This window comes from Flavivirga aquatica (assembly GCF_001747085.1).
GTDB classification, from domain to species: Bacteria; Bacteroidota; Bacteroidia; order Flavobacteriales; family Flavobacteriaceae; genus Algibacter_C; species Algibacter_C aquatica.
This window is the reverse complement of the sequence record NZ_MDJD01000006.1, coordinates 1-166,626: the sequence shown is the minus strand read 5'-3', so window position 1 is coordinate 166,626 and position 166,626 is coordinate 1. Positions and strand designations below refer to the sequence as shown.

The following is a 166,626-nucleotide window of genomic DNA, read 5'->3' as shown; positions in this document are numbered from 1 at the left end:
TAAAAAGTACTTTACTAGAATTAACAGAAAAAGGAATAGTGTTTACTTCTAAATCTTTATCAACCACAAAGAAATAATTCCCATCAGGTAATACAGCTAAGTCAAACCCTTTTTTGTAAGTTCCAGTAGTCTTTATTAATTCTTTATATAAAATGATACCATTACTATCTTTAATAGATAACAGGTTTCCCTTCTTAACATTATTAATTGTTAACGCTGTCTTTTTAACGTCCTCTTTTACTGTAATTAAAGAAACTTCAGTAGCATTACTTAATATAGTAGCAAACACTGTTGCAATTACTAAGCTCTTTTTGATTATTTTGATTACGTTTTTCATAATGTTATATTTAATACTGTTTAACACTACAAATGTATAACGGAAATTCAGTTATCAAAACATTGGTATTGATGTATTTGTATGCTATTTTACCTGTCTTTTTTGAGTTAAATCAATATAGAATATTAGGGTGGTAATTAAGCATATTATCTAATAGGAATTGTAAATTTTATAAGAGGAGGAGTATTTAGAATTTAATGAAAATATGTAATAATGATGATTAGAATTTATAGGTACTATGTTTTATAAAAGTATTTAACAGAAAGGATTATTTTCAGAAAGAGTATTTTGTAGTAAAGAAAGTAATTGTGAATGAGTAAAAATGATAGGAAATGAAAATAGAGGAATAAAAAAAGTGAACCACTACAGTCCACTTTTTCCAACTAAACTAAACTAAATAAGACATTAATACTTAATTATTAATGAATTTCTTATACTCATTGTGAATCTGAGTTTAATACTATTTTATATTCTAAATCTTTTGGATTGTTTTAACTTTTTTTGAAACCAAAATTCAAAAGGAGAGGATAAAAAAGTAGGCCACCACAACCTACTTTTTCCAACTAAACTAAACTAAACTAAATAAGACATTAAAACTAATTATTAATGAATTCCGTGTACTCGTTATTATCCGAGTTTAATACTATTTTGTAGTTTCCTTTTTCTAATTTGTAAGCTTTTTGAATTACTTGAATATCTTTAACTTTTTCAGAGTGTAGTAATTCAAAATCACCATTAAATTTTTTGTAAATAGTAATATTTAATGGTTTAAGATTTGGGGCAAACTTTGTTATATAAATAATACCATTTTCTTGTTTAAGATAAGGTTTGTGTATCGTTGTTTCTTTCTCTTTGTTAAAAAGTACTTTACTAGAATTAACAGAAAAAGGAATAGTGTTTATTTCTAAATCTTTATTAATTACAAAGGAATAGCTTCCATCAGGCAATACAGCTAAGTCAAACCCTTTTTTGTAAGTTCCAGTAGTCTTTATTAATTCTTTATATAAAATGATACCATTACTATCTTTAATAGATAACAGGTTTCCCTTCTTAACATTATTAATTGTTAACGCTGTCTTTTTAACATCCTCTTTTATTGTAATTAAAGAAACGTCAGTAGCATTACCCAATATAGAAGCAAACATTGTTGCTATTATTAGGCTTTTTTTTATTGTTTTGATTACGTTTTTCATAAATGTTAGGTTTAAACTGTTTAACTGTTTAATACTGCAAATATATAATGGAAAAACCTTACAAAAATCATCTATCTTGGCTTGTTTATGTGCTATTTTAACTGTTAAATGAATGTTAACCCTGTGTTAAGTTAAAATAGAGCATAATTATGGTAATTAAATATATGATAGAAAAAGAATAAGTAGTAATTTTGCTGTAAATTAACCTGCTATGATTATTAAAAAACCTACGTTAAAGAAATTAAGCCCAAGTTTTGGGAGTTCTATCTTAGTAAAACAACATATAGATAAGGTGGATAAAAAAAATGCTTTCTGGCATTTTCATCCAGAATTAGAGCTTATATATATAAATAAGGGACAGGGTAAAACCCATATAGGAAATCATTTGTCTTATTTTAATAACAGTCAACTTATATTAATAGGAGCTAATTTACCTCATAATGGTTTTACAGATAGGCTCACTGCTAATGGAACAGAAACAACCGTACAGTTTAAGTCTAATTTCTTAGGAAATGATTTTATTGACATCCCGGAAATGACAAACATTGTGGCGATGTTTGATAGGGCAAAAAAGGGTATTCGTTTTAAAATGGAGGCTAAAAGTGTAGTTGGTCCCAGAATAGATAAATTATTAGAGTATGATGGTTTAGAGCGTGTATTGAAGTTTTTAGAAATACTTAACTATTTAGCATTAACAGATAATTACGAATTGTTAAATGCTGATGGTTTTGCTTTTGAGGCAGAAGCACAAGATAGTTCTAAAATAGATGTTATATTTAAGTATGTGAATAAAAATTTTAAAAATCACATTACTTTAGATGAAATAGCAGATAAGGTGAGTATGACGGTTCCTGCGTTTTGTAGATATTTTAAAAAAGCTACGGGAAAAACATTTACTCAATTAGTAAATGAATATAGGGTTGTTCATGCTACGAAATTACTTAATGAAAGCCAAATGAGTATTTCTGATATTTGTTTTGAGTGCGGATTTAACAACTTTTCCCATTTTAATAAACAGTTTAATGACATTACGGGTAAAAGTGCATCTAATTATAGAAAAGAAATCAAGCATATTATTCAATAATACTAAATACCTTTTAAAGTGATTAATCAATCACTTTAAAAGGTATTTAGTGTAACTTAAGATTTTCCTTCCCATTCATTATAAAATTGATTTAAAAATTCTAGCATATATTGATGTCTAGTTTCGGCAAGACGTTTGCCTGTTTTTGTATTCATTCGGTCTTTTAATAAGAGTAGCTTTTCGTAAAAATGATTAATAGTTGGAGCTGTAGAAGCTTTATACTCGGCTTTACTCATATTTAAGTCAGGTTTGATCTCAGGATTATATAATTGTCTATTTTTAAACCCTCCATAGTTGAAACATCGAGCAATACCAATAGCTCCTATAGCGTCTAAGCGATCTGCATCCTGGACGACATCTAATTCTGCCGATTTAAATTTTTGAGCTTCGTTACCGCCCTTAAAAGAAATATTTTCAATTATATTTATAACATGTTCAATAACTACAGAGTCTATATTTAAATTAAATAAAAATTCGCGAGCTATTTTTGGACCAATACTTTCGTCTCCATTATGAAATTTACTATCAGCAATATCATGTAATAGTGCTCCTAGGGTTGCAATTAATTCGTTAACAGGTTCTGTTTTTGAAATTAATTGAGTATTAGTATATACGCGTTCTATATGAAACCAATCGTGCCCACCTTCCGCATTGGCAAGGTTTTTTTTTACGAAATCTATAGTTTTATTGATTGTTTCCTCTTTGCTTATCATTATATAAAAGTAAAAATTCCTTTCGATATCGAAGGGAATTTTTTAAGTTTTGATTAGGTTATATCTCTTCTAAAATAGATTTGCCTTTGGTTTTATTACCAGAAGTCCATTGCCATTTTTCATGAAGCTGAATTTTACCCTCTTTATTTAATTTGGGCTTGGAAATACAAGTTCCTGTCATTAAATTACCGTTTTTATTTACTTGATGATAAACCATGTTAATAGTTCCATCATCATGTACTATTCCTAAAAGATAACCTTCAATAATATTATCTCCTTTATAACTTGATGTCAAAATGTTACCTTTTTGTTTGTATAAAAAAATGGTATTGGGAGTTATTTCGCTATTTTCTGAATTTAAAATAGGTTTGAAATTCTTATTATCGTAATTCATTACAGTTATTTGATAATTGCAGGCTCAACCCATTTAAATTGAAATGAGTTTTCAGGGATTTTAATACGCTCAGATAAACGATACATTCTGGCAGGAAGCTTCATGAGATAATCTCTAGCTTTTTCTGCTTCATCAGTTAGGTTTGTAATTTTATCAATTTCCCAACGTTTAATTAGTTTGTCTAATATATCTACATAATCATTAGATGTGTATACTCCAATACGTTGAGCAGTATTAGAAAATTCTTCAAAAGCAGTGCCTATTTGATTTCCAGATTCTCTTAAAAAATGAGCGGGCATAGCGATTTTTCGTTTCATCATATCGTGAAAAGCCATCATCATTTGGCTAGGATCCACTTTAAAAATACGTTCTACAAATTCAGAATAAGCATGGTGGTGTCTCATTTCATCTCCAGAAATAATTTGACACATTTTAGCCAATTGTTTATTGCCTTTTTTCTTAGCTATTTTTGCAACTCTATTATGAGAAACATAAGTGGCTAACTCTTGAAAACTTGTATAAACAAAGTTCTTGTAAGGATCTCTGTCTGTTCCAATGTCAAACCCGTCAGCAATAAGATACTGTGTGGTTTTTTCAATTTCACGCATGTTTACACGTCCAGATAGGTATAAGTATTTATTTAGTACATCACCATGTCTGTTTTCTTCACCAGTCCAATGACGAACCCATTTACCCCAACTATTTTCTTTGTCAACTTGATCTACACCTTCAACGTCCATTAGCCAAGACTCATAAGTTGGTAAGGCTTCTTCAGTAATCATATCTCCAACAAGAACTACCCAAAAATCATAAGGTAATTCTTTTGAAAGTTCTCTTATTTCGCGTACTTCTTCAAAAAAAGTGTCACTTTCAGAATTAGGTAAAAAATCTGTAGGTTGCCATATTTTTTCTATTGGAATAAGATATTTTTCTATAAGGGAATCAATATCTTTTTCCAAAAACTGCATTACTTCTAATCTAACATTTTTTAGGGACATCTATAAATTTTTTAATTGTGTATATGTGCTTTTATAGTAGTTTCAACGCTACTTATAAGTTCTAGTTTATTTGCAAAGGTACTAACTTTTAGAGGCTTGTGCACAGTAAAAATGATGTGAGTTCCTAAACCCATAGGAAATTTTCCATAACGTAACGTTTTCCATGAGTTATTTATAGTAACAGGAACAACTAATGCAGATGGCGCTTTTTTAAATAATATTTCTAATCCTTTGGTTTGGAATGGTTTAGGTGTTCCGTTTTTACTTCGTGTTCCTTCAGGGAAAATAACGGCTGCGCGTTTATTGGTTTCAATGTATTCTCCAAATTTCATTAAGACAGGCAAGGATTGTCTTGGGTTTTTTCTGTCAATTAAGGCAGAACCACCATGTTTTAAGTTGTAAGAAACACTTGGTATACCTTTTCCTAATTCTATTTTACTAATAAATTTTGGATGATATTTACGTAAAAATACAGACAGAGGGGAGATGTCATTCATGCTTTGGTGATTGCAAACTATAATAAGTGGTTGGTTGATTGGAATATCATGCGGGTTATTAAAGGTAAACCTAGTGCCTAAAATATGAAGGCATCTTATCAAGCAGATATTCATTAAATCGACACTTTTTTTATGTGCCTGATAACCAAAAAGGTTAAAAAAAATCCATTGTATAGGATGAAATATAATTAGTGTTAAAAAGAAACACAGGATATATATGATAGTTAATGGGTATGACAATAATTTTAGCATGCAGCAAAAATAAGTAAAAACTTAGTTTTGATAAACGGCAAGACAGATGTTATTTTAATATTTCACACTAGAAGGTTGTTTAGTTACGGAGGAATCTAAAATGATGTCCCATTTTTTATTGAAAGCCTTTCTTTTTCATCTTTTAAATTTTGCTAATGGCTGAAGTTTTGTTTAAATGGTTGCGTTTTAATGCATAAAAAAACCACGATTTATCGTGGTTTAAATTTTTATTTAGAGCGAAGCGAGAGATCTTATTTGATTAAATAAGATTATTGTAGTTCTTTCTTTGCTTTACAATGATGGGTTTTAACAATGTGCGTTATAAGCATCCTTAAGGTTTTCTGCAATTAACTCTGCAGGTCTACCTTCAATATGATGACGCTCTAACATGTGTACCAATTCACCGTTTTTAAATAATGCCATGCAAGGAGAACTTGGAGGAAATGGAATCATATGACCACGAGCCGCATCAACAGCTTCCTTATCTACACCTGCAAAAACAGTCGCAATATTTGTTGGACGTTTTTCATTTTCTAAACTCATTCTTGCACCTGGACGTGCATTGGCTGCCGCACAACCACAAACCGAATTTACTACCACTAAAGTAGTGCCTTCTTTAGCTAAAGCCGCATCAACAGCTTCGGCAGTTTGTAGTTCTTCAAAACCAACATTTGTTAAATCTTCACGCATTGGTTTTACTAATTCTGCTGGATACATATCTTAAATTTTTGTTTTATAATTAATTACTGTACAAAGTTAATCAAAAATCGTGCAAAAATAGTTATAGCATTCTCTTATAACGTCTATGGTGTCATAAGGTCAGTCTATTTTTTAAATCTTATTTTGGTGTTTTAACCTTAGAAAAAGAGTTGTTTATTATAATGTTAATACAAGAAGTAAATTTCTTCTTCGTACAACTGTAACAAAAAGATTTAAAATTCAACTAACAATAGTATATTTGAAGACGTTTTAAAGAATAAATTATCATGAGTATTTCAAAATGGATAGGTGGTGCTTTGGGTTGGTCGTTTGGCGGTCCAATAGGTGCTATAATAGGTATTGCAGTAGGTAGTTTTGTAGATAAAATGACTAATGGTAAAGGAAGCTCATTTTTAGAAGAAGGTGAGCGACAACAAAGAACATCAGGCAGAAGACAAACAAAGCAACAACCTAAGACAGAATCGGGAGATTTTGAAGTGAGTCTACTTATTTTATCATCTATTGTTATAAAAGCGGATGGTAGACAAGATCAACGTGAATTAGATTTTGTACGTGAGCAGTTTGCTAGCATGTATGGTAAAGAACGTGCAAATCATGCTTTTAAGTTATTTAAAAATATAAATAATCAAAAGAATATATCAACAAGGCAAGTGTGTTTGCAAATAAAACAGATGATGGATCACCCGTCACGTTTGCAATTGATGCATTTTTTGTTTGGTATTGCTAAAGCAGATGGAACAGTAACAGAAGATGAGGTAAAAAAAATCTATACAATAGCAGGGTATTTAGGAATAAGTTCACGTGATTATGAAAGTATTAAAGCCATGTTTTATAGTAGTGTTGATAATGCTTATAAAGTTTTAGAGATTGATAAAACAGCTTCTATAGATGAGATTAAAAGGGCTTATCGTAAAATGGCAAAAAAATACCATCCAGACCGTGTAATCCATTTAGGAAAAGAACACCAAAAAGGAGCCGAAGAAAAATTTAGGCAAGTGCAAGGTGCTTATGAGCAGTTGCAGAATGAGCGTAGGTTTTAAAATTTATGGTTTAGTAAGTGTATTTCTCATTTAAAGTATATATACTAGAAAAAGGTACTTTGCAAAAGATAAATGTAATATTTGAGGCGTCATTTTTACGTATATTTTTTCATTAATTCCTACATTTATACTTCATAAACTTCCGAAACCAAAATCTATGATGCTTAAATGTGCAATATCAAGAAAATTTAATGACTAGTTTGAGATATTGTTGTAGGAATAACCGATCCTTATAGACGGGCTCCTGTTGTCTTTCCAGTTATAGATGCTTCTGTTGTAAATTCTTGTTTTTGTTTACGGAGACATGTTTTTTTGAGAATTGTACTAAAAGAAAAATATTACTTTATTTAATCATTAAACATAATATATAAAACAATGAAATTAACAACTTTAGTATTATTATTTAGTATAATTTTTCAAAGTTATTCGCAAATCTCAGTTGGACCTAAGCACAAAGGAAAACCTGGAAAGTTTAAAAAGGGAGTTCTTGATAAATTTAAAAACACAGAAACAATTTTTGTATTGTCTGATGTTTATGAAAGAGATGTCTATGAGGAAATTCTTGAAAAGACATGGTCAGTTACTCCTTATAAAATAGTTGAATTTGAAGATTTTAATATAAAAAAATATTTAAGTAATAAATATTCGATAGCTAATCTATCGGGTTTTAAAAGGATTAAACAGATGAAGTATGGAGGAACTAGTACATCTTTATTTACGTATTTTGATTTTAAAATATATGATAGCGAATCTATTCATGAAGAGCTAAAAAAACTTGCTTCTAAAAAGGTTTCTTCTAAAAAGAGAATTAAAAAAGAACGTGAAATAATTATGGGTAATTCATCTAATATTGCTAGGTTTTATGTTTTTCCTAAAGACAACTTTATTCATAAGTCTTTAAGTGCGGATAAGGAGGAGCTAGTTAATTCGTTATATACAGAAGATGTGCTTTTTAATTATAAACCAGGGTTGTTAAAAAATTATTTTCAAAAAATAAATAACTTAATCGAGAATGAGGAAGTTTATTGGATGTATGAAGATGATTATCAGCCAGAATTGAAAAAGTTAGCTTCTAATAAACTTTATATTCCTTCTTATATGAAAATAAAATATAATGGTTGGGCTGCTCAAGACGGTGAAGAAGAGGATGAAAATATTAATGATATATTTAAAAAATACGAACATGAATATGAAGTTGTTTCTGACAAGGATTTGAGTGATAGGATTATGTCAGGAGAGGAATTTTATTATGTAAGATATGTGAGAATGAATGTTGAGAGGTTTTTACAGATAGTAAATTCTAAAACGGGGGAGGTTATATATAGGGGGTATATAACAGGTTTGTCATATAATATTAAACCTAAGCATATAGCGGAAATAAATAGTAAAATAAAAAAAGCGATAAAGAAAAAATAGTTTGCACAAAAAAATATTTATTACTTAGAAAGTATTTTACGTTACTTGAGATGTTAATTAATTCATTAAATAGATGAGAAATATCTTTTTAACCTAAAACAAGTCTATAAAAAAACAGGATTAAATTCTTTAGAATTTAATCCTGTTTTTTTATAGACTTGAGTAAAATTTAAATGTTCCTATTTTTTAATAATTTTTTTAACTAACTCTTTAGAGGTGTCCTTTAAAGAAGTTTTTAAAATATATATTCCATTAGCCAAATGAGATATGTTAATCTTATTTATTTGTTTTTCATTAAGGATTAATTTTCCCGATAAATCTAGGATTTTCACATTAAATTTGGAGTCATTTTCTCCTTTAATGTTAACAAAATCGGTTGTTGGATTTGGGGATATAGTTATGTCTAAACCTAAATTAATATCACTAACAGATAAAGTGCCTTGAGAGTTTTTCGAAAAGCTAACATCTACCCATTTATTGTCTCCTGTACCTCCAGTAGCTATTACTTTTATATATGTTTTTGTTGGATTCCAAAAAACTTCTTCGTTTTTTGTCATGGCAGCATCCCAAAAATCTATTACAGGACGCCAGTTTTGTCCTAAACCACTTGGCAGTTTTGTTATTGAGTTAGGTTTAGTGTCGAGTAGTTTAGAAACACCACTCCCAGAAAAAGGGATGTTATGTAAAACCAATCCTAAAGTTTGTAAATTAGTATTTTTAATGTTATCAGGCTCGTAGCTTAACCATAAATTTCCGCCAAGTTGAATAGCGTAATTGTGTGCTGTATTGTATGTTTCGATAGAACTTTTGTGTATTCTATAAGTTTTGGGAGTAGATGGAGTGGAAGGTATTAAAACGACATTATTTTTATCTATCCAACCAGCAAAGTATTTCATATAACTGTTTATATGAGCATCTAAACCTGTTGCGGCACCTTGGCTCCCCATAAAAAAATAAGGATCTACGCCACCTGTATTGTTGCCAGGAAACATGTTGTTTCCGCCTTCAATACCTTCAGCGTGACCCATACCAAATGCATGCATAGTTTCATGAATATTTCCAGGAGCATAATAAGTTAAACTATTGTTTGCCCATACGCTACCGTTTAATCCATTACCTCCACCCCAGGCACCTGCACCTTTAAAATCTGTAGAGGACTTATGTATGTACATAACAACATTATATGAATTTACATCGTAGCCATTACTTCTTGCTATATCTGCAAGTTTTTCTCCCATAGCTCTATATCCACTATTATTAGGATCTACAGTGAAATTATAAACAGGAGTGATATCAAAATTAGCTATCCATGCCTTGTTAAATGATATTTTTTTAACATAATTATTTAATTCAGTATTTAAGTTTTGTAGTTCGTTATCAGTATCTTTCCATGTATCTGTAGCAGGGTCGACACCTCTAATGACAAGTACGGTTCGCTCGCCAAGAATTAAATGTCTTTGTTGTTTTAAAAGTGTTTGTGAGGAGGCTACAAAGCAAAAGAGCATAGCCATGTATAAAACAAAATTCTTAATCATAGTAATAGTTTGGGTGAATAAAATGTTCTATATATTTAAATATAATACTATATACGTGTGTTATTTACGTATGGATTTTCTTATTCTTGGAGTCTTTTATTGTATAGATTATTAACCCTTATCTGTCTTTACAATTTTATTGATTTAGCAATCCAATTTTTTGTAAATTGCTTTTAAATTGTAAAGAATAAATCATGAAAAATATTTTTGATCTAAAAGAAACTAATACTATTATTGATCGAATAAATAAGCTGGACTCTTCTACTAAACAATTATGGGGAAAGATGTCTGTAGACCAAATGTTGGCGCATTGTAATGTTCCTTATGAAATGGTTTTCGAAGATGTTCACCCTAAACCAGGTGGGTTCGTAAAGTTCATGTTAAAGTTATTTGTAAAACCTACTGTTGTAAATGAAAAGCCATATAAAAAGAACGGTAGAACAGCACCTGCATTTTTAATTACTGATACCAAAAATTTTGAAATAGAAAAAGAACGACTAGTAAATTACTTAAAGAAGACACAAGATTTAGGTGAGAATTATTTTGAAGGTAGGGAATCACATTCTTTTGGAAAGCTTGCTAAAAATGAATGGAATAATATGTTTTATAAACATCTAGATCATCATTTAGGTCAGTTTGGAGTTTAGTTTATAATTTTTTTTATTGTGTTTAAACTCTTGCTGTTTTGCAAGGCATGTTATTTTCCTATTCTTAGTTCTGTTTACGAACCATAGCTATGGTTTACATATGCTATACAATTGAAAATTAGTTTTCTTATATCGAAAGTTGGTTAGTACATAATAAATCTTCAATTCTACTTCGAGGATTTTTCTTTCCTAATACATTATAAGTTGCTTCCCTTTTTCTATTTAAATACTCATGTTTTTAATAAAAATATGTTGTTTACAAAAACGTCTTTTTTGAGGAGTTTTTATCTAAACAAATACTGCTTTTTAAACACAAAAAATCCAAGGCGTGTTTTCTTACGTATATATACAATTTATCATTAAATTATTATAAGGTAGTCATTAAATGAAGTAAATGTGCTTTCATTAATTTTAAAATGTATGAAAGAAATGTGCTAACACAATTACTTAAAACAATAAAAAAAGAAATATGAAAAATTAAACCCCAAAAAGAATTATGAAAACTAAACTTACATTTTTTGTATTAATGTTTATTAGCATGACCATTAATGCTCAACAGATTGAAAATTACCCACTAGGCCAAACTCCAGCCATAGGAGAGAAAAAAATGACATGGATTTTAGCTGAATTTGAAGGAGAAAAAATGCCTGATAATATTATGGATAGGCTAAGAGGAACCACTAAAACATTCAATGAGTATATCTCTATGGTATCTAGAGATTTATTAAAAGTAACCTCTACATACAGTCCCGTTTATAAAATTAATGGTGCAGATGCAACAAATGCATCGTCTATTGCAGAAAAGCATGAAATCATGATGAAATATGCAAAGGATAATGGTTTTGATGTAGATGGTAGCTATATTATTTACGTTATTGCTTCAGAAGACCTTCGTGGATATGGAGGAACAGGAAGTGGAAATGGATCTACAGGAGCTTCTACCTTAGGTGCGGCAAATATATGGATTCCAGGATCGGTACATGAAATGTTACATATGTTTTCTGTAGGACACGCAGAAGCTATTGATGGAGGAGATAAAGTTTTTCCAGGAGATAATGTTGGAGGATTAGATCCCTACTTTTTTCTTGGTAGTGAAGGCCCAGATGGGAAAGATTGCCCTTATGGAACAGATCAATGTGAGATATATTTCACGCTATCATTACCTCACAAAGGTAGAGTAGGTTGGATAAAAGAAGGCGAAGTTGAAGTTTCTCAAAATATAGGAGAAGCCAAAACATTTAGAATTTATAATCATGATATAGCCGATAGAAGCGGTACTCAAAAATTAGGTGTTTATTTAACAGATTATTTTGGAGAAGGTTTGTTTTCAATTAGCTATGTTAAAAATGCATTAGGAAGAAGAACAAATAATGGCGGTATTTTAGTTCATTATGTTCCTTATGTAAGTCCTGCCGTTTCTCGTTTGTTAGATTTAACACCAAATTCTATAACATCGAATACAGAGCAACCAGGGAATGTTACTTTCGACCATCTTTATGATTTTGGAGATTCTGCATTAGGTGAAGGGAAAAGCGGAACTGTTAACGATTTGTTTACCATAGAAGTTTTAAAAGAAACTAAAGTTGGAGATAAAAATTATTATGTAGATTTTAAGATTACTCCTATAGCTTGCCCTACAAATTATAGTTTTGCTTTAGAAGAATTTGAATATAATAATATAACAGGTACACAATGTGATCCTGAACTTGTTGAGTCTTGGAATATAACAAATGATAGAAAAGACCAAGTCGCTTTAAATAATAATTCGCTTTCTTATAGCGGATTAAGCGCAAAAGGAAAGAGTCTTCAAATTAAACCTAAAAATAATTCGTCATTTAGTTTTAGTAGACGATTAAAGGAAGGTTATACATCCGGTAGTACTATGTGGTTAAGCTATTTATTAAAACCAAATAAATTAGGAAATGGTCACTTTTTTATATCTCCAAGCGACAACCTTGAAGCTGCTATAGGTAAAAAATGGGGTAGAAGTTTTGCAATAAATAACTCATCAAAAAACACAAAAGAAGCTTTAGAAGGAGATACTTTTCTTCTTGTTGCTAAATACGAGCTTAAAAAAAATGAGAATGATAATATTTTCTTATGGGTTAATCCAGATATAACAGTTACTCCTAATATTAATAATACAGTTGCAGAACGTATAGGAGAAGTGGATTTTAATAATGGTATAAATGTTATATCTGTAAATTATAGTGGTTATGGAAGTGGAGATTATACAGTAGATAGAATAAGTGTAAGCGATACATTCAAAGGTTTATTTACTGCAAAATCTTTAAGAATAGATGATATAACAGAGCCTGAAGAGGCAAATGCTATTAAAATATATCCGTCTCCTGCAGATAATGAGATTTATGTTAGTACAGGTACAGATCGTTCAATAAAAAATATAGAAATCTATAATATAACAGGGAATAGAATAAAAACTGTTACAAGTAGAGAGAATCTCACTCAAATCGATATAAATGATTTGGCTACAGGAGTGTATTTTGTAAAAGTTAAGCAAAAAGACAGATTAATAAAGGTATTTAAAATTATAAAATCCTAAAAAAATAGTGTAATAGAGCTACGTATTTAAATATAGGTAGCTCTATTATTTATACACCAGTATAACACGTGATGTTGTTACATTTCTATTTTAGAGTATTTGGTATTCTAGAATAGAATTAAAAAAAGCAAGATCCAAAATTAATTAATCCCCTCAAATATCAAACTTTACTATTATGAAAAAATATATATAACCCTTCTCTTATTATTTCAATTACAAGTAGGTATATCGCAGTCTTCGGTTGCTAATATTATACCTTGGCCAAAAAATGTTACCGCAAACGCAGGGACATTAAAACTTACTATAAATAGTGAAATAACTTATACAGATCCAGCTTTATTAAGTTTGGCTAATATTATAAAAACAGATATTAAAAACCATACTGGTTTAAATTTAACAGTAACACCAATTAAATTTCAAATATTAGAGTATTTTTCATATATTTATTTATGAGTAAAAAAGTAGATTTTGAATTAAAAGAAAGTATTTTAGAGTTACAAATACTTCGTAAAAAGACAAAAAGCAGTCGTATTGAAAAGCGTCTATTATTTTTAATCTTAAAAGACGAAGCTAAATATAGTACTAGAGAACAGTTAGCAGACTATTTAAATATAAATGAAGCTACGCTTCGTATTTGGTCGAAAATCTATATAGAATCAGGTTTAGCATCATTATTAACCATTTCTTCAGGTGGTCCTAATAACACGAAAGTAAGCTCAAATGTTCATAAAGGACTTGAGGAAAAACTTAATGATTCATCGAATCCCTTATTGGGTTATAATGACGCTGTTAGCTGGGTTAAAAAAACATTTGATATAGATATAAAATACAATACGCTTCGAACCTATATGAAACGCCATTTTGGTACAAAACTAAAAGTACCCAGAAAATCACATTACAAGAAAGAGGAGCAAGCCATTGATGTTTTTAAAAAACTTTCCAATTCAACTAAATCAAATTAGAATTAGTCTTAATAAAGATAAATATACCTCAGTAAATCTATATTATCAAGATGAATCTAGATTTGGATTAATAACTCATATAGGAAGATGCCTTACAGCTAAAGGAGTTAAGCCTATAGTCAAATATCAACATGCTTTTAAAAACACCTATTTGTATGGCAGTTTTTCTCCTATCAATGGAGATTCCTTTGTTTATGAAATAGAAGGAAGAACTAGTGAGATTTTCCATAAATATCTTGTAGCTTTTTCTATGTATAAGCCAGAGGAATTCAAAATTATAATTATTGACAATGCTGGGTTTCATTCCATGAAAAACTTCGAAATACCAGAAAATATAAAGCTGATCAGAATACCTCCTTATAGTCCTGAACTAAATGCTTCTGAAAAAATATGGGCATATATTAAACAATTTTACAAAAACAAGGTTTTTCATGATTTACAAAAACTAAAACTTTGGCTGCATACATTTATCAAAGACGAATTAAATCAAGCTATTATTAAAAGTATTACCAATAATAATTTCTTTAATAATACATTTATTCAATGTTTTGAAATTTAATTGGTATAATATAAATGTTGTGTTGATTTACATTTTTATATGATGCCAATTCTTAATTTAAAATTTTTCTATTGCAGATAATTTTAAATTAGGAATTGGTATTGTTATTTATTGAAAATAATAGAAGTTTGTTCACTATCTACTATCAATTGAATTTTTCTGCCAAAAATTAAAGCTTGATTGTTTTTTTCATGTCCAGCTGGCATATTAAAAGCAATAGGGAAATCGTAATCAGACAAAGCATCTAAAATAAGTTGTTCAATAGACGTTCCCCAAAGCGTTGTATTCTTTTTTAGTTTGGTCATATCACCAATAATAACACCTTTACAATTATTAAAATAGCCAGCACGTTTTAAACTTTGTAGCATGCGGTCTATGTGGTATTTGTATTCGCCAATCTCTTCAATAAAAAGTATTTTTTCAGACGTGTTAATACTAGTTTTAGAGCCTAGCATAGTGTGTAACATAGTAAGATTTCCACCAACCAACTGTCCAGAAGCAGTTCCTTTTTTATTATAACTAGAAGCTTTTAGTTTATAAGACAAAGGTTTTCCAAAAACAGCAGTTTTAAAAGTTGAAATAGACGCTTCTATTTCAGATAAATTTTTAGGAATACTTACACACATTATAGCATGTAAACTTTCAACGCCTTGATTATGGACTTGGTTATGAAGTGCAGTAATATCAGAATATCCAATTAACCATTTAGGGTTTTGTTTAAATTTAGAATAATCTAATTTATCTAAAATTCTAACAGCACCATAGCCGCCACGAGCACACCAAATAGCACTAATCTTAGGGTCATCTAAAGCTTTTTGAAAATCTTCGCAACGCTCATCGTCTGTTCCAGCAAAGTGGTTAGACTTCTTAAAAACATGTTTCCCAACAATACTATGCAAGCCCCAGCTTTTTAATAGTGCTTTAGCTTGTTGAACTTCTCCTGCTCTATTTTTTAAAATCCCAGAAGGCGCAACAATAGCAACAGTATCTCCAGCTTTTAAATACGGTGGTTGTTTTAAAGTCATGTTTTGTTTTTGAGCTAACGTTATTTTCATTCCGAAGAAAACAAAAGCGCAGAGTAAGCTTATTTTTAATAGATTTTGTGACATAATGTAAATGTACATTTTTTTTCTAAATCGCTGCTTAATTGATTACTTTTGTGGCTTCAAAATGGAGGTATTTCAAGAGAAATATAAGAATTTATTGCGTTTAAGTACTCGTTGGAGTATGTAAACACAATTTACCATTTTTGAAATAGACCTTATAATTTAATTTTAGATTTGATGAACACACCAAAAAGATATACAGTTACTACAGCTTTACCATATACAAACGGTCCTATTCACATTGGGCATCTAGCAGGCGTTTATGTGCCAGCCGATATTTATGTGCGTTATTTAAGGCTAACAGGAAACGATGTAGCTTTTATAGGAGGTAGTGACGAGCATGGTGTGCCCATTACAATTAAAGCAAAAAATGAAGGAGTATCTCCGCAAGATATTGTAGATAAATACCATGCTATAATTAAAAAGTCTTTTGAAGATTTTGGAATTACATATGATAATTATTCACGTACATCGGCTAAAATTCATCATGAAACAGCATCAGAGTTTTTTAAAACACTAGATGCAAAAGGAGAATTTGTAGAAGAAATCACAGAGCAATTGTATGATGAGCAAGCAAATCAATTTTTAGCAGACCGTTTTGTAATTGGAACGTGCCCTAAATGTGGTAATGAAGAAAGTTATGGAGACCAATGCGAAAATTGTGGAACAAGCCATAATGCAACAGATTTAATAAATCCTAAATCTGCAATTACAGGAAACGTACCAACTTTAAAGCAAACAAAACACTGGTTTTTGCCATTAGATAAGCACGAAGCATTTTTAAAAGAATGGATTTTAGAAGGACACAAAAAGGATTGGAAATCGAATGTTTACGGACAATGTAAATCTTGGATAGATGATGGTTTACGTCCACGTGCAGTAACCCGAGATTTAGATTGGGGAATTCCAGTGCCAGCAGAAGGAGGAGAAGGAAAAGTATTGTACGTTTGGTTTGATGCTCCAATAGGATATATTTCATCTACTAAAGAATGGGCAGAGAGAGAAGGAAAAGATTGGGAGCCATATTGGAAAGATAAAGACACTAAGTTAGTGCACTTTATAGGTAAGGATAATATTGTATTTCACTGTATTATTTTTCCAGCGATGTTAAAAGCAGAAGGGTCTTATGTTTTACCAGAAAACGTGCCGGCAAACGAGTTTTTGAATTTAGAAGGAAATAAGTTATCTACATCTAAAAATTGGGCAGTTTGGTTGCCAGAATATTTAGAAGAATTTCCAGATCAACAAGATGTCTTGCGTTATGTATTAACAGCTAATGCACCAGAAACAAAAGATAACGATTTTACATGGAAAGATTTTCAAGCCAGAAATAATAACGAATTAGTTGCCATTTTTGGAAACTTTATTAATCGTGTAGTTGTACTAACCTCTAAATATTATGATGGTGTTATTCCAGAGCCTTCTGAGTTTTTAGAAGTAGATGAAGAAACTCTTGTAGCTGTAAAAGCTTACCCAGATGTTATAGCGAGTTCTATAGAGCGTTACCGTTTTAGAGAAGCAGGTCAAGAATTAATGAATCTAGCAAGATTAGGAAATAAATATTTAGCAGATGCTGAGCCATGGAAAGTTATTAAAGTGGACGAAGATCGCACAAAAACTATTATGTATGTTGCGCTTCAAATAGCATCGGCACTAGCAACTTTAAGTGAACCGTTTTTGCCGTTTACATCTACAAAATTGAAAAATATTTTAAATATAACGTCTGGTGGAGTAGGAACGTCATGGAACGAAGTGAGTACTAAAGACGTTTTACTACCAGCAAATCATAAAATAGAAAAAGCAGAATTGTTATTCTCTAAAATTGAAGATGAAACTATTCAGAAACAATTAGATAAATTAGAAGCTAATAAAAAGGCGAATGAGATAGCAAATGCTAAAGTAGAGCCACAAAAAGAAACAATTACTTTCGAAGACTTTACTAAGCTAGATATTCGTGTTGGTACTATTTTGGAAGCAGAAAAAATGCCAAAAGCAAAAAAACTATTAGTTTTAAAAGTAGATACAGGAATAGATGTGCGTACCATTGTTTCTGGTATTGCTGAAAGTTTTACAGCCGAAGAAGTTATAGGTAAACGGGTTACTGTTTTAGTAAATTTAACACCAAGAGCTTTACGTGGTGTAGAAAGTCAAGGTATGATTTTAATGACTGAAACACCGGATGGTAAACTCGTGTTTGTAAATCCAGATGATGCTAGTGTTGGAAACGGATTGCAGATAAGTTAAAGCACTCAATAAATATCAGAAAATCTTATAAATAGGGATGATTAAAAAAATAGTATTCCTAGTAGCCTTTGTTTCTATTGTTAGCTACTCTCAGGGAAAATTAATAGCATTTAAAAATGATTTAGATAAATCTAAATTTACTTTAAAAGAGGTTATTCCAGCTGTAAATCAAAAAAACGATGATATGTCTTTGTTTTTTATGAATTCCAAACAAGTTTTTGGGTATTTATTAAATGATAAGTTTGAAGTAATAAAAAAGCTAAGTTTAGAAGACAAAAGAAGAAAGTATAATACAATAATAGGTTATAGTATAAAAGATATTTAAATTACACGCTATATTTAACAAATAAGGTTAAAAATAAGTTTGCAGCCATAAACTTTTCTTTTGAAAGTGAAAATGCTACTTTGAATGAGTTTAAAATAGGGGATCCTTTTGATAAATTTATTCAAACAGCTACTATAAATAATACGTTTTATCTAATATCTATTAGAAGTCAAACTTCTGTTTTAAGTTTTTATGCTTTAAATGATATCAATTTAAAAGCTCCTGTAAAAGTTAATTTAGAAAAAGAATCTTTTATTAATAGAAGTAATAGAAAAACAACATTACATAATCTTTTTACGTTAGGAAGTACAGGAGCTGTTGAAAGGATTGATGTTAAAAAAATTGATGAAAGCACGCCAAATTCAATAGATATAACATCAGAAGAGACGAAACTCTATATGAAAAATAATAAATTTATTTTTACATTTGATAATAATAGAGGTGTTGTTCAAATTTTAACAGTTAATCCTTATGACTATAGCTATACTTTTAAAACTATTGATAAGCCTTTTAAGGCCGAGAAAAAGTTAGCAAAAAAGAGTAATTCCTTTATTTTAAACTCTAAGTTATTTGTTATTACTTCTACTAAAAAGGATATGGAAGTTAATATTCAAGATTATAGTTCTGGAAAATTATTAAAGAAAATCAAATTAAATGTAAACGATAAGATTACTTTTAAAAACACACCAATTATTCAAGAAGGGTGCGTTTATAACGATTATAGAGAATTAGAAAGCACAAAAAAATTCTTAAGAAAATTGACTATGGGAGATATAGGTATTAGTGCCTATAAGCAAAATAATGAGTATTTGGTGACAATAGGAAGTGAAAAAGAAGTATCAAGAGGTAATGGAGGTATGATGATGATGCCTATGGGTGGTTTTGGTGGGGTTCCAATAGCTGCTTTAGGGTCGGCAAATGTATTTTTTAACCCTACTTTTTTTGCATACAATTCTTATTCTAAAACAAAATCGGTTCATATAAAATCACTATTTGATTTAGATTTTAATCACATTGATAAAGAAATAGAAAATAATTTTTTTGATAAAATAAAAAATCATGCAATGCCAGGTAACCTTTTAGCAGCTAAGACTATTTTTAAATATAAAGATTATTTTATTCTCGGTAATTATATTTCAAAATCTAAAACATACATCTTGAAGAAATTTGATGATTAATGTCTGAAATTCGCTCATATTTCATTACTTTTTTTACATGTAGCGATATTATGTCTTTCAAAAAGTGCTTAATCTGAACAAACTTCAACTCATTTTCGATTAAAAACAAAAAGTTAAGATGAGTTCATTACTAAAAATTAATCAAAGAGTATTGTGTAAAAAAAACATTTTTATAAAGTTATAATCTAATATTTGATTAGTTTTGAAGTAAAACACTTAATTATTAAAATATGAAAAAACTTATATTAGTAGTATTTGTATTAGCTCTAATATCATGTGGATCTTCTAAAACAGTTAGAGCTTCAAAAAAAGTTATTAAAGGAAGTTGGGAGTTAAGCGCTATTAGTTACAGTAAAAGTGGAACTTATGATGTTACATTATTGAATGATACGTCTAAAGTCTGTTTTGAAGGTAGTAATTGGCAATTTATTCCTAATAACAATACGGGAGTTTATACAATAAATAGTGCAGGTTGTTCTTCTGGTGAGCGTCATTTTATATTTACTATTGATGAGGTCGATGCTAATACTGGGCTTTATGATTTTCTTTTAAAGCCTACTAACAAAAAAGGGAAATCTGAAACAAATAAAGGATTTAGATTGAAACTAACTGAATTATCTGACACCGAAATGGAGTGGCAACAAACTTTAAAAGTAGACGGAGCACCATTTACAATAAGTATGAATTTTAGAAAAAATTAAATTACCCATAATTAATTTAAAAAAAAATTAAAGACATGAATAGGTTTATAAAAAACATTGGGATTGCATTTTTAACTCTATTATTAACTATGAGTTTAATAAATTGTAAAGCAGTACAAAATGCCAATAACAAACAAAAAGGTGGTGTAATTGGAGCTACAGGAGGTGCTATTTTAGGTGCTATAATTGGTAATAATGTAGGTAAAGGAGGTAATGGCGAGTTAGGTGCTGTTATTGGTGGTGTTATTGGTGGCGGAGCTGGTGTGTTAATTGGAAGCAAAATGGACAAACAAGCCCAAAAAATAGAAGAGGAAATTCCAGGAGCTGAAGTTAAACGTGTTGATAATGGTATAGTAGTCACTTTTGATGAAAACAGTGGCGTTTATTTTGCAACTAATAAATTTAATATAAACGCAGCATCAAAAGCAACGTTGAATAAATTAATAGCTGTATTTAAAGAATATCCAGACACTAATATTTTAGTTGTTGGTCATACAGATAGTGCTGGAGATGAATCATATAATATGACCCTGTCAAAAAACAGAGCCTATGCAGTAACTAACTATTTTTCAAATAATGGTTTAAGTAGTGGTCGATTTACAACAAATTGGTTTGGAGAAAAACAGCCTATGTATAATAATGCTACAGCAGAAGGTAGAGCAAAAAATAGACGTGTAAATATCGCTATTGTACCTAATGAAAAAATGATTAATGATTCTAAAAAAGAAGCGAATAATTAATTATAGTATTTGTTTTCAATTTTAGTAAACTCGTTTTCTTAATAAATTATTGGAAAACGAGTTTTTTTAATTAATAATGAGAAACCTACCTTAAGTAATATAATATGTAATGTTGTTATGAAATAAGAGACTAAGTGAAAATGTTAAAAATATTTACAGAATTTTCTACAGAAGCTATTCTAAAGGTAGGTGATGAGTCACTTTTAGAGTCTTATAAAGAATCTAAACAAGCAGGATTGTTTACATTTATAAGAACTACCGCTAGTAAAGCAGAAATTATAGTAGATAGTATTCCTTGCACTATTGAGCCTAATAGTATTTTAGCATTAACAACTATTCAATATATTCAATATATTAAAGGTCAAAATTTAGTCGTATATCAATTTAATAGAGAGTTTTATTGCATTAAAGACCATGACCAAGAAGTAAGTTGTGTAGGCTTGTTATTTTTTGGGAATGTACAAACACCAATTATTAAGCTTTGCGAAAAAGAGCAACGAAAATTTAAAATACTTCACGAAGTTTTTATAGACGAGCTAGAAACAAAAGATAATATACAAGCAGAAATGTTGCGTATGCTTACAGCTCGTTTTATTATTATAGCCACACGTTTGTTAAAGGCAAAAGAAGGGTTTGTCGATACAGCAAAGAATTCTAAAATTGATTTATTACGTGAGTTTAATTTATTAGTAGAATCTTATTTTAAAATAGAGCATAGTGTTTCTTTTTATGCCGATAAGTTATTTAAATCTCCAAAAACACTATCTAATAACTTTGCCAAATTAAATACAAGTCCTTTACAAATAATTCATGAACGAATTATTCTTGAAGCAAAACGACTATTAATATATAGTGATAAATCTGCTAAAGAAATTGCTTATGAAATTGGTTTTGAAGATGCTTCTCATTTAAGTAGATTATTTAAAAAACATACTGGATTATCTCCCTCAGACTTTAAAAGAAGCTTAAAGCAGCTTTAAAGGGAAGAATTGACAAGTTTTAAGGAATTCTTGTCATTTTATTTTATTCTCTTTTACTTCATCTTTGTACTGTATAATTTAAACAACAAAGACATGAATTTAAAACACATATCTATTTTCAATTTAATTGAAATATTTACATTTAAAAGAAGAAAAACCCTAAATACGATTACGCCTAAAACTTACTGTGAGCAAAAGCATATTCATGATTTCTATTGTGATGCAGAGCGACCATATTTAAGTAGTTATAAGACGAATTAATTAGTGTTTGGGAAAAATTGACAAGTGTTAGGGAAGAACATACATGGTAAATGCTTTAAGACCGACGCATCTTTGTACCAACAAAAAATACCAACAGAAATTTAATATAAAAATATTTAAAACGTATAATTATGAGCACATTTAATGTTCCAACAAGAGAAGAAGTAAATGAAAATAATCAAGCAATTTTCGATAGCTTAAATAAGGCTTTAGGTTTTGTTCCAAACCTATATGCAACTTATGCATATAGTGACACTGCATTAGAAAATTACTTAAACTTTGCTAATGCAAAAACATCATTATCGGCTAAAGAAAAAGAAGTAGTAAACTTAGCAGTAAGCGAGGTTAATAAATGTATATATTGTTTATCTGCGCATACAGCTATTGGAAAAATGAATGGTTTTACAGATGACCAAATATTAGAATTAAGAGCAGGACATGCATCTTTTGATAATAAGTTAGATGCACTTGCGCGTTTAGCCAAAAACATTACAGAAAATAGAGGGAGAACCGATGCAAGTATTCTTGAAAACTTCTTTGAGGCTGGTTATACCAAAGGAAGTTTAATAGATACCATATCATTAGTAGGAGATAAGACTATTTCTAACTATGTACACCAAACAACCCAAGTACCTGTAGATTTTCCTGTAGCACAACCCTTGGAAGGAGCAACAATATAAATATCATAAATTTAATCTATAAAGTTTAATAAGCTTATAGAGTAATCAATAATAATTAATAAAGAGTTCCACTTACGTGGACATAATAAACTATTTAAAATCATGAAAAAAGTAATTTTAATTTTAGTAATCGCATTAGTATTCGTATTAAATTCTAACGCACAAGGTGTAGTAAAAACTATCTCGCTAGAGCAAACAAAAGGTGAATTCACTCAAAAAGGGTTAACTGTAAGCGAAGGGTCTTACGTATTCGAAATAGCAAATAATCATGTTGGAACAGATGTTGGTTTTGTTTTAGTACCAAAAGGAAAAGATGCTACTAAACCAGAAAACCATATAAAAACAGCTTATGTAACAACTGTTGTTAAGGATGGTAAAGTAGAAAAATCTAATGCAACAACTTTAAAAAAAGGAGAGTATGTATATTTCTGTCCTTTAAACAAAACACCACAGTATGCACTTATTGTTAAGTAATTTTGAGGTTTGATTAATAACAGTGATTAAGGTCCTTCTTCTCAGAAGGACTTTTTTTGTTTTATTAAGATAGTGAATAGGTAGCTATATCTAGTTTAGACTATGGAATTTATTGGTAATGTATTTCAAATGCGTTAAGAATTGTGTAATTTTACATAAAAGAGAGAAATTATGTTATCAAAAACAATAGAAGAAACTTTAAATAATCAGATAAAAATAGAAGCAGAATCATCTCAGATTTATTTAGCTATGGCTGTTTGGGCAGAGGTAAAAGGGTTAGAAGGTGTGTCTAACTTTATGTATGCACAGTCCGATGAAGAGCGCGAGCATATGTTAAAACTTATAAAGTTTGTAAATGAAAGAGGTGGTCATGCAAAAATATCTCAGTTAGCAGCCCCAAATATTACTTTTAATTCTTTTAAAGAAATGTTTGAAAAATTATTGGAGCATGAAGTTTTTGTGTCGGAAAGCATCAATGAATTAGTGCATATAAGTTTAGAAGAAAGAGACTATGCAACACATAATTTTTTACAATGGTATGTTTCTGAACAAATAGAAGAAGAAGCTGTAGCTCGTACTATTTTAGACAAAATTAATCTTATAGGTGATGATAAAGGTGGCCTTTATCTTTTTGATAGAGATATTGAAAATCTGACAGTTACTTCTGCTTCTGCTGAAGGTTTAGAGTAAATTTTAGAAATTAATCTTATTTAGATTTAATAAAAATAACTATATTTGCCGCATTATCTAAAATTTAGATTTTATTTTGGGCAAAAAGAAGCAAAAAAAAGCAATAAAGAAAATGAAAGTATCAGGGTTTGAGATCCCTGAAAAAGTAAAAATGAGTTGCTGTAAAAAATATAAGAAAAGTGAAAACAAGCGTTGTAAAAAATGTCCTTGTTTTGATTTACTTAAAAAAGTTGCATAACTTTACAAGATAAACGATAATAAATAGAGACCTGTCTGATTTTTTGAAACCAGACAGGTCTTTTTGAATTAAAGATTATGATAAAATTTATAACAGCCCAGACTCAATTACCAGAGCAATCTGTAAAGAATACAATTGAACTCCTTAATGAAGATTGTACCATTCCTTTTATCTCGAGATATAGAAAAGAACGAACAGGAAATTTAGATGAGGTTCAAATTGGAGATATATTAAAGTTTAAAGAGCATTATGAAGCTTTAGAAAAACGTAAAGCAGCAATATTGAAAGCCTTAGAGGAACAAGGTGTTTTAACTTCAGAATTAAAGCAAAAAGTAGAGTCTTCTCAAGATTTAACTGCGCTTGAAGATTTGTATTTACCTTATAAGAAAAAACGAAAAACAAAAGCAGAAGCAGCAAGACAATTAGGATTAGAGCCTTTGGCGAAAATTATAATGAGTCAGAATGCTAATGATGTAGAGTCTGTAGCATTTAAATATGTGAAAGGAGATGTGAATTCGGTTGAAGGTGCTTTGGAAGGAGCAAGGTATATTATTGCAGAGTGGATTAATGAGCGTACAGATGTTAGAAATAACATTCGTTATCAATTAGAGCGTTTTGCTATGATTTCTACCAAAGTGGTGAAAACAAAAGCAGAGGATGAGAATGCTCAAAAGTTTAGAGATTATTTTGATTGGGAGGAAAGCTTAGGTAGAATCCCGTCGCATCGTTTATTAGCCATCTTAAGAGCCGAAAAAGAAGGCTTTATTCGTGTTAAGATAGCTATTGATGATGATCGGGCTTTGGATAAAATTGAAAATAGAATTATTCGCTCAAATAATGAATGTGCAGATCAAATTGAAATAGCTATTAAAGATGCATATAAACGTTTGTTATTACCATCTTTAAGTAATGAAGCATTGCAAATAGCAAAAGATAAAGCCGATGAATCTGCTATAACTGTTTTTGCGAAAAACTTAAAGCAATTATTGTTAGGCTCTCCATTAGGTGAAAAACGCATATTAGCCATCGATCCTGGTTTTAGAACAGGTTGCAAAGTGGTTTGTTTAGATGCCCAAGGACAATTAAAGTATAATGAAACCATATATCCGCATCCACCAAAGAGTGATAGTGTAGGAGCGATGAAAAAGATCAGCTCTCTTGCAGATGCCTATAAAATTGAAGCTATAGCTATTGGTAACGGAACAGCTTCGCGTGAAACAGAAGCACTTATTAGAAAAATACATTTTAAAAATGATATTCAAGTTTTTGTGGTAAGTGAAGCTGGCGCTAGTATTTATTCGGCTTCAAAAATAGCACGAGAAGAATTTCCAGATTATGATGTTACTGTTCGAGGATCGGTATCTATAGGTAGACGTTTACAAGATCCGTTAGCAGAATTAGTTAAAATTGATGCAAAATCTATTGGAGTGGGGCAGTATCAACATGATGTAGATCAAATCAGGCTTCAAAAATCATTAGACACTGTAGTTGAAAATTGCGTGAATTCGGTAGGTGTAAACATTAATACAGCGAGTAAAAGTTTACTTAGTTATGTGTCAGGAATAGGGCCAAAACTTGCAGAAAATATTTTTAATTATAGAAATGAACACGGCGTATTCACTTCAAGAATAGCGATTAAAAAAGTGCCTAGATTAGGTGGGAAAGCTTTTGAACAAGGTGCTGCATTTTTAAGAATTAAAGATGCTAAAAATCCATTGGATGATTCTGCAGTACATCCAGAAAGTTATACTATAGTCTCAAAAATGGCTAAAGATTTGGGTAAATCTGTTCAAGATGTAATAGGTAATGCATCATTACTTCAAAAATTAGATTTACAAAACTATTGTACAGAAACTGTAGGTTTACCAACGCTTCAAGATATTGTTAAAGAACTTGAAAAGCCAGGTTTAGATATTCGCGAACAAGCCAAAGTATTTACTTTTAATCAGAATATAAAAACAATTAACGATTTACGTGAAGGACAATTGCTTCCAGGTATTGTTAATAATATCACCAATTTTGGATGCTTTGTAGATATTGGTATTAAAGAAAGTGGGTTAATTCACGTGTCAAATCTGTCAGATAGTTTTGTGAAAGATGTGAATGCTCATGTGAGTTTACATCAACAAATTATAGTAAAAGTGCTTGAGGTTGATGTTCCGCGGAAGCGTATTCAGCTTAAGCTACATAAATAGAAATGTAAATGTACTAGAATTTTAAATGCGCATTTGACAAAAAGAAGAGAGTTTTTTAATACTCTTGTTTTTATTAATAAATAGTGATGGTATGTATCATCACTATTTATTAATAAAAACAGATTATAGATATTATATTTTTTTATAGACGAATTCTATTGTTTGATTATTGGAATTACTATCAATGTATTCATATATTAGATTGATTGTCGTATCATTTTCTATTAAAATTTTAACCTGAGGTATATTTTTAAGAGCAATTGTTTTTTCGTCTTTCACAATATATTTTTGCTCACTTTTTTTGATGAATTGACAGTCTGCATTGGTATCGAAAGCAACTTTAACGTTACCTTTGGTAACTGAGGCAGAAAATGGCTTAGAAAAAGGGTAACTGATATTTATATTATAGTTTATTAAATCACTTCTGTTAAAAGTGCTTTTATGTTGTATAAATTCAAAAATATTATTAGTTTTAAATTCGATAGTATTCTTTTGTAGACATTCATTATTGTCAGTATCTATTTTCCATTTCCCTAATAATTTTGCAATAATTGCTGTGCCATCATATGTGTTTTCTTCCTCTTCTATGGTCTCATCGTCATCTATTTCTAAATCGTCAGTTTCTTCTTGGTCATCATCGTCTAAATCGTTACTGTCACTTCGTATAAAAATATCAACTTGTGTTTGTTCTTCAGAATTATTGATATTGATTTTTGAAGTTATTTCAAGGGTTTCGTTTACTAATTTAATTTCTGAAGTAGAATTAAAAAAAGTAATACTATTTAAATCGATGATATTATAGGTACCTGACTCTGTGTTTGTTTGAGAGCATATATTGGAACTTTCTGAACCTTTCTTTTTAAAAGTAATATTATAGGTGTTATTTTCAGTAAAAGTTGCAATAGATCTTTTTAAACATTCAAATTCTGAAGCGGAAACACTCTGGCTATTAATAGTGCTGCTTACTAATTTCCAATCTCCAACTAGTTTCTTTTTGGTTGCAATTACGTTTTGGGAAAGTTCTTCATTATTCTCTGCATTAGAGTCGTCATTTGACGTACAAGAGGTTAGCGTTAAATGAAATAAAATGAGAACAATAAATAGGTTACTTAATTTATTAATTGGGTTTTTCATAAATTTTAATGTTATAAATTTGTCAAGTCTGTATATCAATAGCTATGCCTAAAAAAATTTAAAAGCATATGTTATATCTATAACAGATAACTCTCTTTAATACCTACCACCAATTAAGTTAAAATTTTAAAATTCTTTTTTATATTCTTTGAGATTGGTATTTCTAGTTTTTTTCATAAAAAAAAGCGTCCAATTTCTTGGACACTTTTAATTATGAGTTTATAAAAAAACTATCTATTCATATTTTTAATTTCATTAGAAAATGTATCTAGATCAACACCATTATTAACTAAAATTAAGGCTTTATCGACAACATATCCTGAGTTATCAGGGTTAAAACCAAGGCCAACAGCTATTTTTTGTAATAAACTAACTTGATCTTGATCTTTAATATTATCTACATATACCATACGAGATAAATCATACAGGCGCTCTAAACGGCTGTCATAAGATGTTGGTGGGTTAATGGGGTGTGATTTGTAATCTTTTAAAATGATTTCATAATCTCCCTCACTAATATCTAAATTACGGGCTAATCTATCTAAAAACGCTTTTTCTTCGTTAGTAATAATACCATCATTCATGGCAACGCGAACTATGGAAGCAAAATGATCTTCATTACGCTTTTTAAAACCACTATCAAATAAATCTGAAAACGACATATATTCTTCTTTTTTTAAGTGATGCAAAACTACATATTTTTTTCATTTTTTTTGATATAAAAATAAAATGAAAATATAGTACGATAAGTCTTTATTCTCCTACTAATTATTGTGTTAAAAACGATCTACAGTAAGATAATTAAAACTAGAGGGTTTTGTTTGTTTAAAAGCTATAGTTTTTATTGTAATTTATGAGAGGTTAATTCTTAATAAATATATACCAATCCCATTCTTTAGGATTTCCAACTCCAACACTTGGCGTATATAGAAAAAGTTTAACGGTTGCATTTGGGTTTGATTTTAGATAGTCTCGAACCTTTGCTAGTTTTTGAACAGAGGCCCAAATAGGATTATAATCGTAGGTTTCGTTATGTGGGTTAAAAATATTTTCAAAACCAGATTTAGGGGTTAAAAAATCTTCTGTTTTCACCTCTTCAAAAGTATTAGAATCTAATAAAGTTGCAGGAAAATTCCTTTTGCCTGAACCAAGCCAGATAATAGATCCATCAAATAAAGTTTCGTTTAATTCTTTATAGGTGAGCTTAATATTTCCAAAGTCTCCAGGAGTTGTATATTCGTTTTTAATAGTAAAACTCGAAGTTGTATTTTTAAAAGTTAATTCTGTTCCGTTTTCAAAAGTATTTGTAAGGTAGTCTACTTTAAGTAATAGTACTTTATTTAAATTTTGATCAACAGGATTGTTGTCATCATCTTGATGACAAGAGAATAAAATGCTTAATGAGATGAAAAATAAAATCCCTTTTTTCATAATGTTTGATTTTTATACTTTATAGATGAAGTTTTATGAATTTGGTTGCGTAAAGTTATTTGTAAAAGGAGGTTTATGTTTTATTAAATGAAAAACTAAAGAAATATTTATGAATTCGTGGTAAAATATTACTAAACATTATATTTGCTATCGTAAAAATAAAATAACGTGAGCAAATCTATCCTCTCGCACACCTACGCACAGACTTTGCAAATGCAAAATCTGCAAACTGTTATTGCCAAAAATCAAAGTAAAACACATATAAAAGGGCTTGTTGGTTCAGCATTTTCTTTTGTTATATCGAGTGTTTTTAAGCAAGCAGAAAAGCCTTTTTTGTTAGTTTTTAATGATAAAGAAGAAGCAGCACATTACTTAAACGATTTAGAGCAATTATGTAGCGATAAAGATGTGTTGTTTTATCCTGGGAGTTACCGTAGGCCTTATCAAATAGAAGAAACAGATAATGCTAATGTATTATTGCGTGCAGAGGTTTTAAACCGTATAAATTCGCAGAAAAAACCAGCTATAATTGTTACTTATCCCGATGCGCTTTTTGAGCAAGTGGTTACTAGAAAAGAACTAGAACGACATACCTTAAAAATTGCTTTAAAAGATAATTTATCAATAGATTTTGTAAATGAAGTGTTGTTCGAATACCAGTTTAAACGCGTTGATTTTGTAACAGAACCAGGTGAGTTTTCGGTACGAGGAGGAATTGTTGATGTATTTTCGTTTTCTAATGATGAGCCTTATAGAATTGAGTTTTTTGGAGATGAGGTCGATAGTATTAGAACCTTTGATGTAGAAACACAATTATCTGTAGAACAAATTAAAAAAATTAACATTATACCCAATGTTGCGAATAAATTACTGGAAGAAAGTAGGCAGAGTTTTCTGAAATATATTGCCCAAAAAACGGTGATTTGTTTTAAGAACGCCGATCTGTTCTTCTCTAGAATAGACGATTTTTATAGCAAAGCAGAAGAAGCTTTTAAAACGCTTTCAACAGATATAAAACATGCTGAGCCTCATGAGTTGTTTAGTAACTCGACATTGCTAAAAAAACAATTATTAGATTTTTCAATTATTGAGTTTGGTTCAACCTCAGTTTTCAATAGTAACGCTATTGCGAGTGGAGCGGTACCATCTGTTTCAATAGATGAGGTTACTTCGTTGCAAACTCTTTATAATGAAGATGCAATAGCGTTTAACACAACACCGCAACCTGCATTTAATAAACAGTTTAATCTGTTAATTGAAGATTTAAATGTTAATCATAATAAAGGATACACTAACTATATTGCCTGTGTGAGTGAGCAACAAGCAAAACGCTTTCATGATATTTTTGATGATGTAGAAGAAGATGTTAGTTATAAAACTATAGTATTATCTTTATATCAAGGATTTATAGATCATGATAATAAAATAACTTGTTATACAGATCATCAAATATTTGAACGTTATCATAAATTTCATCTTAAAAATGGTTACGCTAAAAAACAGGCGATAACACTACAAGAGCTTACTAATTTAGATATTGGAGATTATGTTACGCATATAGATCATGGTATAGGTCGTTTTGGAGGGCTTCAAAAAATTGATGTAGAAGGCAAAAAACAAGAAGCTATTAAATTGATTTATGGTGAACGCGATGTTTTATATTTAAGTATACACTCGCTTCATAAAATTACTAAGTTTAATGGTAAAGATGGAAAAGTACCTAAAATATATAAATTAGGTAGTACTGCTTGGAAAACCTTAAAACAAAAAACGAAAGCACGTGTAAAGCATGTTGCTTTTAACTTAATAAAGCTTTACGCCAAACGTAAAACAGAAAAAGGCTATCAATACAATCCAGATAGTTATATGCAACATGAGTTGGAAGCTTCTTTTATTTACGAAGATACTCCAGATCAAAGTACAGCAACTGCAGATATTAAAGCAGATATGGAAAGCGAACGCCCTATGGATAGATTGATTTGTGGAGATGTTGGTTTTGGAAAAACAGAAGTAGCTATTCGGGCTGCATTTAAGGCGGTAGATAATGGTAAACAAGTTGCGGTTTTAGTACCAACCACTATTTTAGCATATCAACATTCAAGAACTTTTGCACAACGTTTAAAAGACTTCCCTGTTACCGTAGATTATGTAAACCGTTTTAGAACAGCAAAAGAAAAACGAGAAACCCTTGAAAATTTAGAGCAAGGAAAAGTAGACATTATTATAGGTACACATCAATTGGTAAATAAAAGCGTGAAGTTTAAAGATTTAGGTTTGCTTATTGTTGATGAAGAACAAAAATTTGGAGTTGCTGTAAAGGAAAAATTAAAAAGCATAAAGGACAATGTAGATGTATTAACATTAACAGCTACACCTATACCTAGAACACTTCAATTTAGTTTAATGGCAGCACGAGATTTGTCGGTTATTACAACGCCACCACCAAATCGTTATCCTATAGAAAGTCATGTTATTCGTTTTAATGAAGAAACTATTCGAGATGCAGTGAGTTATGAAATTCAGCGTGGTGGACAGATATTCTTTATTCATAACCGTATAGAAAATATAAAAGAAGTTGCAGGTATGATTCAGCGTTTGGTTCCAGACGCTAAAATAGGCATAGGTCATGGGCAGATGGATGGTAAAAAGCTAGAAAAGCTTATGTTATCGTTTATGGATGGTGCATTTGATGTTTTGGTAAGTACAACTATTATTGAAAGTGGCTTAGATGTATCAAATGCAAATACTATTTTTATAAATAATGCAAATAATTTCGGATTAAGTGATTTGCATCAAATGCGTGGTAGAGTAGGACGAAGTAATAAAAAAGCATTTTGTTATTTTATTACACCAGAATATTCCGCAATGACAGACGATGCTAGAAAAAGAATGACCGCCTTAGAGCAATTTACAGAATTAGGTAGTGGTTTTAATATCGCTATGAAAGATTTAGAAATTAGAGGAGCCGGAGATTTACTTGGAGGTGAGCAAAGTGGCTTTATAAGTGAAATTGGCTTTGATACCTATCAAAAAATATTAAATGAAGCTATTGAAGAGCTTAAGAGTAATGAGTTTAAAGATTTGTATCAAGAATCTGATGAAGATAAAGTCTATGTAAAAGATGTTACGATTGATACCGATTTCGAGTTGCTTTTTCCAGATAGTTATGTGAATAATATTGCAGAACGTTTAAGTCTCTATACGCAACTCAATAATTTAACGGATGAATTTGGTTTAGATGGGTTTAAAGCAGAATTAATTGATCGTTTTGGAGAAATGCCAAAAGAAGTGACCGATTTATTAAATAGTGTCAAAATAAAGTGGTTATCCACCAAAATAGGTTTTGAGAAAATTATTATGAAGCAAGGGAAGCTTATAGGGTATTTTATCAATGATCAACAAAGTAGTTTTTATCAAAGTCCTAATTTTACAAAGGTTTTACAGTTTGTTCAAACCCATCCAAATGAATGTAAGATGAAAGAAAAACAAACCAGAAACGGATTGCGTTTAATGCTTACTTTTGATAATATAAAATCGGTGAAACAAGCATTGCATGCGTTGGAACCTATTATGGCTTAATTATTGTTTTTATAGAATAAATGAATTACAATTTTTAAAGACATACAGTTAAAATACATATGTTATTAGATATATTTCGATTATAAAATATTAATTAAAAACAAGGATTGCAAACAAATGAAATACCTACTTTTTTTAATAGTGCTATTACCTAGTGTTGTTTTTTCACAACATACCATAAAAGGTGTGTTTTCACCTGCTAAAGATTATAATGTTGCTTTGTTGTATAAGGTAACACCAACATTATCGGAGTATATTGCTAACGCTAAAGTAAAAGAAGATGGAAGTTTTGAATTTCAGTTAGACTCTACAGCAAGTAAAGGTATATACAGAATCGTTTATGCTGCTCCTCAAGAAGATTATAACTTTGATGTTATATATAATACGAAAGAAGATATTGAGTTAACTTTTAATTCCGAAACAGGAGTGAAATTTAAAAAATCTGTTGAGAATAAACTGTTAGCATCATATACAAGTAGTATGTCTATGGTAACACAAAGTATTAGTAATTATTTTAAGCAAAATAGTAGTGATACTACTGCATTAAATACAATTTTTAAAACTCAAAGAGATACGCAATTGAAGTTTGAAAAGGCAGCAAAAGAAACTATAGCACTTAAATTTATTAAAGCTAATAAGCCATACACTCCAAAGGCCTTTATAGGTGTAGAAGACTATGTAGATAACTTAAAAACTCATTATTTTGACTATGTCGATTTTAAAAATTCGGCACTTCAAAGTTCTAGTTTTTTGCAAGAAAAAATGTTAAATTATGTTTTTGGCATATCAGCTAATTCTAAAGATGAAATAGCTAACTATAAGAAGAATATTGATGTGTTTTATAATGCAGCAAAAAATGCTCCTAATAAAGTTAAACGAATTTTGTTGGTAGATTTATGGGAGCAAATGTCCGATTTAAATATAGAACCTGTTGCAAATTATATTTCGGAAACATATTTAATGGATTTGGCGGTTACTTTGAACGATCAAAGTCTTTTACGTGCATTAATAAAGTATAAAGATTTATCAATAGGTAGTGTTGCGCCAGACTTTTTTATAGAATTAAAAGAAGGAAATAAAAAGTTAAGAGAATTAAAAGAAGCTGAAAACTACATTATTGTATTTTGGAGTAGTACTTGTTCGCATTGTTTAGGTGAAATTCCCCATTTGCAAGATTTTATAAAATCTCAAAAAAAAGGAACGATAAAAGTAATAGCAGTAGGTTTAGAGGATGAACCATATAAATGGAAGGATTTAACGTATAGTTATCCAGAATTTATTCATGTATACGGAAAAGGTAAATGGGAGAATGAAATTGGGAATAGTTATAATGTAACTGCAACACCAACATACTTTATTTTAAATAAGAATAAAGAAATTGCTGCTAAACCTGAAGATTTTGAAGCTGTAAAAGCTTTTTTTAAGACTAAAGATTAGTATTGAGAGTCATAATAAGGCATTCAGTAAAAAAAATATCCAGTAGAAATGTTGATGTAATTTAATATAGTTTATTAAAATTATAAAAGTATTCTTGAAACGCTCAATATTAAAGTTTTTACCTTATTCCACTATAGTAATAATATCAGGCGTACTTTAATATCTAAATTTTAGTCAAGTTTATTTATTTTAATAACGAAAGCCTATATAGGTGTTCTAAAATAAGAAACCCACTAACTTTAAATTGTTAGCGGGTATATTGGTAATAAAAGCTATTTTTTATAAGCCTGGTGTAGATACAAAATCAATTTGTCCAACGGGAGGGTTGTTACAAACAATAGGAGTATTGTGTAATATATCTATTCTGTTTGATCCAAATCCGTTTAAAGAGCCGTTAACAGTAATAACATAATTACCATCACTTGAAGAGCCGTCCGTATTATCAAATACTAATCCCATTGATGGACCATAGAATTCAAAACCATTTTGCATTCCTGTATCATTAGGTCTTTTAATTTTATTTGTTATTTGATTACAAGGGAAATACTTCAAGAATGCTTGTTTTAGTTTAGCGTTATTAGCTCTGTAATTTGCTACTACATTTGTAAAGGTTGCATTTTGAAAGGATCCATTTTTTAAAATACCAATTTGGTTTTCAATATAGCTGTCAAACGATCCATTTACAGATGCATCAGATAATCTAATAGCCCATTGTTGTCCATTAGCTCTTTTGTACTGATTACCTACAAATTTAGGGGTTCCAGAAGGTACACCCGATATTTTATTTGCAATAAAGTTTCTAAATTGTTGTCCTCCAGCAGTTGTTAAGGCAAATGTTTTGTTTGTGTCAAAGACTTCAATAAATCCATGTTCTACTCTTACAGCAAATGCACAACCATTAGCTGTTATGTTTCTTGCGTTAACTTTGCCGTTTTTCGTAAAATGCGGAGAAAGCATTATCGGGCAAATACCAGCTATGCCAGTAATTTTGTCGGCATAAATATTAAACATACCAAAAGACTTACCTCCATTTTTAACAGCATTTTTCATAGATTTATCATCTGTTTCTAGTCTAAGTGTAACGCCACCAGTACATTTTAAATTTTTAAATAAAACCCTATTTGCAGAGTAGCCTTGAATTAACCCATAACCTGTGTGGGCACCAGTTTGGTTAATTTTATCTATTATTCCATCTCGAGGATAAGGCGTATTATCGCTATTTGAAGGAATATAATTTAATAAGATAGAAGCTAAAGAAGATCTTCTGTCTTTAATGTTAAAGTTGGAAATTTTAAAATTAGTAACACGCCCCATTTTTACAACAGCCATATTTTTATTTAGGTTAGCTGTAGAAGATAGGTCTACTGTAAATTTTCCGCCAATGCCAACAATGCTTACATCTTTAATTCTAGCTCCATTTCCAGAAGTTCCTATACTAAATATACGTCTTACGCTATTATTAATTGGTTTAATTACAGTGCCTTTTTCAATTTCTAGTTGGATTTTAGATTTTAATTTTATTTCTCCCCAGCTATAATTTTTCTTTGGAATTTTAATAATTGCACCATTTTTTCTATTAGCGTCTATTAGTGATTGTAAGTTTGCGCTTGTAGTTCCTGTAAAGTTTCTAATAACCAAGCCACTGGGTTTGGTAAAATAAGAACCAGCATTGTAGTTAGTGGGGGTTTTTGAAGTTAGAGAATTAGTTTCGTTTGTTTCTAGTTCTGTGTTTTCTAGTTCTACGTCTGTAGAACAATTAAACATTGAAGCCATAGCAAGTAATGACACAATGTGTCTTAGTTTTAATTTCATTTCGAAATGGGTTATAGTTTAGTGTTTAGTTTTTTAGTTTGATTGAAAATATTAATTATAGTGTTACATCTTAAATTGATGTATTGAGAGATTAATATTTTTAATAACTTAACACAAACATAATGTATAAATAATTGAAATACAACTTATTATTATAATTATTTATTTTTTTTGTTAAAATATTACTGTTTATGTACTTTAAGAGGTGTTGTTTATGAAATAGTATAATTTTATGTTATATGAAGGTAATTATACTATGGAGTTTTTTTAGATTCTTAATAAATCTCAGCAATATTACATATAAGGAAGAAGGATATTTAAAAAGCAATAGGTTTAAATATCTATATAAAGATGTTATTCGTATTTAATTAAATACAATTGTTTTAAAAATGATAAAAAGCATCAATTAAATGCTCTATGTTGAAGTTTTTATCTTCTTTAATTATGGCTATAATGTCAAAACGAACTTCAACATCTAATTCATTAATAGTTATATATTTATCTATTGCTTTAACTAAACGTTGAATTTGCTTAGGTTTTACAAAATCTTGTGGATTTCCAAAGTCTGTAGTGGATCTAGTTTTTACTTCTACAATGACAAGTATATCATTTATTTGAGCAATAATATCAACTTCGGCTTTGTCAAAACGATAATTACGTTCTTTAATTTCATAGCCATTTTTTAATAGAAAATCTACAGCTAGTTGTTCACCTTTTTTACCGAGTTCGTTGTGTTTTGCCATTAATTGTAAACTTATTTAAAAGTCAGTGTCTAAAATATAAAAAAGCTTTTTATTCTATCAATTGTTCTTTTTTCAATATATTATTTGTTCTATTTTACCCCCTAAACAAAAAGAAGTCTTCTTTCATATGCTCAATTTGAGCATCTTCATTAGTAATAATATAATCGATAGCTTGAGAAGTAAAGTCGTCACCCTTTGCAGTAAGTGATACAATACTTTTTTCAATGGATATCATGTTATTTTTAAGAGCTAATTCTAAAACGGTTTTACTACGTACTTTTTGCCAATTAATATGCTCGTTGAGGTGATTTACATGACGTTCTTCTTCTTCATTGTGGTTTTTTAAATGTAGTAAAAATGTTAACAAAGAGACTTCGGTGCGTTGTTGTTTTTCTCTATATAAAACGGCTATAACACCCTTGCTTGGTGCAAATAGATAAACAGTTAAAAATAGTAGGCCTAGCATGGTGGTTATTGAGCCTGCAATGGATGCGTCTAATCCATGTGCCAGCCAATAACCAGAAATAGCGCTAAATACACCAAAGCTAATAGCGTAAATAAGCATGCGTTTTAAATTATTGGTAAGTAAGTATGCTGTTGCAGCAGGAGCAATCATTAAAGCAACTACTAAAATAGCACCTACGGCATCAAAAGCACCAACGGTTGTTATTGATGAAACCGTCATTAATCCGTAATGGATAATAGCTGGTGAAAATCCTAAAGATGCAGCTAAGCCGGTATCAAAAGTGCTTACTTTTAGTTCTTTAAAAAAAGAAAGTAGTAAACCAATGGTTATAGTTAAGATGCTGCCAATAATCCAAAGGGATTTTGGTCCAACATCTGTATCTGCAATAATAAATCTGTCAAAAGGAGCAAAGGCTAATTCACCAAGTAAAACAGCATCGACATCTAAATGCACATCATTGGCGTTTTTAGCAATAAGTATAACACCTATGCTAAAAAGTATAGGGAATACGAGTCCAATGGCTGTATCTTCTTTCACTAATCCTGTTTTTTGAATGTATTCTACTAAAACAACAGTAATAATTCCTGTTAATGCTGCTAAAAAAATAAGTAATGGCGAGTTTAGATCTTGTGTTATAAAGAAACCAATAACAATGCCTGGCAAGATGGAATGACTAATGGCATCACTAATCATAGCCATTTTTCTAAGTACTAAAAAAGTTCCAGGAATGGCGCAAGCAATAGCAACAATGCTAGCGATAAGTTGTATTTCTATTTGAGCACTACTCATGGCTTTTAGTTTGTTGATTGTATAAATTAGAAGCGGTTTTAAAACCTTCGTTTGTTAAACTCCAATTGCTGCCTTTAATGGTTACATAATTTTTATCTGCTAATTTTTGAAGAGTACCTTTTGTGAAACCTTGAAAATTGTTTAATATTTTTATAGCATGCGGGTGTGAGATATCATCATGTGTTTCGGCAATATTATACATAAATGCTAAGGTTTTATGAAGTTGCAAATCTCTACGATTCTTTATAAATCGAATTTGTTTAAATAATAAGCCTCGGCTTGGCGAAAAAATAAATGAAAATATGACAAATATACCTGCAACTATAACAATTACTGGTCCTGTAGATAGGTTGTTTTGACTGGCGCTAATAGCGGTTCCAAAAACACCAGAAAATGCTCCAAATAGTGCTGCTAAAAATACCATCATGCCTAAACTGTTAGTCCATTGTCTTGCAGCAGCTGCGGGTGCTAGTAACATGGCACTCATAAGTACCACGCCTACGGTTTGGAGTCCTAAAACAATGGCGAGTACAATAAATGTTGTGATGAGTATGTCTATAAATTTGGTGTTAAAGCCTAGTGTTTTTGTGTAATCTGCATCAAATAATAAGATTTTAAATTCTTTCCAGAATAATAGTAATACAAATAAACAAACACTGGTAACGATTGCCATTAGCCACACATCGCTTTCTAATAAAGTGGCGGCCTGACCAAATAAATATTTGTCTAATCCTGCTTGGTTGGCATTGGGTTGTTTTTGTATGAATGTGAGCAGTAACATGCCGAATCCAAAAAATAAAGATAATATAAGACCTAATGCGGTATCCGATTTTAGGTGTGTTTTTTTGATAATGCCTCGTATCCAGAAGGTACCTATAAGACCGCTAACTAAAGCGCCTAGTAAAAGAGTATTGCTGTCTTTGGCTCCAGTAATTAAAAAGGCTATAGCTATACCGGGTAATGCAGCATGCGAAATGGCATCGCCTAAAAGACTTTGTTTACGTAGTACAGCAAAACTACCTAACATACCTGTTACTGCTCCTAATATGGCTGTACCTAGAGTTATGGTTCTTAAAGTGTAGTCTGTAAAAACGAGTTTTATGTATTCTATGAAATCGATAGTTTATTCTTTTTTCCTGTTATTATAAGTGATGATTTTGTGAAATAAGAATCTTTCTTCCAAAATTTAAGTAGAAAATCGATATCTTCTAAATAGCTCTTGTATGGTTCTCTTTCAAAAAATGATAATTGATCTTTATATGTATTTATAAAATAATAGACGAATTCTGTAGAATATTCGGGTGAAATTAATAAATGCATAATATCACCTTCACTTTCTTCAGTATAAAAAGGATTGTTTTTATCTGGAAATGCATTAATAATATCAAAGTAAATCTCTATTCCATTTTTTGGATTAAAAAAAACAATAGCTTCTTGTTCTTCTGAATTAAAATCTTTAAAAGTATTCTCTGTGCCAAAATAGCCGTCGTCTTTTGTATTTTGTTTAGCTTCTTTTTGTTTTTTGATTGATAATTTAAGCGAGTCGTTATAATAATCCATAAAATTTGAAGTGAATTTTTCTACTTCGTTGGATTTTATAAAGGCTATTGGAGTATTGTTATTATATTTTAAAAAGGCTTTTTCTTGTACATTAAGAATCTCCTGAATTTCTAACGGATTATTTAAAGAGTTAACTTTGGATCTTGCATCTGCAGAATTTTTTTGATCTAAAATAACATCAGCATCGAAATCGGACACGGTAAAATTACCTGAGAACCACCATTCGTTTTTCCATTTAACTAATCCTATATAAACAATCTCATCTTTTTTTAACTCTTCGTAATGGTCGAATGATTTTTTTGTCATTTCAAAACGCATTCCAGAGGCTATATATTCTAGGTTAACAAAATTCTCATTTTGACTTTTGTATAAGAATAACCCGAAAATTTTATCAGTAATATTTGTTATATTTTTATAAAGAGGGTGTGAACTACCAAGTAATTGAGCTGTCCAGTCTTTAGCTTTTAGAGCTAACAATGAGCTTCTTTTGTTAAAGGTATAGTCTTCAGTGTATTCGCGAATATAACTCATTAACAAACCAGGAGAGGCTTCATTTTCTTGACGATGTTCTTCTAAAAGGTCTAGAATTTCATAATCTAATTGTTGTTTAATATCTGTAAAGAATAAATAGGACTCAAAGAAAACAAGTTGGATAAATTTTCTAGATTTATAAAAATCGTCATCATTGTTTTTAAACGTAAATAAAGTTTTTAAATTTTTATTTTCTGGAGCGTATTCATATTCTTCCTCTAGAATTTGCATAGCAAATCTTGCAATAATTAGAATAAAATCGTTAAGTGGATTTATAAATTTATCTTGTTGGATGGTGTTTAAAAAGTACCATGTTAAAAAAGCAACATCTTCAAAGTTGATTTCGTCATCTACATATCTGTCATCAATATTGTAAAAAGGTAGTTTTTTATTGTATAGGTTTTTGTATGCTAATTTATAGGTACTCCATATATTAGTTTGGGATATAATGTCCTCAAAATAACAGGTTATAAAACAGGATAGTAATAGAATGTCGTCCTTCTCAATGAATTGAGAAAGCGTTAAATTTAATGAAGGATTTAAATTTGCGTTTATTTTGTTAGCTACTTTGAGGTAATAAAAATCTGTGTTACTACTGTAGTCTTTGGGTTTAAGAGCTAGCCAATGTTTTATGTAAATTTTATTTTTCATTCCTGTATACTCACTTTATAATTAATTCCGTAGGTTTTTGTTAAGTTATCATCATTAAAAATATCTTTAACAGGACCTGTGGCAATTTTTTTAACGTTTAAAAAGGTAACCCAATCGAAATATTCAGGGACAGTTTGTAAATCGTGATGGACTACAATGACTGTTTTTCGTGCTTTACGTAATTCTTTTAAAATATTAATAATGGCTATTTCGGTTGTGGCATCTACGCCTTGAAAAGGTTCGTCCATAAAATAAATAGATGCGTTTTGTACTAAGGCTCTGGCTAAAAATATGCGTTGTTGTTGTCCGCCAGAAAGCTGACTTATTTGTCTGCTTTTAAAGGGGAGCATGCCTACTTTTTCTAAGGCTTCTAGTGCTGCTTTTTTTTCTTTTTGCCCGGGGCGTTTTATCCAGCCTAAACTGCCGTAGGTTCCCATCATAACAACATCGAGGGCTGTGGTTGGGAAATCCCAATCTACACTACCTTTTTGAGGAACATAGGCAACTAACGAGCGTTGTTTTTTATAGGGTTTATTGTAAATAGTAACGCTGCCTGCTATGGGTTTTAGTATGCCTAATATTGATTTTATTAGTGTTGATTTTCCTGCTCCATTAGGTCCTACAATAGCCATGAGAACGCCTTCGGGGATTTCTAAGTCGATATCCCAAAGTACGGGTTTGTAGTTATAGGCTACGGTTAAATCGTCTATTTTTACTGCGATGTTTTTTTTCATATTTTTATTTTCTTGCAGTGAATGGTATGCTGTGCTTTAACGTTTTGCTCTTGCCTTTACGGATAATCTAGCCCTGATAGAAGCGGCATCCTTTTTTGAGGTACGAGAAAAAGATATAGCGGATAGCAGGACATAGCTTCGAAAAATATTATTTTAATGCATTTACTATGGTATTTACATTGTATTTAAACATGCCTATATAGGTGCCTTCCGCGGTGCCTAAGTTTCCTAGTGCATCTGAGTATAATGTACCTCCTATTGATACTTCATGATTTTTAGATTTTACTGCTGCTTGTAGGGCTTCGATAGTGCGTTTTGGTACCGAACTTTCTACAAATATAGCTTTTACATTTTTTTCTATAATAAATGCTGCCAGTTTTTGAACGTCTTGTACACCTGCTTCTGTGGCGGTAGAGAGTCCTTGTAAACCTACAACTTCGAAACCAAAAGATTTTCCAAAATAATTAAAGGCATCGTGCGCTGTTACTAAAATACGTTTTTCTTGTGGAAGTGTATTTATAGTTGCGGTTAATGTTGTTTTTAATGCTTCCAGTTGCTTTATATATTTTGAGCCGTTTGTTTGAAAAGTGGTTTTTTGTTCTGGAATGGCTTCAGATAGTTTGGTAACTACAAATTGTGTGGCTTGTATCCAGTAGTCTGCATTAAACCAAATGTGTGGATCGTAGTTTGATGCAAAATAATCTGATCCTATAAGTGTGTTTTTGTCTAGAGCGTCTGAGATGGCGATGGTTTTTTTGTTTTTCATTTTCTCAAAAATGTCAACTAATTTGCCTTCTAAGTGCAAACCGTTATAAAAAATAACATCGGCGTTGGCTAATTTGGATACATCGCCTTCGCTAGCTTTGTATAGGTGTGGATCTACACCGCTGCCCATTAATCCTTGTAAATTAATATGGTCTCCTCCTATATTTTTAACCAAATCGGTTATCATAGAGGTTGTAGTTATTATATTTAGCTTGCTGTTGGTCTTTTTTTTCTCTTTACAACTAAAAATTGTTGAGATTAAGAGGGCTACTAAAATTATGTTTTTCATGTTCTTAAATTTATTTTAAGCCTTGAAAGGCAAACTTAACTTATTTAAAATCAATTTTCAATAGGCAAGCCTTTATAGCTTCTTTTTAACGGCGTTTAGTACTTTTAAAAATTCTTTGGGTTTTAATAGGTAAGGGTGTTGAAATATAATTTCCTTATTGGTGTTTAATATTACTGTTGTGGGATAAGAAACTTTAGAATTGTATGTGCCTAATGCTTCTGTTAATTCATGTACTCCCGTTTTTTTTCCTGTGCTTTTATATTTGAATGTATGATTTTGAAATGTTACAGGTTCTTTTTGTTCGCCATTAAAAGAAACAAAATAGAATTCGTTATTTAATGTTTCAATAATTTTGTCTTGTTTAAAAGTAGTGTTTTTCATGACATTACAATACTTACACCAATTAGCATGTAAAAAAACAACTATGGGTTTTTCTTTTTTTAAAGAGGATAACTCTTCGAAAGAATAGGTTTTTAGTTGCGCTAAAACGCATTGAGAGCTAAATAGTAATATGTATAGTAAGTGTTTCATTTTTCTTGTTAAAATAAATTATAACGTACCCCAAAGAAACTACGAATACCTTGTAATGAGGTGAAAACGTATGTAGTGTCGAAGCTTAAGTCTTGTTGAGGATTTTGTATGTTTTTTTCGAAAGGATCGTCTCCGCGAGAAATCACAAAAGGATTATTTTTTGCGGGTGTCCAATCTAATAAGTTTTTAACACCTCCATAAAGTTCTACATTTTTAATGCCTTTATAGGTTAATTGAATATTCATAACAGACCAAAACGGTGAATTTTTATCTCTTGGATCTTCAATAAAAATACCTGCTTCATTTGTGAATTCTTGTGTGGCTAAACGCATTGGGCCATATAAATTGCCTGTAAAATCTATAAGTAAATTTGCGGGTTGTATGTTATAGCTTAAACCCCAATTGGCATTAAATCCTTCTGTTAATGCTTGCCGGGTTTTATTTCCGTTTTCGATATTAGCAACTTCTTGTAGCGATGCGCCTAATAATGCTTTTAAACCAAATCCAAAATTAACATCGGTTTGTAAACTAACACCTTGTGAAATAGAATGTCCATTGGAGTTGGCATATATTACTTGGTCTACATTAGTGTCGTAATCTGGATTTATTCGGTTTGAAAAATGCGTGTACCAAGCAGAAGCTTCTATGTTAAAGAAGGTTCCAGAATTTAAATAACGCTTCATTAAATAATTTAAATTGAAGTTAATGGATTGCTCGGGGTCTAAATCTTCTTTAATAATAACTTCTCTAGACCCTGTTAATGCGGCATGATCTTCTGTAAATAAATTAACAACTCTAAAGCCTGTTCCTATATTTAAACGAATGGCATCGTTTTTAGTTGGTGCAAATTTATAGGCTAATCTTGGTGTTATAATGCTTCCGTGACGCTTATCGTAATCGTAACGTAACCCTGTTAGTAATTCGTGTTTAGGAAGGAATTTCCATTGGTTTTGTACAAAAATGCTTGGTATAAAAATTTCGTCTGGATTATTTTTATCATCGTTTTTTGTGGCAGGTGTATTATCGTCGTAATAATTGTATCGTCCTGTTGCTCCTATTAATAGATCATGTTTACCTAAAACACGATTCCAGGTTGTTTGTCCAAATACAATATGTTGCTGTGCGTTGTATGATGTGTTTCCGTAAAAAGAGTTTTGATCGTGTGTGGTTGCCGAAAATGTAAAGTCAATATCTTCGGTAGTTGGTAATTCATATATTCCAAATAGTTCACCACGAGATGTGTAAATACTTTCTCCATAAATGTCTGTGCCTCCTCGAAAACTTTTATCCCAATTGGTTTCTCCTCCCCATCTGTCTTCATAAAAAAAACGACCTGCTAAAGAAAATGCTTTTCCGCTTTTCCGTTCAAAACTCCATTTATTAAATATTGAAACACGGTCTTGTAATGTTAAATCTGTGTAGCCATCATTATTGTTATCAATACGTTGGTTGTAGTTAAAGTAGTTTACGCCTAGTAATGCGTATGCTTTTCCTGTTTTAAATTTGCCTCCAAAATCTAAATTATATTCTCCCCATGATGTAGAAAAAACATCTGCACTAAATAGAGGAGCGTTACTAGGTTTTTTTGTAATTACATTTACTAAGCCAGCTACAGCTTCGCTTCCATATAAGGATGATGCTGGGCCTTTTACAATTTCAATGCGTTCTACTAAACTATTAGGGATTCCTGATAATCCATAAACTGTAGAAAGGCCACTTACAATTGGCATACCGTCTATTAATACTAGAGTATATGGGCCTTCTAGTCCGTTAATATGAATATCTCCTGTGTTGCAAAGTCCACAATTTAATTGTGGTCTTACACCATTTACATTTTGTAATGCTTCAAAAATACTAGGCGTTGGGTTTTTTTTGAAAAAAGTAGGCGTGTATATTTCTACTGGTACAGGGCTGTCGATACGAGACACGGGTTTTAGAGTTCCGGTTACAACTATTTCGTCTAATAATTCAGATTCAGGTAGGTTGAAATTCAAAATAACATCTGCATTAGAGATGGTGATTGTTTTTCTTTGAGGTTGATATCCTGTAAAAGAAGCAATAACTGTGTATTTACCTGATTTGATATTTGATATTTTAAATGTTCCATCGTCATTTGATACAGCTCCTTTTTGTGCGCCTTTTAGGTAGATGTTAACATATGGTAGTGGTAAACCATTAGAAGTTGTTTTGCCTGTTATGTTTTGTGAATATGTTGAAGAACTCAATAATACTAAAAATAATATTAGATATTTCATTAAAAATATTTTTTGCAAATATAAATATATTTTTAGATTAATCTAAAAATCATTTTAAAATTATAATTATTATATCTTTGCTTAACGTAAAATTTAATTATGATTACCCTTACTGAAGAGAATTATATAAAAGCCATTTATCATTTAGGAAAGCAAGGCTCTAATAATGTTAGTACCAATGCTATTGCTAAGGAGATGGAGACTAAAGCATCGTCTGTTACCGATATGGTAAAGAAATTATCTGAGAAAGGTTATGCAGATTATAAGAAGTATCAAGGTGTTAATTTAACAGGTAAGGGAAGGCAAGTTGCTATTGGTATTGTTAGAAAACATAGACTTTGGGAGGTTTTTTTGGTGGAAAAATTAAGCTTTTCTTGGGATGAAGTTCATGAAGTAGCCGAGCAATTAGAGCACATAAAATCGGAAAAATTGATTAGACAATTAGATGCTTTTTTGAATTTTCCAACGCATGATCCGCATGGAGATCCTATTCCTGATGAAATGGGTGAAATTAAAAAAGTAGAGAAAATTCTTTTATCTGAAGTTGCTATAGGTGAACAGTGTATTTGTGTGGGTGTTAATGATTCTTCTTCAGAGTTTTTAAAGTATTTAGATAATAATAATATTGCTTTAGGGACCGCATTTGTAATCCTCCATAAAGAACCTTTTGATAATTCGGTATCTATAAAAATTGAAAGTAAGGAGTTTATAATTTCTAATATGATTGCAAATAACTTATTTGTGAAACTTTCTTAAATGGTATATTGAAACTGATTTTTGCTATCTACATAAGCTTTTAAAGCGAAAAGTAAAATAATTTCTATACCTATAGCAAAAACAATATATATATTGTTTAGACCAAGACCGAATTTAAGAATTAGGTTATTTATAATAAATAAGAAAAAAATGAATAGACCTCCTTTTAAGTCTGATAAAAAAGAAATAGGTCTATCTTATCTTTATAATCAAAATAAAACGCTATCAAGATTATGATGGTAGACATGTTATCTTAATGACATCCGCAGCCATCTTTACCACAAGCCTTTTTTGTTTTTGGTTTTTTCCAAAAGAATTTTTTTAATAAAAAAAACAATGAAAAAGCTAAAGCTATAAATACTAATATGTTTTGTACAATTATGTTCATAAAGCTCTTAGTCGATAATCATTTTGTTTCCTAGCGTTGTTAGTTTAAAAATTGAAAAGCTATTAAAGCAACAATATAAGCAAATATGGTCATAATAACCAATTGTAGTGTTGGCCATTTCCAGCTATTAGTTTCTCTTTTTACAATGGCTAGTGTACTCATGCATTGCATAGCAAAAGCATAAAATAATAAGAGTGAAATTCCTGAAGCGAATGTAAATAGTGCGCCTCCTGTTATAGGGTTTTTTTCTGCAGCCATCTTATTGGTTATGGTGTCTACATCTTCGCTACCAACACTGTAAATAGTAGCTAAGGTGCCTACAAATACTTCGCGAGCAGCAAAAGAACTTATAATAGCAATACCAATTTTCCAATCGTATCCAAGAGGTCTTATAGCGGGTTCGATAGCACGACCAGTAATGCCAATAAATGAATGTTCTAGTTTATGCGATGCTATTTTTTGCTGTATATTTTCTTCATTTAAATTTTGAGAAGCATATTCTGTTTTTACAATGTTTTCTGCATTATTAAATTGTTCACCTGGGCCATAAGATGCTAAAAACCATAATATAATAGATATGGCTAAAATAATTTTACCAGCTCCAAAAATAAATGACTTCGTTTTTTCAATAACTGTTAATGCTACATTTTTAAATAGAGGCAATTTGTAGTTAGGCATTTCGACAACAAAATAAGTTTTGCTTTTTATCTTCATAACCTTATCTAAAATATATGCAGAAACAACAGCGGTTCCAAAACCTATAAGATATAATAACATTAGTGTAAGCGCTTGGTAACTTAGTCCTAAAAGCCGACCTTCAGGAATTACAAGTTTAATTATTATTAAATAAACAGGAAGTCTTGCCGAACATGTTGTAAATGGAGTTACTAAAATAGTAATTAAGCGTTCTTTCCAGTTTTCAATATTTCGTGTTGCCATAATAGCAGGAATAGCGCATGCCGTTCCAGAAATTAAAGGGACTACACTTTTTCCACTCAATCCAAAGCGACGCATAATTCTATCCATTAAAAATACAACGCGACTCATATAACCACTTTCTTCAAGTACAGCTATAAATAAGAATAAGAAGGCTATTTGCGGAATAAAAATAACAATACCGCCAAGCCCTGGTATAATACCCTCAGCAAGTAAATTGGTAAAGGCACCACTAGGTAATATGTTTTTTGTCCATTCGCTTAATGATGCAAAAACAGTATCAATAAAGTCCATGGGTATTCCAGACCAATCGTAAATAGCTTGAAATATGGTTAGTAATATGGCAAAGAAAATGAGGTAACCCCAAACTTTATGTGTTAGAATTCTATCTAGTTTACTACGTAAGTCTTTAGCTTGAGAGGTATCTATGGTTTGTCCAACTTTAAGAACATTGTTTATAAACTGATAGCGTTTTATAGTTTCTTTTTGCTGTAAGCGTTTTAAATCGGTTTTACTTTTGGTTTTAAAATTGGTAACAGCTTCAATTTCTTTTCTACTGGTTTTTCCAAAGTTAACATCCTGTGTTATAACAAGCCAAAGTTTATATAAAAGTTGGTTAGGGAAGGCTTTACGTAAATTATCAAAATAAGTTTTGTCAATTTGGGAAGCATTTAAGCAGGGTGTTATTGAAATATCTTTATAATTGGTAATTAGGTTTTTTAATTTGTCAATACCAATATTTTTACGAGTGCTTATTAGGGCTATTTTTGTTTGAAGGTGTTCTTCTAAATAGTCTATGTCTAATGAAATACCTTTGCGATCCATTCTATCTGCCATATTGATGACAAGCAGCGTAGGGATTTCTAAATCTTTAATTTGAGTAAAAAGTAAAAGGTTTCGTTTTAGGTTTTCAACATCGCTAACAACAACTGCTATATCTGGAAAATCTTTATCTTTTTTATTTAAAAGCAGTTCTATAACTACATTTTCATCTAGGGACGATGCATTTAAGCTATAAGTGCCAGGTAAATCAATAATATGGGCTTTAACGCCTCGAGGTAGTTTGCATATACCCTCTTTTTTTTCAACCGTAATACCTGGATAGTTGCCTACTTTTTGGTTTAATCCAGTTAAAGCATTAAAAACAGAGGTTTTTCCAGTGTTTGGATTTCCTATTAAGGCAACATTTATCTGCTTACTCATGTGTTGTTTTTTCAATTAAAATATGAGAAGCTGTGTCTTTTCTAATAGCTAAGTGAGTTCCGTTTATATTTAAATACATTGGGTCTTGAAAAGGAGCAAGTTGAACTAGCTCGACAGAATTACCTGGTAAACATCCCATTTCTAAGAGTTTTAGAGGAATGTGAATAGATGAAACATCAGTTATAGTAGCCTTTTCGCCACGTTTGAGATGAGCTAATGTGTTTTGCAAACTTATTTAGATTGATTTTAAAGAAGCAAAAGTAAGCTAAAATTTTTAGGTGGAAAAAATTGTTGCTAGAAAACTATTTTTTGTATTCTTCTTTTAAAATTTCAATATCGTCAAGTAGTTTATCTATATCGTCAGGATTTGTGCCATCGTAAAATCCTCTAATTTGACGTTTTTTATCAATAAGCATGAAGTTTTCAGTGTGTACCATATCAAAAGGGTGGCCGTCTCCATCATCTTTAACAGCTAAATAGCTTTTTCTAGCCAGTTTATAGATTTGTTTTTTGTCGCCAGTGACTAAATTCCATTTACCATCAATAACACCTTTTCTTTTAGCATAGCGTTTTAGTTGCGCAACCGTATCTATTTCTGGAGTTACTGAGTGTGATAGTAGCATAACTTCATCATCATTAATAATTTCTTTTTGAATTTCAACCATATGATTTGTCATGATTGGGCAAATGGTTCTACAAGTCGTAAAAAAGAAATCGGCAACGTATATTTTATTCTTATAATCCTTTTGTGTGATTGTTTTTCCGTTTTGATTTGTAAATGAAAAATCAGCTATTTTATGATATTTTTTTTGATGTTGAATGGTGCTATCTACAAGTTCTGTACTTACCATAGCAGGTTGGTAGATACTTAGCGGTTTATATGTATTTAATGTATTATATATTATTGAGATAATAATGATTGAAATAATTCCAAAAACTAGTGCAAAAAGTTTATAATCTTTAAAAAACGATAACATATTAATCCAGTTAGAATAAATTGAATGCAAAAATACAATGAAACATCCACTACTAAAAATTTATAATTATAATGTGAATGTTGTATGTGCGTTTATATAAAGTCGAATGCAATGGAAGTCCAATGCTGCTTAAATTAGTGTTAAATCAAGTAGCATTTTGTGATTGTTTTTTTAAAGTTGGTTTAAAAGCTTACTTTTGTGCGGTTATAAAAAAAAATGTAAATGTCAGTATTTTTAATAAAAGGAGCTCAATTACTATTGAGCCTTTCAATATTAGTTGTCTTACACGAGTTAGGACACTTTATTCCAGCTAAATTATTTAAAACTAGGGTTGAAAAATTTTACTTGTTTTTTGATGTAAAGTTTTCTTTATTCAAAAAGAAAATAGGAGATACGGTTTATGGTATTGGTTGGCTACCATTAGGTGGTTATGTTAAGATATCTGGTATGATCGATGAAAGTATGGATACCGAGCAAATGGCTCAAGAAGCACAACCATGGGAGTTTCGTTCTAAACCAGCATGGCAACGTTTAATTATTATGCTTGGAGGCGTTACGGTTAATTTTATTTTAGCGTTTGTAATATACATCTTTATTGTTTTTACTTGGGGAACCAGTTATTCTCTAAAAGATGATATAAAATATGGTTTTGGTGTAACAAAAACTATGGAAGATATCGGTTTTAAACAAGGTGATAAAATTATTAGTGTAGATGGCGTACCGTATGATCAAATTGCTAGCGTTAATGCTAATTTAATGTTTAGAACGATCCATTCTATTAAGGTTGAACGTGAAGGTGGAGAGACATTAGATATAGCTATACCAGAAGATATAGGAACTAAATTATTTGAAAATGGAGATACCTCAGCATTTCAGGTAAGGTTTCCTTTCCAGATAGATTCTGTTTCTGCAGATTACCCAGCTAAAAAAGCAGGTTTAATGGCAGGCGATAAAATTGTTGCTGTAAATGACACGCCTGTAATATATAGTTCGGATTATAATTATATCATTAAAAATAAAAAAGAAACAGAAGTTAAATTTACTATAGAGAGAAATAAGGCCATTAAAGAGTTCTTGATTACTCCAGACAAGGATTCAAAAATAGGTGTATTTTTAGGTGCAACAGATGAAGATTACCAGACTATACGTCATAAAGACTATTCTTTTGGTGAAAGTGTAAGTAAAGGCCTTTCATTAGGGTATTGGACTGTTGTAGATTATTTTGCTCAGTTTAAATACATTTTTACTAAAAAAGGGGCTTCTCAGTTAGGTGGATTTGCTGCTATTGGAAAAATGTTTCCAGCTACTTGGAATTGGGCTGCTTTTTGGGGGTTAACAGCATTTTTATCAATTATGCTTGGTGTTTTAAACTTATTACCTATTCCTGCTTTAGATGGAGGTCATGTTATGTTTTTACTCTATGAAATGGTGTCTGGAAGAAAGCCAGGGGATAAATTTATGGAGTATGCGCAAATGGTTGGCTTTTTTATTTTGATAGCTTTAGTACTGTTTGCCAACGGAAACGACATTTATAAAGCAATATTTGGATAATTTTTTTTAAAGTTTTTTAAAAAGCTTTTGGAGAATCTAAAATAACGTGTATATTTGCACTCGCTAACGCAAAATACTCCTTCTTAGCTCAGTTGGTTAGAGCATCTGACTGTTAATCAGAGGGTCCTTGGTTCGAGCCCAAGAGAAGGAGCAAGTTAGATAAGCCATCAGAAATGATGGCTTTTTTTATGATATAAACTTTCATTATAATGCCATATGCTAAGGTTGATGTAAATTATGCATAAGTGTTACGTATAAACAAAAGCTCTAGTTGATTTAAAAGAGGAAGAATTCTAAATCTATAAATTGTGTTCAAAAAGCTTTTGGAGAATTTAAAATAACGTGTATATTTGCATTCGCTAATGCAAAACACTCCTTCTTAGCTCAGTTGGTTAGAGCATCTGACTGTTAATCAGAGGGTCCTTGGTTCGAGCCCAAGAGAAGGAGCAATGTTAAAAAAGCCATCAGAAATGATGGCTTTTTTTGTGCCATAAATTTCCCTCGTAATATGGCTTTTTCGTATTAAATATTTGTATAACTCTGTCTTGGGAGTTCTATATTTGAGGCGTTAAAAATACTTTAAATTGTTAGTTGTTATCTATTTGCGTTTAGTGAATCTTAATCTTAGTAAATTTTTACTATAAAAATCCAATTATGTATTTACTTACGTATTAATAATATTAATCTTATATTTTTATTAATTTAAAAGAGCAAAAATGAATTTAAAAAACGGACTACTAGTCTTAACAATTGGTATGTTAACATTTACAGGTTGTAGTGTTAACGATAATGATTTTGCAGAAGAAGTGAATACTGTAGCTGCTAATGAAAATGAATATTCAAAGTATAATTATATTTATAAAGAGCAAGTCTATTCTTTAGATGAAATAAAAAAGGATTATCCTAATTTATTAGATAAAGCGTATATTTTATTTGAAGGCGAAAATATAGCTAATGTTTTTGATGACGAAAAAGAAGCACTTAAGTATGATAAGTTATTTTTAGAGGCGTTAGAGTCAAATAGCCAATTAACTTCTAAAAACGATAATAATAATAGTACTTGGGGTTTTAAAGTACGATTTTATGAGCACAATGACTTTAAAGGTAGATGGTGGCAATATCGAAAACATAAAATTTCGGTTACAAGATTTGAAGTTAAAGGAAATATACCATCTTGGTTAAATGATAGAACGTCTTCTATTGTTTTAGATGAGTTGGATTACTCAAAACATAATAGTGGTGATAACTTTATTGGATTAACATGTTATCAAGATTATAACCAAAGAGGAAGAAGTGTGTATCAGCGCGCAACACATTGGTTTTTAGGTAAGTTATCTAAAAAAGAATGGAAGAATTTGGATAAAGGTGATTGGAATGATAAAATATCATCTTGGTCTGTAAATGGAGGTAGTTAATAACCTCTAATATAAGCCTCATAAAATGAGCAAATCCGAATGTTTATTAAAAAAACAAAAAGAGGCTGTCTAAAAAAGAGGCTACTGAAAAAGGAGGCCCCTGAAAAAGTAGCACAATATTATTAAAATCGGTAAGTATTTGAAAACACTTACCGATTTTGTATTTTGAGGTATGATAGTCCAACAACAATCTCTTCGGTTAAGCGAGTACAGTTCTTTATATGATTTAATCGTTCCAAGTACCAACTTGTTAAGACGTATCAATGATTTAATAGATTTTAATTTTATCTATGACGAACTAGCATCTAAGTATTCACAAACTCTAGGCAGAAAAGCAGAAAGCCCCATATGTTTATTTAAATACTTGCTACTAAAAGTAATTTATACGATCTCAGATGTAGATGTGGTTGAGCGTTCCCGCTATGATATGTCCTTTAAATATTTTCTAGAAATGTTACCCGAAGAAGATGTTATTGATTCAAGTACCTTAACAAAATTTCGCAGACAACGTTTGAAGGATACTAATTTATTAGATATGCTTATCAACAAAACGGTAAGTATTGCTATTGAAAAAGGTATTATTACATCAAAATCAATTATTGTAGATGCTACCCATAGTTTATCAAAATCGAACCCTATTTCAGCTATAGATGTTTTAAGAGAGCGTTCCAAACAACTACGCAAATCAATTTACAACTATCAAGAAGATTGGGTTGGTAAAATGCCTATCAAAAATCAGACTAATGATTTAGAAAAAGAATTGGCTTATTGTAAAGAATTAGAAACCTTACTAGAAGATACTCCCACGCTTAGTGAAGTACCTACTATCAAAGAAAAATTGAATTTACTTAAAGAATCCGTTGATGATGTTGAACAGACTACTCAAGAAATAATATCAAAAGACAGGGATGCTAAAATTGGTCACAAATCAGAGGATAGTTCTTTTTTTGGTTACAAAACTCATTTGGCAATGACTGAAGAGAGAATTATCACAGGAGCCGTTGTTACTTCAGGAGAAAAAGGAGATGGTCCAATTTTACCAGAATTAATAACACAAAGTGAACAACATGGGATTGATGTGGATACTGTTATAGGAGATGCCGCTTATTCTGGCAAAAAGAATTTAGAATTAGCCCAAGAAAAAGATATAAAGATTGTAGCTAGATTAAATCCAGCTATCAGCCAAGGGTTTAGGAAAGAAGAAGACGAATTTGATTATAATAAAGATGCAGATATGTTTGTCTGTCCAGCAGGTCATTTAGCTATAAGAAAAGCGAAACAAGGCAAAGGCGGTCTTTTTTTTGTATAATGTGAATTATTTTTATACATAAATTCAGAATAAAGAATTAAACGATGCTTTATTTGAAAACAAAAAAAATAATCGACGAAAAGCTCATTTTAAAGAAAAAGTATTTAATTTCTCAGTAAAATATCTTACATCTCTTTTTCATTTGAAAAATTATACTACATTAGTTGCGTAATTTAGCGATTGGGTATATTTATTCTCTTTCAATGGTTGTTAAACATTCTTATTTTATTTAAAGAAGTAAAATTTCACTTCTCTCAAGAACCTTTTTTAGCCATCTCACAAAGAGCAATATTTATTTGATTGCTAAGTTTTTTGAAGTTGTTTTTTTATACTAGTTTAAAACACCTTCTAGAAGTTTAAAACAAAATATTGTAAAATTAAAAATCCAAAAACATGGGATCATTTAGAGCAAGCCTAGAATTAGGTGGAAAAGAATTTGACGTATTATATTCAGAATACTCATTTAGTAGAGACACAGACAAAAAAGGAAAAGTATCCTCTAACGTATACGGTGGTCGTGTAACCTTAGAAATTGAATCAACAGAAGATACCTCAGTAATTGAAGCCATGTTAAACTCACAGTTTAAATCTGTAGACGGAAAAATCATTTATAAGAAAACAGAAGAGGATGCTAAGATGAAAGAAATAGAATTTAAAAATTCTTATTTAGTATACTACAAAGAGGTTTTAGATGTAAACGGAGACGTACCAATGAAATTACGTTTTACAGTATCTGCAGAGCAAATTGTAATTGGAAATGCTTCAATAGATAACCGTTGGCCAAAAGCTTAATAGAAGTAATACCAAATAAATTTCAAAATGATTGGAATGAATTTGAATTATTTTTTGTTCAGATGAAATAGAAAATCTAAGCAAAAAAGAAACCAATTGAACTCATTATTTTGAAATTTATTTGGTATAACCGCTTATAAAAAAAGTAAAGTTTCTAAAAGGATAAATTATTAGATTTTTTATGAGCATATAAAAAAGCGGTTTCCAAAATACCTACAGGTATTTTAGAAGCCGTTTTTTTTATTATTATAACAAGAAATAGCACAAATCTCCCACTCTCAAAAGGAACTCTCATATAAAACACCATAAAAATGAACAATGTCACCTCCATATCCTTAGATGGGAAACGGTTAAAGAATTTTCAGAAATTAAAAATAAAAGAATGTATAAATGAGCATGCCAAGTGTGTGCTAGATGTTGATATTGCCGAACTCCAGTCTAGAGGCTCACATACTATAGATGCTGTAAGAGAACTATTAGGACGGCCTTTATTAGTTACTTTTGAAAAAGGTAATGCTATAGATTTACTCTTTTTAATAGTAGACATCTCAATAAAAAATAAACAAGGTCATGAAGGTGTTTTTAGAATAAAAGCCGCCTCTAAAAGTATAAAATTAAACGGACTACCTTCTAACCGTTCTTGGCTAAACAAATCTTTAGAAAACATTGTAAAAGATGTTATAGATGAAACCGGTATAGAAGCCCAAATACAACCCCAATACAAAGGCAGTATTGAGTATATGGTAAGATACCAAGAATCTAACTGGGATTTTTTAAAACGATTAGCCAAAACATACTCCGAACCTTTACAGAACGATGGGGTGAAGCTAGTGGTAGGTCCTCAGCCTTTCGAAACGCCTTTAGAATTAGAATACGGTAGAGAACTCTCCAACATTAAACTAGATATTAAAACACGAGCTGTAAACCATGCGGTATACAGTTACAATGCCGAAGAAGACGCCCTAAACGAATCTAAGGCAAAAAATAATATTGAAGGCTTAAATGAGTTATCCATGTCCAGCTTAAATACATCTTTAGAAATGTATCCAGACTCAGCCATAGCCCACACAGAAGCTCGAACAAAAAATAAAAGCGAAGTAGACGACTATACCGCTAAAAAACAAGCCTCGGCAGCAGCAGATTTACACGTGCTGGAAGCCGATTGTAATGTACAAGGTCTAAAACTAGGGCGTATAATTAATGTAAAATCGGCATTAAACCAAGGTAGTTTAGGCGGTTTCGATCTAAAAAATTATGGCGAATACAAAATTATAGAAATAAAACACAAAGCCACAGGTAAAGGCACATACCAATGCCACTTTAAAGCCATACCAAGTGGTATTATTATTCTACCAGAACCCAAAGTCGCATTACCCAAAGCAAACGCACAGGTAGCCACAGTAATTAGTAACGAAGATCCTAGAGGTATGGGGCGCATTAAAGTACAAATGGGCTGGCAAAAGCACCAAGACACAACCTCATGGATACGAGTGCTTTCTGGCGATTCTGGTAGCAGTAGTAACCATGAACAAAATAGAGGGCATGTATTTATCCCCGAGGTTGGCGATCAAGTTATGGTGGGTTTTAGATATTCGGATCCACAAAGACCCTTTGTTTTAGGTAGTCTCTTTCATGGTAATAATGGTGCTGGTGGTGGTATAGATAATACAAAAAAAAGTATTATTACCCGCTCAGGACACGTCATAGAATTTAACGATACCGATAGAGCGGAATCTATTACTATTACAGATAAAAACAAGAATATCATTTTTATCGATACGGCGAACAAGAATATTAAAATCTCAGCGCCAGAGACCATAGATATTGAGGCAAAGAACATTAATATGCGTGCAGAAGAGAAGATATACATGCAAGCACAACATATGGAAACTCAAATTGGTGAAGACAAAATTGTAGGTGTGGGTAATAATCTGGAAATCACCGCTGAGAGTAGTTATAAGTTAAGCACTACAGAACACTCCGAAACCATTGAAGGTAATAAGACTGTGAATATTCAAAGTTCATTATCCGTCAATGCCTCTGATGCTGAGTTAATTGCTGGTAATGGAGATATTAATATTCAAGGACCAGGAATCACGACTGTACAAGGTGGGCAAGATGTTAAAGTGAGTAAAGGATAATTTTAGGATATATGTGGAATAAATTATTAGAACGACTTGAAACTGCTTTCGAGCCTCAATTTGATGATGTTCAGTTTGTTAGTCATGATGACTCTTTTCTTACATATAAGAAAACGAAAGAGCCTATTAGCTATTCTTTTACTATTGAAGAGGAAACTTTAATTAATGGCGTAAAAACACATAATATATACAAACAATTAGTTTCAATAGAATTTGTGTCTAAAGACCCCCAAAATAGATTCGTTTTTAATGTCGAAGTTTTAGACTCAGAATATGAGCTAGATAAAAGATTAACCAAGCAACAGCTGTTAGTGAGTCAACTAACTGAATTAACAAACAAAATTTCTTTTGAAATTGATGTAAAAGGACATATACGAAAACTATTAAATTACAAAGAGATACAAGAAAAGTGGGAACGATTAGAAATTGAATTGAAGCGCAGACATATAGGTAAATTAAGTCATGCTTATATTGATGCAATAGGAGAAAAAATAAATAATCAAGGAGTCTTTACCTCCGATTTTTCTCAATATAGGTTATTCGGGTTTTTATTTAATGGGCTTTTACAGCTTTCAGGAGATAGTGGTAGGCCTAGTCAACGAAAACGTGTTTTTAAAAACTATATTAATTATTTACCTCTTAGAGTGGATGAAAGCATAACGTTTTTAGAAGAAAATGAGGATACTAAAGAACTAAAATATAAAATTGGTGGAGATTTAATTCCATTGCAAGGTGAAGAGGCTAAAAAACTAGCAAGTTATTTTGACTATTATCATTTTCAGGAAAAAACGTTGTTTTTAAAAGCATACAATGGCGAATATGTGCTTGATAAGCATACAGCAATGATAAAAAACGGCCGGCTAACAATACATTTAACAAACAATAATGAATATACAAGAACTATGAAAATTCATTTAAAACAAATAAACTATGGCAGCTAAAGCGTATGTATGCGATGGTGCAAAAATAGAATGTCAATTATGTACAAAACCAGAGGGCGAATTAAAAGTAACCTCTAACGAGATAAAGATACAAGACAAAAAATTTGCCAATGCAAAAGATAAAGAAAAGATGAACCTCATTTTTCAAGGTAATTGTAAAAAGAGCCCATATCAATCATCCCCTTGTCAGGCTGTAATAAAAGTTGAAGATTGGCAAGGTGTTGCCGATGCCTTAATACAAGATGATCCAGCTTTATTGGAAGATTCCATCATTATGTGCACCTATGGCGGAGCCCCCATTAAGATTACAGATCATTTACAAAAAAATGAGCCTACATCTTTAGAACCTATTATGGCACCCGTTGTAATGCCTGCCGAAGACCCAAAAATAGTAAACATAGATTGGAAAGAAGATGATAAAGACCCAAAAATTAAAGGATGGATAGAAGCCACAACACTTAATATCATGCCTGGCGAAGAAGTACGATTTTATTTAGATGAAAAAAAATAATACACATGGAATTTATAGCTAAAGTTAATGCCGAAGGAAAGGCATTTGTAAAGTTTTTGAACGATGGGAATAATTATTTATATTTTGAAGATGGCTGGTGGAGTTCAGACATAAAAGGGGAAAATAGAATAAGGGAAGCAATTGTTGGAGATAGAGTTTATTTTCATATCAAAATGAAAATCATGATTATACAGAGTCTGTAGATATGTGCCTTTTTGATGATAATAATGAACCTGAAGAAGTTGGTGTAAAAAAAGATAAAGATGATTTTATAAAATTAGTTAAAGCTAGCGATGAAAGTAAAGAATCACGTTATGAAAAAGTAACGAACTACAAGGTTGTTAAATCTATCATATTAACCGATTTTGAAAGTGACGTAGTAAATGATCATGATAAACAACTAGAACTCTATTTTAGATGCTCTTATAAGAATGAAGAGCATGTTGAATTGCCTATCAAGTCGAATGATTATTTAAAAGTATACGATAAGCAAATTCCAATGGTCCACTTCACGAAGAATTATTAGCATGGGAACTTATGGATTTAAAAGAAATGGGGATGTCGCCTTTCAATTGGGCAGATGATTTGACAGGGGATAAATTTAAAGAATGGAAACTGGATAACCCAAATTATGACTATGTACAACCTATTACATTGCAAATTCAGTTGAAGAGACAAAGAGGGAATTTAGTGTTTGATAAAATTATTTCTGCAGCAGATATTTATAGAAAAGCAGTTAAAAAAGAAGATAAGCAGTCTTCTAGAACTTTATTAGGCGACTTACTTTTAAGTAACAACATAAATATAGGACATTATATGGCAGAAAATGGTAGGGAATATGTAGATAACTTACATAGAGACTTACATAAAGGTTTAAAGAAAATGAAAGCTGAAAATGAAACTAATATATATGAAAATTTAACAATCACTAAATGGAACGAAATACATTTATGTCGCCCAGCAGCAGAAGATTTAGAGGAATAGTATTTTTTACCTGTCTCTTTTTATATTCTTGTTTAAAATCGGGTGGAAGTCAGGATGGTGAAATATATTATATTCCAGAAGGTGTTACGGGCAGTATTTTGGTGCTTTTTGATTGTGAAGATGGTAAACCTGAGCAGTGGAAAGATGGAAAGCGTCTATACTTAATTCCGCCTTCAGGCATATTGAAAACACAATTTAAGGCAAATACAGGTTGGATATTGTTTGAGGATCAGCTTTCTGAAACAAAAAAATAGAAGAAAAAATGCGAGTTTATAATAACTTATTTCAATTTTACTATGTTGACGAAAACTATAAACCAATTAAATTATGCCTATTTCAAATATTATAAGGAGTTTGTAAAACAAAATGATTATAATGTTTTTGGAGGTAATGGAATTACTGGAGGTAAATATACTAATAGTGAAAAAAATATAGTGTATGTAAAAGATACAGTACCAAATTACCGAACTTTTTTTGATGGAAGAAAGGCAACAGATTTTTATCGAATTCATTATTGGGATAGTTTTGACATGAGGAAGGATAGTATTCCTGCTGATTTTAATTGGGAAGCCTTAAAAAAATTAAGGACAAAAACTGAAAAACAGGAATAATGTGACCAATCTATTAATGATAGATATTAAGTAAAATATAGACTTCTCTTTTGAGAAGAGAAAAACGATAAAAAGAGATGGCAAACAAAAAACTTCAAGTAACCGCAGTATATGTAACAGAGGACGAGCCTGTTATTGCAAAAGCAGTCAATAAAAATGCAACTGGTTTTCAGGTTATTAGTATAGACGGGCCCTACGATAAGCCTGGAGGCAAAAAAATAGAATTTGTAGACAAAACAAAACAATATGTCTACTACATTACCATAGACGGTGATACCTCTATGGTAGATAGAGGCAAAATAAATTGGGCTGTATCTTATGATGGAGAAGGCTTAGGTAATGAATATATAATTGAAGACGTTAATGGGGGGCGAATAGACAAAAACCGTTTATGGCTCTACATAAATTCTCAGCTTGCAGAAAAAACCTTTACGATATATGCGTATACTGGTTCTGTGCCTACTAAAGGCAGTTCTATTACAGTATCAATAGACCATGCGCAATATAAAGCAGATATCCTTAATGGAGACCGCTGTTCAGTACCTTCTAACACCACTATTGTAACCGATGAACCAACACCAACAGCAGACCAAGAGTTTGAATTACAAGAAGGCTTGCGTCTCTATTTTTTACGATATGGTTTCTTTTTGGGAGACAAAGGAACTAATCACAAAAATGATGAATACTCACTTCTAAATAATGAAGGAAAAGTTAGCCCTTATTATAACGGGCTTAAGCTTAAAGGGTTTCATTGCCATGCTACCGAGTTAAATTTGGGCTATATCTATATTATCAATCCAGATAAAGCAACACCAAAAGACTCTTTTGAATATGAAATATTACCACAGCAAAAACTCTTTGAGATTCCTTGGCACGAAAAAGAAAAACGAACGCTCCGCTCCTCATTACGCAAGCAACGCAATTCGCCAGCCCCCTACCATATTATTCCAGATATTGAGGAGGTTAAGCAACTTTATGCCTGCTTTAGTCCAATGCAATGGAGTGCAGAGTATTACAAAAAAATGTGCGACGATGCTGCCTTGCGAGAGGAGCGTATGACTTTAATTTATTGCGAGCCTTTTAGTCCTGCCGAATTTGATAGAAAGACAAAATACAGTAAAATATATAGTTATGTAGGTTTTAGTGCAGTGTTTCCAGAAGCCAATTTTATTGGCTATAACCGCTTAAAAAAGCGTAGAGAACGCATAGCTAAACATTACAAACCTGACTCTGAGAAAATTTTGGATCTTTTTGTACCCTTACACGATGCTATAGGTTGTGCAGAAGACATGGCATTCCATTTAGATAGAGAAGTTATATACCATCGTGCCAATCTAGAAGCGATACGCTATGGCGAGTGTATAGACGATGTAGTTCATCGTATCATTAATGGAGATACAAAAACACAGATTACTCCAGAGGAACAAAAAATTTCAGACATGTTTAGCCTCGCACTTACGAGCTATCAAATGGTATATAATAATGCGGAATCTATTGGCGATTACGATGGAGGCGAAGATATTGGCGCTGGCTTTATTTGGCATGATGGTAAAGGGGTTTACAAACCCAAATTACTCAAAGTACTAGATGTAGAAGGCCGTAAAGCCCAACGCCAAAAAATACGCGATATACAAAACGATTTTGGAACTTACATACAAAGCAACTGGTTTAACCACTTTACCACAGATTTTTATCAAAACAGTGATATTTGTAATTTTACCATAAAACCAGTAATTGCAAGATACTTAAGTAACTTAGCCCTTAATCCACACGATATAGACCGAGCATTAGACCTTAAGAGGCACCAAGAAAACGACTCCCCTTGGGAGGACTTTGTAAAAGAGTGTGTGGCATACCAAAAACCAAGAACAAGCATACAGTCTATATTAGACTACCAAATAGACATTACGCCAGAGTTCGAAAAACTAGCACGTGCCTTTAATATAGGCGTTATTGTACGATTCTCCGAGTTTATAAATAAGATGCTAGATAGTATGGCAAAAATTATAACCAAAACAAGCACAAGGAATTTACATGTTTTGGTAAAACGGCTTAATGCAAAAACGGTATATGGCGTTAAGGTGTTTGATTTGCAAGCAGGGGAAATTCGCGCTAAAATCCCAAAAAATGCAACCTTAATTATAGACCCAGAAGACATTGTAGATTATAAAGGTAAAAATAACTATCTCCGTGTAAGGCAAGATGCTAATAGTGTAAAATTGCTTAATAAAAAAACGGCAAAAACAAAAAAAATTATAATACCAATTGAGCAAACCGAAGAATATGCTGCTATAGGCGTTAAAAGGGCAGAAAAAATTGGTAAGTTTCTTAACCATGACGCTTTTAAAGGCTGTATTGCAGGCTTACAAGTGCTTAATTTAGGAGTGGCTATAAGTAGTTTTGATGATAGCACAAAAAGCTATGTGAATTTAGTGGGAGTAATTGCAGAATTTTCCGAAGCCCTTTTAAACTTTAAAAAGGTCAATGCTCGTGTTGCTGCATTTCATATTATGAGACAGAATATAGGTAGGTCTATAGTAAAAGTCGTCCCTATGGCTTCGGCAGGCATTACCGTAATTATGTGTGGCTGGGATGCTTATGATAGTTTTGGTGCTCGCGATGACGATGCCGCTTTGGCATTTGCTGGGGCAGCTTTAGCATTTTCTGGAGTAACTATTACTACCGTAGGTACTACCACTGCTATTGGCGGTGTTATAGCATCTAATCTTGGTATTGCAAGTTTATTAGGACCAATAGGTTGGATCTGTGCAGGTATTGGTGTAGGGTTATTGGTATTGGCCTATTACTTAAAAGATACCTCTTTAGAGACTTATTTTAAACACTATATGTTTTCAGATGCTATTGCATCACCTGTTTCTGTCAATTTACCAGCTTGGCAACATAATTTAGAAATGTACCAAAAGCGTAAACTACTTATGGGCGAGAATAATACCATGATGTATCTAGAGGACCCCACACGAGCTAGTGCCGAACTGTACGACCTTATTGTATGTAGCGATATTAGTTATAAGCAATCTAATTTTACTAAGCCAAAAACAGATTATAGTTGGATTTCTAACACAACAACCATTACAAAATATGCTATGACTTTTACTGTAGAGGTAAGTTTTAGGCAGTTTTTTCGTACTAAAGAGCAATTTAAGTACGAGTTATATTATTACCCTTATGGTATAAAAAGAGGGAGCGAAGTTTTTATAGCTCCCAATTTTATGGTTACCCATATAGAAGGTAATGCCAAAACCCCACCAAAGGCTCGTGTAGTAATTAATATAAGTGAAAAATTAGCTAACAAAGCCAATGCTTATAGTTGCTTATTATTTGTATGTCGTTTGCACGAAGTGCAAGATGGTATGGACTACCCCATTGTGTATAATGGTGTAGAGCGCCATTTGGGGGCTATAATAAGTATACAAAACATAGAAACTATAAAAAGAACTGGGGCAAGCGGAAGTGCACGTTTGTTTAAAGAAAACGTTCGTATTGCACCAAAAACCGAATTAATTAATGGCAATGCCTTTTAATAGATAAAACATGACACGATTTAAGCGCTTTAAAAAGAAATGGCTCGACAGCCGTATGCCTTTTTTAATACTTGAAACACCAACTCCGTTAGACACTAAATATATTTGGACAAAAGAGACTAAAAAGGGAGCATATGATTATGTGGATGATAAAAAACTAATCATAGACAAACAAGAACACTTGGTTTATAAAATCTTGGGGGGAACGATACTTGCATTTGCTTTGGTTATGAGTTTGATAACCTGGAGTTTTAAAATACATCATTTAGTTACTATTTGTGTCTCTGCTCCTTTTTTTATTTATGGTTTTACCGCGCCACAAAAGTTGTATGTATATAATCGCGAGCAGGGGTTAATTACGTTTCCGAGTTATTTTTATAAACCAGATATTACTATGCCTTTTCCAAAATCTAGTGTTACTTGGTTTGGTAATGGTGGTACTAGTGGCGCAATGCGTATAGAATTGTATGTGTCTAAAGAAAATGCTCCAGGTGGAGCATTATTGCTCACGCATCATTATATTCATGAGGCTAGTGAAGAGTGGTCTTTTATAGTCTGGTATATGGACAAAAACCGTCCTTTACCACCTGGCGATGCGTTTGATGCTTACCGCGAAGCAGATTTTGAGCGTCGTAAAGCAGAGGGTTTTCCACCACCATTATTTAAAAGCCAAATACCTACGCCAGAGACTACTCCTAAACAACAAAAAGAACGTGAGAAATACTGGAAAGACAGAGACTATTTTGGTAAAAGTGAATCGGTATGGTTTTAAAAAAACAATGCCTTTTAATAGTAAAGTATGACACGATTTAAACGTTTTAAAAAGAAATGGCTCGACAGCCATATGCCTTTTTTAATATTAGAGTTACCTACACCCTTAAATAAAAAGGATATATGGACGAAAGAAAGTAATGGTACCTATGATTATGTGGATGACAAAAAAATAATATTAGACAAACAAGAACACTTGATTTATAAAATCTGGGGGGGAGCGATACTTGTAATTGCTTTATTTATTTATCTATTTGGTTTATTAGTCTCAGATAAAGGCATTGCTACTTCTGGTTATATTGGAATATTAATAATGGTAGGTATTTCAATTCCTTTTTTTATTTATGGTTTTACCGCGCCACAAAAGTGGTATGTATATAATCGCGAGCAGGGGTTAATTACGTTTCCAGAGTGGTTTTATAAACCAGATACTACACTACCGTTTACAAAAGGCAAATTTACTTGGTTTGGTAATGGAGGCACTAGTGGTGCATTACGTATAGAGCTTTATGTAGCAAGAGGAGAATCAAAAAAAGGAGCCTTGTTAGTTACTCATCACGAAATAGGAGAGGCTAGTGAATCTTGGTCTTTTATAGTCTGGTATATGGACAAAAACCGTTCCTTACCACCTGGCGATGCGTTTGATGCTTACCGCGAAGCAGATTTTGAGCGTCGTAAAGCAGAGGGTTTTTCACCACCATTATTATTTAAAATCCCATTTAATGTAAAAAAGGGAAGTTCTAATTCTAAAGACGATGATGGCATAATAAATATTAAATTATCTAATAATAAGGGTTTTAAAATAGTAAACTCAACTGAAATAAAAACAAAGTATGGTTCTATTATTGAGGTTGAAATTGAAATAGACGCTCAAGAAAAAGTCGACACTTACTTAAATTTTTATTCTAGTGATAATAAGGACGATACATGGAATGCTGGTGAGTATGAGAATGTTTATTGTGGATGTTTTAAGTTAACTTTTGATTATTGTGTATGTACAGATTGGTCAGCTGTTGCTCCAATTATTCCTAAAGGCAAGTTTATAGGTTGGGGACATACTGGAATTACACAAAATTGTTACCACTATAGTTTAGAGCAATTACGACAAGCGGGACACTGGGTGAAATCTGAAAGATGGAATAAAAAATGGGACGGTACCAAAGAGGTGAATGATCACATTTATCAAATATTTTTAGAGACTGATGTTGCAGGAATGACCAAAGGAGTGCAAAAAGATCAATTTAAAAAAGGGGTAGAATATTTAAAGAAGACAATTAAAAATAAAATACCTGTAATGGTAGGTGTAGATGACGATGTAAAATTAAGCAATGATGATGAAACAACTGAACACTTTGTAGTTATTGTAGGTATGGGTAGTGATACTAACGGAAACTATTTTTTATTTTATGATAATGCTGTACCAAATAGTTCTGTAGGAGCATCTTCAGATAATAAACTGTATTGTAAATGTAAAGATTCTAAATTAGAAGGAACAGGTTCACTTTTAAATAGATATATACAAATAAATACAAGTAAAAAGAAATATGTGGTAACACAAATTCGGGAAACAAAATGATTAAAAACATAATAGCCATTTTAGTACTCATTTTTCTATGTTTATCATGTAAGAAAAACAATAGAGAGCAAAAGAGTTTTAATAAAAAACCCATTAAGATTGATTCTTTAAAATCTAGCTTAAAAAGTGATATTCAAAATAAAAAAGATAGTAGAACAAGTTATACTTTAAAGTTTGAAAACGGAGATGTTGTTAATGTTGTAAGTAATTTTTTTCCAAGAGAGGCAATCGATTCATTTTCACAATCAAATAAAAATATACGAGGAAAATATTTTTATTGTTTTAAAGGAGGAATAAGTTCAAAGGTGTTTAAAATATTAAGGGAAAATGGAAAAGAGTTAAAAGTTAATACTGCACATAGTATTATTGTAGAAAAAGACACATTATTTTTTAATGGAAAAAATAATATTCCATGCTTGAAAGAGAATGATAGTATTTTAATAAAATCAATAGTTTACACATTTTATCAGAAAGGAAAAATGACTAATCTATTAATAATAGATAATTTAATTAAAAAATAAAGACACAAACAATTCAAATTAACACTATAAAATGTAGCAATGACCCAAGTTTATTCAATAGCATGAATAGTAAAGGATTATTATATAAAGATTCTTTAAAATTACTAGGTGATATAAACTCTTTTGAAAATTTAAGTAGTATTAATATGTTTTTTAAAGAACCAAAATTTAAGCATGTAAATTATAAAAATAGAGAACGAATATGTTTAGCATTAAAAAAACAACATAGTACCTTAGAAAAGAACCGAAAGTAAAATACCAAGCAAAACTACTCATACAAAGTTTCTTTGGTTTAGTTTTAAAACAAAATAACAATGGCAGACAATAATCTCGAAGTAACCGCAATCTACGCAAGTGGAGACACAGTTGTAAAAGAAACAGCAACAACAAACAATGCTACTTCATTTAAAGTAACAGATCTCGAAGGCCCTTTTGATGACAACGGAAACCTACTTCAATATATAGAAGAAGGGCAAATGTGTGTGTACATTGCTACCCTAGATAAAGACGTCTCAACAGTTAACATTAGAGAAGTTAACTGGGCAATGACTTATGATGCAAATGGTAATGGAGATTTAAAATTTGAAAAAATACAGGGTGGTCGTCGTTACGATAAAAACCGCATTTGGCTGTACTTACAAAGTGAAAAAGCAACGTCACTACTTACCATACACGCTTATACAGGTGTATTGCCCGTTAATGGTAGTAGTGTTACGGTATCTGTAAACCACGCACAATACGAAGCTGGCTTAAAAACTGGCGATCGCTGTAATGTACAATCCAATACCACCATTGTTACCAATGCTACTACGCCACTTAAAGATAAAGAATTTGAGTTAGAAGTAGGTATCCGTTTACACTTTTTACGCCCTGGCTTTTTTAAAGGAACTGGTCATGATAGTAGAGGAGGAAATCCAAATACTTTAGGCAACCAAAACAATAAGTTAGAACATGCTCATAAACACATAGATTTAAAGAATTTTCATTGTCATTTAACCGAGCTTGTACCTGGTGGATATATATATGTTATAGACTCAAAAAAAGTAAGCCTTGAAAAATCTTTTGAGTATTATGTAACACCAAAACAAACACTTAAAAGAATACCATGGTATACAGACCCTAAAAGCGAAGACAAACGTACAGTTTTTGGTGCTAAAAAAGCAGGAAAAGCGATTACCGAACATCACTATCATTTAGTAGAATACATTAAAGACAAAGAGGAAACGCCCGAAGTCTATGTGTGCTACAGTCCTGTACAATGGTCTAAAGCTTATTTTGAAAAAATGCTTAACGACCAAGAAATGCGTAGTAAACGTATGGTTAAAGTTTTGTGCGATGCTATGCAGCTTAACGAATATAGCCGTGAGCAAGAAACCATCTTTTCTTATGATGGTTTTAGTGCCTTTTTTAATAATAATAATGAAATAGGTTATAACCGATTAAAAAACAAGAAAAAATACCTAGCCAATAGCCAAGCCAAAAAAACAGGAGAAGACGCCAAACTAAAACCAGATATGTTTATTCCACTGCTAGACCCTGTAAATGCAGCAAGAGAAATAGCTGATGAACTGGCAAATAGCATGCTTAATTTTAAAGCTTTAGTAGAAGCCATACAAACAGGCGAAACCCAAGAGGAAGCCTTTAACCGTATTTGCGCAGGTAACGATGCGCCAAAACCCGAACCAGAATATCAATCTCTCTACTCTTTAGCACTTACAGTATACCATATGCTATATAACGACGAGTCTATGATAAAAAAATACGATGGAGGCGTACCTGCGCCAGATAGTCGTTGGGGAGAGCTACACTACGGAGAAGCATATAAAGAGAAAACAGTATGGACGGGTAATAATACACATAAAGAAAATAACATAAAACTTTTGGGTTACGATGGTGCGGACTCTGCAAAAATAGAAGGTATATTGGGTGTTGCTGCTCGAAAAGAATTACGAGAAGAGATTGCTAAACTACGTGATGATTTAGGCAATTTTTTAAGCCATAACGATTTTAAAATACCACTAGACGATTATCTCTATAATGCTAAAGAGCGACAACTAGAAGGACGAGTAATGTTTTCTGAATTACTAGAAACACTTTTTACTACTACCTACGATTTTGACAGGCATCTACTTTTACAAAAAGATTATGTAGATGCAGACCCTTGGAAAGACAAAATACTAGACATTACAAACAACGAGCTTGCTGCTAACTACAAAGGAGGAGTGAGTAAAGCACCAGATTATAAAGATATAGATCCTTTATATGCGTTAGTCACCCCTTTACTAAATGTAGATGCAGTGCTAACTAGCAGTAATAAAATAGGTAAAAAGTTGCTAAGCGCCATAAAAGCAAAACTAAAGTTTGAGGCGGCTAGAATATTTAAAGAGGTGAAAAAAAGCCGTGGCAGCTACTACACCAACTGGGACGACTTTGTAAAAGTAGTGGTAAAAAAATGCAATGCCAATCTTAGAGTGTTTAATACCGATATGATAGGGCTTAGCAAAAAAGAATTTAATGTAGCCCTACAACAAGCCTTGGGCGATAGCTACGAGGTAAACACCAATTTTGTACACAAAGGGAAATACACAGGTGCTAACCCCGATGTACACCGTTTAAAAAAGAAACCCAATGCCGTAAAAGTAATCTCTACAAAACCAGGAGACCATGTACTAGAAATACGCGTGCGTACCAAAATTACCGAAGCAGAAGCCTTAGATATTGCTAACAAACGCAATATAAGCGATAAAGCTGCCAAAATATTAAATAGCAAAGGATTTACGGGAGTCATTGCCTTACTAGACCTGTATAACCTATACGGAACAGTGTCTAAATTTGGAGAAGGTTCTACTAAAAGAGATAAAGCAGATTTTGTAAATGCCAGTATTAAATTAACGGAGTCTGGGCTAGCTGCATCCAAAGCATTTGGGTTAAAAACGAATTTCTTTGATAAAAAAATAGTAACTAGAGGGGTAGTTAGAGGTACAGGTATGCAACTCTTAGGTGTTATTAGTTCGGTAGCTACGGCAGGCATGTGTGTATGGGATGCCGCCGAAGCATTTGAAAAACGTGATGCCGATGCGGCAGTTGCCTATAGTATGGCAGCCGTAGCTTTTGGTGTATCAGCTTACGCAGGCTATATAGCGTTTATGTCTGGTGCAGCATCAGCAGGTCCTGTGGGGTGGATTGCCGCCATAGTAGGTACGGGTATATTTGTTATTGCTATTATGTTAAGTGATACCCCTTTAGAAACCTATTTCAAAAACTTTTTGTTGAGCGATGATAATACAAAATTTACCATACAAGCCCATGAAAGCCCTATGGTGTATAACCGTAGGTTGTTTGATAATAGAAAGCTTTTAATGCATGACGATGATTATTATAAAACCATGATGCATCCTACCGATGCCGAAGCTACACTCATGAATCTTATTGTTTGTCCACATGTAACACTTAAGCCTACCATAGTACAGAAAGATTTGCCTGGTGCAGCACCTACATTAGATTTTGTACAGTATCTAATAATCGCTCTAAAGTTTTATAAATTTTTTAATGATAAGGAATCCTTACAAGTCATTCCTTACTTTCTGCCATGGGGCATAAATAGTAATATAGAAGGGAATAATTTAAAACCCATGCTAGCCGATGAATATAGTATATCTCAAGATGTAGGCACTCTTGGTATATCTATTAGTTTTAAAAACCGCACAGTTGCTTTGTTTTCTCAGTTAATATTAGCAGTACGACTAACTATAGACGATAGTCAATCACTCTATTTTCCATACAATAACCGAAGTGGAGAAGCCGTATATTTAGCCATAAAAATACCTTTGGGTAAAAGTTTCGGGTGGTATGACAATGAGTTTAACGAAGCACCAAATTTTTTAACCAAAGACGAATTGTTTAAGTCTAAAAACTGGTAATTAATGACAGACAAATTTTATAGACCCATTACACATCAAGGGTATAAAAGTAAAAAGGTAGAAGAAGGCTTAAAAAACAGTTTTCATCATGTACCTAAAGGTGTTTTAAGAAAAGAGGTTTTACACGTTCAATCTGAGAATGTAGGTAAAAACAAAGAATTTTATTACGTAGACAATAACTGTATGTCTTTAAAGACTGCTTCTAAGGTAGTCCCTATATGGGGTGGGGGGATAATGTTGTTTACATTGATAGTTTTTTTATGGGGAGAAGATGTAACTGATTTGAATACTTGGGATATAGGAATGTTTTTTTTTATAGGAACACCTTTGTTTTTCCTTTTATTTTTTATTTTTTATTTTTTTACAATGCCTAAAAAAGAAGATATTTTAGACCGTATGCGTGGCACCATAACTTTTACAGGTGCATTTTGGGGTAAAAATATTACCATGCCTTTTAGTAAAGTCATTTTTCATTTTAGCACAGGTGGTGAAAATATGGTTGGTGCTTATATGTTACAAATAGTACGCCCTACGAATCGCACCTTTCGTATATTTCCTTACGGTAGAGAATGCTACGAAAGTATCTCAGGTATAGTATGGTATATGGATAAAAACCGCCCTTTACCACCAGGTACTGCTTTTGACCCTTATCGCGATGCAGATTTTGAGCGCCGTAAAGCCGAAGGCTTTCCACCACCATTGTATCCCAGCCAAGTACCCACGCCCGAAGCAACCAAAGAACAACAAAAAGAGCGAGATAAATACTGGAGAGATTTAGATTATATTACCAATATAAAATATTAACCAATGTTTTTAATTATAAAACCCCATTTGGGTAAAAGTTTCGGGTGGTATGACAATGAGTTTAACGAAGCCCCAAATTTTTTAACCAAAACCGAATTTTTAAGTCTAAAAATTGGTAATTAATGACAGAGAATACATTTTACAGACCCGTTACGCATCATGGTTATAAAACTCAAAAAATAGAGGACAACTTAAAAAAAGGATTTCATCATGTCCCCAAAGCTATTTTAAGGAGTGAAGTTATAAGTATACAGAAGGAAGATATAGGTAGTAGAGAACTTTATTATTTAGACGATAATTACATTTCAATGGCAACAGGAGCTAATGTACTCCCTGTATGGGGAGGGGGGATTAGCACCTTTGCTTCGTTACTTTTTTTACATTATAACGTAATACAAAATTGGCCAAAGGATGGTTTTATAGCAATTTCAATTTCAATTTCAATTTTATTATTTTGTATTCTTTATTATTTTACCATGCCCAAAAAAGAAAATATAATGGATCGTATGCGTGGTACCATCACCTTTACAGGCAGTTTTTGGGGTAAAAATATTACCATGCCTTTTAATAAAGTTATTTTTCATTTTAGTACAGGTGGCGATAATATGGTTGGTGCCTATATGTTGCAAATAGTACGCCCTACCAATCTTACATTTTGTATGTCTAATTATGGGAGTGATTGTTATGAAAGTATTTCTGGAATTGTTTGGTATATGGATAAAAACCGCCCTTTACCACCAGGTACTGCTTTTGACCCTTATCGAGATGCAGATTTTGAGCGCCGTAAAGCCGAAGGCTTTCCACCACCATTGTATCCCAGCCAAGTACCCACGCCCGAAGCAACCAAAGAACAACAAAAAGAGCGTGATAAATACTGGAGAGATTTAGATTACATTACCAATATAAAATATTAACCAATGTTTTTAATTATAAAACCCCTTTGGGCAAAAGTTTCGGATGGTATGACAATGAGTTTAACGAAGCCCCTAAGTTTTTAACAAAGGCTGAATTGTTTAAGTCTAAAAATTGGTAATTAATGACAGAGAATACATTTTACAGACCCGTTACGCATCACGGTTATAAAACTCAAAAAATAGAGGGCAACTATCATACCTTTCGTATATACAGTCATGGTGATGATTGTTACGAGAGTATTTCTTTAATTGTTTGGTATATGGATAAAAACCGCCCTTTACCACCAGGTACTGCTTTTGACCCTTATCGCGATGCAGATTTTGAGCGCCGTAAAGCCGAAGGCTTTCCACCACCATTGTATCCCAGCCAAGTGCCTACACCAGAAGCAACCAAAGAACAACAAAAAGAGCGTGATAAATACTGGAGAGATTTAGATTATATCACCAATATAAAATATTAACCAATGTATTTAATTATAAAACCCCATTTGGGCAAAAGTTTTGGATGGTATGACAATGAGTTTAACGAAGCACCAAATTTTTTAATAAAGGCTGAATTGTTTAAGTCTAAAAATTGGTAATTAATGACAGAGAATACATTTTACAGACCCGTTACGCATCACGGTTATAAAACTCAAAAAATAGAGGGCAACTTAAAAAATAGCTTTCATCATGTCCCCAAAGCTATTTTAAGAAAAGGAGATGAAATCTGGAATATTGCCATAGAAAATATTGGTAAAAAGAGAGATTTTCATTTCGGTGATGACAAATATCTGTTACGAGATTCAGAATCTAAAGTAGTGCCTATATGGGGAGGGGGATTATGTTATTTATATTGATAGTTTTTTTATGGGGAGAAGATCTGACAAATTCTAAAACTTGGGATATAGGAATGTTTTTTTTTATAGGAACACCTTTGTTTTTCCTTTTATTCTTTATTTTTTTACCATGCCGAAAAAAGAGGATATATTAAATCGTAAAGATAGCACGATTACATTTCCAGGAAGTTTTTGGGATAAAAATATTACCATGCCTTTTAGCAACGTTATTTTTCACTTTAGTACAGGTGGAGAGAATGCTATTGGTGCCTATATGTTGCAAATAGTACGCCCTACTAATCATACCTTTCGTATATACAGTCATGGTGATGATTGTTACGAGAGTATTTCTTTAATTGTTTGGTATATGGATAAAAACCGCCCTTTACCACCAGGTACTGCTTTTGACCCTTATCGCGATGCAGATTTTGAGCGCCGTAAAGCCGAAGGCTTTCCACCACCATTGTATCCCAGCCAAGTACCTACACCAGAAGCAACCAAAGAACAACAAAAAGAGCGAGATAAATACTGGAGAGATTTAGATTATATCACCAATATAAAATATTAACCAATGTTTTTAATTATAAAACCCCTTTGGGTAAAAGTTTCGGATGGTATGACAATGAGTTTAACGAAGCCCCTAAGTTTTTAACAAAGGCTGAATTGTTTAAGTCTAAAAATTGGTAATTAATGACAGAGAATACATTTTACAGACCCGTTACGCACCAAGGGTATAAAAGTGAAAAAGTAGAAAAAGGCTTAAAAAACAGTTTTCATCATGTACCTAAAGGTGTTTTAAGAAAAGAGGTTTTACACGTTCAATCTGAGAATGTAGGTAAAAACAAAGAATTTTATTATGTAGACAATAACTGTATGTCTTTAAAGACTGCTTCTAAGGTAGTACCTGTATGGGGAGGGGGGATTTCTTTGTTATGATAAGGTGTGTTTTGCCAAGAATGGCATTTTTAACTCAAAAATCGCCTAAAAAACTAAATAGCTTTTATTTTAATAAATTGGTCAAAAATAAGTTAATGGCTACTCGAAACATTTGAAATAATAGGGGTTTCAAGGTTTTTGTTTTAATGATTACTCACTAAAATTCTAGAATGTCGTGTATAGGTTTTTTGTAGGGTAAACTGGGTTTTCAAAAATAGTGTTTGCGCACCTGTTTTTATCCTCTATGCCCATACATTTTATACGCTTTAAATTTTTTTTAGACCCCCTGCATCACATAAAGGAAGTGTTCAAAATCATTTTCAAAACTGAAATAAAAACCACTTTTTAAAAGTCTATTTATAGTATTGTTTATGATGAAGAATTTTTAATACTCGTAATGTAGTACCATCAATAAAAAAATGTATCCCAAAAGGAAAAGTTTTAGTATGAGCAATACGAATACCTTTATATCTTATTTGGTGGTATAATGGATTTTCTGCTAGTTCATCTATTGTTTTAACTAAATCGGCGGTAAACTTATGGTTTAGAGAAGTAGAAATTTCTAAATAGTACTCGGAAGCCTCTTTAATGTTTAATTGAGCTTCGTCTGTTATATCAATTTGGTATGTCATTATTTACGACGTAATTGCTTTTTTACATTCTCCCAAGGTGTGTAGTTTAGTTGACCTTTTTTGTGTTTGTCAAGCATATCATCCATCATAGCCTTGTATTCGTCCGTCAATTCAAAACTATTTGCTTTTTCTCGTAAAATATGCTCCATGTAATTTTTTAGTTTACGCCCTTCTTTTTCAGCTTGAATCTGTAGCAAGGCTAAAGTATCATTATCTAAACTTATTTCTTTACGTTTTCTTTTCTGTATCATAATCGTATTATTTACATCTAATATACGTATAAATTACGAAATAATAAAAATTAGTTGAGTTTAGACATTGCTTCATCTAAAGCGTCACTGCCAAAATCTTCTAAATAAGCTTTAGTTACTGCTTCACTTGAATGACCCATTTGCTGACTAATTTTACTCTCAGAAACGCCATTAAATTTTAAATGTGTTGCAAAACTATGTCTTGCTACGTAACTGGTAAGGTTTTGGTATAACTACTTTTATTGATATACTTTTATATAGCCCATAATTAATAGATTTGAATTATGGTAAAGCGAGAACATCAAAATGATTTTAAAGTGATGATTGTAGAGCTTCTAAAATCAGGAATGAGTCTAAAAGAAGTTGGCTCAGAATACGATTTAAACAGCAGTGCTATAAAAGTACAGGTAAATGCCAGTGGTACTAATTTAGGTAAGGCCTTTTAATAACATAAACCTCGTATTAGTATTTACAAAAAGATGGTGTAGAAGTTACTGGTTTTTATTTGCAAGGTCTTGCCGTGTAAAAAGTATTAGTTCCCTTGTTAACCAAGTAGTTATAGCTATAATTTTAGCCTAAACACCAACCAATGCGAAGTATTCTTAAATTTTCACCACACAAAAATTAAAAATCTAACAGATTATAAAAACAAAAAAGGGTTAGAAAAAATCTAACCCTTAAATTAATACGTTTTATAAAATGTAAAACTATTTAGTTTTGTTGTACATATTCACTATTCCATATAGCATTTTCAGGACCATCACCTTTGTGACCATCTAATTGAATTACAAAACTTTTTGCAGGGAAATATGGTGTAATATGGATATCTAAAAGTACTCTATCCTTTTGGTTAGGATCTTGCTCGATTTTTACCACTTTAAAACGCTCAATTAATTTAGAAGGACCTTGAATACCATCTAAAAACTTAACGATTTGGCTACGTAAATCGGCTTCTGTTCTAGTTGTCCAGTTTTCAAAAGCTTTACGGTTTAAGAAATCAAAAAGCACTTTAGTAATATGGTCGAATACACGAACTACAGAGTATGTTTGTAGCCCTAAGTTATCACCATTAAATAACGTTTTTGCCGAAAATGCCATAACTTTACTGTACTCGTTTACCATAGGAACTAATCCCATTTTTTCAAGTTCAGAAATTTCACTTTTCTTTAAATCAAAACGTACACTTTCTACTTCGTTAATACCACCAAACTTTTTACCGGCAACAACTTGAGACATTAATGTGCTATAAATTTTTCCAGCTAATGCTGTAGAAGGCGGTACAAATAAATCGCTTTCTTCTCCAACAGCATCTTCTTTTTTACGACCTAGTAACCAGTTACAAGTCATTAAAGTATTAGCTTTATGGATATCTGCCCCCGTATGGTTTGCGTTAAAGAAAATATCAACAACATCGTCTGGAGTCTCTAAATCTTGAAAATCTGTAACTAAAACAGCCTTATTTTCATGAGCAATTTTAGACCATTTATCTAATACAGCATTAGATCCTAAATAACCAGGAACAGCTACAATACCGTAATTGTTACGTAAATCTAATCTATCAAAGTTTTGTTTAAGCTCGTTAGATACGTAATCGATAAAAAGCGTATTATCTAAATCCTTTACTTGATCTAAATCTGCATTAAGAATAGTTACATTCTTAACTTTATCAGACTCTGTGTTTTTATAAAAAAGTGCTACAGATCTGTAAGAACGTTCTAATTCTTCAGTTGTTTTAAGTGCTTTTAATATGTTAGTATTTAAAACCTCTTCAGCCTTAGTCGATTTATCTTTAGCAATATCTCGCATTGCTGTAATATCCTTTTCACTTTTAAGAATTTCTAACCAAACCTTAAGACGGTTTGTTAAATTTTTTCTTTCATTTTCCCATTGCTCATCATTTAAGAAAATATTACGTCTAGCTTTTCTTTTAGGATTTAAGTTAGAAAAACCATCTATAATGTTCTCAACAAAAGAAAACCCTCCGTATTCTGCTAAAGCATCAATACTTTTAGATGCCTCTACTTGTTTTTGTTCTTTATTTTTTGCTATAGCTTGTGCTTGTGTAGCCATGTTTTTTCTATTTTTGTGATGATTCAATTTCTTTTAAAGACGCTTCTAATAATTCTATAATAGCAGCTTTTGTGTCTGTGTTTTCAAGTGCTTTTTTAAGCGCTCTATTAGACGACAGCTGTCTAGAAATTTTTATATTCTGCTCTTTTTCAATATTGAGTTTGTTTAAAAAATCACTATTAGATTTAATAGATTTCGCTCCAAAATCGCCTAGATTTTTAAAGCTCATTTCTTCTTTCACATCGGCTCCATTTTCATCTTGAAATTCAAGTTTTACTTTTGGTGCAAATTTTTCAAAAACTTCTTCAACAGTTTTTAAGTTATGAATAGCTTCGGGGGTCACTGGTGGTTCGTTTGTAAGTTTTTGAACTAACAGTGTTCTGTTTGAAGGAATATCAGATATTGATTCGCTTGAATCAAGCTTAACTTCATTACCTCCAATTCCATAATTGTACATTGACATAAGATATTATATTTATTGTTTGATTTTTTTTACTAAAGTATAAAAATAAAATAAAAGAGCTACAAAATATTAAGAATTGTATTAAGTATTTGGTAATTAGTGTATTGCGTGATAAGTAAGCTTTTAAAACATTATAATTTTTATTTAACTTCGTTTTTTTTTAGAAAAAGAGTTCTAATTTTGTTTTGTTTTCTTAATTAAGAGTCCTTTATTTATCTAAAAATTGGTGTATTTACCCAAAAAGCATTGAAATTGAAATACATAAAATTACCTATAAACTTTTCTTCTCTCATAAAAGGAAAAGATTCTTCTTCATGTTCTTTAGAAGAATCGATAGCACAATCTATAATGATGCAAATTACAAGCCGATATGGAGAGGTTGCTGGACGACCAGATTTTGGTTCGGATATTTGGGAATTAGAGTTTAACCAATTGGTAAAAGTCTACGAATGGGAAGAAGATGTTAAACAATCACTTTTAAAAACAATAAATCTTTACGAAAAAAGACTTTACGATGTAGATGTTACTGTAAACTTGAGCGAATTTGAAAAAGAGTCAAGCCTAAGACGCCGAAGAGATATTAGAAGAAAGGCAGATATTTTTGTTACTGGTAAAATTATTTATCAAGATCTTCCATTTCATTTTAATACAGTATTATATATAAGTCCGTTATCACAATAAACATGGCAAATAAACACCAAATTATAAAGGAGAACATGGTAGAAAAAGCCATGGAACTTTGGGGCATTGAAGAGGTAGAACTTATAGATCCTATAATAGAACTATTATTAGATGTTTTTAGTTATGAGTTTGCAAAGATTGAACAAGACATAAAAATATCTGATGCAAAATTACTAGAACGTATTTCAAAAATTTTAGTAAAAGAAAGTTGGTCATTACCATTACCTTCTCATGCCTTGTTGCGCGCAGTACCTTCAAATAAATTTTTAGAGGTTACAAGAAACACACAATTCTATGTTCAGAAAATGGTTCAAGGAGATCAATACATGGATTTGTTTTTTACACCATTACTTACGCATAAACTTATAAATGGACATGTTGCATGTATAGCTAAAAATAAATCAGCTCATTTTTTTGATAAAAAAGGAAGAGAACTATTAGAAGTAAATGCTAAAGGAGACAAAAGAATAGATAATTATACCTTGTGGCTGGGTATTGATATAGATAGTGAACTTTTAAAAGGTATTAAAGAATTGCCATTAGCATTAATACTTAGAGATTCGGATATTGATAGGTATTTAAAATTATTAAAGTTTTTTGATGCCGAAGGTAAAGCGTTAAAACATAATACACTTGCCGATAGCGTTAGTCCTACAAAAGAGCATTATTTTGAAGATGTGATGCGTTATTATCAAAACTACTTATATAATGTAGAGTTAGATAATGAAAAAGCTAAGCTTAAGGTTTCCGAAAAATTTGAATCGTATTTCTTCGATGAAGATATAGAAGAATTTAATAGCGATCTATTTTGGATAAAAGTTGAATTTCCAGTAGCGTTTAATCCTACCGAGTTAGACAAGCTGGATATAACGATGAATACCTTTCCTATTGTAAACAGGAAATTACAATATAAACAACATAGTATTAAGAGAAACGGAAAAATAGCATCGTTAAGAACCTTAAATGAGCACTTTTTAAATATAGAAACAATTTTTGATAACGAAGGGCGTATTTATAAAAACACGTTAAGAAACGATATTAATAATTTAAAAGGAAGCTTCTCATTATACTTTGGTGAATTAGAACAATTTGACGAAAGAAATGCAAAAGCCGTTTTAGAGCAGGTTATACAAACCGTTAGAGAAGAAGGAAGTTCTTTTTCGGCTATAGGATACGATTTACTTAATGCTTATTTAGAAGATCTTAATGAAAAACTAGATATTATTGAGCGTAAAGTAAATGTTGGCTATAAAAATATATTTAATAGAAGTGATAGACAATATTTACTAACAATACCTTACGAAGATTCTGTTAATCTAGAATATCAATTTTGGACTACAGATGCAGATTCTGCCAATGGTATACCCAAAAATAGAGTTTTAGGGCAATTTCAAACCAGCGAGCTTATTCCGCAAAGTATACGATTACAAACAGATACCGTAGGTGGAAGTATTAAAAATGATGCTAAAGAAAAAATAAGTAACCTACGTTATGGCTTACTTTCAAAAGACAGAATTATTTCATCAGAAGATATTAAAGAATTTGTAAGGAAAAGTATAGGAAAAACGGTAGACCATATCGAGGTTAAATCTGGAGTTGGTATTTCGCTTCATAAAAAAGGAGGCTTAGTAAGAACAACTCATGTAAATATCCACTTAACTAGTGATAAGCTACATACAAGCGAAAACAAAAAAAGGCTAGGTTACTCGCTACAAAAAGAATTAGAACAAAAATCAGTACATAATTTACCTTACTCAGTATCAATACATTAATTTATGGAGGAAATTTTTAGTCCAAGCTTAGTCTCGGCAGTAAGACTAGCCAAATCTATGGCACATAAAGAACAACATCTTACTTATGGTGTTGCCCATTTAGCACTTGCACTTCTTTTAGAGCCAACAGGCTTAGAGGATATTATGAGAAGCATGGGGAAAGATGTAGATTATATACAAGAATGGTTTGAAGTAAGAAAAGAATCGTATATACCAGAAAAAAACGACGAAAGCATAATTCCAGATAGTGAAGTCACAAGAGTTTTTGACGAAGCAGAACGCTCTAAACTAAAATTAGGAACAGATTATATTGATGCCGTTTGCGTGTTTACAGCCATAGTTAGAGAAGGCGTGGTTTATGATAATAAACAGCTAGAAACTATAATGGTAAGTGAGCAAGATTTTCTAGACCAATACAATGCCCCACAAAATTATAAGTTTGTTGAAAACGAAACCACAGAAGAAACCCTTCAAGGCATAAATTTTTGTAAAAATTTACTAACTGCAGATTATAGTGATGAGGGGGAAATTATAGTAGGAAGAGATAAAGAAATTCGCCATACTCTAGAAAATTTAGAACGTCAAGAAAATAGCGGAATGCTTATTATTGGAGATTCTGGCGTTGGTAAAACCGGATTTCTTAATGCATTAATATATCATTTATGGAATAGCACAAACCCACAGCATGGCGAAATTAGTGTTATTGGGTTAAATACCTCAAAACTGCTTGCTAATAGTGCAACACCAAGTGAGGTTGCAAAAAAGCTGAGCGATATTTTTGATAAAATTCAAAAAATAAACAACTGTATATTAGTAATAGACGATATACATACGCTTACAGAAGGCAACCAAACCTCAAACGCCGTTATTAATTTAATAGCATCAGAGCTTAATGAAGGCAAAGTTAGGCTAATAGCAACTATAACAGGAGATGCTTATAGAAAAACAATAGAAAAACATCCTATAAATAGAAAATTAGATGTTATTCAGCTTGAAGAATTAGAGCCATTGCTACTTAAGCAGTGTATGGAAAACCATAGAATAAAATTAACTGCGCATTATGAATTGAAAATTTCTGAACAAGCCATAGACGAATCTGTACAATTTTCAAAACGATATTTTAAAGAAAGTAAATTACCGCATGAAGCCATAAGTTTATTAGATAAAACCATGGCAGCTGTAAAAATGAGTAACGATAATACAGCTAAAAATTGTGAAACAATTTTAAAAAAACTAAAAGCAGTTAACCTAAAAGCTAATGATGCTTTAGTGCAGTTAAAATATTTATACAAGCTTATTTTAGACCAAATAAGCCCTGTTGTTTTAAGTAAAATTACAACAAATTACGATATAGATAGCCAAGCAGAACCCGAAGCATTATTTAAAATTATAGAAGCTTATTTAAAAGAAATTAATGGTTTAACAGAAACTCCAATAAAGGAAGTAACCGAAAACGAAGTTACAGCAATTGTAGCAAGCGTTACAGGTATACCAATAGGTAAAATACAAGCCGAAGAGAAAGAGCGCCTGCTTAATATAGAAGAAAAACTAGAAGAACGCGTAAAAGGGCAAAATCATGCCATTAAAACACTATCTGATGCTATTATAGAAGCACGAAGTGGGTTAAGCAATCCAAAACAGCCAATAGGTTCCTTTTTCTTTTTAGGCCCAACGGGAACAGGAAAAACAGAACTTACCAAATCGTTAGCAGAGTTACTATTTGATGATGAAAACGCAATGATTCGTTTCGATATGTCTGAGTTTAAAGAAGAACATTCGGCAGCCTTATTATATGGAGCACCTCCAGGTTATGTAGGTTACGAAGAAGGTGGAATGCTAGTAAATAAAATACGCCAAAAACCATACTCTGTAGTCTTGTTTGATGAGATAGAAAAAGCACACAGCTCGGTTTACGATGTCTTTCTTCAAATTATGGACGAAGGGCAAATACATGACAAACTAGGAAGAGAAGGCGATTTTTCTAACGCCATTATTATTTTCACATCCAACATTGGTAGCGACTGGGTAGCAGAACAAATGCGCGCAGGAAAAATACCATCGTCTAATCAACTCATAGATATTATGAGTAAAAACTTTAGACCAGAATTTTTAGGACGTTTAACAGAAGTTGTACCATTTGCACCAATACACGAAAAAGTAGCAGAACTTATTTTTGGATTGCACCTAAATAATTTACAAAAACAACTATTGCAACAAAAAAATATAGATTTAAGCCTTACCGAAGATGCACTTAGTTATTTATCTAAAAAAGGATACTCCGAAAAATATGGAGCAAGACCAATTGCAGGTGTAATAAGAACCTATATTAAAAAAATTGTTTCTAGAATGATTGTAGCTCAAAACATTATTGAAGGCGATAGTGTGCGGCTGGATTATAAAGATGAGAGTTTAGCTTGGGAGAAGGTTAATTAAAAAGTAATTAATAACTATCGTATTTAACTATGCAACATTTAATACTCGCTTTCGCGGAATAAGAATTAAATATAAATGACATTAGCAAAATTATATATAAACGGTCAAGAACGCGAGTTATTCTATGTAAAAACTAAATACAATAGAAAAACTAGAGATAACGGAAAGCCAAAAAGCGAAGTAATGGGTGGTTTAATAACAGGTCGTTTTATTTCGCAAGCAGACGACGATATTTTTCTGCGTTGGATGACCAAAGAAAGTGAAGATAATACCTGGGAAGAAGTAGATAAAATGCAAGATGGCGAAATCCATTTCTACGATAATGGTTACGATTATCCGCCAACAAAAATCTGGATAATTAAAGATTCTCATTTAATAGCTTATAAAGAAACCTTCCATAACGATGGCGAAAAACCTATGCAGGTGGAGTTTGTAATATCTGCTGCTATACAAGATTATGGAGCCCTACTAGTAAAACGTTGGAATGTTAGCTTTGTTCCAGAAGGAGAGGAAACAGTATATAAACAAACTCAAAATAGTAACATTATAATATCAGATGTTTATTACGAAGATTTGAATGGGAAAGTAATCTATAATCCAGTTATAGGAACAGAAATATATATTGTAATAAAATCGCAAAATATTTTAGGTAAAAAAACAACTATAGATTTAAGTGATAAAAAAAAGGATTTTATTTATAAAGAACAGGTTTTAGAAAATGATATTTTAAAGAATATTACTATAAATAATGATATCCAAAAAGAAAGATTAACGGTAATAGCTCAAAATCATTAAACTATGCCAATAGTATATTTAACAGAAGATCCTAGTGTAAGAGCTTCTTGTCCTCCATTAAAGCCTAGGCAACAAGAGGTAAGTAAAGCATACTTTGCAAAACGAGAAGAAAAGGCTCAGTATAAAACTATAATAAAAGATCATGTAACAGCTAAAGGAGAAACACTAAGTAAGATAGCTAATAAATATAAAGTAAGTGTAAAAGATGTTAAACGAACTAAAAATACCAAATATTTACAAGTTGGAGAAACTGTAAAAGTTACTATTAAAGAGAAAAAAGGTGTAGAAGTAAAGTTTGTAAAACTTAATAAAGCAACTATTGGAGAAGACGTTTATATTATTGTAGAAACAAAACATCTAGAAGAAGAAACTGTTCTTATAAATATTTTACAAGGTCAAGAAGATGTTTTAGCAAAAAAAGACGCACCACTAACAGTACAACAAGACAGTCAAGAAGTAACTAAAATACAAGAAAAAGTAGGTAATTACTGTAAAGAGGAAGAGGTTAGTAATAAAGATGATTTTAAAGATTGGGCTATTGTAAAAGTAAAGTTACAACCTAAAACGGCAGCTGATCAAAAAGCTTGGAATAATGGTTTGGAGTGTGCTGGAACAAAAAAAGCAATGCTTTTTTTATTAGTTGATGTACATAGCGAAAATTCTATATCGAATTTTAAATCGGAGTACATATTATATAAAGGATATAAAAAGGAAAAGGACGATAGTACTATACCTAATCATTTTTTAAATGAAGAAGGAACTTGGTTTGAAGTCACAAATTCAAAAACGATACATATATATCATGATGGAACAATAAGTAAAGTTGATTTGAAAAATGCTGAAAAAGTTAGCTATGTTTATAATGCTGAAAATGATAAAGAATATAATATTTGTACATGCGACTTACTAGAAATTGATGAGCGTTTAAAAGGTGTTTCTGATGACAAAAAAATAGAACATGAAGTAAAGGTTGGATTTGACAAAAACAAAACTGTAGTTTATGATCACGACTCTAGCAGGAAAAAGTATACTTATTCAGATGGAACTATTAGAACTTATGGAAAGTTTTATAATCCAGATAAAAAAACAAACTATAGGTTGGTTACTTATAAAAAAGGAAGTAATAAAAAATTTATAGTAAAAATGCCAAGTAGTTTAAATAAAAATATTGGAGATAACTCTATATCTTTTAGTTTTACTCGTACAGCGAGAAGGTATTGTGGTCCAGAGCATTTAGCTTGTTTTATTGGGGCATTAGCAGAGGTTGGATATAGTATTAAATCAGGAGGAGCATGCGAAGAAGATGGTACTTCTTATCCTAGTATTAGTCATATTAATGGACAAAGTGTTGATACAAGTTATCTGGATGATATTATGGAGCAAAAATTTATAAATGCTATGCATAAATTTGGTTTTCTATCACAACTCAGAGGCTCAGGAAAAAAAGTGTTCTCTCATACATCCGATGGAGGTAAGTTGCATAATAATCATTTACATTCAGGAGGATTAAGTCCTAATTATAAATAAAAAGAATTATGAAATTTTATAAACATATTTATGTCGTTTTAGTTTTGTTATTCATTGGGTGTAAACAGAATAAAAACTTAACGATAATAAATAACGAAGAGGTTATTAATTATGATACGTTAGCTAATGAATTGCCAATAGGATCTAAATTGCTTTTTTACAATTTAAATGACTCTATAAAAAGTAAAGGTAATTTCTTAAAAAAAGTGTTTCATTATTATGATTCAATAAACAAAGTTGAAAATTTTAATTTAAAACAAATTAAGACTTCTAAATATGGTTCTTTTTATAAGCCAAACGAAGCAGATAATTTAAATGAAGATGATAGATTCGCTTTACAATCTATAAATGAATATTCTTTTTTTGATTTAGTAAAGATGTTCAATTTAGAAAATGATTTTAAAGCTATGATTTTTAAAGGGGGATCGTCGGTTTACGATTATGATGGGAATGTTGTTTTAATAGATAGAAAAGATTTAGTTGTAATAAATAAAAACGAAGAGATTATAAGTGAAATGAATTTGTATTATGATTTTAGTGATGGAATTACAGCAAAAACAAAGTTTTTCTACATTGATAAGAATTACAATATATACATAAAATATTATTATGAAGGAGAAGAAAAGTCTCGTTTTTCAAATATTGAGAAATACAAAATACTAGTAAATGGAGTAATATCTAAACAAAAAAAAGTTAAGTGAAAGTAGTATTAATATGTTTTTATTACTAAAGATAGTACTGTAGTTGAGCAAGGAGAGTGGCAATTTGGATATGAAGAAACGATAAAACCTAAAATGTATATTTCTATATATACAATAAGTTTTATAGAAATGGGAGGTTGAAATTAACAGGAGAATTTTTTCCTAATGATTTTGAAAAAGGTATATGGAAAGAATATGACGAAGAAGGAAATTTAATAAAAGAGACAGATTACGATGCACCTTATAAATATACATGGGAAGATATTTTGTCTTTCATAAAAAAACGAGGTATAATTATCATTTACGAATAATACGAGATGTGGTAGAAGGGCATCCGTTTTGGGGAGTAACCTATGGTAAAGAGGATTAAACAGGTTTAAGACATGTTGGTATAGATGGAATTACAGGTAAAATTGTGCAAGATGAAGATTTTGATTATCCAGAACTAGATTAAAATATTATAACAAAATAAGAGAGGTAAGAAAGAATTAAAAATAAAACAAAATGGAAAATCTAGAGGTAATAAAAAAGAGTGAAATAACCAGTTTTATTGGCGAAGTGTTTTATAATGAAATGCAATTTATTCTTGGTGATAATAGCGACAAGAAATTTTGGGTAAAAAATCATGGTATGAACAGTCGTGCCTTCTCAAAAGATGTTATAGATTTTTCCGGCTATAACTATGTGGTAAACGATGAGATTAAAGAAGCCGTATTTATCCATTTAAGCAGAAACAGTATATATCACCAGTTACCAGAATCTTTTTTTCACCCTTTAGTTATTAGTAGCCCCTCGATGAGTAATGCTGAGGTTGTAGAGGCCATTAGAAAAAACAGAAAAATAGAAGAAGAAAACATTCATTTTTTTATTCCTTTTGATACTGAATTATTCGAGAAAAAAGTAAAGCTTACCAATAGGTATATTAATATTTTTACAGATAAAGACTCGAAAAAATTCCTTTTCAGCTTAGCTCAAAAAATTATAGCAAAAGATATTCCGCTTAATAGAGAACAATACTATAAGCTGTTTTTAAATTTATGCGAGTCGGAAAATTATAAAGAAAACTTGCCAGAGTTAGAAAACTTATTACAACAAATTTTGGGGTACGATATAGCATTAGAATATGTAAAGCATATACATGTCGATTCTCCTTTTTATGCATTAGGCGAAGGTATTTTAGGACATGATTTTGGTACACAAGGTCCAATAGTATGTGAGTTCGAAGATGTGGCAGCCACTATGATTGTTACCGAAAATTTAGATTACAAAACAATTGACCAACATAAAACAATAATAAAAATGATATTAGACTATTTCGTGTTTTCCAACCGATCAATTATAGTTAAGTTTCAAACAAAACAAGAAGCAGCTATTACTTTAGGAGAAAACTATTTGGGTTATAACACCGTTTTAGTAGCCTCATAAATCTTATTAAAAACCCACTAAAAATTAGTTATAAACTATGAGCACATTAATTGCTTTCTTTTTAAAATACCTACTAGCTCCAATTATTGTATTAACCTCGCTGATTATAATGAAATCCATAGGGAAAGGGAAATCGGCATTAAAAATGAAGAAGCTCATTGTCTTTATTTTGGTTTTGGCGCTCATTTTAGCTTTACCTTCATTATTAGGATTATTAAAGTATGAATTTGTCTGGGGAGGATTAATTATATCAACCACAATATATCTTCTATTAGGCTATTGTTTTAACCTTTTTTCGAAAACAGAACTATTTAAAGTTATAGGTTTTAAGAAAGAAAAATGGCTTCTCTTATTTAGCTATTTTATTAGTGTTGTTTTAGGAGCTTGGATATACTATTTAGTTTTTACTTGGCTATCAAAACTTAATTATGGTGTATGGGCCATGTGCAATACATTGTGGTTCTTTATTCCCGTTTTTTATACTTTTTCAAAAGAAAAATTTGTAAGCATACCAACAGCATTTTATAAGCTTTGGAGAGGTGAAAATGATGAAAAAGATCAAGAATATTGGGATAATATAGACACCTTTAGGTTAATGCAAGTCACCATAAAAGTAAAACGAAATATAAATTCAAATCTCTATGCGTCGTTTTCTGTAAAAATGCCAGAAGATATTACTATTGGTAAATGGTTTAATAGGTTTGTAGAAGATCAAAATATTCGATTTCCAAACGATGTTATAGAACTTGAAAATGATAAAGAAGACTATGGGTGGATTTTTTACACGAACAAGTGGCTGCCATTTCCTTTGTTTATAAGGATGCTAGATTTTAACGAGAATGTAGTTAAAAACAACATAAAAAATAAAATGATAATTTATGCTCGCAGAGTAATACAAAACGATAAAGCAGCAGAAGCAGAAGCAGAAGCAGAAGCAGAAGCAAAAACAACAGCAACTCAAGAAAAATAGAAATACCATGGATAAGCCTCATTTTTTAATTAATTGGACCGACGGCGTAAAGATTAATAAGGATCATTTTATAGAAAGTGATTTTCATAATTTGGATGCAATGCAAGATTATGCAGCCATTCATTTAACAACCTACAACTATGGTTTATTAGGAGCACATACAGGACATAATGAATCTATTAAACTATCTGTAGACGTAAACACAGAAGAACGCCTTGTTGTACGATTAAAATACTGTAATGCCATTACTAAAAAGGGCTGTAGAGTGTTATTTAATAGTGATATGTATGGCGGAGATGAACCAACTGCAACCATAGAGTCTAAAAATATAGATGTAAACTCTAATTTAGACTTTTTAGTGGTACTTAGTATAAACCCATTTAAATATGTGCCTGTTGGAGAACCAGATCCAGAAAGTATTCCGCTGCACCACCCGTACGCGCTTCCTAAAATAGATTTGCATATTATGTCTAAAAGCCAGTTTAATACTAGTTTTTTAGAGAAGCATTACCTTATGGTTGGGAAAATTCAATGGAAAAACGGTGCTTTTGTTATAGATGAAAGTTACTTACCACCTATTTCAAAAATTAAGTACCATACTACGTTACTTGCATTTCATGAAAAAGTAAGCGATGTATTAGTTAACCTGAGAAACCATTCGCTTGTTATTAATAATAAAAACAGACATAAGTTTCAAAATAATAAACTCGCAAAAAACACTTTCAAGTTATGCTTAAAAGTTATGGATTATGTAAGTGATTATATTTTTAAATATACACAAACAGGTGAAGAAAAACCACCTATTTTTCTAGTGCAAAGTATTTCTGTTTTGGGGAATTATATTTCCACAGAATTAGCCATTTTAGAAGAAGAAGATCGCGAAAAATTACTTCAATATTATTACGAATGGATTGATATTAAACCATCGGTTTTTGAAGCCATGATAGGAGATGTTATAAATTTAGATTATGATCACCTGGATATTAATGAAGCCATTGTTAAGCTAGATTATTTTATGACCATTCTAGAGCGTTTATGGAAAAAAATGAGCGACTTAGAATACATAGGTATGCGTAAAGATAACATTGTAATTAGCGAAGACAAAGTAGCCCCTAGAGAAGTAAAAAAAGGGAATTCATGGTCTATAATTGATTAATATTTATTTATGAAACCATTAAATTATAAAGAGCGTAAAGCAGGCTTACTCCAATTTATTCTTGTATTTAGTATGATGATAGTTATCATGTTTGTAACTGGTTTTATGACCATTAAAACAGGTAAACAGGGCGTAGATGTATTAGAAAAAAAATACACAAGATATTCTGATGCTTTTAGAAAAAAAGCAGCATTATCATACGAAATAGAAGAGATTATCAAGCGTCTATATCAAATGAATAATAAAAATAGAAACCTTGGTCAGCATAAAAAATTCCAAGACTTAGTATCTAATGTGCGCGATAGAGTTGTACAAGGTATAGAGGAAGAAGATAGTGAGGAATTTGTTATTTATGGAGAAATGGTTAGTGTAATAAAAGCTATTCAAGGTGATTTAGACACTTATAAAGAGGGTGATGAAAAATACATCTATCTAGAAGAATTACTAGAAAGGTGTAAAGAAAAATATATAGAAGAACAAGAAAAGAAAAATAAGTAATATGGTATTACAAAATTTCAAAGAATCTTTTTGGAGAAGCGTGAAGTTTTTCTTGCTATTTGCTTTAGTAGCAAGTATTTTATACATTATTTTAACAAAGTTAATGTTAAAAATTCCCATAGCAGATAATCAAAAACTATTAGCATCTATTGCCGAATTTGAAGAGGTTATAGAGATAGAAAAACAAACGTCTGAAACAGTTAAAAAATTAAGCGAGGAAATCAAGCTCATGGAGTTTGATATATACCAAGTTCAAAAACAAGATGATATAAAAAGAGAAGTTTTTAAGATTGAGGGTATTTATAAAGATCATAAAATGAGCTCTAAATATAATTTTTCATTACAAGCATCCAAGATCTTACGTATTTATTATGATACACGTGAAAAAAATGGCACACTTATTCATAATATGGAGCTCCTGTCAAAAAATCTTACTGAATGCCAAGCAAATATATAATACATGCGTTTAAATAAAACTTTCCTATTTGCAGTCTTAGCGATATTAGTACTAACTGCAATTGTTTTGGCAATATGGTTACCATCAAAAACCAAGGTTATAAATTTAGATTTTCTTATTTCCGACCAGAATAATAATTTTCAGCTTGAAGAAGGTGAAAATCTAGAATTTAGAATTAGTGATACAACAGCTTTCGAAAATGCAAAAATGCTTTGGGAGTTTGGTAATGGCGATTCTATAGTAAAAAGCAATAAAGTAAATTACCGTTATAAGAAAAAGGGAAAATATTTAGTAACCCTTAAAATTGACGATAAATTTGAAGTTCCAAAATATATAGATGTTATTGGTGTAAACAGAAATAGGGCTATAGATTCTGTTCCAAAAATTCATGCTGTAGAGCGAGGTTATGTAAACGAGCAATTAGTGTTTTTAACCAATACACCAGGTATAAAAACTTGGTATTGGGAGTTTGGAGAAACAGGAACTGTAGATGCTTACGAGAGTCAGGTGGTGTATACTTATAAAAAACCAGGTCACTATGTGGTAAAATTAAAAACAGATCAATCTCGATTTGCTGTTTATCATAAAATAGAAATCTTACCATTATTCAATCCAATTACTACAGAACCTACAGATTCATTACAAATAGTAGCGAACGATATTAAAACACGTTTACAAGCTATAGCAGATGCCAGTGTTAGAAGTTCTAATACATATTATAAAAATTTAAGACATATAGAAAAGCAATATAAATGTGAGGATGAGGAAATGGTTATAGTGGTTAATGGAGATAAATACAACGATTTATATAGTTATTGTCAAGGACTTCATTATCTAGATGGAAAGGGATCTAAAACCATACTCATTAACGAAGTTGTTGTAGATACAATAAGGTGTATAAAGAAGGTTAACGTAACTCAGAATATTATAAAAAAATGAGACTATTTAATAAAAAATATCTTGTTTTATTGGTATGCTGTTTACAACAGTTAATATATGGTCAAGTAAAAAATTATACTAAGGTAGATAAAATATATAGAGATACATATAACTTTTTAGAAAGCGCTAATGCTAGAAAAAAACAATATAAAGATAGGAGTTTATATGTCGTTTATTCAGATAGAGAAGACAACAATTCGTATTTAGATGATTTAGGCTTAAAACAAGGAGAACCACAAAAGTTCCTTACACCATATTTTGTAATAAATGAAACAAGCGATTTTTTAGAACTTGTAAAATTCGATCCTACTCAAATAGGAAAACCTAAAGGCATTTTTTCTTTATTTTATGGTGAAAAATATAATTTTAAAGACACTAAAAATGTAACTTATGTTGGTTGGGTACAGCGAGATAAACTACTCCATTTTTCTCACCCTAAAATTAGTGAAGCCAATTTAAAGCCTATCGTTTATTATTTGGGTATTAATAAATCTAATACGCTTTTTGATTTAAGAAAGCATATAAAAAAAGATTCCGTAATTACATATAAAGACCCTAGTTTAAAAATAAAATCTAAAAAGACGTTTAATACCAACCAATTGGTATATCTATATAAGTATAATGCGAATAAGACAGCAGCACTTGTTTCAAATTTAGAGCATATGCGTGCATCAGATTCTTTAAAACGAACAATGGGTTGGGTGCCTTCTCAATTAGTAAAAAATATTGGTCAAGGTAAAGTTTGGAAGATAAAGGAAGGCGAAGATGTATTATTTACTAATCCAGACTCAACAAAGTATGCTATAAAATCTAGAGATATAAGTAGCCCTTTTTTGTTTAAACCAGAAGAAAAGTATAAACAAAAAACAACACTTACAACAGACTCTTTACCACTTACTACCCATGCGCTTTTAAATATTTGGGATCATTATAATAATAAACTAGTTAATGTAAAAGGAAGCGATGTTTATTTAAGAGAAATACCCATTATTAAAGAAGAGAATAAAGTTTTTAATTTTCACTTTATTTTTGATTGTTCAGACAATTTAAGAGAGAAATTAATATTACAAATTAGCTCATTGCAGCATATTTGGTTGCTACTCACAGAAGATAAACGTTTTAAAGGAAAAAAATTCACGTTTAGTGCAAGTTCTTATGGCTGTGGTAAATATTATAGGTTTCCTAAAAACGATTCTTTTGCACTTTGGGTAGATTACCTACAAAGCATATTTTTAAAAGACGACCCTATAATTACTAAAGAATATAATAGAGAAGGTATTGAAAAGTGTTTTTTGAATATTATTGATAATAACCCAGATGATAAAAATTTTGAAAACAATATTGTTATTGTTATGGGCGAAGGGAACTTAGATTTCGAGATAAAAAATGATGATATATTATATGATTTAGCTAAAATCTCATCTCGAATGTTGTTTTTTCAATTAGATAATACATCCAATAAAAAACACCAAGATTATATTTTAAAATCTAAACAGATTTTAGATGCAATAGGTAAGGAGTATCGCAATTATATAACAAATTATGTAATAGATAATAAGTTGGAAATTAAGCAAAATCTTTTTTCAACTATAGAATCTAATGAAGATAATATTTACCTATACGATGCCCCAAAAAACAGTATGTATGTTGGCGGATTGGTTTTTCCTAAAATAAATAAAAGTTTAACACCCTTATCGTTTGATGTCGCCTTAGATTCTTTATTAAGCAGAACAATAGCAAGTAACGATACATTATTAAAATCATTACAAAAAGGAGCAGAAAATCTTGGTTTTTTAAGAAGCTTGCCTACTAAAAGAATGACTAATATTCTCAAGGATGATTCTTTAAAACGGAGTGCTTTATTGATACCAAAAACAAACAGACTAGAACGTTATTTAGAAACATCAAAACTAAATTTAAAAGATAATAAAACGTTGGAATCTGGCTATTTGTTTTCTAAAAAGGAGTTAGATGTTATACTAGAAAGTTACAAGTCTGTAGTTCCATTAATAGATAAAAACGTAAAAAGAAGAGAAAGAAGAAAGTTATATAAAAAGTACAAATCATATTATAAACAATTAAATAAATTACTTTTTTATAAAGAATTACGAAAGCGGAATACTATAGGTGAATTAGTGAAAATTAAAACAGGAATTAAAGTCTCAGACAGTTTACTAAACACTATTAAAATAAAGGAAATCAAACGTAAATCGAAGTTATCAAATAAAAAATATATTAATTTGATGCATTATTTACGAACCAAAATAACCCGTTTAGAAACAGTTATGGAAGACCCTCTTAGAAAAACATTTATTGATGGGAGTAAAAAGACCTATTATTACGTGTCCGAAAAAAGTTTATTATAGCTTATGAGTACTACAGTTACAGAATTACCCTTGCATGAGGTTGTTTTAAAAATTATGTTCCATGAGAACACAGAAAAAGCAGCAGCAATGACACCTGCCGATATTTTATGGCGAATAGATAATCCAGAAATTACAGAACGACAAATAAGAGAAGTTTTAGATTGGTTAGTACATAAAAAAAAGGCAGAATTATATCTAGGAAAATATAGTATTGATAGAATAGAATTTTTAGAACAAAAAGAACGCGTTCTTAATGAAGCTCCTCCAAAACGAAAAACATTTTATATGGCTCCTCCTGCTCCAACTGTAAAGCACAATAAGTATCAAATATACCTGCTTGTTCTAGGGCTTTTAGCATTGGGATATATGAGTTATTCTTTTTTTAATTTAGATAATACTTTTAAGTCTAGCGAAACATTAAACACTCATGAAGGTATAGTAAATACAATTCCTAATCAGAAACAGCTTTATGTATCCGAAGATGAATGGTATACAGAATCTGCTAAAAAAGCTATTTCCAGTTCCTTTTACAGGCAAAATATAATTAATAAGTTAACGGTGAAAGAGTTTAATCGTCTTCAATTTACCATAGATAGCATTACCAAATTGCACAAAGCCGAAATGGTAAATTTGCAAACGGAATTAGAGAAAAGTATTAATCATTCCAATGCCGTTATAAAAAAAGTGGTGTATTGTAATATCATAATTATAGCCCTTATTGGTTTTTTATATTTTAGGAGAAGATAATATCGATGAAAAGCAAATTTTAAAGAAAAAGCGTTTATTTTTTCAATAAAAAATCTTACATCCCTTTTTTATTTGAAAAATTATACTACATTGGTCTGGTAATTTAGCGATTGGGTATCTTTATTCTCTTTCAATAATTGTTAAACCTTCTTATTTTAAAAAGTGAAATTTCACTTCTTTCAAGAACCTTTCTCAATTATTTCCCAAAGAGCAATATTTATCTAATAGCAAATTTTTTTTGAAGTTGTTTTTTATACTAGTTTAAAACACCTTCTAGAAGTTTAAAACAAAATATTGTAAAATTAAAATTAAAAATCCAAAAACATGGGATCATTTAGAGCAAGCCTAGAATTAGGTGGAAAAGAATTTGACGTATTATATTCAGAATACTCATTTAGTAGAGACACAGACAAAAAAGGAAAAGTATCCTCTAACGTATACGGCGGTCGTGTAACCTTAGAAATTGAATCAACAGAAGATACCTCAGTAATCGAAGCCATGTTAAACTCACAGTTTAAATCTGTAGACGGAAAAATCGTTTACAAAAAAACAGAAGAAGACGCTAAGATGAAAGAAATAGAATTTAAAAACTCTTACTTAGTATACTATAAAGAGATTTTAGATGTAAACGGAGACGTACCAATGAAGTTACGTTTTACAAACTCACAGTTTAAATCTGTAGACGGAAAAATCGTTTACAAAAAAACAGAAGAAGACGCTAAGATGAAAGAAATAGAATTTAAAAACTCTTACTTAGTATACTATAAAGAGATTTTAGATGTAAACGGAGACGTACCAATGAAGTTACGTTTTACAGTATCTGCAGAGCAAATCCTAATAGGAAACGCCTCTATAGATAACCGTTGGCCAAAAGCCTAATACAAGTAACCGCTTATAAAAAAAGAAAAGTTTTTAATATCAAGAACCATTAGATTTTTTATGAGTATATAAAAAGCGGTTTCCAGAATACCTAGAGGTATTTTAGAAACTGCTTTTTTTTTTAAATTAAAATTAAAACTAGAATAGCACAAATCCCCTCTCTCAAAAGAACTCTCATATAAAAAACACCCACCATTTATGGATTACAAAACATCAATAAGCATTGATGGGAAATACCTTTCCAACTTTGAGCAAGTTACCTTAAAACAACGCCTTAATACCCACCATGAATTTAAAATTCAAGTAGACCACGACGAAATCGAAGCCCTAGGCGTTCATACCCTAGAAGCCTCAAAAGCATGGTTAGGGAAATCGGTAGTAATATCCTTCGATGAGGCCGAATTTGTAGGCATCATCACCAATTTAAAGTTACAACATAACGATGGACATCAAGGCGATATAGAAATAACAGGCTATTCCAAAACCATACTATTAGAACAAGGCAAACATACCACCTCCTGGGTAAACAAGAGCTTAGCAAATATTATAAAAGACACCCTAGATACCGTTAACATACAAGCCCTAATAGAACCAGAACATAGAGGCCTATTAAATTACGAAGCCCAATACGGCGAAACCCACTATCAATTTCTACAACGCTTAGCAAAACAACACTATGAATGGTTTTTCTATGACGGATTAAAGCTAGTTATAGGTCAGCCAGATCGCAATACAGCTACAAAGTTACAATATGGTAGAGAACTCTCTAACATAAGCATAGGTATGGAAGCCCGAGCGAACAGCTATAATATATTTTCATACAACGCCTTAGAAGATACCAAAAACGAATCCAAAACTAAAAACAATGTCGAAGGCCTTAACGAACTAGGTATGGATGCCTTTAACACCTCCTTAGACATTTTTAAAGGCGTAGCCAACTCACACGCCGTAGCAAGAACCCAAAACAAAAGTGAGCTAGAAACCAGTGTAAAAAATAAGCAAGCTGCAGCAGTAGCCGATTTAAATATATTAGAAGCCGATTGCAACCTACAAAACCTAACCGTAGGAAGCATAATAAAAGTAAGCTCTGCCAAGTGGAGCGAGAAAGACGAGTTTGATGTTAAAAACTATGGCGAATACATTATTATAGACATAGAACATAAAGCCACAGGCAGTACCACTTATAGCAGCCATATAAAAGCCATCCCTAGTGGTGTAAAAGTACCACCAGAACCTCAGGTCGATTTACCACAAGCCAACCCGCAACTCGCTACTGTAGTAAGTAATGAAGACCCAAAAGGAAAAGGCCGTGTGCAAGTTCAGTTTCAATGGCAAAAACACGAAAAGCGAACAAACTGGATACGTGTTATGACACCAGATGCAGGCCAGAGCGCTAATCACGAACAAAACCGAGGCCATGTATTTATCCCCGAAGAAGGCGATCAAGTTATGGTAGGCTTTCGCTACTCAGACCCTAACAGACCTTTTGTAATGGGAAGCTTGTTTAACGGTAACACAGGAGCAGGCGGGCGAGTAGACAATACCCATAAAAGTATCATTACCCGTTCTGGACATACTATAGAGTTTAACGATACCAATAGGCAAGAAAGTATTACTATAACCGATAAAAACCAGAACATTGTTTTTATAGATACCGCAAACTCAAGTATACGTATTAGTGCACCAGAAAATATAAGTATAAGTGCAAAAAATATAGATATTACAGCTAGCGAAAACCTAACAGCCAGTGCAGGTGAAAATATAGGGATAAATGCAGGAGACGATATTTCTATGGGAGCAGGAGACGACACTAGAATTACTGCTGGGGAAGATTTAAGCATTTTTGCAAAAAATATAACCGAACAGGCGTCAGGTAATTTTGAATCGTTATCAATGGATTTAGAACACAGTGCAGATATTATAACAAAAAATAGTTCTAAAGAAGGCATCAATTTAAATAGTTCTGGTAATGTAAAAAGTAATACTGGAGAAAAAGTAAAATTATTTTAACAATGGCTGGAAAAATATTAAAAATAGCCAAAACAATTACTGAGACAGCAGAAAGGATGACATTTAACGCCAATAATGGTGATATCTCTTTTAATGCAGCAAAAAATGTAAATTATTCGGCAAAAAAAGATTTGGTTTACAATAGTTATGTTGCTCCCGAAGCAGAACAAACAGAAGATTTAACGGTAACTAAAGTAGTATGCGATTATAAAGAAGTAGAAATAGGTAAAACCTATACCTTTAAAGCGGTGCAGTTTTCTAGAAAACCTAAAAAAGGAGGACATGAATTGAAGCAAGTAAAGTGGGCATACCAGTTAGATGATGAGGGTATAAAAGATTTTCCTAATCAAGGAAGGATTATAGGTAATACTGTTGTTAAACAAGTTACAATTTCAGATGAAGTTTGGGATAATAAAAAAGTTAAGATTTATGCGTATATACAAAAAGCAACAGATAGTGTGAGTGTAGTGTGTGAGGTGAAGAAGATGAAAAAAATTTATTTAACTTTTGATGATGGTATACAACCAGGTACAGAAGAAGTCTTAAAGGTTTTAAAGGAAACAGACGTTAAAGCTACTTTTTTCTTAACAGGAATACATACTAAATTTTCCTATGAAAAAAATCCTGAAAGAACTTTAAGGGTTTTAAAAAGTATTTATGAAAATCATGAAATTGCAAATCATAGTTATTCTCACGCAAATTATTTCTATTCTTCTTATTATAGAAGCGGAGGAGTAAAAATATCCAAAGATTCTCGTAGAACAGTTTTAGAGGATTTTTGTTTAAATGAAGAAATAATTACAAACTATATTAAGCAGATTGATAATTCATATTCTAAAAGTCATATGATGGCTAAAAATCAAGAAAAACCATTTGCTAGATTTCCTGGTACGAACACATGGTACCTTAATGAGAGTATAAAAGAAATAAAATCTACAAGTAGAGGGCGGAAATTTGAAATTGCAATTAAAGATTCGAAAGAAGAAGCAGATGAACTTTATAATAAAGGATATAAAATTGTAGGCTGGGATACAGAATGGCATATGGATTTTGGATTAGCTTTAAAAGCTCAAGAAGATATTGTAATTAATGACACTGATTTCACGAAAGAGCATGAGGCTCATCCTGATGATGTTGATTTGTATTCTAGTAATACTTTTCTTTTAAAAAAAGAAAAAATTAAATATAATGAAACAGATAGACTGAATGAAAGTTTAGAGACTGTAAAAGAAAATATTTTAGATTTCGCATACCATTCTCGATTTCAACCATTTGATGATAAATCAAAAAAAGAAAATAAAGTAATATTATTAATGCATGAAAGAGCTTTTCGATATACAGAATCCTACAAGAGCAAAGGACGAACTGAGATGGATAAACTAAAGAAACTAATTGAAGAATTAAAAGAAGAAAATTTTCAGTTTGAAACATTAAGTAATTATTAATATGAGATATCCAGAATTAATATTTGTATTTATATGTTTAGTCTTAATAGGATACCTAGTTAGTCTTGTTTTTAAATTTAGAAAACAAAAAAATGTAAAGCCATTAATAAAAGGAATAATTATATCGGTGTTAATTATTGCGTTTAGTTTTATTTGGTTTGTCCCTATATATGTAGGTCAAAAGGGAGAAGCTCCTGTCTGTAAATTTAGGTTTAAAGCTTACTCATTTGAGTCTGACGATTATGGTGGTTATGGGACGTTTAATGATTTGTTTTTTAAGATTATGCCTAATGAATATGGAACAATGTATTTTATAACAGAAGAAGGCGGGTGGAAAGAATATTTTGGACTAAAGACATTTGAATATCAAAGAGGAGAAGCATATTTTAAAAATAAATGAGAATCAGTTTGATATAATGAAAAGGAATAAGAAAATAGTAGTAATTATACTTTCAGTAGTGATATTAATCCTTCTTTTTGTATATGCATTATACAGATACGAATGGAATAATTATGCAATAGGTAAAAGCTATAAAATACAGGGAATATCGGGTGTAGTTGAAACAAGTAGCACGATTATTCTTACAACAATAAATCCTTATCTGTTCATTTCAAAAGATTCAGGCAAAACGTGGAGTATTAAAATGTTTAATCTAAAAGAAGATGAAGATAAATTTAGTAATCTAGAAAAAAACAAAGAAACAATTTCTTTTATTTCAAGAAAAAACTCGGGAGGCGATACATCTCCACAATTTTTGTATGTAAGTAAAAATGAAGGGAGAAGTTGGGATAAAAAAAATATAAATGAATTACTTCTGTTTAATGATAATATATCAAGCGAAGATTTATCTATAGATCATGGAATTATTGAGTGTTTAGATATGGAAAGCATGACATATTATTACTCTAAAGACTATGGTGAAAATTGGCAAGAATCCAGTAAGACTCTAATAAGAAATAATAGTGTTGAGGCTTTAGGTATTAATATTGAAAAGAAGAATAATGCATATTTAGTAAAAAGGAAAGATACGGTAACAGAAAAAGCAATAACAATTTTTTCTATTAATACAGGTTTTAAAATAGGCATATTTGGAGATGTAACTTTCTTACCAAGCAACAAGTAAAACCTAAAGAAAGTTTAGCTCAAAAATTAGCTAATCATTTAGAAATATCTGTTTATGCTTTTTTAAGGCGAAGTTTATATACATCTACTTGGGATGATAAAGGCGATGAAAAGTATAAAGAAAAATATGAGCAAATTGAAGATGAAACTATAAACGGGCAAATATACCGACCACATCAATGGGATGAGGCTTTGTGGAATCCTAAAGGAGCATACTCTAAGCCAACTGCTGCTGGAAGTCCAAAAGGTATTCCTGCTAAATTATATGTGTTTAAAAAAGCCGTAGAACCAAAAGAAATGTAATTTCATGAAAATAAAAATAATTATTTTATTACTAACTATTTTAACAACATCAATACAATACTATTGGTTTTTACCTCATGGTAGATTTTGTTCTGATCCTATCGATAATAATATATGGTTACCGCTTTTATTTATACTTTTTTTGATATTTATAGGGACAACTTTAATAATAATGTTTTCTAAAAAAAAGTTACTTATTAAGTTATCACTGTTTCTAACATTGTTTTGGCTTTTCTTTAACTACCAATCTTTTAATGATAGAGTGTCATGTTGGTCAACATATTTGTTTTATGAAGAGATTAGTGAAGTATTGTCATTATCTCTTATACCAATAGGAATCTGTTTAACTATTTTTATTTTAGGTTATTTCTTTTTAAGAAAATTATTAAAAGTAAATGAATAGTTATTATAAATATATTATCTCAGTTGTAGTAATCTTATTCTTTGCTTTTATAGGCATTAAAACGATAAACACATTATGCTAATGTAACACAATAGCAAAACCAGAAGCCCTATTTACATCAAAAACCAAAATTAACCTAATGCGTCAAGACCCATATATAGTAGCCAATCCACCAAAGCGAGAACCTGTTTATAGAACCCAAGAGTATAAAGTAGAGCTGCAAACTAAAATTACAGGTATAGCCAAACCAGTAACAAGTACTGTAACTTATAATTTAGAAATAGACTACGAAAGTCATTTCTTTTTATGGAAAAAGACCAATATTAAGGTCGACCATCAAGACATACCAGAAAAAATAAACGAATTCTATTTAAAAACAGCCATTCCATTAAATAACATAAAGTTTCGTTGTACGCCGCAAGGCAAAATAAACAAGCTATATAAACATAATAAGCTGTTAAAAATTTGGGAACAGACTCAAAAAAATATAAAACAAGAATTTACAGGAGCGCCAGTAACTCAAGTTTTAGAACAGCTGGATAAGTGCTATACAAATGAAGAAGCACTCATACAACAATTAAGTAGCGATGCTGTACTACAAAGCTTTTACCGGTCGTTTATAAACGACTATTTAGTTTATTATGGGCATAGCCAGACAGTATTTACAAATACAGGGCTTTTAAGTACTAAAAATATACCTTTTGCAGGAAAGAAAACGTTAGGTAAACAAGGCGATTATTTACATTTAAAAAGTGAAACCATGCTAGATAAAGCAAAGGCTAATCAACAAGAAATAACGCATTATTTTAAAAATAAAATTAAGGATTTTAGTATCGATAATTTAGAAATAACAATAAAAGATGATGCCCTATTAGATTATAAAAAGGTATGGATACAGAAAACAAAATCGATACAAACAGTAACAATAGGCCACTATAAAAAAGAGATTATACTAACTTTACAAGCTATATAACCATGGAAGAAGACCCAATAATCCATAGAATAACCTACAATAGCGATTATCAACGAGAAAACCGTAATGATTTAGTTATTAAATACCAAAACATGTATAAACAGCATCATCCAGATGCCAATTATTCAGTATTAGATAAACGTATAAAAGAATCAAACCCAGATATAAAAAACTGGGCAAAAATAGAATTAGGACAAAAAGTAAATATCCCTATGGATATTCCTAAAAAGGAAGTTCCAGAAGAAAAACCTCTAGTAACAGTACCCGTAGAAGCAGTAAGCAATAACCCAGCAAGCGAAGCAGTAACAACTACAACAACGGCAACAGTTGAGGAAGAACCAGCAATTACAGAAGCTTCAAGCAAGCCAAGTAAAGCAGGCGTATACCCTATATGCCAAGGCGCAGAGTGTATGTGCGACAAAAGTGTAGAGCAAGCCCCCAATGGCGTATTTGAAGTAAAAACCCAAAGCTCAATATACGTAAATGATAAAGATGGCGCAGATAAATTAATAGCCAGTACAAAAGATTTATCCTTACCCTTTGTAACTAAGTCTAAAACCTTTGGGTCCTGTAAAATGCAACCCACAATGACAAGCTATTTACCCTGCATACCAAATATAGTGCAATGGGAAAAAAGTTACGAATCCATAAAACTCCCAAACCAAGGCACAGCACTTATACAAGAAAGTGAAGGTATTTGTAGTTTTGGAGGTAAAGTAACCTTTGTAACCCACGGGCAAACCCAAACAGTAAGCCCAGTAGATTTAGAGGTTACCTCTCCCGAAATAGCAGCACTAATAAGCCCAGCCTTAAGCGAAGAAATAGTAGAACAACTTCTCGCAGGTGAGTTTAACGATACCGACATAAACAGTGTAGGCGTAAAAGATATCGTAACAACAGATAAAAATAGCCCAATAAACCATACCTATACTTACCACGAAGATCATAGTATTGTAGAATTTAAGGTGAGTAAAAGTAACCCTCAAACTATGACCGAAGCCCAAAAAGCTGCAGTAAACTGGGTGGTTTACAGAAAAAAGGGTAATATTTATGAAGAACTCTACACCTTTGTAGATAAGGGAAGTACCTTTGCGTTTCCATACCGAACCGCAGGAATTTATGCCGTAGAAGCCTATGGAAAAAGTAAAACCTTTAATATAGAGAGAGGTAATGGTGGCGCATATAATTTAGTACATATAAAATACCAAGAATTAGGGCACCGTTTAAAACTAGCAGTAGGTAATCAAGACCGTACGCAAATAAAACGTGTACGACCAACCGAAATTATAACCGTAAGTGCAGGTATGTTATTTCCAGATGTAACGTCACTAAAACCAGGGCATATTTTATGGGAAGTCACCTCTGGTGGAGAGGATTTAGAGTTTACAAAACATGCTACCTTAGCCCAAATAACTATAGCAGCACAAAACAATACAAAAACAAAAACAGTATACGTTAAAGCCTCGTGCAATGGCGTAAGTACCGAATCCTTTAAGTTTTATATAGGCAATAATTATGTAAAGGCGATAAAAAGTGATAAAGAAACCATTTGCATATTAAATAAAGGAGAAGCCGAAAAAGAACGCCATAAAGTAACCTATAGTGTGGCTGCCTATGCTATAGAACCAGCAACCGAAGCAGAAAAAGCTCTAGTAAAATGGATCGCCTACCATAATACTCCAAAAATAGAAAACGAAATAGGCACAGGGCATAGCCTTACTAAAACTAGCGAAAAAGAAGGCGAATGGTATGTAGAAGCTTATGTAAAGGAACCGGGAGGTATAGGGAAAGCAACAACCAAACCATTAAAAGCCATAACCTCTAAAATAACCAAAGCCTATTGGGCAGATAAAGACGGAAATAGTATAAATAGAAGTGGCTATAAACACCAAGTTTACATCCATATAGAAACCGAAGGATTGCAGGGCGAAAAGCTACAATTAAAAGTGTGGGAATCGCAAAAAGGCAAAGATAAGTGGGTAGAAAATGCAGGTACAGCCATAGAAATAAAAGACTCTAACGGTATAGTAAACCAAGCCTTTACCATACCCGAAGACAAAGCAGGTCTATCTGAGAATTACAAATACGAATTCTTTTTTACCATAGAAAAACTAGACTTTACAGTACAAGGTACCCAAAAAGATGCCCAAGCAGGCAACCAATATATACTTGTGCCAGACGGTAAAGTAAGGTACCTAAATGTAGACAGTAAAAAGAAAATTACAAGCTTAAAAATATACGAAACAGGCAATAAATTACACACAGGTATTGTTAAATACGGCGATACCGTAACCATAAAAGTAACCAGTCGTAATTTAATAAACGAAGACTTAGAGTTTATTATTTACGAAGACTTTTGGTTAATAGGAACAGACCAAGATCAAAAAGAAACCATTAAATTAAAAATTGATAACGAAGGTAATGCCGAAACCACCTTTACCATACCATGCGCTTGGGAAAACAAACATGAAGAGGGTAAAGAAGGGATACCTCGTAATTTTTATTTAAAAGAAAAAAATAGTGGCGAAGAGTTTCCTAGAGCTTATTATGTAGCTAACCCCAATAAAACCGAAGAGGAAAACAAAAAGAATAGCCAACGTATTAGAGCACTTATGCTTAAAGTTGCTAAAGAATTACCAGAAAATGAAGCAGCTATAGATACTAATAATGCTGTGGTGCTTGGTGAGGAGTTGGTGTTAGAGGAAAATAAAGGAGAAACTTGTGAGTCTCTAATTTGGGGTGAAAAATTTACTTGTGCTGAACGAGAGAAAGTAATAGAAATTTGTTCTGAACTTTGGGGAGAAGAAAAAAAGATAAAAATGGCTAATAACCTTATGGCTATATTTGCTTGGGAAAGCGGAGGTACCTTCAAAACTAATGCTCCAAATATGGGGAATTCTGGAGGAACGGGTTTGATACAGTTTATGCCTAAAACAGCAGCTTTTTTATTAGGGTTTAAGAAAGACTTAAGTAAAATTAATATTGAATATGTAAAAGATTATTGGGGAAAAGGAAAAACACTTAAAAGGGTAAAGGAATTTGCAGATATGACTGTTTTAAAACAGCTTGATTATGTGAAAAAACATTTTAAACCTTTAGCTGGTAAAGATGTTGAGTTTGTAGATTTTTATTTGCAAGTATTGTTTCCTGTTTCCAGCGGAAAAGATGAGCATGTGGTATTTAGTAAAACAGGAGAAGGTATAGATATAAATGATCCATATTTTAATAAGCGAGTAGAGTCTTATACTCAAAATAGTGGTATGGATGTTAATAAAAATGGGAAGTTGCTTAAAAGTGAAATAGCTATTTCTGTACAAAAATACCTTACTAAAGGAAAACCTTATGCTAATGATTGTACAGATGGTAGTTGTACTTTGTCTAGTAAAAAGAAAGATGGAGATATTATAGAAGGTAGAGCTCCTTGGATGTCTTATGCTTTAAAAGAGAATAGTAAAAAAGTAAAGGCTTGGAGTAATGGTAATAATCCGAGAATTGCAGATTATTTTAATGCAACAACAAATGGTAAAGGTTGGAATGATAATACTAACTGGTGTGGAGCATTTATAAGCTGGTGTTTTAAACAAGCGGGTTATATACCACCATCTTTATCAGCTAGAGCTGCAATGTGGCAATTTTGGAAAAAAATTGATAGACCTATATATGGAGCAGCATCCGTAATTGATTGGGGACCAAATGATGAAGCTCTTCCTTTAGGAAAGGATGATAAAATTGGAGGAGCAGGACATATTACTTTTGTAGTAGGAGTCAGTGAAGATGGAAATTATTATTATTGTTTAGGAGGGAATCAAGGAGGTGTTTCAGGAGCAAGAAATGTCCAAATATCAAAGTATAAAAAAAGTAGTATGGATTGGTTTGTTATTCCTCCGAATTATGATCCATTAAATGAAGAGTATAATCTTAAAGTAATGAAAACGATAACTGACGTAGATAGTATTAAAACCACAAGAAATTAAAATGAGATTATTTTTATTAATAGTATTAATGATTTTTACATCGTGTAAAAATAAGTTAAGAAAAGAGAATCAAAAAATAGAAAGAGGCACTTATTTGTTTTTTCATAAAGAAAAATCTAATAAATATAAGTTAAGCTATAATATTGACATTGTTAAGCTTGATTTAAAAACTAAAGATACTATTTGCACAAAAGTTATTTATAGCAAAAAACCTATGGTAAATATAGAGGTTTTAGATAACGACCATTTTCAAAGTATAAACAAAGAAGAAGGTTTTTATAATTTCTTTTGCTATTTAATTTTAATTGATGGTGAGTATTTCGAATTGACTTTGAATTGTTTGGATGATATTTCTTTAATTTCTATTAAAGAAGAAATATCATACATAGATGAAAATAATAATACAGATGCCATTTTCAATCAATTTTTGTCTAAAATAGATAAATTAAACATTTCTAACATTTTAAAGAATAAATGTAAAGAGTATTTAAGGGTTGTTTATTCTGAAACAGAATTTAAATACTCTAAAATAGAAAATATGATATTAAATATTGGTTTGGATGTTTCAAAAAACATAAAAATGAATAATTCTAGATTAAATGATATTGATTCTATATGGTATGGCAATTATTCTCTGTTCCAAGATTTAGGAAAGATAGATGATATAGGTATTAGTATTGGGTATTCTGTTGAAATAAAAAATGATAGTGTCATATTTTCAGGTCAAGGATATCAAACTAATTTTTATGATTTATGTACGATTAAGCAAAATAAAGATACTTTGGAACTTTTTTATAATAAAACAATAGATGGTATGGATTATAATAAAAGTGTAGAAGGTGTATTAGCTAAATTATATAAAGAGAAAGACAATTATTATATTATAAGTAAAGAAATAGATGATGGTAGTGTAGAAAATGATGTACCTGTTTTATTGTATAAAGAAGAATAGTTCGCTGGGGTTGTTTAATAAAAATCAAATAAAAAGGTACAAAATAACAGAAGAAGGAAAAATAATTGAAGTGATATAAATGGAGCTAGCAAGTTAGAAATTGTAACCTTGAAAAAAGTATAAAGAAATTATGGAAAATGGATAAATTAATAATTGTAGTGATATGTTTTTTTTTATTAGAATCTTGTAAAGAAAACAAAAAACAAGAAAATATAGATTTTTTTGAATATATAGATTTTGATTATGCTGTTAGTAACAACAATAAATCTATAATAGAGATTCCTTTTTGTAAAATAGAAACTACAGATGAAGTAACATATAGAACTAATGTAGATTATAGTGGAAGTGTTTTTTTGTTAAACAATGAAAATATAAACATTGAAGAAATAGCAAAAATTAAACTTAAAGAACTTATGCTGGAACATGAATTGTATATAAAAATCATTTTTAAAGATGATTTTTTATTAAATGATTCAGATGATTTTGTTCCTGATCAACCATGTTTGTTTTATAAAGAAAATCCAACATATAGTATATATTATTCAGGTAAAGGTTATGGTGATTTAGAGTTTGTTGAAAAGACAAATAAACAAGATAAAATAAATGAATTAGTTGGTAATAAGCTAAACATGTTGAATAGTGTTCAAACTAGTTTAGTTCCAGAAAAATGGTATGGAGATTATATTCTTTTTCGAGATTTAGGAAAGATAGACGATATAGGTATTGGTATTGGATATTCTGTTGAAATAAAAAAGGATAGCGTTATATTTTCAGGTCAAGGGTATCAAACCAATTTTTATGATTTATGTACGGTTAAACAAAATAAAGATACTTTAGAACTTTTTTATAATAAAACAATAGATGGTATGGATTATAATAAAAGTGTAGAAGGTGTGTTGGCTAAATTATATAAAGAGAAAGACAATTATTATATTATAAGTAAAGTGATAAATGATGGGAGTATAGAAAATGATGTACCTATTTTATTGGATAAAGAAAAGTAGTTTGCCTGAGTCATTTAATAAAAGCACTTATTAAGCTCATGAACTATAAATTAGTAGACAAAAACTTAAAAAATATAATGTGTTATAGTAACCATAAAAGTAACCAGTCGTAATTTAATAAACGAAGACTTAGAGTTTATTATTTACGAAGACTTTTGGTTAATAGGAACAGACCAAGATCAAAAAGAAACGATAAAACTAAAAATTGATAACGAAGGCAATGCCGAAACCACCTTTACCATACCATGACTTGGGAAAAGAACCATGAAGCAGGAAAAGAAGGGATACCACGTAACTTTTATTTAAAAGAAAAAAATAGTGGCGAAGAGTTTCCAAGAAGCTATTATGTAGCTAACCCCAATAAAACCGAAGAGGAAAACAAAAAGAGTAGCCAACGTATTAGAGCACTTATGCTAAAAGTAGCTAAAGAATTACCAAAAAATGAAGCAGCTATAGATAGTAATAATGCTGTGGTGCTTGGTGAGGAGTTAACAGGAGGTGTAGATGGAGATTGTAAAGGGAGATACTGTATACGCCAAGGAGCAGAAAGCAAATTAATACAAGAAATTAATATACGCTTAGCTGGTTTTGGAGGTAATGTACCAACTAAAAAATTTACAGTACGTACCGTAACTATGGTAAAGCAGTTCCAAAAAGATTATATGGGAATTGAGCCTACAGGTAATATTTGTGGAAGTACTTTAAAGGCTATTGATGAGTTTGAAGCTCAATACCCAATTAATTTTGATGAAATAAAATGTAAGTGTGGAAAGTGTACAGGATTTGGGAAAGGAAGAAAAAGTGAAGAGTATCAAAAAATATCTATAAAAGAAAGATATAGGAAATATGAATATCCAGGAATTCATAGAAGTTTAGTTTGTGGATATAGAGCTTCTTTATTTTATGTTGAAAAACATTCAGAGTTAAATTATACGACGAAACATATAGAATCTGGTTACAGGTGTCATGATCACCCAATATATATAAAAAAAGGAACTACAAACCATTGTGGAAAAGCATTAGATATTCATTATAATTATAATGGAGAACGTACAAGATCTACAGTTCATATGGAAGAGATTAGAAAAAAAATATTTAATAAGTATTTAGGAGCAAAATGGGATTGGGCGTTAGAAAAAGATATATTTTATTTAGAATCGACAAGTAAAGGAGCAAGAACTTGGATTCATGTAGATGTTAGAGAATTTTCACAAGAATATCTTACACAAGAATTTTTTGTTAAAAATAATTCAGAATTAAATAGTCAAAAGATAGTTGATTTAGCTAAAGAACAAGGCTATAATGAAGTTTGTCAATGTATAGGTCTTTATGCTTCAAATCAAGTGATAAATACTACAGGAGAAAATAAAAGAGTAGATCCGAAAAAACTTCAAACAAGTGATAAAGGAATTCAATTTATAAAAGATTGGGAAAGTTTTAGAAGTGAATATTATAATGATTCGGAAGGCTATTGTACTATAGGTTATGGTCATTTAATAGGAACAAAGAAATGCGAAAACATTATTATGCCAGATGAATTTAAAAACGGCATAACAGAAGCTAAAGCTGTTGAATTATTTAAAGAAAGATTAATTGATTTTGAAAAAGCGGTACAAAGAGATATTACAGTAAATTTATATCAATATGAATTTGATGCGTTAGTTAGTTTATTATTTAATACTGGTTCTCAATTTTTAAATGTAGGAGGAATAAACGATGGAGAGACAAAAATAAAGAAATATATTAATAATAAAGAGTATACAAATGGAGCGAATGAAATGAGTGATGTTACAAATGGAGGAACAAGAGGTATAGAAAAAAGGAGACAAGCAGAAATTAACATGTTTAAAAATAATATATATGATTCAACACATTAAAAACAAAAGGTATTTATTTCTTCAATTGTTTATTTGCGTACTTATTAGTTGTAAGGATAATAATAATTTAAAAATTAAAAATAATCAAAAGCCTATTTTATCAGAAACTAAGATTGTTAAAAATAAAATAGATTATGAATGGAAGTATTTTAATTGGTTTCCTATAGGAGGTGTTCAATTAAGTAGTGAGAAAAAAGTAGAAATTGAAAATAAGTTTACAGAACTCGAATTGAAAATTTTAAACAATAAAATTTCTATAAAAGATAAAGGTAATGAGGAATTATATTCAGGTTTTATTAATTCTAAGAAATTTTTTAAAAGAGACTACCTTCATAGATTTTATAGTAATTTTTTAAAGAAGGAGTTTAATATTATTTTAAAAGATAGTTTATTTCATTTTAGTAATAAAAACCATCATGATAAAAAATCAATTTTAAAAGAATACTTTAAGGAAGGGTTTGTAATAAATGACTATTTATTTGCAATTAATGAATTAGAAGGTATTACTATAGTTTTTAGAAATAAAGACTCAGTAAATTTTAATAGTCAAAAAAGGATACCATGTTTACAAAAAAAGAGTAAGAGATTACCATATAGTCAAAAAATCAATATTAAAACTGTTCAATATAGTATAATGGAATGTAGTATCGATGGAGTTTCAGATTTACTTTGTGGAGAAGAAAAACTTAGATATATACCGCTATTAGAAAAAGGTGGAATAGATTTAATCTTAGTTCCAATGGACTGTGGAGATTTTCCATATAGATATTATTTGTTAACTATAAAAAATAATCAAGTTATTTCAAGTCTTTATACAGAAGGGGAATGGTATGAACCTGAAAATATTGATAATTTAGAATCTACTTCTTTTGAAATAGATAAAGATTATATAATAAAAGTGAAAACAGAAAATGTAAATGGTGATTTAGGAGTAAATCAAACAAAAAGGTACGAAATAACAAAAGAAGGAAAAATAGTAGAAATAAAATAAGTTTAGTATAATAAAAATTTAAGAATAAACTGACGAGAAAATTAAAACTATTTAGTAGTAATACTAAATAGTTTTTAATAATATATAGTCATGAAAAATGTAGCCTTCTCTAAAATGTATTAGAGCCCTTATGCTTAAAGTAGCTAAAGAATTACCAGAAAATGAAGCTGCTATAGATAGTAATAATGCTGTAGCGCTTGGTGAGGAGTATGTGTTGGAGGAAAAAGAAGCAAAGAAAAAATATATTATTTTTCCCTTGTTGACTAAGCCTTTAAATGATATTAAAGGGATACATAAAAATTATTATTGGGCTGAAAAAAAGCAAGGAGATAAATGGATTCAGCAAGCTGCGTATAATTCAAATAGAAGCAATGGTAAACGTAAACACGCTGCTCGTGATATGTATACACCTCCAAAAACTCCAGTCGTAGCTATTGCAGATGGAGAAATTATAGGTATTTCAAATAGTTTTGCTGACGGAACAGGAGCAGTGATTGTATTACATGAAATTGAAGACGGTAGAAAGTTTATTATACGATATGGAGAGGTAGAGAATAATACCGTATCTGTAAAAGTAGGGCAAAAAATAAAACAACGTACAGTGCTTGGTAAAACTGGGTTTTTACGAACGTGGTATAAAGGAGTAGTCAAAGGTTATGAAATTTATATGCTACATTTTGAATATTTTACAGGTGACTTAGGTTATGATTTAAATAATCCGTTATCTACAAATGAAAGGCCTTTTTATAGAAGAAAAGATTTAGAAGACCCTTTAGAAATTTTACAAGAAGGTTATGAAAATACTTTTGGTAAACGCAAAAATAAAAATAATCGATTAGACTGTAAAACGCTTAAAACAAGTAGTGAAGGTGTCCATTTTATAAAAAACTGGGAGGGTTTTAAGAGTGAATATTACAATGATTCAGAGGGTTATTGTACGATAGGTTATGGACATTTAATAAAAAAGAAAAAATGTGAAGATATTGTTATTCCAGAAGAATTTAAAAATGGTATTACAGAAGTTAAAGCTATGGAGTTATTTGAAGAACGACTTAAAGATTTTGAAAAGATAATATATAGCCAAGTTAAAGTAGATTTATATCAATACGAATTTGATGCATTAGTAAGTTTACTTTTTAATATAGGTTCTTTTAGCTCGTGTCCAAAATTAAAATCAAACCTAAATAATGCTAATTATGATGGAACTGCTAATGAATTTAAAGATATTACTAATGGAAATACCGAAGGTTTAAAGAAAAGAAGACAAGCAGAAATTAATATATTTAAAAACAATGTTTATGATTCAACGCATTAATAATAGAAAATATTTATTCATTTATTTATTCACTTATTTATTTATAGTTCCTGTAATTCAAAAAGGGAATTAAATAAAAAAGAAACTACAAAAATTACTTTTGAGGAAAAAAAAGAAGGGAAATGGGAATTAGCAAAGTCTGTAAAAATTGGGGAATGGGAAAAAGGTATTGAATATACATATTCAAAAAAAGAATTAAAAAATAAATTTAAAGATTATAGTATAGTATTTAAAGAAGATGATTTGTTATTATACACAGACATAGGAAACAAGTATCACTCACTTTGTGAAGGGAATGAATCTTTAGTGAGAGAATCTTTAGATTTTAATATAAATGGAACAAATGAAGATAGAAAAAATGTAAAAATATTTTTAAGAGAAGAATTAGGTCTATTAGAGAAGGATTTTAGGGGGCTTTATAATTTAAATTGTGAGCATCCTTTTAATAAAATATTCGATTTTGGAGAAAAACTTTTAATAAGAGAATGGGGTGCATATTATTATCTTTTTGAGAAAACAAAAAAAACAAAAAAAGATTCTCTAAATAATCAAGCATACAATTGTAAAAATATAGATATAGAGAATATATATGAAGAACCATTGTTTATGACTTGTATATGCGATTATAATTTTTCTAAAAGCTATTCTATTTTTTATAAAAAATCAGATGAATATTATAAACGATTAATATTACCCAATTTACCCAAAAAAGATACTATTGCTTTTTTTGGTTCTGTAGAGACAAAATATGAGTTTTATAAAAAAGATTCTCTTAATATAACAATAACAGAAGAAGGAGGAGAAAGTGAGTATAAATTTAAAAAGATAAGTAATAAAACTAAGATAGATTACTATGCTTATCCACCATGAAAATAAATGTTACTATATTTAAATAAAATAAGTGATAAAAAAACAAACACCATTTAGTAATGCAAAAAACACTTAATGTAGGATTAATTCAATCGGATTTAGTTTGGGAAAATCCAGAACAAAATCGTTTGAATTTTACAAAAAAAATTGAAAGTATTTCTAATGAAGTTGATGTAATCATTCTTCCAGAAATGTTTACAACAGGTTTTACTATGAATGCGAAAGCTGTTGCAGAAACTATGAAAGGTGAAACCGTTGCATGGATGCAAGGTGCGGCATTAAAAAATAATGCAGCAATTGTAGGTAGTATAATTATATTAGAAGATGAAACGTTTTTTAATAGATTGCTTTTTGTAGAGCCATCTGGAAATATAATTTTCTATAATAAACGACATACTTTTACGCTAGTTGGTGAGCATAAAATTTATAAAGCAGGAAAAGAAAAAGTAATTATAGATTATAAAGGATGGAAAATTTGCCCACAAATTTGTTATGATTTGCGCTTTCCAGTTTGGGCTAGAAATACAGAAGACTACGATGTTTTATTATACGTAGCTAATTGGCCTAAACCAAGGATTTCTGCGTGGGATGCCTTATTAAAAGCACGAGCTATAGAAAATATGACATATTGTATAGGTGTTAATAGAGTTGGAACAGATGGTGTTAATAGTGAATATTCAGGTCACACTGCGGTATATGATGTATTGGGTAAACAAATTACATCTTTTCAACCTCATAAAGAGCAAATAGAAATAGTTACTTTAGAAAAAAGACATATTGAAGCTTATAGAAATAAACTAAAATTCTTAAATGATAGAGACACTTTTAATCTGATGTAAACTGAAGTGTTTCAGATAATCCCCAATCTGCTCTAATTTCTATTTCTTTAAAATGACTAACCTTTTCTGGCTGCCTCTTTTTTAAATAATTACCACTATCATATTTTTTATTTCCATTGGTGTCGTGAATAATTCTAATTTGATACTTACTAGGAAGTAAATCCAAAAAATCTATAATACCTTCTTTGGAAGCATATTGTTCAACTTTTACTTTGCCTTTATTATCTGTTAATTGAATAATCAATGGGTATTTTGCATTCATTAAAGTGAATCTTGCGTAACCATAATCGGATGCTTTTTTTGTTGTGACAGTATAGTTTAAGGTATCGTTGTTTTTATTATCGAAAAAATCAACAATAGCATTAGGGAGTACCTGTATTCTATAACTATTATCTTCTGTCTTTTTGAAGTTAAAAGCGTAAGTATTAGTAAGAGAATCAAAACGAGTAGTAAATACTACGTTAGTTGAATCTTTGTCCATTATAGTTGCTTTGGAAGGATCAAAGTCTGTAAAAGGGATATTTCCAGAAATTTCAAAAGAGTCTTCATTCCTAATACTCCTAGAAGGGTATTCTTGAATAAGTAAAGAATCTTTTTTCTGTTTGGTAATTCTAACGGTGAAGTCTTTTTTAAAATTAGGATGAGAAACATTAAAAAGAAGTGAGTCTACCTCTAGCTTTGGCTTATACCAATAATTAAGAGTATCTGTTTTAGGATCTTGGGTAATACGATATTCGAATTCAGGAGGTGTTTCAGATAAAACTTTAATAGACATATCTTTACGGTCTCCTTCATAACCAAATGCTATTTTTTCAGCAGAAAGTAAACGAGGTTTGGTTGCTTTAAAATCAAGTTCTTCAGAGAATAATCTAAGGGTATAAAGCGTATCTTTAGGCACTTCTATAAAGCTTTTAAGAAAAGCGACTTGATCGGTTTTTTGTTGAAATTTATTATCATTATTAGCATCTTTTAAAGCCATAATCATGTACTTACCAGCTTTAATATTTTCAATAGAAAATGTAGTTATACTATCTAAAGTATTGGTAATATATTTAGGTACTTCTTTATAAATAATTGAATCTGTAAATGTAGAATCAACTTCGTATAAAGCAACAGATACAAAAGTTTCTGGTTGTTTTTTTATAGCATCTACAATGTTGCCTTTAACAGTAAGTGAATCTATATAATCACCAGTAGAAAACACATAACGATAGTAAGGGTATGGGTTGCCTTCATTATTATCGGTTATACTATTGCCAAAATTAAAGGCATATGTACTGTTTGGTTCGAGGGTATCATGTATTTTAATCGTAATATACTTACTAGCATTCCCAAGAGGTGTAATTTCGGGCTGCGTTTTCATTGGAGGAGAAATAATGAGTTGCTTCTGTAGGTCTTTAATTTTTATATATTCGTCAAAATAAATCTTGATTTCCTTACCTTTAAAATTAGTTGAATAATTTTCAGGAATAGATTTAATAATTACAGGAGGGTCTTCGTCTTTAGGTCCTCCATCTGGAGTACCACGGTTTGCACAATTTATAAAACTTAGACTTATAATTACTATTAAAATAAAATTTGAAAACGTCTTATTCATCAATAATTTGAAATTTTTACAAACCTACATAATTTTCATCCAAATTTTTCACAAACTAGCATAATTTGGATTAAAGATATAACGAATAATAACTTATGCTATTGCTATAGTTGCGATACTTATTTTTATGTTTTTGGCATGATTCAAAATATTAAAACAAGCTTCTAATGTGGCTCCTGTTGTAATAATATCGTCAATTAGAAGAATATGTTTGTTTTCAATTATTGCTGAATTCTCAAGAGTAAATAGTTCGCTGGTATTATTCCAACGAGCTAATCTTTTTTTGTTTACTTGAGATTTATTATTTGTTGTTTTTAAAAGAACATCATCTTGATAATTTATGTTTAAAGCTTTAGCAATTTGTTGCCCAAATTTAGTTACTTGATTATAGCCTCTTTCTTTTAGTTTATTCTTATGAAGCGGCACAGGAATAACTAAATCAATAGATTTATAACAATCAATAGTTTTTAATTCGCTTCCTAACCAATCGCCTAGAAATATTCCAATATTTTCATAGCCTTTATATTTTAAACCATGAATAAGTTGCTGTACAAGTCCTTTTTTTTCGAATCTAAAAAGAGCAGTTCCATTTTCTATTTTTACACGTCCGTAAAGTGCTTTTTTAACAGTATCGTCATTATTAAAATGAAAATTAGTTACAGGTAAATCGTGTCTGCAATTTGTACAAATGGTATCTTCATTGTCATTTAGATATTCAAGGCAAGCGTGGCAAACTTGAGGGAAAAACAGATTGATTAGAGGTTTAAACATCGTATTGTGACATCTACTTTTTAATAATCTTTAATGCAGCTCCATTCTTAAACCTTAAAAAGTAAAGCCCCCTAGAATATTTAGAAAAATCAAGCACCTCACTTTTCCCTTTAGTAAGTAACTTACCAGTAATATCAATAAGCTTCCATTCTTTTTTACCAGATAAATGTATTATGCCATTAGTAGGGTTGGGATAAACCAATACCTGTTTAGTTATTGGTTTAGAAACACTCAAAATATTATTAGATAACCATACTGCTGTATTATTAGCATTTATAGCTCCAGCACTAGAAAAATTACCACCTGCATACAATTTATCTACTCCATCTATATCGGTAGCAAAACTTAAAGTATTAATCTTAATATCAACCCCGACATTAGTATTTGTTCCCAGCGCTTCCCAACCTTGAGAAGAACTCCATCTCGCTATGTTATTTACTATATTACTATTATCAATATTTACAAGATCAAAAGCGCCACCAGCATACAAATAGGTTCCATCATGAAGTAATGAACTAACATTATTATTTACACCGTTATTTAATGAAGACCAAGATGAGGCGTTTTTATTCCACCTAGCTAAACGATTTACTGTTTGCCCTCCTGCAATGGCAAAATTTCCTCCAATAAAGACTTCTGTTGGAGATATTGCAATGGCTTCAACAAAGCCACTTGTACCAGATCCTAAAGTTCCCCAATTGGTTCCATTCCAAGTAGCTATTCTATTGGCAGTAATGTCTCCAGCCTCATCAAAATTTCCTCCAACGTATAAAGTGCCATCATTGTCTATTGCTAAAGATCGAATTTCGTTATTAGTACCAGAAACACCAGTTGTAACATCGGTAAGAGCACTCCATTGGCTGCCATTCCATACCGCAATGTTTCTTACGGTATTGCTATTTGCAGTTTCAAAAACACCTCCAGCAAAAATATTTCCGTTAGAGTGTAAAGCAATAGCAGCTACACTGCCGTCAACTCCAGACCCTAATGCTACCCATGAATTACCATTCCATACCGCAATATTCTTGGCAGTTACACCTCCAATATTTGTAAAAGAACCTCCTGCATATAGATTTCCATTAGGAGCAATAGCTAATGCATTAATAGTACCGTTAGATCCGGTACCTAATGTTTGCCAACCAGAAGTTTTGTTCCATACTGCAATATTATTAGCTGTGATATTTCCTGCAGTATTAAAATTTCCTGAATGATATATGTTTCCATTTGGAGCAGTAACTATAGCATTTACATTACCGTTAGGGATACCTTGATTTAAAGACTCCCATTTTCCAGTCCCGTTTACAGCAATTCCAGAAGGAGTAGAACTACCATCTACTAATTTATAAAGTTGCGCACTGTCTCCGTAATCACTAAAATATAATTCACCGCTTTCATCTACTCCAAACGAGGATACAAATTCATTTGTAGTTTTGAATAGCAATGTGCTGCTTGCACTTCCAGAAGAGGGATTATAATTTAACGCCCAAACTCTTCCGCTTACGTAATCTGCATAGATATACTTAGAATTGATATCGGGACTTAGACTGGTAATTTTAGATCCGCGATATACGTAACCTCCTGTTATAGATCGATCACCTTGATTTCTATTATAAAAAAAAACAGGAAACACTGTAGGTTCTGTTATAGTAACACCACTATTAGCAACCGAGTTAGCCTCAAAACGACTCCAGCCATAGTTTTTACCATTTTCAATAATATTAATTTCTTCAAAAGCACCTTGACCAACATCTCCACCCCATAATCTGCCAGTAACTTCATCAAAAGAAAACTTCCAAGTATTACGTATACCATACACGTAAATTTCATCTAAACCATTAACGCCTACAAATGGGTTATCATTTGGGATTTCATAATTGCCATTTGGTAATACGGGATTTGTTTCTACAGGATTATTTCCATCTATATCAACATCAATTCTCAAGATGCTTCCAAAAATGGTGTTTTTATTCTGACCATTTCCTTGCGGATCATTTCCACCACCTCCATCACCAATAGAAATGTAAAGATATCCATCTGGGCCAAAAGCTATTTTACCACCATTATGATTGCTGTTGTTTTGGTTTTTATCAAATTGAAAGAGTACTAATTCGCTATTAGGATCAATCAAATTAGGATTCGTACTATTAACAGAAAACCTGGAAAGAACCATTCTTACAGGAATGCCATTAACAGGACTATCTGTCGTATAATATACGTAAATATAGCCGTTAGATGTGTATTGAGGGTGAAAAGCTAAACCTAATAACCCTATTTCTTGACCATTTCTAAAGCGAACTTGACTTGTAATATCAAGAAATGTATTTAATGATGAATTCGTGACAGTATTTTGGTTTGGGAATACTTTTATTCGACCACGTTGTTCTAAAACAAAAAGCCTGTTGGAATTATCGTTAGCGTTTTGAATTTCAACTGGGAATTCGAAATCAATATTAGGAAAAGCAGCTTGATATGTAATTTGACTATAGCTAACTATATGAAAGAACAATAATATAATAACTATTAATGAGTATTTTAGTTTCATTTTTAGGGTTTTAAGTTCAGTTTATTTATTATAAACGTAAAACATTCTAAATTATGAAATAAAAAAAGAATTATTAAATATTTGGAATGGAGTATGTTTAACTATAAAGGTTAAAAATATTTGAATAATACTGGTTTGATAATTCTTGATTAAGATTGATTATTTTTTCGTAAAGAATTCTATTTGTTTAATAGGGTTTTATATTTTTGCACCTATGGCAAATCAAGACGATAAATTTAAGAAGGTAATTTCGCATGCTAAAGAATACGGTTATGTATTTCAAAGTAGTGAAATTTATGATGGATTAAGTGCAGTTTACGACTATGCTCAAAACGGTGCTGAATTAAAGAAAAATATACGTGACTATTGGTGGAAAGCCATGGTACAAATGAATGAAAATATTGTAGGTATTGATGCTGCTATATTTATGCATCCAACCACATGGAAAGCTTCAGGACACGTAGATGCTTTTAATGACCCATTAATTGATAATAAAGATTCTAAAAAGCGCTATAGAGCGGATGTTTTAATTGAAGACTATTGTGCTAAGATTGAAGTAAAAATAGATAAAGAAGTAAAAAAGGCAGAAAAACGTTTTGGTGATTCCTTTAATAAAGATGAGTTTGTTTCAACAAATGGACGCGTTGTTGGGTATCAAGAAAAAATAAATACGATACTTTCTCGTATGGCAAGATCTTTAGAGAGCGAAGATTTGGCAGATGTTAAGTTGCTTATTGAAGAGTTAGAAATAGCAGATCCTTTAACAGGAAGTAAAAATTGGACAGATGTTAAGCAATTTAACTTAATGTTTGGAACTAAGCTTGGAGCTTCTGCAGAAACAGCAATGGATTTGTATTTACGTCCAGAAACAGCACAAGGTATTTTTGTGAACTTTTTAAATGTTCAAAAAACGGGACGTATGAAGATTCCGTTTGGTATTGCGCAAACAGGAAAAGCCTTTAGAAATGAAATTGTTGCAAGACAATTTATTTTTAGAATGCGTGAGTTTGAACAAATGGAAATGCAGTTTTTTATTAAACCAGGAACTCAAGGGGAGTGGTATAAGCATTGGAAAGAGCATAGAATGAAATGGCATTTGTCTTTAGGCATGGGTGAAGATAACTATCGTTTTCATGATCATGAGAAATTAGCTCATTATGCAGATGCAGCTGCCGATATAGAATTTAAATTTCCATTTGGTTTTAAAGAATTGGAAGGAATTCATTCAAGAACAGATTTCGATTTAAAAGCGCATGAAGAGCATTCTGGAAAGAAATTACAGTATTTTGACCATGAAGAAAATAAAAGTTATACACCATATGTATTAGAAACTTCTATTGGGTTGGATCGTATGTTTTTAGCAGTGTTTTCAAATGCTTTGCAAGAAGAAGAATTGGAAAACGGAACAACTCGTACTGTTTTAAAATTGCCTAGTGTTTTAGCACCAGTAAAAGCTGCTATTTTACCATTAGTTAAAAAAGACGGATTGCCAGAAATAGCGCGTGAGATTGTAGGTGAATTGAAATGGGATTTTAATGTGATTTATGATGAAAAAGATGCTGTTGGTAGACGTTATAGAAGACAGGATGCTAATGGAACACCATTTTGTATTACAGTAGATCATGATACTAAAGAAGATAAGATGGTAACTATACGACATAGAGATACTATGGAGCAGCAACGTGTTAAAATAGAAGAGTTAAGAACTATTATTAAAGAAGAGGTAGACGTACGTTCTTGGTTAATGAAAATGAAATAAATACCTTTTAAAAAAGGAACTGATAATAAGAAACCCAAGAATTTTACTTGGGTTTCTTTATAATTAGTATTTTATAAAGCGTAATTTTAATTAATAATTGAGATAAAAAAATAACTTTATCTGGACAGGTTTTGACTCATTTTTGGTTAAAAATAAAAAGTCAAGATGAGAGATATAAATCCTTTGTAAGGAATATTTTTTTTAAAGTACTAAATTGAAAGAAATAATAGTTTAATAAAATATTTAAAACATGAAATTTTTAACCCCAGAAATCGCTGCATTTTATAAAAATATAAATAATAAATCTTTAGCACGATCTACAGTATCTTGTGGTATTTTTCAAGATTGCGACTACAACGAAAAAAGACCAAAGTTGTACCATCATGAAAAAGTAGAAAAATAAAAGGCTGAGGTTATTGTTTAGAAGCGTTTACCTACAGAGAAACCAATAAAAGCTTTTGCTTCAGGAAAGTAATATGCGCTATTGTTTTCTAATGAGTTTACAAGATTTCCTGTAAATTTTATGTCGGCATCTATAAAAAAGCCTTTCTTAAAAACATGTTTATAACCCATACCTGCACCTAAACCTAAAGCATTATATTTTTTAAAATTATCTGGGTTATAATTGTTTTCTATAAATGATTTTCCAGAAGAATACTCGGTAAAGGCTTGTAAATAGAACCCTTGGGCATACTTTTTAGAAAAGTAGTGCTGATAGTTTATATCTAAAGTAAAGTTTTCTTGAAATTTTTGAGCTTTCCATAAACTTTTTTTGTCTGGGGAAAAAGAAATATTGGAGCCAATACTATTTGATTTGTTTAGAAGGTAACGGTAGGAGAGTTCAAATTTATTACGTGTGATAAGTTCTAATAAATCAAAGGAAAGTTCGTGTTTCTTTGCAGATGTATCTTTTGTTTCTTGTGCATAAATAGATGAGCTAATTAGAAAAGATAGCATGACGAATTTGATTGCAGTTTGTTTCATAAATGTGTTTTTTTGATTGTTTTATGATGCAAACTTATAGGATTGACTAATGGTCAAAATGGAACAAAAGGTTAAATAAAATTAAACTTTTCATAAAAAAAATAAGCTTAACATAATTTATGTTAAGCCTTGATTTATTGTTAAATAGGAGGTGTTATATCTTTATTTGTCTATTAATTTGTTGGTCTAGAGAGATAAGAGATTCGGTTCTTAAGACACCGGTAATCGTTTGAATTTTTTTACCTAGTAGCTCCATTAGATGAGCATTATCTAAACAAAATAATTTAATGAAATAACTATAAGTACCAGTTGTGTAATGGCATTCTGTAACTTCAGGAATTTTTTTTAAAGCTCTAACAACATCGTCTGTATTTGCTACTTTATCAAGATAAATACCAACAAAAGCTAATGTTGAATAGCCCAATACTTGTGGGTTTATAATAAATTTAGAACCAGAAATGAGTTTAGCCTTTTCAAGTTTACGTAAGCGTTGGTGTATTGCTGCTCCAGAAATGCCTACATTGCGAGCGATTTCTAAAATAGGAGTTCTAGCATCTTCCATTAAAGCGCGGAGTATTTTTTTATCTATACCATCTATAGATATGGTTTTGTTTTTCGCTTTAAATTTCATAATGTTACGCGTTCCTTTGTTTTTAATTGCAAACTAAAGTATAAAAGTAATTAATTGCTTTTAAATTAAAACTATAAATTGCGTTAGGGATTGAAGCGACATCCTTTTTTGAAGTATGAGAAAAAGATATAGCAGAAAGCCCGACCTTTAGGTAACGCCCAAATATTAATTATTCAAAGGGTTATATCCCAAATAAGGAATTTCTTTTTCATTAAATATAATACCAAAATTTTCTAATTCCTTTAATATAGGTTCATAGATTTCTTTTGTAATGGGTATTTGAACACCTGGTGTTGTTATTTTACCGTTTAATATAGCTATTGCAGCAATGGCTACTGGTAAACCTACAGTTTTAGCCATAGCTGTATAGGTTTGGTCTTTGCCAAGAACAGCCATATTAGCATCTATTTGGTGTTTTTTTCCATGTAATTCGTAACCAAATTTATGATACATAACAATCATATCTTTATCATGCTGGGCAAGAGCCCAGCTATCCATTAGTATTTTTTGAAGTATTTGAGCAGGAGTTGCTTTTTTTAGTATTACCTGTTTATCAGGATTAAAAATATCTAGTTCAACAAGCTTATCCCAGACGATATCATCTTGATCTATTTTAAGAGCATGTCTCAGTTTTAATTCTACAGAATCAGACGGACTATAAGGTAAAAAGGCATTTATGAAATCGCGATAACTCATGTTTTCGCTATCATCAATAGTATAGCTGTCATCAGTCATTCCTAGAGTTACAAAAATGTTCCAAGCTCTACTAAAACCAACGCGCCTCATAGTACCACGATATAATGTTTTAACGTTATCTAATTTATAAACGCTTTGATATTTTAAGGAATCTCGATTAGCATAGACTTCAAAACGTCCAAAGTTATCAATATCTAAAAATTCTGTGCGTCTAAATAAGCGATTGTATGGAATATATTTATAAGTACCCTCTTGTAAAAACTTCGCAGCTCCACCTTGACCTGCAATCACTACATTTCTGGGGTTCCAGGTGAATTTATAATTCCAAAGGTTGTTGTCGCTTTCAGGAGCTACTAATCCACCTGTAAAAGATTCAAATAAGATAATTTTTCCGCCATTATCACGTATTCTATCAAGAACTTGCATAGCACTCATATGGTCAATTCCTGGATCTACACCAATTTCATTCATGAGTATAATCCCTTTAGCTTTGGCATCTTCATTTAAAGCTTGCATTTCTGGACTTACATAAGATGCGGTTACCATATGTTTATTGTATAAAATACAGTCTTTAGCAACTTCAATATGAAAGCGTGCTGGGAGCATAGATATAACAACATCTGCATTTCTAATAGCATTTGTACGATTGGTTTCGTTAAAAACATCCAATACAATTGCTTTAGCATTTTGATGATTACCAATTAAATTTTTGACATTTTCAATATTTAAGTCACCAACTATAATGTATAGGTTTTCTGATACTGATTTATCTAATAAATATTTTAAAAGATAGGATGTAGATTTTCCAGAACCAATGATTAAAATCTTTCGCATATTGAAATTTGTTGAGTAATTTTGTTTAATATATGTATTTGGCATTGAGCCCAAAACTGTATTCAATTTTACGAATTTTATAAATATAAATTGTATTTGTTGAGAATAATTTATAAAAATATGAATAAAACGATTTTAACTACAGCGTCAATTTTAGGCGTTATTACAATTATTCTAGGTGCATTTGGAGCACATGGTTTAAAACAATTGATTACAGCTGAAGCAATACAAACTTTTGAAACAGGGATACGTTACCAGATGTATCATGCTATTTTATTATTGTTTGTAGGTAGTACGCCTTTGATTCATCAGAAAACAAAAAAAAGAATGTACTACTTAATCGTTTTTGGGATCTTATTTTTTTCAGGTTCTATTTATGGGTTAGCAACAAATACTTTAACAAGCTTTGACTTTAAAATGATTGGTTTTGTAACACCAATAGGAGGAGTGTTTTTTATTTTAGCTTGGGTTTTTATGTTTTTTGATTTCTTAAAAAACAGTATCTAAAAATGCTAATTAATAAAGGATAGTTTAAAATAATTGTTCTAATTTTGTTGCATAAATAATTTTATAACATAAATTATGGGGAACTATAACCAAGTTACGAAAACGATTTCGTTAAATATGTATGGTATTAAAAATGCCACTGTAAATTATCAATTATCACCAGAACAACTTCATAGTATTGCTATAGAAAAAGGACAAGGAGTAGAGGCTTCTTCTGGAGCTTTAGCGGTTAACACAGGTGAGTTTACAGGACGCTCACCTAAAGATAGATTTATAGTTAAAGATGATATTACTAAAGATAAGGTTTGGTGGGGAGATATTAATATTCCTTTTGATACAGATAAGTTTGATAAGCTTTACGATAAAGTTGTAGACTATTTATCAAATAAAGAGCTTTTTGTGAGAGATAGTTATGCATGTGCTGATGCCGATTATAAAATGAGTATTCGTGTTATTAATGAGTACCCTTGGAGTAACCAGTTTGCTTATAATATGTTTTTACGTCCTACAGAAGACGAGCTAAAAGATTTTGATCCAGAATGGACTGTTGTTAATGCGCCTAGTTTTATGGCAAATTCAGAAATAGATGGGACGCGCCAACATAATTTTGCTATTTTAAATTTCACAAAAAAGATAGCTTTAATTGGTGGTACAGGGTATACTGGAGAAATTAAAAAAGGTATTTTTTCTGCTTTAAATTTTATTCTCCCTGTATTTAAAAATACTTTGCCAATGCATTGTAGTGCTAATATTGGTAAAGGTGGAGATTCTGCTATATTCTTTGGGTTATCTGGGACAGGAAAAACGACCTTGTCTACAGATCCAAATAGAAGCTTGATTGGAGATGACGAACATGGTTGGACTAATGAGAATTCTGTATTTAATTTTGAAGGTGGTTGTTATGCAAAAGTAATTAACCTTTCTAGGGATAATGAGCCTGAGATATTCGATGCTATTAAAAAAGGAGCTATTCTTGAAAATGTGATTTTAGATGATAAAGGACATGTTAATTTTGAAGATACTTCTATTACGCAAAATACACGAGTAAGTTATCCTATTGATCATATTGAGAATATACAAATACCTTCAACAGGTAAAAACCCAAAGAACATATTCTTTTTAACTGCCGATGCTTTTGGGGTATTACCTCCAATATCTAAACTTACGCCAAGTCAGGCAGCTTATCATTTTATTTCAGGATATACAGCTAAAGTAGCAGGTACAGAAGCAGGAGTAGTGGAGCCAGTACCGTCTTTTTCTGCATGTTTTGGTGCGCCTTTTATGCCTTTGCACCCTTCTAAATATGCAGAAATGTTAAGTCAAAAAATGATTGAAGCAGGAGTTAATGTTTGGCTAGTAAATACAGGTTGGACAGGTGGTCCTTATGGTGTTGGTACAAGAATGAAATTAAAATATACTCGTGCCATGATTAATGCTGTTTTGAATGGCGATTTAGGATTATATAATTATGATAATTACCATATACATTCCGTTTTTGGAGTTGCGCAACCTAGATCATGTCCAGGTGTTCCAACAAGTGTTTTAAGCCCACGAGCGACTTGGAATAACGATGAAGCTTATTATAAAACAGCATTTAAGTTAACGAATGCATTTAGAGAAAACTTTAAAAAGTTTGAAGCGCATTGTAATGAAGAAATTAGAAGAGGCGGACCACAGAGATATACGTTTTAAAGATACTTTGTAGATACCAATTTTACTCCTTGTTTAAGTGATTTAAAAAAGAAGGTATTATATCTTTAATTTTGTTAAAATATAATTTACTACCCCGATGTTTCTACTTCGGGGTTTGTTTTTAATAACAGTTTATAATTAAAAAAGTAAGGGAAGAGATTTTTATAATTTGATAAACTTTTTGGAGGTTCTTCCTAAGTTATTATGAAAGTTTAAAATATATGAACCTGCGGATAATTCTTCAACAGAATAAGAATAGGTTCTCCTTGTTGTATTTCTTATTAAATCGCGAGTGAGTTGTTTAATAAATTTTCCGTTGATATCGTATAAATCAATAAGGATATTGTCATCCGATTTAAAATTAATGGTAAACTCTAATATTTTAGTAACAGGGTTTTTCTTTAATTGTATATCAAGGTCTTTTTTAGATGTTATTTCAGATACATTTCCGTTTAAAGTTTCTGCGGTATATTTATAAACAGTAGTGCCCGCAGCATATGCAAGAGTACTGTTAATTATGAAAATACGATTTAAATTACTTCCAACACCTAAATCAGTCCAAGTAGAACCGCCATCTATTGTTTCGTAAAAACCTGTATTGTGACCGCCCATCCAGCCTTTGGTTTCAGAAATAAACCCAACAGCTTCAATATCTGTTTCAGGTGCATTAAAAGTAGACCAAGTTACACCTCCATCAATAGATTTTATTAACTTACCAGGATTTGGTGCCGAAGCAAATAAAGAACCAAATATGGCATTAGTATTGTTTTCCAAAATGTGAAGTTTCCAAATGTATTCGCCTGGAATGGTTGCATTATAAATGGTCGTCCAAGTTACTCCACCATCAGTAGTCTTTAAAACAACTGCACCAGTATCATTTCTACCTGAAACAAAACCATTCAATTTATCTAAAAATTTTATTTCCACTAAAGCATTTGCATAAGCAGACATATCTATATAGCTCCAAGTAAGCCCACTATCTGTCGATTTTATAATATGAGCAGGCTCAAAGTAAGCTCCACATGCGTAAATAGTTGAAGATCCAATAGCATCAATACCGCAAATAGCTGGAGGGTTAGGGGTAATGATAACTTCTTCCCAATTAGAGCCTCCATCAATAGTTTTATAAAACTTGCCGTTAAGTGTGCCTAAAAAGCCAATATTTTCATTAGTAATGATTGCTTCCTAATATGGTATTGTTTAGTTGTTCTGTCCAAGTTAACCCGCCATCAGTTGTTTTATATATAGCAGCAGCAGAACCATTAGCAGCCCACCCTAAGTCATCATTTAAAAAGAAAACATCATCAAAACGAACGCCTCCAGTATTAGATACTATATTTGGGGCGTTTTGCCAGCTTTGACAAAATACGTTTGTGCTTAATAGTAAAAATAGTAGTATTAGTTTCATAGTAAAATGGATATAACTTTTGTTATAAAATTACTAATCTATTTTTATGCTAAAGTTTACTTATATGATGCAAAACGAATTTTCGTTTTTAAATAAGTAGTAGTAACTTTATTTTCCTTTATTTACTTTTTCAATATATTTTTCTAAAGCCATAGTCATGGAAGGCGTTTCTGGTGTTGGAGCAGAAATATCTACACGTAACCCTTTTTCTTCAACAGCTTTGATAGTCGTATTTCCAAAAACAGCAATACGTGTATCATTTTGTTTGAAATCTGGGAAATTTTGAAATAAAGATTCTATTCCAGAAGGACTAAAGAATACAAGTACATCATAGTACACATTAGCTAAATCAGATAAATCACTAACTACGGTTTTATAAAAAGTAGCTTGTTTCCAGTTTACACCTAAAGCATCTAAAGTTTCAGGAACAGCTGGTTTTACTTTATCTGTGTTAGGTAATAAAAACTTTTCGTCTTTATATTTTTTTATTAAAGGTGATAACTCTGCAAATGTACGTTTCCCTACATAGATTTTACGTTTTCTATATACTACATATTTTTGAAGGTAATATGCAACAGCTTCAGATTGACAGAAATATTTCATACTATCAGGCACTTTAAAACGCATTTCTTCAGCAATTCTAAAAAAATGATCTACAGCATTTCTACTAGTTAGTATTATGGCTGTATAATTATTTAAATCAATCTTTTGATGCCTAATCTCTTTAGCAGATACACCTTCAACATGAATGAAAGGTCTAAAGTCTATTTTAACTTTTTTCTTCTCTTGTAAATCAAAGTAAGGAGAGTTTTCTATTTTAGGTTCAGGCTGAGATACTAAAATTGTTTTTACTTTCATAAGTGTGGGTGGTTTGATCTTTATTTTGTAATAAACACCTTGTATAAAATAATATAAGGGGCAATTTCAAGAGTGCAAAGATACAAAATAAAATATGAGAAGTTGACTTTTATTATATTTTGATGCGTTTTGTAAGAAGTAATTAGTCCTATTACATTTATAATCAGTAATAAAGCGGTTATAATATAGATTATAGTTAATGTAGGTTGAAAGCTAAAGAGTAATAATGCATTTATGGGCAATAATAAAATGCCTAGGTAGTTTTTATAACTTGTTTTTTGAAAAAGATATTGGTCTATTAATGAATCAATTTGAAAAAGACTTCCAATTAGGCGTTCAATAAGGATTTTTATTAAAATAAAAGTCCCAATAGTAAAGGATAATCTAGAAATAGAGCTAGCTGAAGCAATTTTATTACCAGTTATGTGTTCATATATAATGAAGCCAAATATAGATGTGGAAACGATGAGGTTGATAAATAATAAACCATCAAATTTATCAAAGAATTTTTGATCTCTAGAATAAATTTTAAGGTAATTGTAATTGCCTAAAATAAGTATAAAATCATTAAAGCGTTTGGGAGATAATAATTTAGCCGTAGCCACTATTAATAACCCAAAAACTATTAAAGTTGTAAATAATTCGTTTGAAACTATATGACGTAGCATGCCATAAAATTATTATATTTTTTATTAATGGAGTGTATTATTAAGTAATATTTAAAAAAAATAAAAGGTTATTAATGTACATTTGCTAAAAATTAGGCTCAGTTGTGAAATAGGATTTCGTTATGAAGTTTGAAAATGTAATCTATTACATAAATTAAGTTAAAGTGGTTCAATAAAATAGAGGTATGCCGGATACTGTTGTAATTATTCCAACATATAATGAAATAGAAAATATAGAAGCTATTATTAAAGCGGTATTTTCTCAATCTGAGAATATTGATATTCTTATTGTTGATGATAGTTCTCCCGATTTAACAGGTTTGAAAGTTAAAGAGTTACAAGAATATTTTCCTGACAAATTATTTTTAGAAACACGTAAAGATAAATTGGGCTTAGGAACAGCTTATATTTATGGGTTTAAATGGGCTTTGGCTAGAAATTATGACTATATTTTTGAAATGGATGCCGACTTTTCGCATGACCCAAAAGATTTAATAAAACTTTACAGAGCGTGCCGTATTGATGGTGCAGATATTGCTATAGGCTCTAGATATGTAACGGGAGTAAATGTGATTAATTGGCCAATGAGTCGTGTACTCATGTCTTATGGAGCATCAAAATATGTGCGTTTAATTACAGGGATGAAAATTCATGATACCACAGCAGGTTATGTGTGTTATAAACGAAAGGTATTAGAATCTATAGATTTAAATACCATTAAATTTATAGGATATGCATTTCAAATTGAAATGAAATTTAAGGCCTATTTAAAAAAGTTTAAAATAATTGAAGTACCAGTAATATTTACAGATAGAACAAAAGGAGAGTCAAAATTAAGTAAGGGTATTATATCTGAAGCTATTTTTGGTGTCATCTCAATGAAGATTAAAAGTCTATTTACAAAGTAGAAAGCTATATGGAATTAAAAAAAACACTTATTAAAAACGTAAACATTGTAAATGAAGGAACCATTTTTAATGGTGATGTTTTAATTGAAGGCGAATACATTAAAGAAATAAGTAAAAGAATAACAGCAAAATCTGCTGATGTACTAGTTTTTGATGCAGAGGGGCAATATTTGTTGCCAGGAGTAATTGATGATCAGGTACATTTTAGAGAGCCAGGATTAACTGATAAAGCAGATATAGCAACAGAGTCTAAAGCGGCTATAGCAGGAGGTATTACATCTTTTATAGAAATGCCTAATACAAATCCGCAAACAACTACTATTGAAAAATTAGAAGAGAAATTTGAAATTGCTGCAAAAGCATCATCTGCTAATTATTCATTCATGTTTGGAGGAACTAACGATAACTTAGATGAAATATTAAAGTTAGATGTTAATCAAGTAGCAGGATTGAAATTGTTTTTAGGATCATCAACAGGGAATATGCTGGTTGACGATGTTGAGGTATTAGAGAAGATTTTTAAAAGCACTAACATGCTCATTTCTGTACATTGTGAAGATGAAGGTACTATAAAAAACAATTTCAAAAAACATTTGGAAGAATTTGGAGATGACATTCCTATTAAATATCATCCTATAATAAGAAGCGAGGAGGCTTGTTATTTATCATCTTCACGAGCTATAGAACTAGCAAAAAAGACAGGAGCAAGACTTCACGTATTTCACCTATCAACAGGTAAAGAAACTAATTTATTTAATAATAAAATTTCTTTAAAAGATAAAAAAATTACTGCAGAGGTTTGTGTACATCATTTATGGTTCTCTGATGAGGATTATGAGAAAAAAGGAACATTTATAAAATGGAACCCAGCTGTAAAAACGAAAACAGATAGGGATCAATTATGGGAAGCGTTATTAGATGATAGAATTGATGTTATTGCAACAGATCACGCGCCACATACTTTAGAAGAGAAACAAAACGTTTACACAAGTGCACCCTCGGGTGGACCATTAGTACAGCATGCGTTACCTGCTATGTTAGAAATGTATCATAAAGGTAAAATATCAATAGAAAAAGTTGTTGAAAAAATGTGTCATAATCCAGCCATTTTATTTCAAGTTGAAAGACGTGGTTATATTAAGGAAGGGTATTATGCAGATTTGGTTTTAGTTGATTTAAATAAACCTTGGACGGTAAATAAAGATAATATTTTATATAAATGTGGTTGGTCTCCTTTTGAAGGAACAACTTTTAAATCTAGAATAACTCATACCTTTTTAAACGGTAGTTTAGTATATGAAAACGCGAAGTTTAATAACGTAAAAGCAGCAAAACGATTAACTTTTAATAGATGATTTTAAAACGATTCATAATATGCTTGAGTGTTATCTTAATGGTAATGGCTTGTAATAATCAATTAAAAGAACCAGAAAAACCTAAGAATTTAATTTCTAAGGGAAAAATGGTAGATATTTTGATAGATTCCAAACTTATAGGTTTTGCAAATTCAAAGAATAAAAAAATAATGAAAGAAAAAGGTGTCAATATAAATACCTATGTTTTTTCACAGCATAATATTGATAGTTTACAATTTGCATTAAGTAATAGTTATTATGCGTTTCATATAAAAGAATACGAAGAAATTTATACTAAGGTAGCTGATAGTTTAGAGAAGCTTAAAGTTGAATTTAAAGCTTTAGAAGCAAAAGAGTGGAAAGAGAAAACGAAAAGAGAAGAAGATTCGCTTGCATCTTTAACTAAAAAAGATTCTTTGGTTAACATCTTACCAGAGAATAAAATAAAAAAAATAGGAGATTCAATTAAGTCTGTTTCCGATAAATAGTTCCAATCTCAATGATACTTTTATTTATAGCTTTAAATTTATAATTTAAAGCTATTTTTATTTTGTCACTATTATAACTAGTTTCAGATGATAATGATCTAACTAAATGCTTAGTTAGTCGCCTACGCTTGCCTGTTAATTTTTGTTTTAGCCAATCTAATTTCCATAGGATATTCAGAAAACTATCACTAGCTAGTTTTTTAGGAGACTTAGCATTTACAGATTGAGCTAAGGTTTGCAAAAAGTTCTTATAAGTCCAGTTTTCAGCAACCAATACAAAACGTTCATTAATAATGTCGCTATTCATAAGCTTTATCATAATGTTAATCACATCATGAATATTAACAAGGGCAACAGTACCTTTAGTGAAAAATTTAAACCCTTTATGTGCTTTTTTAAATAAGTTTCCAGTACCATAGTTCCAAATGCCCGCGCCTAAAATAACACCAGGATTTACAATTACAACATCAAGACCCTCTTGTGTGCCTCTCCATACTTCCATTTCTGCACCGTATTTTGTTATAGCATAAACATTATTGTCTGCTTCGGGGTTCCATGTGGTTTCTTCATTAATATCATTGTTGTTAATTTTACTTCCTAAGGTAGCAATAGAACTTACGTAACAAAGTTTTTTAATACTATTAGATAAGCTTAGATTAACAATATTGGCTGTGCCTTCAATATTTATTTTTCTTAAAATATTGTACATGTTAGGCTCAAAAGAAACGAAGGCAGCACAATGATATACATAGGAAGTCCCTATAAAAGTTTCAGATAAGGCTGGGATATCTAAAAGATCTGCTTTTATCCATTCAATTGATTTAAAAAGAGATTCGTAATCATCAATATAGGTAGAAAATACATTTCTAACATTGTTAAGCCTATGTTCATTTCTATAAATAGCTTTTACTTTTTCATGCTTACTAGCTAATTTATAAAGTAAATGTGCTCCAACTAATCCTGTTCCTCCCGTTACTAATATCATGCAACTAATGTAAAGAATTATTCATAATCCATGAGTAATTATACACGTATTTTTATATTTGCCATAGTTTTGTAAAAAATAAGAATGATGATAAATAATTTTGTTGAAGAATTAACATGGAGAGGTATGATACATACCGTTATGCCAGGAGCAGAAGAACACTTAATGGAAAGTATGCGTAGTGCTTATGTGGGGTTTGATCCTACTGCAGATTCTTTACATATTGGTAATTTAGTACCAATAATGTTATTGGCTCATTATCAGCGATGTGGACATAAGCCTTTTGCTTTAGTTGGTGGTGCTACCGGAATGATTGGTGATCCATCTGGGAAATCTAATGAACGTAATTTATTAGACGAGAAAACATTACGCCATAATCAAGATGCTATAAAAGGACAATTAGCACATTTTTTAGATTTTGAAAGTGATGCTGATAATGCTGCAGTTTTAGTTAATAATTATGATTGGATGAAAGAATTCTCATTCCTTGAATTTATACGTGATGTTGGTAAGCATATTACTGTAAATTATATGATGGCAAAGGATTCTGTTAAAAATAGAATATCCTCAGAATCATCTGAAGGGATGAGTTTTACAGAGTTTACCTATCAATTAGTGCAAGGTTACGATTTTCTTCATTTGTATAAAGAAAATAGCTGTTCTATACAAATGGGGGGAAGCGACCAGTGGGGTAACATTACAACAGGTACGGAATTAATTAGACGTATTTCAGGAGGTAAAGGATACGCTATTACTTGCCCTTTAATTACAAAATCTGATGGTTCTAAATTTGGAAAGTCTGAGGGAGGAAACGTTTGGTTAGATGCAAAAAGAACATCTCCTTATAAATTTTACCAATATTGGTTGAATTCAAGTGACGAAGATGCTGAAAAGTATATTAAAATCTTTACGTTTTTAAAAGAAGACGAAATAAACAATATTATATCTGAACATAAAGAAGCACAGCATTTAAGATTATTGCAAAAACGTTTAGCTGAAGAAATTACAATTATGGTTCATTCTAAAGAAGATTTAGATAATGCTATAAAAGCAAGTAGTATTCTTTTTGGGAAATCAACTAGTGAAGATTTAAAGGAGTTGAATGAACAAACTTTTTTAGATGTTTTTGATGGTGTACCTCAAACCAAAATAGCACAGTCAGATATTGAAGAAGGCATGGATATTATCGCTGCTTTAGCAGAAAAAGGAGGTTTCTTAAAGTCTAATGGGGAGGCAAGAAGGGCTCTAAAAGAAAATTCTATTTCTGTAAATAAAGAAAAAGTTAAAGACGATTATAAAATCACAGCTAAAGATTTAATAAACAATAAATTTGTGCTGTTACAACGAGGTAAAAAGAACTACTTCGTATTGCAAATTATATAAAAACTAGTAAAGCCTGATTAAAAATAATCAGGCTTTACATCTAACCAAAAGCTATAAACCAATTTTTCTTTTCCATAGCTGGTACTTTTGTCGTAGCATTTGTCGAAATCTTACAAATAAAAAAAGTTATTTTTTAAATTTTATAGATTTCCAGTTTTGGTCAGCTTTTTTTTGCAGTTTATTTGCATGTTCTTTCTTCCATAATTCAAGAGTATTGTTTCCCCAAGCGTTATAGAATAGGTAAAGTTTTCCATCTTTTATTTGAAATGTTTTTGGGTTTATACTAACCTTACTGCTTTTTAAAGCGATAGCATAAGCACAATATCCACCATATTGAGGAGTGTATTTTTTAGGGTTTTTATTGAATGTATCCAGATTTTCTTTAGATAGAAACTTATATTTAACACCATCGAAAGTAGATGTAAACTGTTTTTTGCCTTCAATAGCTTTATTGCTAAAATAACTAACAACATCATAGCCATTAGCAATAAATCCTTTTTTTAAATTGTAGTCTGTAGATTGCGCAAATAACGATGTAATACTAAATGTAAATAAAAGAAACAGTGTTTTCATAACATATAATGTTTTAAAATATGTCTGAAACTAAAAGAAGAACTTACAGTTATAGTACCATAAGATTGCATCCGCGAATATCAGAATTATCAAAACGTCCAATAACTTCAAATGAGTTATCGTTATTTGCTCTACCTAAATCTTGAGTAGCAATAAAAGAACAAGAATTTATATTGGCTAAATCAATAACGTTCAAACCTCCTGTTTTTCCATAGTCTTGGATTGTAAGAGGGTCTTCGGTATCACGCGTTAAAATATGCATCCATTTAGGACCTCGGAAAATACCATTTCCTTTGGAGTAACCTTGACTTAAAAGTTCTGTCATGCCATATTCGCTATGAATATTCTCAACGTTAAACCCATCTTTTAATGCTTTATGTAATTCGGTTCTAATTAATTCTTTTCTTCGACCTTTCATGCCTCCAGTTTCCATAATTATGGTATTTTTTAAATGGAATTGATGAGTTTCAACTAAATCAAGTAAAGCAAAAGAAACACCAATTAATAGAACTTTTTTTCCTTTAGCATCAAGCTTGATTAGTGTGTCTTTTAATTCAGAAATATTATTTAAATAAAAACCACTTTCAGAATGTTTAGAAGTTTTAATCATGGCATCTACCATATATATTAAGGAAGAGCCTTTGCGTTCTAAATATGAGGGCAGCAAACCAAGAATAACATAATCTTCAATGTTACCGTAAAATTGCTGAAAACCCTTTGTAAAACTTTGCTGGTAAATATCTAAGTTAGTGACCAGATGTTTGCTTGTTATGTTTCCTGTGGTTCCAGAGCTTGTAAATGTTGTTTTTATATTCTCTTTAGAGCTTAATACGTTATGAGTTTTAAAAAACTGAATAGGTAAAAAAGGAATATCTTGTATGGTTTTTACATCGCTAGGATGCTTATATAGCAAATCACAAAAAGATCGATATACACTATTGTTTTTAAACTGAAATCTAAAGATTTCTAGTGCTAAGTCTTCGAATTCAGTTTGACTACTAATATTAAAAATGGTGTTTGTGTCTATCATGTTTTGTTAAAAAACAAAAGTAGATAAAATAAAAAAAACGTTACCGCTTGATATTGTTTTTACTTAAAATAATTTAAAGATTGCTACATAATAATTTGTTTACGTATTTCGCTTATATTATTTTTAGTCACCCTTATAATATATACACCTCTATCTGAGCAAATTTCGCACATTTTTTAGGAAATAGAAAAGTTAAGATAAGTAGTTCTATTAATAGGGTTATATATGTGTAATCCGTCTATATTTTGTTTAATAGGCGTGCTGTTTTGAGCAATGACAAAATGGGCATAAAAAAAACTAAAGTGATTACTAAAAGGATAAAATAGTTTTTTTTCATACGTTTTTTTAACCTAAAAAATGTAGTAAATTACCACAAAATTAATGCCAAAAAAAGGTTAAATGTTTGATTTTTAAGCTGAATTTTAAATTAGTGTGAGTTATTTGTTACCTTAACGTTATTAATTTAGAATTCTAAATAAAATAATGTTATTAACTTTATCTTTACTTTAAAAACAGATTTTACAAGCATGTAATCATGTGAATAGGAATAAAGAATTGCATATGAAAAAGAAGGATATTAAGATTTTATTGGTTGATGATGAGCCAGATATTTTAGAGATAGTTGGATATAATTTATCAAATGAAGGCTACCAAGTTATCACTGCTGAAAACGGACAAGAAGGTGTCAAAAAAGCAAAAAAAGAACTTCCTCATTTAATTATTTTAGATGTAATGATGCCAGAAATGGACGGTATAGAAGCTTGTGAATTAATCAGAAATAATCCAGATTTAAAAAATACGTTAGTTACATTCTTAACAGCTAGAGGTGAAGATTATTCTCAAGTTGCAGGTTTTGATGCTGGTGCAGATGATTATATCACTAAACCTATAAAACCAAAAGTTTTAGTAAGCAAGGTTAAAGCGCTTTTAAGACGTTTTAAAGAAGAAGATGTAGTGGATACTATGAAAATTGGTAATTTAGTAATTAACAGAGATGAATATAAAATTACTTCAAAAGGAAAAGAACTTATTTTACCAAGAAAAGAATTTGAATTATTATCTTTATTAGCATCTAAGCCAGGTAAAGTTTTTAAAAGAGATGAAATTCTTAATGCTGTTTGGGGTAATGAAGTTGTAGTAGGAGGAAGAACTATTGATGTTCATATTCGTAAATTGCGTGAAAAATTAGGAGATAATAGCTTTAAAACAATAAAAGGAGTTGGCTACAAGTTTGTGGATTAATGCAAGGAAAATTTAAAAAGTCATACAGGTTTGCGATGAATACATCGCTTTATATAACTACATATATAACGCTCTTAATGAGTGTTTTTTTATATTATTTCTATGAGTTTAAGTGGTTTTATATAATAGTTTTTTTAGTTAGTATATACCTCTTCACTTTTTTTATTATTCAATTTAGAGTTGAGCGTTTTATATATAAACGTGTTAAAAAAATATATGATGATTTAACACTTCTTGAATCGGCAAGTTTAACTAAAGGACCTATCACCACAGATATGAGAACGCTTACGCAAGAGATAGATAAGTTTGCGCGACATAAAAAAATTGAAATAGAAACTCTTAAAGTAAGAGAAGAATACAGAAAAGAGTTTTTAGGAAATGTATCTCACGAATTAAAAACCCCATTATTTACAGTACAAGGTTATATTTTAACATTGTTAGATGGTGCCATGAATGATAAAAGTATTAGAGAAAAATATTTGGAAAGAGCGAGTAAAGGTATTGAAAGACTGGGATATATTATTAAAGATTTAGATATGATAACCAAATTAGAAGTTGGAGATTTATGCCTAAATTTAGAGGTGTTTGACATCATAGAGTTAATAGAAAACATATTTGATATGTTTGAAATGAAAGCTGCTAAAAAAAGTATTACACTTGTGTTTGATACTAATTATCCTAAGCCAATAATGATTAGGGCAGATAAAGAACGTATACAGCAAGTCTTAGCTAATTTAATTGTAAATTCTATTAAATACGGAAGAGAGAAAGGAACAACAGAAATTAGCATTGAAAACCTGATAAAAAATAAGGTTATTGTTCGAGTAACAGATAATGGAGAAGGTATTGAAGAGGTATATTTACCTAGGTTGTTTGAGCGTTTTTTTAGAGTAGATAAGAGTGGTTCTAGAAGAGAAGGAGGTTCTGGTCTGGGCTTATCAATAGTAAAACACATTATAGAAGCTCACGACGAAAAAATATATGTAGAAAGCGAATATAACGTAGGTAGTGAATTTTCATTCACTCTTGAAAAGGCCGAATAATTCTTTAAAATCAACTTTAAAATCAAAAACCTCTAAACCTTTAAAAGAAGAGATATTCTCTAATTTTTTTAATGTAAAATCTTTTTGTTTACAACTAGGGACTAAATTTAATTTGGTAAGTCTTTCGGCTAAATATTCTTGTTCAAATTGCCCTGGTGTAGGTATAAAAAAAGCTTTTTTATTAAGTTTAGCTAAGTCCATTACTGTTGTATAGCCAGATCTAGAAATAATGAACTTGCTTTCGTTTATCGTTTTTTCTAATAAAGAGCTAGTCATAAAATTATAAATAACCATATTATTAACAACTTCTATAGTTTGTTTTTTCTCTATAATACCTTTAACAAAAATCATTTTACCAGAATAATTTTTAAGTTCCAATAAAAGCTTTTTTTCAAGGAGTGTACGTTGGGGCTCTGGTCCAGAAATTAAAACCATTAAGCTATTTTTAATTTCATGTGTGTTTTTAGTAAACCTACTTAGGGGGCCAATGTATGTGGTAGGTAGTATAAAAGAATTAATGTGTCCTAATTTACCACTTAAATTTATATCACCTTCTGTATCTGGGACCCAACAAGTGTCAAACTTTTTTATGATTTTTTGTTGCAACTTAGTGCTTAACCATGTGGTGCTTCCACTTAAAACATTTAATTGATGGGTTATAAATACAGATGGCACGTTTTTGTGACGAACTCCTAATCTATTATCTGAAATAATACCCGAGATATCATGGTCTTTTAAAATATGATTAATAACCCTTTTTTCAGATTGAATAGTTCTTAATAATTTAGGAGCGTGCTTGATAAGTTTTAGTTTGAAATACATACCATTCCTAGGATATGTTACATTATAAGAAGGTAATTCAATAGACAAAAGCTTAGGGAATTCTTTTCGCAATAAAGTTAAAGCAATGCCATCACTGGCAATAACAGGTTCAAATCCATTAGTGATTAATGCATTAATAATAGGAATACATCTTGTAGCATGTCCTAACCCCCAATTTAAAGGAGCAACTAAAATTCGTTTTGTCATTTTAATATTTTGGAGTGCTTATGCTTAAGTTTAGTTGAATTTATTTATAAAATTTATTACGAATTTATGCTATTCTTAAGTTTTTTCACTAAAATCAAAGATAAGCATATATAGACTGCCGTATATTTCCTTAATTTTACCAAAATTATAATAACAATAAGAAATAGTTAATAAATTTTGGGGAGCAAAAATAAACTTAGAAGATTTAAAGAAAACGAAACCTTCGATAATGTATTTCAGCCAACACGAGATGAACTGGTTAATTCAAATTTCAGTTTAAAAGGATATTGGAGAACTACAGTTTTTAAAAATGAGAATCCATTGGTTTTAGAATTAGGGTGTGGAAAAGGAGAGTATTCTGTAGCATTAGCAAAGAAATACCCCAATAAAAATTTTGTAGGTATAGATATTAAAGGAGCTCGCTTTTGGAGAGGTGCTAAAACAGCTGTAGAAGAAGACATTCCAAATGTAGTATTTCTTCGTACTCAGATAGAATTAATTGATCATGCTTTTGCAGAGCATGAAGTCGATGAGATTTGGATTACTTTCCCAGATCCTCAAATAAAATATAAGCGTACAAAACATCGTATGACTAATGCCGAGTTTTTAAAACGATACAAACAAATTTTAAAACCAGAAGGCGTTGTAAATCTAAAAACGGATAGTGAGTTTATGCATGGCTATACTCTTGGTTTATTGCATGGAGCAGGACATGAAGTTTTATATGCTAATCACAACGTATACAAACAAGAAGGAAGCCCGGAAGAAGTAACAAGTATTCAGACATTTTATGAGTCACAATATTTAGAACAAAACAAACCAATTACGTATATTCGGTTTAAAATTAAATAGTTGTGAGCATCACTTTTATCTTTTTTTTAGGGTTGATTATTGCTCTTATTGGAGTTGTGCCACCAGGTCTATTAAATATGACTGCTGCTAAGATAAGTCTAAAGGAAGGGCATGTAAGAGGCATAGTGTTTTCTGTAGGAGTTTGTGTTATCGTTGTAATTCAAACCTATGCAGCGGCTATTTTTGCACGTTATTTAAGTAAACATATAGAAGTAATAGATGTTTTACAACGCGTAGCCTTTGTTCTTTTTGTGCTTATAACTATCTATTTTTTACTTATTGCAAAATCACAACCTAAAAAACAAATAGAGCCCAAAATAAGAAGTAAACATAGTCGTTTTTTTCAAGGCCTCTTTTTGTCGGGAATCAATGTCTTTCCTATACCTTACCAAGCGTATATGACTATTACTTTGGCATCGTTTGGGTGGATGTCGTTCGATCAAATTAATATTATATCCTATGTAGCAGGAGCAGCCATGGGAACCTTTGTAATGCTCTATGTATACATGTTCTTTTTTGATAAAATTAAAGGCAAGCATTTTACCTCTCAAAAAAACATGAACTATGTTATAGGTGGTGTTACAGGTGTTATTTCTGTAATTACTTTAGTTAATATTATAAAAGATTTACTGTAATGAAGCCAGAAACTTTAAATTTTTTTGATAAAGTTTATGAAGTCGCTAAGCTAATTCCTTATGGTAGAGTAACCAGTTATGGAGCCATTGCTAAATATTTAGGAGCAACAAGAAGTGCGCGTATGGTAGGTTATGCAATGAATGGTTCTGTTGGTAAAGATGTACCTGCGCATCGAGTTGTAAATAGAAAAGGATTATTAACAGGAAAGCATCATTTTGATGGTACTAATCTTATGCAACAACTTTTAGAAAGTGAAGGTATTGAGGTTTTTGAAAATCAAATTCAAAATCTTGAGAAGGTGTTTTGGGATCCTTCACAGGAATTGTAATTATTATCCTGAGTTTGTCTTTAGGATTTCATTAAATAATAAAGGAGGGGTTTTTATTAGATCGTATATAGTGGTTTTAGGAGTTTATCAAATAACTAAAAAGAAACCCCAACCCCAACAGAAAATGTAGAAAAACTAACATCTCCAACTTTTAAGTATTCATATCCACCCGTAAATTTGTAATGCTTTTTGTGGAAGTTTAATAAAGCATTAAATTTATTAACAGAGCTATCATTAATTAATGTTTGATTAAAATTAGATTCAAGGCTAAAAGGCTTAGTAAAAAATAATTCGGCTCCTAAACCATAAGTAAAACCTAACTCATCAACATCTCCATCTATATAAGCAGCACCTAATCCCCACCAAGCATTAAAACGTTCCGTTCTTACACGTTGGTATTTAGCCAAAGCAGTATAAATAGCTAGAGTGTTGTTTCTAAAATTTGCGTTTTCTTCCCAGAGTTGAAGGTAGTTCATTTCAAGACCAACCCTTTGTAAAAGTTTCATGTCTATATTTAAATGATTACCATATAATTTATTAGTTTCAAATATAAATCTGTTAGAAACTGTAGTTCGAAATATTTCTGAGTCATCGTCCCAATTATAAGAGTAATTTCCTTTATTAGAGTTAGAATAAGGGTGTTTAGTAATAAAAGCATTACTAGCTCTGTGTTCACGTTCAACAGGACTTTCTATAACAGCATAGTAACTCGCATAAAGAAAAGCATGAACAAATAAACGGGCAATAGCTTCAGTTAAAAAATTACCATCAGAGTCGTTACTATTTGAGCTATAAGTGTTGTGCTTTGGTTTTGTAATACTCTTATTTATTTCTTCTTCTATTGTTAAGCTTTCTTCAGCTTGTTTTAGTTTGCCTTGTCCAAAGGATGTAACGCTAAAAGAAATAAAAATTGTAAAAAAAATAGTAAATTGTTTCATGTATTGATTATCTAAAAACTAAGAAAATACACCTATACATAAATCATACCATTTTCTAGTATAATCATGAAAGATGATGATTCTATAAGTCATTTCGATTGTAGAGCTTTAAAATCTTAACTTTTCAACCTATATTTGCATTTTAAAATGATTCTTAATTATTGAAAACCATAGTTATAACAAAAGTTATACTAATTTCAATGTCATATAGAGCGCATTTAAATAGAATTCCAAGTAAAATATGAAACTTAGCAAGCAAGATATATTAAAAGCACTAGAAAATATTACTGTTCCAGGAGAAGGACAAAATATGATAGAAAGTGGTGCTGTAAAAAATGTGATAACTTTTGGAGATGAGGTTATTGTAGATATCACTATTAAAAACCCGAGTTTACAAGCAAAGAAAAGAACAGAGGTAGATATTCTTAAAACCATACATGAGCAGGTTTACGAAAAAGCTAAAATTACAGTTAATGTAAAAGTGGAAGCACCTGCAAAACCTAAAGCTAACGTTATTAAAGGAAATCCAATTCCGGGAATTAAAAATATTGTTGCAGTAGCCTCAGGAAAAGGTGGAGTAGGTAAATCTACAGTTACAGCGAATTTAGCGGTTACTTTAGCCAAAATGGGTTTTAAAGTAGGTATTTTAGATGCCGATATTTACGGACCATCAATTCCTATTATGTTCGATGTTGAAGCAGAAAAACCTTTAGCAGTTAATATTGATGGAAAATCTAAAATGAAACCCATAGAAAATTATGGTGTTAAAGTTTTATCTATAGGCTTTTTTACGCAACCAAATCAAGCAGTAGTTTGGAGAGGACCTATGGCAGCTAAAGCTCTTAATCAAATGATTTTCGATGCTCATTGGGGAGAATTGGATTTCTTGCTTTTAGATTTGCCTCCAGGAACAGGAGATATTCATTTAAGTATCATGCAATCGTTACCAATAACAGGAGCAGTAGTAGTAAGTACACCTCAAAATATAGCATTAGCAGATGCTAGAAAAGGAGTTGCTATGTTTCAACAAGAAAGTATAAATGTACCTGTTTTAGGAATTATAGAAAATATGGCGTATTTTACTCCAGAAGAATTACCTGATAATAAGTACTTTATATTTGGTAAGGAAGGTGCTAAAAATCTAGCTGAAGATTTAGAAATATCATTCTTAGGCGAATTGCCATTAGTGCAAAGTATAAGAGAAGCAGGGGATGTTGGTCGTCCAGCAGCGTTACAAACGGCTACACCATTAGAAAAAGCGTTTGAAAAACTAACTCAAAACGTGGTTCAGGAAGTCGTAAGACGAAATGATGATTTACCAGCAACCGAAGCCATTAAAATTACAACTATGGCAGGTTGTTCAGCAGTAAAAAAATAAATAATTTCATATTTCTCTTTTCTTTAGAAGAGCGAAAAGAAAATAATAATAAATGACTTCAGAAGAATTAAAAATAAACGTAGAAAAAGCTTTAGATGAAATCCGTCCTTTTTTACAAAGCGATGGAGGAGATATCTCCTTATTATCTATAGAAGATGATAAGTTGGTTAAAGTACAATTACAAGGTGCTTGCGTTGGTTGCAGTGTTAACCAAATGACTTTAAAATCTGGTGTAGAAATGACTATAAAAAAGCATGCGCCCCAAATAGAACAAGTTATAAATATAGAAGCCTAAAAGCACTTTTTAATTCCTACTAAATTAATAGACAAACTTATTTGTAAATAGATTAGAAAGCTTAAATTTGTGGCACGACAAATGACGTGCTTAATTTATAGTACAAAAATTGAATAATGCAGGATATTAATATAAAAATTACAGATAGAGATGGTGTAACTCACGATATAGTGGCACCAACAGACATGGCAATGAACCTTATGGAAGTGGTAAGATCTTACGAACTTGCCCCAGAAGGAACCATTGGAGTATGTGGTGGTATGGCAATGTGTGCATCATGTCAATGTTATGTCACAAGTGAGACCAAATTGCCGGAAATGGGAGATGATGAAGAGGCTATGCTATCTGAAGCCTTCGATGTAAAAGATAATTCTCGTTTAGGTTGTCAAATCCAAATGACACCAGAAATGGAAGGTCTTGAAGTGGAATTAGCACCAGAAAGTTAATAAATTCCTGCGTAAGCGGGAATTTTATAAAATAAAACAATAGCCACAATATATTGGGCGTTACCTAAAGGTCGGGCTTTCACTACTCGCTCTCTGCGAGGAGCTCAAACAAACCGTTCAATCCCTAACGCAAATAGTCGTATCTGTATTAATACTTATCTTGACTAATGAATATAGGTAAAATAAGTCAAATGTTTGTTTAGTAATTGCTTTTATTCAGAATTTTTGAGTTTAAGTGGTTTGCGGATATACATTGTATTTTCATTTCGTAAAACCTTTTGCTATATCTAATAGTTAGTTTGTTAAACTTCTAATTGGTAATCTCTAATTAAAGAACTTGCAGGAATATTCATTTTAGAATTAAGTAACCTGATATGGTTTAAGCTTAATTTTCTTTGTTTTTTCATTATTTCTGTAGCTCTACTAGGACTATTTAAAATCTTTCCTAAATCCGAAGGTTTAAGTTTACTTTGTTCCATGACAAATTTAAGAACATCAATAGGATCTGAATCTGGTATAGGGTGTTTTTCAGATTCATATTTATCTATTATAAGTCCTAATAATTCAAGTTCTTTTTCTTCAGAACTACCTTCTTTACAATCAAAAATCTGTTCAAATCTACTAAGATATTCTTGATACTGTTTGTCTGTTTTTATTATACTATATACTATTTTCATTTTATAATTCTTTTACGTCTATTTTATTATATTCTTTATGAGTTCCTATAAACTTGATTAGTGCAAATTGAGCTTTATATCTAAATTTTATTATTAGTCTATATTTATTACCACAAATGTTAAATACAATTTTGTTATTTCCCACAAAATCTGCACTTTTAAAAATATCAGTAATCTCATTAGGAGTTAAAAACTCTGTCTTACTAAATATTTCATACCATGCAATTAGAGCAGTTTCAGAATCAGGGTATTTTTCCCAAATAGGGAATTTAATTGATTTTATGCCAAAAAAGAGCATTATGTTTAAAGCGTTTAATACATTAAATATTCTATATAACTTAATTATTTTTATTTCTAAATATAATAAATTACCACCAAACCAAGAACACTTTATTTAATTCTCCATTACGGTATTTTATCCATAACAAAGAAGAAAACTGTTTCTCAAAATAACCCTCAGTCAAGTCTATAAATTGGTTAAAATTTAACCAGTCAACATTTTTATTAGGGAGTATTAACCAATCTTTTTTATTTGGAATGTAAAATTTACAATCTTTAAACTGCTTTAATCCATTCTGGTTAATGTAAAAACCAGTAATACAATCTGTATTTAGTGTTTTTAGTTGGGTATTCTGGTTTGAAAAAGGAACAAACAATTGCGCCTTAAAATACACTTGCTGAGAAATGTTTTCTACTTTTAAGTTTAATTCATCTAAGTAACTTTTGCACGTATTAGAATATAAAAGTGGCAATTGCTTTTCTTTTAACTTAGTAAGTTTTTCTTTTAAAGAATCCTTTCTGTTTGGTCCAATAAAATGATCAATTTCTGTTTCGCCTACAGAAGCATCATACAAGTAGAATTTATAAATAATTTCTAAATGAATTGGTTTTTTATTTTTTAGAAGTAAGCAATCCAACTCACCTAGAGTTCTTTTGTTTTCCTGAATTTGTACATTTTCAGCTAAAACAGAAATGGTTTCATCCTGTTTTAATTCAAAAGAAACAAAACGTTCTATATATTTCCCAAGACGTAAAGTTTCATCTATAGCAATATCAATAAGATCAGACTTAGAGTTAATTTCAAATTGAGATAAATTAAAAACAGAATTGCTCTCCCATAAACAAGGCGTTTTTAGAAAACCTTCATATCGTTTTTTAATCATTGATTTTATTGAGATTAAATAATTTATTTATAGTCAATCAATTTATTAGAACCTTCCAATAAGGTTTTTACTATTTGAAGCGTCCCATCTTCTTTAGTAGCAATATGCCATTTAATCAATGAAATTTCCCCATTTTCAATTTCAATACCAGTAATACTACGTGGGTGTACGCAACTACCATCATTAAAAAAAGCAATGCCATTAGGTTGAGGAAAACGCGGACGATGTGTATGTCCAACAATAGTCATTAAATTATTATTTTTGGCAATCCATTTTTTTGTTCTGCGTTCTACTTTAATAAGCTCTTTGTAGTTTTTTGCAGGGCTAGTAGGGTCTGCAATACCCATAACATTTAAAGGTTTCCAAAGAACACGTACCATAAATCGACTCCATTTCCAAAAAAGATAATTCCACCAATCAGCTTGATGTCCATGCGTTAAAAATATTTCTTGACCAGTAGAGGTATGTTTTAAAATAATACCTTCATGATATGTAATATCTTTAAATAACTCAACATCCTCTCCAGTTTTAGCATCAAAGTAAGTAGATAAATGCTTTTTAACATAATCAGGATTTCGGTATACCATATCGTGGTTTCCCCAAATCATATGTAATCTATTATGCTCATGAAAACGCTTCATAAGCATATATACATTTTTGTGAGCATTAAAAATAGAGTCGAATGATAAGTTTTCCCATAATTCGTCTCCATCACCAATTTCACAATATTGAAAACCTTCGGTAAAATAATGTTTTAAAGCGTGAAAATAAATATTCCTGTTGTTTGCAAAATCATCAGCAAAACTGTTATCTCCCCGGTGACAATCGCTGAATAATATGAACTTACTAGTGTCATCAAAATTGATGACTTTAGCAGTCCTATAAGCATTATCTAACCTCTTTTTAGATGAAAACATATAGTAAATGTAAACAAAAAGCATAAAAAAAGCGTTTCACCTGAAACGCTTTTGAGTTTTTAGAAGATAATTTTAGTGAAAAGCATACTGCATTCCAAAAGTTAAATTATAATTCTGCTTTAATTGAATACCATTTAAATCTTGATGAAGAGGTAAAGAGCATTCTGTAGCAAAGCGTAAGCCTTTTAAGCTACCTTTAGTTATTAAATAATTTAATCCAAATCCTGAATTAATATAAGTCCCGCCAGAATTTGCTATATCTGCTGTGGTAACCATCATAGGGTTTAATAAGTTGCTTGTGCCTTCAATTTCATCTATAAGTAAGCCTTCTAGTCTTATAGAAACACTTAAGTTATCCCCAGTTTTAGCAGCAAACCAGTTGTTGAAGCTATACTTATTTCCAAATTTATAGTCTTGGTCGTTATCATTAATATTAATCATTCCTGTAAGCTGGTGTCCCCAAGAGAATTTATCAGATTGGCCTAAATACGTTAAACCTAATTTAGTACCAAAGGAACCAGTACCTGTTTGCATTGGATAAGGTAATTGTACAGCATTTCCCATAGATACAGGAAGTACATCTTTTTCTTCAATATTTCCAGTAGGTATTGAAACCCCAATCTGCGCATGTAGTGCTTTTCTGTTTTTATTAAAAATACTATATAGAGCACTAACGGAAACATCACCTAAACCACTTGTGTTTGTCGTAAAGCGATTCCCATTACGCATTTCTAAATTCATATCATTTTTTATGTAATTTGCCATAATCATTAATGTAATCTTATCAGAAGGAGCATACATCGCACCTAGCATGTGCATGTTCATGGTCATGTCTTGCGGTGCTACCATATATCTAGCATGAGCATCAGCACTAGTGGCATCATCTGTATCTTGACGTAATTGTTGCATGTCCATAGTCATATAACGGTATGAGAACATAAATTCATCTTTATGATGAACATGATCTGCCATAACAGAAATAGGGGCATGACCATCGGGTCTATTAGATGACCATTTATTTGAATTTTCTTGGGCAAAAGTTAATGTAGTTACAACGCATAGCATTGCAATGAATATATTTTTCATTGTATTAATTTGTATTATATGTATAAATAAGGAGTCTTAACGGAAAGTATTCCGAAGAGAAAAAACAGTAAATAAACTACCCTATATCTGGAGGATGGAAAGCATCCCGGTTATAATCAAAATCATACAATTGTTTATATGAATAATAGGAAATGGATACAGAAATGAATTCTTGTATTTTTTTTAACTTATAGATAGTTACAAAACCAATAGGGTAATTTTTTAAAGATACCCTTAAGGAATTAGGTGTGCTTTCTTGTTGCTTTTCTAATGCTTTAGCAAGATGACATTTACCATGGCATTGTAATTTAGGGTTGTTTTTATTAATACATAAAAATGTAGCAATATAATCTTGATTAAGCGCATATTCAATATAAGGTTGAATAGACCTTAGCATAGCAACCAGATATAAAAAGACGAAAAATATAGCTTTTAGTTTATGCAAAAACTCAAAATTTTTGCAAAGATATACCATCAAGCTATATTAAGTTAAAGCAAATCGTTAAAACTTTATAGAATGTAGTTCTAAAAAAACTATTTAAAAGCATTCAATCCTGTAATATCTAAACCAGTAATAAGCAGATGAATATCATGAGTGCCTTCGTAAGTAATAACACTTTCAAGATTCATAGAATGCCTCATAATACTGTATTCTCCAGTTATTCCCATACCTCCAAGCATTTGTCTTGCTTCACGAGCTATGTTTATAGCCATATCAACATTGTTACGTTTTGCCATAGATATTTGTGCAGAGGTAGCTTTGCTATTGTTACGTAAAACACCTAAACGCCATGTTAAAAGTTGCGCTTTAGTAATTTCGGTAATCATTTCTGCAAGCTTCTTTTGTTGTAATTGAAACTGTCCTATAGGCTTCCCAAATTGAATACGCTCTTTACTATAACGAAGAGCTGTATCGTAACAGTCCATAGCAGCACCAATAGCGCCCCAAGCAATACCATATCTTGCCGAATCTAAACAACCAAGCGGCGCACCTAGCCCAGATTTGTTAGGAAGTAAATTTTCTTTAGGTACTTTAACGTTATCAAAAATAAGCTCACCAGTTGCAGAAGCACGAAGCGACCATTTGTTATGGGTTTCTGGTGTAGAGAACCCTTCCATACCACGTTCAACAATAAGCCCATGAATACGTCCTTCTTCATTTTTTGCCCAAACTACTGCTATTTGAGCAAAAGGGGCATTGCTTATCCACATTTTAGCACCATTGAGTAAATAATGATCGCCCATATCTTTAAAATTGGTTACCATCCCACTAGGGTTGCTACCGTGATCGGGTTCAGTTAAGCCAAAACAACCTATCCATTCACCGCTTGCTAGTTTTGGTAAATATTTTTTACGTTGCGCTTCGTTACCATATTTCCAAATAGGATACATAACTAGCGATGATTGTACAGAAGCAGTACTTCGTAATCCAGAATCGCCACGTTCAATCTCTTGCATAATTAAACCATATGATATTTGATCCAATCCAGCACCACCATATTCCATAGGAATATAAGGACCAAAGGCACCAATTTCTGCTAAGCCATTTATAATTTGTTTTGGAAATTTTGCTTTTTGAGCATATTCTTCTATAATAGGAGATACATCTCGTTTTACCCATTCTCGGGCAGCATTACGTACTAATTTATGTTCATCTGTAAGGAGCTCATCCAAGTTATAATAATCTGGAGCTTCGAATAGGTCTGGTCGCATAAAGACTAAATTTTAAAAGAGTTTAAAATGAAATTATTAGTAAAAACACAGTTTTTTTAACAATTCAATATTTTAATTGATCAAATTTAAATAATCTTTATTTATTAATAGCTGTTAATTACATTTTTAAATAGAAATCTTTAGTAAGATTAATATAGTCTTTAGTAAATTGATGTCTTTCTACTTCAATAATTAGTTTATCTGTTTTAATAGCGCTTTCGCAGAAAGAAAATTCAATTAGGCTTCGTTTTATTTCAGATAAAGGGTTGCCTTTTACGTGTAGTATATTATTAGGGTATAGGTTAACTTTTGAAGCCAAGTCAATAAAAAGAGCTTCTTCTTTATTAGGAATAATAACAGAAAAAGTTCCTGTTTCAGAAAGTAATTTAGAAACGCTTTCAAGTAAATGCTCAAAAGGCATCGCATCTTGAAATCGTGCTAAATCACGTTGGTTACTTTCTGTTTTATAATCTTCACTGTAAAATGGCGGATTGCATACAATTAAATCATATTCATCTTCAATTTCGTCTACAAATTCTTCAAGAGCAGCATGGTAACAAAATAATCTATCTCCCCAAGGCGATTGTTCAAAATTATCTACACATTGTTCATAAGCACTATCATCAATTTCAATAGCGTCCACAAGTTCTGCATGAGAGCGTTGCGCAAGCATGAGTGATAAAACTCCAGTGCCTGCACCAATGTCTAAAATAGAAAACGGATTGTTTTTTATAGAAGCCCATGCACCAAGTAAAACTGCATCTGTGCCAATTTTCATAGCACATTGATCTTGATTTACTGAGAATTGTTTGAATTTGAAAAGTGACATATCTAGTTTCTTAAAGTGAAGCGGTCTAAATTTTATCAAAGATATAAATCGATCAATCCTTCAGGAGTATCAACAAGAATTGTTTTATTATCTCGATCTACCTTAACTATAAATTCATCATTCATAGGGATTAAAATTTCAATGCCATCTCTGTCTATTTCAAAAAGAGCTTGGGCTGTAGAATCATTTATAGCTTTAATAATACCAACATCCCCAAAGCTTTTGTCTTTAATAGTAAAACCAATAACTTCATGAAAGTAAAATTTATTACCCTCTAATTTGGGTAATAAATCCAATGGTAAATATAAACTACTTTTCATAATAGAATCGGCATCAGTTTCTTCGTCTACATCTTCGAATTTAATACGTAATAATTCCGATTTATGAAGCTGAGAATGTTCAATAAAAAAAGGAACAAGGTTGTTTCGTAACTCTAAGAAAATAGCATCTAAGTTTTCATAAAGCTCAGGTTGGTCAGTGTCAAGTTTTGCTAAAACTTCACCTTTAAAACTGTATTTTTTTACAATTTTACCTAAGTAAAAACAATCTTCTTTTTTCATATAAAATTATGTTTTTATTTCCGCGAAAGCGGTAATTTTTTAATAGCTATTTTTTGTTTTTTTCTAAGGAAATTAAGAAAAGAAAAGCTTTTTCAAACAAAAAACTCCGATAACAAGTATCGGAGTTTTAAAAGTATAAAAAATATTGTTTTTTATTCTTCTTCGTTAGATGCTTCTGCCTCTTCAGCTGGAGCTTCTTCAACAACAGGAGCCGCCGCAGCGATTCTTGCTTCATTTACAGCTTTTTCAGCTTCTAAAGCTTTTGCTTTTGCATCAGCTTCAGCTTTTGCTAAATCTTCAGCTTTTGCACCAACTTTACCTGTTTTTTCTTCTAACCAAGCAGCAAATTTCGATTCAGCTTGTTCTTCAGTTAAAGCACCTTTTCTAACACCACCTGCAAGGTGATTTTTTAATAAAGCGCCTTTGTAAGATAAAAGTGTTTTTGCAGTGTCTGTTGGTTGAGCACCATTTTGCAACCATTTTACAGCTCCATCAACGTTTAAATCAACCGTTGCTGGGTTTGTATTAGGATTGTAAATACCTAATTTCTCTAAGTATTTACCATCTCTTTTTGATCTTGCATCTGCTGCTACGATCCAATAAAAAGGTTTTCCTTTTTTACCGTGTCTTTGTAATCTAATCTTTACTGGCATAATAATTAATTATTTGAGGTTCTCGACCTCTGTTATTAATGAGGGTGCAAAGATACTCTATTATTTAGAATTACAAAGTTTTTTGTTTTTAAATAAATTTTATGATTATTTGATTTTTAGATAGTTATAATTTAAAATAATAAGCAAACAGGTGAAGGTGCATTTATACTATCTAAAAAAGAAAGTTTTCCTGTCTTACTGTCTATTTTAAAAACAGAAATATTATTACTTTTTTGATTAGCAACTAACATAAATTTCCCTGTTGGGTCAATGGTGAAATTTCTCGGCCAGTCACCATGAACAGAAATATTTTGTATTTTCTTTAAGGTTCCTGTTTTTTTGTTTCTTTTGAATACTGCAATAGCATTTTCTCCTCGGTTGGAACCATATAAAAAGCGCTCGTCATGAGATAAATGGATGTCGGCGCAGAAGTTTTCATCTTTAAATTTTTCATCTAAAGTAGATATGTTATCTATTAGTTTATATCCGTTTTTTACTTTTCTTGCAGAAGTAATAGTACTAGCTAATTCATTAATGATATAAATAAATTTACCATCTTTAGTAAAGGTGAAATGTCGAGGTCCAGGGTTTCCTGTAGTTTCAACTATTGATTTTGAGGTTTCTTCATACTTGTCCTTATTATCTGAAAGCTCATAGCTGTAAATCGCATTTTTTCCTAAATAAGCAACATAAAGTTCATTGTTTAAGAAAGCACCTGAATGTGCTCGAGATTTTTTGTTTTCAGAATTTTTGTTAAAAACTTGAGTAGCCTCACTTATACTTCCGTTTTTATTTACGGGTAAAATAGTAGCAGTTCCTGTTCCGTAATTTGAGACTATAGCTTTGTCGCCAGATTTATTTACAGCAACATGGCAAGCGCCTTTACCGTGACTGCTAACCCGAGTTAAAAGCGATAATTTACCATTTTTATTTACTTTATAAGAGGATACGAACCCATCTTTATGAGCAGAATATAAATGGTTTTTATCTGGTGAATATGCTAAAAAAGAAGGGTTATCAATGTTTATTGCTAATTCAAGATTGCCTAGTTCTCCAGTTTCTGTGTTAAATTGAAGCTGGTAAATACCTTTGCTAGCTTCGTTTGTAAAAGTTCCAACATATAAAGGAGTGTTTTGCGCTTTAGTGTTTAAGAAGATAAAAGTAAAGGCAAAAAATAAAATTTGTAATTTCATGTGTTTAGTTTTTTTAATAGCATTATGTGGTGTCGGCATATTAATTAATTCTTTAAGATAAGAGCTTAAGTTATTATGCTTCATGAAAATATTGATTAATTCCAAAAATAAAGCTTTTAAATTAAACAGGTATATTGTTTACAACTCTTTGTAATTTCCTTATAAATATGTGCCATTTCTATGTATTTTTATATGCTCGTTATTTAAGACTAAAACAAACAAAAAGCGTAATAAATAAATTAAATACATGTACTTAATTTTTGACACCGAAACTACTGGTTTACCAAAGCGTTGGGACGCACCAATTACCGATACAGATAATTGGCCAAGGTGTATACAAATTGCATGGCAATTACATGATGCTATGGGGAATTGTATTGAAAGTCAGGATTATTTGGTGCAACCAGAAGGGTTTAATATTCCTTATGATGCAGAAAAAATACATGGTATTTCTACAGAGTTGGCTCAAGAGATGGGAGTACCATTAGCTGAGGTTTTAGAGAAATTTAATATTGCATTAAGCAAGACAAAATTTGTTGTAGGTCAAAATGTAAAGTTCGATTTAAACATTATGGGTGCCGAGTTTGTGCGCGAAGCAGTAGAAAACCCACTACAAGAATTACCGGTTTTAGATACCTGTACAGAGCATACAGCAAGTTTATGTCAAATTCCAGGAGGGCGAGGAGGTAAATTTAAATTACCAACACTTACAGAATTACATGAGTTTTTATTCAATCAACCGTTTGCAGAAGCGCATAATGCAACAGCCGATGTTGAAGCAACAACACGCTGTTTTTTCGAATTAGTACGTTTAGGAGAATATAAAAAGGAACAACTAGATGTTGAACCAGATTATTTCGAGAATTTTTCAAAAGAAAATCCTTCTCCAATAGAGCTTATAGGTTTAAAACATATTAATCTTAAGAAGGAAAGTGCTAAAATTCATGAGCGTATAAAAAAGGCTGAGGGTTCAAGTCTTTCTTCTGAAGATATTAAACAAAATGCGTCCGATTTAGCCGATGCCAATTTTGTTCATTTACATAACCATTCGCAGTTTTCGGTATTACAGTCAACAATGAGTGTTGGCGATTTGGTTAATGCAGCAGGAGGACATAATATGCCAGCAGTAGCATTGACAGACCATGCCAATATGATGGGAGCATTTCATTTTGTAAATACAGTAAATAAATATAATAGTGGAGCTAAGGCTAAAATAAAAGCAGCAGAAGAAAGCGGTGAAACAACAAGTGTTAAAGAAATAAAACCCATTGTAGGATGTGAGTTTTTTGTTTGCGAAAACCATTTAGATAAATCTAGAAAAGATAATGGTTATCAAGTTGTGTTAATAGCCAAGAACAAAAATGGATATCATAATTTAGCAAAACTTTCATCTCATGCCTTTGTAAATGGTTTCTATTATGTGCCAAGAATAGACAAGAAACTAATACAAGAGTACAAGGAAGATATTATGGTGCTTACTGGGAATTTATATGGAGAAGTCCCTAGTAAGGTTTTAAATGTAGGAGAAAATCAAGCCGAAGAAGCATTAGTTTGGTGGAAAAATGAATTTGCCGATGATTTGTATGTCGAATTGATGCGCCATAATCAAGAAGATGAAAACCGTGTTAACCCTACATTAATAAAATTAGCAAGAAAACACGATGTTAAACTCATAGCAAGTAATAATACCTATTACCAAAAGCAAAACGATGCTAATGCACACGATATTTTATTATGTGTAAAAGATGGAGAAAAACAAGCCACACCAATAGGTCGGGGTCGAGGGTATCGTTATGGTTTACCAAATCAAGAATACTATTTTAAGTCACCTGAAGAAATGAAACAATTGTTTCATGATGTGCCAGATGCTATTTTAAATGTTCAAGATGTAGTAGATAAAGTTGAAGCCTTTCAATTAGCCCGTGATGTATTATTACCAGCCTTTGATATTCCAGATGAATTTAGACATGACGAAGATTTAGTTGATGGAGGAAAGCGAGGTGAGAATGCTTACTTAAAACATTTAGTATACGAAGGTGCTAAAAAACGTTATGGAGAACCACTTTCTGAAGAGGTTATAGAGCGACTGGATTTTGAACTTAATGTAATTGAAAATACTGGATATCCAGGATATTTCCTTATTGTTGAGGATTTTATTAGAGAAGCCCGAAACATGGACGTATCGGTAGGTCCTGGTCGTGGATCTGCAGCAGGATCTGTAGCAGCTTATTGCTTATGGATTACCAATATAGATCCTATGAAGTACGATCTGCTTTTTGAGCGTTTTTTAAATCCAGATCGTGTAAGTATGCCCGATATTGATATCGATTTTGATGATGAAGGACGAAGTCGCGTCATGGATTACGTAATTGAAAAGTATGGAGCCAACCAAGTAGCTCAAATTATTACGTATGGTACCATGGCAGCGAAATCTTCTATTCGTGATACCGCCCGTGTACTTGACTTACCACTATTTGATGCCGATAGGATTGCAAAGCTAATACCAAATATGTCTAAGCTAAATAAAATTTTTGGCTTAAATGAAAAAGAATTAGCATCAAAGTTTAGAGCAGAAGAGTTAGAAAAAGTTAATGAACTCTTAAACATTGCTGATGGATCAGATTTACCAGCCGAAACTTTAAACTTAGCAAGAACGCTTGAAGGGTCTGTACGTAATACAGGAATTCACGCCTGTGGAGTAATTATTACTCCAGATGATATTACCAAATTCGTTCCCGTATCGGTAGCGAAAGACTCAGATTTATATGTCACCCAGTTTGATAACTCGGTGGTTGAGGATGCAGGTTTATTAAAAATGGATTTCTTAGGGTTAAAAACCCTAACATTAATAAAGGATACCGTTAAAATTGTAAAAGCAAAACATGATATTTTATTGGATCCGGAAAATTTTCCGCTTGACGATGAAGAAACCTATGCTTTATTCCAACGAGGGGAAACTGTAGGGGTATTCCAATATGAATCTCCTGGGATGCAAAAACACCTTAGAGATTTAAAACCAACAGTTTTTGAAGATTTAATTGCCATGAATGCCCTGTACCGTCCAGGACCTATGGAGTATATTCCAAGTTTTGTTCGTAGAAAGCATGGAGACGAAGAGATTGAGTACGATTTACCAGCCATGGAAGAGTACTTAAAGGAAACTTATGGTATTACAGTATATCAAGAGCAAGTAATGCTTTTGTCCCAAAAGCTAGCAGGGTTTACAAAAGGTGAAGCCGATGTATTGCGTAAAGCTATGGGTAAAAAGCAAATAGCAGTACTGGATAAAATGAAACCTAAGTTTGTGGAACAAGCCAGTGCTAATGGACATGATGCAAAAATACTAGAAAAAGTTTGGAAAGATTGGGAAGCCTTTGCGAGTTACGCCTTTAATAAATCGCACTCAACCTGTTATGCATGGATTGCCTACCAAACTGCTTATTTGAAAGCACATTATCCAGCTGAATATATGGCGGCGGTACTTTCAAATAACATGAACGATATTAAGCAGGTTACCTTCTTTATGGAGGAGTGTAAGCGTATGAAACTGGATGTATTAGGACCAGATGTTAATGAATCGTTTTATAAGTTTTCTGTAAATAAAGATTATGCGGTGCGTTTTGGAATGGGAGCCATAAAAGGCGTAGGACATGGAGCAGTAATGACCATTGTAGAACATAGAGAAAAAGATGGACCATTTAAATCTATTTTCGATTTAGCAAAACGTATTGATTTGCGTGCTGCTAATAAAAAAGCTTTTGAAAACTTAGCCCTTGCAGGTGGTTTTGATGGTTTTGGTGATGCACATCGTGCACAGTATTTTCATGATGAAGGTGATGGAATAACTTTTTTAGAAAAAGCTGTAAAATATGGAGCAAAGCATCAAGAAAATGAAAATTCGGCTCAAGTAAGTTTATTTGGGGCATCCAGTGATGTCCAAATAGCCGAACCTACAGTACCTCCGTGCGAAGAGTGGGGAACTATGGAAAAGCTAAGTAAAGAACGAGAAGTTGTTGGAGTATATATTTCTGGACATCCGTTGGATGATTTTAAAACCGAAATGAAAACATTTTGTAATGCAACAATAGGTATGTTTAATACACTGGAGCCTTATGTAAATAGAGAAATGGTTTTTGGTGGTGTAGTTACAGATGTGCAACATCGGGTAAGTAAACAAGGAAAGGGATGGGCTATGTTTACTATTGAAGATTATACAGATAGTTTCGAGTTTCGAGTTTTTGGTGAAGAGTATTTAAAGTTTAGACATTTCTTAATGAGTAATAACTTTGTATTTGTAAAATCATTTATTCGTGAAGGATGGGTAAATAAGGATACAGGAAAAAGAAGTGATCCAAGGTTGCAGTTTAATAGTTTCCAGTTGCTTCATGATGTTATGGAGAATTATGCTAAAAAGTTGTCCATACAATTGTCTATTGATGATTTAGATGAAAAGAAAATAGAGAACCTAAAAGAATTAGTGAGTATGCATCCTGGTAATCAAGCACTAGCCTTTTTAGTTTATGATAATAAGGAAAAAATAAAAATAACGATGAATAGTAGAAGACTAAAAGTTAAAGTTTGCCAAGAGCTTGTCGATGAGTTGGAGACACGGAATGTGAAATTTAAACTGAATTAATTTTAGTTGAAAAGTAATTTGAATAAATTAACGTTCTTCAAACTCAGTGCAATCAATACGTAGTTCGGAATTTATAAGTTCTTTATTTAATAAATTACAGAAATGTTGTTTTTTGTTTTTCTTATAAAATTTACAAGCATAACAAGTCCGTTGAACAGTTAGAATACCTATCTGATTTAATTTGTAAATTAACTTACTAAGTGTCTCAAATGTTGATTCTAAATCATCATTTTGAATACTATTTAGTTGTTTTTTTAATGGGTGAGCAAAGTTTTCAGTTTCTTGAACAATGGTTTTTCCTTGCTCTGATAATTGAATAGTATAACTTCTACTATCTGATGAAGAATAAACTTTTGTTATCAACATTTTTTTATCTAAAACCCGAACAGCGTCACTTATAGTAGGTTTTGTAATATTGAATTCTTTTGCTAGATGGCTCACATTACAAAATTCAATTTTATGATAATTTATAAAGATAAGTGTCTGAATTTGAATAGGACTCAATCCTAATAATTTTGCCTTTTCCCATAGTAATACCTTAAAAGCTTCAGAGATGCGCTCTAAACCAGCAACAATCTTACTAGAAATATCGTTTTCTTGATAATTTGGATTAAATATACTTTTTTTCATAAAAATAAATATGCCTATCACTAGAATAAAAGTGATAGGCAAAGTTAGTAATCCTAACTATTAAAAGCAAAATTATGCTTTTACGTCTTCCATAGATGCCCCCAAATTAATGTGAAGTACATTTCCATTGGGAGTAACTATAGCTGGGACAGATTTTACACCTGCAGCTTCAGCTTCAGATATTTTAGATTTGTCTTCTCCAATATGAACAATATTCACATTGTTAGCGCCTATTAGCTCTATAATATCGTGTTCTGCGCTAATACATACTGGACAACCTGCGTGATAAAAAATGGATTTACTCATAACTATATATTTTAATTGTTAATTATTACAACAAATATAGTAAGGATTCCTAACTAAAAAAATATTTTATTAATTTTTTACCTGCTCAACATAGTTTTTTAAACGTTCAACAATAAACATATCCCATGTTGAAGAACAAACCCCATAACAAAGAATGTCTGGAGTTAAACCAATTTGATGAAAATTGAGTTTTACTTTTGTGTCTGCTGCTGCTTCTATTTTCCAATGGAGTACATGTCCAATCCATTCTTTATTAAATAAAGGTTCACCAGCGATACATTTCCATATAAGTTCTTTATTAGGTGTAAATTCCATGATTTTAAAAGCCCACCAATAGCCATTTTCAAAATGAATAGTAAATTGTCCATTAGTTTTTAATGAGGTATTACTTGTTTTTCCCCACCATGAAGAGAGTCCTTCTGTTAAAGCATAAAATAAGTGTTCTGAGTTAGTAGAAAGCTCTATCTGTTTTGAATAATTTGAAACGTTATTTTTAACTTTCATTAATTTAAGTGTTTTTAGAGTTTAAATAGTTAGTTAAACTATCCAATTTATTATCCCAGAATTGAGAATAAAATTTCAACCATTTATCTACCTCTTTCAATGGTTTAGTATTGGCATCACAAAAGCGTTCTCGTCCTTGTGAATTTATTGTTACTAAACCAGCTTCTTCAAGAGTTTTTATATGTTTAGTGATACCCTGTCTACTAATATCAAATTGATTACTTATTTGAGTTATCGACAGAGCAGAGGTTGCTATAACTAAGGCGTGAAAAATATCACGCCTGGTTGGATCTGCAATAGCTTTAAAAAGTTTGGTGATTTTATCCTGCATTTACTAGGTCTTTTAAATAGCTTGTTAAACCAGAGATGCAATTGTCCCAACCTCCATTAAAGCTATTAAACATAGCTACAGCAGTTTCTCCTTTATAATTTGAAATACCAGAATGCTCTAGATATAGTTTTGTACCATCTTGAGTAGATTCTAATTCCCATTTTACAGTAGTTTCTGTTTTAGTATCTGCAACCAACCACGTATATATAAGAACATAAGGGCTTGCGTTTTTTACTTCTCCACTAATAACTGTACATCCTTTTTCGTTTGGTTCAGCAGTAAAAGTATATTTATAGCCCTTTTCAGCTTTAAAATCAGCTTTAATAAACCAAGTTGAAATTTCTTCAGCCTTAGAAATAGCACTCCAAACTTTGTCGATAGTATGATTAAATAATACTTCTTTTTTAATAATGTCTTCCATAAGTTCTAGTTTTAATCTCTTAATTATTCGTTTTTTTGATTTATATGCAACTTTACGGTTGCTAAATTATAATAAATATATTTAATACGCAACTTTTTGGTTGCTTATAAACGTGTCATGTTAACTCCACTACTGTTTTGGTTATAAGTTCTTTTAAAGAATACAGGCTTTTAATATTTTTAAATAGCAGTTTTTTTGAAAAAAAAGAATGAGATTGAACTGTTTATCTTAATAATAAGATAGTTACGCCTTATCTTACGTAGAAACATAATAAGTATTGGTTAGGTGATTGGATTAAAAACATTTAAATAGGTGTAGCTAATATGGTTATAAACAAAACAAATTGTTAGTTTGTAAGCTTTAGAATATTTTTTGACTAATTTTGTGTTATTAAAAATAAATTTACGAACATATTAAAATATAAATATTATGGCATTAGAAATAACAGATGCAACGTTTGAAGACACGGTTTTAAAAAGTGATAAACCTGTATTGGTAGATTTTTGGGCAGCTTGGTGTGGACCATGTAGAATGGTAGGGCCAGTAATAGAAGAAATTAGTGGAGAATACGATGGTAAAGCAGTTGTTGGTAAGGTAGATGTAGATGCTAATCAAGAATTTGCAGCAAAGTACGGTGTTCGTAACATCCCTACAGTTTTAGTTTTCCAAAATGGAGAAGTAGTTGCTAGACAAGTAGGTGTAGCTCCAAAAAAGACTTACACAGATACTATAGATGGTCTTTTATAATTAGACTTTTAAAAAGAAAATTGAAAAGGTTTGTCATTATGGCAAACCTTTTTTTATTTTAGATGAAATTAAAATGAATCAATTAAAAAGTACATTTACAAAATGTGATTTTTAAAAAATAATAAAACTTTAAACGAATTAAATCAAAATATATGAGCGATAAAATAAAAGTACAAGATGCTATAGATAGGAAGCTAATTGAAGAACGTAAGGTGTTTTTGTGGGGACAAGTAGATGATAAATCAGCAAAACATGTTATTGATAGATTAATGTATTTAGATGCAATAGAAACAAAAGATATACATCTATATATTAATAGTCCAGGAGGTTACGTAACATCTGGTTTTGCTATTTATGATTGTATGAAATCTTTAAAAAGCGATGTGTCTACAATCTGTACTGGTTTTGCAGCATCAATGGGATCTCTTATATTATCTGCAGGAGAAAAAGGAAAACGTTTTATTCAACCACACGCTCGTGTTATGATTCACCAACCTAGTGGAGGAGCAAGAGGACAAGCTAGTGATATTGAAATTACAGCTAAAGAAATTATAATCACTAAAGAGTTAAGCGCAAAAATATTAGCAGATAATTGTGAACAATCTTTCGATAAAATAATGAAGGATTTTAATCGTGACCATTGGATGGGAGCAGAAGATTCTGTAGCTTATGGTATTGTCGATTCGGTTTTAAAATAACAGATATACCATGAACTTGCATAAAGAACTCAATAAAACAGAAGGCTTTAAAAACCTAGAATTACTCGCTAAACAAGTGGTGGAAGGGTTTATTTCAGGAATGCACAAAAGTCCGTTTCATGGGTTTTCAGCAGAGTTTGCAGAGCATAAAATATACAATCCAGGAGAAAGTACACGTCATATAGATTGGAAGTTGTTTGCTAAAACAGAGAAGCTTTATACGAAGCGTTATGATGATGAAACGAATTTACGTTGTCATATTATTATAGACAATAGTAGCTCCATGCATTATCCTAAGTTAGAAACGTTTTCTATAGAACATTTAAATAAAATAGCGTTTTCCGTTTTAGCATCAGCATCCTTAATGCATATTCTTAAAAAACAACGCGATGCTGTTGGTTTAAGTATTTATAGTGATGCGTACGATTATTATGCGCCAGAAAAAGGGAGTGAACGTCATCATCAAATGTTATTAAATCATTTGAGTCAAGCAGTAGTTTCTAAATCCATAAATAAACAAACAGAAACTTATAAGTACTTACATGAGATTGCCGAAAAGATTCATAGACGTTCTTTGATATTTTTGTTTACAGATATGTTTCAAACCTCCGAAAAAGATAATGTGAAGTTATTTGAAGCACTACAGCATTTAAAATATAATAAGCACGAGGTTGTTTTATTTCATGTTTTTGATAAGAATAAAGAGTTAGAATTTGATTTTGATAATAAGCCAAAACGTTTTATTGATGTAGAAACAGGTGAGTATATGAATCTGTATGCTGATTCAATAAAAGAAAACTATAATGAGCTAGTAAATAATTACTTTGAAGCATTAAAATTAAAATGTGCGCAATACAAGATAAAATATGTAGAAACTGATATTAATAAGGATTTTAGTAACGTACTGACTACATATATGATAGAACGTCAAAGATTTATTTAGCAAAAAAAGTTTTAAAAAAACATCAAAAAGATTTGCAGTATTCAAAAAGGCGTGTATCTTTGCAACCGCAATAACGCACCGGTCTGGTAGTTCAGTTGGTTAGAATGTCGCCCTGTCACGGCGAAGGTCGCGGGTTCGAGTCCCGTCCAGACCGCAAAAATTGCAAAAAAGAAGCTCTAAGTAATTAGAGCTTTTTTTGGTAATAAAAAGAAGTTGTGTTGTTTCTAGAGAAATCTAGGATGTAGTTATGCCAAAGTAAATTTGGTATTTCCAATGAGAAGCTTTCCTTTTTTCTTAATTGAAGATTGGGATGCTTTTTTGTTTTAAGAAGATTTGTAGGATCCAAAAAGACGTGTATCTTTGTAGCCGCAATAACGCACCGGTCTGGTAGTTCAGTTGGTTAGAATGTCGCCCTGTCACGGCGAAGGTCGCGGGTTCGAGTCCCGTCCAGACCGCAAAATTGAAAAATAAAGCTCTGAGAAATTAGGGCTTTTTTTGGTAATTATAACAATGTTATATTGTTCCTGAATTAATCAGCGAATATCCTTAATAGAGATCACTTCGCTCTCACTTATTCTAGATGATTTTTTATGTTTTTTAGACTAGTATTGCTTTTAATACTATTTTGATCAAGAATTTGAGTGATTTCTTTAAATCTCATTAATTTATCTTTAGAAATCATAAGCATTAGTCAAATAATTAAATATAAAAACCTTCTGCTTTTTTCATTAATATTAATGCTTATTTTTAAATCGAACTCACGTCATATTATTTTTTTTGAGACAATTTTTTTAAAACATAATAAGGGTTTTAGGAAGTTCAGTTGTCTTATTTACAAAGTGTTAATATATATAGCCATATCTTTAAAAAGGTTAGGCTGAAAAAAAAATAGCTTATGAAAATGAAATTATATCAATTTTTTGCGCAAATCTTATGTGTATTTTTAATACCAGTTGTGTCCAATTCTCAATCTGCTTTAAATAATTTACAAGAAGGACTATATTCAGTATCAATTCCTTCAAAATCAGAAGTGTTAGATTTTAGAAAGAACTCAAGAAAAAAGACATTATCACTAAAAATAGATGGTAGAGATTATACATTGATACTAGATAAAAGTTCAGTAAAAAGTAAAAACTTTAGAATTTTAATACAGGATAAAAGCGATGAACTTAAAGAAATTGAAGCTAAAGATTTTTATACTTATACAGGATATATAAAGGGAATTCCTGAAGCTTCGGCTAGTGTTGTAATTTACGATGAAGAGATATCGGTTAATATTAAAACAAACGAGAACGCTGTTTTTGAAATAAATTCTAGAAAAGAAATGTCTTTGTCTAGTAAAACTAAATTGGTCGCAAAAAAAGTTAGCTTAGAAGCTAAAGGTTTATTTGATTCTTGTGGTTTGAAAGATGAAAAAACAAAATTAAGTCTTAAGTCAAAAAATCAAAATGCTCTAAAAAATAACTCAGGAGAAACTATTAAGCAAGCTGAAATAGGTTTTGACATATCTTATAGTGCCTACAAAAACAGGTATAATGAAGATATTAATGCAGTAAATGCTAATATTATTGAATTTGTAAATCAAGTAAATAATTTATGGATTAGAGATGCTCTAGTGGAGCATTTAATTGGAACTATTGTAATAAGAACAGATCCAAGTACTTGCCCATATGAATTAGCAGGCGATACTAGAGCTACCATTCCAAACTTAGGAAGGGTTAAAGATATATGGAACTCAGGAGTTCATGGCGATACCCACAACCTTGCTGCGCTACAAGTTGGCGGCGGAGGCGGTGGTTGGGCTGGAGTAGGCACAGTTTCAACGGAATCAAAATACTCAGTTAGTGATGGCGGTAGTGCTAGTGCATGGAAATCTTTTGCTCAACATGAGATAGGGCATACATGGGGATTAGTTCATAATCATGGTATACAAGAAATTACACCAAACGATCAGCAATTTGGTATTATGTGGCCTGGGATACACACGCGTGCAACTTCTGATGAAGCAGCAACAATGATGGATATTGCTAATAATGCATCGTTAACAGATATTGGATCATATACAGCAGAAAACATAGCACCTTACGGTAATAGAGATTGGGTAGACATAAATATACTTGAAGAATCAAACATTGCAATTGATGTTATAGCTAATGATTATGATGCAAATGCAGATAACTTATCTCTTCATTCTTTCAATCCAATAAGTTTTAATAGTGGAGCCATAACAACAGACCCTACAAATCCTGAGATTCTTATTTATACACCACCTAATGAATTTACTGGTGTTGATCGATTTTATTATGAGGTTTCTGATGGTAATACTACTAATTGGGGAGTCGTTTATGTTAATGTTACAGGACCAGTAGTTATTGATAACAATGCTTTGTCTTACAAATATGATTTTGGTCCTAAAGAGTCACTAACACTATCAGGATATACTATAGTAACACCTAATATAGGTGGAGATGTTTATTGGTCTGGGGGTACTGTAGAAGCTATCAATAGAGAACTGTTTTTTAGTGATTCTCAACTTTATGAAGACTTTGTTACCTCTAGTGAAACTGTGGTTTTTAATCATAAAATTAGAAATGGAAATTGGACAGTATCTTTTGAAGTAGGTGATGCAGATGCACAAAGAGACATGATGCAAGTTAAAATTGAAGGAGATATTGTAGAAAGTAATATCGAAACAGACTATTATGAATTTAAAACTTTTACTCACGAAGTTGTTGTAACTGATGGAGAATTAAATATTGAATTTTCTGATAATGGCGGAATGAATCCAAATTGGATGATTAATAGTCTTGAATTGAATACTACTGATGAGAATACAGACTATATTGTAAATACTAGAGTAAGAAAATATAATTATGATTTTGGAACTAAAGACTCTCGTATACACAGACAATTTACAAGAATTACACCAAATATTGCTGGTGAAATTTATTGGGATGGAAATATTAGTGCCACCGATAGAGGAAGAGCAGGTGGTATAAATGAAATTAATCAAGATTTTATTCATTCAAATGAAACAGCAACTTTAAGACATAAAATTAAAAATGGTATTTGGAAAATAGTCATTAATCTAGGAGATAAAGATATAGCTCGTGATATGATGGACGTTGAGATTGAAGGTGTGTTATATGCTAACAATGTCAACTCTGCTGCACAAGAATTTATTTATGTTAATGCTGACAGAGTTGAAGTAAGGGATGGTATATTGGATATTAAATTTTCAGATAATGGAGGTGTAGATCCAGATTGGGCAGTAACCCGATTATCTATTGAATATATTGAAGCCTTAGCGGATGATGACGATGCTGATGGTGTAATAAATACTTCTGATAATTGTGCGAATACCTCAAGCACAGAAATCGTTGATAATAACGGTTGCCCTAGAAGCCTTTCAGTTGAAACATTATATAAAAATGATATTGTAGTTTATCCAAACCCAACACAGGGTGTTATTAATGTTCAACTTAACAATGGAGTAAATCATTCACTAACCAATATGAGTTTGTATTCAATTGAAGGGAAAGAGGTGTTAGTTTTAAATAAAGATTCTTCTGAAAGCAATAATTTATTGAAAATGGATTTGACTAAATTTAATAAAGGCTTTTATGTATTAAAACTTAATTTTTCTGATGGACAAAGTTTAGTTAAAAAGGTTGTTTATAAATAGAAAAAAATATTTTTTACTATATTAAATCAAGTTTATAATTGGTTGTTTTAATTATGAGTTTTAATAAATTTGATAAATCAAACAGACAGTAATTTAAATATTAATACAGCTATACTAAAATATTATCAAAAAAAGAAGAAGAGTCAGCGCGAATGCTGACTCTTCTTCAAACAAAAAAAAAGTTAATCGCTCAGTTTTCTAAATTTTCGTTTCAAGAACTATTATTCGCTCTTTTAAACGTTTTTCATACTTGTTTTTGTTTTTTTTTGCATATTCTTTTTCGATATTTGCAATCTTGGGTCTCAATAATAACATTGAATCGCACTGTAGAATGAAATATTCGTCAAATTGTTAACGTGATTACTTTCGTCAAAATGAACTTTTTTTGTAAGTATATATTGGAATGTCTAGTTTTGTTGGTACGAATTTATGCGATTGAATTAGATTTGTATTCTGGGAAAAAAGCTTTATGACCAAGAGTTTAAAAAAACTATTGTCGACTTATTAGAATCAGGAAAAACACCTAAAGAACTATTGACTGAATATGGAGTTAGTTTAGCTTCAATAAATAGATGGAGAAACGAATTTAGTAGCACTACAAATAATCGCGAAGATTTATCTGTATTAGAAACTGAAAAGCAAAAAGTTAAAGCTTTAGAAAAAGAGTTGAAAGAAATGAAGTTAGAACGTGATATATTAAAAAAGGCGGTAAGCATCTTTTCCAAGAGCGACAGGTAAGGTATAGTTTTATAAAAACTCATACAGGAGTATTTCCAGTTGAAAAGATGTGTAGTATTATGAATGTTAGTAAAAACTCTTATTATACATGGGTTAGGACTGATAACAAACAAAAAGACTCTTTAATTTATTTAAAGCAAAGAATAACAGGTATTTATAATGATAGCAATCAAGTATATGGAAGCTTACGTGTTCAAAAAATGTTAGAAAGAGAGAATTTGTTTTATAGTAGATCCTATATAGCCTTTTTAATGAAAGAATTAGGTTTAAAAAGTGTGTTAAGTAAAAAGTATAAAGTAATGACTACTAATTCTAATCACGATTTTCCAATAGCGGAAAATATATTAAATAGGGGTTTTAGTAGTAGTCAATTAGGCGAAAAATGGGTCTCAGATATTACTTATATTAAAGTAGGAAGCGGGTGGAATTACCTAACAACTATTTTAGATTTAGCGGATAGAAAAATAGTAGCTTGGACTTTAAGTGCAGACATGACTACGAAAAACACGGTTTATAAAGCTTGGGTATTAGCTAGAGAAAAAAGAAAAATAACTAATAACCATATTTTTCATTCAGATAGAGGTGTGCAATATGCATCTAATAAGATGGTTAGTTTATTAAACCTAAGCTCTAAAATAACACAGAGTATGAGTAGGAAAGGAAATTGTTGGGATAATGCTGTATCTGAGTCCTTTTTTAAAACTATAAAATATGAATGTACTAATAGATATAATTTTAAGTCCTATTTACATACTTATCACATTATTAATCAATATATAAACTGGTATAACAATAGCAGAATACATTCTGCCTTAGATTATAAAACTCCAGCAGAAAAAGAACTAGAATTAAGAATTATAAACAATAAAAAAGTAGCATAAAAAATAGTACCAAATTTATTGGGTAGTCCATATCGTATCACTTATGAAAGATTTCCTTTTTAGAACTTCTTTTTAAAACTTTCGACAATCTAAATTCTGGTCATTTTAGAAGTATCTCCAAACATTCCAGAAAAGTATTTTTATTGTTTTCAATAATGAACTTTCCTTTTAGAGAGATTTGTATTCTATATTATAGGTAAAAGCTTTTTTGATATCAGAATAACTTTTCGAATAAAATTTAACAATTTTCATATGTATAAAGTTTATTGATAAAAGAGTTAAGTTGTATTTAAGAGAGTTTGTTTCATTATTAATAATTACTAGAAACGGGAAAGCCTTATAAATTTTTTTTTGTGTAAATAACTGATTTTTATTTGTTTATGTTTTACAGAGGTGCTATGATCCAAAAAAGGTTAAAAAAGGTGTTGAATAAACAAAAAAGGGTTGTAGGTTTGCATCCGCTAAAAACGGCATTAGTTGTTGAAGGCATACGTTCATAAGAAGTTTTACTAATCGGTTTTAGAAGTTGAAAAAAAACTTTCAAAAAAGATTAAAAAAAGTTTTGTGAGAATAAAAAAGGGTTTTATATTTGCACCCGCTTATCAAGGAAACGCGATAAGAGAACAAAGAAAACAAGTTCATAAACATATTGAATTGACAGCGTAAGATTTTAATTGGAAACGGTTAAGATTAGACAAAGAGAATAAGCCATTTAGATTATATAGATTGATCTAATTAATTGTTAAGATATTAAAAAAATAACGATGAAGAGTTTGATCCTGGCTCAGGATGAACGCTAGCGGCAGGCTTAACACATGCAAGTCGAGGGGTAACATTGTAGCTTGCTACAGATGACGACCGGCGCACGGGTG

At 31.0% G+C, this 166,626-nt stretch carries 156 protein-coding genes, 4 tRNA genes, 1 rRNA gene and 2 pseudogenes; 102 read left to right on the top strand and 61 right to left on the bottom strand.

The window, feature by feature from the left end; all coding sequences use genetic code 11:
• Nucleotides 1-337 (bottom strand): hypothetical protein (locus A8C32_RS00825; RefSeq protein ID WP_432416484.1); only part of this gene is annotated, 337 nt, incomplete at its 3' end.
• A 596-nt stretch (nt 338-933) separates the two neighbouring features.
• Nucleotides 934-1,530, bottom strand: coding sequence for a hypothetical protein (locus A8C32_RS00820; protein ID WP_069828554.1), 597 nt, complete (start codon nt 1,528-1,530; stop codon nt 934-936).
• Nucleotides 1,531-1,741: 211 nt separating this feature from the next.
• Here A8C32_RS00820 and A8C32_RS00815 point away from each other — a divergent pair, with 211 nt between their 5' ends.
• On the top strand, nt 1,742-2,614 hold the full coding sequence (locus A8C32_RS00815) for an AraC family transcriptional regulator (protein WP_069828553.1): 873 nt from the start codon (nt 1,742-1,744) through the stop codon (nt 2,612-2,614).
• Nucleotides 2,615-2,670: 56 nt separating this feature from the next.
• Here A8C32_RS00815 and A8C32_RS00810 read toward each other — a convergent pair whose 3' ends face one another.
• The 5 genes from A8C32_RS00810 to A8C32_RS00790 all read right to left on the bottom strand — a co-directional run bounded on the left by A8C32_RS00810 (nt 2,671) and on the right by A8C32_RS00790 (nt 6,185).
• Nucleotides 2,671-3,327 carry an HD domain-containing protein gene (locus A8C32_RS00810; protein WP_069828552.1) on the bottom strand — a complete coding sequence of 219 codons (657 nt, stop codon included), beginning with the start codon at nt 3,325-3,327 and terminating at the stop codon, nt 2,671-2,673.
• 58 nt (nt 3,328-3,385) lie between these two features.
• Complete coding sequence (locus A8C32_RS00805) at nt 3,386-3,721, bottom strand: avidin-fold protein (RefSeq protein WP_069828551.1); 336 nt, start codon at nt 3,719-3,721, stop codon at nt 3,386-3,388.
• Nucleotides 3,722-3,726: 5 nt separating this feature from the next.
• Nucleotides 3,727-4,719 carry an acyl-ACP desaturase gene (locus tag A8C32_RS00800; protein ID WP_069828550.1) on the bottom strand — a complete coding sequence of 331 codons (993 nt, stop codon included), beginning with the start codon at nt 4,717-4,719 and terminating at the stop codon, nt 3,727-3,729.
• An 11-nt stretch (nt 4,720-4,730) separates the two neighbouring features.
• Nucleotides 4,731-5,468 carry a lysophospholipid acyltransferase family protein gene (locus tag A8C32_RS00795; RefSeq protein ID WP_069828549.1) on the bottom strand — a complete coding sequence of 246 codons (738 nt, stop codon included), beginning with the start codon at nt 5,466-5,468 and terminating at the stop codon, nt 4,731-4,733.
• Nucleotides 5,469-5,774: 306 nt separating this feature from the next.
• A complete protein-coding gene (locus tag A8C32_RS00790) occupies nt 5,775-6,185 on the bottom strand; it encodes a BrxA/BrxB family bacilliredoxin (protein ID WP_069828548.1) in 411 nt (136 codons plus the stop codon).
• A 269-nt stretch (nt 6,186-6,454) separates the two neighbouring features.
• Here A8C32_RS00790 and A8C32_RS00785 point away from each other — a divergent pair, with 269 nt between their 5' ends.
• Together A8C32_RS00785 and A8C32_RS00780 are read left to right on the top strand one after the other, a co-directional pair.
• Nucleotides 6,455-7,228, top strand: a complete 774-nt coding sequence (locus tag A8C32_RS00785) for a molecular chaperone DjiA (RefSeq protein ID WP_205635356.1) — start codon at nt 6,455-6,457, stop codon at nt 7,226-7,228.
• A gap of 375 nt (nt 7,229-7,603) precedes the next feature.
• Nucleotides 7,604-8,644 carry a hypothetical protein gene (locus A8C32_RS00780; RefSeq protein WP_069828546.1) on the top strand — a complete coding sequence of 347 codons (1,041 nt, stop codon included), beginning with the start codon at nt 7,604-7,606 and terminating at the stop codon, nt 8,642-8,644.
• 179 nt (nt 8,645-8,823) lie between these two features.
• Here A8C32_RS00780 and A8C32_RS00775 read toward each other — a convergent pair whose 3' ends face one another.
• Nucleotides 8,824-10,179 carry a T9SS type A sorting domain-containing protein gene (locus A8C32_RS00775; RefSeq protein ID WP_083253198.1) on the bottom strand — a complete coding sequence of 452 codons (1,356 nt, stop codon included), beginning with the start codon at nt 10,177-10,179 and terminating at the stop codon, nt 8,824-8,826.
• 194 nt (nt 10,180-10,373) lie between these two features.
• Here A8C32_RS00775 and A8C32_RS00770 point away from each other — a divergent pair, with 194 nt between their 5' ends.
• The 4 genes from A8C32_RS00770 (at nt 10,374) to A8C32_RS00755 (ending at nt 14,910) form a co-directional block, all read left to right on the top strand.
• A complete protein-coding gene (locus A8C32_RS00770) occupies nt 10,374-10,826 on the top strand; it encodes a DUF1569 domain-containing protein (RefSeq protein WP_069828544.1) in 453 nt (150 codons plus the stop codon).
• Between the two features lie 496 nt (nt 10,827-11,322).
• The gene (locus A8C32_RS00765) at nt 11,323-13,389 is read left to right on the top strand and encodes a T9SS type A sorting domain-containing protein (protein WP_083253197.1); all 2,067 of its coding nucleotides are present in this window, start codon (nt 11,323-11,325) and stop codon (nt 13,387-13,389) included.
• Nucleotides 13,390-13,838: 449 nt separating this feature from the next.
• Nucleotides 13,839-14,351 carry a helix-turn-helix domain-containing protein gene (locus A8C32_RS00760; RefSeq protein WP_069828542.1) on the top strand — a complete coding sequence of 171 codons (513 nt, stop codon included), beginning with the start codon at nt 13,839-13,841 and terminating at the stop codon, nt 14,349-14,351.
• Nucleotides 14,311-14,910: an IS630 family transposase gene (locus tag A8C32_RS00755; RefSeq protein ID WP_083253196.1), complete on the top strand. Its 600-nt coding sequence runs from the start codon at nt 14,311-14,313 to the stop codon at nt 14,908-14,910. Before A8C32_RS00760 ends, A8C32_RS00755 begins: the two co-directional genes overlap by 41 nt.
• A 104-nt stretch (nt 14,911-15,014) precedes the next feature.
• Here the strand turns inward: A8C32_RS00755 and A8C32_RS00750 are convergent, their stop codons facing one another.
• Nucleotides 15,015-16,019: a S66 peptidase family protein gene (locus A8C32_RS00750; RefSeq protein WP_083253195.1), complete on the bottom strand. Its 1,005-nt coding sequence runs from the start codon at nt 16,017-16,019 to the stop codon at nt 15,015-15,017.
• Between the two features lie 174 nt (nt 16,020-16,193).
• Here A8C32_RS00750 and metG point away from each other — a divergent pair, with 174 nt between their 5' ends.
• The 11 genes from metG to A8C32_RS00700 all read left to right on the top strand — a co-directional run bounded on the left by metG (nt 16,194) and on the right by A8C32_RS00700 (nt 26,722).
• Nucleotides 16,194-18,260: a methionine--tRNA ligase gene (metG, locus tag A8C32_RS00745; protein WP_069828540.1), complete on the top strand. Its 2,067-nt coding sequence runs from the start codon at nt 16,194-16,196 to the stop codon at nt 18,258-18,260.
• 37 nt (nt 18,261-18,297) lie between these two features.
• Nucleotides 18,298-18,585 carry a hypothetical protein gene (locus A8C32_RS00740; RefSeq protein WP_069828539.1) on the top strand — a complete coding sequence of 96 codons (288 nt, stop codon included), beginning with the start codon at nt 18,298-18,300 and terminating at the stop codon, nt 18,583-18,585.
• Between the two features lie 80 nt (nt 18,586-18,665).
• Nucleotides 18,666-19,763 (top strand): hypothetical protein, encoded by a 1,098-nt coding sequence (locus tag A8C32_RS00735; RefSeq protein ID WP_069828538.1) that lies wholly within the window; start codon nt 18,666-18,668, stop codon nt 19,761-19,763.
• A 230-nt stretch (nt 19,764-19,993) separates the two neighbouring features.
• Nucleotides 19,994-20,464 carry a lipocalin family protein gene (locus tag A8C32_RS00730; RefSeq protein ID WP_069828537.1) on the top strand — a complete coding sequence of 157 codons (471 nt, stop codon included), beginning with the start codon at nt 19,994-19,996 and terminating at the stop codon, nt 20,462-20,464.
• Between the two features lie 35 nt (nt 20,465-20,499).
• The gene (locus tag A8C32_RS00725) at nt 20,500-21,204 is read left to right on the top strand and encodes a YiaD family glycine zipper/OmpA-like lipoprotein (RefSeq protein WP_069828536.1); all 705 of its coding nucleotides are present in this window, start codon (nt 20,500-20,502) and stop codon (nt 21,202-21,204) included.
• A 140-nt stretch (nt 21,205-21,344) separates the two neighbouring features.
• A complete protein-coding gene (locus A8C32_RS00720) occupies nt 21,345-22,184 on the top strand; it encodes a helix-turn-helix domain-containing protein (RefSeq protein WP_069828535.1) in 840 nt (279 codons plus the stop codon).
• 93 nt (nt 22,185-22,277) lie between these two features.
• Nucleotides 22,278-22,445, top strand: a complete 168-nt coding sequence (locus A8C32_RS20465; protein WP_165605768.1) for a hypothetical protein — start codon at nt 22,278-22,280, stop codon at nt 22,443-22,445.
• 131 nt (nt 22,446-22,576) lie between these two features.
• Entirely contained in the window at nt 22,577-23,125 is a 549-nt protein-coding gene (locus A8C32_RS00715; protein WP_069828534.1) for a carboxymuconolactone decarboxylase family protein, read from the top strand.
• Between the two features lie 102 nt (nt 23,126-23,227).
• Complete coding sequence (locus A8C32_RS00710) at nt 23,228-23,599, top strand: cupredoxin domain-containing protein (protein WP_069828533.1); 372 nt, start codon at nt 23,228-23,230, stop codon at nt 23,597-23,599.
• Nucleotides 23,600-23,770: 171 nt separating this feature from the next.
• A complete protein-coding gene (locus tag A8C32_RS00705; RefSeq protein WP_069828532.1) occupies nt 23,771-24,289 on the top strand; it encodes a ferritin in 519 nt (172 codons plus the stop codon).
• A 315-nt stretch (nt 24,290-24,604) separates the two neighbouring features.
• Entirely contained in the window at nt 24,605-26,722 is a 2,118-nt protein-coding gene (locus A8C32_RS00700) for a Tex family protein (protein ID WP_069828531.1), read from the top strand.
• A 132-nt stretch (nt 26,723-26,854) separates the two neighbouring features.
• Here A8C32_RS00700 and A8C32_RS00695 read toward each other — a convergent pair whose 3' ends face one another.
• From A8C32_RS00695 to A8C32_RS00685, 3 genes are all read right to left on the bottom strand, one after another.
• Nucleotides 26,855-27,856, bottom strand: a complete 1,002-nt coding sequence (locus A8C32_RS00695; RefSeq protein ID WP_069828530.1) for a lipocalin family protein — start codon at nt 27,854-27,856, stop codon at nt 26,855-26,857.
• A 230-nt stretch (nt 27,857-28,086) separates the two neighbouring features.
• Nucleotides 28,087-28,518: a TerB family tellurite resistance protein gene (locus A8C32_RS00690; protein ID WP_069828529.1), complete on the bottom strand. Its 432-nt coding sequence runs from the start codon at nt 28,516-28,518 to the stop codon at nt 28,087-28,089.
• A gap of 199 nt (nt 28,519-28,717) precedes the next feature.
• A complete protein-coding gene (locus A8C32_RS00685; RefSeq protein WP_069828528.1) occupies nt 28,718-29,287 on the bottom strand; it encodes a hypothetical protein in 570 nt (189 codons plus the stop codon).
• Nucleotides 29,288-29,500: 213 nt separating this feature from the next.
• Here A8C32_RS00685 and mfd point away from each other — a divergent pair, with 213 nt between their 5' ends.
• Nucleotides 29,501-32,866, top strand: a complete 3,366-nt coding sequence (gene mfd / locus A8C32_RS00680; RefSeq protein ID WP_432416483.1) for a transcription-repair coupling factor — start codon at nt 29,501-29,503, stop codon at nt 32,864-32,866.
• A 117-nt stretch (nt 32,867-32,983) separates the two neighbouring features.
• Nucleotides 32,984-34,303, top strand: a complete 1,320-nt coding sequence (locus tag A8C32_RS00675) for a TlpA family protein disulfide reductase (protein ID WP_069828526.1) — start codon at nt 32,984-32,986, stop codon at nt 34,301-34,303.
• A 279-nt stretch (nt 34,304-34,582) separates the two neighbouring features.
• Here the strand turns inward: A8C32_RS00675 and A8C32_RS00670 are convergent, their stop codons facing one another.
• The 9 genes from A8C32_RS00670 to A8C32_RS00630 form a co-directional block, all read right to left on the bottom strand.
• Nucleotides 34,583-36,115 (bottom strand): hypothetical protein, encoded by a 1,533-nt coding sequence (locus tag A8C32_RS00670; RefSeq protein ID WP_069828525.1) that lies wholly within the window; start codon nt 36,113-36,115, stop codon nt 34,583-34,585.
• 383 nt (nt 36,116-36,498) lie between these two features.
• Complete coding sequence (locus A8C32_RS00665; protein ID WP_069828524.1) at nt 36,499-36,858, bottom strand: YraN family protein; 360 nt, start codon at nt 36,856-36,858, stop codon at nt 36,499-36,501.
• 94 nt (nt 36,859-36,952) lie between these two features.
• The gene (locus A8C32_RS00660; RefSeq protein WP_069828523.1) at nt 36,953-38,113 is read right to left on the bottom strand and encodes a metal ABC transporter permease; all 1,161 of its coding nucleotides are present in this window, start codon (nt 38,111-38,113) and stop codon (nt 36,953-36,955) included.
• Nucleotides 38,106-39,233 carry a metal ABC transporter permease gene (locus A8C32_RS00655; protein WP_083253193.1) on the bottom strand — a complete coding sequence of 376 codons (1,128 nt, stop codon included), beginning with the start codon at nt 39,231-39,233 and terminating at the stop codon, nt 38,106-38,108. Before A8C32_RS00655 ends, A8C32_RS00660 begins: the two co-directional genes overlap by 8 nt.
• Nucleotides 39,221-40,855, bottom strand: a complete 1,635-nt coding sequence (locus tag A8C32_RS00650) for a DUF3843 family protein (RefSeq protein ID WP_069828521.1) — start codon at nt 40,853-40,855, stop codon at nt 39,221-39,223. The genes A8C32_RS00655 and A8C32_RS00650 overlap by 13 nt, the downstream gene beginning before the upstream one ends.
• On the bottom strand, nt 40,852-41,589 hold the full coding sequence (locus A8C32_RS00645; RefSeq protein WP_069828520.1) for a metal ABC transporter ATP-binding protein: 738 nt from the start codon (nt 41,587-41,589) through the stop codon (nt 40,852-40,854). The genes A8C32_RS00650 and A8C32_RS00645 overlap by 4 nt, the downstream gene beginning before the upstream one ends.
• Nucleotides 41,590-41,737: 148 nt before the next feature.
• Nucleotides 41,738-42,643: a metal ABC transporter solute-binding protein, Zn/Mn family gene (locus A8C32_RS00640; RefSeq protein WP_069828519.1), complete on the bottom strand. Its 906-nt coding sequence runs from the start codon at nt 42,641-42,643 to the stop codon at nt 41,738-41,740.
• A 72-nt stretch (nt 42,644-42,715) separates the two neighbouring features.
• Nucleotides 42,716-43,174: a thioredoxin family protein gene (locus tag A8C32_RS00635; protein WP_069828518.1), complete on the bottom strand. Its 459-nt coding sequence runs from the start codon at nt 43,172-43,174 to the stop codon at nt 42,716-42,718.
• 8 nt (nt 43,175-43,182) lie between these two features.
• Nucleotides 43,183-45,429, bottom strand: a complete 2,247-nt coding sequence (locus A8C32_RS00630; protein ID WP_069828517.1) for a TonB-dependent receptor — start codon at nt 45,427-45,429, stop codon at nt 43,183-43,185.
• A 99-nt stretch (nt 45,430-45,528) separates the two neighbouring features.
• Here A8C32_RS00630 and A8C32_RS00625 point away from each other — a divergent pair, with 99 nt between their 5' ends.
• Nucleotides 45,529-46,185 (top strand): metal-dependent transcriptional regulator, encoded by a 657-nt coding sequence (locus A8C32_RS00625; RefSeq protein WP_069828516.1) that lies wholly within the window; start codon nt 45,529-45,531, stop codon nt 46,183-46,185.
• A 253-nt stretch (nt 46,186-46,438) separates the two neighbouring features.
• Here A8C32_RS00625 and A8C32_RS21570 read toward each other — a convergent pair whose 3' ends face one another.
• The 4 genes from A8C32_RS21570 to A8C32_RS00610 form a co-directional block, all read right to left on the bottom strand.
• Nucleotides 46,439-46,573 carry a FeoB-associated Cys-rich membrane protein gene (locus tag A8C32_RS21570; RefSeq protein WP_093455573.1) on the bottom strand — a complete coding sequence of 45 codons (135 nt, stop codon included), beginning with the start codon at nt 46,571-46,573 and terminating at the stop codon, nt 46,439-46,441.
• A 39-nt stretch (nt 46,574-46,612) separates the two neighbouring features.
• The gene (gene feoB / locus A8C32_RS00620) at nt 46,613-48,712 is read right to left on the bottom strand and encodes a ferrous iron transport protein B (protein ID WP_069828515.1); all 2,100 of its coding nucleotides are present in this window, start codon (nt 48,710-48,712) and stop codon (nt 46,613-46,615) included.
• Entirely contained in the window at nt 48,705-48,941 is a 237-nt protein-coding gene (locus A8C32_RS00615) for a FeoA family protein (RefSeq protein WP_069828514.1), read from the bottom strand. Before A8C32_RS00615 ends, feoB begins: the two co-directional genes overlap by 8 nt.
• Before the next feature lie 73 nt (nt 48,942-49,014).
• On the bottom strand, nt 49,015-49,689 hold the full coding sequence (locus tag A8C32_RS00610) for an SCO family protein (RefSeq protein ID WP_069828513.1): 675 nt from the start codon (nt 49,687-49,689) through the stop codon (nt 49,015-49,017).
• Nucleotides 49,690-49,911: 222 nt separating this feature from the next.
• Between A8C32_RS00610 and rseP the strand changes: the two genes are divergently transcribed.
• From rseP to A8C32_RS00480, 25 genes and pseudogenes are all read left to right on the top strand, one after another.
• Nucleotides 49,912-51,240: an RIP metalloprotease RseP gene (rseP, locus tag A8C32_RS00605; protein WP_069828512.1), complete on the top strand. Its 1,329-nt coding sequence runs from the start codon at nt 49,912-49,914 to the stop codon at nt 51,238-51,240.
• Between the two features lie 77 nt (nt 51,241-51,317).
• Nucleotides 51,318-51,391, top strand: a tRNA-Asn gene (locus A8C32_RS00600).
• A 222-nt stretch (nt 51,392-51,613) separates the two neighbouring features.
• A tRNA-Asn gene (locus tag A8C32_RS00595) sits at nt 51,614-51,687 on the top strand.
• A gap of 269 nt (nt 51,688-51,956) precedes the next feature.
• The gene (locus A8C32_RS00590) at nt 51,957-52,655 is read left to right on the top strand and encodes a hypothetical protein (protein WP_069828511.1); all 699 of its coding nucleotides are present in this window, start codon (nt 51,957-51,959) and stop codon (nt 52,653-52,655) included.
• Between the two features lie 172 nt (nt 52,656-52,827).
• Nucleotides 52,828-53,940 (top strand): annotated as a pseudogene (locus tag A8C32_RS00585) (transposase); the annotation flags it as partial.
• A gap of 417 nt (nt 53,941-54,357) precedes the next feature.
• The gene (tssD, locus tag A8C32_RS00580) at nt 54,358-54,756 is read left to right on the top strand and encodes a type VI secretion system tube protein TssD (RefSeq protein WP_069828509.1); all 399 of its coding nucleotides are present in this window, start codon (nt 54,358-54,360) and stop codon (nt 54,754-54,756) included.
• 311 nt (nt 54,757-55,067) lie between these two features.
• A complete protein-coding gene (locus tag A8C32_RS00575; RefSeq protein ID WP_069828508.1) occupies nt 55,068-56,897 on the top strand; it encodes a type VI secretion system Vgr family protein in 1,830 nt (609 codons plus the stop codon).
• An 11-nt stretch (nt 56,898-56,908) separates the two neighbouring features.
• Entirely contained in the window at nt 56,909-57,838 is a 930-nt protein-coding gene (locus A8C32_RS00570; RefSeq protein WP_069828507.1) for a hypothetical protein, read from the top strand.
• Nucleotides 57,828-58,349 (top strand): DUF4280 domain-containing protein, encoded by a 522-nt coding sequence (locus A8C32_RS00565; protein ID WP_069828506.1) that lies wholly within the window; start codon nt 57,828-57,830, stop codon nt 58,347-58,349. The genes A8C32_RS00570 and A8C32_RS00565 overlap by 11 nt, the downstream gene beginning before the upstream one ends.
• 5 nt (nt 58,350-58,354) lie before the next feature.
• On the top strand, nt 58,355-58,552 hold the full coding sequence (locus tag A8C32_RS00560; RefSeq protein ID WP_069828505.1) for a hypothetical protein: 198 nt from the start codon (nt 58,355-58,357) through the stop codon (nt 58,550-58,552).
• Between the two features lie 2 nt (nt 58,553-58,554).
• Complete coding sequence (locus A8C32_RS00555) at nt 58,555-58,875, top strand: hypothetical protein (RefSeq protein ID WP_069828504.1); 321 nt, start codon at nt 58,555-58,557, stop codon at nt 58,873-58,875.
• An 11-nt stretch (nt 58,876-58,886) separates the two neighbouring features.
• A complete protein-coding gene (locus A8C32_RS00550) occupies nt 58,887-59,333 on the top strand; it encodes a hypothetical protein (protein WP_069828503.1) in 447 nt (148 codons plus the stop codon).
• A complete protein-coding gene (locus A8C32_RS00545; RefSeq protein ID WP_123803282.1) occupies nt 59,282-59,587 on the top strand; it encodes a DUF6843 domain-containing protein in 306 nt (101 codons plus the stop codon). Before A8C32_RS00550 ends, A8C32_RS00545 begins: the two co-directional genes overlap by 52 nt.
• Nucleotides 59,588-59,629: 42 nt before the next feature.
• Entirely contained in the window at nt 59,630-59,944 is a 315-nt protein-coding gene (locus tag A8C32_RS00540) for a hypothetical protein (protein WP_069828501.1), read from the top strand.
• Nucleotides 59,945-60,021: 77 nt separating this feature from the next.
• Nucleotides 60,022-63,486 (top strand): toxin VasX, encoded by a 3,465-nt coding sequence (locus tag A8C32_RS00535; protein ID WP_069828500.1) that lies wholly within the window; start codon nt 60,022-60,024, stop codon nt 63,484-63,486.
• A 10-nt stretch (nt 63,487-63,496) separates the two neighbouring features.
• Complete coding sequence (locus tag A8C32_RS00530) at nt 63,497-64,258, top strand: hypothetical protein (RefSeq protein ID WP_123803281.1); 762 nt, start codon at nt 63,497-63,499, stop codon at nt 64,256-64,258.
• A gap of 27 nt (nt 64,259-64,285) precedes the next feature.
• On the top strand, nt 64,286-65,833 hold the full coding sequence (locus A8C32_RS00525) for a cysteine peptidase family C39 domain-containing protein (RefSeq protein ID WP_123803279.1): 1,548 nt from the start codon (nt 64,286-64,288) through the stop codon (nt 65,831-65,833).
• The gene (locus A8C32_RS00520) at nt 65,830-66,354 is read left to right on the top strand and encodes a hypothetical protein (RefSeq protein ID WP_069828497.1); all 525 of its coding nucleotides are present in this window, start codon (nt 65,830-65,832) and stop codon (nt 66,352-66,354) included. Before A8C32_RS00525 ends, A8C32_RS00520 begins: the two co-directional genes overlap by 4 nt.
• A gap of 314 nt (nt 66,355-66,668) precedes the next feature.
• Complete coding sequence (locus A8C32_RS00510) at nt 66,669-70,274, top strand: toxin VasX (protein WP_069828495.1); 3,606 nt, start codon at nt 66,669-66,671, stop codon at nt 70,272-70,274.
• 3 nt (nt 70,275-70,277) lie between these two features.
• Nucleotides 70,278-71,078, top strand: coding sequence for a hypothetical protein (locus A8C32_RS00505; protein ID WP_069828494.1), 801 nt, complete (start codon nt 70,278-70,280; stop codon nt 71,076-71,078).
• Nucleotides 71,079-71,200: 122 nt separating this feature from the next.
• On the top strand, nt 71,201-71,992 hold the full coding sequence (locus tag A8C32_RS00500; protein WP_069828493.1) for a hypothetical protein: 792 nt from the start codon (nt 71,201-71,203) through the stop codon (nt 71,990-71,992).
• A gap of 122 nt (nt 71,993-72,114) precedes the next feature.
• Nucleotides 72,115-72,453: a hypothetical protein gene (locus A8C32_RS00495; RefSeq protein WP_069828492.1), complete on the top strand. Its 339-nt coding sequence runs from the start codon at nt 72,115-72,117 to the stop codon at nt 72,451-72,453.
• A 123-nt stretch (nt 72,454-72,576) separates the two neighbouring features.
• Nucleotides 72,577-72,831, top strand: coding sequence for a hypothetical protein (locus tag A8C32_RS00490; RefSeq protein WP_069828491.1), 255 nt, complete (start codon nt 72,577-72,579; stop codon nt 72,829-72,831).
• A gap of 109 nt (nt 72,832-72,940) precedes the next feature.
• Nucleotides 72,941-73,378, top strand: coding sequence for a hypothetical protein (locus tag A8C32_RS00485; protein ID WP_069828490.1), 438 nt, complete (start codon nt 72,941-72,943; stop codon nt 73,376-73,378).
• Nucleotides 73,379-73,500: 122 nt separating this feature from the next.
• Nucleotides 73,501-73,746, top strand: a complete 246-nt coding sequence (locus tag A8C32_RS00480; RefSeq protein WP_069828489.1) for a hypothetical protein — start codon at nt 73,501-73,503, stop codon at nt 73,744-73,746.
• A gap of 353 nt (nt 73,747-74,099) precedes the next feature.
• Here the strand turns inward: A8C32_RS00480 and A8C32_RS00475 are convergent, their stop codons facing one another.
• The 3 genes and pseudogenes from A8C32_RS00475 to A8C32_RS19630 form a co-directional block, all read right to left on the bottom strand.
• Complete coding sequence (locus A8C32_RS00475; RefSeq protein ID WP_069828488.1) at nt 74,100-74,378, bottom strand: type II toxin-antitoxin system RelE/ParE family toxin; 279 nt, start codon at nt 74,376-74,378, stop codon at nt 74,100-74,102.
• Nucleotides 74,378-74,629, bottom strand: a complete 252-nt coding sequence (locus A8C32_RS00470) for a hypothetical protein (RefSeq protein ID WP_069828487.1) — start codon at nt 74,627-74,629, stop codon at nt 74,378-74,380. The genes A8C32_RS00475 and A8C32_RS00470 overlap by 1 nt, the downstream gene beginning before the upstream one ends.
• 50 nt (nt 74,630-74,679) lie before the next feature.
• Nucleotides 74,680-74,841 (bottom strand): annotated as a pseudogene (locus A8C32_RS19630) (site-specific integrase); the annotation flags it as partial.
• A 72-nt stretch (nt 74,842-74,913) separates the two neighbouring features.
• Between A8C32_RS19630 and A8C32_RS20460 the strand changes: the two are divergent.
• The gene (locus tag A8C32_RS20460) at nt 74,914-75,075 is read left to right on the top strand and encodes a hypothetical protein (protein ID WP_165605767.1); all 162 of its coding nucleotides are present in this window, start codon (nt 74,914-74,916) and stop codon (nt 75,073-75,075) included.
• 265 nt (nt 75,076-75,340) lie between these two features.
• On the opposite strand, the gene A8C32_RS00465 is transcribed toward A8C32_RS20460, so the two are convergent.
• Together A8C32_RS00465 and A8C32_RS00460 are read right to left on the bottom strand one after the other, a co-directional pair.
• Nucleotides 75,341-76,699 (bottom strand): DUF5458 family protein, encoded by a 1,359-nt coding sequence (locus tag A8C32_RS00465; protein WP_069828486.1) that lies wholly within the window; start codon nt 76,697-76,699, stop codon nt 75,341-75,343.
• 7 nt (nt 76,700-76,706) lie between these two features.
• Nucleotides 76,707-77,162: a hypothetical protein gene (locus tag A8C32_RS00460; protein WP_069828485.1), complete on the bottom strand. Its 456-nt coding sequence runs from the start codon at nt 77,160-77,162 to the stop codon at nt 76,707-76,709.
• Nucleotides 77,163-77,414: 252 nt separating this feature from the next.
• Between A8C32_RS00460 and A8C32_RS00455 the strand changes: the two genes are divergently transcribed.
• From A8C32_RS00455 to A8C32_RS00315, 30 genes are all read left to right on the top strand, one after another.
• Nucleotides 77,415-77,843 (top strand): GPW/gp25 family protein, encoded by a 429-nt coding sequence (locus A8C32_RS00455; protein ID WP_069828484.1) that lies wholly within the window; start codon nt 77,415-77,417, stop codon nt 77,841-77,843.
• A 2-nt stretch (nt 77,844-77,845) separates the two neighbouring features.
• Nucleotides 77,846-79,615, top strand: a complete 1,770-nt coding sequence (locus tag A8C32_RS00450; protein WP_069828483.1) for a type VI secretion system baseplate subunit TssF — start codon at nt 77,846-77,848, stop codon at nt 79,613-79,615.
• Nucleotides 79,616-79,618: 3 nt separating this feature from the next.
• Nucleotides 79,619-82,048 (top strand): AAA family ATPase, encoded by a 2,430-nt coding sequence (locus A8C32_RS00445; RefSeq protein ID WP_069828482.1) that lies wholly within the window; start codon nt 79,619-79,621, stop codon nt 82,046-82,048.
• A 75-nt stretch (nt 82,049-82,123) separates the two neighbouring features.
• On the top strand, nt 82,124-82,843 hold the full coding sequence (tssD, locus tag A8C32_RS00440; protein ID WP_069828481.1) for a type VI secretion system tube protein TssD: 720 nt from the start codon (nt 82,124-82,126) through the stop codon (nt 82,841-82,843).
• A 3-nt stretch (nt 82,844-82,846) separates the two neighbouring features.
• Nucleotides 82,847-84,370 carry a LysM peptidoglycan-binding domain-containing protein gene (locus A8C32_RS00435; protein WP_069828480.1) on the top strand — a complete coding sequence of 508 codons (1,524 nt, stop codon included), beginning with the start codon at nt 82,847-82,849 and terminating at the stop codon, nt 84,368-84,370.
• Between the two features lie 8 nt (nt 84,371-84,378).
• Nucleotides 84,379-85,071, top strand: coding sequence for a hypothetical protein (locus A8C32_RS00430; protein ID WP_069828479.1), 693 nt, complete (start codon nt 84,379-84,381; stop codon nt 85,069-85,071).
• 137 nt (nt 85,072-85,208) lie between these two features.
• Complete coding sequence (locus A8C32_RS20455) at nt 85,209-85,382, top strand: hypothetical protein (protein WP_165605766.1); 174 nt, start codon at nt 85,209-85,211, stop codon at nt 85,380-85,382.
• Nucleotides 85,383-85,575: 193 nt separating this feature from the next.
• Nucleotides 85,576-86,496, top strand: a complete 921-nt coding sequence (locus A8C32_RS00425) for a hypothetical protein (RefSeq protein WP_069828478.1) — start codon at nt 85,576-85,578, stop codon at nt 86,494-86,496.
• Nucleotides 86,497-86,533: 37 nt separating this feature from the next.
• Complete coding sequence (locus tag A8C32_RS00420) at nt 86,534-87,466, top strand: TssN family type VI secretion system protein (protein ID WP_069828477.1); 933 nt, start codon at nt 86,534-86,536, stop codon at nt 87,464-87,466.
• Nucleotides 87,467-87,473: 7 nt separating this feature from the next.
• Complete coding sequence (locus A8C32_RS00415) at nt 87,474-88,622, top strand: hypothetical protein (protein WP_069828476.1); 1,149 nt, start codon at nt 87,474-87,476, stop codon at nt 88,620-88,622.
• Nucleotides 88,623-88,631: 9 nt separating this feature from the next.
• Nucleotides 88,632-89,120: a type VI secretion system TssO gene (locus A8C32_RS00410; protein WP_069828475.1), complete on the top strand. Its 489-nt coding sequence runs from the start codon at nt 88,632-88,634 to the stop codon at nt 89,118-89,120.
• Nucleotide 89,121: 1 nt separating this feature from the next.
• Nucleotides 89,122-89,577, top strand: a complete 456-nt coding sequence (gene tssO, locus A8C32_RS00405; RefSeq protein ID WP_069828474.1) for a type VI secretion system TssO — start codon at nt 89,122-89,124, stop codon at nt 89,575-89,577.
• A gap of 3 nt (nt 89,578-89,580) precedes the next feature.
• On the top strand, nt 89,581-90,516 hold the full coding sequence (locus A8C32_RS00400; protein WP_069828473.1) for a PKD domain-containing protein: 936 nt from the start codon (nt 89,581-89,583) through the stop codon (nt 90,514-90,516).
• A complete protein-coding gene (tssR, locus tag A8C32_RS00395) occupies nt 90,513-92,882 on the top strand; it encodes a type VI secretion system protein TssR domain-containing protein (RefSeq protein ID WP_069828472.1) in 2,370 nt (789 codons plus the stop codon). Before A8C32_RS00400 ends, tssR begins: the two co-directional genes overlap by 4 nt.
• A 3-nt stretch (nt 92,883-92,885) precedes the next feature.
• Nucleotides 92,886-93,629 (top strand): DUF5457 domain-containing protein, encoded by a 744-nt coding sequence (locus A8C32_RS00390; RefSeq protein ID WP_069828471.1) that lies wholly within the window; start codon nt 92,886-92,888, stop codon nt 93,627-93,629.
• Nucleotides 93,630-93,953: 324 nt separating this feature from the next.
• Nucleotides 93,954-94,508, top strand: a complete 555-nt coding sequence (gene tssD / locus A8C32_RS20450; protein ID WP_165605765.1) for a type VI secretion system tube protein TssD — start codon at nt 93,954-93,956, stop codon at nt 94,506-94,508.
• Nucleotides 94,509-94,706: 198 nt separating this feature from the next.
• Complete coding sequence (locus A8C32_RS00380) at nt 94,707-96,518, top strand: type VI secretion system Vgr family protein (RefSeq protein WP_069828470.1); 1,812 nt, start codon at nt 94,707-94,709, stop codon at nt 96,516-96,518.
• A 2-nt stretch (nt 96,519-96,520) separates the two neighbouring features.
• A complete protein-coding gene (locus tag A8C32_RS00375; RefSeq protein ID WP_069828469.1) occupies nt 96,521-97,963 on the top strand; it encodes a polysaccharide deacetylase family protein in 1,443 nt (480 codons plus the stop codon).
• 1 nt (nt 97,964) lies between these two features.
• On the top strand, nt 97,965-98,363 hold the full coding sequence (locus A8C32_RS00370) for a hypothetical protein (protein ID WP_069828468.1): 399 nt from the start codon (nt 97,965-97,967) through the stop codon (nt 98,361-98,363).
• A gap of 58 nt (nt 98,364-98,421) precedes the next feature.
• Entirely contained in the window at nt 98,422-99,087 is a 666-nt protein-coding gene (locus A8C32_RS00365; protein WP_165605764.1) for a hypothetical protein, read from the top strand.
• 306 nt (nt 99,088-99,393) lie between these two features.
• Complete coding sequence (locus tag A8C32_RS00360; RefSeq protein ID WP_069828466.1) at nt 99,394-99,792, top strand: hypothetical protein; 399 nt, start codon at nt 99,394-99,396, stop codon at nt 99,790-99,792.
• A 139-nt stretch (nt 99,793-99,931) separates the two neighbouring features.
• A complete protein-coding gene (locus A8C32_RS00355) occupies nt 99,932-100,765 on the top strand; it encodes a hypothetical protein (protein WP_069828465.1) in 834 nt (277 codons plus the stop codon).
• 2 nt (nt 100,766-100,767) lie between these two features.
• Nucleotides 100,768-104,739 (top strand): PAAR-like protein, encoded by a 3,972-nt coding sequence (locus tag A8C32_RS00350; RefSeq protein WP_069828464.1) that lies wholly within the window; start codon nt 100,768-100,770, stop codon nt 104,737-104,739.
• Between the two features lies 1 nt (nt 104,740).
• On the top strand, nt 104,741-105,691 hold the full coding sequence (locus tag A8C32_RS00345; protein WP_123803275.1) for a DUF5991 domain-containing protein: 951 nt from the start codon (nt 104,741-104,743) through the stop codon (nt 105,689-105,691).
• A 137-nt stretch (nt 105,692-105,828) separates the two neighbouring features.
• Entirely contained in the window at nt 105,829-106,695 is an 867-nt protein-coding gene (locus A8C32_RS00340) for a DUF5991 domain-containing protein (RefSeq protein WP_069828462.1), read from the top strand.
• Nucleotides 106,696-106,940: 245 nt separating this feature from the next.
• Entirely contained in the window at nt 106,941-108,572 is a 1,632-nt protein-coding gene (locus tag A8C32_RS00335) for a glycoside hydrolase family protein (RefSeq protein ID WP_069828461.1), read from the top strand.
• On the top strand, nt 108,556-109,563 hold the full coding sequence (locus A8C32_RS20145) for a hypothetical protein (protein WP_093455570.1): 1,008 nt from the start codon (nt 108,556-108,558) through the stop codon (nt 109,561-109,563). Before A8C32_RS00335 ends, A8C32_RS20145 begins: the two co-directional genes overlap by 17 nt.
• Nucleotides 109,564-109,693: 130 nt before the next feature.
• Entirely contained in the window at nt 109,694-110,878 is a 1,185-nt protein-coding gene (locus A8C32_RS00325) for a glycoside hydrolase family protein (protein WP_069828460.1), read from the top strand.
• Between the two features lie 243 nt (nt 110,879-111,121).
• A complete protein-coding gene (locus A8C32_RS00320) occupies nt 111,122-111,748 on the top strand; it encodes a hypothetical protein (RefSeq protein ID WP_123803274.1) in 627 nt (208 codons plus the stop codon).
• Between the two features lie 59 nt (nt 111,749-111,807).
• Nucleotides 111,808-112,587 carry an amidohydrolase gene (locus A8C32_RS00315; protein WP_069828458.1) on the top strand — a complete coding sequence of 260 codons (780 nt, stop codon included), beginning with the start codon at nt 111,808-111,810 and terminating at the stop codon, nt 112,585-112,587.
• Here the strand turns inward: A8C32_RS00315 and A8C32_RS00310 are convergent.
• From A8C32_RS00310 to A8C32_RS00300, 3 genes are all read right to left on the bottom strand, one after another.
• Nucleotides 112,574-114,184, bottom strand: a complete 1,611-nt coding sequence (locus A8C32_RS00310) for an Ig-like domain-containing protein (protein WP_069828457.1) — start codon at nt 114,182-114,184, stop codon at nt 112,574-112,576. The two genes, A8C32_RS00315 and A8C32_RS00310, sit on opposite strands and share 14 nt — an antisense overlap.
• A 93-nt stretch (nt 114,185-114,277) precedes the next feature.
• On the bottom strand, nt 114,278-114,955 hold the full coding sequence (locus tag A8C32_RS00305; RefSeq protein ID WP_069828456.1) for a ComF family protein: 678 nt from the start codon (nt 114,953-114,955) through the stop codon (nt 114,278-114,280).
• Between the two features lie 13 nt (nt 114,956-114,968).
• Complete coding sequence (locus A8C32_RS00300; protein WP_069828455.1) at nt 114,969-117,497, bottom strand: PQQ-dependent sugar dehydrogenase; 2,529 nt, start codon at nt 117,495-117,497, stop codon at nt 114,969-114,971.
• A 214-nt stretch (nt 117,498-117,711) separates the two neighbouring features.
• On the opposite strand from A8C32_RS00300, the gene A8C32_RS00295 reads away from it, so the two are divergent.
• A complete protein-coding gene (locus tag A8C32_RS00295) occupies nt 117,712-119,256 on the top strand; it encodes a glycine--tRNA ligase (protein ID WP_069828454.1) in 1,545 nt (514 codons plus the stop codon).
• Nucleotides 119,257-119,506: 250 nt separating this feature from the next.
• Nucleotides 119,507-119,659 (top strand): hypothetical protein, encoded by a 153-nt coding sequence (locus A8C32_RS20445; protein ID WP_165605763.1) that lies wholly within the window; start codon nt 119,507-119,509, stop codon nt 119,657-119,659.
• Nucleotides 119,660-119,676: 17 nt separating this feature from the next.
• On the opposite strand, the gene A8C32_RS00290 is transcribed toward A8C32_RS20445, so the two are convergent.
• The 3 genes from A8C32_RS00290 to A8C32_RS00280 all read right to left on the bottom strand — a co-directional run bounded on the left by A8C32_RS00290 (nt 119,677) and on the right by A8C32_RS00280 (nt 122,401).
• On the bottom strand, nt 119,677-120,240 hold the full coding sequence (locus tag A8C32_RS00290; protein WP_069828453.1) for a hypothetical protein: 564 nt from the start codon (nt 120,238-120,240) through the stop codon (nt 119,677-119,679).
• A 154-nt stretch (nt 120,241-120,394) separates the two neighbouring features.
• On the bottom strand, nt 120,395-120,871 hold the full coding sequence (locus A8C32_RS00285) for an Lrp/AsnC family transcriptional regulator (RefSeq protein WP_069828452.1): 477 nt from the start codon (nt 120,869-120,871) through the stop codon (nt 120,395-120,397).
• A 165-nt stretch (nt 120,872-121,036) separates the two neighbouring features.
• Complete coding sequence (locus tag A8C32_RS00280) at nt 121,037-122,401, bottom strand: saccharopine dehydrogenase family protein (RefSeq protein WP_069828557.1); 1,365 nt, start codon at nt 122,399-122,401, stop codon at nt 121,037-121,039.
• Nucleotides 122,402-122,521: 120 nt separating this feature from the next.
• Between A8C32_RS00280 and A8C32_RS00275 the strand changes: the two genes are divergently transcribed.
• Complete coding sequence (locus A8C32_RS00275; RefSeq protein ID WP_069828451.1) at nt 122,522-122,908, top strand: DUF423 domain-containing protein; 387 nt, start codon at nt 122,522-122,524, stop codon at nt 122,906-122,908.
• Nucleotides 122,909-122,983: 75 nt separating this feature from the next.
• Nucleotides 122,984-124,600 carry a phosphoenolpyruvate carboxykinase (ATP) gene (pckA, locus tag A8C32_RS00270; protein WP_069828450.1) on the top strand — a complete coding sequence of 539 codons (1,617 nt, stop codon included), beginning with the start codon at nt 122,984-122,986 and terminating at the stop codon, nt 124,598-124,600.
• A 162-nt stretch (nt 124,601-124,762) separates the two neighbouring features.
• Here the strand turns inward: pckA and A8C32_RS00265 are convergent, their stop codons facing one another.
• From A8C32_RS00265 to A8C32_RS00250, 4 genes are all read right to left on the bottom strand, one after another.
• Nucleotides 124,763-125,551 carry a T9SS type A sorting domain-containing protein gene (locus tag A8C32_RS00265; protein WP_069828449.1) on the bottom strand — a complete coding sequence of 263 codons (789 nt, stop codon included), beginning with the start codon at nt 125,549-125,551 and terminating at the stop codon, nt 124,763-124,765.
• A 217-nt stretch (nt 125,552-125,768) separates the two neighbouring features.
• Nucleotides 125,769-126,008, bottom strand: a complete 240-nt coding sequence (locus tag A8C32_RS00260; RefSeq protein ID WP_069828448.1) for a WD40/YVTN/BNR-like repeat-containing protein — start codon at nt 126,006-126,008, stop codon at nt 125,769-125,771.
• Between the two features lie 108 nt (nt 126,009-126,116).
• Nucleotides 126,117-126,866, bottom strand: a complete 750-nt coding sequence (locus tag A8C32_RS00255) for a uroporphyrinogen-III synthase (protein WP_069828447.1) — start codon at nt 126,864-126,866, stop codon at nt 126,117-126,119.
• 20 nt (nt 126,867-126,886) lie between these two features.
• Nucleotides 126,887-127,534, bottom strand: coding sequence for a DUF4271 domain-containing protein (locus tag A8C32_RS00250; protein ID WP_069828446.1), 648 nt, complete (start codon nt 127,532-127,534; stop codon nt 126,887-126,889).
• Between the two features lie 185 nt (nt 127,535-127,719).
• On the opposite strand from A8C32_RS00250, the gene A8C32_RS00245 reads away from it, so the two are divergent.
• The 3 genes from A8C32_RS00245 to A8C32_RS00235 are packed head-to-tail and all read left to right on the top strand — an operon-like array spanning nt 127,720 to nt 130,285.
• Entirely contained in the window at nt 127,720-128,442 is a 723-nt protein-coding gene (locus tag A8C32_RS00245; protein WP_069828445.1) for a polyprenol monophosphomannose synthase, read from the top strand.
• A gap of 8 nt (nt 128,443-128,450) precedes the next feature.
• On the top strand, nt 128,451-129,797 hold the full coding sequence (locus tag A8C32_RS00240) for a dihydroorotase (RefSeq protein WP_069828444.1): 1,347 nt from the start codon (nt 128,451-128,453) through the stop codon (nt 129,795-129,797).
• Complete coding sequence (locus A8C32_RS00235; RefSeq protein WP_083253192.1) at nt 129,794-130,285, top strand: DUF4296 domain-containing protein; 492 nt, start codon at nt 129,794-129,796, stop codon at nt 130,283-130,285. Before A8C32_RS00240 ends, A8C32_RS00235 begins: the two co-directional genes overlap by 4 nt.
• On the opposite strand, the gene A8C32_RS00230 is transcribed toward A8C32_RS00235, so the two are convergent.
• On the bottom strand, nt 130,263-131,270 hold the full coding sequence (locus tag A8C32_RS00230) for an NAD-dependent epimerase/dehydratase family protein (RefSeq protein ID WP_069828442.1): 1,008 nt from the start codon (nt 131,268-131,270) through the stop codon (nt 130,263-130,265). The genes A8C32_RS00235 and A8C32_RS00230 overlap by 23 nt on opposite strands.
• Nucleotides 131,271-131,357: 87 nt before the next feature.
• On the opposite strand from A8C32_RS00230, the gene tyrS reads away from it, so the two are divergent.
• Nucleotides 131,358-132,653: a tyrosine--tRNA ligase gene (gene tyrS / locus A8C32_RS00225; RefSeq protein WP_069828441.1), complete on the top strand. Its 1,296-nt coding sequence runs from the start codon at nt 131,358-131,360 to the stop codon at nt 132,651-132,653.
• A 126-nt stretch (nt 132,654-132,779) separates the two neighbouring features.
• Here the strand turns inward: tyrS and A8C32_RS00220 are convergent, their stop codons facing one another.
• Nucleotides 132,780-133,226: a YHS domain-containing (seleno)protein gene (locus tag A8C32_RS00220; protein WP_069828440.1), complete on the bottom strand. Its 447-nt coding sequence runs from the start codon at nt 133,224-133,226 to the stop codon at nt 132,780-132,782.
• A gap of 49 nt (nt 133,227-133,275) precedes the next feature.
• Nucleotides 133,276-134,256 carry a LuxE/PaaK family acyltransferase gene (locus A8C32_RS00215; RefSeq protein WP_069828439.1) on the bottom strand — a complete coding sequence of 327 codons (981 nt, stop codon included), beginning with the start codon at nt 134,254-134,256 and terminating at the stop codon, nt 133,276-133,278.
• Between the two features lie 561 nt (nt 134,257-134,817).
• Here A8C32_RS00215 and A8C32_RS00210 point away from each other — a divergent pair.
• Both A8C32_RS00210 and A8C32_RS00205 read left to right on the top strand, forming a co-directional pair.
• Nucleotides 134,818-135,498: a response regulator transcription factor gene (locus A8C32_RS00210; protein ID WP_069828556.1), complete on the top strand. Its 681-nt coding sequence runs from the start codon at nt 134,818-134,820 to the stop codon at nt 135,496-135,498.
• Nucleotides 135,498-136,541, top strand: coding sequence for a sensor histidine kinase (locus A8C32_RS00205; protein ID WP_069828438.1), 1,044 nt, complete (start codon nt 135,498-135,500; stop codon nt 136,539-136,541). Before A8C32_RS00210 ends, A8C32_RS00205 begins: the two co-directional genes overlap by 1 nt.
• On the opposite strand, the gene A8C32_RS00200 is transcribed toward A8C32_RS00205, so the two are convergent.
• Nucleotides 136,515-137,570 carry a glycosyltransferase gene (locus A8C32_RS00200; protein WP_069828437.1) on the bottom strand — a complete coding sequence of 352 codons (1,056 nt, stop codon included), beginning with the start codon at nt 137,568-137,570 and terminating at the stop codon, nt 136,515-136,517. The genes A8C32_RS00205 and A8C32_RS00200 overlap by 27 nt on opposite strands.
• Nucleotides 137,571-137,747: 177 nt before the next feature.
• Between A8C32_RS00200 and trmB the strand changes: the two genes are divergently transcribed.
• Genes trmB through A8C32_RS00185 form a run of 3 tightly spaced genes read left to right on the top strand, consistent with a single transcriptional unit; the run spans nt 137,748 to nt 139,386 of the window.
• Nucleotides 137,748-138,422, top strand: a complete 675-nt coding sequence (trmB, locus tag A8C32_RS00195) for a tRNA (guanosine(46)-N7)-methyltransferase TrmB (RefSeq protein ID WP_069828436.1) — start codon at nt 137,748-137,750, stop codon at nt 138,420-138,422.
• A 2-nt stretch (nt 138,423-138,424) separates the two neighbouring features.
• The gene (locus tag A8C32_RS00190) at nt 138,425-139,057 is read left to right on the top strand and encodes a lysine transporter LysE (RefSeq protein WP_069828435.1); all 633 of its coding nucleotides are present in this window, start codon (nt 138,425-138,427) and stop codon (nt 139,055-139,057) included.
• Nucleotides 139,057-139,386 carry an MGMT family protein gene (locus tag A8C32_RS00185; RefSeq protein ID WP_069828434.1) on the top strand — a complete coding sequence of 110 codons (330 nt, stop codon included), beginning with the start codon at nt 139,057-139,059 and terminating at the stop codon, nt 139,384-139,386. Before A8C32_RS00190 ends, A8C32_RS00185 begins: the two co-directional genes overlap by 1 nt.
• A gap of 95 nt (nt 139,387-139,481) precedes the next feature.
• Here the strand turns inward: A8C32_RS00185 and A8C32_RS00180 are convergent, their stop codons facing one another.
• Nucleotides 139,482-140,324: a hypothetical protein gene (locus tag A8C32_RS00180; RefSeq protein WP_069828433.1), complete on the bottom strand. Its 843-nt coding sequence runs from the start codon at nt 140,322-140,324 to the stop codon at nt 139,482-139,484.
• Nucleotides 140,325-140,565: 241 nt separating this feature from the next.
• On the opposite strand from A8C32_RS00180, the gene A8C32_RS00175 reads away from it, so the two are divergent.
• The 3 genes from A8C32_RS00175 to A8C32_RS00165 all read left to right on the top strand — a co-directional run bounded on the left by A8C32_RS00175 (nt 140,566) and on the right by A8C32_RS00165 (nt 142,443).
• Complete coding sequence (locus tag A8C32_RS00175) at nt 140,566-141,702, top strand: Mrp/NBP35 family ATP-binding protein (RefSeq protein ID WP_069828432.1); 1,137 nt, start codon at nt 140,566-140,568, stop codon at nt 141,700-141,702.
• Nucleotides 141,703-141,754: 52 nt separating this feature from the next.
• Nucleotides 141,755-141,997, top strand: coding sequence for a NifU family protein (locus A8C32_RS00170; RefSeq protein WP_069828431.1), 243 nt, complete (start codon nt 141,755-141,757; stop codon nt 141,995-141,997).
• Between the two features lie 116 nt (nt 141,998-142,113).
• Entirely contained in the window at nt 142,114-142,443 is a 330-nt protein-coding gene (locus A8C32_RS00165; RefSeq protein WP_069828430.1) for a 2Fe-2S iron-sulfur cluster-binding family protein, read from the top strand.
• A 302-nt stretch (nt 142,444-142,745) separates the two neighbouring features.
• Here the strand turns inward: A8C32_RS00165 and A8C32_RS00160 are convergent, their stop codons facing one another.
• From A8C32_RS00160 to A8C32_RS00110, 11 genes are all read right to left on the bottom strand, one after another.
• Complete coding sequence (locus tag A8C32_RS00160) at nt 142,746-143,120, bottom strand: helix-turn-helix domain-containing protein (RefSeq protein WP_069828429.1); 375 nt, start codon at nt 143,118-143,120, stop codon at nt 142,746-142,748.
• Nucleotide 143,121: 1 nt separating this feature from the next.
• Complete coding sequence (locus A8C32_RS00155; protein ID WP_069828428.1) at nt 143,122-143,418, bottom strand: type II toxin-antitoxin system HigB family toxin; 297 nt, start codon at nt 143,416-143,418, stop codon at nt 143,122-143,124.
• A 70-nt stretch (nt 143,419-143,488) separates the two neighbouring features.
• On the bottom strand, nt 143,489-144,283 hold the full coding sequence (locus A8C32_RS00150; RefSeq protein ID WP_069828427.1) for a DUF1853 family protein: 795 nt from the start codon (nt 144,281-144,283) through the stop codon (nt 143,489-143,491).
• Between the two features lie 23 nt (nt 144,284-144,306).
• Nucleotides 144,307-145,200, bottom strand: a complete 894-nt coding sequence (locus A8C32_RS00145; RefSeq protein ID WP_069828426.1) for a metallophosphoesterase family protein — start codon at nt 145,198-145,200, stop codon at nt 144,307-144,309.
• A 72-nt stretch (nt 145,201-145,272) separates the two neighbouring features.
• Nucleotides 145,273-146,286, bottom strand: coding sequence for a transporter (locus A8C32_RS00140; RefSeq protein WP_069828425.1), 1,014 nt, complete (start codon nt 146,284-146,286; stop codon nt 145,273-145,275).
• A 76-nt stretch (nt 146,287-146,362) separates the two neighbouring features.
• Nucleotides 146,363-146,683 (bottom strand): hypothetical protein, encoded by a 321-nt coding sequence (locus A8C32_RS00135; RefSeq protein WP_123803273.1) that lies wholly within the window; start codon nt 146,681-146,683, stop codon nt 146,363-146,365.
• Nucleotides 146,684-146,820: 137 nt separating this feature from the next.
• On the bottom strand, nt 146,821-147,999 hold the full coding sequence (locus A8C32_RS00130; protein ID WP_069828423.1) for an acyl-CoA dehydrogenase family protein: 1,179 nt from the start codon (nt 147,997-147,999) through the stop codon (nt 146,821-146,823).
• Nucleotides 148,000-148,117: 118 nt separating this feature from the next.
• Nucleotides 148,118-148,828, bottom strand: a complete 711-nt coding sequence (locus tag A8C32_RS00125; RefSeq protein ID WP_069828422.1) for a tRNA1(Val) (adenine(37)-N6)-methyltransferase — start codon at nt 148,826-148,828, stop codon at nt 148,118-148,120.
• A gap of 35 nt (nt 148,829-148,863) precedes the next feature.
• On the bottom strand, nt 148,864-149,388 hold the full coding sequence (gene rimM, locus A8C32_RS00120) for a ribosome maturation factor RimM (protein ID WP_069828421.1): 525 nt from the start codon (nt 149,386-149,388) through the stop codon (nt 148,864-148,866).
• 152 nt (nt 149,389-149,540) lie between these two features.
• Nucleotides 149,541-150,041, bottom strand: coding sequence for a 30S ribosomal protein S16 (locus A8C32_RS00115; protein WP_069828420.1), 501 nt, complete (start codon nt 150,039-150,041; stop codon nt 149,541-149,543).
• Between the two features lie 131 nt (nt 150,042-150,172).
• Nucleotides 150,173-151,234, bottom strand: a complete 1,062-nt coding sequence (locus tag A8C32_RS00110; protein WP_069828555.1) for a lactonase family protein — start codon at nt 151,232-151,234, stop codon at nt 150,173-150,175.
• Nucleotides 151,235-151,481: 247 nt separating this feature from the next.
• On the opposite strand from A8C32_RS00110, the gene dnaE reads away from it, so the two are divergent.
• The gene (dnaE, locus tag A8C32_RS00105) at nt 151,482-155,870 is read left to right on the top strand and encodes a DNA polymerase III subunit alpha (protein WP_069828419.1); all 4,389 of its coding nucleotides are present in this window, start codon (nt 151,482-151,484) and stop codon (nt 155,868-155,870) included.
• 27 nt (nt 155,871-155,897) lie between these two features.
• Here dnaE and A8C32_RS00100 read toward each other — a convergent pair whose 3' ends face one another.
• The 5 genes from A8C32_RS00100 to A8C32_RS00080 form a co-directional block, all read right to left on the bottom strand.
• The gene (locus A8C32_RS00100) at nt 155,898-156,500 is read right to left on the bottom strand and encodes a MarR family winged helix-turn-helix transcriptional regulator (protein ID WP_069828418.1); all 603 of its coding nucleotides are present in this window, start codon (nt 156,498-156,500) and stop codon (nt 155,898-155,900) included.
• Between the two features lie 72 nt (nt 156,501-156,572).
• Nucleotides 156,573-156,806: a thioredoxin gene (locus A8C32_RS00095; RefSeq protein WP_069828417.1), complete on the bottom strand. Its 234-nt coding sequence runs from the start codon at nt 156,804-156,806 to the stop codon at nt 156,573-156,575.
• Between the two features lie 69 nt (nt 156,807-156,875).
• On the bottom strand, nt 156,876-157,310 hold the full coding sequence (locus A8C32_RS00090; protein ID WP_069828416.1) for an SRPBCC family protein: 435 nt from the start codon (nt 157,308-157,310) through the stop codon (nt 156,876-156,878).
• Between the two features lie 4 nt (nt 157,311-157,314).
• Complete coding sequence (locus tag A8C32_RS00085) at nt 157,315-157,641, bottom strand: ArsR/SmtB family transcription factor (protein ID WP_069828415.1); 327 nt, start codon at nt 157,639-157,641, stop codon at nt 157,315-157,317.
• Nucleotides 157,631-158,062, bottom strand: coding sequence for an SRPBCC family protein (locus tag A8C32_RS00080; RefSeq protein ID WP_069828414.1), 432 nt, complete (start codon nt 158,060-158,062; stop codon nt 157,631-157,633). The genes A8C32_RS00085 and A8C32_RS00080 overlap by 11 nt, the downstream gene beginning before the upstream one ends.
• A gap of 429 nt (nt 158,063-158,491) precedes the next feature.
• Between A8C32_RS00080 and trxA the strand changes: the two genes are divergently transcribed.
• The 8 genes from trxA to A8C32_RS00035 all read left to right on the top strand — a co-directional run.
• On the top strand, nt 158,492-158,809 hold the full coding sequence (gene trxA, locus A8C32_RS00075) for a thioredoxin (protein ID WP_069828413.1): 318 nt from the start codon (nt 158,492-158,494) through the stop codon (nt 158,807-158,809).
• Between the two features lie 152 nt (nt 158,810-158,961).
• A complete protein-coding gene (locus tag A8C32_RS00070) occupies nt 158,962-159,507 on the top strand; it encodes a ClpP family protease (RefSeq protein WP_069828412.1) in 546 nt (181 codons plus the stop codon).
• Between the two features lie 10 nt (nt 159,508-159,517).
• On the top strand, nt 159,518-160,450 hold the full coding sequence (locus A8C32_RS00065; RefSeq protein ID WP_069828411.1) for a DUF58 domain-containing protein: 933 nt from the start codon (nt 159,518-159,520) through the stop codon (nt 160,448-160,450).
• Nucleotides 160,451-160,530: 80 nt separating this feature from the next.
• Nucleotides 160,531-160,604 (top strand) — tRNA-Asp (locus tag A8C32_RS00060).
• A gap of 227 nt (nt 160,605-160,831) precedes the next feature.
• A tRNA-Asp gene (locus A8C32_RS00055) sits at nt 160,832-160,905 on the top strand.
• Nucleotides 160,906-161,345: 440 nt separating this feature from the next.
• The gene (locus tag A8C32_RS00050; RefSeq protein WP_069828410.1) at nt 161,346-164,135 is read left to right on the top strand and encodes a T9SS type A sorting domain-containing protein; all 2,790 of its coding nucleotides are present in this window, start codon (nt 161,346-161,348) and stop codon (nt 164,133-164,135) included.
• Nucleotides 164,136-164,588: 453 nt separating this feature from the next.
• A protein-coding gene (locus tag A8C32_RS00040; protein ID WP_093455567.1) for an IS3 family transposase occupies nt 164,589-165,754 on the top strand; the annotation gives its coding sequence in 2 pieces (ribosomal slippage) (nt 164,589-164,832 and nt 164,832-165,754; 1,167 coding nt in all).
• A 761-nt stretch (nt 165,755-166,515) separates the two neighbouring features.
• A 16S ribosomal RNA gene (locus A8C32_RS00035) occupies nt 166,516-166,626 on the top strand; the annotation flags it as partial.

Excerpts from the sequence above, each read along its gene's own strand:
- A8C32_RS00415 (WP_069828476.1), top strand. The coding sequence starts at position 87,474 with ATGGATAAGCCTCATTTTTTAATTAATTGGACCGACGGCGTAAAGATT.
- A8C32_RS00335 (WP_069828461.1), top strand. The coding sequence starts at position 106,941 with ATGACTTGGGAAAAGAACCATGAAGCAGGAAAAGAAGGGATACCACGT.
- A8C32_RS00355 (WP_069828465.1), top strand. The coding sequence starts at position 99,932 with ATGCGTCAAGACCCATATATAGTAGCCAATCCACCAAAGCGAGAACCT.
- rseP (WP_069828512.1), top strand. The coding sequence starts at position 49,912 with ATGTCAGTATTTTTAATAAAAGGAGCTCAATTACTATTGAGCCTTTCA.
- A8C32_RS00520 (WP_069828497.1), top strand. The coding sequence starts at position 65,830 with ATGATTAAAAACATAATAGCCATTTTAGTACTCATTTTTCTATGTTTA.
- tssR (WP_069828472.1), top strand. The coding sequence starts at position 90,513 with ATGAGACTATTTAATAAAAAATATCTTGTTTTATTGGTATGCTGTTTA.
- A8C32_RS00200 (WP_069828437.1), bottom strand. The coding sequence starts at position 137,570 with ATGACAAAACGAATTTTAGTTGCTCCTTTAAATTGGGGGTTAGGACAT.
- A8C32_RS00215 (WP_069828439.1), bottom strand. The coding sequence starts at position 134,256 with ATGATAGACACAAACACCATTTTTAATATTAGTAGTCAAACTGAATTC.
- A8C32_RS00340 (WP_069828462.1), top strand. The coding sequence starts at position 105,829 with ATGGATAAATTAATAATTGTAGTGATATGTTTTTTTTTATTAGAATCT.
- A8C32_RS00240 (WP_069828444.1), top strand. The coding sequence starts at position 128,451 with ATGGAATTAAAAAAAACACTTATTAAAAACGTAAACATTGTAAATGAA.
- A8C32_RS00150 (WP_069828427.1), bottom strand. The coding sequence starts at position 144,283 with ATGATTAAAAAACGATATGAAGGTTTTCTAAAAACGCCTTGTTTATGG.
- A8C32_RS20145 (WP_093455570.1), top strand. The coding sequence starts at position 108,556 with ATGATTCAACACATTAAAAACAAAAGGTATTTATTTCTTCAATTGTTT.
- A8C32_RS00170 (WP_069828431.1), top strand. The coding sequence starts at position 141,755 with ATGACTTCAGAAGAATTAAAAATAAACGTAGAAAAAGCTTTAGATGAA.
- A8C32_RS00670 (WP_069828525.1), bottom strand. The coding sequence starts at position 36,115 with ATGAAATTAAAACTAAGACACATTGTGTCATTACTTGCTATGGCTTCA.
- A8C32_RS00700 (WP_069828531.1), top strand. The coding sequence starts at position 24,605 with ATGATAAAATTTATAACAGCCCAGACTCAATTACCAGAGCAATCTGTA.
- A8C32_RS00560 (WP_069828505.1), top strand. The coding sequence starts at position 58,355 with ATGGAATTTATAGCTAAAGTTAATGCCGAAGGAAAGGCATTTGTAAAG.
- A8C32_RS00375 (WP_069828469.1), top strand. The coding sequence starts at position 96,521 with ATGGCTGGAAAAATATTAAAAATAGCCAAAACAATTACTGAGACAGCA.
- A8C32_RS00465 (WP_069828486.1), bottom strand. The coding sequence starts at position 76,699 with ATGGCTACACAAGCACAAGCTATAGCAAAAAATAAAGAACAAAAACAA.
- A8C32_RS00285 (WP_069828452.1), bottom strand. The coding sequence starts at position 120,871 with ATGAAATTTAAAGCGAAAAACAAAACCATATCTATAGATGGTATAGAT.
- A8C32_RS00485 (WP_069828490.1), top strand. The coding sequence starts at position 72,941 with ATGCCGAAAAAAGAGGATATATTAAATCGTAAAGATAGCACGATTACA.
- A8C32_RS00265 (WP_069828449.1), bottom strand. The coding sequence starts at position 125,551 with ATGTCTGCTTATGCAAATGCTTTAGTGGAAATAAAATTTTTAGATAAA.
- tyrS (WP_069828441.1), top strand. The coding sequence starts at position 131,358 with ATGATAAATAATTTTGTTGAAGAATTAACATGGAGAGGTATGATACAT.
- A8C32_RS00805 (WP_069828551.1), bottom strand. The coding sequence starts at position 3,721 with ATGAATTACGATAATAAGAATTTCAAACCTATTTTAAATTCAGAAAAT.
- A8C32_RS00275 (WP_069828451.1), top strand. The coding sequence starts at position 122,522 with ATGAATAAAACGATTTTAACTACAGCGTCAATTTTAGGCGTTATTACA.
- A8C32_RS00315 (WP_069828458.1), top strand. The coding sequence starts at position 111,808 with ATGCAAAAAACACTTAATGTAGGATTAATTCAATCGGATTTAGTTTGG.
- A8C32_RS00175 (WP_069828432.1), top strand. The coding sequence starts at position 140,566 with ATGAAACTTAGCAAGCAAGATATATTAAAAGCACTAGAAAATATTACT.
- A8C32_RS00460 (WP_069828485.1), bottom strand. The coding sequence starts at position 77,162 with ATGTCAATGTACAATTATGGAATTGGAGGTAATGAAGTTAAGCTTGAT.
- A8C32_RS00390 (WP_069828471.1), top strand. The coding sequence starts at position 92,886 with ATGAGTACTACAGTTACAGAATTACCCTTGCATGAGGTTGTTTTAAAA.
- A8C32_RS00490 (WP_069828491.1), top strand. The coding sequence starts at position 72,577 with ATGACAGAGAATACATTTTACAGACCCGTTACGCATCACGGTTATAAA.
- A8C32_RS00400 (WP_069828473.1), top strand. The coding sequence starts at position 89,581 with ATGCGTTTAAATAAAACTTTCCTATTTGCAGTCTTAGCGATATTAGTA.
- rimM (WP_069828421.1), bottom strand. The coding sequence starts at position 149,388 with ATGAAAAAAGAAGATTGTTTTTACTTAGGTAAAATTGTAAAAAAATAC.
- A8C32_RS00795 (WP_069828549.1), bottom strand. The coding sequence starts at position 5,468 with ATGCTAAAATTATTGTCATACCCATTAACTATCATATATATCCTGTGT.
- A8C32_RS00100 (WP_069828418.1), bottom strand. The coding sequence starts at position 156,500 with ATGAAAAAAAGTATATTTAATCCAAATTATCAAGAAAACGATATTTCT.
- A8C32_RS00115 (WP_069828420.1), bottom strand. The coding sequence starts at position 150,041 with ATGCCAGTAAAGATTAGATTACAAAGACACGGTAAAAAAGGAAAACCT.
- A8C32_RS00575 (WP_069828508.1), top strand. The coding sequence starts at position 55,068 with ATGAACAATGTCACCTCCATATCCTTAGATGGGAAACGGTTAAAGAAT.
- A8C32_RS00325 (WP_069828460.1), top strand. The coding sequence starts at position 109,694 with ATGCTTAAAGTAGCTAAAGAATTACCAGAAAATGAAGCTGCTATAGAT.
- A8C32_RS00420 (WP_069828477.1), top strand. The coding sequence starts at position 86,534 with ATGAGCACATTAATTGCTTTCTTTTTAAAATACCTACTAGCTCCAATT.
- A8C32_RS00755 (WP_083253196.1), top strand. The coding sequence starts at position 14,311 with ATGTTTTTAAAAAACTTTCCAATTCAACTAAATCAAATTAGAATTAGT.
- A8C32_RS00740 (WP_069828539.1), top strand. The coding sequence starts at position 18,298 with ATGATTAAAAAAATAGTATTCCTAGTAGCCTTTGTTTCTATTGTTAGC.
- A8C32_RS00310 (WP_069828457.1), bottom strand. The coding sequence starts at position 114,184 with ATGAATAAGACGTTTTCAAATTTTATTTTAATAGTAATTATAAGTCTA.
- A8C32_RS00445 (WP_069828482.1), top strand. The coding sequence starts at position 79,619 with ATGGAGGAAATTTTTAGTCCAAGCTTAGTCTCGGCAGTAAGACTAGCC.
- A8C32_RS00765 (WP_083253197.1), top strand. The coding sequence starts at position 11,323 with ATGAAAACTAAACTTACATTTTTTGTATTAATGTTTATTAGCATGACC.
- A8C32_RS00220 (WP_069828440.1), bottom strand. The coding sequence starts at position 133,226 with ATGAAAACACTGTTTCTTTTATTTACATTTAGTATTACATCGTTATTT.
- A8C32_RS00130 (WP_069828423.1), bottom strand. The coding sequence starts at position 147,999 with ATGCGACCAGACCTATTCGAAGCTCCAGATTATTATAACTTGGATGAG.
- A8C32_RS00750 (WP_083253195.1), bottom strand. The coding sequence starts at position 16,019 with ATGTCACAAAATCTATTAAAAATAAGCTTACTCTGCGCTTTTGTTTTC.
- A8C32_RS00775 (WP_083253198.1), bottom strand. The coding sequence starts at position 10,179 with ATGATTAAGAATTTTGTTTTATACATGGCTATGCTCTTTTGCTTTGTA.
- A8C32_RS00675 (WP_069828526.1), top strand. The coding sequence starts at position 32,984 with ATGAAATACCTACTTTTTTTAATAGTGCTATTACCTAGTGTTGTTTTT.
- A8C32_RS00095 (WP_069828417.1), bottom strand. The coding sequence starts at position 156,806 with ATGAGTAAATCCATTTTTTATCACGCAGGTTGTCCAGTATGTATTAGC.
- A8C32_RS00250 (WP_069828446.1), bottom strand. The coding sequence starts at position 127,534 with ATGCTACGTCATATAGTTTCAAACGAATTATTTACAACTTTAATAGTT.
- A8C32_RS00570 (WP_069828507.1), top strand. The coding sequence starts at position 56,909 with ATGTGGAATAAATTATTAGAACGACTTGAAACTGCTTTCGAGCCTCAA.
- A8C32_RS00425 (WP_069828478.1), top strand. The coding sequence starts at position 85,576 with ATGGAAAATCTAGAGGTAATAAAAAAGAGTGAAATAACCAGTTTTATT.
- pckA (WP_069828450.1), top strand. The coding sequence starts at position 122,984 with ATGGGGAACTATAACCAAGTTACGAAAACGATTTCGTTAAATATGTAT.
- A8C32_RS00185 (WP_069828434.1), top strand. The coding sequence starts at position 139,057 with ATGAAGCCAGAAACTTTAAATTTTTTTGATAAAGTTTATGAAGTCGCT.
- A8C32_RS00300 (WP_069828455.1), bottom strand. The coding sequence starts at position 117,497 with ATGAAACTAAAATACTCATTAATAGTTATTATATTATTGTTCTTTCAT.
- A8C32_RS00790 (WP_069828548.1), bottom strand. The coding sequence starts at position 6,185 with ATGTATCCAGCAGAATTAGTAAAACCAATGCGTGAAGATTTAACAAAT.
- A8C32_RS00155 (WP_069828428.1), bottom strand. The coding sequence starts at position 143,418 with ATGCTCTTTTTTGGCATAAAATCAATTAAATTCCCTATTTGGGAAAAA.
- A8C32_RS00665 (WP_069828524.1), bottom strand. The coding sequence starts at position 36,858 with ATGGCAAAACACAACGAACTCGGTAAAAAAGGTGAACAACTAGCTGTA.
- A8C32_RS00610 (WP_069828513.1), bottom strand. The coding sequence starts at position 49,689 with ATGTTATCGTTTTTTAAAGATTATAAACTTTTTGCACTAGTTTTTGGA.
- A8C32_RS00645 (WP_069828520.1), bottom strand. The coding sequence starts at position 41,589 with ATGAAAAAAAACATCGCAGTAAAAATAGACGATTTAACCGTAGCCTAT.
- A8C32_RS00535 (WP_069828500.1), top strand. The coding sequence starts at position 60,022 with ATGGCAAACAAAAAACTTCAAGTAACCGCAGTATATGTAACAGAGGAC.
- A8C32_RS00540 (WP_069828501.1), top strand. The coding sequence starts at position 59,630 with ATGTTGACGAAAACTATAAACCAATTAAATTATGCCTATTTCAAATAT.
- tssD (WP_069828481.1), top strand. The coding sequence starts at position 82,124 with ATGACATTAGCAAAATTATATATAAACGGTCAAGAACGCGAGTTATTC.
- tssD (WP_069828509.1), top strand. The coding sequence starts at position 54,358 with ATGGGATCATTTAGAGCAAGCCTAGAATTAGGTGGAAAAGAATTTGAC.
- A8C32_RS00205 (WP_069828438.1), top strand. The coding sequence starts at position 135,498 with ATGCAAGGAAAATTTAAAAAGTCATACAGGTTTGCGATGAATACATCG.
- A8C32_RS00565 (WP_069828506.1), top strand. The coding sequence starts at position 57,828 with ATGGCAGCTAAAGCGTATGTATGCGATGGTGCAAAAATAGAATGTCAA.
- A8C32_RS00625 (WP_069828516.1), top strand. The coding sequence starts at position 45,529 with ATGATTACCCTTACTGAAGAGAATTATATAAAAGCCATTTATCATTTA.
- A8C32_RS00555 (WP_069828504.1), top strand. The coding sequence starts at position 58,555 with ATGTGCCTTTTTGATGATAATAATGAACCTGAAGAAGTTGGTGTAAAA.
- A8C32_RS00180 (WP_069828433.1), bottom strand. The coding sequence starts at position 140,324 with ATGAAACAATTTACTATTTTTTTTACAATTTTTATTTCTTTTAGCGTT.
- A8C32_RS00125 (WP_069828422.1), bottom strand. The coding sequence starts at position 148,828 with ATGTCACTTTTCAAATTCAAACAATTCTCAGTAAATCAAGATCAATGT.
- trxA (WP_069828413.1), top strand. The coding sequence starts at position 158,492 with ATGGCATTAGAAATAACAGATGCAACGTTTGAAGACACGGTTTTAAAA.
- A8C32_RS00705 (WP_069828532.1), top strand. The coding sequence starts at position 23,771 with ATGTTATCAAAAACAATAGAAGAAACTTTAAATAATCAGATAAAAATA.
- A8C32_RS00255 (WP_069828447.1), bottom strand. The coding sequence starts at position 126,866 with ATGAAAGTAAAAACAATTTTAGTATCTCAGCCTGAACCTAAAATAGAA.
- mfd (WP_432416483.1), top strand. The coding sequence starts at position 29,501 with ATGCAAAATCTGCAAACTGTTATTGCCAAAAATCAAAGTAAAACACAT.
- A8C32_RS00430 (WP_069828479.1), top strand. The coding sequence starts at position 84,379 with ATGAAATTTTATAAACATATTTATGTCGTTTTAGTTTTGTTATTCATT.
- A8C32_RS00780 (WP_069828546.1), top strand. The coding sequence starts at position 7,604 with ATGAAATTAACAACTTTAGTATTATTATTTAGTATAATTTTTCAAAGT.
- A8C32_RS00260 (WP_069828448.1), bottom strand. The coding sequence starts at position 126,008 with ATGAAACTAATACTACTATTTTTACTATTAAGCACAAACGTATTTTGT.
- A8C32_RS00145 (WP_069828426.1), bottom strand. The coding sequence starts at position 145,200 with ATGTTTTCATCTAAAAAGAGGTTAGATAATGCTTATAGGACTGCTAAA.
- A8C32_RS00070 (WP_069828412.1), top strand. The coding sequence starts at position 158,962 with ATGAGCGATAAAATAAAAGTACAAGATGCTATAGATAGGAAGCTAATT.
- A8C32_RS00785 (WP_205635356.1), top strand. The coding sequence starts at position 6,455 with ATGAGTATTTCAAAATGGATAGGTGGTGCTTTGGGTTGGTCGTTTGGC.
- A8C32_RS00470 (WP_069828487.1), bottom strand. The coding sequence starts at position 74,629 with ATGATACAGAAAAGAAAACGTAAAGAAATAAGTTTAGATAATGATACT.
- A8C32_RS00450 (WP_069828483.1), top strand. The coding sequence starts at position 77,846 with ATGGCAAATAAACACCAAATTATAAAGGAGAACATGGTAGAAAAAGCC.
- A8C32_RS20445 (WP_165605763.1), top strand. The coding sequence starts at position 119,507 with ATGAAATTTTTAACCCCAGAAATCGCTGCATTTTATAAAAATATAAAT.
- A8C32_RS00550 (WP_069828503.1), top strand. The coding sequence starts at position 58,887 with ATGGATTTAAAAGAAATGGGGATGTCGCCTTTCAATTGGGCAGATGAT.
- A8C32_RS00760 (WP_069828542.1), top strand. The coding sequence starts at position 13,839 with ATGAGTAAAAAAGTAGATTTTGAATTAAAAGAAAGTATTTTAGAGTTA.
- A8C32_RS00510 (WP_069828495.1), top strand. The coding sequence starts at position 66,669 with ATGGCAGACAATAATCTCGAAGTAACCGCAATCTACGCAAGTGGAGAC.
- A8C32_RS00140 (WP_069828425.1), bottom strand. The coding sequence starts at position 146,286 with ATGAAAAATATATTCATTGCAATGCTATGCGTTGTAACTACATTAACT.
- A8C32_RS00505 (WP_069828494.1), top strand. The coding sequence starts at position 70,278 with ATGACAGACAAATTTTATAGACCCATTACACATCAAGGGTATAAAAGT.
- A8C32_RS00350 (WP_069828464.1), top strand. The coding sequence starts at position 100,768 with ATGGAAGAAGACCCAATAATCCATAGAATAACCTACAATAGCGATTAT.
- A8C32_RS00650 (WP_069828521.1), bottom strand. The coding sequence starts at position 40,855 with ATGAAAAATAAAATTTACATAAAACATTGGCTAGCTCTTAAACCCAAA.
- A8C32_RS00730 (WP_069828537.1), top strand. The coding sequence starts at position 19,994 with ATGAAAAAACTTATATTAGTAGTATTTGTATTAGCTCTAATATCATGT.
- A8C32_RS00080 (WP_069828414.1), bottom strand. The coding sequence starts at position 158,062 with ATGGAAGACATTATTAAAAAAGAAGTATTATTTAATCATACTATCGAC.
- A8C32_RS00480 (WP_069828489.1), top strand. The coding sequence starts at position 73,501 with ATGACAGAGAATACATTTTACAGACCCGTTACGCACCAAGGGTATAAA.
- A8C32_RS00135 (WP_123803273.1), bottom strand. The coding sequence starts at position 146,683 with ATGCTAAGGTCTATTCAACCTTATATTGAATATGCGCTTAATCAAGAT.
- A8C32_RS00630 (WP_069828517.1), bottom strand. The coding sequence starts at position 45,429 with ATGAAATATCTAATATTATTTTTAGTATTATTGAGTTCTTCAACATAT.
- A8C32_RS00360 (WP_069828466.1), top strand. The coding sequence starts at position 99,394 with ATGAAAATAAAAATAATTATTTTATTACTAACTATTTTAACAACATCA.
- A8C32_RS00305 (WP_069828456.1), bottom strand. The coding sequence starts at position 114,955 with ATGTTTAAACCTCTAATCAATCTGTTTTTCCCTCAAGTTTGCCACGCT.
- A8C32_RS00160 (WP_069828429.1), bottom strand. The coding sequence starts at position 143,120 with ATGAAAATAGTATATAGTATAATAAAAACAGACAAACAGTATCAAGAA.
- metG (WP_069828540.1), top strand. The coding sequence starts at position 16,194 with ATGAACACACCAAAAAGATATACAGTTACTACAGCTTTACCATATACA.
- A8C32_RS00495 (WP_069828492.1), top strand. The coding sequence starts at position 72,115 with ATGACAGAGAATACATTTTACAGACCCGTTACGCATCACGGTTATAAA.
- dnaE (WP_069828419.1), top strand. The coding sequence starts at position 151,482 with ATGTACTTAATTTTTGACACCGAAACTACTGGTTTACCAAAGCGTTGG.
- A8C32_RS00590 (WP_069828511.1), top strand. The coding sequence starts at position 51,957 with ATGAATTTAAAAAACGGACTACTAGTCTTAACAATTGGTATGTTAACA.
- A8C32_RS00090 (WP_069828416.1), bottom strand. The coding sequence starts at position 157,310 with ATGAAAGTTAAAAATAACGTTTCAAATTATTCAAAACAGATAGAGCTT.
- A8C32_RS00800 (WP_069828550.1), bottom strand. The coding sequence starts at position 4,719 with ATGTCCCTAAAAAATGTTAGATTAGAAGTAATGCAGTTTTTGGAAAAA.
- A8C32_RS00345 (WP_123803275.1), top strand. The coding sequence starts at position 104,741 with ATGAGATTATTTTTATTAATAGTATTAATGATTTTTACATCGTGTAAA.
- A8C32_RS00530 (WP_123803281.1), top strand. The coding sequence starts at position 63,497 with ATGACACGATTTAAGCGCTTTAAAAAGAAATGGCTCGACAGCCGTATG.
- A8C32_RS00725 (WP_069828536.1), top strand. The coding sequence starts at position 20,500 with ATGAATAGGTTTATAAAAAACATTGGGATTGCATTTTTAACTCTATTA.
- A8C32_RS00715 (WP_069828534.1), top strand. The coding sequence starts at position 22,577 with ATGAGCACATTTAATGTTCCAACAAGAGAAGAAGTAAATGAAAATAAT.
- tssD (WP_165605765.1), top strand. The coding sequence starts at position 93,954 with ATGGGATCATTTAGAGCAAGCCTAGAATTAGGTGGAAAAGAATTTGAC.
- A8C32_RS00110 (WP_069828555.1), bottom strand. The coding sequence starts at position 151,234 with ATGAAATTACAAATTTTATTTTTTGCCTTTACTTTTATCTTCTTAAAC.
- A8C32_RS00720 (WP_069828535.1), top strand. The coding sequence starts at position 21,345 with ATGTTAAAAATATTTACAGAATTTTCTACAGAAGCTATTCTAAAGGTA.
- A8C32_RS20465 (WP_165605768.1), top strand. The coding sequence starts at position 22,278 with ATGAATTTAAAACACATATCTATTTTCAATTTAATTGAAATATTTACA.
- A8C32_RS00710 (WP_069828533.1), top strand. The coding sequence starts at position 23,228 with ATGAAAAAAGTAATTTTAATTTTAGTAATCGCATTAGTATTCGTATTA.
- A8C32_RS00245 (WP_069828445.1), top strand. The coding sequence starts at position 127,720 with ATGCCGGATACTGTTGTAATTATTCCAACATATAATGAAATAGAAAAT.
- A8C32_RS00500 (WP_069828493.1), top strand. The coding sequence starts at position 71,201 with ATGACAGAGAATACATTTTACAGACCCGTTACGCATCATGGTTATAAA.
- A8C32_RS00370 (WP_069828468.1), top strand. The coding sequence starts at position 97,965 with ATGAGATATCCAGAATTAATATTTGTATTTATATGTTTAGTCTTAATA.
- A8C32_RS00295 (WP_069828454.1), top strand. The coding sequence starts at position 117,712 with ATGGCAAATCAAGACGATAAATTTAAGAAGGTAATTTCGCATGCTAAA.
- A8C32_RS00280 (WP_069828557.1), bottom strand. The coding sequence starts at position 122,401 with ATGCGAAAGATTTTAATCATTGGTTCTGGAAAATCTACATCCTATCTT.
- A8C32_RS00635 (WP_069828518.1), bottom strand. The coding sequence starts at position 43,174 with ATGAAACACTTACTATACATATTACTATTTAGCTCTCAATGCGTTTTA.
- A8C32_RS00165 (WP_069828430.1), top strand. The coding sequence starts at position 142,114 with ATGCAGGATATTAATATAAAAATTACAGATAGAGATGGTGTAACTCAC.
- A8C32_RS00380 (WP_069828470.1), top strand. The coding sequence starts at position 94,707 with ATGGATTACAAAACATCAATAAGCATTGATGGGAAATACCTTTCCAAC.
- A8C32_RS00660 (WP_069828523.1), bottom strand. The coding sequence starts at position 38,113 with ATGAGTAGTGCTCAAATAGAAATACAACTTATCGCTAGCATTGTTGCT.
- A8C32_RS00230 (WP_069828442.1), bottom strand. The coding sequence starts at position 131,270 with ATGATATTAGTAACGGGAGGAACAGGATTAGTTGGAGCACATTTACTT.
- A8C32_RS00050 (WP_069828410.1), top strand. The coding sequence starts at position 161,346 with ATGAAAATGAAATTATATCAATTTTTTGCGCAAATCTTATGTGTATTT.
- feoB (WP_069828515.1), bottom strand. The coding sequence starts at position 48,712 with ATGAGTAAGCAGATAAATGTTGCCTTAATAGGAAATCCAAACACTGGA.
- A8C32_RS00695 (WP_069828530.1), bottom strand. The coding sequence starts at position 27,856 with ATGAAAAACCCAATTAATAAATTAAGTAACCTATTTATTGTTCTCATT.
- A8C32_RS00290 (WP_069828453.1), bottom strand. The coding sequence starts at position 120,240 with ATGAAACAAACTGCAATCAAATTCGTCATGCTATCTTTTCTAATTAGC.
- A8C32_RS00525 (WP_123803279.1), top strand. The coding sequence starts at position 64,286 with ATGACACGATTTAAACGTTTTAAAAAGAAATGGCTCGACAGCCATATG.
- A8C32_RS00065 (WP_069828411.1), top strand. The coding sequence starts at position 159,518 with ATGAACTTGCATAAAGAACTCAATAAAACAGAAGGCTTTAAAAACCTA.
- A8C32_RS20460 (WP_165605767.1), top strand. The coding sequence starts at position 74,914 with ATGGTAAAGCGAGAACATCAAAATGATTTTAAAGTGATGATTGTAGAG.
- A8C32_RS00810 (WP_069828552.1), bottom strand. The coding sequence starts at position 3,327 with ATGATAAGCAAAGAGGAAACAATCAATAAAACTATAGATTTCGTAAAA.
- A8C32_RS21570 (WP_093455573.1), bottom strand. The coding sequence starts at position 46,573 with ATGAACATAATTGTACAAAACATATTAGTATTTATAGCTTTAGCTTTT.
- A8C32_RS00475 (WP_069828488.1), bottom strand. The coding sequence starts at position 74,378 with ATGACATACCAAATTGATATAACAGACGAAGCTCAATTAAACATTAAA.
- A8C32_RS00210 (WP_069828556.1), top strand. The coding sequence starts at position 134,818 with ATGAAAAAGAAGGATATTAAGATTTTATTGGTTGATGATGAGCCAGAT.
- A8C32_RS00235 (WP_083253192.1), top strand. The coding sequence starts at position 129,794 with ATGATTTTAAAACGATTCATAATATGCTTGAGTGTTATCTTAATGGTA.
- A8C32_RS00690 (WP_069828529.1), bottom strand. The coding sequence starts at position 28,518 with ATGTCGTTTTCAGATTTATTTGATAGTGGTTTTAAAAAGCGTAATGAA.
- A8C32_RS00770 (WP_069828544.1), top strand. The coding sequence starts at position 10,374 with ATGAAAAATATTTTTGATCTAAAAGAAACTAATACTATTATTGATCGA.
- A8C32_RS00545 (WP_123803282.1), top strand. The coding sequence starts at position 59,282 with ATGGAACGAAATACATTTATGTCGCCCAGCAGCAGAAGATTTAGAGGA.
- A8C32_RS00820 (WP_069828554.1), bottom strand. The coding sequence starts at position 1,530 with ATGAAAAACGTAATCAAAACAATAAAAAAAAGCCTAATAATAGCAACA.
- A8C32_RS00085 (WP_069828415.1), bottom strand. The coding sequence starts at position 157,641 with ATGCAGGATAAAATCACCAAACTTTTTAAAGCTATTGCAGATCCAACC.
- A8C32_RS00435 (WP_069828480.1), top strand. The coding sequence starts at position 82,847 with ATGCCAATAGTATATTTAACAGAAGATCCTAGTGTAAGAGCTTCTTGT.
- A8C32_RS00815 (WP_069828553.1), top strand. The coding sequence starts at position 1,742 with ATGATTATTAAAAAACCTACGTTAAAGAAATTAAGCCCAAGTTTTGGG.
- tssO (WP_069828474.1), top strand. The coding sequence starts at position 89,122 with ATGGTATTACAAAATTTCAAAGAATCTTTTTGGAGAAGCGTGAAGTTT.
- A8C32_RS00410 (WP_069828475.1), top strand. The coding sequence starts at position 88,632 with ATGAAACCATTAAATTATAAAGAGCGTAAAGCAGGCTTACTCCAATTT.
- A8C32_RS00640 (WP_069828519.1), bottom strand. The coding sequence starts at position 42,643 with ATGAAAAACATAATTTTAGTAGCCCTCTTAATCTCAACAATTTTTAGT.
- A8C32_RS00685 (WP_069828528.1), bottom strand. The coding sequence starts at position 29,287 with ATGAAAAAAGGGATTTTATTTTTCATCTCATTAAGCATTTTATTCTCT.